We start from the raw sequence: 230,686 nt of genomic DNA, 5'->3' as shown, positions 1-230,686 counted from the left end.
TGGTTTTGCCCAGCACATCTTTTGTGGCAATTGAGGATAAGCCACGTGCCAGTGAGAGCAGAACTAATGCTGTGAGCACTAACGCTCCGCCCAAGGTGCCGGTGGCGAACAACGCCAGTACGGCAAGCGTTAAGGCAGCGAAGGCTTGGGTCAGCGCGCCGACCACCCACACCCATTTGCGCTTAGGTTTTAAGCGAATAAACCCCGCTACGAAGATTTGCGGCAGCAGGGCACCCGATTCTCGGATGGGGACCAGCAGACCTACCATCCAGATGGGAGCGCCAATAATGCCCATCAGCCAGGGTAAGACTAAACGCGCACTCGACAGCTCGTCAGCCAGTTTATTGCCCAAAGAGGCCCATATATGTAGAAAAAAATTACGCGGTTGTTCGTCGCAGGCGCTTTCAGGTATGTCGTCGCACATGCGGCTGTCGTCATCGCCCGTTAGCCACTCATACAGGCGAGTTTGTGAAACGTTATGTTCGGCCATTGGGACTCCTTCTTAATCGACCTATCTCAAGCGACCTGTCTCAAGAGAGCTATTTCAAGAGAGCTATCTCAAGAGAGCTATCTCAAGAGAGCTATCTCAAGAGAGCTATCTCAAGCCATCTCAAAATGACAGAATATCCTTTTAGAATGCCACATTAACTTGCCTGGGAGATCAGGGATGTCACGTATTCAAATCCGTTATTGCACGCAATGCCAATGGCTGCTGCGCAGTGGTTGGTATGCACAGGAATTGCTCTCAACCTTTGGTGAAGGTTTAAGCGAGGTCTCATTAGCCCCTTCCCATGGCGGTACGTTCGAGATCTGGTGTGATGATCTGCTGTTATGGGAGCGCAAGCGCGATGGCGGTTTCCCAGATATCAAGCTTCTTAAACAGCATGTACGCGACCAGTTGGAGCCGGGTCGAGATTTAGGGCATATCGACCGATGAATCAGGATAGGCAAGCAATCCTGTTTGGCTTAGGGGCCGTCGCATTATGGTCGACGGTGGCAACGGCCTTCAAAGTGGCACTCGCTTGGATGAGCCCTCTAGAGCTGATGTGGCTCGCAGCGCTTGTTTCTTGGGCACTGATGGGGGCGCTGGTCATCAAGCAGGGAAATATCGCCACAGCGTTGCGCACCGGTTGGAAGACAGCAGCGTGGGCAGGGCTTATGAACCCAGTGGCTTATTATTTGGTGCTCTTCGCCGCCTATGACCGTCTCCCAGGGCAAGAGGCGATGGCACTAAATTACACCTGGGCCTTAGCGATGGCGTTTTTGGCCGTGCCTTTGCTCGGGCAGCGCTTAACGCGTATGGATATTGTTGCTGGGCTGGTCGCCTACGCAGGCGTATGGGTGATAGCAACACGAGGCGCGGTTTTAAATGTCTCTTTTGCCGACCCGCTAGGGGTCGTGCTGGCACTCGCTTCGACTCTTCTTTGGGCGCTGTATTGGCTGCTTAATGCGCGGGATAGCCGACCACCCCTTGTTGGCCAGTGGCAAAACTTTAGCGTTGGCCTACCTGTGTTGACCCTATTGCTATTACTGGGCCCCGGTTACCAGTGGCACGGTTGGCCTGCCTTTGGTGCTGGTGTGTATGTGGGGCTATTTGAAATGGGGGTGGCCTTCATTCTGTGGCAGTTGGCAGTGCATAAAGTGTCGCGCACGGCCAAAGTCTCCAACCTGATTTTTCTCTCACCTCCTGTATCACTGCTGTTACTTTTCCTGGTAGTGGGAGAGCCTATTTTGCCTTCAACGTTGATTGGGCTAGTGCTGATACTGCTGGGTCTCGGGCTGCAACAAGCACAGAAAAACGAATAATTCTGAATATTTTTTTGTGTTTTAATGGTGTTCTTATTGTAATTTTTTGTGACATTTGGTTTTATAGCCTCAGGATGAGTAGGAAATTAACTAAATTAGGCTAAGCTCAGCTAATTAAGTTTTATCTACCATGTGTTTACTTCAAAAATTGGGCGCTCGTAGAGGGACACAGGCTCACTTCGGGATGAGACTTCGCGGGCTTACGCTTGAAGCAATAGTGCAGCATAGCTCAATGGGTCACACGAATAATGAGCTGCGTGCAATGAGTGCCACATCATAGGGAACGCTGACGATGAAAAAAAATGCCGTATCGAGACTAAAAAAAACCTTCTGTCACCATGTTTTTAAGCCGCTGACAATGACCACGTTAGCGTGTGTCCCGCTTACGGCATTAGCGCAGTCGCTACCCGCTAGCCTCTACGCGCCAGGTGCCACTGATCTCCCCAGTACTATTCAACAAACGATCATTACTAATCCCGATGTAAACGCTGCATGGGCGAACTTTAGCGCTTCTGGGAGCGATGTCAGAGTCGCAAAGGGTAATTATTTGCCTTCGATTGATATCTCTGCGGGCGTGGGTCGGCAAGACCAGCAAAATGATGGGCGCGGAAGCTATAGCAGTGACTTTGCTGAGCTCACGCTCACCCAAATGGTGTTTGATGGGTTTGCCACCCGTAGCGAAGTAGAGCGTTTGGATCGCACTCGGCTGATTGCCTATTTTGAGCTGCTGGGTGCAAGTGAAGAGGTGACGCTTGAAGCTTTTCGCACCTACCTTGATGTGCTTCGCTACCGCGAGATGGTGCGTTTAGCTCAAGATAATTACCGCGAACACCAACGTGTGTTCTCGCAAATTGAAGAGCGTGCGCTTTCCGGGGCGGGCCGTGGCGTTGACCTAGAGCAAATTAGCGGCCGTTTGGCATTAGCCGAATCCAACTTGATGACCGAGGCGTCGAACCTGCACGATGTAACGGCTCGCTATCAGCGTATCGTAGGTGAACTTCCTCCTCAGAATATGTCGCCTGCACCTAGCTTGGCCGATGAACTACCCGCTGGTGTCAACCAAGCGATCGAAATGGCATTTGAGGGGAACCCTGAGTTCCATGCCGCGATTGAAAATATTGCTGTGCAACGTGCGGAACAAGAGGCTGCAAAGGCCGCCTTTATGCCCCGCCTGGATATACAGGGACGTACGGGCACCAATAATCAAGACGACTCGATAGCTGGGCGCAGTGATGAGCACAGTATTCAACTGGTCGCCAGCATGAACCTCTATCGCGGTGGTTCTGATAGTGCAGCTTTTGATGCGGCGGCCACGCGTATTGAACAAGCCGTCAACCAGCGCGAAACGGCTTGTACAAACGTACGTCAAACCACGCAAATTGCTTATAACGATACCCAGCGTTTGGGTGAGCAATTGAACTATTTGAATGATCATCGCCAATCGATTAACCGGGTTCGTGGGGCTTACCAGCAGCAGTTTGATATTGGCCAACGTACTTTGTTGGACGTGCTTGATAGTGAAAACGAGTACTTCGAAGCCAGCCGAGCCTACGCGAATGCAGAGTTTGACTTAACTTTGGCTCAAGCGCGTACGCTAGCAGCAATGGGGCAGCTTATGCACACCCTTGAAGTGGTGCGTGACGATATCCCCACTCTTGACGAATTGGGGTACGACGACGCCACACTTAGCGCTGAGATGGCCTGTGGAACGGAAGGGCCTCGTGGCTTTAATTTAGAAGACTTTACGCGCGGTATTTCTTCGCTACCCACTCAAGTAGATATGATAGCTTTGTCTTATTCCGCCAATGAGGAGCCAGTCATTACTTCTCAAAATCTACAATTGAGTCACGAGGATACGTTTGTCACTAACGGCTAACGTGTCTGGATGTTGCTGTATAAAAAACAGGGTTGTTCGTCGTCTGGCGGCGAAGGATTAGCGGCTTCCGCTAATCATAGGGGAAATAGATGTCTAAATAGGCATTAGGGGAATGAGGTTTCTGTGACACAAACCAAGCTGGAAAGGCCGATCGCTGCAAATGCTAGCGAGCAGCCAGTAGGCGATGAGTTACTCGAATGTTTGAAAGCGGTTGCCTCATTTCATCAGCATGAGGTGTCATCAGAGGCCCTTAGAGCTGGCTTGCCCTTGGAGCAGGGCAAGCTAACGCCTTCCGTATTTGGTAGGGCTGCCTCCCGTGCTGGACTGACGGCGCGAATTGTAAAAAGTAAGCTGTCGGCGCTTAACCCCGCTCTCTTTCCCGCTATTCTATTGCTGGAACCAGGTAGGGCGTGCGTACTGTTGGGGATAGATCTCAAACAGCAAAAAGCGAACGTCATTTTTCCTGAACTATCTGAATCAAACGTTGAACTGCCCCTGGAAGAGCTGTATGCAGGCTATAGCGGCGAAGCTATTTACGTTCGCCCTAAGTTTTTAGCGGATAACGCCTCGGAACCAGGCGTCAAGAAACGCCGCGATCAGCACTGGTTTTGGGGCGTCATTCGCGAAAATAGATCTCTCTACCGCGATATCGTGTTGGGGTCGGTGGCGATCAATGTGTTTGCCATCGCCATGCCGCTGTTCGTGCTTAACGTCTATGACCGAGTAGTGCCCAATCAGGCAACGGAAACGCTATGGGTGCTGGCAATAGGCATCTTTATAGTGCTGTGCTTTGATTTGGTACTCAGGCTAATGCGCAGCAGCTTTGTCGACTTAGCCGCTAGCCGTGCGGATGTGAAGCTCTCTTCCTCAATCATGGCTAAAGCATTGGGCCTTCGTTTAGAAGAGCGCCCCGCATCAACCGGCTCGTTCACTTCGACGCTCCAGTCTTTTGAGTCAGTACGCGCGTTTATTGGTTCTGCGACCATTCTGGGGATTGTCGATCTTCCGTTCGTACTGATGTTTGCGGCGATTATCGCGCTGATTAATCCCTGGCTAGTGCTGCCGGTATTGGTGGGCATCGTATTTGTGCTGCTCTACGCGCTGGCTGCTCAGGGTAAGCTTCATGAACTTTCTCAAACTACCTGGGAAGTCGGCGCACAGCGCAACTCACTGTTGGTAGAGTCTATTTCCCAATTAGAAAATGTTAAGGCCCTGCGGGCTGAAAGCCGTATCCAGCGCCACTGGGAAAAATCATCTGCCTTCCTTTCCCGTACTGGCGCGCAGCTTAAGATGGTGAGCACCTCAGTCTCCAGCGTGGCCCAGTGGGCGCAGCACAGTGTGGCGGTGTGCGTCATTATCGTCGGTGTATATCAAATCATCGAAGGTAACCTCACCCAGGGTGGGTTGATTGCCGCTTATATGCTCTCTTCCCGGGCGATGGCACCTATAAGTCAGGCTGCAGCGCTGCTGGCGCAATATCATCAATCCTCCACGGCGCTTGAGTCACTCAATGCGGTAATGGATAAGAAGGTTGAGCGCCATGAAGGCAAGGCTTATGTAGAAAAGCCCAGCTTCGCCGGCAATATACGCCTTGAGAAAGTCACTCTTCGTTACCCCAATGAAGAGCGCGAGGCGCTGAAGGATGTATCGATAACTGTCAAAGCCGGTGAGAAAGTTGCGTTACTTGGCCGCATTGGTTGCGGCAAATCTTCATTAAACAAGCTAGTGCTAGGGTTTTATCAGCCAACCTCGGGGGCCGTGCTGGTTGATAACGTGGATATTCGCCAGTTAGACCCACTGCAGCTGCGCCGTCATATTGGCTATGTTCCTCAAGACGTTAGCCTGTTTTCAGGATCTCTGCGGGACAATATTGTGGCGGGTGGCGGTAGCGACCGCGTTGAGGATGAGGCATTGCTTAGAGCGATTGACTTGGCCGGCCTAGAGTCACTCGTCAACAACCACCCACATGGCGTGGATTTGCAAGTAGGTGAACGCGGCCAAGCACTTTCCGGCGGGCAAAAACAGTCTGTCGCCATTGCCCGTGCGCTAGTGCAGGATCCGCCTATCCTGCTGTTGGATGAACCGACAAGCTCTATGGATAATGCTAGCGAAGAAGCGTTTAAAGCCAACCTTAAAAACGTCGCTGCTGGCAAAACCATCCTAGTGGTCACGCACCGTACCTCGCTCCTCTCATTGGTCGACCGAATTATTGTCATGGATGCCGGCAAGGTCGTAGCGGATGGCCCGCGGGATACAGTGGTAGAGGCATTGCGTAAAGGCCAGATCGGGAGGGCATCGTAATGGCGCGTAAACCCTCTTCCACGACCGAGCAAAAAGGTTTTGACGCCATTGGCCGTTTTTCAGAAAAAGGCCAAAAACCATTTCGCCCTTTTATGGATCGGTTGTTTGCCAAGCGTGTGACCTCTGCCCACCTAAACCGCGATTGGGCAAGCGATACCGACTGGGCGCGTATGCAGCAAGAGCCCATTCGTGCACGGTTATTCCTCTATACCGTCCTGCTCACTGTGGTTGCGTTGTTAGTGTGGGCGTATTTTGCTTCTATCGATGAAGTAACCCGTGGGGCAGGGCGAGTGATCCCTGCAAGCCAACTACAGCGTATCCAGTCTTTTGATGGTGGCGTTGTTGAACAGATCTTTATTCGCGAAGGGCAGATCGTCGAGGCAGGTCAAGTGCTGATGCAGATCGACCCTACGCGCTTTGTTTCTGATTTTCGTGAAAACCGTGCCCAGCGTTATGCGCTTCAGGCGCGTGCTGAAAGGCTGCGAGCATTGGCAACAGGCACTGCGTTTGAACCTTCCGAAGAGCTGCGCCAAGAAGTGCCGGATATTGTGGCCCAGGAGCGCGAGGTCTATGAGAGCCGCCGCGAAGAGTTGCGCGAACAGGAAAATGTGCTTAATGACCGTATTCGTCAGCGTCGGGAAGAGCTGCGAGAGGCACAAGCTCGCCGCGATACAGCTCAACGTGAGGTCAATATGGCCAGTCAGGAGCTTAACTTGACACGCCCGCTGTTGGCTTCGGGGGCTGTGTCTGAGGTAGAAGTGCTGCGCCTAGAGAGAGATGTATCTAGTGCCACAGGGGAGCGTAACCAAGCGGATGCCGCTGTTTCACGTTTAGAGGCCGGGGTGGAAGAAGCAGAAGGGCAATTGCTGGAGCTGGGTGCCGAACGCCGGAGTGAGTGGCGGAATGATCTGGCTCAAACGTTGGGCGACCTAAATGCATTGCAACAATCGGGAACTGGTTTGCAGGATAGGGTACGACTGACCGAAATTCGCTCGCCGGTTGATGGTATTGTTCAGCGCATACACATCAACACCATAGGTGGTGTTGCTCAGCCAGGGGAAGAGGTTGTTGAAATCGTGCCTACTGACGACCAACTGCTGGTTGAGGCGCGCATCGCCCCGCAAGATATCGCCTTTTTGCATCCAGGGCAGCCTGCGACTATCAAACTGACGGCCTATGACTATGCCATTTATGGTGGCTTACAGGCCGAGCTTGAGCGTATTAGCGCCGATACCATTACTGATGATGACGGTAATACCTTCTATCAAGTGCGGGTGCGCAGTTTAGAAAACGAAAATGTCGCCGATAAACTACAAGTAATTCCCGGCATGACGGCGCAAGTGGACATAGTAACGGGCAAGCGCACAGTGATGCAGTTTATGCTGAAACCTGTCTTAAGAGCGTGGCGTGATTCCATGGGGGAACGCTGATGAAGCATTGGTTCATTACGACGGATGGAAACTTAAAAGCGCGTTGGAAAAAAGCGTTTCCCGAGATGGTAGCCTCCAAACCAGATGTGTTTATTAATAAAACACAGCCTAATGATGTGGTTTGGCTGTCTACGACTGTTGAAGGGTGGTCAGAGCTTATCGGTACCGTAACTGCCAAGGGAGCTGTTGTCGTTGTACTAAGTTACTCGCCGGATGACCGTGAGGCGTTAAGGTCACTGGATCTGGGGGCGCGGGGATATGTTCATACGCTTGCTGCGCCCGAGGTACTTAAGCAAGTGGCGTTGGTGGTCACTAACCAAGGCGTGTGGGTTGGTCAAGAGTTGCTTGCTAAAGTGCTTGGAGGCTCTTTTAAAGCGTTGCAGCAAAGGGCTGAAGGTGGCAGTTCTTTCAATACAGAGCAGCTTGGAGATTTAACCGACCGTGAACGGGGCGTTGCACTTGCTGTGGTGCGCGGCGCTACAAATAAGGAAGTCGCGCGTCAGTTAGATATTACGGAGCGTACAGTAAAAGCGCATCTTAGCGCTATTTTCAAAAAGCTGGCTGTTCGAGACCGCTTACAGCTTATTTTGAAGCTAGCACCGGTAGTGGAACGCATTCCAGAACGCTTTTAATGTTTATAACTTAGCGCGAGCAGCGCCTCTATATGTTGCAGCGCTTATTCAATACATTTCTGTCCCTCACATTAGCCTCTATTATTGAGCAACTTAATGCCGGGTATTAAAGATTCTTCACTGTATTGCTCGCTTCCATTAAGTAAGTCGAGTGCTGAACACTCCTCCCGAGCGGCGGAAATTTCGCATGTGTTGGATAGCATGGGCGACACCGTGATGCCTATGTGGTTGGACAGACACACAGAGTTTGCGGAATTTTCGCAGGTAATGTTGATTTCAGTAAGCGATGGCTATGAGCGTGCACAAGTCACGTCTGTGCAACTTGATTTGAGCAGCTTGCAGGCATGCAACTGGGCGGCGTTATTACCCACTTTGAAGCAAGCGGTGACAAGACTGGAGCGAAAGTTCTCCCATCCTTTGGTGTGGTGTCGGTTGGAATGGCCTTTTGCCGTACGAGAGTGGCAGTGGCAGGCGCTAAAACAGGAGATGAAGCGCTATAAGCGCAGCTATTTTCGCAGCGGCCTAGCCTTTGTTGGTAAGAGGCTCCCGCGACTTTTGTTGACTGAGATGGAGCTAAACGCCAATGCCTGTTTGTACGCAGGAGGGCATGTTGAGCATGCTGAAGTCAACCAACATCACCTTGAGCGCTACATGAAAGCGCGTCACGGCTCAAGCCAGATGCCGGACTTTGCCGACAACATGACGGTGTGGAGTTTTTCCACTACCGGCATATTTGTGGATGTTAGCGGTGAGACAACAAGTGTGCATGCACTGGAAACCCGACCAAGGCGCTGGAGTAGGCGGGAGATGCCACCGCTGACAGTGGCTTCCACAGGGGAACTGATAGCCCGCTCGACCCGCTTTTTAGGCAAACAGGTTGGCCAGGATGGTCGATACATATATGGCTATTTTCCTTGTTTTGATCGCCTCATTAATACTTACAATGTATTACGTCACGCCAGCAGTACTTATGCTTTGTTGGAGGGGTATGAGGCTTGCTCTGATCAACTGCTTTTAAGTGATGAGCAGCTTGGGCTGGTACGCCAACAGATATCTTGGGCGCTTTCGGGCTTATGTTCCGAGTTTGTCGTTCATCGCCAAGGGGCGGCCTATGTGGTGGATAGGGGCGATATCATCAAGTTGGGAGCCAATGCGGTCGCCATTCTTGCGTTGGTGAAGTATCACCAAGTCATGGGAGATGATCGTTATGCTGATTTGGTGGATGCACTGGCGCTAGGGATTTCAAGAATGCAGGAAGCCGACGGTAGCTTTGTGCACGTACTCAATGCTGCGGATTTATCGGTTAAGGAAAAGACCCGGATAATTTATTACGATGGTGAAGCCGCTTTTGCTCTGATGCGACTTTACGATCATACCCGCAATAGTCGTTGGCTGGACTGCGTTGTCAAAGCGTTTGACTACTTTATCGCTAACGGGCACGAAAAGGCACATGACCATTGGCTTGCTTATTGCGCAAATGAATTGGTGGCGCATTGTCCAGAGCGACAATATTTTGCGTTTGCGGTGCGCAACATAGAAGGTTATGTCGATTTTATTCGCGAGCGGGTGACCACTTTTCCAACACTGCTTGAGCTGTCAATGGCGTTTCACAAGACGCTGCTCAAGCTGGAGACACGCCCTGATTTAATCGATGTGCTGAACGGTTTTGATATCAATGCGTTTTATCGGGCACTGCACGCCAGAGCGAACTATCTTCTGAATGGTTTTTTCTGGCCGGAAGTAGCGATGTACTTTAAGTCACCCGCTACTATCCTGGATGGTTTTTTTATTCGCCATCACGGTTTTCGCGTAAGGATTGACGATGTAGAGCACTACCTTTCAGGGCTGGTGGCCTATCAGCAACTGCTGTGTAAGGGAAAATATGCCAGTATCAAGCCACCGTTAGAAAATAAGCTTGATGCAGAGGCTATGGCCTCGGCAACGGGGGGAGAATGGATAACATCTCCTCCTGATAAATGGTTGGCAAGTGGAGTATGCTGCTGGCCGAAATCCTTTCAACCTGGGCAGGTGGTTGTCGCTCGGGGCAAGGAGATGAGCAAAGGTTTTTTGCCATTCGCGGCGGTGAAATCACTGGTCACTAAAGGTGCTTCCTCAGTGCTTTGTGATGATGGCGAGGCATATCGTGATATCGGTGTGCCCGTGTTACAGGTAGACGATATTCGCGCAGCAACACTGGCCATAGGGCAGTGGCAACGGCGCTGCTACGCAGGTCGTGTCGTTGGTATTACCGGAAGCGCAGGCAAAACAACGGCAGTGGCGATGCTAGCCCATGTGCTGAGCTACAACAGTTCAGTAGGGCAAACGCAAGGCAGTGCCAACCTGCCGATTGGTATTGCCTGGAACATCGCTTCAATGCCTTCAGAGGCGCCATACTGGGTTGTTGAAATGGCCATCGGCTCCATGGCCCACAATACGGATATTGCTCGCCCTGATATCGCCATTGTTACGAATATCGCTGCGTCGCACCTGGAATATCACCACTCGTTGGACGAAATTGCTCGTAAGAAAGCGCTTATTTTTCAGGGTATGCCAGCCAATGGGGTCGCAATTCTCTATCGTGATATGCCGCAGTATGCCTATCTTGCTGAGCAGGCAAGGAGCTACCACCTAAAAGTAGTCAGCTTTGGCGAGCATGCTGACGCTGACATACGCATGCTTGAGTTTTCAGGCAATAGCGGGCGCATTACGTTCGATGGCGCTTCGTATGAACTATGCATGAGCGCCGCTGGGCGTCATATGCTGCTTAACGCTATGGCAGTGCTGGCAGTGGCCAGGCACGATAACCTTCCTTTAGACACCGTTATGGCTCGCCTAGCCTCTTTTCAGGCTGTGGCAGGGAGGGGGGAGGTGCGGGCCATTGATTGCCACGGAGTGGCGATCACTGTGTACGATGAAGCTTATAATGCCAATCCGTTATCGATGCGTATGGCACTGGAAGCTTTCTCCGCACTACCTGTCGATGCGGATCACAAGCTATTGATTATTGGCGATATGCTGGAGCTTGGCTCAGAATCAGAGGTGCTGCACCTGGAGCTTGTTCCCATACTTAACGCGTTATCGGCCAGGCAAATACTGCTGTGCGGTCAACATTGCCAAGCGTTAGCGCCACTACTGGGAGGGGAGGCCGCCGGAGTGTTTCATTTCTCGGATGTCAAAGCACTTGAAGCAGCATTGCCTAACCACATGATGTCGCAAGATAGCGTACTTGTTAAGGCATCCCATGGTATTGGGTTACACGCGCTTTTTTCACACCTGACCCGTGGATAAATACTTATCGTCAAGCCGGCGCTGGTGGGGCGCTCTGCTATTGCTTTGTGCGATAGGCAAGCTAGCGCCTGCTGTTGCTCAGCCGCAGCATGAAGCCGGTGAATGCTACTACCTGCAGGGTGATGGATCGCTCGAGGAGTTGGCAAATGAGCCGAATCCTGCGAAGGGTTTTGATGACATTCACTTCTTTGTCGAGAGCCCTGACCAGAGTGCGGCGCTAAACGCAACGCAACTTGAAGACTTGGAGCTTCAGTTGGCGGCTGCCGATGCGCTTTATCGCGACGTTCTGGGGCTCACACCACCTTTGCTCATGCCACGCTATCAGCGTGCGCACTTCATTATGGTGGTTTTACGTACTGATCAAACACGTAGCGGGCAGGCTTATGACGAAGTTGTACACAGCGCTGCCTCGCCAGATTGTCATATTCGCATGGCTCTGGGTGGGCATGTGAATGCAGCACGGAGCTTAACGCCTGCACATGAACTGTTTCATCTATACCAAAACGCACACATGATGTTCAAGCAAGGTTGGGTGCATGAAGGGTTGGCTCGCTGGTCGGAATCGCTGTTGAGAGGGGATGTACAACAGGGGGATTCCCTGCCCGCTAATATCGAGGCGCTTGAGAGGGTGATGCAAGAGAGCTACGGCGCAGCGCCATTTTGGCAGCGGTTGTTTTACCTGCTTGACCCCCAAGGGGATATATCCATTCCTGATGCGCTTCGAGATATACGCTATCACGATGGCAGCCAAGTAGTGGCGGTGACCGAGCTTTATGGGAGCGCGTTTCTGCCGCTGCTATTCTCTTCACTAAACGAGGCCGGGAAGGCCCTTGCGACCCAAGAACAATGGCCAGTGTACAGCTGGGCAGAGGCACAGCAGCGCAGTCTGCGCCACAATGAGGCCATCCTATCTGCAGTGCATCATGCAGTTTCAACGTATATGTCGGTAGCAGATCAGCCGGAAGAGTTACGTGTATTCATGCAACTTATTAAGCCAATCACTGATTGATGAGCAATCTGGTGACTGAGACGAATGAGATCCATGGCGATCAGGTTCGTGACTTAATGATGGCGCTGGCTCGCGAGGTGCTGTGGCCATTTCGCTGGCGCGTGGCCACTATCCTGTTGATGCAGATCGCAACTCAAGTAATGCTGTTGGCAAGCCTGGTACTCCCCTGGCAACTGCTCCAAATGTTGATAACTGGCCGTAGCCGCATCGACGGATGGGTTTTCTGGACGGATGCCAACAGTGAAAAAATAGCGGTTCTGATCGCATTGGCAGTACTCTGTTTTTGCGCCTATGCCTTGCTTAAATGGCTAGTTAAAAAAGCCATTGCCAGCCTTTCAGCTTCAATACTGCAGCACTTGAATAAAACTCGGCTAGTTGCCAACCATCGATTACTTGGTAAACGTGTACTGGGTGTTGTGTTAGGCGCCTTATCATCAGCAGTGATTGCCATACTGTTCTGTCTGATGATCGCTCTTCTACATCCTCTTCTAGCACTATTGGCTGTTTTATGTGTGCTCGGGTTGGTGATGGTGGTGGGCTTTTACTACCGCTTTGAAAGGGTGCAAAAAATCCAGGATACGCTTCAAGGCAATGTTCTCACAGTGATCAATATCAGTTTTGTACTGGGTTTTCTGATCATTGTGCTGGATTATCTTAATGGCACTATGCGGCCACTGTTGACGCTATTCATACTGCTGCTGGGGGTACGCCAATTAATGGCGGCGAGTGTCAATGGGCTAGTAAGCTTTTTGAGCATCATCAAGCGTTTTCAGCAGATTAACATGTTGCTTTTGCCGCGCTCTCAACAGATATCTCTCTTTTCAACCACGGATTTTGTTCAACGTTTTGAACAAAGGGCTCTCAAACAGTGGCTGTTACCGTGGCTGGTTGAGCGTAAGCACTGCAACAGCGACATTGATGTTTTACAGTGCCGCCTGATTCATGGGCGAGCTATAGCACAGGTATTGATTCGTGATACTGATGCCAGCGGTGTCCCATGTTATAAATTGCTCAAGTGTTATGTCTCAGCGCGAGAAAATGAAGCTCTGCATGAAACCGCGCTGCTGAACGAAGTAAATGGCCATTACCATGGTGTCATTCCCGCTGTGCCTATCTTGTTGGAGAGTGGTAGGTTGCCGTGGTGCTCTTTTGTATTGTTGGAGATAGGTGGCCAACTTCCTCAGTGGAAAAACTCAGAAGAACGAAAACCCTGGATGAGTGAGCTGCGTCAATGTCTGCTTCATGTGCCTTTGCCTAACCGGCTTATTGCGCAATACACAGCAACTTTTGCCTCTTTACCCGAGCGCATGAAGAAAATAGACGCTTCGCATTTTGGGTATTTGACGCAAGAGGATAAAGAAAGCTTTCAAATTGATCATTTTATGCGGTTATGGCCCCTTATGGTGGCTGAGGTGGAAAGGATTCCCAAGAGCCTGACGGTGCAAAATCCGAGTAGTGCACGCATGGCGAATATAGATGGTCATATGCTTCTGATGGACTGGTTTGGTTGGGTATACGACACGGTTGGGGCATTCTGGCCATTATCTGCAAAACTGCATGCCGAAGTGCTTGAAGTGATTGGCAACCAGTGGGAGGGTTCAAATACTCAGCCACGCTGGTTTGAATTTGATACCCCGGTCACTGCTGCGAACTACGTTGCATTGGCTGCACGCGCGCACGAATTTTGTCAGCGTTGTCATGCTAATAACGATTCTGGTGCACTCAATATGATGGCTGGTCTTATTAAAGCTTATGAGGCAGTCAATCATAGCCATTCTTTCTCTACCCTGCGGCGTGATATTGCCAGCTTGCACCATAGTGTAAATTAGGAGAAAGGGTAGCTCCTGTATCAGCTTCTTTGATCAGCTAGCGTTAGCGATTTCTGTTCTTTTGTTCGGTGAATTGGCTGTAAGTGCCCCCTGACACGACAGTTGCGAACCTCACCAACACACTCTTCCTATTATTTTGCCCGTATTGTCCACCGGTACAATATGCAACTGTCTTAATCAAGACTAGCCTTGTTCCAAAATGCCGCTAATAGCTATTTTTCACAGGGCTTGGCAAAGCGGCGACCTCTTTAATTAAACGGTGGGTGGAGAACAGCGCATGGCAACGGCGACGGTTACAGCGATTTCAGGTCAGGCATGGGCACGTGACGAAGACGGCAACTTGCGCGAACTGCGCATTGGCGACGTTCTTCAGGAGGGCGAAACGCTCATCACATCTGAGGATGGTCGTGTGGAGCTAGACTTTGCCGACGGAACAGGCGCTAACGTTGTCGAGGGTGGCCAAGAAGTTGCTGTTACGCCCGAGCTTGATGTTGACGCAATTGTAGCCACAGATGCCAGCGCCCAAGACGACGATCTTGAAGCGCTACTTGCCGCTCTTGACGATGAAGAAGGAGATCTCCTCGATCTTCTTGACGCGACTGCTGCCGGTGGTGGCGCCGGCGGCGGTGGTGGCGGTAGCGATTTCGTTCGCGTTGCACGTATTGCTGAAGAAACCGACCCATTAAGTTTCGAGGCTGCTGAAGGCGGTTTAGACTCCGCTGAGCTTGTTGAATTTGATGATGTTGCGTTGGCTGCCGACGCAGATGCAGACGCGGATGCCGATGCAGACGCGGATGCTGATGCTGACGCCGATGCGGATGCGGATGCAGACGCCGACGCTGATGCAGATGCTGACGCGGATGCTGATGCTGATGCTGACGCCGATGCCGATGCCGATGCGGATGCAGACGCCGACGCCGACGCTGATGCGGATGCCGACGCAGATGCCGATGCCGACGCTGATGCCGATGCCGATGCCGACGCTGATGCCGATGCCGATGCCGATGCCGATGCTGACGCGGATGCAGATGCCGACGCTGATGCAGACGCGGATGCCGATGCTGATGCGGATGCAGACGCCGATGCGGATGCTGACTCCGACGCTGATGCTGATGCTGATGCTGATGCTGACGCTGACGCCGATGCGGACGCGGATGCAGACGCCGACGCTGATGCCGATGCCGATGCGGATGCTGACGCCGATGCGGACGCTGATGCGGATGCCGATGCAGACGCAGACGCAGACGCTGATGCGGATGCTGACTCCGACGCTGATGCTGACGCCGATGCCGATGCCGATGCGGATGCAGACGCCGACGCTGATGCCGATGCGGATGCGGATGCTGACGCCGATGCGGACGCTGATGCGGACGCTGATGCGGACGCTGATGCCGATGCAGACGCAGATGCGGATGCTGACGCAGACGCTGATGCGGATGCTGACGCGGACGCGGATGCGGATGCGGATGCAGACGCCGATGCAGACGCCGATGCAGACGCAGATGCTGACGCGGATGCAGATGCTGACGCGGATGCAGACGCTGATGCAGACGCGGATGCTGACGCTGACGCGGATGCCGACGCTGATGCAGACGCAGATGCCGACGCTGATGCAGATGCAGATGCCGACGCTGACGCGGATGCCGATGCGGACGCTGATGCGGATGCAGACGCCGATGCAGACGCTGATGCCGACGCCGACGCCGACGCCGACGCCGACGCCGACGCCGACGCCGACGCCGACGCCGACGCCGACGCTGATGCAGATGCCGACGCTGATGCAGACGCTGACGCGGATGCCGACGCTGATGCAGATGCAGATGCAGATGCAGATGCCGACGCTGACGCGGATGCCGATGCTGACGCAGATGCCGATGCGGACGCAGATGCGGATGCAGACGCCGATGCAGACGCCGATGCAGACGCCGATGCAGACGCCGATGCAGACGCCGATGCAGACGCTGATGCCGACGCCGATGCAGACGCTGATGCAGATGCAGATGCAGATGCAGATGCAGATGCTGACGCGGATGCTGACGCAGACGCTGATGCCGATGCTGACGCTGACGCTGACGCGGATGCGGATGCGGATGCGGATGCGGATGCAGATGCCGACGCTGATGCAGACGCGGATGCGGATGCGGATTTAGAAGCCACTATCACCATCGACACCATCGCCGGTGACGACGTGATCAACGCTGCCGAGGCTGAGCAGAACTTCACAGCTGTCAGCGGCACGGTGAGCGGTGACGTGGTAGCGGGTGATCAAGTCACGTTGAGTGTAAATGGCAACAGCTACACCACTAGCGTGGTCGACGACGGTGCGGGCAACCTAGGCTACAGCACTACCGTGGCAACCGCTGACCTGATTGCCGACAACAGTGTGGAAGCGAGCGTGACCGCTACCGACGCGGCGGGTAACAGCCAGACCGCGACCGAAACACGTGACATCACGGTTGACACCGAGATCGCCGCGGGCATCACCATCGACACCATTGCCGATGACGATGTGATCAACGGCGAAGAAGCCGCTGAAACCAACACCACCATCACTGGCACGGTGAGCGGTGACGTGGCGGCGGGTGACCAGGTTACGTTGAGTGTTAATGGCAACAGCTACACCACTAACGTGGTCGATGACGGTGCAGGCAATCTGAGCTACAGCACTACCGTGGCAACCGCTGACCTGATCGCTGACAACAGCGTGGAAGCGAGCGTGACCGCCACCGACGCGGCGGGTAACAGCGAGACCGCCACCGCCACGCGTGACATCACGGCCGACACCGAGATCGCCGCGGGCATCACCATCGACACCATCGCCGGTGACGACGTGATCAACGCCGAAGAAGCCGCTGAAACCAACACCGCCATCACTGGCACGGTGAGCGGTGACGTAGTAGCGGGTGACCAAGTCACGCTGAGCGTGAACGGCAACAGCTACACCGGCGACGTGGTTGACGATGGCGCAGGCAACCTGGGCTACAGCATCGACGTGCTCACAGCCGACCTAATCGCTGACAACAGTGTGGAAGCGAGCGTGACCGCTACCGACGAGGCGGGTAACAGCGAGACCGCCACCGCCACGCGTGACATCACGGCCGACACCGAGATTGCCGCGGGTATCACTATCGACACCATCGCCGGTGACGACATGATCAACGCTGCCGAGGCTGAGCAAAACTTCACAGCTGTCAGCGGCACGGTGAGCGGTGACGTGGTAGCGGGTGATCAAGTCACGTTGAGTGTAAATGGCAACAACTACACTACTAGCGTGGTCGACGACGGTGCGGGCAACCTGAGCTACAGCACTACCGTGGCAACCGCCGACCTGATCGCCGACAGCAGTGTGGAAGCAAGCGTGACCGCCACCGACGCGGCGGGTAACAGCCAGACCGCGACCGAAACACGTGACATCACGGTCAACACCGACGCCTCCGCCACCATCACTATCGACACCATCGCCGGTGACGACGTGATCAACGGCGAAGAAGCCACCCAGACCATCAGCGTCACCGGCAGCGTGGGCGGCGACGCCAGCGAAGGCGACACCGTCACCCTGAGCGTGGGCGACGAGAGCTACAGCGGCCAAGTGGATGCCGACGGCAACTACGCCATCGACGTCCCGGGCAGTGTGCTGGCCGAGAACGACAGCATCAGCGCCGAAGTGACCGGCGAAGACGCCGCAGGCAATGGCTACAGTGCCGACACTGTGCGTGACTACGGCGTAGACACCGACGCCTCCGCCACCATCACCATCGACACCATCGCCGGTGACGACGTGATCAACGGCGAAGAAGCCACCCAGACCATCAGCGTCACCGGCAGCGTGGGCGGCGACGCCAGCGAAGGCGACACCGTCACCCTGAGCGTGGGCGACGAGAGCTACAGCGGCCAAGTGGATGCCGACGGCAACTACGCCATCGACGTCCCGGGCAGTGTGCTGGCCGAGAACGACAGCATCAGCGCCGAAGTGACCGGCGAAGACGCCGCAGGCAATGGCTACAGTGCCGACACTGCGCGTGACTACGGCGTAGACACCGACGCCTCCGCCACCATCACCATCGACACCATCGCCGGTGACGACGTGATCAACGGCGAAGAAGCCACCCAGACCATCAGCGTCACCGGCAGCGTGGGCGGCGACGCCAGCGAAGGCGACACCGTCACCCTGAGCGTGGGCGACGAGAGCTACAGCGGCCAAGTGGACGCCGACGGCACCTACGCCATCGACGTCCCGGGCAGTGTGCTGGCCGAGAACGACAGCATCAGCGCCGAAGTGACCGGCGAAGACGCCGCGGGCAATGGCTACAGTGCCGACACTGCGCGTGACTACGGCGTAGACACCGACGCCTCCGCCACCATCACCATCGACACCATCGCCGGTGACGACGTGATCAACGGCGAAGAAGCCACCCAGACCATCAGCGTCACCGGCAGCGTGGGCGGCGACGCCAGCGAAGGCGACACCGTCACCCTGAGCGTGGGCGACGAGAGCTACAGCGGCCAAGTGGATGCCGACGGCACCTACGCCATCGACGTCCCGGGCAGTGTGCTGGCCGAGAACGACAGCATCAGCGCCGAAGTGACCGGCGAAGACGCCGCAGGCAATGGCTACAGTGCCGACACTGCGCGTGACTACGGCGTAGACACCGACGCCTCCGCCACCATCACCATCGACACCATCGCCGGTGACGACGTGATCAACGGCGAAGAAGCCACCCAGACCATCAGCGTCACCGGCAGCGTGGGCGGCGACGCCAGCGAAGGCGACACCGTCACCCTGAGCGTGGGCGACGAGAGCTACAGCGGCCAAGTGGACGCCGACGGCACCTACGCCATCGACGTCCCGGGCAGTGTGCTGGCCGAGAACGACAGCATCAGCGCCGAAGTGACCGGCGAAGACGCCGCGGGCAATGGCTACAGTGCCGACACTGCGCGTGACTACGGCGTAGACACCGACGCCTCCGCCACCATCACCATCGACACCATCGCCGGTGACGACGTGATCAACGGCGAAGAAGCCACCCAGACCATCAGCGTCACCGGCAGCGTGGGCGGCGACGCCCAAGCCGGCGACACCGTCACCCTGAGCGTGGGCGACGAGAGCTACAGCGGCCAAGTGGACGCCGACGGCAACTACGCCATCGACGTCCCGGGCAGTGTGCTGGCCGAGAACGACAGCATCAGCGCCGAAGTGACCGGCGAAGACGCCGCAGGCAACACCTACAGCGCCGACACTGCGCGTGACTACGGCGTGGACACCGACGCCTCCGCCACCATCACCATCGACACCATCGCCGGTGACGACGTGATCAACGGCGAAGAAGCCACCCAGACCATCAGCGTCACCGGCAGCGTGGGCGGCGACGCCCAAGCCGGCGACACCGTCACCCTGAGCGTGGGCGACGAGAGCTACAGCGGCCAAGTGGACGCCGACGGCAACTACGCCATCGACGTCCCGGGCAGTGTGCTGGCCGAGAACGACAGCATCAGCGCCGAAGTGACCGGCGAAGACGCCGCGGGCAATGGCTACAGTGCCGACACTGCGCGTGACTACGGCGTAGACACCGACGCCTCCGCCACCATCACCATCGACACCATCGCCGGTGACGACGTGATCAACGGCGAAGAAGCCACCCAGACCATCAGCGTCACCGGCAGCGTGGGCGGCGACGCCCAAGCCGGCGACACCGTCACCCTGAGCGTGGGCGACGAGAGCTACAGCGGCCAAGTGGACGCCGACGGCAACTACGCCATCGACGTCCCGGGCAGTGTGCTGGCCGAGAACGACAGCATCAGCGCCGAAGTGACCGGCGAAGACGCCGCAGGCAACACCTACAGCGCCGACACTGCGCGTGACTACGGCGTGGACACCGACGCCTCCGCCACCATCACCATCGACACCATCGCCGGTGACGACGTGATCAACGGCGAAGAAGCCACCCAGACCATCAGCGTCACCGGCAGCGTGGGCGGCGACGCCCAAGCCGGCGACACCGTCACCCTGAGCGTGGGCGACGAGAGCTACAGCGGCCAAGTGGACGCCGACGGCAACTACGCCATCGACGTCCCGGGCAGTGTGCTGGCCGAGAACGACAGCATCAGCGCCGAAGTGACCGGCGAAGACGCCGCGGGCAATGGCTACAGTGCCGACACTGCGCGTGACTACGGCGTAGACACCGACGCCTCCGCCACCATCACCATCGACACCATCGCCGGTGACGACGTGATCAACGGCGAAGAAGCCACCCAGACCATCAGCGTCACCGGCAGCGTGGGCGGCGACGCCCAAGCCGGCGACACCGTCACCCTGAGCGTGGGCGACGAGAGCTACAGCGGCCAAGTGGACGCCGACGGCAACTACGCCATCGACGTCCCGGGCAGTGTGCTGGCCGAGAACGACAGCATCAGCGCCGAAGTGACCGGCGAAGACGCCGCGGGCAATGGCTACAGTGCCGACACTGCGCGTGACTACGGCGTAGACACCGACGCCTCCGCCACCATCACCATCGACACCATCGCCGGTGACGACGTGATCAACGGCGAAGAAGCCACCCAGACCATCAGCGTCACCGGCAGCGTGGGCGGCGACGCCAGCGAAGGCGACACCGTCACCCTGAGCGTGGGCGACGAGAGCTACAGCGGCCAAGTGGACGCCGACGGCAACTACGCCATCGACGTCCCGGGCAGTGTGCTGGCCGAGAACGACAGCATCAGCGCCGAAGTGACCGGCGAAGACGCCGCGGGCAATGGCTACAGTGCCGACACTGCGCGTGACTACGGCGTAGACACCGACGCCTCCGCCACCATCACCATCGACACCATCGCCGGTGACGACGTGATCAACGGCGAAGAAGCCACCCAGACCATCAGCGTCACCGGCAGCGTGGGCGGCGACGCCAGCGAAGGCGACACCGTCACCCTGAGCGTGGGCGACGAGAGCTACAGCGGCCAAGTGGATGCCGACGGCAACTACGCCATCGACGTCCCGGGCAGTGTGCTGGCCGAGAACGACAGCATCAGCGCCGAAGTGACCGGCGAAGACGCCGCAGGCAATGGCTACAGTGCCGACACTGCGCGTGACTACGGCGTAGACACCGACGCCTCCGCCACCATCACCATCGACACCATCGCCGGTGACGACGTGATCAACGGCGAAGAAGCCACCCAGACCATCAGCGTCACCGGCAGCGTGGGCGGCGACGCCAGCGAAGGCGACACCGTCACCCTGAGCGTGGGCGACGAGAGCTACAGCGGCCAAGTGGACGCCGACGGCACCTACGCCATCGACGTCCCGGGCAGTGTGCTGGCCGAGAACGACAGCATCAGCGCCGAAGTGACCGGCGAAGACGCCGCAGGCAACACCTACAGCGCCGACACTGCGCGTGACTACGGCGTGGACACCGACGCCTCCGCCACCATCACCATCGACACCATCGCCGGTGACGACGTGATCAACGGCGAAGAAGCCACCCAGACCATCAGCGTCACCGGCAGCGTGGGCGGCGACGCCAGCGAAGGCGACACCGTCACCCTGAGCGTGGGCGACGAGAGCTACAGCGGCCAAGTGGATGCCGACGGCACCTACGCCATCGACGTCCCGGGCAGTGTGCTGGCCGAGAACGACAGCATCAGCGCCGAAGTGACCGGCGAAGACGCCGCAGGCAATGGCTACAGTGCCGACACTGCGCGTGACTACGGCGTAGACACCGACGCCTCCGCCACCATCACCATCGACACCATCGCCGGTGACGACGTGATCAACGGCGAAGAAGCCACCCAGACCATCAGCGTCACCGGCAGCGTGGGCGGCGACGCCAGCGAAGGCGACACCGTCACCCTGAGCGTGGGCGACGAGAGCTACAGCGGCCAAGTGGACGCCGACGGCACCTACGCCATCGACGTCCCGGGCAGTGTGCTGGCCGAGAACGACAGCATCAGCGCCGAAGTGACCGGCGAAGACGCCGCGGGCAATGGCTACAGTGCCGACACTGCGCGTGACTACGGCGTAGACACCGACGCCTCCGCCACCATCACCATCGACACCATCGCCGGTGACGACGTGATCAACGGCGAAGAAGCCACCCAGACCATCAGCGTCACCGGCAGCGTGGGCGGCGACGCCCAAGCCGGCGACACCGTCACCCTGAGCGTGGGCGACGAGAGCTACAGCGGCCAAGTGGACGCCGACGGCAACTACGCCATCGACGTCCCGGGCAGTGTGCTGGCCGAGAACGACAGCATCAGCGCCGAAGTGACCGGCGAAGACGCCGCAGGCAACACCTACAGCGCCGACACTGCGCGTGACTACGGCGTGGACACCGACGCCTCCGCCACCATCACCATCGACACCATCGCCGGTGACGACGTGATCAACGGCGAAGAAGCCACCCAGACCATCAGCGTCACCGGCAGCGTGGGCGGCGACGCCAGCGAAGGCGACACCGTCACCCTGAGCGTGGGCGACGAGAGCTACAGCGGCCAAGTGGACGCCGACGGCACCTACGCCATCGACGTCCCGGGCAGTGTGCTGGCCGAGAACGACAGCATCAGCGCCGAAGTGACCGGCGAAGACGCCGCGGGCAATGGCTACAGTGCCGACACTGCGCGTGACTACGGCGTAGACACCGACGCCTCCGCCACCATCACCATCGACACCATCGCCGGTGACGACGTGATCAACGGCGAAGAAGCCACCCAGACCATCAGCGTCACCGGCAGCGTGGGCGGCGACGCCCAAGCCGGCGACACCGTCACCCTGAGCGTGGGCGACGAGAGCTACAGCGGCCAAGTGGACGCCGACGGCAACTACGCCATCGACGTCCCGGGCAGTGTGCTGGCCGAGAACGACAGCATCAGCGCCGAAGTGACCGGCGAAGACGCCGCAGGCAACACCTACAGCGCCGACACTGCGCGTGACTACGGCGTGGACACCGACGCCTCCGCCACCATCACCATCGACACCATCGCCGGTGACGACGTGATCAACGGCGAAGAAGCCACCCAGACCATCAGCGTCACCGGCAGCGTGGGCGGCGACGCCCAAGCCGGCGACACCGTCACCCTGAGCGTGGGCGACGAGAGCTACAGCGGCCAAGTGGACGCCGACGGCAACTACGCCATCGACGTCCCGGGCAGTGTGCTGGCCGAGAACGACAGCATCAGCGCCGAAGTGACCGGCGAAGACGCCGCGGGCAATGGCTACAGTGCCGACACTGCGCGTGACTACGGCGTAGACACCGACGCCTCCGCCACCATCACCATCGACACCATCGCCGGTGACGACGTGATCAACGGCGAAGAAGCCACCCAGACCATCAGCGTCACCGGCAGCGTGGGCGGCGACGCCCAAGCCGGCGACACCGTCACCCTGAGCGTGGGCGACGAGAGCTACAGCGGCCAAGTGGACGCCGACGGCAACTACGCCATCGACGTCCCGGGCAGTGTGCTGGCCGAGAACGACAGCATCAGCGCCGAAGTGACCGGCGAAGACGCCGCGGGCAATGGCTACAGTGCCGAGGCCGACCGTGAGTATGCGATAGATGCAGCCCCAGAGACTGCGGATGGACAAGTAACAGGTGAGGAAGACACTGCTTTAATATTGAAATGGAGTGACTTTAATATCACTGACGATTCACCTGCTGATGAACAGGGAATTGTGATTACCAATTTGCCAGCCTCTGGAACATTGGAGTTCCAAGATACCGATGGGCAGTGGCAGATTGTGGCTGAAGATGCAAGTTTCTCCAGAGCAGAAATAGATGCTGGGCAACTGCGCTTTATGCCAGACACTAATGAGTCGGGCTTCGACAGTTATGGCGGTGAAGGGGTAGGGAACCAGGAAGCTGACTATGCTCAGTTGCAGTTCCTGCCCACTGATGCCCTCAATGAAGGGGCTGAAGCTACCCTCACAATTGACATCAGGCCGGTGGCCGATGCGCCCGCTATCTCAGTGTCGCTGGGTGACACACTAGAGTCTGTACGTGCCTCAGTCATTACGGTTGAGCATAACGGCTCTACTATCACTATTGAGGGCTCTGACATCAGTGCTGAAGGAATCAGTGGTGAGGTTATCAAACCACCGTTTAGTGACGGCAATCTAAATCCTGGTAGTGCCAATAATACTAGCGGTGTGGATGTCATTGCGCTTACCGGTGACTTCGATAAGCTGGTGAATGGCAGCCAGGCAGTCAATTCGATCAATGGTGATGACAAAGACTATGTCTACTTAAACAAGCCATTGACAAGCTATGCCGTTAATCTGGGCGAGCAGCATCAAAACTCAGGCTATGACGGTACTATCACCGATTTGGCAACGGGCGTGACTATTAGTGTTAATAACATTCGTGGGGTCATATATGGCGATGGCTCAACTATGTTGCCCTCTGATGCGACTACCACTATTACCCAAACCGGCTATGACATTATCGAAGTCGAGCTCTCTACGCTATTAGCGGATGAGGACGGTAGCGAGGTACTTTCAGATATTGTTTTGACGAACATCCCCGCAGGCGTGGAGCTGACTGGTGAGGGCGTAGTTAGCCAGTCGGATGGCAGTTGGCTGGTGACTAATCCTACAGGGGATAGCATCGAACAGTTGATGTTGACGATGAAAGTGCCTGTGAGTGCCGGAGCGTTTGATATCACGGCTACGGTAACTTCTAGCGAGATATACGAAGATGCCGCTGGAGACCAGCAAGTCATAGATAGTGAAACAAGCACTGATACCACCGCAGTGGAGCAATATAATATCGTGGTGGGTTCACCCGGCGGAGACTCTATTGGAGGTAGCAGTGCGAATGACATCATTATTGGTGATGTTGCTGGTCTCCAGTTGGTGCCAGGTGAAAACTATAACCTGGCATTCATGATGGATACATCGGGCAGTATGTCGAATGCCGATATTGCCAATGCTAAGGCATCTCTGACCGAGGTGTTCAATACTCTTAAAGAGAGTGTAGGTGAGGATAATGCCGGCACTGTAAATATCTTCTTGGTAGAGTTTGATACTCAGGCAGGCAGCAATGTCAGTGTTGATCTGTCGGATCCACAAGCGCTGTCGAAACTGCAGACAGTGTTAGATGGATTCCAGAAAGGTGGCGGTACCAACTACGAAGACGTTTTTAAGACGACGGCCAACTGGTTCAATACAGATTCTGTCCAAGCCAATTCTGGTACTAACCTGACTTACTTTATTACCGACGGTTTGCCAACGTATTATCAGGGCAATGAACAGGAGAGTGTAGTTATAGGCTCCAAAGGAGGTAGCCGCTGGAATCTTACAGTCGACGATATTGACTATGTCCCAGGTCAAGCCTACTCGATGAATATTGATGGACATGTTCGTGAAGTTATTGACTCAAGCGGAAACGTAAATCAGTGGACTCATAGCTCTGGCTGTGGCGGAGGAAGTTGGAGTAGCAGTGTTATCGGTCAAATAAGGCCCGATGGAGATGGCGCATACGAGATTTCTGCGCTTGCTGGTGATGGTAGAAGCACCACGAATACGGTTGTCCAGAACTCGTCGGAAGCGTTTGAACTATTAGACGGTATGTCGTCGGTTAATTCAATTGGCTTGGGCAGCAGCTTGAATGAAAGCAGCCTCCAGGCTTATGACTCCGATGGCATTGTCCAATCGAATATCGACCCTGAACAACTTGCTGATGCTATTCTTGGCGAAAATGTCCAATTGCTGTCCGGCGACGACACAGTATCCGGGGGTGAGGGCAATGATATCCTGTTTGGAGATCAGGTGACCTTTGCAGGTATTGAAGGTAATGGCTTACCATCCATAAAGTCTTACATTGCCGGGCAGTTGGGTATCGCAGATCCTAACCAAGTTTCTGCCGAGCAAATTCATCAGTACATCACTGACAATCATGAAGAGTTTAATAACTCTATGGAGACAAGCGGTAATGATATCCTCATCGGCGGTGATGGCGATGACATTCTATTTGGACAAGGTGGCAATGATACTCTGATTGGGGGGTCTGGTGACGATATGATGTATGGTGGTACCGGTGCCAATACATTTATGTGGGAGTCTGGGGATCAAAACCAGGATGCAGAGCAAGCTCCTGCTATAGACCAGATAACCGGGTTTAATATGGGTAAATTTGGAGCCGATTCAGAGTCTGATCGCTTGGACATCGCAGACCTTCTGCAGGGAGAAAATGCAGATAACCTAGATCAGTATATAATGGCTGAACAGCAGGGAGATGATGCGGTATTGCATGTTAAATCTGATGGAGGCTTAGCATCAGATGGCAGTAATGCTGATCAACGTATCGTCTTGAAGGGCGTGGAAATTCCGCAGGGTGGTAGCTCTTCCGACTTTATCCAAAGCATGCTGGATGATGGTCAACTTAAAATCGATCAGTAATTAGTACTGTTTGGCAATAAAAAATGCCCCGCACGCTATGTGTGGGGCTTTTTTCAATTGTGAGGGGGGAATATGTATTTTGATGAGATACAGCTTTTACGTTGGATGAAAGGTGATAAATTAGCCGTTGAATATATAGAAATTATTTGTGATGTTGCTCATAAATGGGATGACTTGATTGATAAGGATAAAGTGCTTAGCGACGACGATATTAATAAGCTTTTTTTTGATATATTGATTAAACTTCCAAGGAATACTTTTTATCGTAAGAATTTTGAACACATGAATTCAGTGTTGATGAATGCTATCTCTAACTGGCAAGTTGCAACCCAGTTGGAAAGGGAGGGGGGAGACTACGAAACGAGCATAGCATTTATACTGCGCTCCTCCTATGTAGATCTAATTACGCAAGCTGCTTTGATATGTGGTGGAAATAAATGGGCATGCCAAGTGGGAAAAGAAGTAAGAAAGATTACCCATAATGAAACCTATGAGGGCTATCTTAAAAATCTAGCAACTGAAAAAAATGCTCGTTTAGCGAAAAAATAAAGAATCGAACCTATTCTCATTAGTAGCCAGTGAACCTGCATGGGAGTGATCTATGCTCTACACCAAACGTAATACATCCGGCGAGATCCTGATGCTCAGCAAAGAGCCAACGTCAGAGTGCAACGAAACGATTGATCCTGATTCACCTGAGGTACTGGCTTTCCTTGCTGATCAGCCAGGATCCTCAGCACACTTTATAGCGTCTGACTTAGCGTTTGTGAGGGTGGTAGAAGATATTCTTGAGGTGTTACTAAACAAGGGAGTCATCACTTTCACTGACCTTCCGGAAGCTGCACAGGCGAAAGTGATGGAGCGTAAGTCCTTGCGTGTTAAAAATGATGTAGGTTTGCTAAGCGACGACGACACTATCTAGTCGTCGTCGATTGCGTTTATGCGTTAAAGGCGTACGCCTGGTCCGGTGGCTCCATCGACACCCACGCGGAACAGGCAGGCTATTTCCTCATCGTCTGCAACGCCTTCCCCTATCACCTGAATGCCCAATGAATGGCAGAGCGTAGCCATGCCGCGGACAATGGTTTGCTGCTCATTTGAAGCATGCAGTTGGTGAATAAGACTGCTATCCATTTTTAAGTAAGCAAGACCCACATCGTGTAAATCTGCAAGTTTGGTGAATTCTGCCCCCACATGCTCTATACCAAACGTGCAACCAAGGGGCCGTAAGGCGGTACAAAGCCCCCGTAAGCTACCAATCGCGTGCGTGCTAAGCGTGGCGGGCACTTCAAAGCAGAGCTGCTTGGCCAATAGTGGGTGCGCTGCCAACAGAGTCCGTAGCTCGTTAACGAACTGTGTATTAGTGATCGATGCCGCAGAGAGGTTAATGCCTACCGGCTTTAGATCATCTTCTAGATTAGCGAGCGCTTTTTTGACCACGGCTAAATCAAGTGCAGGCTCCATCTCAAAGCGGGTGATCCAGGGAATAAAGACTCCGGCGGTTTGCCACTCCCCACCTAGCAGTAAGCGAGCCGGGCATTCGTAATGGATGATGTCTCCGTGAGCGTCTACTACCGGGAAGTACGCTAACTCAGGGCCAACCAGGATTGCTGCTTCCAGTGCATTTCGCCATTCGGCATGGCTGCTGTAGAGTGAAATACGCTTGCGCTGACGCACGACTACCTGTTCAAAGGACGTTAGGCTTTCGGCTTGTGCCAAAGCGTCATCCAGGGTGGCTAACAGTGTGCCGCGATCATCATGTGGAGCATAAGGAACAATCGCCGTTGGTAGATAAATCTCCACGTCGGGCTGCGTGGCGGCTACCTCGGCTAACGCTGCCATCACCTGAATTCGAAGCTCCTCTACATCATCCATAAGCGGCAGCATAAAGATAAAATCGCTGCCGTTAAGGCGGCCTACCATTGGTTCTGCCGACGCGCTGTCCAATTGCCCCAACTGGGTAACCAGCGTATTTAATAGTTGGTCTGTGGCAGCGTAGCCGAGCTGCTCATTGAGTGACTCTAATGCCTGTACGCGAACCATGATCAACATGCCCGTCGCGCGGGCATCTTCACTGCCCAATTGAGACGAAAGCTTACCCATAAACACGTCGCGATTCAGCGCACCGGTGACTCGGTCATGCTGTAAATGGCGGCGTAACTCGTCCAGCTTATGGCTTTCATGACTGAGCATCTGATGGACATTGGCAGAAAGCACGTTCATTGCTTGAGTGACTTGGCGTAACTCCAGCGTGCGTGGCTCCTTAATAGTGGTAAATCGCCGCGCACTGATATCTTGCGCCTGAGTGACGACGCGGGAAAGGGGGTGCTTAATACCACGAACGATCACGGTAGCAATCGCTAAACTAATTACTCCGGCAAGTAAAAACCAAGCAGCGAGTTCCAGCATGCTGCGCCATAAAGAAGCGTAGGCAAAACTGTGTTGGCTCTCAAGCTCCAACGTACCGTACTGTCGCCAGCCATCTTGAATCGTCGCGGTGCCGTTGGGCACATCAAACTCAATAAGCTGACGAAACCAGGCGGGCACATCGCCACTATACTCTTCGGCGGAGCGTTCAATAAGTACGCTATCGTCCGTATCGCGCAGGGTGATTCGGCGGTAGTAGCCGGTGTCAAATTGAGCTGCGATTAACAGTTCGAGGGTGACAAGGTCTTTATCGAGCTGGCTCATTGAAAGCGCCAGAGCGGTAGCATTGTCAGCGTTCTTAATGCGCACTTCCTGTTCGATATAATCGCGGCTAGTGGTAATACTAATGGCAAGACTACCAATGAACGACAGCAGCAGCAGGGCGATAATGGCAATCCAAAGTTGTTTGATAAGTGACATCGTGCCAATTCCTCTTAAATGAAACCCTGGGTTTGCATACGTTCAATGACGCTGCGCCAGCGTGATAGCCGAGCCAATGGGTCTGCGCGGGATTCAGAAGAACCACCTGCCCAAAGTCCATCGCTATTAAAACTAAACAGTGGGTCGAGATCAGTACGCTGAGAGGCAGGGGTGATAGACGGTACAATATTGTCTAGCACCAACGGTTCTGCATCTGGGGTCGAGTAATAGCCTAGCACCATGTGGGCTTGGGTAATTTGACTACGCCCAATGCGCGCACGGACATAAATCATGCGTAGGTACTGACTAGTAATGCCTAATTGTTTAAGGGTAATGTACTTGGCAATGGAGTAATCCTCGCAATCTCCCTGGCCTTTACCCATTGCTTCCAAAGGCGTAGCCCAATAATCCTCTTGCCCCCACACCTGGATATCGTCAATCCACCGGATGCGGCGATTAAAGAAGTCATTAACCCCACGCAGCTTGGCTTGAACGTCTTGGTTTTGTAGCTGTTGAAGCAGGTTAAACCACTCCTCTAATACGGACAAACCAGCCTGCCCATACTGTTGCTGCATGCTTTGGCGTAGGCGTTGTGGATCAAACGCTGCGGCAGGCGTTGGATGAATGCCAAGACCTGCGCCTAACCAAAGCGCGCCGACTGTTGCTAAGAACTGTCGACGCGAGAATGTAGGAGTGTGATGCGAGGATGCAGGCATGAGTCGCCGTTAGTAACCGCCAAATAGGGCTTAAGATTACAAGCTGACGAGTGGAAGTGCTACACCTCTCAGTCAAAAGGCTGAGGTTATTGAACCGCTGCCTGATGCGTGGTTTCTAATAGGGGTTCAATTAGCGGCTCAAGTTCGGGCCATACATTGTCGAGGATAATCGGCTGAGCATCGGCGGTAGGGTGAATGCCATCGCTCTGCATTAACGCCTCGTTCAGGGCGATATCCTCCAATAAAAAAGGCACTAGGGAAACGTCATACTCTTCCGCCAGCGAGTGGAAAACCCCGGTGAAGGCGTCTCGGTACGCTTGGCCATAGTTAGGCGGGATATCGATCCCCAGTAGCAGCACCTGAGCACCAGCGTCTTGGCTCTGCTCAATCATACTGGCTAGGTTTGCCTGCATTTGATTGGGTGATAAGCCGCGTAGACCATCGTTGCCGCCCAGCTCAATGAGAACAATATCCGGCTCCCGCTGTCCGAGAAGGTCAGTGAATCTCTGTAATCCTCCAGACGTCGTTTCACCACTAATGCTGGCGTTAATGACTTGGGCATCATCTCCCAAGCGTTCTTCCAGTAGGTTCACCCAGCCCTCATCACGCTCTATGCCGTAAGCGGCGCTTAAGCTATCACCCATCACCAGCAGGATGGGGCCCGGGTTTGTGTCTGCGTTGACAGGCTCTGCGTTGATAGACGATGAGGCAAAGGTGACTATCAGCAGCACCAGCCATCCGGTTACCATGCGGTTCAGTCCATGCCATGCCATAGGGATGCCACGCTTCATGTCTTATTCCTCAAGTTCAAACTCTTCAAGTTCAAGCTCCTCAGATAAAGCTGCCAATGCTGCTACGGATATATCCATGTCGAGCGAGGCATCCCAAGGTGAGCGCCAAGCTACTACCGACAACCAAGCGGTAGCCGATGTTCCCCGCGGCACTGTTAGGCAAGCCGTGCTGCACGCTGACAAGCTTTCTAAAAAAGTCACCAGCGGTGAACGCTCGCTCACCATCTTACACGACCTGTCGCTGAGCGTAGCGGCGGGAGAGAGCGTAGCGATTCTGGGTAAGAGCGGTGCGGGTAAATCAACGCTTTTGGGGCTATTAGCGGGTCTTGATACGCCAAGCGACGGTGAACTAACGCTGTTTGGACACGCATTAAGCCGTTTGGATGAAGATGGTCGAGCAGCGCTGCGTGCCGGACGAGTAGGCTTTGTGTTCCAGAACTTTCAATTGCTGCCCACTTTGAGCGCGCTTGAAAACGTCATGTTGCCCCTTGAATTATCGCCCCGCGCCGGAGAGACGCAAACCGCTGCTCAGTGGTTGGAGCGTGTTGGGCTTGGTGAGCGAGTGAACCACTTACCCAAACAGCTTTCCGGCGGCGAGCAGCAGCGCGTTGCCGTGGCGCGTGCTTTCGTGACCGACCCCGAGCTGGTATTTGCTGATGAGCCCACCGGCAACCTGGATCCGGATACCGGTGGGCAAGTCATAGATCTGCTCTTCCAGCTCAACCATGAGGCGGGCACTACGCTTATTCTGGTTACTCACGACCACGCTTTGGCGCGGCGCTGCGATCGCTGCTTGCGGTTAGATCATGGCAAGTTAGAAGCCGTACTTGAAAACATCGTACCAACTGCCGCTTCGATTGATGAGGGCGCGCAATGAGTGATGTGAATTGGCGTTTGGCGATGCGCAGCCTCAAGCGGGATCTGCGCGCAGCTGATGTGCGTGCGCTATTTATTGCCCTGGTATTGGCTGTCGCGGCCTCCACCATGATTGCGTTTTTTCTTGATCGGTTAGAGCGCGGTCTGGAGCGCCAGGCAGGGCAGATGCTGGGCGGTGACCTGGTGCTAGAGCAGCGTGATCCTTTTTCCGAGGAGCTGAGAGAGCGCTTGGAAAACGCTGGTTTTGTGCTTAGCGACCAAGTGGACTTGGTGTCGATGATTAGCCGCGAGGGGCGCTTTCAGCCTGCCAGCTTAAAAGCCGTGGATGAAGTCTACCCTCACTACGGTGTCTCCTACGTGGACTTTGGCAATGGCACCGAGCAAACTGCTTCTGGTCCGCCGCCAGGGGAGGCGTGGGCGGATCCACGCTTGATGGAACTGGTCGAAATCGAGCTGGGTGATCGAGTACAGGTGGGGCAAACTGAACTGGCCGTAACGGGGATCATCGAGCGCGAAGCGGATCAGTCCGGTGGTTTTGGTAGTTTTAACCCGCGCTTGATGCTCAATACGGCAGATGTCGAGGCAACGGGCCTGGTTCAAGAGGGCTCACGGATTGAGTTTGAAATTCTAGCCGCAGGCCCGCCGGAGGCGCTCGATCAAGTACAAGGCTTACTTGCTGAGCTACGCCGCAATGGGGTAGAGGTGCGGGATGTTCGCGTTGACCGTCCCCAGCTTGGCAATGCGTTACAGCGGGCAGAAAGCTACCTGGGGCTAGCCGGGTTAGCGGGGGTATTGCTGGCGGGTGTGGCCGTGGCAATGTCTACCCGGCGTTATGTCGAGCGCCATTTGGATACCGCTGCGCTACTGCGCTGTTTTGGTGCCAGCCAGCGTCAGTTAGTGACGATTTTCACCCTTCAGTTACTCGGTTTGGCACTGGTCGCGGCAGTCATTGGAGCGCTGCTTGGCCTTCTTGGCCAAGCGGTGCTGATTTGGCTATTGGTGAGTTTTCTACCCATGACACTTCCGCCACCGGGGCTGATGCCACTAGGGTTGGGGGTCTTCACCGCGCTTGCCGTGCTGGTTGGGTTTGCCGGGCCAACGCTGTTGCGTATCAAGCAAGTCAGCGCACTAAAAGTACTGCGTCGTGAGCTAGATCCACTGCCGCCATCGGCCTGGCTGGTCGTTGGCGTAGCGAGCATCGTGTTTGGTGGGTTGCTTTGGCTCTACTCGGGTAGCCTGCCACTGGCGATTGGATTATTGATCGGTGGTGCGCTGCTGCTTGGTGTGCTTTGGATAATTAGTGCCTTATTACTTAGCGGCTTACTGCGTGTTGTGCAGCGGTTCTCAGGGCGCAGTGAGTGGTCACAGGCACTTCGCTTAGGCGGCCGTCAATTGGCACGGCGTCGCCAAGCGGGCCTAGGTCAGTTGCTGGCCTTCTCGGTGACCTTCTTTGCCATGGCGATGATTGTCTTGGTGCGTGGCGATTTGCTAAGCACCTGGCAGGATCAACTGCCTGAAAATACGCCTAACTACTTTGCCATCAATATTCAGCCTTCCGAGCGTGACCCTTTTGAAGCGGCGGTTTCACCACGGGTGGAAACCCAAAGCACCCTCTACCCGATGGTGCGTGGGCGAGTGATAGCGATCAATGATCAGCCACCCAGAGAGGCCGTGCCGCCGGATGCCCGTGGCGACAACTCACTGCGCCGTGAGCTCAACCTTACTTGGCAATCTGAAGTGCCAGAAGGCAACCAAGTGGTGGCTGGTGAGTGGTTCACGCCAGCGCAGCTGGGTAGCAACTCAGGCAGTGAGAGCAGCGATGAAAGCCAAGGCTGGATGAGTGCCGTGGAGGCAACACCACAGTCGGGGCCTGTGCCCATTTCAATGGAGGATGGGCTCGCCGAAAGGCTTGGGCTAAGCATTGGTGATGAGATGACCTTCTCGGTGGGTAGCGACGAGATCACTACCCAAATTACCAGCCTGCGCAGTCTGAATTGGGATAGCTTCCAGCCTAATTTCTTCGTTATTTTCCCGCCGGGCGTGCTGGAGCAGTTTGGCCATAGTTACATCACCGCTTTTCACCTGCCAGACGCGGAACAGGGACTGATTCGTGAGCTGATCACCGACTTCCCTGGCGTCTCGTTGCTTAATGTGGACGCGATTTTAGGTCAGGTGCGGGATGTGCTTGCCCAGGTCACCCGGGCAGTGGAGTTGGTGCTCGCCTTGGTGCTACTGGCAGGGATTAGCGTGCTGTATGCCGCGCTGACCGCAAGCCGCCCGGTGCGTGCCCATGAAAGCGGCCTACTGCGCGTATTTGGCGCAGGCAGCAGAATGATTTCACGGGTACAGGGGGCCGAGTACGCGCTGTTGGGTTTTGCCAGTGGTTTGATGGGCGCAATACTTGCGGAGCTAACCTCGGCCGTACTGTATATTTACCTGCTGGATCTCACCCCGCGTTTGCATCTGGGACTATGGGTTTTCCTTCCCGTTGGCGGGGCGCTATTGATCGGTGTCATTGGGCATGCGCTTTCGCGGGGGTTGCGTCGCCAAGCGCCGGCAGCCAGCCTCGGCCTACTGGGTGAAGCTTAATCCGGTGAGGATTTGACGACTCATGAATCAGCGGGCCAGCCAAAAACCGACGACGTTGGCGCTGATGACAGCAACAAAAAAGACCAGATTACGGGCGCGGGTATCACGACGTGGTTTCATAACGGCACCAATGCAGTGTTAAGTACTATGTTAAGTACAATGTTGAAGTAAAATATTCCTAGCATGGTAACGTTTGTCGCCTACGCCGTCATCTTGCTGACCCTGTGACGCGGCCGTTTGTTTAGGATTATTAGGAAACCTCTGATTAACTATTGCGCTCGACCATACGGCGTTAAAAATCGCCTCAAAATGCTCATTTACAACCCGTAAACTCCGCTTTTTCGTTGATTTTTGCCTTGTCTGGCCTTCGCTCATTACGTTAATCAGAGGCTCCTTAGCTGTTTACTCAGGACTGTTACTTTATGCCCCAAATCACCCCGGCAGCGCTCTCTGTTGCGCCAAAGCCGCTTTCGCTTGCCCAAGGTCGCTTAGCGGCGCTGAGCTGGGGGCGTGCTGACGCCCCAACCTGGTTAGCCTTACACGGCTGGTTGGATAATGCGGCCAGCTTTACCCGATTAGCCCCGCTGTTGGTAGAGGCGTTGGATATTCGTATTGTGGCGCTGGATTTTCGCGGCCATGGTCATTCGGCACACGCGCCACAGGGCGGTGACTATGCCTTATGCGACTATGCCCTTTGGGACTATTGCCATGACGTGTTGGATGCCATGGAGTCCTTGGGGCTGGAGCAAACCAGCTTACTGGCCCATTCCATGGGGGCGGCAGTGGCCTGCTTGCTCGCCGCTTCGTTACCCGAACGCGTCGAGCGGCTAACGCTGATTGATGGACTTGGAGCGCTCAATACGCCCATTGAAGAGACCGCCAACCAGCTGCGTAAGGGGCTTACAGCCTACCGTCGGCCGCTGTCACGAGCGCCGCGTTACCCCGATATCGAGAGTGCCGTTGCTGCGCGTGTTGCAGGCGGGGTCACGCCGCTGGATAGCATCACGGCAACGCCGCTAGTAGAGCGTAACACCCAGCCTACTGCTGATGGTCATGTGCAAATGCGCACCGACAGCCGGTTACTGAAGCCGTCCCTGGTGCGCTTTACCCCTCAGCAAGTGCTATCGCTACTGGCGGAAATTAACGTTCCGCTGCTATTGATAGAAGGCGAGCAGGGAATTTTAGGCGAGCGCCAATGGGCTCAAGAGGCACGGCAAGCGGTCAAAGGATTAACCCGCAAGGTGCTCAAGGGAGGCCATCATTTACACTTGGAGCCTAGAGCAGTGGCGCAAGTTGCCTCGGTTATCGGCGCTCACTGGGGTAACACCGGTGCCGTTTAAGGGAGGGAAAGCAGCATGAATGAATTGGCTCACGTGAGCAGTGGCAATAAAGTCGCTCTGGTATTGGGCAGCGGTGGCGCCCGTGGCTACGCGCATATCGGCGTGATCGAAGCGCTGGAGGCGCGGGGGTTCGAAATTATTGCCGTATCGGGGTGTTCAATGGGCGCAGTGATTGGCGGTATTTATGCCGCGGGTAAGCTGCCTGAATACCGTGACTGGGTGTGTCAACTCGACTACCTTGATGTGCTCAAACTGGTGGACGTGACCTGGAGCTCGATGGGGGCGATGCGTGCTAGCAAGGTCATGAGCAAACTGGAAGCACTGGTCGGCGATATTCTGATTGAAGACCTAGCGATCCCTGTCACCACGGTAGCGACAGACCTGGTGCGGCAACGGGAAGTGTGGTTTCAAAGTGGCCCTTTGCTGCAGGCGATTCGTGCCTCAATGGCCGTGCCGGGTGTTATAACCCCTGTTCATCTGGGCGAGCAGGTGCTGGTGGATGGCGGGCTGCTCAACCCGTTGCCGATTATGCCTATGGTAGCCGCGCACCAAGCAGACTTTGTGGTAGCGGTTAATGTGACTGCCCATAGCCCGTTGCCGGTGACCTTGGATGAGTTACTGCCTAAAGAGGAGGAAAAAGCCGATAGCCGCACCCAAAGCGAGATCGACCGCGATCAACGCATGAGCAGTTGGATAGGCGATGTACGCGCAGCTACCCAAAAACTGTGGGCAGGGCTGGGTGCCAATGGTGATGGCGCAAACGGGGAGAGCGACGACAAAGAGCTAGAAGAAACCACTGAAGCGCGCGGCAAGCGCGAGTGGAGCAAGCTCGATATGATTTTGGAGTCATTCGATATTACCCAGGCGGCGTTGGCCAAGTACAAAGTGGCAGGGTATCCACCCGATGTGCTGATCGAAATCCCCAAAACGGTGTGTAGTACTTACGAATTTTACCGGGGCCGAGATTTGATTCGCCTTGGTCGCCACTTGGCAGATGAAGCGCTGGAACGCCGGATGCCCAGTATCGCTTCCGATGCTACCGAGTAACGGCTACTGACCCCGCTTGCGCAGTAGGATGTACACTGCCCCTGTGCCACCATCGAGATCGATGGCCGAGCAGAACGCCAACACCCCCGGCCACTCCCGTAGCCAGGTATTGGTATGGCTTTTGAGTACAGGAAAATCAGAGGTGGTGCCCCACGCTTTGCCATGCACCACCAGCACACAGCGCAGACCTTGCCCCGCTGAATCACGCAGAAAACTCTCCAACTCCGTGCGGGCCTCCTCCAGCGTATAGCCATGCAGATCAAGCCCCGCCTGCCATGCGGTTTGGCCGCGCTTTAGCTGGCTAAACGTGCGCCATGGTAAGTCGGGCACGCTGAACTCGAGGTACTCTGAGGGGCGCACGGCTTCCACCCGGCCATCCGAAGTGCGCCCGCTGGATTGAGGGGCGCTGCTCTCAACCGCCGCGTTGCGCCGTGCTTCATGGGCCTTAACGTCGCGCTTGGGTTTGCCTGGGTCGGCCTGATTGGTGGCGATAGGGCGTACCCCCGCCGCCTTCAAGGCGTCGCGGAAGGCACTGATATCGTCATCATTCGGCAGGTGGCGGTGTCGCGTCATGTCAGGCTCGGGTGGTAGAAAAATGGGGGTAGCACGGGTGAATCAGTTAAAGAAGCACAGTATAGCGGGCTGAGCGTTGCTGTGAACCGGGCGGCGTGAAAGGTACAATCTTTTATTCGTCATATGGCTCAGGTTCTATTGCCTGCAGTCATGATTATCGTTAACCAGGAGCCGCTGTGACCACGCATCTAAATGTTGAGCATTCTCACTCAACCCTTTCCCTGTCGGAGTCGTTGCTGGTGAGCCAGCTCTTTACGCTGCGCGACTACCTGCGCTGGGTCTCCAGCGAGTTTTATCTGGCGGGCCTGCACTATGGCCATGGTACCGATTCTGCCTGGGATGAGGCGGTGGCACTCTGCTTGGGCGCGCTGCATCTGCCGTGGAATATTGACCCCAGTGTGTTAGAAGCGCGGCTTCTGCCCGTGGAGCGTCAGCGGATTATTGCCTTGGCGCGGGAGCGTGTTACCACCCGCCGCCCGCTGCCTTATCTGCTCGGCGAGAGCTTCTTTGCCGGTCACCCGTTTAGCGTTGACGAGCGCGTGCTGATTCCGCGCTCGCCGATTGCCGAGTTGATTGAAGACGGCTTTGCCGCCTGGTTTCCCGAAGAGCCGCCTGCTAGCGTGCTGGATCTATGCACTGGCTCCGGTTGTATCGGCATTGCTACGGCACTCTATTTGCCCACTTGTGAAGTGGCGCTTGCAGATATCAGCCAGGATGCCCTGGCCGTGGCACGGCAAAATATTACCCGCCATGATGTGGGAGACCGGGTGCGAGCGGTGGAATCGGATGTATTCAGCGGCTTGGAAGGTCGACGTTTTGATCTCATCGTCTCCAACCCGCCCTATGTTGATGCCCGCGACTTGGCCACCATGCCTGCTGAGTTCCGCCATGAACCCTCCTTGGCACTGGGGGCAGGCAGCGATGGCTTGGATATCGTGCGGCGCATACTCCGTGAAGCGCGGGAACACCTAACCGATGAGGGTTGGCTGATCGTAGAAGTCGGCAACTCTGATCGCCATGTGGAAGCGGCGTTTCCCGACGTGCCTTTCCTATGGCTTGAATTCGAGCGTGGCGGCCAGGGCGTATTTGCCTTGAGCGCCGCTGAACTCGACGCCCATGTGGCGTCTTTCCAGTGAGGAACTAATCGCCATGTCTGGCAATACGTTTGGCAAACTATTTACCGTCACTACCTTTGGTGAGAGTCACGGCCCAGCGCTCGGCGCGATCGTTGATGGCTGCCCGCCTGGGTTACCGTTAAGCGAAGCAGATTTACAGCATGATCTGGATCGCCGTCGGCCGGGCAGTTCGCGGCATACTACCCAGCGCAAAGAACCTGATCAGGTGCGCATCCTGTCAGGGGTGTTTGAAGGCAAGACCACCGGCACCTCTATTGGCCTGTTAATCGAAAATACCGACCAGCGCTCTAACGACTACTCAAAAATCAAAGAGCAGTTTCGGCCAGCGCATGCGGATTACACCTACCACCATAAATATGGCCACCGTGACTACCGCGGCGGCGGGCGCTCCAGCGCCCGTGAAACCGCTATGCGAGTGGCGGCAGGGGCGATTGCCAAGAAATATTTGGCCGCCCAAGGTGTTCAGATTCGCGGTTATATGAGCCAGCTAGGCCCCATCAAGATTGATTTCAAACAGTGGGAAGCGGTGGGTCAAAATGCCTTTTTCTGCCCTGACCCGGAGCGCGTAGCAGAACTGGAAGCCTACATGGATCAGCTGCGCCGCGATCAGGATTCGGTAGGTGCTGAGATCACCGTGATTGCCGAAGGGGTGCCGGTAGGGCTAGGCGAACCGGTGTTTGACCGCCTGGATGCTGACCTAGCGCATGGTTTGATGAGTATTAATGCGGTAAAAGGTGTGGAGATAGGCGCAGGGTTTGGTTGTGTCGCTCAGCGGGGCAGTGAACACCGTGACGAGATGACGCCTGAAGGCTTTCTCTCCAATCATGCTGGTGGCGTGCTGGGCGGTATTTCCAGCGGCCAACCCATTGTGGCTCGTTTGGCGCTAAAACCGACGTCCAGCATTACCACGCCTGGCCGCTCTATCGATATCCATGGACAGGCCGTCGAAGTGATTACCAAAGGGCGTCACGACCCCTGTGTGGGTATTCGCGCAACGCCCATCGCTGAGGCGATGATGGCGATTACGTTGCTGGATCACTGGCTGCGTCATCGCGGCCAAAATGGTGAGGTGAGCGTTGATACGCCGCGTTTAACCCAGCGCTAGCGCAATACGGTGAGGTTTGCAGTTCACTGCTACACTCAAACAAAACAGTGCAGGAGCCGCCTATGAAGATTAACGTTGAATTTGATCTTACCCCGGACGAATTTCGCCAATCTCTGGGTCTGCCGGATGTCGAAGCTTTCCAGAAAAACCTGCTGGAAAATATCCAGCGGCAAATGGAGTCTGGGGTAGAGGGCTACGACCCCATGAGTCTTATGAGGCCCTTTCTCCAGCAGCCGATGATGCAGCAAGGGCTCTCGCAGGGACTATCTGAAGGACTGTCTCAAGGGCTAGCCAACTTCGGCACTTATCAGCAAATGATGCTGGATATGTTGCGCCAAGCGGGCAGCGCCAGCACTAATGCCACTAGTGCGTCCTCGTCTAACGGCAGTGCGGCTGAACAGGGTGGTAACACCAGCTCTAAAAGCAGTGCGGCGAGTTCCAGGGCGAGCAGTACTAATAATAGTAGTGCCAATAAAAGTACCAGTAGTGGTGGTAAGGCCAAGTCAACAGCGTCGTCGCGCTCCCGTTCCGGCTCAAGCACACGTTCAACATCCAAGCGCAGTGATTCATAAATCAGTAACGATAGACTGGCAAAAATAGATTGTGGGGAAGTGGATTGAAAGATTGCTAATGGCGATGTGAGAGAGGCAGTGCGGAGACGTTTTGTAGCGTTACTGAATGCAGCTACTTAAAACAGTGTCGCTGTTGCAATGCAGCATGTCAGGGACTACTCTTTTTGCAGTGCAGCAAATCAAGGCAAGACAAGCTACATCACGATGAGTCACTCCAAGGCTCATGCCAAGGAACTAAACAGGAGCAGACACTATGCAAGACAATATGATGGACGCCTTCAACGCCCAAACTAAGCAAATGTTTGAGCCCATGCGTAAAATTAATTCGCTGATGCTCAACAACATGGAAAAAATGACCCAGTATCAGCTGGAAGCCATGAAGCGCTACAGCCAGATGGGTACAGAGCGCATTCGTAGCGCCACTGAAATTCAAGACGCAGAAAGCCTGCGTGATTTCGGCACCAAGCAAGCTGAAATGATGAACGAGCTTTCCCAGCAGATGCAGGAAGACGCGCGCGTCATGAGCGAAATGAGCCTGCAGTTTAAGTCTGAAATGGAAAAAATGTTCAGCGAAGCCGGTCAGCAAATGTCCGAGCAAGCCAAGGCGGCTACAAAAAGCGAGCAACCTGCCAAAGCCTCTAGTCAGTCATCGCGCAAAAGCTGATTAGTGACCTCATCGCGGCGCCCAAGGGCGCCGCGATGCATTTATAAGCTTTAATTTATATATGCTTACATAGCCAAAGTGGTCGGTGCGCCCGATGATAGGCGTAGGGAGAATGAGTATGCAGTCAGCGTGGCACAATCCGTTCCAGGCAATATCACAAGGGCTATCTGACAGCCTGTCTGAAGGGCTTTCTCAAGGACTGCCTGAAGGGTTATCCCCAGAGGAAATTGAAGCCTGGAATAACCAGCTTAAAGAGATTAGCGAACAGTACCAAGGATTGATGCAGGATCTGCTTTCCCGTATTGCGCCCAGTGAAGCCGCCGACTCAATTTACAGTGATATGCGTGAAAGCTTTGAAGCGGGTGCGCAGTCATTAATGCAAAACCCTACGCTGCTGTGGGAAACCCAGAACCGTTTGCTTCAAGACCAGTGGCTATTGTGGCAGCAGGCCCTGCGTGGCATGGCTGGCGAGCAAATAACGCCGCTGATTACCCCGGCTAAAAGTGACCGTCGCTTCAAAGATGAAGCCTGGACTCAAAACCCCCACTATATGGCCATTATGCAGCAGTACTTACTGTTCTCGCAGATGGTGGAAGAGCTGGTTGAAAACTTAAGTGGGTTGGATGAAACCCAGAAGCGTAACTTGATGTTTTACGCGCGCCAGTTGGTCAACGCGATGGCGCCCACTAACTTTATAACTACCAATCCAGAGGTCATGCGCCGCACTATTGAAACCCGTGGTCAAAACCTAGTGGATGGTCTGGCCCGTCTACGTGAAGATTTAGGTAACTCTGGTGAGGGCATTAATGTCCGCATGACAGACCGCGCCGCCTTTGGCGTAGGCGAAAACATAGCGGTAACGCCCGGTTCAGTGGTGTATGAAAACGAACTGATTCAGTTGATCCAATACACGCCAACGACGGAAAAGACCTTTAAAACGCCGTTGCTAATGGTGCCGCCGTGGATCAATAAGTACTACATTCTCGATCTGCGCGAAGATAACTCAATGGTGAAGTGGCTGGTGGATCAGGGCCATACGGTGTTCCTGATCTCCTGGCGTAATCCTGGCCCGGAGCAGCGCGATGTTACCTGGGCCGACTATATGCAGATGGGGCCGATCAGCGCGATAGAAGCTATCGAGCAGGCCTGCGGCGAGAAGTCGGTTAATCTTCTCAGCTACTGTGTCGGCGGCACGTTAACGGCATCTACGGTAGCGTACCTCACCAGCACCCGCCGTGGGCGCAAAGTAAAGTCGGTGACCTATATGGCCACGCTGCAGGATTTTCGTGATCCTGGCGATATCGGCGTATTTCTCAATGAGCGGGTGGTTGAAGGCATTGAGCAAACTCTTGAGGCGAAGGGCTACCTTGATGGCCGCTCAATGGCTTACACCTTCAACTTGCTGCGTGAGAATGATCTGTTTTGGTCGTTCTACATTAATAACTATTTGAAGGGCGAGACGCCTGCCGCCTTTGATCTACTCTACTGGAATACTGATGGTACCAATTTAACTGCAGGTACCCATGCCTGGTATTTACGCCATATGTATTTAGAGAACCGCTTGGTTGAGCCAGGTGGCATTGAGCTGGATGGCGTGAAAATTGATCTGCGCAAGGTGTCGGCGCCCAGCTATTTTATCTCCACCAAAGAAGACCACATCGCCAAATGGAACAGCACCTACTATGGGGCGTTGCTACCCAAGGGGCCAGTGACCTTTGTGCTAGGCGGCTCGGGGCATATCGCAGGTATCGTCAACCCACCCCATAAGAACAAGTATAGCTACTGGACTAACGACACACTGCCCGAAAGCCATGAGGAGTGGCTTGCAAGTGCTACGGCTCAGGAAGGCTCCTGGTGGCCTCACTGGCAGGCATGGATGACCGACAATGGCTATGCCAATAGCGAAAAAATGGTGCCCGTGCGCCAACCAGGGGACGGTGAACTCAACATTATTGAGCCTGCGCCGGGCCGCTACGTGAAGATGACAATCCCTGAAGTGTTGGGGGAAATCCCGTCTTCTTCGTAATTGGCATAGGCGAATAGCCTAAGGTTTCGCGAGCTGCAGCTCCCTCCCACTAAAAAGCCCGCTGACATTTTTGTCAGCGGGCTTTTCTTCGCCACTGTCAGTTTCGAATGAGATAGTCGAAAGCACCCAGCGATGCCTTGGCGCCTTCGCCCATGGCGATGATGATCTGCTTGTAGGGCACGGTAGTTACATCGCCTGCGGCGAAGACGCCGGGCACGGATGTCATACCGTGAGCATCGACGATGATCTCACCGCGGGGCGTCATTTCAATCGGAGAGCCTTTCAACCACTCGGTGTTAGGCACCAGACCAATCTGAACAAAAATGCCTTCCAGCGCGATGGATTTGCTCTCGTCGGACGTGCGGTCTTTATAGTTCAAGCCATTCACACGGCTGCCATCGCCCGTTACTTCGGTGGTTTGTGCGTTGAGGATAATATCGACGTTAGGCAGACTCTTGAGCTTTTTCTGCAGCACCGCGTCGGCACGCATCTCACCCATAAACTCTACGAGCGTGACATGGCCGACAATACCCGCCAGATCGATCGCCGCTTCAACGCCAGAGTTACCGCCACCAATCACCGCTACCCGCTTACCTTTGAACAGCGGACCGTCACAGTGAGGGCAGTAAGCCACCCCTTTGTTGCGGTACTGCTGTTCGCCGGGCACATTCATTTCGCGCCAGCGGGCGCCCGTCGCCAGTACCAGGGTTTTGCTCTTAAGCGTCGCACCCGACTCAAAGGTGACTTCGTGCAGCCCACCTTCCGCCTCGGCTGCTTTAAACGCCGTGGCAAGCTGCAGGTTCATGACATCGACTTCGTAATCTTTTACGTGCTCTTCAAGCGCGCTAACTAGCTTGGGGCCTTCGGTATGGGAAACGGAGATAAAGTTTTCAATTCCCATGGTGTCAGCCACCTGACCACCGAAACGCTCAGCGGCAATGCCGGTGTTAATGCCTTTGCGTGCTGAGTAAATGGCGGCCGCCGCGCCTGCCGGGCCACCACCAATGACGAGCGTATCGAAAGCGGCTTTCTCGTTGAGCTTTTTGGCGTCGCGTTCGGCAGCACCGGTATCTACCTTGGCCAGAATCTGTTCAAGCGTCATGCGGCCTTGATCGAACGGCTTACCGTTCAGATAGATGCTTGGCACCGACATGATTTCCCGCGACTCAACTTCGTCCTGAAACAGTGCCCCGTCAATAGCGACGTGACGAACGTTCGGGTTGAAGATAGCCATGAGGTTAAGCGCTTGAACCACGTCAGGGCAGTTCTGGCACGAGAGCGAGTAGTAAGTCTCGAAAAGCATCTCGCCGTCGAGGGCTTTGATTTGGTCGAGTAGCTCAGCAGACGTTTTAGGCGGATGACCGCCGACTTGCAGCAGTGCCAACACCAGCGACGTGAACTCGTGGCCCATGGGGATACCGGCAAACACCACGCCAGTTTCTTCACCCGGGCGGTTAATCGCAAACGATGGCGTGCGGTCGTCCTGGCCATCGCTGTGTAGGGTAATCTGATCGCTCAGGCTGCTGATGTCCTCAAGCAGGCCGAGTAGTTCTTGTGACTTGGCACCGTCATCGAGGGAGGCAACGATCTCGAACGGCTGAGTCACTTTTTCCAGATACGCTTTTAACTGGGATTTTAAATTGGCGTCCAGCATGACAGTAGCTTCCTCGCAAGTAACAGACGTATTAAATACACGCGTGTGACGGCGCTAATCATTAATAATTTAAAACTGTTTTAAAACAGAACGCCCGGGCGAAACCCGGGCGTTGAACCTGCACGCTCTTGCGCCACGCAAATAAGAGCAAGCGCGTGAAAGCCGTAGGCGGTTTAGATTTTGCCTACAAGATCCAGTGAAGGTGCCAGCGTTTCTTCGCCTTCTTTCCATTTAGCCGGGCACACTTCGTTCGGGTTGGCACGAACGTATTGAGCGGCTTTCACTTTACGCAGCAGCTCTTCGGCGTTACGGCCGATATTGCCAGCGTTGATTTCGACAATTTGGATTTTACCGTCTGGGTCGACAACGAATGTGCCGCGCTCAGCAAGACCCGCGTCTTCAATCAAGACTTCGAAGTTACGTGAAATCCGTAGCGTCGGATCGGCGATCATTGGGTACTGCAGCTTGCCGATGGTCTCTGAGCTGTCGTGCCATGCTTTGTGAGTGAAGTGGGTATCGGTCGAAACGCTGTAGATCTCAACGCCCAGCTTCTTGAACTCGGCATAGTGATCGGCCAAATCGCCCAGCTCAGTGGGGCAAACAAAGGTAAAGTCGGCCGGGTAGAAGAAGAAAATAGACCACTGGCCTTGCAGATCAGCTTCACTTACGTCGACGAATTCGCCATTCAGGTAAGCAGTGGCTTTAAACGGTTTTACTTCAGTGTTGATCAAGGACATTCAGATAATCTCCAGTTGTCATGAGCGAAGGGTTTATAAAGTAGTGCTAATGCTAACGGCTAGCGACTAATGTCTAAAATTAAAAAAAGCCATCTAGCCAATAGCATTGCCCTATTGGCGTACCACAAGATCCTGTTTTACTAGCTACTTAATGGGGTCGGTAGGGCAAAATACAAGAATTTTTCACATTGGCTTGCGGTAGGCGTCACTGCACCGCAAAATTCGCACGGTCAGTAATATGGCCTACGCTATTGTTAGCCGCTGAGGGCTGTTGCCGGCAGCAGCAGGGCGCACTTGGTATGAAGACACTTGGCAAAATATTTGGCTGAATTGTTTAGTGAATGCTGAATTGTTTAATGACTAGTTGAGACAACAGGAGCAGTGATAATGGGGAACATCCACAAACTTTCCGCGGCCGTTGCGGCTATCTCATTCGCCGCAGCGGCTAGCGCTGCCCACGCTGAAGAGGTGCGGGTATTTAACTGGTCAGACTACATTGCCCCGGAAACGCTGGAAAAATTCACCGAGCGTACCGGCATTGAAGTGACTTATGACGTTTATGACAGCAATGAAATTTTGGATGCCGCACTGCTCGCCGGGCGTTCCGGCTACGATGTGGTGGTACCTTCTACCTACTATTTTACCCGCCAAGTGAAAGCCGGTGTTTTTCAGCAGCTCAACCATGAGTTACTAACCAATTTAGACAATCTCAACCCCGAGCTGATGGCCAACCTGGAAACTATCGACGCCGGTAGCGAATACTCGGTTCCCTATATGTGGGGCACCAATGGGATCGGCTATAACGTTGACCGGGTAAAAGAAATTCTGGGTGATGACGCGCCGGTAGATAGTTGGGCACTGCTGTTTGATCCTGAAATAACCGCTGCATTGAGCGAAGCGGGCTGCGGCTTGTCGATGCTGGACTCTGCCGATGAAATGCTCTCGCCCGCCATGGCGTACCTGGGGTTTGATCCCCTGAGTGAAAATCTGGACGATATTGAAGCGGCTGGCGAACTGATCGCCGACGTTCGCGACGACATGACTTATTTTCACTCTTCCCGCTATGTGTCCGATCTGGCGAATGGCGATATCTGCGTGGCCGCTGGTTACTCGGGTGATGTTTTCCAGGCCGCCGATCGTGCTGAAGAAGCAGGGCGAGATTTCACCATCGCCTATAGCATTCCTAAAGAAGGCGCCGCGCTCTGGTTCGACATGATGGCAGTACCCGCCGATGCGCCTAATACTGAAAACGCTCACGCCTTTATCAACTTTATTCTTGACCCGGAAATCGCTGCTGAAATTACCGAGTACGTGCGTTATGCCAATCCTAACGCGGCGGCCGATGAGTACCTCTCTGATGAAATCATCAATGACCCGGCTATTTACCCAGAAACCGAGGTCATGCAAAACCTATACGTGCAGGCTGAAAAGCCTCAAGATGTGCTGCGTGCCCGTACGCGCATTTGGAACCGCGTAAAGTCTGGTCGTTAAACCGACATTTATCCGACGGCGAGCCTGGAGTTAATTCTCTATGGCTCGCTGCTCGTCTTTTTTAATGCCCGGATTGCCGGGCCTTTTGATGGGAGTGGCGAATGGTCACTACGCCCCTGTCGAACGAGCCTTCATCTGCTTCGCCAATCACTCCTTCTTCGTCGCGCCCCCAGGGTAAAACCCCGCGGTTTGCTGAAGATGTGGTGCTGGAAGTAAAACGCTTAAGCAAGCGGTTTGATGATGCGCTGGCGGTGGATGATGTCAATTTGCAGGTTAAGCGCGGAGAAATTTTCGCGCTATTGGGTGGTTCCGGGTCAGGTAAATCAACCCTGCTGAGGATGTTGGCGGGGTTTGAAACTCCTTCTGAGGGCCGTATTTTATTAGACGGTGAAAATATCACCGCTATGCCTCCGCACAAGCGGCCTATCAATATGATGTTCCAGTCCTATGCGCTATTTCCGCATATGACGGTGGCGCAGAATATTGCCTTTGGTTTAAAGCAGGATAAGCTCCCCAAAGCGGATATCGACGCTCGCGTCGCGCAAATGTTGAAGCTGGTGCATATGGAGCGCTTTGCCAAGCGCAAACCGCATCAACTTTCTGGCGGTCAGCGCCAGCGTGTAGCACTGGCGCGTTCGCTGGCCAAGCGGCCCAAACTGTTACTGTTAGACGAGCCCATGGGCGCACTGGATAAAAAACTGCGCACTGAAATGCAGCTAGAGGTAGTGGAGATCATCGAGCAGGTGGGTGTTACCTGCATTATGGTCACTCACGACCAGGAAGAGGCCATGACCATGGCCGACCGCGTGGCGATCATGGCCGATGGCTGGATCGAACAAATAGGCTCGCCGATCGATATTTATGAAAGCCCGGTGAGCCGCATGGTGGCGGAATTTGTCGGTACGGTGAATCTGTTTGAAGGAGAGATTAGCGAAGATGCTGCTGACCACTGCCGCATCGTCGCTCCCGCGCTCGAGCGGCCCATTTATATTGACCACGGTATTACCACCCAGGCGTCGAATCGGCGGGTTTGGGTCGCGCTGCGCCCTGAAAAAATCTGGCTAACCCGCGAGAAACCCACAACAGAATATAACTGGGCAGAAGGCAAGGTGGATGATATTGCCTATTTAGGCGGTTTCTCGCTCTACTACGTGCGCACCCAGTCGGGCCAGATCATTAAAGTCAGTATGGCCAATACCGAGCGTCGCGGTGATCGACCCACCTGGGAAGACAGTGTGTATGTCTACTGGGAAGATCACAGTACGATTGTTTTGAACCGCTAGCGTCTTGAGCTGCTAACGTTTTGAATTGCGATAGTGGCGCATTCCTTACCGCGAGGAGACTGCCTTTAATGAAGTTATCTCGTTCTTCAGCACTGCTCAAACGCTTGCAGCTGGGGCGCCGAGCAGTGATCGCGTTTCCGCTCGTGTGGCTGATGCTGTTTTTTTTACTGCCCTTTGCGCTGGTGCTCAAAATCAGCCTCTCCGAAGCGGCGATTGCGATTCCGCCCTATGGCCCGCTGCTTGAGTACGCCGATCAGACGCTGCATGTCTTTCTTAATCTGGGCAATTATCTCTTTCTGCTCTCAGATTCGTTGTATATCGCCGCCTATTGGGGCTCAGTGAAAACGGCGTTTATTGCCACGCTGGCCTGTTTGTTGCTCGGTTATCCGATGGCGTATGCCATGGCCCGAGCCCCGGCCCGCTGGCAACTGTTGTTACTGCTGCTGGTCATGTTGCCGTCATGGACGTCGTTTTTGATTCGTGTCTATGCCTGGATGGGAATTCTAAGCAACAGTGGGTTAATCAATAACCTGTTGATAGGGATGGGCCTGATTGATTCGCCGCTGCGCATGATGAATACCCAGTTTTCAGTAACTATTGGCATTGTTTATGCCTACTTGCCGTTCATGGTGCTGCCGCTATATGCCCACTTAACGCGCATGGATAACTCGTTGTTAGAGGCCGCTGCAGATCTTGGCTCGCGCAAGTTCAATACCTTTATCAAAGTCACCTTGCCGCTCTCTACGGGCGGCATTGTGGCCGGTTCGATGCTGGTGTTCATACCTGCGGTAGGGGAGTTTGTGATTCCTGAACTGCTGGGCGGCCCTGATACGCTAATGATCGGCAAAGTGCTGTGGGAGGAGTTCTTTCTCAACCGCGACTGGCCCGTGGCGTCGGCGCTGGCCATGGTGATGCTACTGCTGTTACTGGTGCCGATAGTCTGGTTTCATCGTTACCAGTCCAAGGAGCTTGAATAATGAGCATGCGACGGCCGAGCTTCTCAACGGTCATGCTGGTGCTTGGCCTGCTGTTTCTTTACCTGCCAATGTTTGTGCTGGTGGTGTATTCGTTTAACGCCTCGAAACTGGTCACGGTGTGGGCGGGGTTCTCCACCCAGTGGTACGGCGAGCTGTTTCGTGATCAGCAGATTTTGTCGGCGGTATGGACGAGCCTGCGCATCGCGTTTTTCGCGGCCAGCATGGCGGTTTGCCTGGGCACCGTGGCAGCCTTTGTAATGACACGCTATGGCCACTTCCGTGGTAAAACGGCGCTGTCGAGCATGGTCACGGCGCCGCTGGTAATGCCCGAAGTCATCACCGGTCTTTCGCTGCTGCTACTATTTGTGCAGATGGCGCAGATTACCGGCTGGCCAGCCGATCGGGGCATGGCAACCATTTGGATTGCTCACACCACCTTTTGCAGTGCCTATGTGGCTGTCGTGGTGGCTGCGCGGCTGCGGGAAGTGGATCACTCCATTGAAGAGGCCGCCATGGATTTGGGCTCACCTCCAGTGAAAACCTTCTTTTCTATCACGCTGCCGATCATTACCCCCGCGCTGGCTGCAGGCTGGCTGCTGGCGTTTACCCTCTCCCTGGATGACCTGGTGATCGCCAGCTTTGTTTCCGGGCCAGGGGCCAATACGCTGCCGATGGTGGTGTTTTCTTCGGTGCGTATGGGGGTGTCGCCGAAGATCAATGCGCTTGCTACATTGATCATCCTAACGGTATCGCTGGCGACACTGTTGGCGTGGTTTCTTATGCGACGTAATGAGACCCGGCGGAAGGCTGCTCTACGAGAAGTTTAAATCAAACTATAGAACGTCGTCGTCGCGCCCGGCGACGACGCTATCGAGTTCTCCGGTCACCGGTGAGACGATGATCTGTAGCTGGATGGGCGCGCAGCATTGATGGCAATCCTCCCAGGTATCATGGCTGCCCTGTGACGTATCAATCAGAAAGGTCAGCGGCGAATCGCAGTAGGGGCAGTGGAAGTCATAATTGACCAGGGCGTCGTCTTGCATTGTTGGCTACCTTGTATAGCGGATGCGCTAAATCAGTTTCTTACCCAATGAGTGTAGCAGTGTGGTCGTCGGGTAGGGCATCGTAGGATTGAATCAGGTAGGATATCCCAGGATTTAAGTTCCCAAAGCAACGCAGCGAGAGTAGCGATGATGTTACGTAACATGGCAGTAGCGGCCCTAGTGGCCTTTCCGATGGTCGCGTTGGCTGAAACCCCCAATGTCACCGCTGGTGAGTGGGAGTTTGTGAGCAAAACCAGCGTCACCGGCGAAATGGAAATTCCGGATCAAACGGAAACCGAGCGCCAGTGTATTAGTCAGGAAGAGCTTGAGGGAGCTGAATTTGGCTTCATCGAGGAAGAAGAAGGCTGCGAGCTGCTCGACCAGGAGCTGAATGCGGACGGTCTCAGCTACAGCATGGTGTGTCGCGCTGAGGGTGGCGAAGCCACCATCGATGGCGAAATGCGTTTTATGGGCGATCGTATCGAAGGCAGCGTCGATATCCTTACCCAGTCCCCCATGGGTGAGCTGAGCATGAATACCGTGATTGAAGGCGAGTATCTTGGCGAGTGTGAGTAATCGCTAGCTCTCTTTTCAAAGGGTGCCAACAGGCACCCTTTTTCATTGAGGTCGTCATTGCGAGGAGCGCAGCGACGCGGCAATCTCAAGCGTGCGGTGGCCTCTAAAAACCAGATTGCTTCGCTGCGTTGGCAATGACATCAGTCAGATGGTGCATTAGCAATTTCCTCCTCTAACCGCCTTTTCACTGCCCCAGGCGAACCGGTGTGGCGCGCCAGCAAGTCGTAAGCCACAGGCACTACAAACAGCGTAAACAGCGTTGCCGAGCCGAGCCCCGCCATAATCACGGTGCCGATAACCAGGCGAGACTCAGACCCCGGCCCTGTCGAGACAATCAGCGGAATGGCGCCGGCCATGGTGGTCACAGCGGTCATTAAGATGGGTCTTAAACGCGTCACAGAGGCTTCAATCAACGCCGCACGGAAGGCTTTACCCTCATCGCGCAACTGGTTGGCAAACTCGACAATTAAGATGCCGTTTTTCGCCGCTAGTCCAATCAACAGCACCAAGCCTACTTGGCTATAGATATTAAGCGATTGACCGCTTAGTAGCAGGGCGAGTAGCGCACCGCTCATCGCGAGCGGCACCGTAAGCATTATCACAAAGGGGTGAATCAGGCTTTCGAACTGCGCTGCTAACACCAAAAAGACCACAAGCGCGCCCAGTATTAACAAGAACGCGGTGGCGCCACTGGCCTGCTGGAAGTCCCGTGATGCGCCTGCCACATTGGTTTGCGCCTCTTCCGGCAGTAGCTCCGCGGCGCTCTGCTCTAAATAGGTCAAAGCTTCGCCAAGGGGGTAGCTATCCGCCAGGTTGGCTTCAATGGTAATCGCCCGTATACGGTCAAAGCGGTTCAAAGTGCTGGCGCCAGCAAAGTCGGAGAGGGTGACCAAACTGGCCAGGGGGATTAGTTCACCTGTGCGAGCGGATCGAACCTGAATGTTATCCAACGCCCTCGGGCTGTTTTGACTGCCGCGGTCACCTTCCAAAATGACGTCGTACTCTTCACCATCATCAACATAGCGAGTGACGTTACGGCCACCTAACAGCACTTCAAGCGTTCTGCCGATCTCGGTAACCGTAACGCCCAACGAAGCGGCACGCTCGTAGTCAATATCGACTCTTAGCTGTGGCTGGGTTTCGTTGTAGTTGCTCTCTAGTGCCATCAAGCGCGGGTTGTTTTCGCGCACATGATCGATCAGCGTATCGCGCCAGCGGGCAAGCTCTTCGTAAGTCCCACCGCCCAGTACAAACTGCACCGGCTTTTGGGTACGCTGCCCAAACCCCTGGCGCATCACCGGGAAGGCTTGTACCCCCGGCAACGTACGCAGCTTTTCGCGTACTTCGCCCATGATCTCCCAGGCACTGCGTCGGCTGCCCCAGTCGGCCATATTGACGATAATAAAGCCGCTATTGAAATTCTCTATGTTGCCGTAGCCACGAGGGGCGCGAACGACTACGCGCTCCAACTCACCGCTCTCCACCAGTGGCGTCATCCGCGCTTCGATCTCATCCATGTAGTCCATCATGTAGTCGAAGGTGGCGCCTTCAGGGCCATTCACTAATACGATAAAGTTACCGCGATCCTCTTGAGGCGTGTATTCGTTGGGCAGTACCGTGGCCAGCCAGGCGGTGGCGCCAATCAATAATACAAACGCCGCGACCACCAGCCAGCGCATTTTGAGCATCCACTCTAACGTGGCCTGATAGCGGCGCTGTGTGCCGCTGAGCAGCCACTGCACAGCCTTGCCAATCCGGCTTTCGTGCATGCCCGGCTTAAGAATTTTAGACGCCATCATCGGCGTAAGCGTCAGTGCTAGCAGAGTAGAGACCACTACCGCAGCGGCCATGGTTAGCGCGAACTCGGAAAATAGTCGGCCAATATCGCCTTGCAACATACTGAGTGGCAAGAAAACCGCCACCAACACTAGGGTGGTGGCGATGACTGCAAAGGCGATTTGCCGGGTACCTCGAAAGGCGGCGACTAGCGGCGTCTCGCCGTAGTCGTGCATACGCCGGTTAATATTTTCAAGCACGACGATGGCATCATCGACAATCAGACCGATCGCCAGCACCAGCGCCAGCAGAGTTAGCAGGTTAATTGAGAAATTCATCGCTGCCAGAGCAGTAAAGGCGCCAATAACGGCAATCGGAACGGTCACCGCGGGTACCAGGGTGGTGCGCAAATTGCCCAAAAACATAAAGATCACCACCACCACCAAGCCCATGGCGATAAACAGCGTCATAACGACCTGCTCAATCGCCCCGGAGACGAACAGCGAGGCGTCGTAGTTCAGGCTCAGTGACATCCCTTCAGGCAGGGTACCTTGTAGGCGTTCAAGTTCGACCTGAACGGCTTCAGAGAGCTCTATCACATTGGCCGTCGACTGCATGATCATACCCAGGCCGACCATGGGGATGCCGTTAGAGCGGAAGACAGAACGATCCTCCACCGCGCCGACCTCTACTCTTGCTACGTCAGCAAGGCGCACCAGATAGCCGTTTTCCTCCTGGTTTTGAGGAGAGCTGAGGGCGAGGCGCTGAAAATCTTCGGCACTGGCAAAACTACGGGGGAGGCGGACAATAAACTGCCGATCCTTGGATTCAAGCGAGCCTGCCGGTAGCTCTACGTTCTCTGCCCGCAGTGCGTCTTCGATATCGCTAACGGTGAGTCCCCGTGCGGCCAAGGCATTGCGATCCAGCCACACGCGCATGGCGTAGTCACTGCCGCCGCCGACACGCACCCGTGCTACCCCTGGCTGAACGGAGAGGCTGTCGACCAAAAAGCGGTTAGCGTAGTCGGTTAGCTCAGTAATGGAATAGTCGTTTCCGGAAAGGCTTAACCAAACCACCACTTCTTCGCTGCTATCGGCTTTGGTGACCTCTGGGTTGTCAGCGTCGTCGGGTAGGTTGCGCAGCGCGCCGGAGATGCGGTCGCGAATATCATTGGCGGCGGCATTGATATCCATATCAATGCCAAATTCGATCTCGATCTGAGAGCGTCCATCCTCGCTTTGCGAGGTAATCAGCTCAATGCCTTCAACGCCAGCAATGCGGTCTTCTAATACTTGGGTAATCCGTGTTTCGACGACGCTGGCCGAGGCTCCGGGGTAGCGGGTATCGATGGTGACCACTGGCGGGTCGATGGTGGGGTACTCTTGCAGCGGCAGACGATTGAGTGCCAGCAGGCCAAAGGCAATAATCAGCGCCGCGATTACCATCGCCAATACCGGCCGCTGAACAGAGATATCCGATAAACGCATTAGCGGTCGGCCTCCAACAGCGCTCGTATACCGGTCTCGTCATCGGCGATCCCGATTAACCTGGCTTCTTGCCCGTCACGGGCCAGCTGTAGGCCATGAAAGACAATTAAATCGTTGGCGGCGAGTCCCTCGAGAATTTCCACCTCGCCATTGCGGCGCTCGCCGATCACCACTTCACGCCGTGCCAAGCGTGTGCTGCCTTCACTCTGTTCAATTAACATCACGAAGTGACGGTCACCGCTAGGCTCAATGGCCGCCTCAGGGATAACAACCGTATCGCGTACGTGCTGTTGAACGATCACTTCCATCAGCATGCCAGGCCGCAAGCGGCCATCGGTATTCTCGAGATCAGCGCGGATGCTTACGCTGCGCGTGACTGGATCCACCCGTGTGCCGATGGTGGCAATTTCACCGCTAAAGAGGGCGTCAGGGTAGGCGGCAGTTGTGGCATTGAGCATCAAGCCTGGTGAGAGGCGGTCGAGAAATACTTCGGGGACGCTGAAATCTAACTGCATAACATCCAATTTATCGAGCGTCACCAGATCCATGCCTGGAGTGACCAGGGCGCCAACACTGATATTGCGAAAGCCGACACGGCCACTAAAGGGGGCTTTTATCTGGTAATTGGCCAACTCCGCTTCAATCGCTTGAATATCGGCATCTGCCTGGCGCAGCCGTGATTGGCTATCTTCTACATCGGCCCGAGCCGCCAGGTTGCGCTCTTGCAACTGGGAAGCGCGATTTGACGCATTACGCCGCTCTTCGCGAAGTGCCTGGGACGCCCTCAGCTGCGCCTGCTCCTCGGCATCCTCCAGACGAATAAGCAACTGGCCTTCTTCGACCTGCTCGCCGTCACGGAAATTGATCTCGGCAACGATATCCGTGACGGTAGCCGATAGTGTGACGCTCTCATCGGCACGGAGGGTGCCCAAGGCTTCTATTGGATCCGACCAGGTCGTCATGATCGCCCGGGTGCCTATGACTGACGGCGCCGATTGGGCGAGCGCTACGCTGGAAAGCAGAAGAGTGAGAGGCACGAGTGCGAGTTGCAACAGCCGTCGTCGATGAAAGGGCAAAAGCATAGTGTTCTCAGCGTTAGATAATATTTATACAGTTATTGTATATGGTAATTGTATCCGCATAATAATTTTTAAGTGCGACCCTGTTAGAATACCTGCCTTTTACGACGGGAGTCGCTCTCAATATGAGCTGTCCATTATGATCTATGACGTTGTCATCATCGGTGCTGGCGCCGCAGGCTTAATGTGCGCAGCGCAAGCGGGCTATGCCGGAAAGCGGGTCTTAGTGCTTGATCATGCTAACAAAGCGGGCAAGAAGATTCTCATGTCCGGAGGGGGCCGCTGCAACTTTACCAATCTTGGCACAACGCCACAGCACTTTTACTCTTCAAACCCTTACTTTTGTATTTCGGCGCTCAAACGTTACCGACCTGAGCACTTTGTTGAGCTGGTCGAGCGCCATGGCGTTGAACATGTTGAGAAAACGCCGGGGCAACTATTTTGTGCAACCTCGGCTAAAGATATTGTCCATACGTTACTAACCGAGTGTGAGTGGGCTGGGGCTGAAATCAGGCTCAGCACCCAGGTTACCCGCGTGGAGCAACAGGGCAGTGCCATGCGTCTAACGACTTCGATAGGTAAAATCGATGCCGGGGTGGTCGTCATCGCGAGCGGTGGGCTTTCCATTCCGAGCATGGGCGCGACAGGATTTGGCTACGACATAGCCCGTCAATTTGGTTTGGAGGTATTCGCTACGCGACCCGGGCTGGTGCCGTTTACCTTAAGCGATACCTGGAAAGCGCGCGCAGCTGAGCTCTCTGGTTTGAGCGTGCCAGTGGCTGTTAGTGCTGGCAGTCGCCGCTTTGTGGAACCCATGCTGTTTACCCACCGCGGCTTGTCTGGGCCAGCGATGCTGCAAATATCCAGCGTTTGGCAGCCAGGGGAGAGCATTAGTATCGATCTGCTGCCTAATGAAAACGTGGCGGAATCCCTGCGCCATGCACGCCAAGAGACGCCTAAGCGTCAGCTCTCGACTTGGCTTGGCGAACGCTTTCCGAAACGCTTTGCGCAAGCACTGCTGGAGTGGTACCCCGACCATGATTTGGCGCGGCCCCTGGCCCAGTATGCTAATGCCGCATTGGATGAGTGGGCGCAAAGACTCAACGCTTGGCAACTGAAACCAGCTGGAACAGAAGGTTGGCGTACCGCAGAGGTAACCATGGGCGGGGTCAATACCGACGCGATTTCGTCCAAAACCTTTGAGGTTAAAGGCTTACCACAGTTGCGTTTTATCGGAGAAGTATTAGATGTAACGGGAGAGCTAGGTGGGTATAACTTTCAGTGGGCGTGGGCGAGTGGCGTAGCCTGCGGGCAGGCTGTTTAATAAGCTGATCAAAGATTTGCAAGTGCCGTAAACCGATACACTGGCTGTATTAAGCCTCTTGTGTTTTGGCGATGGGTTCAAGTTTAGGGGCTGTTGACGTTTCGCTTATGGCAGCGCTGAAAAGTCAACAGAGCCTAGGGCAATGCTGCCAAGAGGTCGGCTGGTAGGTCGATCAGGTGCTTCCTTACAAGTGCCGAAACAGACTAGGATCTAATCCAGCTTTTTGAATTCGATAGGCTAGCTTAGCTCTCGTTACGCCTAGTTCTCTGGCGGCCTTAGACACGTTGCCATCTGTTTTATAAAGTGCATTTGACAAAATTTCTGCTTCACTTCTCCTGTGATATTTAGCGCTCTTCTGCGTATCGTCAAGCTTACCCCGGCCAAATAGATCAGGCCCACTTGTGCCAGCCTCCAGCTCTCCTGTGGGATCAATATTGAGGCCTGAAGGGGGATTGAGTTTTGTGGCAAAGCCAACGTCGTCAAACATATGAAACACATTGAGCGGCTCAGAATCTAGCGCGTTAATCACGCCACGTTCTATTAAATTCTGAAGCTCGCGAATATTTCCAGGATAACTATAGTCTAAAAGTGCTTCACTGGCCTTTCGGGTGAGTCCTGGAATATTTTTTTTATAAACGTTTGAGTAGCGGTATAAAAAATGTTCGATCAATAAGGGGATATCATCCTGGCGTTCTCTAAGAGGGGGAAGGCGAATAGGAAAAACATTTAAGCGGTAATAAAGATCCTCTCTGAATAGTCCATTCTGCACTTCCTTGAAAAGATCTTTATTTGAGGCGGCAACAACCCTGACGTTAACTTGAATAGGGTGTGCACCACCGACTCTTTCTATCTCACCATTCTGCAGGGTGCGAAGAAGCTTACCTTGTGCCTCATAACTTAATGATGGAATTTCATCAAGAAATAGTGTGCCCCCATTGGCTCGTTCGAACCGACCCGGTCGACTTTTTTCTGCACCTGTAAACGCACCTTTTTCTACGCCAAACAGCTCTGCCTCAACCAATGTGTCAGGGATTGCAGCACAGTTAAGGGCGACAAAGGGGCCGTTTGCCAAGTTGCTTTTGCGGTGAAGCTCGTTAGCAAACAAGTCTTTCCCAACACCTGATTCTCCATTGAACAGTACCGTGGCTGGCGTTGGCGCGACTCTTTCGATCTTCTGCAAAGCAATACTGACTGCTGCTGAAATACCCACGATCTTTTGGGTATCTATTTTCTCATGGATAGAGGCAGGAGATGACGCTGTCGTCACGCCAGTGGTTTCCACGTTAGCCTGTCGAGACGACTTACGCGCTTCAGGCGCAAGGTATTCTCCTGGAGTGAGCCAGCTAAGGTCATGGGTACTGCCTATTTCTTGATTTGTCATCTCACCTACGATTCGGCAGAAAGAGCCGCCGCAGCCAGCACACTCCAACTCACGATATATCACTCGCTTACCGTAGAAAGCACTGGCGTAGCCGCTGGCATAACCTAGCTGCATCCAGCAAACCGGTTCACGTGATAGGCCGTACGCATTTATATGTTCGGCGGCTTCGATTGAACCATGCCAAAGGAACTCGGCATTGAAAATACCGTTCGGGATGTCGTGGTCGCGTCGTACCGTTTCGACTTTAACCATCCCCATGACCGCATGTAACCGCTCTCCCGCGGTCAACGCACCAGCTTCATCGTTTAGTGGCCAATGTTTTCGTACAAAAGCTGCGTCGGCAGATCCAGCTGAAAAACCTACGCGCATCAGCAAGCTGCATGCTCTAGAAAAGCCTAGTGATTCAATGATTTCTCTGCGCAACACACCAAATGCATTAGCCCCAAGTAGCACCATGCGGCGATCATCGAACCAAATTTTTCCATCGTTAGGGGTAAGGCGCAGCCTCTCTGTCAAATCACGTAAAGTGGGTGGGTCTCCATCATCAAGGCCTATCTCACAAGAGCTCGCTTGATTGGGTTGCGTTGTCATTTTCGAAAGCGTCATTTTTTTTGTCATGTCTTTCTCATTTTTTTATTAAAAATATTAAATTAATTAAATACTGGCGAGTCTTGTTCAATCCTTCAGTTGTACTTTAGTCGTGTCTAGTCTCTTAACTTCCTTTGCATAATAAGAATTTTACTTTATTTTTTATACTAAGGTCTAGGTTTTGAGTAGTTGGCATAGCAATTGCTGAATAGTTCTCTGTAATACATCGTTTCCATAAATAAAGTGAGAACAATAATGGCTAATGCACCCGCTAGTAATGCTTATCGTATCGTAGAAGTTCCTGAACCAATGAAGGCAATGCAAGACCGATTTGGGCGTGAGGGAAGCTATGTAGGGCTCTCTGAGGTAGAAAGCCCATGGGTTCCTTTTGGTGATAATGCAGCTATACGGCATCTGGCCTTTGATGTAAGGAATAATGTTTATTGCAATATTTTATGGATTAAAAGCCCTGGTGTGATTGGTACCCATAAGCACCGAGGAATGGTATGGGCTGTAGGAATGGAGGGATCTTTCCGATATTTGGAATACGACTGGGTTTGCGGGCCTGGTGAGTTTATAACGGAAATGCCCGGACAGGCTCACACGTTAGTGACCGACGATGCTAATGGAATGAAAGCTCTATTTTGGATGCAGGGAGCTAACGAGTTCTTCGATGAGAAGGGGGAGTGGGCAGAAACGCTGGATGTTTTCTGGTTCATCAATCACTACGTCACTTATTGTGAAGAACACAATATCCCCATCAATGAACAGTTATTTCTATGAGGTGGGATATGCGTGTATTAGAGCAATTCAGCGTAGAAGGGCGTTCAGCCCTGATCACGGGGGGAGCCTCAGGTTTAGGACTTGCCTATGCCGAAGCGTTGGCAGAAAACGGAGCTAACGTGACACTAGCGGATATAAACATCGACGCAGCCGAATGTGAGGCACAAAGACTCCGTGACGAAGGCTGCAAGGTTCATGCTGTCCAGCTAGATGTCGCTGATCGAATGCAGACCAGTCGAGCCTTCGAAGAACATGTCCGCCAGTTTGGCAACTTGGATATTGTTTTTGCTAATGCGGGGATCGATCCTGGGGCAGGGTTTTGGAACCCTTCAGGAGGGCGAAATAGAGATGGTCAGATTGACGTTTTAGATCCAGCCCGCTGGGATAGAACAATTTCTATTAATCTGACGGGGGTCTTTAATACTCTGCGAGTGGCAGCTAAATACATGAAGCCACGGCGTCGAGGATCAATTGTTGTCACGTCCTCCAATGCTGCCTTTATTACAGAGCCTGTGGTCGGGCTTGCTTACATGCCTGCAAAAGCGGGAGTGTCCCATTTAGTACGTCAAGTTGCCTTAGAGTTGGCAGAGTTCCGGATCCGGGTCAACACTATCGCGCCCGGCGGTTTCGTAACCAACATTGGTGGTGGCTGGTTGAAAGACGAAGCAGTTCGCCAGGCCTGGAACGCCAAGGTACCTCTAGGGGAAATCGCTGATCCTGAACAGATCAAGGCACTGGCGCTATACCTAGCCTCTGACGCCTCTTCCTATATGACCGGTGCTCAATTGGTTATTGACGGAGGCACTTCTCTTGGGAGGGTGGGCTGATGCGTGCTGCCGTCTTTCAGGGGTTACACCAGCCTTTAGATGTTTGCGAACTTCCAGACCCTACACCAGGAGACGATGAGGTTGTCATCCAGGTGAAACGATGTGGAATTTGTGGCTCCGATCTCCATATGACTGAGGATCCCATTTTCGGCATTTGTCCTGGCGATGTGCTGGGTCACGAATATGCAGGCGAGATAGTCGCTTTAGGTCGAAAAGTCAGTGATGTATCTATAGGAGATCTTGTATCCGTTATACCTTTCCGAAGTTGCGGTTATTGCGCTGCATGCCGTTCTGGGAATCCTGCTTGGTGTCTAGATATGGCGTTGGAGGGAGGGGGATATGGTGAATATGCCGTCACCGCTGCGCGCCAGTGCGTACCTCTTCCTCTCAATGCAAGCATGGACGACGGTGCAATTGTAGAGCCTTTAGCCGTTGCTCTCCATGGTCTCCAGCTATCCGGCATGAAACCTGGTGACCGTGTCCTCATCCTTGGTGCTGGGCCTATCGGGTTAGCTGTCGCTTTTTGGGCGCGCCGCTTTGGCGCTCAGACGGTTGTCATACAGGATATTACCCGATACCAAGAACAACGTGCCTATGACATGGGGGCGACCGGTTTTGTTTGTGATCCATATCAACCCATTAAAGCTGCAGAGCGGTCACTTGGAGGTTCAGCAGACATAGTATTCGAGTGTGCGGGCGTTCCTGGTCTCATTGCGCAAGCCATTGAGCAGGTTCGCACGCACGGTACGATTCTGCTTCTTGGTTTATGCACTAAGTCTGACAGCTTTATACCCTTTAGTGCTTTATCAAAGGAAATACGCCTTCAAACTGCCGTTTTCTTCTCACGACGTGAATACGAAAGTGCGTTGGATATTCTCGATTCTGGCGTTGTAGAGCCTCGCCATTTAATCACCGAGACCGTGCCACTTAACAATGTGCCAACCGCATTTGAAGCGTTAAAAAAGCGCACCCATCAATGCAAGGTGTTAATAAGCCATGACTAACAATAATACAGCTACCCTGCCTAACACGCCCAATAACACTCGTTATCAAATCCTTTTAGTTACTCTATTGAGCCTTAACTTTGGCATTGTATTTTTTGACAGGAATGCACTTAACTTCCTGATGCCATTTGTTCAGCCGGAGTTGGCCTTGACAAACCTACAGATAGGCCTAACAGCCTCTGCGTTATCAGTCACCTGGGCAATATCTGGTTTAATATTTGGTGCAATGTCTGATCGAAGTGGCCGAAGAAAGATATTTTTGATCATGGCGACGATTGTGTTCTCTCTCTGCTCTTTTTTATCAGGTCTTGCCACCTCATTCTTATTGCTTCTCGGTGCTAGATTGCTTATGGGTGTTGCAGAAGGCCCTATCCTGCCTATATCGCAATCAGTAACGGCAATAGAAGTTACTCCTGAAAGGCGGGGTATTGCTATGGGGGTCATGCAGAACTTCGGGTCAAATTTATTGGGTTCTTTTGCTGCGCCGGTTGTTCTTGTGGCTGTTGCTTCTGCTTTTGGCTGGCGAGAGGCGTTTTTCCTTGCAGGGCTTCCAGGTCTTCTAGCCGCTGGACTCCTCTGGTGGTTAATGCGTGAACCGACAGCATCTTCAGTACCTATCGCAACGGGTGTGAATCAGTCCTGTCAGCGCCCAAGTCTCAAAGAGGTCTTCGCTCATCGAAATATGCTGCTATGTTCGCTTATTGCGGTGTTATTGATTGGATACTTAGTAACTTGCTGGTCTTTCATGCCAATTTACCTAACCAGTGTACGTGGTTATTCTGCTGAAGCCATGGGGTGGCTGATGGGAACTTTAGGCATCTCGGCAGCGGTCGGAAGCTTCGTCGTCAGCGGTATCTCTGACAAAATTGGTCGTAAGCCAGTAATGGTAATTACCCCATTTATGGGGCTCATCCTCACCTTAAGCGCCATGTATTTTGATGGCTCGGCTATTATTCTGGCAGTGTTGTTTTTCTTTGGTTGGGCATTGAACGGCATCTTTCCGCTTTTTATGGCCACCGTTCCCTCTGAAACCGTCGATTCGCGCCATATTGCAACAGCCCTGGGTTTTGTAATGGGTATTGGTGAGATATTGGGAGGTGGGGTTCTACCGGCGCTAGCAGGCGCTGCGGCAGATAGTGTTGGCCAATCCGCACCGTTGTGGTTAATGAGCGCTATTTGTGTGATTGCTGGAGTCCTGGCTTTGGGGCTCAAAGAGACCGCACCAGCAGTTCTGGTTAAGCGTGCTCAGGCGCCTGATGTTTCGGCATCTTTCAGCAGTTAGTCGCTAAATACCGATAATCACACAAGAAGCTCAGCTTTCGGGCCAAATGTGTCGGGTATAAGCGAATAGCGAGCTATTTAACGAAAGTGATCAAATTAAGTTGGCCGACAGGCCAGAATTTTTCACTGAGTGGCCGCCTTAAACGATGTTTGGCTAATCTCCGCTCGCTGGCTTCTAAGGTACAGTCAGCGAGCCGCACAGCCGTCCAAATTAACTAGCCACTTTGGCTAATAATTTAAGTTTTTTGAGTAGCATATAGCCCGCAAGGACTTTTCTGCCTGCCGCCATTGCTCCACCTGGGTGGCGCATCAGCTTGAATGCAGCAAAGCCGCCAATGGCGTAAAGCGGCAGCTTGAAGCTTTGCCAGTTTCTATCCAGTGGTGAGGCGGCTTGCTGTAAAAATTCGCTATCGACCAAAATATCCACGCGCTGCTGCTCTAGCTCGGCTAACAAAAGCGCTTTGCGTTCAGCGCGGCTGAGCGGTTTGGTTGGTGGCTTAGCGGTGTCTGCGGATGGTTTCATCACTTGGCTCCTCAAGCAGTGCTCGATCAGCAGCAAGCTGTCTGAGTGTTTCTTTTAACAGAGAGTGTTGCTTGGACTGGCGAATCGCAATAACCGCGAGTAGCAAACTGGCGCCGATCAGCACACCTGCACTGATGGCAATGGCGGTTAAGCGATAGGTATCCCAGAATATAACCACTACCAGTGCCGTCAAAGTGGCAATACCCAACAAGAGCAGCAGTAAGCTAGCTCCTGCCAGAAGAAGTAGAACCAGTAAGCGAGCACGCTCCTCTTCTAACTCAAACACCGCCAAACGCAGGCGGGTTTCGCTATTCGCAATCAGCGATTTCAGCAAGCGTTTGGCGGCAGAGAAGACGCGTTGGGTGGGGCCCAAAGCCATTAGCGACGACCGAGCAGCATACCCACAACCATACCTACTGCGGCACCAATGCCAATACTTGTCCAGGGGTTTTCATGGACGTAGCGATCACACGCATCGGCCTGATGAGTCAGCGAGTCGCGGGTTTCGTCATAAATACGCTCGCCACGCGCTTCAAGACGTGCACGAGTGTCTTTCAAACGACGTTCGGCGCGAGTACGTAGATCGTTCATCTCTCCGCTGGCATCTTTAGCGGTCGCATTGACCAGCTCTTCAACGGTTTCACTCAAGTGGCGCAGATCATCTTTGAGTTGATCGGCTTGAGTAGAGTAGGTGGGTTGACGTTTAGCCATGGAGTCTTCCTTTGACGAGTGAATGATTGGGCTACTAACTATTAGTTACTGTATTTTTGCTGCTGACTACAAGCATAGCAGTCAGCTAGTAACAGACAAGCAAATGCGTCTATCGGTTCAGCCCTGTCGCACTAAATAAGGGATTTAAACTAAACCCAAGGCTCAAGCGGTGCACGCGATGATCATAATCGATCATGCTTTCACCATATCCGTAGTAGTACTGTACATGCGCTCGCAAGCTGTTGAAAGCGGGCCAGCTGTAATCAATCTGGGTGCCGATATTGCCAGCGCTGGGATTGCCGCGTAACTGACCGCTCACTTCATGGTTATTATTGAGACGCTTGGCGAGGCGAATATCGCCGTATCCCATGTAGCGTTCGATATCCGGGTTGTCGTCATCCTCTGAGGATTCCGGTACCCGCCAGTGGGGTGCCAGGGTGAACGCCCAGTCGCCGCGCTGGAAGGTGCTTTCAAGGTATACCCGGTTCCAACTGCGCGAGAGAGGATCTGAGCGACCATTAGACTGGTGATTGAGAGATACTCGGTTGCGGGTATTCACCCAGCCAAGCGCTTCCCAGGCATTGTCAAAGTCGATAAACACTTCCGGCTCGTAGTTGGTTTCCCTAAAGGGTGATGAGGCGTCGGTATTATAAGCCTGCCACCAACTGCGCTGGGTGTAGCCAAAGTAGACGTCGCCGTAGTTACCGAATACCTGTTCAGCCAGATTAACCTTGGCACTGAACTGGAATTTTAACTCCACGCGATCTGCGGGGGTGCCGTTAGCCACCGTGCGGAAACTTTCACGATTTTGGTTAGCATTGTAACTAACAGGGAACAGATAGTTGGTGCGGTGGGTGGTGATTGAAAACGGATTCCGGGTTGATTCCTGCTCAAGTTCACGGCGATCGCTTAAATCTTCCCTTGCAGCCTCTTCAGGCAACTGTTCAAACGGTATGTCTAGCGCGGCGTCTTCGGGGTTTTCTATCTGCTGCAACTGTTGATGCAGATCATACAGTTCAGCATTGAGGGCACGGATACGCGCCTCAATCTCTTGCTGAGACTCGGCAACGGCATTCACACTAAACGTAGCAAGGCTCAGCAGAACAATAAGTTTCGTCAACGGCAATTTTCGGGTGACCATCAAGGTGACTCGCAAAATGAAGGAATAAGTAAACGCCAAGCTTGTTTCTATCACGCCGCCTGTGGAAGTCAACACCTCTGATTGCGCTGACCATCAGAACGCCTGACAATAACCTCATTCTCCGTCTCTGCGGAGCATTTGATGTCAGCGAGGCTCTAAGTAACGTGTTGATACGTAACGTGGTGAGATGCGCCTGTAAGTGGAGTATAACCTGTTTGTTGCTGCTGCTTGTCATGAGCAGTGTCGCTATTAATCCAGCCTACGCTGCGCTTCAGACCAATATGCTGGAGCGGGTGCCCGAGCAGGCTGAATTGGCATCAAGGCTTGCTCAGTTAGAAGCCCTTGAAGAACCCTTGACCGCCCAGCAGGCCAACGATAAAGAGGCCCTGGAAGCGGCCCTCGAAGCTTATGAGCGGCTGGCTTCTGTTGACGAGCGTCTTGCCGCGCTAGATACCCGGGTAGAACAAGCCCCTGAAATGTTAGCACGCCTGCAGCGCGAGTTGAGCGAAGCGGAAGAAGCTTCGCAGCAGCTAACGGTTGCCGACTTGAGCGACCGCCCCCTCGACGAGCTGGAAACGTTGCAAACTAACGCCGTGGTCGAGCTGCAGCAGTTGCAAAGCCAATTGGCGGAAGTGAACTCGCAACTGTTAGCCGCTCAAACACTCCCTGAGCGGGCCCAGCAATCCATTGCGGAAACCCTTCAGCGCGCGGAAAGTTTACGCCGACAGCACGATGAGCGCGAGGCTTTGCTGGCGGATCGTCAACTTTCTGCCCTTAGCGATGCGCAACTGATCCAATTACGCCTTGAACGGGCGCTGGCCGAACGCGAAGTAAGCTTTTATCAGCGCGAGCTAAGCGCTAACAGCCGCCTGCGCGAATTAGCTCAGGAGCGGCGCGATGTGCTGATGCTGCAGGTCGATTATCAAGAGCAGCAGCTAACGATGTTACAAGGGGTGATTGATCGGCAGCGTCGGTTGGCCTCTGAACAAGCCATTGCCGACGCTGCCAGGGATAACCCGCTGATCGCCGCGGGACATCCGGTGGTGGTGCAAGCGCAGCAAACCAACCAGACCCTAAGCCTGGAGCTGCTACGGGCAACCGACCGTGCTAACACTGTTGTGCGTGACAATATTGAAGCCCAGCGGCAGTTGGAGAACGTGCGTCAGCTACAGCGTAGCCTTAATGAGCAAATCGAGGCTATTCGCGGCAGTCAACTGCTGTCGCGAATTCTGCGCGAACAGCGCAAGTCGCTGCCTCCGTTGTCTGCGCCCCGGGATTTGCAGGACGAAATTGCCGACCTGCGCTTAAAGCAGTTTGATTTAGTCCGCCAGCGCGATCAGCTACGCCAAAGCGAACAGTATGCTGCTACGCGGCTGTCCGAGGAGGGCATAGAGGCGACGCCGGGACTGATCGATTCCCTTTCGCAGCTTTATCAATCCCGCCGTGAGCTGGTCGAGCAGTTGGAACAGTCTTACGGCAGCTTATTAAGTGCGGCGATTGAGCTTCAGCTCAACCAGCAGCAGCTGGTCACAACGACCAGTGAGCTGCGTAAAACCATTGATGAGCAGCTGTTTTGGGTTGCTAATAGTCGCCCTTTGGATATCAATTGGCTGCGTCAATTGCCCCGCAACCTCCAGCTGGAGTGGCAGGAAGGGGAGTGGCGAGCCATTTTACCCACTCGCTGGAAAGGGCTCTCTTGGGAGGTGCTCAGAGGGGCGCCCCTGATGGTATTAAGCCTAGTATTAATCGGGTCACGACGCCAGATTAAAGCCCGATTGGACAAACTGCACTCGCAGATTGGTCGGTTAAAAAGCGATACCCAGCTGCATACCCCCAAAGCGGTGCTGCTGAATGCGCTGCTAGCGCTCTCCGGCCCGCTGGCCTTGGCGGGGGTTGGGGTTGGGCTCTTGGGGGCAACTGGGCCATTGGCTAATAGCGTTGCCCCTGCGCTGCTTCAGTTGGCGTTAAGTTGGGCGGTGGTCGCCTGGGGCCGCAGGCTATTGGTCGCCGATGGCGTGGCCGAGCGCCACTTTACCTGGTCTGCGCACTACAACGCTCGGTTACGCCAGCTGTTAGGTGGGTTAGGCATTTCCTTGGTGCCTGTCATAGCCATTGCGGCGATGTCTGGAGAGATGGAAACCCCGCTGGCACTGCGTCCCGTTGCGTTGGGGTTGCTGTCGCTTGGGTTGTTGGCGATGAGCTGGTGGCTGGCGCAGTTGATACTGGCGCATATCCCTATTTTTGGCGTGCGCCTGTTTCGCTTGCTGTTGGGGCTTGCGATGGCCTCGGTGCCGCTGATGCTGTTGGGATTGGTAGTCTGGGGCTACGAATACACCGCGTTGCACCTAGTGGGGCGATTCGCGATCACGCTTTACTTGCTGGGGTTATGGGTTGTGGTGGAGGCGACCTTGGTAAGAAGCCTTGCGGTGGCTGCAAGGCGGCTTGCCTATCGCCGTGCTCTGGCGCGCCGTCGTGCTCAGGTGCAGGAAGGGGCGGAAGGTGGTCTCGAAGTCGTGGAAGAGCCGCCGCTGGATATGGAGCAGATCAATAGCCAGTCGCTGCGGCTTTCCAAGTTGATTGTCTTGATCGGCTTCAGTGCGCTGCTTTATTTGGTCTGGTCAGACTTGCTCTCGGTGCTCGGCTATTTGGACAATGTGTCATTGTGGGAGGCGCAAGAAGGGGATCTGGTCGATAACGCTCTATCGATATCCGACGTCTTTGCTGCACTGCTGATTGTCGCTATTACCTTTATCATGGCAGGCAATCTACCCGGCCTGTTAGAAGTGATGGTGCTATCCCGGCTGTCATTGAAACAGGGCAGCGCCTATGCCATTAGCTCGCTGCTCTCCTACACCATTGTGGGTACGGGGGTTGTCATGGGGCTGTCGACCCTGGGCGTTTCCTGGGACAAGCTGCAGTGGCTGGTGGCCGCCTTGAGTGTGGGGTTGGGGTTTGGCTTGCAGGAAATTTTTGCCAACTTTATATCGGGCTTGATCATCCTGTTTGAGCGCCCGATTAGGATTGGCGATACGATTACCCTGGGAAATTTGCACGGCACCGTCAGCCGTATCCGTATCCGTGCGACCACTGTCACCGATTTCGACCGTAAAGAGATTATTATCCCCAATAAAACCTTTGTGACTGACCAACTGATCAACTGGTCATTGTCGGATAATATCACCCGTGTTGTGCTCACCTACGGTGTGGCCCACGGCTCCGATATGGCCAAGGTGCACCAGCTATTACGTAAGGTGGCGGACGAAAACCCCCGCGTGCTAACCGACCCAGAACCTCAGGTTTTCTGTTTAAGCTATGGACAGCACAGCCTCAATTTTGAACTGCGTATTTTCGTCAATGATCTGCTCGACCGGCTGTTTGCTGCCGATGAAATCAACTGCCGTATAGATGCGCTGTTTCGCGAAGCGGGTATACGCGTGGCGTTTGAGCAGATGGATGTGTGGCTACACCCTGAGCAAGGCGAGGAGGTTAAAGTGCAGTCGGCGAATCAGTTGCCCCCTGCGTCTACGTAATGCACTTTAAGCTCTCTTTTTTAAGGCTCTTTTACTGCATGCAGGAGAAATTCTCGGTTGCCGTCGCCACCGGTGATCGGGCTCTCCTGCCAATGTTGAATGGTAAGTCCGCAGGCGTCGCAACTGCGACGAATGTTGACCTCCACTTCTGCAAAGCGTTTAGCGTCGCGTACCACGCCACGTTTATCCAGGGCGCCAGGGCTTAGCTCAAACTGCGGTTTCACCAGCGAAATCAACTGACCGCCCGCTGGCAGCAGGGCAGCAATCTCGGGCAGAATCAGCGTTTGCGATATAAACGACACATCCATGATGGCGCTATCAATGGGGAAAGCAGCAAGCGCGCTATTGAGGGCTTCGCTACTACTCATCGAGCGCGCATTTATCCCCTCTAGACAGGTGACGCGTGGGTCGTTGCGCAACTCAGGTGCAAGCTGTCCGTGGCCAACCTCTACACCAATCACATGGTGGGCGCCAAAGTGCAGCGCACAGTCGCTGAAGCCGCCGGTTGATTGACCAATGTCGAGCACAACAGCGTCATCAAAACGCAGCTCAAGCGCTGTGAGCACCGCCTCTAATTTCAACCCTGCTCGGGACACATAGCGCTCTTCGGGATCGTCCTCTACTTCAAACCGGGTATCGTCGGGCCATTTTTCGGATGCTTTGGTTAACGGCTTACCGTTCTCGGCAAGCCGTATCCGCCCGTGCCGAATAAGCCTTTGGGCGCGGGTACGCGAGTTGGCCAGCCCCTGGATGACCAACAATTGATCGAGTCGCATCATAGTGATTGAAAGTGTCGCTAAGCGTACTTGTTACCCTTCGTCGCGAGGCGTTTCGGGTAGCGGTGAATGGGGGAGGGTTGAGTTGGAGCCTTGATCCGCCTGTAGCTCGGTAGGTGGAAGGCGCGAGGCTCCCCAGCTCCGATGCAGGAAGTGTCTGACATTTTCCACCTCTTCGCTGGTGACGTCGGCGATGTCAACGCGCTCCAGGGGATCATAGTGGTAAATATACAGCCGCGATGCAAAGCGCTCAAAAGGCAGCGAGGCTTCGCCAAAACGTTCACCATTGCCCGATGTACTCACAATGACGCCATCGCCCCAATCCTGCCCGCTATCATTGTTGGGATTATAGAAGTAAACCCGCATAACATCAGAGGGGTCGAGAGAGGCCCGCAAAATAGTAATCGCGTGCCAGCCGATAAAACGCGCCGCGCTATCGGTGACCGCAATGCCCGCTGGCTGAGGGTGAATCAGCGGCTGGTTGCCATTGTAATAAGGGTGATAGTAAGCGAAGAAGTGGCGTATAAAGTCGTCCACATCGCTTAGTTGACCGGTGGCAACGTCGACATTGATGCGAAAGCCGCGGCCAGACCACCAGCCGTGAAATTCAGGGTTCACCCAGCGGTGAGGGTCACCTTCACGGCCAATGCAGCGCCGGCCCATTTCGGCATAAATTCGATCCAAGTGCGGCACGACAATCAGCGAAACCGGGTCGAGATCGATGGGTAACTGGGTCGCCACACCTGAGAGACTCGCCATTGATGAAATGGCTTGTCCTTCAAAATGCATAATGATTTCGTCATCCCGGGCAGCCCAGGCCACCATCTGCAGCAGGTAATCTGGGTCGTTATAGGCCCACATGGAGAGTGCCCGTGCCGACTGGCAGGTAGGGTTGTTGCCCTGACCAACGCCTAGCGGTAATCCCAGCATGCAGAGTACGCCCTCTATCAAGCGTGCCCGGGGAGAAACAGTGTCGCCATAGGCCATGGAGAGTCGCGACTGTGCCCACTCTGATAGCGGTAGATTAAGCTGACGCCACATTGCCGGTGCTACCGGCGGCTGATAGAGAATGCCGCGTTCAAGCATCAGCGCCAGGCCGTAAACCGCTTGAGCGGTAGCAGGGTAAACGCCGCCACGAATTAGCGCTTGAACAAGCTCGCGGTAGCAGAGCAGGCAGTCGCGGCCGGTAGATGAAAGGCCCAGTGCTTCGGAGAGTAAGTGATCCCCCTCTTCGAGTAGATGACGCAGTAATACGGCGTGATATGGCGATACCAGGCCGGTGTCGTGCATCGCCCGGGCGAAACCGGTGGATTCAGCCTGCAAAGCAGCCTGATCCATACGTTCTAACCGATCACGGTAAACGTCGACCCCAGGGTCTTCACGACAGGCTTGAGTTGGGCCATAAAGCGAACTCACCAGGCGGTCGGCGCCCTGGCCGCTGGCGCCAAGATCAATTTCCGGGTTGGCCTGACACAGCGCAATTTGGGTGATCATCTGTTTGATCGAATCAACCTGAATAGGGCGCTGTTTTAAAATGCGCCAAATCTCATCGATCAGGCGATCAACAATGTGCTCGTAGCCGATGCGCTCGGCTAAATGCTGGAAAAGCTGGCGGGGAATAGTGGCCAGGCGCCCCTGGGTTTCCCGCTCCGCTTCGCTGGGCGGTAAAAACAGTAGCCACAAATTGATCGCCATTACCTGAGTCAGGTAATGGTGAGCATGCTCTGCGGACACCAGTGGATGCTCAAAATTGCCTTTAGCCACAGCTAGGAGCCGAAGCTCGCTTAGCGCCTCAATGACGACAACATTGGCATCCGCGCTTTTCAGCGAGAAGGTTGTCAGAGTCGGCACCAAATATTGGGGTGTTTCCCAATCGGAGCCCAAAAATACACCGGAGTCCTCAAACGCTTGCGCGCGGGTCTCCAGTGCTGCACAACCGCCGTCCTGAAGCAGTACTCGACGCGCAGTGTCCATCACACGCGGCAGCTTGGCGGGTTTTGAGAAGGCGGGCGCCTGGGTAAGCAGGCGAACGGCGTCATCAAATTTGCTCAACAATCCATTGAGCTTGCTATCTTCTTGAGAAGACGTCACTTGATCTGTCTCCACGGTGACTCCTTATCCCAGCGTTAGCGGGGATTATACATAGAAGTCGAGGTCTTCTTGGCGTTTTAGCAGATCGCGAATCGTATGCGCATCCTCGCCTTTGAAGTAGACCAGACCCCAATGGGTACCAAACGCGGTGCGTTTAGTAACGGTTTCTTCTACTGGTGAGGTTAGCTCATGAGACTCGAAGTAGGGGTGATCTTCGGTCTCTTCGGGAATTTCCAAGCGGCTGACCACACGACGGCGGGGGTAAACGCCAAAGCAACCGGCAAAGCCATCGGCATCGACCACTTCTTTCGGAAAGAACGTGGCCACTTCTTCTTTCGTGGTTTTCGGGTCGAACACCAGCATGGAAGCCTGGTAAGCATTGAAGCCGTAAACACGCTCTAGCAGCTCGAATACCTTGAAGCCGGGCGGACGGTAAGCTACTTCGCCAAAGTACATCTCACCATCGCTGGTGACAAAGTATTCCGGATGGATCAAGCCAAACTCAATGTCGAACGCTTTAATTAACTTCTCGATCTGTTGGGTGATCTGCTCGCGGTAAATCTCAAGTTCAGGCGATGCGGGCACAAACACTGAGTAACCCAGCGTCACGTACTCTGAGATGTTCAAGAAAGCGATTTTGCCATCGTGAACCCATGCTTCAACGGCAAATTCCCAGCCATCCAGGTGCGATTCCATCAGTACCGGGAACTCTTCTTCCGGGATGGTATCGACTTCATCTGGGGTACGAATAACGCGATGACCAAGACAGCCTGCTTTATCAAACGCTTTAAGGTGAATCGGGTCGTTGGGGTCGCCGTCCAGCTTAAGCAGTGTCTGGTTAACGCGCTTTAGGAAGCGCACGACATCTTCTTTATCGTGGGCTTCTTCAAAAATACCCACACGGATGCCGCCGAGTTGGGCGCGACGCTTCATCAACGCTTTATCGCGTAGCAGCAACGACTGACCGTAAAGGCGCGGGTTATCCAGTAGCACAGAGTTGATGGCCCCGGCCCATTCAACGGTCTCTTCGTAGAGCGGAATGGCGACATCGACGCCTTTCTCTTTAAGCGTCTCGGCAATTTCCATCGAGCGGTCATTGAGTCGCTCGAAATTCCAAGGCACGTAGGGAATGTCGTGTTTTTGGCAATACTCTTCCGCCCAATCAGGTGCAACGACAATGTAGCGACGGTCAAAATTTTCGGCCGCTTCAATCGCATTGAGGCTCCAGCCTAACAGAGCGATATAGCCCTTATTTGGATCCTTCTGCATGTTGATGACTCCTACTTGGTGAAAAAATATTATTGCTAAACCACGCTAGCTACCATACATGAGAGGCGCATGCCCGGCTAATGAGCGCTTTGTCCGTCGTATTAACGCTAAGCTTGCTAAGGGTTAAGCCTAAAGGCGCGGCGATGGGAATATGGTAAGCTAGGCGGTTCAACTTTTAATGTACGAATGGCAAGAGGATTAGGCCAAGATGGCGGCCAAGCCGATCTACCGTGTGGTGGTCCACCAGCAGGGTGAAATTTGGGATTTATACGTCCGAGAAATCTTTCAAAGCGAACTCTGGGGCTTTATTGAAGTCGAGGAGTTTGTCTTTGACGATGCTTCACGGGTAGTGGTTGACCCTGCAACTGAAAAATTGCAACGAACCTTCGATGGCGTCAAGCGTAGCTACCTACCGTTAAATGCGATTGTGCGTATTGATGAAGTAGAGCGCGAAGGACCATTGAAAGCGGTCAAAACCGATACTCGGGTAGCGGAGTTCCCCCGTCCCTTTCCGTTGCCCCCGCGCGGAGAAGGGTAAGCGTATGAGACAAGCGCACCGCTAAGTTAGGCGATAAGCGCTGTTGGCTTCGTCCGCCTTGCAGCGTTTTTAATCAGGACATGATGTCATGCTAGTAAATAGAACTCGTTATCGAAATTACGCCGCTGCGGCTGGCATTTTACTCAGTGTTACCAGCCTCAATGCCACTGCCCAATCTGCTAACCAAGCCTGGGTGACCGATGAACTGAGCACCTATGTGCGCAGCGGCCCAACTGATGGTTACCGCATTATTGGCACGCTCAACGCAGGCGAGCAGGTAGAGGTGCTGGAAACCAGCGGTGACTACACCCGAGTGCGCAACAGTGATGGCAATGCGGTCTGGGTGTTGAGCAATGAGCTTCAAGAAACACCCAGTGCGGTTGAACAGCTACCTGCGTTAGAAGCCCAGGTAGAGGAACTTACCGCCGAGCTTGAGGGTATCAATGAAACCTGGGAACAGCGTACGGCCTCAATGACTGAGACTCTAGAGTTGCGTGAGAGTCGCATTGCCGAGCTTGAGGCCAGCAACCAAGAGCTGGATGCGCAAGCGGAGCAGTCCCGCCGGCAAGTTAGGGCGCTCCAAGCGCGGCTGGAAACCCAGGAAGAAGACCTGCTGATGCGTTACTTCATGTATGGCGGCGGTGTGGCTGGCGCAGGTTTGTTGGTGGGCCTGATTGTGCCGCACCTACCGCGGCGGCGTAAAAAGCGTGACCGCTGGTTTTAACGGTGCGATAAGCCTCCTCTTCGATAGTGCAATCGACTTCACGGTGGCCAAATAATGAGCGATCAATGGCGCAAGCGCTGGCAAGAAGGGCGTATAGGCTTTCACCTGCAGCAGGCACACCCGGCGTTGCTGCGTCATTGGGCGTCGCTCGGCGTTGCTAAAGGCACCAAGGTATTGGTGCCGCTGTGCGGTAAAAGCCTTGATATGCGCTGGTTGGCAGACGAGGGTTATCCCGTTCTGGGAATTGAGTTTGCCCCGGAAGCCATTGAGCAGTTTTTGGCTCAGCGCAGCACATCGGTATCCCGCTACCGTCAGGCAGATTTTACGATTTCCCGCCAAGGCAGCGTGGAGCTATGGTGCGGGGACTTTTTTCACCTGCATATCCAGCAAGCCGCCGAGATCGGGGCGTTTTATGATCGCGCCTCGCTGATAGCGTTGCCACCTGCAACAAGGCAGCGCTATGCGTTTCACCTTGCTCAGTTGGTGCCGCCTGGTGCCAAGGGGTTGCTGATTAGTTTGTCGCATCCTGAGGGCAGTGCTGGGCCGCCTTATAGCGTGCCCAACAGCGAAATCGAAAGCCTGTTCACCCCCAACTTCATACTGACGTTTCTGGAACAGGGCAGCCCCGATGAGCGTGGCCGAACGGAAAGCGTATGGGCACTTGAACGACGCGGGCCGCGGCTCTAGGAGTAAAGAGGCGCAGCCCGAGTCAGAGGTGTTTCTATAAAGGGTAATCTTAGCGTGCGAGTAAATTGGCCAGTTCTGGATCGCTAAAGGCGCGGTTCATGCCATCGCTAAGTAGGTCGCTAAGCATCCGTGCGTTGCTGTCGGCATCGGGCTTAAGGGCGTAGCCCTGGGTACGGCGCGAGGTGTAGGTGCCCGTATAGGTAGTGCCCTTGTTTTTAGCAATAGCGCGGAAAACGCCTTCAAGACGTGCTTCATCTACCAGTGGCTGGCCGCTGTCGCCACGGGCGTAGTGCAGGCTGGCAAGTTCCAGGGTTAAGCTCGGGCGGCCTTCGGCCTGCTCGGTGGTGGGGCTAAAGCCCATATCGCGTACCGCGCGCTCAGCTTCTTCTTGGAGACGGGGAATTAACTCGTGGCTGCTCACGGTAATGTGCGCCGTCGACATACCACCACCTGCTCGATTGCCAATAATGTCGCTCTCGCGTCCATCCTGGGCAATCACAGTTACCTGCTGGCCTGAGCCAACTTGCGGCACCTGGGTACTGCGTTCAGGGCTGAGCTGTAAGTATTGGGGGCTTGCGCAACCAGCAAGCCATGCACTGGCAAGTAGTACACCCGAAATCCGTAAAAAGTGACGCCGAAGCATGGTCTTCCTCCGCTATGGCTAAAATGCCAGTATAACGCGGGTAGCGCGTTGGCGGTATGTTCTGGCGATGTGGCTTTGCTCAATCACTTCTGATGTCTCACTGTATATTGCCTTTGCACACCGTTGTGAATGCGAAAGCAGTGAAACAAGCTAGCTCGTTAGGCTGTTTTTTTGAGGATCGGGACTCACGATTAGCCAAACGGAAAGTAAAACGATCAAAGAGCCAAGTAAGAATCCGCTGGAAATCGTTTCATCAAGGATTAAAAAGCCCCATAACACAGCGAAGGGTGGCACCAAGAATGTAACGGTGAGCGACCGTAACGGCCCAATGTCGGCAATCAATCTAAAATAAAGGATATAAGCGAGGGAGGTGCATAAAAAGCCGACTGCGAACAGGCTGATCCACACATCACCTTGAAGCCAGTCGATACTGGGGCCAGATGAAATATTCCAAAGCAAAAAAGGGCTGAGAAAAGCGGTAGCGCCTATTTGACTGCCAAACGCAACCAGCGTTGAATCCAGGCCACCCTGTTGGGTTATCCACTTGCGGGTAAGAAAGCCAGCAAAGCCGTAACCAATAGTGGCTATCATGCAGGCAGCCACGCCAATATAGATGTTGCCAACGATACTTGAGTCACCCACAGTGGTGATAACAGTGATGCCAACAATTCCTAGCGTTACGCCCAGCCATTTTTTTATAGTTAAACTCTCGCTAAAGATAAAAAAGCCAATCATGGCACCTGTTAAAGGCGTTGTCGCATTTAGAATCGCTGAATAGCCAGTAGGTAGTAGTGTTGCTGCTATGCTGTACATAAGAAATGGGATGCCTGAATTTATAGCACCCAAAATCAAAATTTTGCCTAGTTTGCCTCTGAACGCCAGGCTTTTACGTATGATAACGATGATAAAAGCCAAACCAATGAGGCCAAAAAAGACTCTAAAAAATGCTGTGTTGATTGGGCCTATCGCCGGTGAGGCGATTCTCATAAAAAGGAAGCTTGCTCCCCAGATAGCGGCTAGCGACAGCAGTCGTATATAGTCTATTGCTCTCATTTTATGTCCCTTTTCAAGATTTTCTCTTAGCCTCAAGCCGCTAAGTGATGGTTGGCTTTTTTAAGTTTTTTATCTGGAGTGGTCAGGGTGTTTCTTGGTTTTTTACTCCATGGCAATGCAGTATTGGCTTTTGATAGCATCGAAAAAACCCGTTTCTTGCTCTTGTTACGTGTTTTTAAACCGGAATGTGAAGGCTTATGGTTTGAGGCGTCGGGGTTGGCTTCGTGCCACGGGGCGGCTGGCGCCGCTTTCCGCGGCTTCGGGCATTAGAGGGGTGAAAATGGATCTGTTTGAAAACGACGATATGAAGTTGATTAATCTGCTTCCAAGGGATGGTGAGGTTTACTACCACGGTAAAGTCTTGGATACAGTTACCGCCGATATGTATCTGGATAAGTGCCTAAGCGAATTAACCTGGGAGCATGATCGTGCGTTTATTTACGGCAAAGAGATCGTTACAAAGAGGAAAATAGCCTGGTATGCGGATAAGCCGGTTTCCTATACATACTCAGGATATGCAAAGATGGCGTTAGTATGGCCTGATTTTTTACGAGAGATTAAGCAGGTGGTGGAGAGCCACTGCGGGGAGATGTTTAATTCGTGTCTGGGTAATTTTTATAGCTCAGGCGATGAAGGCATGAGCTGGCACAGTGACGCCGAAAAAGACCTTGTTGAGAGTGGATCAATCGGGGCGTTGAGCCTAGGCGGCGCAAGGAAATTCTCGTTTAAGCATAAGCCAACAGGGGAGAGCGTGTCGCTTAATTTAGAGCACGGCAGTCTGTTAATTATGAAAGGTACTACACAACAAAACTGGCTACATAGTCTGCCTAAAACCAAGAAAGATGTTGAGCCGCGGGTGAGCCTGACCTTTAGGCAAATGCGTTTTTGAGCTAATGCGATGAAACGTCAACGCTAGCTGCTCCATTTAGGGCAGCTAGCGCTTCCGCAGCGTTATGCCACGCGGCTTTGCTCCGTCGCTTTCGACTCTGCTTTGGGGAAGCGTCGCCAGTGGCGGGGGTGGGCGAATAAGCGTTGCCCGCGGCGTAGCGCCAAGTGCTCAAAGTCAGTATGGCGCACGGTAGCAAGCCAAGGCTGGGCGAGCCAATCCGCCTCTAGCTCCACGCGCACTTCTGCGCCCACCGGTGAGATCGCCGTGATAGTGACCGGTAGATGGCTCTCAGAGGTGGGTTGCTCGGTTAGCCGCACTTCATGGGGGCGTAGCAGCAGCTCTTCATGGCCATCGGGTAGATCCACGTGCCAATAGGCGTCGCCACAGGTGAGTACGCCGTTGGTCACTTTGCCTTCCAGGTGGTTTACATCGCCTAAAAACTCAAACACAAAGCGGTTTTTGGGCTCCCGGTAGAGCTCATCGGGAGTATCAATTTGCTCAATACGGCCGTTACTCATGACTACGACGCGGTCGGAAAGCTCCAGCGCCTCTTCCTGGTCGTGGGTGACAAAGACGCTGGTGAAATTGAACTCGTCATGCAGGTGGCGCAGCCAGCGGCGTAACTCTTGGCGCACTTTGGCATCAAGTGCGCCAAAAGGCTCGTCCAACAGCAGTACTTCCGGTTCCACTGCCAAGGCGCGGGCTAGCGATACTCGCTGCTGCTGGCCGCCGGAAAGCTGAGCAGGGTAGCGGTTGGCGAGGTGCTCCAGCTTGACCATTTCAAGTAGCCTAAACACCCGGGCGCGAATCTCACCGCTGCTGGGGCGGCGTTTACGCGACAACACGGTCAGGCCAAAGGCCACGTTGTCGTAGACGCTCATATGGCGAAACAGCGCGTAGTGCTGGAAAACAAAGCCAATTCGCCGGTCGCGCACATGTACATTGGTCACGTCGCGGTCGCCAAACAAAATCTTGCTGGGTTGTGCGGTGCGGTCGGCATTTTCCAAGCCGGCAATAATCCGCAGCAGCGTCGTTTTGCCCGAGCCCGAAGGGCCAAGCAGGCCGACCAGCTCGCCTGCGTGAATATCCAGGTTGATCGGCTCTAACGCCTGGGTAGTGCCGAAGTGCTTAGCGATGTTGTGTAAGTGAATGCTCATGCAAATGCCTCCCGGCGCGCTGCGCGCCATTCCAGCCCGGCCTTGGCGGCGAGCGTTAGTAGGGCAATAAAGGCGAGTAGCGCCGCGCAGGCAAACGCCCCTACGGCATTATAATCCTGATAAAGCTGCTCAAGGTGCAGTGGTAGCGTATTGGTCTTGCCGCGTATAGCGCCGGAAACCACTGAAACAGCCCCAAATTCCCCCACCGCACGGGCGTTGGTAAGGATAACGCCGTACAGCAGTGCCCAGCGGATGTTGGGCAGTGTGACACGACGGAAGGTCGTCCAGCCGGTAGCGCCAAGCGTCACGGCTGCTTCTTCTTCACGGGAGCCTTGGGCCTGCATCAACGGGATCAGTTCCCGGGCCACAAAGGGGCAGGTAACAAAAATAGTCACCATGAGGATGCCCGGCCAAGAAAACATCAGCTGAATATCATGGCCGTCCAGCCAAGTGCCGATCCAGCCGTTGCGGCCATACAGCAGCAAGTAAATCAGACCCGCGACAACGGGAGAGACCGCAAAGGGGATATCGATCAACGTTTGCAGAATGCGCCGCCCAGGAAAGCTGAACCGCGTGACCAGCCACGCCAGGGCAACGCCAAATACCAGGCACACGGGAATGGTTAGTAGCGCAATCATCAGCGTCAGACCAATCGCGTGCAGGGTGAAGGTGTTACTGACATTCGACCAGAAAACCATAACGCCCTGGGAGAATGCCTGAGCAAAAATGGCCACCAGCGGCAGCAGTAAAAACAGTGCTGACAGCACCAGAGCGGCACCTATCAGCAGGCGCCGGATAAGTGGCGCATCACCAATTCGACGCATTACCCCTTACCTCCATGCAGACGGCGCACAAAGCGGCCCTGCCAAATATTAATTGCCAGTAGCAGCGCCAACGAGACAAACAGCACCACTGAAGCAATCGCCGAGGCCCCTGCATAGTCATACTCTTGCAGCTTGACGAAAATCATCAGTGCGGTGATTTCCGTTTCATAAGGCATATTACCGGCGATAAAAATGATCGCTCCGAACTCGCCTAGCGAACGAACAAACGCCAGCCCCGTGCCGGTCACCAAGGCAGGCCAGATATGCGGCAAGATCACGCGGCGAAAGGCCACGCCGTCGGTAGCACCCAATGACATAGCGGCTTCATCGACTTCCACTGGCATATCTTCCAGCACCGGCTGCACCGTGCGCACCACAAACGGGATGCTGGTAAAGGCCATGGCCAGGGCGATGCCCACCCAGGTATAAGCGACTTGAAACCCTAGCGGCTCCAGCAATCCACCCATCCAGCCGCTACTGGCATAAAGGGTTGCCAACGTAATGCCTGCCACTGCGGTGGGTAGCGCGAAGGGGAGGTCCATTAAGGCATCGAGTAAGCGCTTGCCAGGGAACTCGTAGCGAACTAACACCCACGCCAGCAATAAGCCAAATATGGCGTTGATAATCGCTGCAACGGCTGCCGCGCCAATGGTGACCATATAGCTGGCAACCACGCGTCCTTCGGTGATGATCGCCCAGTATTGGGCAAAACTAAGCTCCGCTAACTGACCGAACAGGCCCGTAATAGGGAGTAGTAGCACCAGCGAGATAAACAGCACGCTGATACCCATAGAAAGGCCAAAACCCGGCAGCACACGAGTACTGCCGGTTCGCCAGGAGGCAAGTTGACTCATAGTTCAGGCTGGCTCATGAGTGAATATTAGCGGCGCTGCAACTGGTCGAGAAGGCCACCACCCTCAAAGTGGGTCTCCATGGCTTCATCCCAGCTACCAAACACTTCATCTACTTCAAGCAGTTCGGTTTCCGGGAACTGGTCGGCGAACTCTTCGACCACGGCTTCGTTATGCACTCGGTAGTTGAAGCCTGCCAGTAGGCGTTGAGTTTCTTCTGTGTAGAGGTACTCAAGATAGCTCTGGGCCAAATCGCTGTTACCGTTGCGCTCTGCGTTTTCACCAACAACGGCAACGGGGAACTCTGCCAGAATGCTAACGGGTGGCACGATTACTTCGTAGTCGTCACTGCCATACTCTTTGCGAATGTTGTTGACTTCAGACTCGAAACTAATCAGTACATCGCCAATTTCACGCTCGATAAAGCTGGTGGTTGCGCCACGACCGCCGGTATCAAACACCGCTACGTTGGCTAAGAAGGTGCGCATGAACTCTTCGATTTGCTCTTCATCGCCATCGAACTCGTTCTCGGCAAAGCCCCAGGCGGCTAAGTAAGTATAACGACCGTTACCCGAGGTTTTCGGGTTGGGGAAGACCATCTGTACATCTTCTTTGACTAAGTCGTCCCAGCTCTCAATTCCTTTAGGGTTGCCTTTACGCACTAGGAAGGCGGTGGTGGAGTAGTAGGGAGAGGCATTGTTCTCAAACGCATCCTGCCAATCTTCGGCCACCAGCCCAGCATCGGCAAGTACCTGCACGTCGGTCACCTGGTTAAAGGTCACCACATCGGCACGTAAACCCTGAAGGATGGCACGGGCTTGTGCGGAAGAGCCGCCGTGAGACTGGCTAATGGCAATCTCTTCACCGTGTTCCTCCTGCCACCAAGCTTGAAACTCAGGGTTGATCGCAGCAAACAGCTCGCGAGCGATATCGTAAGACGAGTTGAGTAGTTCACGCTCTTGGGCGGCGGCGGTTCCACTTACCGTAACGCCTAATGCAATGGCAATCAGGCTGCGGCGGAAAATTGTTGGCAGTGCCATAGAGAAACTCCTTAAAAACAGTAAGCGCTTAGTATCGCGATATTGGCAAGGTTAAATCTATCAATGTGGAATTACAATCATGCTTTATATTCTATTTAAGAATATGTGTGTGATGAGATGCGCGACGCGGATACGTGGTTCTGTTAAGCGGCTCTGATAAGATAGCAGCCTGGCTTTGCTCTCTTGCCTGCACACTCGCGGGTATATCGAGTGTCTACACTTCGTCTACTGATTGATAAGCAGGAATGGAATATGACCGCTGCGCAGGATTTCTTGATTGCCCCCTCTATTTTATCGGCTGACTTTGCCAGGCTGGGTGAGGAGGTGGATAACGTGCTGGCTGCAGGCGCGGATGTGGTGCACTTCGACGTCATGGATAATCACTATGTGCCCAACCTGACCATTGGGCCCATGGTGTGTAAGGCGCTGCGTAAGCATGGCGTCACGGCGCCCATCGACGTGCATCTAATGGTTAAACCGGTAGACCGCATGATCAGCGACTTTATTGAGGCGGGCGCCAGCTATATCACCTTTCACCCGGAAGCGTCTGAGCACGTTGATCGCTCGCTGCAGCTGATCCGTGATGGTGGCTGTAAAGCCGGCCTGGTATTTAATCCGGCCACGCCGCTCTCCTATCTCGACTATGTGATGGATAAAGTCGATATGGTGCTGCTGATGAGCGTCAACCCAGGTTTTGGTGGGCAATCCTTTATCCCCGGCACGCTGGACAAGCTGCGCGAAGCACGGGCGCGCATTGATGCCTCAAAATTTGATATGCGCTTGGAAATCGACGGTGGGGTGAAAGTGGATAACATCGCCGAGATCGCCGCAGCAGGCGCCGATACCTTTGTGGCGGGATCCGCCATTTTCAGCGCCTACCAAGCCAGCGACCCGCACGGCTATGACGCGGTGATCAAGCAGATGCGAGCGGCGCTGGCCAAGTAAAAAGTCAGTGTCGAGTGTCGTTTAGTGCAATTTCATGCGCGGTTTTAAGTAACGATTAAGCTTATCGACCAGCCAGGCCAGCCCCGTTTTCGGCGCCCCATGAATAGAGAGCTGGTGCATGCGGTAGAGCGATGCATAGGCTTGGCGAGCCAGCCAGCCCTCTAAAAACAGGCCGCGGGAGGCGGAGCTTCGCATCAAATTACCTACCGCATCGTAGCGGGCCAGCGATACCAGTGAGCCGTGATCGCGATAGCGGAAATCGGCTAGCGGTTTGCCTTCCAGTTTATTGACCAGATTTTTGGCGAGCAGCTTAGCCTGCTGGTGAGCCGCCTGGGCGCGAGGAGGCACCGTGCCGCTTTCACCCATCGGGCAACTGGCGCAGTCGCCTAGAGCAAAAATTTTCTCATCATCGACGCTTTGTAGGGTGCTTTTTACTTCAATTTGGTTTTTCTTATTCGTTGTCAGGCCTAGCTCCGCCAAAAACGGCGGCGCTTTGATACCTGCTGCCCACACGTTGATATCGGTCTTGATCACTTCATCGTCACCGGTGATCAACTGATGCGCCTGAGCTTCTTTAACGGCGGTATCGGTATGGACGGTTACGCCCATGCTCTCAAGCTCTGTTTTGACAGTTTGGCTGACCCGCTCGGAAAGCCCTGGAAGCAAGCGCGGCGCCGCTTCCAGTAGGTGTACGCTGATTTGCTGGTGATCAACGGACGTCACCCCATAGGCATTGAGCATGCGCGAAGCGTCAAATAATTCGGCCGCAAGCTCTACCCCTGTTGCACCGCCGCCGACGATACCAATGGTTAACTGAGTATGTTGGCGTAGGTTGGGGTCGGTATAGCGCAGAAAGGTGTTGATCATATCGCGCTGGAACGCCTTGGCCTGCTCGGGCGAATCAATAAAGTGGCAGTGCTCCGCCACGCCGGGCGTGCCGAAATCGTTGGAAACGCTGCCTATGGCCATGACCAGATAGTCATAGGCAAGCTCGCGGGCGGGTAGTACCTCTTGCCCATCTTCATCATGAATCGGCGCTAATTGCAGCGTCTGTTGCTCGCGATTAATGCCGGTTAGCGAACCGCGCTGATAACGGTAGAAGTGAGCCGATGAATGCCCGCGAAGATCCACCTCGTCCATACTGGAGTTCAGTACGCCGGTGGCCAGTTCGTGGAGCAGCGGTTTCCATACGTGGGTGGTATTGCGATCCAGCAGCACAATTTCTGCGCGTTTGCGCTTACCCAAGGTGCGGCCTAATCGTGTGGCAAGGGCTAAGCCGCCAGCACCGGCGCCGACAATCACGATTCTGGGAGTGGGCATATCACTACCTCCTTAACTAAATTAGCCCCAGCATAGAAGGTTCTGATGCGTCTGACTAATGCGAACGTTTGCTTTGAGCAGGTAAAATGGTTTTTAAATCAAAATGGGGCAGAGCGCATTGAAAATACATCCAAGCCACTACTCAGAACGACACCCAGTGCTACAGGGAAAACGGCTAATTGCCTTCGACTTGGACGGAACGCTGATCGATTCAGTGCCCGACCTGGCCGCTGCCGTGGCACGCACGTTAAGCGAGCTGGATTTACCCGAGCCGAATGAGACAAAGGTGCGGGATTGGGTGGGCAATGGCGCGCCGGTATTAGTGGAAAGAGCCCTGACCTGGGCGTTAAAAGCGGCGCCTGAGCCAGCGCTTCTTGAGCGCGGTTATGATGTGTTTATGGCGCACTACGGCGCTGCACCCAATACCCTGACAACGCTCTACCCGGGAGTAAAGCCAGCCCTAGAGGCGCTGCACCAGCAAGGTTTGACCCTGGTGCTGATTACCAATAAACCCGAACGCTTCATTGAGCCGCTGTTAAATCACTTCGAGCTGCTGAACTATTTTACCCTATGGCTCGGCGGTGATTCTTTGGCCGAAAAGAAGCCCCACCCATTGCCGCTACTTCACGCTGCGCACCATTGCCAAATACCGCCAGCTGACTGTGTGATGGTCGGCGATTCACGTCACGATATGGCGGCTGGAAAGGCGGCAGGCTTTACTACTCTGGCGCTGCCCTATGGTTATAACCATGGGGAGCCGATAGAGAATAGCCATCCCGACCTAGTGCTCAGTTCGTTAACTGAATTGCTGTTGAAAGCACCTCGACCCACAAAGGGCATTGACTAGGCTTGGTCGGTCGCTTACTTACTCGGCCGTGGCGCCCCCTAGCGCGGTATGCATCACTTCAGCGTTATGGCGCAGCATGTCCGCGTAGTTGGCAGCGGGGCCATCTTCACCGCTCAGCGAGTCGACATACAGCGGACCTGCTAGGGGCAGTGAAGCCTCCCGGGACAGGGCGTCCATATGGATACTAGGTGTAGTGCTTTCAAAAAACAGCGCAGGGGGGCGTTTCTCGGCAAGCTGTTCGCTGATCTTGGCCATTGCCTGGGCGCTGCCTTGAGTCTCATGGTTAACCCCCCACACCCCTTGGGCATCAAAGGCGTAGGCGCGGGCAAAATAACCAAAACCTGCCTCACTGGTTAGTAATGTGCGGTTAGTTTGTGGGATACCTTCAAGCCGCTCTTTTACCGCTTGGTTAAGATTGTTCAGCGCCCTGCGTGCCTCGTCAGCGCGGGCATAAAACGCATCGGCTTGCTCGGGTAGATGCTCGGCCAGGGTCTCAGCAATGACATCGATGTAGGCTGCAGCGCCCTCTGGATCCATCCACATATGCGGGTCTGGCTCGCCTTTATACTGTCCGGTGGAAATCGTCAGTGGCGTATAGTCGGCCTTTTTAGCCACTTCCACTAGCGTTAGCTGGTCGTCAGACATCGCCTCAACATGGCGTATCCAAGGCTCTAGTCCAAGCCCGTTATAAAACACAATATGCGTCTCTTCTAACGCCAGTACGTTGGGTGGGGTTAGCTCCCAGCGGTGAACATCTTCTCCCCGTGGCACAATGACATTGACGCTGACAGTGTCACCCGCCACTCGTTTGACCAGCTCCTCCATGACTGAAAAGGAGGCAATTACGCGCAGCGTTGTGTTGGCATAAGCTGGCGCAGCGCTTATCAGCGCGACGAATAAGAGCGCCCACACCCAGGTAAACCACTTTGACATCCCACGCTCCTAACTGGCTAAAAAAACTATCGAAAAAGACGGCAGATAATAAAGACTGCGGTGGCCCGTTGCCAGTTCCACTGCAATGCGAGGCCGCAAGAAGTATTACCCAAGGGAGGATTCCCTCAAGTGAAAAGTGCCACTATGCTGAATAGTATTACACTCCTAAGCATAGCGTGCCTTATGACTGGCTGAACGGTTTCTTATTCGCGGCATCGGTGTGGCATCCCCAAAGCTGTGATTTATCGCCCATAGCGCTGGTGGTCTAAAGGGGAGGGGGCTGGTTGACACTTAACCCCTGCAAGGGAGTGCTCGGTTGCGGTATCATCACTCCATTAACGGTTTAATCTGTGGTCGAAATGACACAACGGAGTAAGTGGGGCAATGGCGCAAGCTCAGTCGGTGCATAAACAGCCATCACAGGAACAGTCAGCGCAAAAAGTGGTGATGCTGGACAATTATGACAGTTTCACGTTCAACATTGTCCAGTACCTGGGTGAGCTTGGTGCCGAAGTCATCACTCACCTCAATGACGAAATCACCATTGAGCAGATCGAAATGCTGGCGCCGACACACCTGGTGGTATCGCCTGGGCCCTGCACGCCCAACGAGGCGGGCATATCCATGACCGCCATCAAACACTTTGCAGGCAAGCTGCCTATTTTAGGCGTTTGCCTGGGCCATCAGGCGATTGGCCAAGTGTATGGTGGCAAGGTCGTGCACGCGCCACAGGTGATGCATGGTAAAACCTCCGCTGTGCTGCATGCTAACCAAGGCGTGTTTGAAGGGCTGGATAACCCGGTTGAGGTTACCCGCTATCACTCCCTGGTGGTCGATAAAGCGAGCCTGCCCGACTGTTTACAAATCACTGCCTGGACAGGTGATGACGACGTAACCCCCGGTTTAGTCATGGGGTTTCGTCACCGCGAGTTGGATATTGAAGGGGTGCAGTTTCACCCCGAGTCGATTCTTACCCGCCAAGGCCATGAGCTGTTGGCCAACTTTTTAAAACGCGGCTGATAGCCGGTTTCACACGCTTTTAGGGGCCCCTCTGCTCATGCAAATGCGAGATGCGATTAATGCGGTGATGCGCCGCGAAGACCTCTCTTTCGATGCCATGCACGCTTTGATGCGTCAGATCATGACCGGCGATGCAAGCGATGCACAAATTGGTGGCCTGTTAGTAGGCCTCGCCATGAAAGGTGAAAGTGCCGCGGAAATTAGCGCCGCTGCTCAAGTAATGCGCGAGTTGATGAAGCGCGTTGAACTGAGTGCTGAAAACGTTGTGGACATTGTCGGCACCGGTGGCGATGGTGCCAACCTGTTTAACGTTTCCACCGCCGCCAGTTTTGTCGCCGCTGCCGCTGGTGCCCATGTGGCCAAACATGGCAACCGAAGCGTTTCGTCTTCATCGGGTAGTGCGGATCTGTTCGATGTGGCGGGCATCTACCTGGATCTCAAGCCTGACCAGGTAGCGCGCTGTATCGAGCAGGTGGGTGTAGGCTTTATGTTTGCGCCTAATCATCATCCGGCCATGCGCTATGCCATTGGCCCCCGCCGTGAAATGGGCGTGCGCACGCTGTTTAATATTTTGGGCCCGTTGACCAATCCTGCTGGTGCTCCCAATCAGGTACTGGGTGTTTACGCGCCGGAGCTGGTGCCGCTGATGGCGGAAGTGTTGCAAACCTTGGGTAGCCGCCACGTGATGGTCGTTCACTCCGAGGACGGCCTGGATGAGATATCTCTGGCCAGCCCCACCTTGGTAGCCGAGCTTAAAGCGGGTGAGATTACCCAGTACACCATTACACCCGAAGAGCTGGGTATTGAGCGCCAAAGCTTGGCAACGCTGAAAGCCGCCAGCGCCGAAGACAGCCTGCGCTTGGTTAAGGCCGCGCTTTCCGGTGAAGGTGCCGCTGCCGATATGGTCGCGCTAAATGCAGGGGCCGCGCTCTACTGTTCGGGCGTTGCGGATACGTTAAAAGAGGGTGTGATGGTAGCCCAGGACGCGCAAGCTTCTAAACTGCCGCTTGAGAAGCTTAGAGAGCTTTCGCACTTCACCAGCGTTTTTAAACAGTAAGAGACCACCATGACTCAACAGGCAACGCCGACTATTTTAACGCGCATTCTTGCTCGCAAAGACCAAGAAGTGGCTGAGCGCCGTCAGGCCGTTTCAGAGGCGGATTTGCTCGCGTTAGGAGAGCAGCAGAGCACCCCGCGTGGCTTTATTGAGGCGCTTAATACGCGCATCGCAACGGGTGATCCGGCGATTATCGCCGAGGTGAAAAAAGCCTCACCGTCAAAAGGCGTTATTCGCGAAGAATTTCACCCCTCGGATATCGCCAAAAGCTACGCCCAGGGCGGTGCTGCCTGTCTCTCTGTGCTTACCGACGCCGACTTTTTCCAGGGCCATGAAGACTATCTAATTGCCGCTCGGGACGTCTGCACGCTGCCGGTGATTCGCAAGGACTTTATCACCCATGGCTATCAGGTTTGTGAAGCGCGGGCGATTGGTTCGGACTGTATTCTGCTGATCGTTGCCGCCCTGGATGATGCTCAACTGCGCGACCTGCATCAGCAGGCCAATCAGTTGGGTATGGATGTGCTGGTCGAGGTGCACGATGCCAACGAGCTTGAGCGTGCCCTGGCACTGGATCTAAAGCTGGTCGGCATCAACAACCGCAACCTGCATACCTTTGAAACCAGCCTGAATACCACCCTGGATCTGTTGCCGCGCATTCCTGAGGGCGTCACGGTGATTACCGAATCGGGTATTCATACCCGCGATGACGTTGAGCTAATGCGTGACCACAATGTTAACGGCTTTCTGGTTGGCGAAGCCTTTATGCGCGAAAGTGATCCAGGCTTGGCGCTGAAAAGGCTGTTCTTTTAACCTGCTTGCTTTAGGCACACAAGCAGTGCCTGAAGCGGGTGCGGTAATGATTGTTCCGAGTAACGCTTCACTTGGCTACGGCAGGAATAGCCGGTGGCCAATAGCTTGCCTGTGTTTTCTTCGGCCTCCACCTGGGGCTGCCACGACTGGGCGTAGATAGTTTTGGACGTAGCGGCATTGCGGGTTTCGTGGCCATAGGTGCCAGACATACCGCAGCAGCCGGTGTCCATCAGCTCAAGCTCTAACCCAAAGGCCGCAAATACCTGCTGCCATGCTTTAGGGCTACCCGGTGCATTGGTTTTCTCGGTGCAGTGGGAGAGCAGCTTAAAGCCGGGGTCGGTTAGCTTAAGTTGGTTGGGCGCTAGCGTATTGATGCGGGTCGTGAGCCACTCCTGCAGCATCAGCACCTCCGGCACCGCCTCATTACCTAGCGCTTTGACGTACTCCTGGCGGTAGGTGAGCGTCATCGCCGGGTCGATGCCCACCAGGGGGATATCAAAGCGGGCCAAGGTGCGTAGCCGCTCGGCCTGCTTGGCGGCGGTACGTTCGAAGGCGCCCAAGAAGCCCTGCACCTGGAGTGGTTTGCCGTTCGCCGAATAGGGCATCACAAACACGCGTAGATTGAGGCGCGAGAGCAGTTCCACCACGTCCATCACCAGCTTGGCTTCAAAGTGGGTGGTGAAGGCATCCTGGACAATAATCACGCTATTGGCACGCTGCTGTTCGGTTAACAGGGCCAGTGAGAGCGGTGTTGCCTCGGCGACGCCCCAGGCGTTCAGCTGCTTTTTAACACTGGCCCGTGAAAGCGCCGGGGAGTCGCTCATGCCCAGCGTACGGCGCATCAGTTGCTCTACCCAGCGCTGGCCAATCACGGCGTTATACAGCGGTGCGGCTTTGGCCAGGGTAGGCAGCATAAACTCGGTGCCGCCAATCACGTAGTCGCGCAGCGGGCGCAGGTAACGGCCGTGGTAGACCTCCAAGAACTGCGAGCGGAACTGGGGAACGTTGACCTTGATCGGGCACTGACTCGCGCAGGACTTACACGCCAGGCAACCCGCCATGGCGTCATAAACTTCATGGGAGTAGTCGTGGTGCTGCTTGCGGCTTAGAGTATTCGCCACCCGCAGCGGAAAGCGTTTAATAAAGCCCCAGCCGCCTTCGGCTTTTTTCTTGCGCGACTCCTCAACAACATCGATTCCCGCCTGGGTCTGCAGGCGCAGCCACTCGCGGATCAGGCTGGCGCGGCCTTTGGGCGAGTGACGACGATCCCGCGTCGCCTTCCAGGAAGGGCACATGGGATCGTCAAGGTCGTAGTTGTAGCAGGCGCCGTTGCCGTTGCAGTACACCGCGGCGTCATAGGCTTGCCAGGCGCGCTCGTCGATGGTGCGATCAAACTGACCGCGCATGGGCACGCCATCCACCGTCAACAGATCAGGGTCGCTATCCCTGGCAATTAGCTCGTTGCTTTGAGGCTTACTCGCAGCGTCGGGCGAGGTGGAAATGCCCGCGGCCCCGGGCGGGTTAGAGAGAGGTGAGGCGATCTTGCCAGGGTTTAGCTGGTTATAGGGGTCAAAGGCGGCTTTTACCCGCTGTAGGCTGGGGTAGAGCTCACCAAAGAATTTAGGTGAGTACTCCGAGCGCACGCCCTTACCGTGTTCGCCCCACAGCAGGCCGCCATATTTCTGGGTCAGCGCCGCCACTTCATCGGACACCGCGCGAATCAGTGTTTCCTGTTCGGGATCCTTCATATCGATGGCGGGACGCACGTGAAGTACACCGGCGTCGACATGGCCAAACATCCCGTAGGCGAGGTCTCGGGCATCCAGCGCGGCGCGGAACTCGGTGATAAAGTCCGCCAAGTGCTCCGGCGGCACGGCGGTATCTTCCACAAACGGAATCGGCCGCTTCTCGCCCTGCACATTGCCGAGCAAACCCACCGAGCGCTTGCGCATGGCGTAGACTTTCTGGATCTGCCCACGCCCCTCGGCCAAGGTGTAGCCTAGGCGCTCAACGGTGGTGTCTTGGCTTAGGTGGTCGGTGAAGGCGCGAACCCGCTTGGCGAGGGCGCTCTCATCGTCGTCATTAAACTCGATCAGGTTAATGCCGCGAATCGCCGTGTTAGCGATCGCCGGGAAGAACTCCGCCACGCTGTCCCAGACGAAGTCCTCCATGGCCAACTGCAGCACGGTGTCGTCGATGGTCTCTATGGAAGTAGGGCGCAGCGCCTGCGGCTGGGGTTGTAGCGCCTGCGGCTGAGGTTGTGAAGAGGTGCTAGCGGCCATCAGCGCTTTGGCATCCCGCAGTGCATCCATAAAACTGGTGTAGCGCACATTGACCAGAGTGGAGTGCTTGGGAATCGGCAGCACATTCAACACCGCCTCGTTCAAAAAGCCCAGCGAGCCTTCCGAGCCGCACAGCAGGCTGTTGAGGTTGAGCTGCCCCTTGTCGTCGCGCAGGTGGGCCAAGTCGTAGCCGGTCAAGCAACGGTTGAGCGGCGGGAACTTGGCTGCAATCAATTCGCGCTGTTGGTCGATAATATTGGCGGCGGTGGCATGTACGCGGCCCAGAATACCTTCCTGCTGGCACTCAGCCTGCTCTTCGTCCGATGTTAAAGCGCGGCTGTGCAGGTGCTTTCCACCGATCAAAATGGTATCGAGCTCCAGCACATGATCACGGGTTTTTCCGTATTCGCAGCTGCCCTGGCCGCTGGCATCGGTAGAGATCATGCCGCCTATAGTGGCGCGGTTGGAGGTCGAAAGCTCCGGGGCGAAAAACAGCCCATGGGGTTTGAGCGCGGCGTTTAATTGATCCTTCACCACGCCCGCCTGAACGCGCACCCGCCGTGCTTCCACATCGATCTCTAGGATCTGATTCATATGGCGGGAGACATCCACCACAATGCCATCGGTGAGCGACTGACCGTTGGTGCCGGTGCCGCCGCCTCTGGGCGTTAATACAATGCTGCGGTGAGTGGTTTGCGCGGCCAACCGGGTAAGGCGCTCTAGGTCTTCGGCATGCTTGGGGTAGACCGCCGCCTGGGGCAGGCGCTGGTAAATTGAGTTATCCGTCGCCAGCACCGTGCGGTTGGCGTAATCGGGAGCAATTTCGCCTTCAAAACCGCGCGTTTTAAGAGCCTGTAAAAAACGTACATACTCATTGCCCAAGCGTGCGAACGGGGCGGTACGGGTGTCCAAGGATGCAATCATAGTTGATCAAGCCGTCAGTGCCGGGGGCGCAATAAAAGAAGACCGCTACTTTACCGCAGCGGCTGCCTCGCTGCATCTCACTGTAGCGCTTTACTCTGCTCCCAGGGCCTCTTTTACCAGCGCTAATGAGGCATCCGACATCGGTAGCTTCAAGGCTAGTGCATGGGCGCGGGGTGACATTTTACGCCAGGTCATCTGCACAATGCGCACCATATGGTCGTGCTCGATCTTGCGCGAGAAATCGGCAAAGTAGTTCTCTAGAAACACCAGGCAGGCGCAATCTTCCAGCGCTTGTACATCGGGGTCGCGGCCCAGGCCTTTCTTGCCGATAATCGTTGCGGCTCTGGCGGCATCTTCGTCTGCATAGCCTGCGTCGCGCATTAGCTGGGCGGTGGTATCGCCTGCGCGCTTGCCCTGGTCGCGTCGCCAGGTTAAGTAGCCTACGCGCCCTTCGGGGTACTCCTCACGCGGCACTAACCAGCGCTGTAAGTGCTGGGCGCGTACGGCTAAGCGCAGCACCTCATCTGGAGCGTCATGCACGCGGTCTAGCCAGTCGCTCATGCGCTGGGCATAAGCCAGTTCCTGGGGCATGGGTGTGCCATCGGCAAGCGTCGTGGAGCGCGGGTCTTCGGCATGCAGGGCATCGATGGCGATGAGCGTTTGATCAAAAGCGGTAGGCATAGCAGCGTTGCTCGGCTAAAAATGATGCTAATAGGTTGCCGAGAAACCGTGCGAATCACAACTGCTGTATGGGAGGGGAGGTTATGAAAGGCGGTAAAGCGCAGCGCCCGCTGCTAAGCACAGCGGACGCCTTTTCATACGCTATAAATGCTAGCGTTAAAGTTAGCGACGGTTGTAGATTTCTTCGTTGAGCTCACCCTCGCTTTTACCTACCAGCGTGGTGACCATTAAATCGCCCGCGACGTTGACGCTGGTGCGTGCCATATCAAGGATCCTATCAATCCCCGCGACCACGGCGATAGCTTCCAGCGGCAGACCAACCTGGGCCATCACAATCGAGAGCATAATCAGGCCAGCGCCTGGTACGCCTGCGGTACCAATGGAGGCCAGCGTGCCGGTGGCGACAATCATGCCGTAATCCATCATGCTCAAATCAGTGCCAGTCATTTGGGCGATGAATAGCACGACCACGCCCTGGTAAAGCGCGGTGCCATCCATATTGATGGTGGCGCCTACCGGTAACACAAACCCTGAAACCCCTTCGGAAACGCCCAGGTTCTTCTGCGCGCAACGTATAGAGACCGGCAGGGTGCCCGCAGAAGAAGCGGACGAGAACGCCACAACAATAGCGTCCAGACTGCCCTGCAAATAGCGCATGGGGTTTAGCCGCCCCAGTAGCGAGATCAAACCCGAGTAGATCACCAGCACGTGAAGAATGCTGGCCAGGTACGCCACGCCAATCAACTTGGCCAGCGGCAGCAATATCTCTAAACCGTACTGTCCGGAGACGTGGGCGATTAAGCCAAATACGCCGAAGGGCGCAAACGCCATCACAATGCCAGTGAGCTTGTACATTGCCTCGGCAAAGCTATCGAAGACCTTCATGACCGGCTCGCCTTTATCGCCGATCAACGTCAGCGAAATACCTAAACCAATGGCAAACACAATGATCTGCATAATGTTGCCGTTGGCCAGGGCGTCCAACGGGTTACGCGGCACTAAGTTAACCAGAATAGAGACCAGCGATGGCGCTTCGTTAGCGGCCACTTCAGAGTCAAAACTTAAATCAACGCCCACGCCCGGCTGCAGCAGGGTGGAAAGTACCAGACCAATGGAGATAGCAAAGGCGGTGGTGACCAAATAGAGCGTAATGGTACGCGCGCCAATACGACCCATTTTCTGGGGGTCGCGCATTGAGGTAATACCCACCACCAGAGTGGAAAACACTAGTGGCACAATCAGCATCATAATGGCGTTAATAAAAATATCGCCCAGCGGTTTAAACACGCTGGCGGTCTCACCTAATAGCGCGCCTGCCAAAATACCCAACGCCAAGCCGGCGAGAATCTTCTTCCATAGGGCAATTCGTCGCCACCAGGCAAACTTTCCTTGCTGTGCTGTCTCCTGCACTGCGCTTCTCCTGTCAAAAGTGTTAAAACCTATTATTTATCGATTCGTTAGACGAATCGGCGGGCACTCTATCACTTTTGGCTAACGGGCTGGGATGGATATGCCGAGTGGTCATAGCACATACAGTCGATTCGATAACTGAACCTTGCTTAGCGATAGTGCAAACTTATTACGTGCCGCTACCTTCTAGCAGCGCTATGCGCTGCATTCGCGGGTGCGCCGTAGGCTTACCACGCGCTACTGGAGTGTGGCGTTAGCTAGTGCTGACTTCTCTGGTGCTGGAGCCTTTTAGCGTAGCTAAACGTGCGTCTGGTGATACCGGCCATAGCTCCTCGCCGCGCTTTTGCCTACAATAGACCCCTTTATGCACGCGCATTGGCGCGGTGCTTTTATTGTTTTCAGGCCAAGGGACAGGATTCATGCTCGATCCGAAACTGCTGCGCGGTGATCTTGACACGGTTGCTCAACAACTGGCCCGGCGGGGCTTTGTGCTTGATAAAGCGGGATTGCAGGCGCTGGAGTCGCGTCGCCGCGAGCTGCAAACGCAAACCGAGCAGCTGCAAAATGAGCGCAATATGCGCTCCAAAGCGATTGGTAAAGCCAAAGCCAACGGTGAAGATATTCAGCCGCTGCTGGATGAAGTCAGCGATTTAGGCGATCGCCTGGATAAAGCCAAGCGCGAGCTAGCCGACGTCCAGGAAGAGTGGGACGACGCTATCAGCGGTATTCCCAACCTGCCCCATGAAAGCGTGCCGGAAGGCAAAAGCGAAGACGAGAATGTCGAGCTGCACCGCTGGGGCACGCCGCGGGAGTTTGATTTCGAGGTGCTCGATCACGTTGATCTGGGTAAGCAGTCGGGTTATCTCGATTTTGAGCTGGCGGCTAAAATCACTGGCGCTCGCTTTGCGGTCATGCGCGGGCCGATAGCGCGCCTGCACCGGGCGTTGGCGCAGTTTATGCTGGATACCCAAACCGAACAGCACGGCTACGAAGAGTGCTACGTGCCGTATATGGTCAACCGCGATTCGCTGATGGGCACCGGCCAACTGCCGAAGTTTGGCGAAGATTTGTTCAAGTTGGACGATGAGCGCGAGTACCACCTGATTCCCACTTCAGAAGTACCGCTGACCAACTTTGTACGCGATGAAATTGTCGAGCAGGCAGCGCTGCCGATGAAGCTTACCGCACATACGCCCTGTTTCCGCTCCGAGGCGGGCTCGCACGGGCGCGATACCCGCGGAATGATCCGCCAGCATCAGTTCGATAAAGTCGAGATGGTGCAGATTGTGGAGCCGGAGAAGAGCTACGAAGCGTTGGAAGAGATGCGTGGTCATGCAGAGGCGATCCTGCAGGCACTGGCGTTGCCGTATCGCGTAGTGACGCTATGCACTGGGGATATGGGCTTTGGGGCCACGAAGACCTACGACTTGGAAGTGTGGCTGCCCAGCCAGGAGACTTACCGGGAGATCTCGTCTGTCTCTAACTGCGAGGATTTCCAGGCCCGGCGTATGCAAGCGCGGTATCGCCATCCGGATTCCAAAAAGCCGCAGTTGCTACATACGCTGAACGGTTCAGGGCTGGCGGTTGGTCGTTGCCTGCTGGCGGTGCTTGAAAACCACCAGCAGGCGGATGGCTCGGTGATTATTCCTGAGCCGCTACGTCGCTATCTGGGCGGCGTGGAGCGTCTGGCCCTTTAAGCGCCCACTCAACGCTAACCCCGGCATCAATGCGGATGGTGCCGGGGCTGTAATCACTGGCGGCACCGGATTGACTGGCGCCAGCGGCATCGCTTTCTGCCCGCATTGCCATCATGCGCGGCTGGAAGATAGGCGATTGCGTCTCTTCAATGCGCTGCACATGACCAAGCTCAGCATCTAAGCTGTCGGCCATCAGGTTTGCTTTGTGTTGCGCTTTCTCCAGCGCTTTGACCAGCGCTTCGTCAGTGGCAGCGTCGCGGTCTTGTAGGTCAAACTGCACGCCATCCAATGAGTTAACACCAGCGGCTATTAGCGCGTCTAACACCTCGCTTAACTGACCAAGGTCGGTGAGTTCGACGGTGATCGGGCGCTCAAGACGTGTGCGCTGCAGGGTCTCATGCTCGCCATCTTCATTGCGTGGCCCTTGAATATGCTCAGGATAGACATTTAGCGAGCCTGCATTGATGGCATTGCGTTCAAGGCCGGTGGCTTCCATTTGTTCGATTAATTCGCTGGCGCGGGTCTCTAAGCGCTCGCGGGCATCGCTAAGTGCGCTACTATCGCTCTCTTCCAAGGTGGAAAGGGCGGGTGTGTTTTCCCACAATCGTGCATTCAGGGTGGCCTTGTCGGGTTCTACCTCAACCCAAGACTGCGCTTGAACATGCAAGCTTGGCTGGGGCGGTGTTGACGGTGAAGCGTGTGCAAAAGGAGCGCTAAGGAGTGCCAATAGAGCGCCGCCTAGTAGGCCATTGCGTAAACGTTTAGAGCCTGGTTTTTGAAGGTTAGCTGGTATGGCTTGCATAAATGTTTTCCTTAGTGAGCGGGCAGTGGCGCCGCCAAGTTAAAACCGGGTATAAATCATTCAAGTAGACGCAGCTTTGAAGCGAAGTAGAAAAGAAAGTTCAGTACGGAAGAGTGGACGCAAAACAGTTGCTTATTATTTGCACGGTTTGTGCAATACGCCGAATGCAGCCATCATATATGGACAACAAGCTAGGGATGGATTATGTCGAACTTGTCGGACGAGGATTACCGCAGTATTCCCCTCAATGCCACCTTGGCACTCGCTGCGTTGGTAGTGATCATCGCTGGAATGAAAGCAGGTGCTGATTTGTTAGTGCCGTTGCTGCTCGCGATATTTATCGCAGTAGTGTGTACTTCACCGGTGCAGTGGCTGCATCGCTGTGGCTTAAGCATGCGAATGTCGGCATTTCTAACATTGATGGTATTGCTGGCGTTTATATCGCTGATTGGCCTGCTGGTGGTCAATAGCTTCAGTACCTTCGTGGCAGCGTTGCCGGAAATTGAGTCGCGGCTTTATGAACAGTATTGGAATTTACTTAATGCGCTCTCTTCACGCGGGCTAGCAATTAATCCCGACCAGATTAACTCGCTGTTTGAAATGGAGGATGAGGGCTCTTGGATGCCTGCCTTACTGGGTCAGCTAGGCAACCTCTTTATGCAGGGCATCATTGTTGGACTGCTGGTTATATTCATGCTGTTCGAGACGTTGAACGTGCGCGATAAAATTTCCCGCGCACTGGAAAATCCGGCGCCTAGCTTGAAGCGTTTTAGTGAGTTCAGCTTAACGCTGAAGCGCTATCTAGCCGTAAAAACCATGATTAGCCTGGCCACTGGGGCGCTGGTATGGCTCTCTTGCATGATTGTAGGCGTGGATTTTCCGCTGTTGTGGGGCGTGTTGGCCTTTGCACTCAACTTTATTCCCAATATTGGCTCCGCGCTGGCGGCGATCCCCCCCGTGTTGTTGCTGTTGGTCGCCCAAGACGGCGGCGCTTTTCAGGCGTTACTGCTAGCCTCTGCTTATTTGGTCATCAACTTTGTGCTCGGCAATCTGATTGAACCGCGGGTAATGGGGCAGGCGTTGGGGCTTTCTACATTTGTGGCGTTTTTATCGCTGGTGGTATGGGGGTGGATCTTTGGTGCGGCGGGGATGCTACTTTCGGTGGTACTAACGATGACGTTGAAGATCGCACTTGATAGTCACCCACAAACACGGTGGATCGCTAGGCTGTTAGGGCCTGGAAGGCGTCGTGTAAAAGATATTCGGGTAAGCGATGCGAGTCTGCCGCCGTGGAAACGCAAAAATTAGGAAGGAAAGTTAGCGAAGGCGTGTTACCGCCGACAGAGTCGGCGGCTATTACAAGTGCTACACATTCATCAGGCGTTTTGTTCGATGAATTGCGTCAGTTGTGACTTAGATTGCGCGCCAACCAGTGAAGCGACTTTGGTGCCGGATTTAAACAGCATGACGGTAGGTACACCGCGGACGCCTTGCTCGGCAGCAATTTCTGGTGCGTCGTCTACATTGACACTAACAACTTTCAGGCTTTCCTGACGTTCTGCAGCTACTTCATCAACGACCGGGGCCATGACCTTGCATGGGCCACACCAGGGCGCCCAGAACTTCATTAGCACAGGCTGTTCAGCGTTGAGGACTTCTTGCTCAAAATTGGCGTTGGTGACATCAACATTATTAGCCATTTGCTTCTCCCGTTTGCGTTGCTCTTACTGTTTCGTTGCCTCAAATGGAGCAACGGTCATTACGCGATCCATTGGTGCTCTTTCAGTGCGCCTCGTGTCTATCGCGACAAGTGTGGGCAGATGTTAGCGGGCGCGAAGGTTGCTGGCAAATTTCCTGCACAGTGAGTTAACTAAATAGCAGAAATTAAAGGGTGCTGGTAGGGCGTTTTTTTTATAATATAAAAGTATTATTTTGGTGTTTTTTATTCTATATGGTGCTGTAGAGTGCCGAGTGTGACGACACGATCCGTCAGACGTGATGTGGCATCAGCGCCTGTGTGTGCTTAAAGATTCGGCCTACATCAAGATACGGTCTACATAGATCTGTATAGAGAATAAATAAGGTGAGGATATGAAGCTACAACAGCTCCGCTATATCTGGGAAGTCAATCGACATAACCTGAACGTCTCGGCCACAGCGCAAAGTCTATTTACCTCACAGCCGGGGATCTCTAAACAGATACGTTTGTTAGAAGATGAGCTTGGCGTCGAGATTTTTGCGCGCAGTGGTAAGCACTTGACACGTGTGACGCCTGCCGGGCAGTCAATTATTGACCTGGCCGGGCAGGTACTGCGTCTCACCGAAAACATCAAGCAGGTGGCTCAGGAGCATAGCGATGAGCGCCGCGGTAGCCTCGCCATTGCTACGACCCATACCCAGGCCCGTTATGCGCTACCGCCCATTATCAGCGAATTCACCCTTAAATATCCTGATGTGGCGCTGCATATGCAGCAGGGTACGCCCAAGCAGATTGCACAGATGGTCAGTGAAGGCCAGGCCGATTTCGCCATCGCGACCGAGTCGCTGGAGCTATTTACCGATTTAGTGCTACTGCCCTGCTATCGTTGGAACCGCTGCGTACTGGTGCCTAAAGGGCACCCGCTAGCCACTCATCAGGGCCCGTTGACCCTGGAGGCGCTCGGTGAACATCCGCTGGTCACCTACGTGTTTGGGTTTACCGGCCGCTCGCAGTTAGACGACGCCTTCAAAGCGAAAGGGTTAACGCCCAATGTGGTGCTAACCGCCGCCGATGCCGACGTGATCAAGACCTACGTGCGGCTGGGCATGGGGGTTGGCATTGTGGCGCATATGGCTGTGGACGAGGCGCTTGATGATGACTTGGTGGCACTGGATGCAAGCCACCTGTTTGCCAGCTCTACGACAAAAATTGGTATCCGTCGTGGCACCTTTATGCGCGGTTACATGTATGATTTTTTGGAGCGCTTTGCGCCTCATTTAACCCGCGACCGGGTTGATGAAGCATTAACGGCAGGCCCGCGCCATGAGCAGTCGTTGTTTGACGACCTGGACCTGCCGGAGTATTAACCCGCAGTGTGGAGTTAGTGCTGCAAATGTAGCCCGCACTCGCGTTTCTCTTCCACCTTGGTAGGGTCGAAGTAATCGAAGTTATTGGGCAGATTATGCGCCTGTAGATACTGGTACATATCTTTGGCGCTCCACTGCAGCAACGGGGCAACTTTCAATAGGCCATCGCTGTTGCGACTAACCGGCTGCATTTTTGCGCGCTCGGGGGTGTCCTCAGCGCGCAGTGCGGTGAACCATACGTCGGGCTGCATTTCACGCAGCGCACGCTCGAAGGGCTCGATTTTAACTTCCTGAGTAAAGGCTGCGTGGCGTGGGTCGTCGATACCCGGCATGGGGCCTTCCAGCGCTTCACGGTGGGCGCGCGTGCGCCGGGGTACAAAGCTCACGATGTTCAGGTTGAGTTGTTGAATCACTTCGTCAGCGAATTGATAGGTCGCTTCGGTGTTGTAGCCGCTGTCCATCCACACAATGGGTATATCCGGGCGCACCTGGGTCACCATATGCAGAATCACCGCCTCAAAAGGGCGAAAGTTGGTGGTGCAAATAGGTCGTGCACCCTGGGCCAGCGCCCACTCAACTAACCCTTGAGGATTATTTGCGAAATCTCTGTTAATCGCTTCAAGCTCTGAGGACATACTGCCTCCTAATCGGAAATTAAATAATACTGACTAGGCTACCAAACAGGAGGCAGCGAACCCCAATACCGTTTAGTTTGGCTTTTATATTCCTTTTTGATATAGAGCTCGCGCTGCTTATTCCAAAGCGCCAATAAGGTGGCGAATTTTATCCAGAGTCTCGGTGTACTCTTCGTCCGCTTGAGAGTCTGCTACTAAGCCCCCTCCGCCCCATACATGCAGTCTTCCCGCCTCGGCAACCATAGTGCGAATAGCGATGGAGGTATCCATGCTGCCACGTACATCGACATAGCCAAGGCTGCCGCAATAAACACTGCGTTGGCAGGGTTCTAGTTCATCAATGATCTGCATCGCGCGAATTTTAGGTGCACCGGTAATTGAGCCGCCAGGAAAGGCCGCCTTAAGCAGTGCCAGCGGGGTGTAATTACCGGCCAGCGTTCCCAGCACCACGCTAACTAGGTGGTGCACGTTAGGGTAGCTCTCTAAGCGACATAGCTGCGGAACGCGAATGGAGCCTGGCTGGCAAACGCGACCCAGGTCATTGCGCAGCAGGTCAACGATCATCACATTTTCAGCGCGATCTTTAGTGCTGCTCAATAGCTGTGCCGCCAGCGCCTGATCCTCTTCATGTGTGGCCCCTCGCGGGCGGGTACCTTTAATCGGCCGTGTTTCGACCTCGCCGTTGCTGCACTGAATAAACCGCTCGGGTGAAAGTGACAGTACGGCCTTATCGCCCCAGGCCATAAAACCTGAATAGGGTGTGGGGGTCGCTTTGCGTAACTGCAGGTACGCCTGCCACTCATCCCCTTGGTAGTCGGCATAAAAGCGTTGAGCCAGGTTGATCTGATAGCAGTCACCCGCGCGAATATAGCGCTGCACGGCGTTAAAGCGTGCGACATATTGGGTGTGGCTAAGTTCTGCTTTAAAGGTATTCGTTAATGTAAACGCGCTAGTTGGCTCTGGCGTCTTGGTAAGCCAGTTTTCCACCTGCTCACGACGCTGCGGAGTGGCGATTAGCCACGCCTGCTGGGCCATGTGATCCAGGGTGATACACCAGTCGTAAAGCCCCAAACGGGCTTGCGGTAAGGTGACCGGGCTTGCCTGAGCACTCTGAACCGATAAGGTTTTACGCCCTAAATCGTAGCCCCAGTAGCCTATTAGCCCGCCTAGAAAAGGGAGTTCACTGGTTTCATCAGGGATATCCAGTTGATCCAGTAGCCACTGCTGAAGGGCAAACGCATCGTTAGCCAAGTGCGCCGGTGGGCTAAGCTGATCTGACGCAATACTCGCTTCGCCATGATGAGTAACTTCCAGCGTAGCAAGTGGGTCGCTGCTGATAATATCAAAGCGACCGGTGGCGATAGGGCGGCCACTATCGAGCAGCACCGCGCCGGGCCTGGCACGTAGGCAGGCGAATATACCCAATGGGTCGGGTGAATAGGGCAGGGCAGTTATCGTCAACGCCTGGTTCATTAAGCAAACGCCTGGCCGGTAAAAGGGCTGCATATGTTAGAGGTCGTTGAAGATCGGCACCAGTCGCACGATTGACGCATTTCTCACGCTTGGAAGAGGATTGTTGACACTGTTTTTGCAGCTAGACTTTTTGCCTACAACGAAAGATGTATAAAGTCGCTTTATAAGCAGGTTGACGGCGGTGGTTCGCGGGGCTAAAGTTTCGCTATGTTTCTAATTGTCGACAATTCGCCATGAGCTTACCTGTTTCTTCTTCTTATTCCGATTCCTCGCCGCATGAAATGGCAACCCCTGAAGTACGCACGCTCGCCGAGCGGGTATTTCATCAGTTGCAGGATGCCATCGTACGCGGCGAGCTTGCTCCCGGCAGTAAGATCACCGAGCCGGGATTGTCTAAAACCTACGGTATTTCACGTGGGCCGCTGCGCGAGGCGATGCGCCGCCTGGAAGCACACCGCCTCATCGAGCGGGTTCCCCATGTGGGCGCAAAGGTGGTTAAGCTCTCAATGAAAGAGCTTTTAGAGCTGTTTGACCTGCGTGAAGCCCTGGAAAGTATGGCGGCGCGCTTGGCGGCTGAGCATATGTCACCGGCAGAGGTTCAGGGTTTGCGGGATGTGCTGGCGCTGCACGAAGGTCAGGCGGATTTAAAGCGTGGCGAAGCTTACTACCAGCGCGAAGGCGATCTCGATTTTCACTACTGCATCGTTCAGGGCAGCCACAACAAAATGCTAATGAACCTGCTCTGTGATGACCTTTACTACCTTGTGCGCCTTTATCGCACTCAGTTCAGTGCTAGCGGCACGCGACCGCAGCGCGCCTTTGTGGAACACCATCGCATTGTGGATGCCATTGAAGCTGGCGATGCGGAGCTGGCCGAGCTGCTCATGCGCCGCCATGTCAGCGCCTCCCGCGCCAATGTGGCGGATCGCTATGCAGCGACCCTCGAACAGTCAGCATCTAAATCGCAAAGCTCTTAATCACGCAGCTAAAACATAACTAGAAATTAGCAATAGGAGAAACACCCCATGTCCCAGATGACTCCCGGCGCCCGGTTTCGAGCCGCGCTTGAGGCTAACCGTCCGCTGCCGATCTTAGGCACCATTAATGCCTATACAGCGCTAATGGCCGACAAGGTTGGCCATCAAGCCATTTACCTCTCTGGTGGCGGTGTAGCTAACGCCTCGTTCGGCTTGCCGGATCTGGGCATGACGACCATGAATGATGTGGTGGAAGATGCCCACCGTATCTGCGGCGCTACCGAGCTACCCCTGCTGGTGGATATCGATACCGGTTGGGGCGGTGCCTTCAATATTGCACGCACGGTAAAAGAAATGCAGCGCGCTGGCGTGGCCGCGGTACATATGGAAGACCAGGTGGCTCAAAAGCGCTGTGGACACCGCCCCAATAAAGCAATTGTCTCTCAGCAGGAGATGGTCGACCGCATTAAAGCTGCCGCCGATGCCAAGATCGACCCCGACTTCTATTTGATTGCTCGCACCGATGCGTTTCAAAAAGAGGGGCTTGATGCTGCCATTGAGCGTGCCAACGCCTGCGTTGAAGCCGGTGCAGATGCCATCTTCGCTGAAGCGGTTCATACCCTGGATGATTACAAAGCCTTCTGTGAACGGGTCAATGCACCCATTTTGGCTAACATCACCGAGTTCGGTGCTACTCCGCTGTTTACTCAAACGGAGCTTGGCGAGGTTGGCTGCCGCATGGTGCTTTACCCGCTCTCGGCCTTCCGCGCCATGAACGCTGCGGCACTGCAAGTCTATCAAAGCATCCTCGACAACGGCCACCAAAAAGACGTGGTGCCGCTGATGCAAACCCGCGACGAACTCTACGATTTTCTCAATTACCACGACTTTGAGCAGAAGCTGGACGCGCTGTTTGCCGAGAAAGGCGATGACCAATAAACCGCCAGTTAAGATGAAGCGCAGTTGGAAATGATTTCTTCTGCAAACTGGTGAGAGGACAGGTTGAAGCGAGGGTCTTTTGTCATGGATGACAAAAGTAGCGCCCAGGGAGGGGTTCACAGCGCCCTCGCGGAAACCTGTCCTCTCACCAAGATAGCTTTGCCGAAAGTTTAATGAACGACCTTATTCATAAATCGATAGTAAAAATAAAAGCAGTAATAGGAGACACACCATGGCTGATAAACCCGCAACAGGTGCAGGACTGCGTGGCCAGAGCGCCGGTTCCACCGCGCTATGTACAGTAGGCAAAACCGGCTCAGGCCTGACCTACCGTGGTTTCGATATCAAAGAACTGGCTGAAAAAGCCAAATTTGAAGAGGTCGCTTACCTGCTGTTAAAAGGCAAGCTGCCTAATCAGGGTGAGCTAGACCACTACATCAGCAAGCTCAAAAGCCTGCGCGGCTTGCCCGATGCATTAAAAACGGTACTTGAGCAGATCCCCAAAGACGCTCACCCGATGGACGTAATGCGCACCGGCACTTCAATGCTGGGCAATCTAGAAACCGAGGAGAATTTTGATCAGCAGCAAGACGTTGCTGATCGGCTGCTGGCGGTGCTGCCCTCGATTATTTGTTACTGGTACCGCTTCTCCCACGACGGTGTGCGCATCGATACCGAAACGGATGATGACTCAGTAGGCGGGCATTTCCTTAATATGCTGCGCGGCGAGCCCGCCTCTGAACTGCATGCGCGGGTCATGAACGTATCGCTGATTCTTTACGCCGAGCACGAGTTTAACGCCTCTACCTTTACCGCAAGAGTATGCGCCTCGACGCTTTCCGATATGCACTCCTGCGTGACCGGTGCGATTGGGTCGCTGCGCGGCCCACTGCATGGCGGCGCCAACGAAGCGGCCATGGCGATGATCGAGGATTGGCAGTCGCCGGAAGAAGCAGAAAGCAAGATCATGGGCATGCTGGAGCGTAAGGATAAAATTATGGGCTTCGGGCATGCGATTTATCGCGAGTCCGACCCGCGCAACGCGATTATCAAGCACTGGTCCAAGAAGCTCTCTGACGATGTGGGTGATAAGGTGCTTTACCCGGTTTCTGAGCGGGTCGAAGAGGTCATGTGGCGTGAGAAGAAGCTGTTCTGTAACGCAGACTTCTTCCACGCCAGCGCATACCACTTCATGGATATACCCACCAAGCTGTTTACGCCGATTTTCGTCTGCTCTCGGCTGACCGGCTGGGCGGCGCACGTATTTGAGCAGCGCGCCAATAACCGCATTATTCGCCCTAGCGCCGATTACACTGGCCCCGAGAAGAGCGAGTGGGTGCCGATAGAAGCGCGAGACTGAACCGCTTGCTGCCCGGTGACTTGGACACCGGGCTTTTTTCAGCCCCCTTCTTGTGAGTCTGCCTGCTATGAATACCCAATACCGTAAACCGCTGCCTGGCACAGAGCTTGAGTTTTTTGATGCTCGCGAGGCGGTGGAAGATATCCAGCCCGGTGCCTATGCACATCTGCCCTATACCTCTCGTGTGCTGGCGGAGCAGCTGGTGCGTCGCTGTGATCCTGAATTGCTTACCGATGCGCTAAAACAGTTGATTGAGCGCAAGAGTGACCTGGATTTTCCTTGGTATCCCGCGCGTGTCGTCTGCCACGATATCCTAGGCCAGACTGCGCTGGTCGATTTGGCCGGGCTGCGTGACGCCATTGCTGAGAAGGGCGGCGACCCCGCCAAGGTCAACCCGGTAGTGCCCACCCAGCTAATCGTTGACCACTCGCTGGCGGTGGAGCACGCAGGGTCGGAAGAGGGCGCCTTCGAGAAAAACCGCGCCATTGAAGATCGCCGCAACGATGATCGCTTCCACTTTATCAACTGGACTAAGACGGCATTTGAGAACGTCGATGTGATTCCCCCCGGCAACGGCATCATGCACCAGATTAATCTGGAGAAGATGTCGCCGGTGGTGCAGAACCGCGACGGCATTGCCTATCCGGATACCTGTGTGGGTACCGATAGCCATACGCCCATGGTCGATGCCCTTGGCGTTATATCCGTAGGTGTGGGTGGTCTGGAGGCTGAAAGCGTCATGCTGGGCCGTGCCTCCATGATGCGCCTGCCGGATATCGTCGGCGTGGAGCTGACCGGCAAGCTGCAGCCCGGCATTACCGGCACCGATATGGTACTGGCGATTACCGAGTTCCTGCGTAAAGAGCGGGTAGTGGGCGCTTACCTGGAGTTCTACGGTGAAGGTGCCGACGCGCTAACGGTCGGCGATCGCGCCACTATCTCCAATATGACCCCCGAATACGGCGCGACCGCGGCGATGTTCTACATCGATGGCCAAACTATCGACTACCTGAAAATTACCGGCCGTGAAGATGAACAGGTGGCGCTGGTCGAAACCTACGCCAAGCACACCGGCCTGTGGGCGGATAGCTTGACCGAGGTTGAGTACGAGCGGGTACTGACCTTTAACCTCTCGTCGGTAACCCGCACCCTGGCGGGGCCCTCCAACCCCCACGCCCATTTGCCAACTTCAGAGCTTGCCCAACGTGGTATTGCTGTTGGGCTTGAGGCGGCACAGGCGGAAGAGAAAGCGGGCAAAATGCCCGATGGCGCGGTTATCATCGCCGCCATTACCAGCTGCACCAATACTTCTAACCCTCGCAATATGGTCGCCGCCGGGCTAATCGCCCGTAACGCCAACCGGTTGGGTTTGCTGCGTAAACCATGGGTGAAGTCGTCGCTGGCGCCGGGCTCGAAAACCGTCAAGATGTACCTGGAAGAAGCTGGGTTGATGAGCGAGCTGGAAAGCCTCGGCTTTGGGGTGGTGGCCTATGCCTGCACCACCTGTAACGGCATGTCTGGAGCGCTGGATCCAAAAATCCAGCAGGAGATTATTGAGCGTGATCTCTATGCGACCGCCGTGCTTTCCGGCAACCGTAACTTCGACGGCCGTATCCACCCCCATGCCCAACAAGCCTTTCTGGCGTCACCGCCTCTGGTAGTTGCCTATGCCATCGCGGGCACGATTCGCTTTGATATCGAAAAAGACGTCCTGGGCGTGGATCAGGCGGGAAATCCTGTCACTTTGAAGGATATCTGGCCAGCGGATGAAGAGATCGATGCGATTGTTAAATCGTCGGTGAAGCCGGAGCAGTTCCGCCAGACCTATATTCCCATGTTCGATCTGGATAAGAGTGCCCGCGCTCAGGTCAGCCCGCTATATGACTGGCGGCCCCAGAGCACCTATATCCGTCGCCCGCCTTACTGGGAGGGCAATATGGCTAAAGTGCGCACCCTGAAAGGCATGCGGCCGCTGGCAATTTTGCCGGACAATATCACCACCGATCATCTCTCACCCTCCAACGCGATTCAGTTGAACAGCGCGGCAGGGGAGTACTTGGCCAAAATGGGCCTGCCGGAGGAAGACTTCAACTCCTACGCCACCCACCGCGGTGACCACCTGACTGCCCAGCGCGCTACCTTCGCCAACCCGAAGTTGTTCAACGAGATGGTGCGCGATGCCGACGGCAACGTTAAACAGGGCTCGCTGGCGCGGGTAGAGCCGGAAGGCCAAGTCACCCGCATGTGGGAGGCGATTGAAACCTACATGGCCCGCAAGCAGCCGCTGATCATTATTGCCGGGGCGGATTACGGTCAGGGCTCCTCACGGGACTGGGCGGCTAAAGGCGTGGCGCTGGCGGGCGTGGAAGCGATCGCCGCCGAAGGCTTTGAGCGTATTCACCGCACCAACCTGATCGGGATGGGGGTGATGCCGCTGGAGTTTGAGCCCGGGACTACGCGTATGACACTGGGCCTGGACGGCACTGAAACCTTTGATGTCGAAGGCGCCGTTTCGCCAGGGGCGATGCTCACCCTAGTGATCCACCGCCAAAACGGTGAAAGCGAGCGGGTTACGGTGAAGTGCCGTTTGGACACCGCCGAGGAGGTGTCTATTTACACTGCTGGTGGTGTACTGCAGCGTTTTGCCCAGGACTTTCTTGAGTCCACGGCGGCTTAATTGAAACGGCCTAGCTGACCAAGTGAACCCGGTGCCTTTAGCTTTTCAGATAAAGCTTGGAGCACCGGGTTATTTTTAGGAGTGGTAATGATGAGCGAGTCAGTTCAAAACAACCGTGTGCCGCAGATAAAAATTCCAGCCACCTATATGCGCGGCGGCACCAGTAAGGGCGTGTTTTTTAAACTAAGCGACCTACCCGAAGCGGCCCAGCAGCCAGGCGTGGCGCGGGATCAGTTGCTACTGCGTGTCATCGGTAGCCCTGACCCTTACGAAAAGCAGATTGATGGTATGGGGGGCGCCACTTCAAGTACCAGCAAGACGGTGATTCTGTCTGAAAGTGAATCGGCAGAACACGATGTGGATTACCTGTTCGGTCAGGTCTCCATCGACAAGCCCTATGTGGATTGGAGCGGTAACTGCGGCAACCTCTCCGCGGCGGTCGGCCCTTTTGCGATTAGCAATGGTCTTGTTGACCCTGCACGTATTCCTGAAAACGGGGTGGCCGAGGTACGCATTTGGCAGGTGAATATACAGAAAACCATCGTCTCACGGGTTCCTATCGTCAATGGCGAAGTGCAGGAAACTGGCGATTTTGAGCTGGATGGCGTGACCTTTCCTGCTGCCGAGATTCCGGTGGCCTTTATGGATCCGGCCGATGGTGAGGGAGCCATTTTTCCCACCGGTAATCTCATTGATCAGCTTGATGTGCCAGGCGTGGGGATATTGAAAGCAACCCTGATTAATGCCGGTATTCCCACCGTGTTTATTAACGCCGCCGACATTGGCTATACCGGCGCCGAGCTGCAGGATGCCATCAATGGTGACAGCCGGGCGCTTGAGATGTTTGAAACTATCCGTGCCCATGGTGCTGTGCGCATGGGGCTAATCAGTGATGTCAGCGAAGCGGGTAAACGACAGCACACGCCCAAAGTGGCTTTCGTAGCGCCGCCGGCGGATTACGTATCATCGAGCGGTAAAAACGTACTGGCGGCGGATATCGATCTGCTGGTGCGAGCGCTCTCCATGGGCAAACTACACCACGCCATGATGGGCACCGCCGCCGTTGCCATTGCTGCGGCGGCGGCCATTGAAGGCACATTAGTGAACCTGGCCGCCGGTGGCGGTAAACGAAACGAGGTCACCTTCGGGCATCCTTCCGGCAGCCTGCGGGTGGGAGCTGAGGCAAGCCTGGTGGAAGGGCGTTGGCATATCGAACAGGCACTGATGAGCCGCAGCGCGCGGGTGTTGATGGAAGGATTTGTGAGAATTCCTGGTGACAGCTTTTAGGACGCATTCCTTGGGCCATACTGAGTAGGTGATTCAACAGTAGGAGATAGATCCATGTCTGCCACATCCGAAGCCAATGAGCGGCCCGATTACGACCCCGAGCTACAGGCTATTGCCGATTACGTACTCAATTATCAGGTGGCGTCCGATGAGGCATTGGAAACCGCCCGCTACTGCTTAATGGATACGCTTGGCTGCGGGCTGTTGGCGCTGCGTTTTCCAGAGTGCACAAAGCACTTAGGCCCGATAGTGGAGGGCACGGTAGTACCGTTTGGGTCGCGGATACCGGGCACCTCGCTTCGCCTTGACCCGGTTAAGGCGGCGTGGGATATCGGCTGTATCATTCGCTGGTTGGATTATAACGACACTTGGCTTGCCGCCGAGTGGGGGCACCCTTCCGACAATCTTGGCGCGATACTCGCCGTTGCTGACCACCTTTCCCAGCAGCGGGTTGCACAAGGCGACGCTGCGCTTGCGATGCGCGATGTGCTCAACGCCATGATCATGGCCCATGAGATTCAGGGCGTGCTGGCGCTGGAGAATAGCTTCAATCGGGTTGGCCTCGATCACGTGGTGCTGGTGAAGGTCGCCTCTACGGCGGTGGCCGCCAAGCTGTTGGGCGCCAATCGTGAACAGTTGCTCTCGGCGCTTTCACACGCCTGGGTGGATGGTCAGAGCCTGCGCACCTATCGTCATGCGCCAAATGCTGGTTCACGTAAAAGCTGGGCCGCAGGGGACGCCACCTCACGGGGCGTGCGCTTAGCGGATATCGCCCTGCGCGGTGAAATGGGTATTCCCAGCGCGCTCTCGGCGCCCCAATGGGGCTTCTACGATGTGCTGTTCAGTCATGCCAACAAAGATTTGAGCCTCAAACCGGAAGCTGACCGCCGCCTACGCTTTCAGCGGGAGTTTGGCAGCTACGTGATGGAGAACATTCTGTTTAAGATCTCCTTCCCCGCTGAGTTTCACGCTCAAACCGCCTGTGAAGCCGCCGTGACGCTCCATCCGCAGGTGAAAGACCGCTTGGCCGATATCGAGAAAATCGTGCTCACCACCCACGATTCGGCTATTCGGATTATTTCCAAAACCGGCGCACTCGCCAATCCGGCGGATCGTGACCACTGCCTGCAATACATGACAGCGGTGCCGCTTATCTTTGGTGCGCTTACCGCCGAGCACTATGAAGACAGCTTTCATGCAGCTCATCCGCTAATAGATGAGCTGCGTAATAAAATGGTGGTAGAAGAAAACGCCGAGTATTCGGCGGATTACCACGACCCTGAGAAGCGCTCTATCGCTAATGCAGTGCAGGTGTTTTTTAGCGATGGGAGTGCGACCGATAAAGTGACAGTGGAGTATCCGGTCGGCCACCGACGTCGTCGGGAAGAGGGGATGCCGCTATTGGTTGAAAAGTTTGAGCGCAATCTGGCAACTCGCTTTCCGACAAGTCGTTGCCAAAAAATCGCCGAGCTGTGCAGTCATCAAACAACGCTTGAAGCGATGCCTGTACACAAATTTATGGATATGTGGATGATTTAACATGCGCTTTTCACAGTGCCCGGTGCTTATGCACACCGGGCACTGTAGCGTTAACGAGCGACATGCTCTCCAATGAGGCTATTCAAATGTCACTTGATCGCGCATGCGGTCAATGGTGGCAGGCCCAATGCCGCTGACGCGCTCAAGATCTGCAGCGCTTTCAAAGACGCCGTTGGTTTCGCGCTCTTCAATGATCGCGTCGGCTCGGCTGGGGCCGATCCCTGGTAGTTCGGCCAGCAGTTCAGCATCGGCAGTATTGACGTTAATCGGGGCTACATCTTGTGCCAGCACGCCACTGGAAAGCCCTAAGCTAATGCTAAACAGTAGTGCGGCCAGCATTCCTTTAAGTGTCATTTTCATATGCAATGATCCTTTTAATAGCGTTGGTTTTTTGTGTTTACACATGCGACGTCGTGTAGAGGTTTCTACCTGTGCCCGCGTTATCAGTGGGCAAGATAAACGCCGCTGCACTTGTTAACTTAGCCTTATTTAAAGCGTGTTTATGTCAGCGATATATGACAGCAGTTGTAAGATTTTAGCTATGGATATATGGCAAATGGCTTACATGATGAGGGCGCGAGGAGTAGGGAGAGGCTGATATAATGGTCAAAAACGTACTTGGAGTAACGTTGTGGCCACCGATTCCCCGATTATTATTGCCCTTGATTACCCGTCGCTAGACGCCGCGCTGTGCATGGCTGATCAGTTGGATCCCACCCGATGCCGTGTGAAAGTGGGTAAAGAACTGTTCACCCGTAGCGGCCCGGCAGTGCTTGAGGCGCTGCATGGGCGCGGATTTGAGGTGTTTTTGGATCTTAAATTCCACGATATTCCCAATACCGTTGCCAGCGCTGTACAGGCGGCGGCGGAGCAGGGCGTGTGGATGGTCAACGTACATGCCAGCGGTGGGCGGCGGATGATGGAGGCGGCCATGCAACGCCTGGATCAGAACGCCTTAACGACCCATCTAATCGCCGTTACCGTATTGACCAGTATGCAGACCGATGATTTGGCAGAGCTGGGGATCAAAACGCCACTGGCAGAACACGTGGAGCACTTAGCGCTCCTGGCCAAGCAGAGTGGTTTGCAAGGGGTGGTCTGCTCGGCCCAGGAGTCTGCGCGAATCAAAACGCTATGCGGTGAGTCGTTCTTGAAAGTGACCCCTGGTATTCGGCCAAGTTTTGCAGTCGCTAATGACCAACAGCGGACGATGGGCCCCAATGAGGCTATGGCAGCGGGAAGCAGCCACCTGGTCATTGGTCGCCCCGTTACTCAGGCTGACGACCCCATGGTAGCGCTTGAGGCGATTGAGGCGGAGCTAGAGGGGCACTAAATATTTCTGCATACCTTAGCTTTGTGAACACTATTCGCCCTCCACGCCAATGACCGGCTTAATCGTGCCCCAGAAGCGGCAACTGGGGCACTGCCACTGTAACGCGTCGCTAGCAAAGCCGCAGCGCTGGCAGCGATGACGCGTGCGGTTAAGCAGCAGCGCATCGGTATGATGTTTTAGTAACAGTAGGCGCGTATCCGGGGAAGGTTTTCCACTAAGGCGCTGGCTTTCAATATACAGATCGATCAAATAATCCAGCCCGCCTAAACTCGGCACGGCGCGCAATCGCTCACCAATCAACTCAATCGCTTTGTCGACGCCGTCACGCTGATGAACGAGCTGACCTAGGGCAATAATGGTACTGGTGTAAGGCGCTAGCTCAAGCAGGCGATAGAGGTGCGCTTCGTAGCCGGTGTCATCATTATTGCGCATATAGGCGTGCTTAAGGGCAGGCAGCATGGTGGGGATATGCGCTATCTCCTGGCCGGGGATGTTGTCTAATCGCTCAATAGCGCGGGCATAGTGCCCGTTGTCCATCTCTAGTTCGGCCAGCATCAGGGTGGCGCGAACGCATTTCTCATCCAGCTGCAGGGCTTTTTTGAGATGCTTTTTCGCCAGAGGTCGACTGGCTTCACTAATTTCTTCCAGTGCCAGCTCGCATAGCCAGTGCGCCGCGGGGCGACGCATCTTAGGATACTGTTTAAGCAGCGGCTGAATAACGTCAAGGGCTTGCTGCCACGCTTTTTCACGCTCTAATAAGTCGACGAGCAGCTGTTTGGCAGCATAGCGGTGATCATCATCACCGCTATGCTCCAGCAGGGTATTGAGTAGCCGCTGGGCGCGGTCATGAACACCAAGCGCCATAAAATCCCGAGCAAGTTCAAGCTGGATCTGTTCGTTAGTGTGCTGCGAAAGGGCGGGGCGAGCCAATAGGTTTTGGTGAATGCTAACGGCTTTGTCGGCCTCGCCGCGGGCGCGAAACAGCTTGCCGAGGGCGATATGGGTGTGAACCGTGTCACTGTTGACCGCTAGCACGTTGATAAAAGTATTGATCGCTTCGTCGGGCTGCTCATTAAGCAGGTAATTCAGCCCGACGAAGTAGTCCCGGGAGAGGCCTTGAGACGAGGCCGCAGGCGGATGGGTGCGATGTCGGCGGCGTAAGGCTTGGCGATAACCTAACCCGTAACCAATGGCAATGGCGACCAACAGTACGCTTAGCAGCGCGACATCCAGCATTTATGCCAGTTCCTTAAACTCCTGAGTGCGTAGGCTATCGAGCTCTTTACGCTGCTGCTTATTCTGGCGCTGGCTGCGGGCCAGGGTGGCTTTTAGCCGCACGTAGACACCTAGCATGGCGAGCATGCCGAGTATGACGCCAAACACCAGGGTAGCGAGTAGCCAAACCGAGAGTGATACCGCTGGCAGCTCCAGCCAGATAAGGTTTAAGGCAATGGTTTGCTGATTATTAACGGCAAACAGAATGCCTACCAGCACTACTATCAGCAAAATAACGGCTAAAATCAGCCCTTTGATCCAACGCATGTGAGTTTCCTAGTCTGTGACGTTCACGGTAGCGCTATTGTGTACGACTCAAGCGGCGACGTCATCCCACAGAAATTAATAGTCGCGTTTTAGTAGCCTAGTGCTCGACTAGCGTCTACCTGCTCGCGTAGCTCCTTGCCAGGCTTGAAGTGCGGCACATACTTACCTTCCAGATCGACTGCATCGCCTGTTTTTGGATTGCGCCCTACCCGCGGCTCCCGATAGTGCAGTGAAAAACTGCCGAAACCACGAATTTCAACGCGACCGCCGCTAGCTAGAGAATCCGTCATGTCGTCCAGGATAATACGCACCGCCGTTTCAACATCTTTGGCGGATAACTCCGGCTGACGCATCGCAATTTGTTCGATTAATTCAGATTTAGTCATCGGTTGGCTCCCTGCGAACATTGAAGGCCGTGACGCGCTCTCGACCTCGCTAACATCAAATTCAGCATACTGCGCAATTCAGTATAAAACAATTCAGATAAAACAAGGTTCTACACTCTTTAATAGCATAGGCGATGGAGGGCGCTGGCGCGACCCCACAGCTTAGGTATACTGGCCTTTCATTTATATAACTGGAGCGGCTGACGTTGAACGACGATAATTCCCCAGCAGCCATTTTGCGCAAACGGCTTTACTGGCACTCCCGGCGCGGTATGTGGGAGCTTGACCTGCTGCTTATTCCATTTCTTGAACAGCGTTTTGACCATCTTAGCGAAGCGGATCAACTGGCCTACCAGCAGCTCATTGAAGGCGAGGATCAGGATCTTTTTGTCTGGCTGATGCACCGAGAGTGGCCCGAGGAGCCTAGCCAGCGGCGTATCGTACAAATGATCGTTGAACATGCTGAAACCACCGATAATTCTGCCTATCGTACCCTCTAAGTATTGGCTACTAGCCCAATGTGGATTGTTGATCGGCATTGTGGCGCTGAGCTATTGGGTAGGGGGCATGCCAGCGGCGGTGGCGATAACGGTGTTAGGCGTTGTCCTTGGATGGCGCGGCTATCTTCGTCAACCCAAAGGCGTGCTCTCGCTTACGTCGACGGCGCCACAAGTTCAAGGTCGTTGGCTGCGCGAGTCGCAGTCTGAAGAGGGGGCTCTCACGCGAAATGAGGCTCTGGGCGATACGGATCGAGTACGCTGTGACTATCTAGGGCCCTGGTTAATAGGGCTTTATGTGGGTAAGCAGCGGGTTTGGCTCTGGCCTGATAGCGCGCCTCAACAAAGCTTGCGTGAGGTGCGCAAGCTCTTTCATCGTCCGGGCCGCTAGCGGTTTGTTGCTAACGCGTCTGTTAAGTCGTTCATCGCAAGCGAAGAAGCAACGGCTTCAGGCTGCCGGCTAGGCCAGTCGGTGGAGTAATGCAGTCCGCGTGACTCATGCCGCTGCTGAGCGGCGAGAACAGTCAATAGTGCTAGCTGTAGGGTCTGGTGCAGGCGTTTGCCTTCCGGGGCTGTTAGGGCTCCCTGAATCTCTTCCACGCTGTTTAGCAGTGACTTCAAGTGCGTCAGGGCAGTACTTAGCCCGGTGGCGCTGCGCACAATGGAGACATGCTGGCTCATGGTGGTGCGCATTTGTTGGCGTATATCGCTGAGCACTGCCTTGGGTAAGACAGTCGCCGCAGCCTGCGCCGGGGGCTGAAATCCGCTACCGCTGGTCGTTTGGCCGTGCTGTTCCACGTCGGCTAACAGCGCTTGTGCACAGCTGCGGGCAAATACCAAGCACTCTAACAGCGAGTTGCTGGCCATACGGTTGGCGCCATGAAGCCCCGTGCAGGCGGTTTCACCGATGGCATAGAGGTTGGCAACGCTCGTGGCGCCTTGCAAGTTGGTGGCGACACCGCCGCAGCTATAATGGGCGGCAGGCACCACGGGGATAGCCTGCTGGGTGATATCAATCCCCCGGCAGGCACAGTGCGCCAGAATAGTGGGGAAGTGGTGGCGAATTGCCTTTTCACCTAAATGGCGAATATCCAACCACACGTGGCCCAGAGCGCTGCACTGTATTTCGGCATCAATGGCGCGGGCGACGACATCCCGCGGGGCTAGCTCCGCACGCTTATCCAGCGCCAACATGAAACGCTCTCCCGCCTCATTGAGCAGATGCCCGCCTTCACCACGAACCGCCTCACTTATCAAAAACGCCGGGCCTTCGGGGTCAAACAGGCAGGTTGGATGAAACTGTTGAAACTCTAGATTCATTAACCGAGCACCCAGCTCTGCAGCCATCATCATGCCTTCGCCGCTACTGGGAGCGGGCGTAGTGGTGTGGCGGTAAAGGCCGCTTGCGCCGCCGGTTGCCAATACGGTTTGGCGCGCAGTGAGCGAGTGCCACTGGTGGTTGGCATCGCTGCCATAGGCGCCGCGGCAGGCACCTTGGGAATCTTGTAGCAGACCAACCACCGTTAGGTCGTTGCGCTGGGTGATATTGGGGTGCTGTGCTACTTTGGCTACAAGCGTATCCACCACGGCGCGGCCGGTGGCATCATCCGCGTGGATAATCCGACGTGCGTTGTGGCCGCCTTCTCGGGTTAAATGATATGGGTAACGTGCTGCAGGGTCGTTCTCGGGGGTAAAGGGAACGCCCTGATCAATCAACCACTGAATAGCAGCGGGCCCATGGGTAACGGTAAAGCGAACGGCCTCGATATCGCATAGACCATCGCCAGCCACCAAGGTGTCATTGATATGCGCGTCGAGGTCGTCATCCGGCGAGAGCACGGCGGCAATGCCGCCTTGAGCCCAGCGGCTGGCGCCTTGATCATCTTGTGCAGGGCGAACCAGCGTCACGGACCTGTGGTCAGCCACTTCCAAGGCAAGGGTGAGCCCAGCGACGCCGCCGCCAATGATAAGTACATCGGATGTTGGCGTGCTCATGGTGCCCGCTCCCTCTTGATACTGATCGAAATATTGCAAACCCTAAACGTCACTAGCTTCGTCGCGCGCGAAAAGTTAGAAGGCAGGCATCATAGCGCGGCGATTAGCGTTTAGCGATGCTTTGGCTTAAGAAATGAGTGATATTCGGGGAGACAATTGCGCGATGTTCAAGTACGCGAATAGGCGCAGTAAAAGGCTTCGTAAAGAAAGCCGATACAGGAAATAAATGACTGAAGAAGAAAAGCTGGAGGGGAAGTAAAACAACAGAAGTGGTGCCCGGAGCCGGACTTGAACCGGCACGGGGTTGCCCCCGAGAGATTTTAAGTCTCTTGCGTCTACCGATTTCGCCATCCGGGCTATACATCACAAAAAATCACATCGCAATGCTGTTTCGTTCTGCTTAAAACACCACTGCTACACAAAGATGGAGGCTGGAGTCGGAATCGAACCGGCGTACACGGAGTTGCAGTCCGCTGCATAACCACTCTGCCATCCAGCCTCAAAAGTCGTTGGAGCGGGAAAGGAGATTCGATCGGACTGGCGCACCAGCTCACGACCCTAGCCTTCAATACCACACATCCAAAATGGAGCGGGAAAGGAGATTCGAACTCCCGACCCTCGCCTTGGCAAGGCGATGCTCTACCACTGAGCTATTCCCGCTCGACTCGAGGGCGAATTATACGGATCGCCACCGTGTTGTCAATCAATGAATTAGCGTGTGTTCCTTATTTACTTATCAGCAGCTTACATGGAGCGGCTAAGATGCGGCCAGGCGGCTTTTAGGTACTGAATCATCGACCACAGCGTTAGGATAGCGGCGGTATATAGTACTACAACGCCTAACAGCGTAAATTCGTGCGTCGGTGGAAGCGCCAGCAAGATCAGCAGTGACACCATTTGCAGAGTGGTTTTAAGCTTGCCTATCCAAGAAACCGCCACCATGCCGCGTTTGCCCATTTCAGCCATCCACTCACGCAGCGCCGAAATGACAATTTCCCGCCCGATAATCACCAGCGCAGGGAGCGTCAGCACCAGGGTGTCGTAACGCTCGATCAATAGCGCTAGGGCGACGACCACCATGAGTTTGTCAGCCACTGGGTCTAAAAAAGCGCCAAAAGGCGTTGACTGATTCCAGCGTCGCGCTAAATAGCCATCCAGCCAGTCGGTAATGGAGGCCAGACCAAATAGACCGGCCGCCACGGGCATGCTCCAACTGAAGGGTAGATAAAACAGCACCACTAGCAGCGGAATAAAGGCGATTCTCGCCAGTGTCAGTATGTTGGGTATATTCATCGCAGAGAGCGATCCTTGCCGGAAAATCAGAGGATTCGAAGTGTCTGGCCTCATTCTATCCCCCTTGGCCGATGGCATCCATGCCAAACGGGCGTTTATCCGTTGAGTGCTCGGTAAATACTCTCGGCTAACGACGCATTAATGCCCGGTACGCGAGCGAGTTCATCGCGGCTGGCCTTTTGCACGCCCTGCAGGCCGCCGAAAAAGCGCAGTAATTCCCGTCGACGTTTGGGGCCAATGCCGGGGATATCTTGTAGGGTTGAAGTGCGTCGCGCTTTATCGCGCTGAGCGCGGTGGCCAGCAATGGCAAAACGGTGTGATTCATCACGAATATGCTGGATCAAGTGTAGGGCGGGGGAGGCAGGGTCCAAATCTAGCGGATTGTCCGCTGTTTCCACAAACAGGCTTTCAAGCCCCGCCTTACGCGTGGTGCCTTTGGCGACACCCAATAGAATGATGTTGACGATGTCGAGTTCTTTAAACACCTCGCGGGCCATATTGAGCTGGCCCTTGCCACCGTCGACGATCAGGATGTCAGGGGCGACTGCTTCACCGCTTTTCACGCGCTTAAGGCGTCGGGTTAGGGCCTGCTGCATGGCAGCGTAGTCATCACCGGCGGCTACCCCTTCAATGCGGAAATGGCGGTAATCGCTTTTGCGTGGGCCTTGATGATCAAACACCACGCAGGAGGCAACGGTCGCCTCGCCGTGGCTATGGCTGATGTCGAAACACTCCAGGCGTTGCGGTGTGTCCGCTAAGCCCAGCGCTTTCTGCAGGGCGGTAAAGCGTTGAGTGAGCTGGGTTTGGTTGGCCAGTTGAGAGGCTAGCTGCTGCTCAGCGTTGGTAATGGCGAGCTGTTGCCACTGGGCGCGGTGGCCGCGCACTTGGCTGGTAACGCGAATGCGCTTGCCCGCCTGTTGGGTCAGCGCTTCGGCAATCAGCTCGCTGTCGTCTAACGGGTGGCTGGTAATCACTTCGCTGGGCACGTTGTGCGGTTGACCGAAATAGTATTGGCTGACTACTTCGGTGAGCAGCGTTTCAAGCGGTAGATCCAGATCGTTTTTCGGCGTGTGATGACGCGCCCCCAGCAGGCGACCATCGCGCACGCTCAACACCGAAACGCCCAGTGCACCGGGGCGCTGGGCGAGGGCGAAAATATCCGCATCACCGCCGCCGGTGTCGACAAACTGGCGTTGCTGAAGCTGGCGCAGTTGCTGAACCTGGTCGCGAAGACGGGCGGCCTCCTCGAAGTTGAGTGCCTGGCTGGCCTTTTCCATCGCCTCCATCAGTTCTTGAGTAACACTCTCACTTTTGCCTTCCAGGCACATCACTGCGTGTTCGAGGTCGCGGCGGTAGTCTTCGGCGGAGATATAGTCGACGCAGGGAGCGCTACAGCGATGAATCTGATACTGCAAGCAGGGGCGTGAGCGATGGGCAAAGACGCTGTCCTCGCAGTTGCGAATATGAAATATCTTTTGCATCAGCGCCAAGCTTTCACGCACGGCTCCGCTGCTAGGGTAGGGGCCTAGGTAGCGACCATCGTCGCTGCGCTGACGGGCGCGCTTATACTCAAGTGCCGGGTAAGGATGGCGGTCGGTGACAAAGACAAACGGGTAGGACTTATCGTCGCGCAGTAAAATGTTATAAGGCGGACGCAATTGTTTGATCAGCGTCTGTTCGAGCAGAAGGGCTTCAGTTTCCGTGCGGGTGACGGTGACCTGAACGTCGGCGATACGCCCCACCATGGCCTGGGTTTTGGTATTCAGTTGACCACGGAAATAGCTGGCTAGGCGTGCCTTTAAGCGCTTGGCTTTGCCCACATAGAGCGTATTGCTTTGCTCATCAAGCATGCGGTAAACCCCTGGCGAGGAGCTTACCGAGCTCAAGAACTGTTTTGAATCAAAGGTCATATTAGCGTGTCGGTACCCGATAACAGCAGGGAAGATAGGGGTTATATTTGGGTGGCGTCAAACCCCTCGACCAGCCCGTGACGGAGCGCTAAGTGAGTAAGCTCGACGTCGGTGGCAACCTGTAGTTTATCAAAGAGTCGGTAACGATAGGTGTTTACCGTTTTAGGGCTTAAGTGCAGGCGATCGGAGATATCTTGCACTCGCTGGCAGTTAACGATCATCAGGGCAATCTGTAGCTCACGGTGGGAGAGGTGGCTAAACGGATTATCTTCCTCGGTGAAGTGCGAAAGCGCCAGGCGTTGGGCAATTTCCTGACTGACATAGCGGCGGCCATGAAACACTTGGCGAATGGCATCGGTCATTTCTATCGCATCTGCACCTTTGCTTAAAAAGCCTGAAGCACCTGCTTCAAGCATGCGGCGCAGCACGCTGTCTTCCATATGCGCGGTCAAGATCAAGACCTTCACGTCTTCCATGTTGCGGTGAATGCGTCGAGTGGCTTCGAGCCCGCCTATGCCCGGCATGCGAATATCCATCAACACGATGTCGGGTTTTAAATGGCGACACTGTGTTACTGCACTTTCGCCATCGTCGACCTCGCCCACAATTTTAATGTCACACTCTTCATTTAGCAGGTGAGCAATGCTAGTTCTTACTAGGTGATGATCATCGGCGATAAGTACACTGATCAATGGACAGGCTCCTGCTTGGAAACATCATGGACTCAGGCGTTGGCCTTGGACACTACTCTATCTTGTTAACTATATGTGCATATAGAGTGCCACAGCTAACGACAAAGGAGAATTAGTTGTCCGCTGCTGATGTAAAAACTTGACCGCGGTAAATGTTCACCGTAGTATCCGCCTCGCTGTTGGAAAGACAGCACGTGGGGCCTTAGCTCAGCTGGGAGAGCGCAACACTGGCAGTGTTGAGGTCAGCGGTTCGATCCCGCTAGGCTCCACCAACAAAAATTTCACCCAATATTAGAAAAAAGCCTCGTTGTTTAAACGAGGCTTTTTTTGTTTGCAGTAAATCGTTTATTCAGTGACCTTACCCAGAAGCAAAAATTCGATCAACGCTTTTTGTGCATGCAGGCGGTTGCCTGCTTCCTGCCAAACCACGGCACGTGGGTCGTCGAGCAGCGTGTGGCTGATCTCTTCTCCGCGATGGGCAGGCAGGCAGTGCAGGAAGAGGACGTCTTGGTCTGCCTGATCGAGCATGGCTTCAGTAACTTGGAAACCTGCGAAGTCGGCTTCACGTTTCGCCTGCTCCTCCTCTTGGCCCATGGAGGCCCAAACGTCGGTAGTGATCAGGTCGACGTGCTTTACCGCTTCCTGAGGGTCGTGCATCAGCGTTACTTGATCGCCAGCGGCCGCCATAATATCGGCTCGGGGCTCGTAGCCTTTCGGGCAGCAAATGCGCAGATGGAAACCGAATTGGCGAGCGGCATTGATCCAGGAGTGGCACATGTTGTTACCATCACCAATCCACACTGCTGTGCGTCCCTTTACGCTGCCGCGTAGCTCAGTCCAGGTCATCACGTCGGCAAGTAGCTGGCAGGGGTGGTAGTCATCGCTTAAGGCGTTAATCACCGGTACGCTGCTGGCGCTGGCGTAGGTTTTCAGCCCAGCGTGGGAGAAGGTGCGAATCATCACCGCATCGACCATTTCAGACAGTACGCGAGCGGTGTCTTCAATTGGTTCGCCACGACCCAGCTGAGTATCGCGGGGGGAGAGAAAGAGTGCATGGCCGCCAAACTGTGCCATTCCCGTTTCAAACGAAACCCGTGTACGCGTCGATGATTTTTCAAAGATCATCGCCAGGGTACGGTTGGGGAAGGGTGTGTAAACAGGACCTTGAGCTTTTAGATTAGTTTTGATCGTAATGGCACGCTGGATCAAATAGTCCAGCTCATCTGGGGTCAAATCTAGCAAGGTCAGGAAATGGCGTGTCGCCATAAGGGCTTCTCTCCGCGCAAAAACACTATCCTAGCTATGCTGCAGGGGATGCGCAACGCGAACGGCATGCGTAGAATGCCATATACACGTTAAAGCCGAGCGCTCTACTCAGGTACTATTCTAAGTACGATTTCTTAAGTACTAGTCTCAAGTACCCATTACAAGGGCTAGGTTTTAGAATCTGGTTCAAGGGCTAAGCCTAGTAGATGAGTGAGAGGGCATCGGTCATCAATAAGCGAGGAAATAGTATGAGCACAACTGCCGAAAACATTCAGCGTCAAATTAGCGAAAATCCGATCCTGATTTACATGAAAGGTTCGCCCCAACTGCCTCAGTGTGGGTTTTCTGCCCAGACCGTCCAAGCGCTTATGAGCTGTGGCGAGCGTTTTGCGTTCGTTAACGTTCTGGATAATCCGGATATTCGCGCCGAGCTACCCAAGATTGCTAACTGGCCGACCTTCCCGCAACTGTGGGTAGAAGGCGAGCTGGTGGGTGGTTGCGACATCGTGGTTGAGATGCATCAAAGTGGCGAGCTGGAAAAGTTAGTAAAAGCCGCTGCTGAGCGTGCTGGTGCGGCGGAAGGTGGTGATAACGCCTAGGCGTTGTCTAAAGTCCGCTTTATTCAGGCGGTTGGCGGGCTGCGGTGCAACCGTTAGAATGGCGTTTGTTCTCGCATCGTCTTTGTTATGCATCGTGGCCTTTGCCCCGCGCTGGCTACAGCGTGGGGCAAGTCTGCCCGCCGAAGGAAGTACAGCTTCATGAGCTATCAGGTTCTGGCCCGTAAGTGGCGGCCTCGCACATTCCACGAACTCGTGGGCCAGGCCCATGTTCAACGCGCCTTGGTCAATGCCCTGGATCAGGGCCGTCTGCACCATGCTTACCTGTTTACGGGTACTCGTGGTGTGGGCAAAACCACCTTGGCGCGTATTCTTGCCAAGTGTTTGAACTGCACGGCTAACGGGCGTGGTGATGAAGGCATTACCTCTACACCGTGTGGGCAGTGCGATAGCTGTCAGGCAATTGATGAAGGGCGCTTTGTTGATCTTATTGAGGTCGATGCGGCGTCAAGAACCAAAGTAGAAGATACCCGGGAACTGCTGGACAATGTCCAGTATGCGCCTACCCAAGGGCGTTATAAGGTGTACCTGATCGATGAGGTGCACATGCTTTCCACCAGCAGTTTCAATGCGCTGCTGAAAACGCTGGAAGAGCCTCCCCCTCACGTTAAATTTCTGTTGGCGACCACCGATCCGCAAAAACTGCCGCCGACGGTACTTTCACGCTGTCTTCAATTTACCCTCAAACATATGCCACCAGAGCGCGTGGTGGAGCATCTCACCTATGTGTTGGGTGAAGAGGGCGTCGCTTTTGATGAAAGCGCCTTGTGGCTATTGGGTAAGGCGGCGGAAGGCTCAATGCGCGATGCCATGAGCCTCACCGATCAGGCTATTGCGTTTGGCCAGGGGGCCGTTCGTCATGCGGATGTGGCCGCCATGCTGGGCACCCTGGATCATCGCCATATTCTTGGGCTGGCAGAATCTCTGGCCGATGTGGATGTACAGCGCCTGCTCTCCGAAGTGGCCGAATTAGCCGAGCAAGGCCCGGACTTTGCCGCGGTGTTGGATGAGCTATCGAGCATACTGCACCGCTTGGCAGTGGCGCAGATGGTGCCGGATGCAGTGGATAACAGCCACGGTGATCGTGATGCTATCCTGCAGCTGGCAAGCCGCTTCACTGCTGAAGACATTCAGCTCTATTACCAGATTGGTATTCAGGGGCGTGGGGACATGGTGCACGCTCCTGATTTGCGCAGCGCGTTAGAGATGACGTTGCTGCGTATGTTGGCATTTCGCCCTCAGGGTGTACCGAAACCGCCGCGTACCCCGCTACCGCTTCGCCGCGAGCCTTCTCAATCGGCAGCGACCGAAACGAGTGCCCAAGTAGCAGAGACGCCATCACCGGCGCCGCAGCCCTCGCCAGCAGCTGATGCAAAGCCAGAAGTCCATTCCACACCAGGCGCTCAGCCTGAAACGCCATTAGAGCCAAGCCCTGAGCAGACAGCGTCTGCCGCTGAAGAGGAGCCGCCGCTGCAAGAGCCACCGCCTTGGGCAGTCGAAGCGGATACGCAAGCGTCTGAGGTGGAAGCTCCCCAGCAAGCCTCTGAGCCAGAGGCTATGTCTGAATCAGAACTCGTTACTGAGCCCAAGCCTGTTACTGAGCCAGAGCCAGCCTCAGCGCCTGCACCCGATTCCGAGCCCCAAACGGTGGAGCCCTCAACGGTGTTAGCGCCAGAAGCCTTTCCAGAAAGCCGGCCGGACATTCAGTCTGGCAAGCTGGATAATGCGCAGTGGTTGCAGTGCTTTGATTCTCTTGGCTTGGGCGGCTTAACCCGTAACTTGGCGGGCAACTGCCTGGTCGAGAGTGACGACGGTACGCTGCTGACGCTGCGCCTCGACCCCAGCCAAGAGGCCATGCAGGCGGAAGTACATCAAACCCGCATTGAGCGGGCGCTAAAAGAGCAGGGCATGCCAAGGCGAATAGCGTTTTACGTTGCCGAGTTGTCTAATAGCCTTGAGACGCCACGGCAGCGCGAAGAGCGTCTTAATAAAGAGCGTCATGCCCAGGCGGTTGATCTACTCAATCACGACCCCCATGTACAAAAGTTACAGCAGGCGTTTGGGGCAAAGCTGATAGAATCCAGCGTAAAGCCTGCCAACGCTATGCGCTAAGCTCATTTTCTAGACGCGTGATAGAAACACTCGTTTTAGCTATACCTTTTAACTACGTATGTTGGAGATCAGACCATGCTTAAAGGTGGAATGGGCAACTTAATGAAGCAAGCCCAAGAGATGCAGGAAAAAATGCAGCAAGCCCAGGAAGAGGTCGCCAAAGCCGAAGTCCAGGGTGAGGCGGGTGCCGGTATGGTCAAGGTCACCATGAACGGTCGCCATGACGTTTCAAACGTGACCATTGACCCCAGCGTCATGGAAGAGGACAAAGAGTTGCTGGAAGATTTGCTAGCCGCGGCGGTCAATGACGCAGTGCGCAAATTGGAGGTCAGTTCTAAACAGAAAATGGAAGAAGCGACGGCAGGTTTGAACCTTCCGCCCGGCTTTAAGATGCCGTTCTAAGCAATGCGTTTTTCTCCTCTCGTTGAGCAGTTAATGGATGCGTTTCGCGTATTGCCAGGCGTTGGGCCCAAAACAGCTCAGCGCATGGCGATGCATTTGCTTGAGCGTGAGCGTCCTGGAGGGCAGCGTCTGGCGGCGGTTATTCAACAAGCGATCGATGAAGTTGGATACTGCCAGCGCTGCCGCACGCTCACTGAAGCAGAGATCTGCATGCTGTGTGAAAGCCCGCGGCGCGATGATGCACTACTTTGCGTGGTGGAGTCGCCTGCCGATCAATTGGCGATTGAAGAAGCCGGTGGTTTTAAGGGGCGCTATTTTGTGCTCCACGGGCACCTTTCGCCGCTAGATGGCGTGGGGCCTGAGTCGATCGGTTTAGACTTACTGGAAGCGCGTGTTGCAGAAGGGCTCATCGAAGAGGTGGTGTTGGCGACTAACCCCACCATCGAAGGTGAAGCGACCGCCCATTATATTGCTTCGCTACTAGCAGAACACGGTGTCAAACTCTCGCGGCTTGCCTATGGCGTTCCCATGGGTGGAGAGCTGGAGTACGTAGATGGCGGCACTTTGAGCCGTGCATTTAATGGTCGCTTGCCGTTTGCCAGTGAATAAGCCTACCTAAAACGCAAATGCTTTAGTATTTGCGCCAACCTGGAAGAATGCTTTTGTCCTCTCTGACCCCCTCTTATCAATGGCTTGATACTCCAGAGGCGCTCGATGCAGCGTGTGAGCAAGTAGCCGATGCTTCTGTAATTGCTCTGGATACCGAGTTTTTCCGAGAGAACACGTTCTTTCCAGTGCCGGCGTTGGTTCAATTCACCGCGGGGGAAGAGGCTTATCTGATTGATCCGGTAGCCGTCCCGTGTACTGATAAATTCCGAGCCCTGCTGCAAAATAGTGCTATCAAGTTACTGCACGCCTGCAGCGAAGATCTAGAAGTCTTCCAGCACTGGGCAGGTGTATTGCCGGAACCGTTAATCGATACTCAGGTAGTACAAGGATTTTTAGGCGAAAATCCTGGAATGGGGTATCAAAAGCTGGTCGAATTTTGGGTCGGCGAAACCCTGCCTAAGGAAGAGACCCGCTCAAACTGGCTATTACGCCCGCTGTCGCCTGCGCAGTGCCAGTACGCTGCTCTGGATGTGATCTATTTGTTAAAAGTCTGGACGCTCCAGGCTGAAAAACTCGCCATGTTGGGGCGGCGTGAATGGGTAGACGCTGAGTGTGCTAGCTTAATTGAACAGGCGGGCCGCAGCGTCGATAACGACCAGCAGTGGTATACCCGTCAACGCCAATTGTGGCGCTTGACGCCCCGGCAAATGGAAGCGTATCGGCTGATGACCACCTGGCGTGAAGGCGAGACACGCCGTCGTGACTTGCCGCGCAACTGGTTGATTAGCGACAAGCTGCTATTTGCGATCGCCGAAAAGATGCCCAGTAATCGCTTCGAGCTCGCTGAGGTGGAAGGCGTTAAACCGATGCTGATCAAAAAAGAGGGTGACGCACTGCTGGCAATGGTCAAACAGGCCCAGCACTGTGATGAAGAGGCGCTGCCCAAGCGTTGGCCAGACCCCATGCACCCGACGTTCAAATCACGCTTTAAAGCACTCAAGAAGGCGGTAACCGCTAAAGCTAATGACTTGGGTGTGGCACCGGAAATGCTCATGCGCCGCCGTGATATTGAAACACTGGTGATGCAGGACTTGGCAGGGGGACCTCTCACCTGGCCGACCGGTTGGCGTGGCGAATGTCTGAATGGCGCGTTGGCCCAGGCCCTTGAGGAGCGAGCATAATGAGCGACAAGCTGATTTGCGAGGTTTTTAAAAGCTCGCGTAAAGATGAAATGTATTTATATGTCGATAAGCGTCAAGGATTTGCAGACGTCCCTGCGCAATTACTTGAAACCTTCGGCAAGCCTGTACCGGTGTTTACCATGCTGTTGACCGCTGACAAAAAATTGTCACGGGTTAATGCGGCAGACGTGGTGGAAGGGATTAAAGACAAAGGGTTCTACCTGCAAATGCCGCCGCCGAAAGAGGCCTATTTGCTCGACGTGCATCGTGCCCATGTGGCTTCGCGCTCTGATGCCCGTTCTGACGAACAGTAGCGCCATCCGGCTATGAATTTTCTTGCCCATGCGTGGTTGGTGAGCGCTGGTAGCGATGATTTCCTCTACGGCAATTTAATTGCCGATGGCGTTAAGGGGCGCAATTTGGCCGATTGGCCTGCTGCTACTGCACTGGGCATTCGCCATCACCGTCGGGTGGATGCCTGGGTAGATAACCACCCTAGCGTTGTTAATGCACGGCGGCGTGCGCCAACGGGGCAGCGGCGCTATGCAGGGATAGCCCTGGATATGGTGTGGGATCATTTCCTGGCCCGTGATACGGCAGGGCAGGCGGATCAAGAAGCAATTGTTGAGCGCTGTTATCGACTGCTCTCCGCTCGTACCGCGCCGAACCGGCTGGCCGGTATGATGCCGATTCTCGTCGAGCAGGACTGGCTAAGAGGCTATGCTGATTTTGCGTTTACCTGCCGGGCCGTTGCCGGGATTGGGCGGCGTTTGTCTGGCCCCAATCAGTTGGCTGCTTTAGTGCCTTGGCTGTACGACGATTATCAAGCGTTAGAGGCCGATTTCCAGACCCTATGGCCCGAACTATTGGCTGAATTAAGCCACCAAGATACACCCCCATCATAATGAGTTTTTCGTAATAATGAGCCAGGAGACGATGGAGACCGCAATGCGCGAACGTTTTTGGGAGCGCTTTACCCTCGAAGAGTTGACGCCCCTGGAGTGGGAAGCGTTATGCGATGGCTGTGGACAGTGCTGCCTGCTAAAGTTGCACGACGAGGATACTCAGGAGTTAGCAGTACTGAACGTGGCTTGTCGCTTGCTGGATATTCACAGCTGCCAGTGCAGCGATTATGCGAACCGCTTTGAAACCGTTCCCGACTGTACCCAACTGACGCCTGCCTTGGTTAAAGAGTTTACCTGGCTGCCGCAGAGCTGTGGTTACCGGCGGGTGGCTGAAGGGCGCAAGTTGGCGGGTTGGCATCCGCTGTTAAGCAATGATGCCGAGCGGGTTCACCGCAAAGGCGTCAGCGTACGCAGCTTTGCGGTGTCCCAAGATGAGGTGCCCGAGCAGCAATTGGAGTCGCATATTATTGCCGTGCTGCCGATGTAGTTCCCTTCTAGCACTTTACTCAGCAGTTGAAGGTGCTGGCGAGTGCAGTCCCAGCGCCCAGAGGATAAACGCGTCTTGGCGGGCGGTATCGCGCCAGGCTTTGAACCGACCGGATGCGCCGCCGTGGCCACTGCTCATATCGGTACGCATCAGAATCGGCGCTGACCCCAGCTGCTGTTGTGCCACCTGGGCATAAAATTTGGCGGGCTCCCAGTAGCTGACCCGGGTATCGAACCAACTGCCCTCAATCCACAGGGCGGGGTATGACCGCGCTTTAATATTATCGATAGGCGAGTAAGCGGCTATTCGCTCGGCGACCTCTGGTTCTTCAGGGTTGCCCCACTCGCTGTACTCCGCGGTCGTCAGAGGCAGCTCCGGGTTCTGCATCGTGCGCAGCACGTCTAAGAAGGGCACGTCTAGCAGAGCGGCGCAAAACTTTTCCGGGGCACGATTAATGCAGGTGCCGACCAGCAGCCCTCCAGCGCTGGCGCCATAGGCCGCTATGCGCTGTGAATCACTGACACCCTGCTCCACAAGCGCTTCCCGGGCGGCCAGGAAATCGTTAAAGCTGTTCTCCTTGTGGGCCATCTTGCCGTTTAAATACCAGGGTTCGCCGCGCTCGCCGCCGCCACGCACATGAGCAACGGCAAAGGCCGCACCGCGCTCGAGCAGTTCCAGCCGGGCGATCGAGAACCAGGGGTCGAGAGCCTCACCGTAAGCGCCGTAGCCATACAGCAGCGTGGGTAAGGGCTGATCCGCCAGGTCGGCGCGCATCACCACCGATACGGGCACTTGCTCGCCATCGCTGCTGGTTGCCCAAAGGCGGCGGCTGACTAGCTGTTCAGGCTGTAAGTTGCCGTAAACAGGTACCCGCTTCAGTAGCGTCCGTTCGCCACTGGTTAGATCGAGTGAAAACCAGCTGGGCGGCTGGGTAAACGACTCTTCGCGAAGGCGCACTACCTGGGTATCGAAGTGCGGGGCATCTTCAAGCATCTGCGAACAGGGTTGTTCAGGCAGTGCCAGGGTCTCATCCAGGGTGCAGCTATGCTGGGCATCGAAAAGTAAACGCCGCAAACGCACTTGCGCCTGGGCATGGTCGCGCTCAGCCAGCATCAGCCCCCAAGAGAACGCATCAACGCCTTCCAGGGTGGCTTCTTCACGGTGGGCGATTAACGTTTGCCAATTCAATTGGGGCTGACCAAGCTGACTTTCGGGCAGAAAGTCGAGCTGGAAGTGAGCACCTGCCTGGTTATGCAGGCGGTAAAAGCTGCCTGGTCGGTGATCAATGCTGTACTCAACCCCCGCCTGGCGCTGCTGAATACACAGCGGGGCTGAATCAGGAGAGTGAGCGGCCAATAGGTGAATTTCACTGGTGTCTTTTGAGCCGCTTTCTAGCAGCAGCCACGACCGCGAGCGCGTTTTGCCAATACCGAGCCAAAACTCAGGATCCTCTTCCCGTAGCACCAATACTGGCTCATTTGAAGCGTCAGGCTCCATCAGCGAAAGCGCAAGCCGCCAAACGCTGTCTGGGCGCTGAGTGTCGTCAAACCGCGTGAACAGCAGCGTCGCTGTAGTGGCAGTTTGATCTTCTGCCCAGCAAAGCCCCGCACCAATATCGCTTAATAGTTGCACGGGCGTCCCGTTAGGCAGCGCTTTCAACCACAGAGTAAAACGCTCGTCGCCTTGAGTATCTTCTGTCCAGGCCAACCACTGCTCATCGGGTGACAGCGCCATATCGCCCATGTCGTAAAAGTCTTGCTCGGCGGCACGGGCTCTAACGTCGAAAAAGCATTCCTGTTGTTCAGGCTGGCGATTGGGGTGGCGCCACCAGCAGGGGTAATCATCTTCGGCACTGGTTTCGTTCCAGAACGTGAAGTGGTCAAGCGTTGTCTTAAGGCTGGTCACGGCTAATTCGCGGCGCGCCAGGTGACTCTGGTATAACGCTTCCTCTAGCGGGGAAAGTGGGGCAAACCAATCGGCTTGTTGCTGGTTGGCGGCCTCTAAAAAGGCACTGACCTGTGGGTCGTCGCGCTCTTCTAACCAGTGCCATTGCGGGTCATTAGCGCGATAATAGTGTGCAGCGGGTAAGCCTGAAGGTATGCCTTGCTGTGCTTTCATAAATTGATAGGTACCATAACGGGAAATCAACGTCGGGTGAGTTCACCCATATGAGGGGTATTATGCTGTTTGCAAATTCAACGCCACTACTGTGGTTGAGTTATTACGGGCTGTCGCTGTTAGTGATTGTCGCGGTCTATTTTGCGTTCACTTTTCTGCCTCGCTTGCCACGTCTTGTGCTGACCTGGATAGTGGCAGGGGCAATATGGGCACCCGCCACTTTCCGGCTGCCGTTAATAGAAGAGGGTGAATTCTATACCGGTTGGGCACCTTCGGCGATGGTGGCGGCGGTTGGGTTTTTAGAAAACAACGGCGCAGCACTTCGTGGCGGGCTAATGTGGCTGGTGTTGGGGATGGCATTAGGCGCGCTGATTGGCGTTGCTCTGTGGTGGTGGCGCCGTCCTGGGGACGATGAGTATGTCGCCCAGGAAGAAGAGAGTGCCGATGAAAGCGAATCACCACGCCGTCGCGAACCGGTGATTGGTTAATGGCTGTGTTTAGGTTCCATGCTTTTGCAGAGAGCGCCGGGTGTCTATGTATTGGTAAAGCGTATGTGTGAACTGCTGGGTATGAGCGCCAATGTGCCCACCGATATCTGTTTTAGCTTTTCGGGCTTTTTGCATCGCGGTGGGGGCACCGGCCCTCATCGCGATGGTTGGGGAATTGCCTTCTACGAAGAGGGCGGTTACCGCGATTTTCGCGACCCCCATCCCTCCGTCGATTCCCCTATCGCCCGGCTAATTTGCGATTACCCGATTAAGTCCAATGTGGTGATCAGTCACATTCGCCAGGCCAACGTGGGGGGCGTAAAGCTTGCCAATACCCACCCTTTCACGCGCGAAATGTGGGGGCGACCCTGGTGTTATGCTCACAATGGGCAATTAAGTGGCTGGGAGCGTTTAGCGTTAGGAAACTACACCCCGGTTGGCAGCACCGATAGCGAGTACGCCTACTGCTGGTTAATGGGGGAGATTCGCCGTGAATTTCCTTGCCCGCCAGCAGATCCCACAACGCTGTGGGAGCGCTTGCACCAGCTATGTGAGCAGCTAAGAGCGCTGGGCGTGTTCAATATGCTGCTCTCCGATGGCGGCTATTTATATACATTTTGCGCCACGAAGCTTGCACATATTACCCGCTGCGCGCCCTTCGGCGAGGCGGAACTCTCCGACGCCGAGATGACGGTGAATTTTGCCGAACATACCACGCCTGACGACATCGTTTCAGTGATTGCCACTGAACCGCTCACGCACAATGAAGCCTGGCAGCGCATGGTGCCGGGTGAGCTATTGGTCTGGCGCGATGGAGAAATTCAGGCGCGTTACTGTCCATAAAGAAACGATCTACTAAATTGGAATGAGGGACGCAGCAGAAAATCAAGTGAGCCCGACTATGGGCTAAAGTTGAAACGTTAGTTTCAATCGATCGTTTTACAGCCTGTTAGAGGTCGTATATCGTTGGGCTTCTTAAACTATTTTTTCAGATAGAGCCTAGCGACAACAACAAGGTCGGTGACTTACGCCGACGCCAATAGCGGAGATTGCCCATGAGCGAACACGCCAACGCCGCCGTTTTACGTGGCCCAGCGCTTGAAGGGTTGGATCAGTACGATTCAGTCACGGATGTTTTTCATAACGCAGTAACACGCTTTAAGGACAAGCCAGCTTTTTCCTGTATGGGAAAAACGCTCTCTTTCGCTGATCTTGACCGCCTCTCTGCAGACTTTGCTGCATGGCTACAGCATGAAACCGACCTCGTTCCCGGTGATCGTATCGCCATCCAGTTGCCCAACGTACTGCAGTTTCCTGTGGCGGTATTCGGTGCACTGCGCGCAGGCTTGGTAGTGGTCAACACCAACCCGCTATATACCGGGCGGGAAATGGCCAACCAGTTCAAGGACTCCAACGCTAAAGCCATTGTGATTTTGGCCAATATGGCGGACAAGCTGGAGAAAGTGCTCGATAAAACAGATATCAAGCATGTGCTCGTCACCCAGCTAGCTGACTTGCACGATGTGCCCAAGCGCTGGTTAATCAATGCAGTGGTCAAGCACGTTAAGAAAATGGTGCCTGCTTATTCACTGCCCAGTGCGGTTGGCTTCCGTGATGCGCTAAAAAAAGGTGCCTCGCTAAGTCATACCGAGGTCAAGAGGAGCCCCGACGATTTAGCCGCGCTTCAATATACCGGTGGCACCACGGGTATGCCAAAAGGCGCAATGCTGACCCATCGCAATCTCATCGCCAATATGCTGCAAGCGCGGGAAGCGATTGGTACTCATCTGACCGATGGCGAAGAGCTGGTTATCGCACCGCTACCGGTTTATCACATCTATACCTTTACGGTTAACTGCCTGTTCCTAATGGAAACCGGTAACCACTCTTTGCTGATCACTAACCCTCGCGACCTGGATGGTTTTATCAAAGAGCTCAAGGGGCTGCCCTTTAGCGCTTTTATCGGCCTCAATACGCTGTTTAATGCGCTATGTAATCGCGACGATTTCAAGCAGCTCGATTTTTCCAAATTGAAGCTGACGATCTCCGGCGGCATGGCGCTGACCAAAGCAGCGGCGCAGCGTTGGGAAAAAACCACCGGTTGCCCAATTGCCGAGGGGTATGGTCTGACCGAGACTTCTCCCATTGTTAGCTTCAACCCGACCGATTCGATCCAACTGGGCACTATCGGTAAGCCCGTGGCGGGCACCGCGGTAAAAGTCGTCGACGCCGATGGCAACGACGTGGCATTGGGCGAGCCGGGAGAACTGTGCGTGCAAGGGCCACAGGTGATGAAAGGCTACTGGCAGCGTGAAGATGAAACCCGTGACGCCATCGATGAGGATGGCTGGTTTCGCACCGGCGACATCGCTGTGCTGCAGGATGATGGCTATATCCGCATCGTTGATCGCAAAAAAGATATGATCCTGGTCTCTGGCTTTAATGTTTATCCCAACGAAGTTGAAGATGTGGTGGCAGCCCACCCGGATGTGCTTGAGTCTGCCGCGGTCGGTGTGCCAGATGAAAATGCTGGCGAAGCCATCAAGCTGTTTGTGGTAAGTAAAAATGACCAGCTAGATGAAAAAACACTACGCGACTGGTGCAAAAAAGAGCTCACTGGCTACAAAGTGCCGAAATTCATAGAGTTTCGCGATGAGCTGCCCAAAACCAACGTGGGCAAAGTGCTCCGCCGCCAGCTGCGCGACGAAGAGCCCTCAAAAACGTAACTGTAGATGATGACTCGGCACTGTGGTTAGGCGTCGCGGAGCTGAAAGCGTTACACTATACGACCCGCTCAATTGAGCGGGTTGATTTTTTATATCTGTTATTAATATCTCTTGTTAAATGCCCAAGCGAATGGAAGCCGACTCAATCGTGACCACCGACACATCCCCAGCCCCCACCGATAGTCAACGTCTTGCGTCGCTGAAACAGGCCGCGGGCGATGTGATGCTGCGCGATGCAGAGCGGCTGGAGCGCCGGCTGGCTGGTTTAAACCGTCGCCTACGTGATAGCAAACCGATTAGCCGTGGCTTGGACGAGGTGCAGCGCGAGCTTGGTCGTGCCCAGCAGCAGCTCAGTCAGCGCGAAAGCCAAAAGGTCGCCTTCAATTACCCGCCAGAATTGCCGGTGGTCGAACGCCGGGAGGATATTGTCAACGCCATCCGCGATCATCAGGTCGTGGTGGTGGCGGGGGAGACCGGCTCAGGCAAAACCACCCAGCTGCCTAAAATGTGTTTGGAACTGGGCCGAGGCCGCCGTGGCTTAATTGGCCACACCCAACCGCGTCGCTTGGCTGCCCGCAGTGTCGCCAGTCGCCTGGCGGAAGAGCTGGAAGTCTCTCTGGGCGAGCAGGTGGGCTATCAGGTGCGCTTCACCGACCAGAGCAGCCCGACGACCCTGGTCAAACTGATGACCGACGGGATTTTGCTGGCCGAGACCCAGCATGATCCGCTGCTGCTGCGTTACGACACCATCATTATTGATGAAGCCCACGAGCGCAGCCTGAATATCGACTTTCTACTCGGCTACCTCAAACGTTTGCTCCCCAAGCGGCCCGATCTAAAAGTCATCATTACCTCGGCGACTATCGACGTGGAGCGCTTTGCCAAACACTTCGGCACCGCCAAGACGCCTGCACCGGTGGTGGAAGTAACCGGGCGCACCTACCCCGTTGAAGTACACTACCGGCCGCTGGTGCGCGATGAGGACGATGAAGAAGACCGCACGCTGCAAGAGGGCATTCTGCACGCGGTGGAAGAGATTGAAGCCGTTGAGCGTGAAAAAGGCTGGTTGCATGGCCCTCGCGATGTGCTGGTGTTTTTACCTGGTGAGCGCGAAATTCGTGAAACCGCCGATACCCTGCGCCGCGCCGAGCTGAAAGGCACTGAAATTCTGCCGCTCTACGCGAGGCTCTCCAACGAAGAGCAGAACCGCGTGTTTGCGCCGCACCGTGGCAGGCGCATTGTACTCGCCACCAACGTCGCGGAAACGTCGCTGACCGTGCCTGGGATTCGCTACGTGATCGACCCTGGCCTCGTACGTATAAGCCGCTATAGCTACCGTTCCAAGATCCAGCGACTGCCGGTAGAAGCGGTTAGCCAGGCCAGCGCCAACCAGCGTAAAGGGCGCTGTGGGCGGATTGCCGAAGGCGTGTGCATTCGCCTCTACAGCGAAGAGGATTTCCTATCCCGGCCCGGCTTTACCGACCCGGAAATCCAGCGCACCAACCTTGCCTCGGTGATTCTCTCGATGCTGGGGCTCAAGCTCGGCGATATCGAGGCCTTTCCGTTTGTTGATCCACCGGATAGCCGCTTTGTTAAAGACGGCTTTCGACTGCTGTTCGAGCTGGGGGCGGTGGACGACAAGCAGCGCCTTTCTCCGCTTGGGCGTAAGCTGGCGCGGCTGCCGATTGACCCGCGCTTGGCGCGAATGGTGTTGGCGGGTGCCGAATTCGGCAGCCTTCGCGATGTGCTGATCGTCGTCTCGGCGCTAGCCATCCAAGACCCCCGCGACCGACCGACGGATAAGCGCCAGGCGGCCGACCAAGCTCACCAGCGCTGGCATGATCCGGATTCCGATTTTGTCGCCTTGCTGAACCTTTGGCACGGCATTGAGAATGCCCGTGAGGCGCTTTCAGGTAATCAGCTGCGCCGCTGGTGCCGCGAGCACTACATCAACTACCTGCGCATGCGCGAATGGCACGACACCTTCCGCCAACTGCGCCAACTGCTGCGCGATATGGATATCGACGTGCCCGCGCCGCCGCCCCGTAATGAAGACGAGAGCGAAGAACAGGCGCGTCAAACGCGGCGTAAAACGTCGGGCAAGGTGCATCAGGCGCTACTCTCGGGGCTGCTCTCTAATCTGGGGACGTTGGTGGAGAACCGCGAGTATCTCGGCGCCCGCAATCGCAAGTTTATGATTCATCCAGGCTCAGGGTTGGCCAAGAAGTCGCCCAAGTGGATCATGGCGTTCGAGATGGTGGAAACCTCCAAGCTGTTTGCCCGCACCGTGGCCAAAATCGATCCCCAGTGGATTGAACCCCAGGCGCAGCACCTGGTTAAACGCAGCTACAGCGAACCGCATTGGGAAATGAAGCGCGCCCAGGTAGTGGCCTTTGAACAGGTCACGCTGTTTGGTCTGCCGATTGTGGCGCGGCGCAAGGTACATTACGGGCCAATCGCGCCCCAGGAGTCCCGGGAGCTGTTTATTCGCCGTGCGCTGGTGGAAGGGGAATTTCACACCAAAGGTGCCTTCTTTGCTCATAACCGCGCGTTGATCGACGAAGTCGAAGCGCTGGAAGATCGCGCTCGGCGGCGAGATATTCTGGTCGATGAAGACACGCTCTATGACTTTTACGACCAGCGGATCCCGGCGGAGATAGTCAACGGCAAGGGCTTTGAGCACTGGCGCAAGCAGGCCGAGCAGCAAGAGCCACAATTACTGCATTTCGATATTGATTCACTTAAAGCGCGCGACGCGGAGGACGTTACCCAGGCGCAGTATCCTGATCATTTGATTCTGGCGGGCGTCGCGTATCCGGTAAGCTACCACTTTGACCCCGAAGCCGAGGATGACGGTGTTACCCTGACCGTTCCCGCTGCAATGTTGCCCCAGGTGCCGGTGCATGCTCTGGAGTGGTTGGTACCTGGGCTGCTGCGTGAAAAGTGTATTGCGCTTCTGAAGTCACTGCCGAAAAGCATCCGCCGCCAGGTGGTGCCGATTCCTGATTGGGTGGATGCGGCGCTGGAAACCCTGGTGCCCGATCAGCGCCCGTTAACCGAGGCCTTGGGGGAGTTCATTCGCCGCCGTACATCGACGCGGGTGCATCCCGACGACTGGCGCCTCGACGTGCTCGAACCGCATCTGATCATGAATATTCGCGTGGTCGATCACGCGGGCGAAACCTTAGGGCAGGGGCGCGATCTGCGTGCTTTAGAGCAGCGCTTTGAAGCGGCAGCCAGCGCAGGCGCCCAGGCACTGGCTGAACAGGTTAGCCAAGAGCCCGCTGTGGCCGGGCTACCCAAGACGCCGCTGCCCGCTTCGCGCGTTACCACCCAGGCAGGTATTCGCGTAGAGGCGTATCCTGCCCTGGTCGCTGAAAGCAGGATTGCGAAAACCAGCGGTCTTGACGCCAGCGAGTTCAAGGTGGCGTTGTTTGATCACCCTGCAAAAGCTGACGCTGCCCACCAGGAGGGCATCGCTCGGCTGGCAATTGCCAAGCTACCTGAACAGGTTAAAGCGATTAAACAACTGCCGGGTGTTGAGAAGTGCGCGCTACTGTTCGCCAAAGTGGGTAGTAAACAAGCTTTGATCGACGATCTGCTGCTTGCGGTGTTTACCCAGGTGATTGCTCAGCACCCCCTGCCGCGCTCGGAAGGCGAGTTTAGCCAGCGACTAAACGCTACTCAGGGTCAGCTTGTAGACGAAGCGAAAGCACTGCTGGTACGCGTAGAGGCCGCGCTAAAAGGGCATCTGGCGGTCAGTAAGGTGCTCAAAGGGAAGCTTAATTTTGCTCTGGCGCTGGTGTATAGCGATGTTAGCGCGCAGATGCAGCGTCTGGTCTATCCAGGCTTTATTCGCGATGCGGGCGCTTGGCTGGACGAATACCCGCGCTACACCGAGGCGGCGCTCATTCGGCTTGAAAAAGCCGCCCGTGAGCGCGGTCGCGATCAAATGATGATGCAAGATGTCCAGGCATTAGAGGCCCGCTTTGATGCCCGCCGCGAAAGCGAGCGACGCGGAAGGGTGGAAGATCCTGAATTGGTCGCTTTTGGCTGGTGGCTGCAGGAGCTTAGAGTATCGCTATTTGCACAGCAGTTGGGGACTAACATGGTGGTGTCGGTAAAACGATTGGAAAAACGCTGGCAAGAGATCACTAGCGTTTAGCTAGGGGTTGAAAAAAGTTGCTGGAAAAACCGCTATTTTACGCACACAGTAACGTGATGGGTTCGCCGTAAGTCGCACGCTACATTGATGGCCGGTCACGTCGGCAAGCCGCTTAGAGGAGATTGGCATGACACATGTGGTGATTACCGGTACAGGTCTCTATACACCGGAACACGCCATTGATAATGCGGCCCTGGTGGCGGCATTTAATGCTTGGGTAGACAGCGAGAATGAACAGCATGCCGGAGCCATTGCGCGCGGCGAGCGCGAACCGCTGGCACATTCAAGCAGCGAATTTATCGAAAAAGCCTCCGGTATTAAGAGCCGCTATGTGCTCGATGCAGCTGGGATCCTTGACCCACAGCGTATGCGGCCTAAACTTCCGCAGCGGGGCAATGACGAACCCTCTATTCAGTGCGAGATGGCGACCGCTGCCGCGCGGCAGGCGCTGGCCGCTGCCAAGGTAGAAGCTGCTGACATCGAGCTGGTGATCGTGGCCTGCTCAAACCTGGAGCGTGCCTACCCCGCTATGGCGGTCGAGGTGCAGCAGGCCTTGGGCACAAGTGGCTACGGGTTCGATATGAATGTGGCCTGTAGTTCAGCGACGTTTGCTTTGGAAACGGCTGCCAACGCCATAGCCTCCGGCAGTGTGAAGCGTGCCCTGGTGGTCAATCCGGAAATTTGCTCGGCGCACCTCAACTTTCGAGACCGTGACAGCCACTTCATTTTCGGCGATGCTTGTACCGCTGTGGTACTAGAAAATAGCGCTATTGCGGTGGCCGATGAGCAGTTTGAAATTCTTGGCACGCGTCTGGTTACCCAGTTTTCCAACGCGATCCGTAATAATGCAGGGTTCCTTAACCGCGTAACGGACAGTGACCCACTCGCCTTGGATAAGCTGTTTGTGCAGGAAGGGCGTCGGGTGTTTAGAGAAGTTTGCCCGATGGTGGCTAAATTGATCACCGATCATTTGGCCTCCTTAGAGTTGGCCGGTGGCGATCTGAAGCGCATGTGGCTACACCAGGCTAACCGGCATATGAACGATTTGATTGCCCGCAAAGTATTGGGCTATGACCCGAGTGAAACACAGGCGCCGATTATTTTGGATCGTTACGCCAACACCAGTTCAGCGGGTTCTATCATCGCCTTTCACCTCCATCGCGAGGCGCTTGTGGAGGGCGATATTGGCGTGATTTGCTCCTTTGGAGCAGGTTATAGCGCGGGCAGTGTGGTTATTCGTCGTTTGTAGATGTCTGTATAAGGTGCAAGGGAATTGAAAAAGGAAAATGTCATGTGGCAGTGGTTTAATAACGCGCAGCCTGCGCTTTCGCTGCGTAGCAAAGGGTTGCCACTACTACTGGTGACGTTACTCGCAACCGGAGGCTGTGCCAGTACGCAAATGGCGGAAAATACTGCTCCCGAAGACCCTTGGGAAGGCTTTAACCGCAAAGTGTTTGCGTTTAACGATGTGTTGGATCGCTACGCGCTCAAGCCGGTGGCAACAGGCTATCGTGCTATTACCCCCGACCCGGTAGAAACGGGCGTAGGTAATTTTTTCTCCAACTTAGGTGAAGTGCGTACTGCGCTTAACAGCGTGCTGCAGGGCAAACCGTCAAACGCGGGCCTCGCCACGTCACGTTTTTTAATTAACTCCACGGTAGGCATTGGCGGACTGTTAGATTATGCCACCCTAATGGAAATTACTGCGGATGAAGAAGATTTTGGCCAAACGTTAGCGGTGTGGGGGTGGGAAGATTCGCGTTATCTGGTGCTGCCTTTCTTTGGCCCCAGCACGCTGCGGGATACCACCGGTATGCCCGCGAACATGGCAACGAACCCCGTTAATTATGCAGAAGACGATATTGTTCGAGTAGGCCTTACCGCACTCAAAGCGATCGATATTCGAGCGGGTTTGCTTGACCAGGAAGAATTAATTCGTGGTGATCGCTACCGTTTTATTCGTGACGCTTACTTGCAGAACCGCCAATTTGAGGTGAGCGATGGAGAATTGGGTGATGACCCCTTTGCCAGCGAAACCTTCGACTTTGATGACAGCGATTTTGATGACAGCGGTCAGGATGATAGTGACTTTGGTGACAACGAAGTCACCGATTGAGGCTTATGATGGATCATTCTAAGCAGTTGATCGCGGTGATCGACGAACCTGGTCGTGAACGTGATGCGCTGGCTGAAGCGATTACCTGCGATGGCATGTGGGTGTTTGCCGCTGAGGATATCGCGCATTTGCCTGCTGACACGGCGCTCATTGTTGCCCATGCTCGGGCAGTTCCGCGGCAGCAATGGACACACCTAACGCGACGCCTACCGACACTGGTAGTCAGTGACTCGCGTCAGGACGCCGACTTGATCAAAGCGATTGATGTGGGGCTGGTGGACTATATTGTCCATCCGCTGCGACACGCCGAGCTGTTGCGACGAATGATCCGTAAGGCCATTAAGCTCAACGATTTGGCGCTGGAGCGCGAGCGTGACCATGCGCGGCTGGCGGAGTTAAACGAGAGCCTAGAGACCCATCTCGCGCTGCTGCGGATGGATCAGCAGAGTGGAGGGCATATCCAGCGGCGTTTGTTACCGCTGCGGCCCAAGGTGATTAACGGGGTGTATTACGACTACGTATTTGCTCCTTCGCTCTATTTGTCTGGTGATTTTCTCGATTACCAACGCTATAACGAGCGCTACAGTGCCTTCTATTTCGCCGATGTATCGGGGCATGGTGCCTCGTCGGCATTTGTTACCGTGCTGCTCAAATATTTATGCAACCGCTGGCTGAGTGAGTGGGATGGCCAGCATCCGGAAAATCTGCCGCCTGATTGGTTAAAGGCGATGAACCGCGAGCTGCAGGGCACCGATATTGGTAAACATGCCACCTTATTTGTCGGTGTTATTGACCACGAGGCGCATACTCTTCACTATTCGCTCGGCGCGCAGCTTCCCATGCCCCTGTTGGCAGCAGAAGGAGAGCTACGCCGTTTAGAAGGCGAGGGAATGCCGGTAGGCCTTTTCCCCGATGTGGAGTATCCTTCGCTGAGTTGTGCATTGCCGAATAAATTTCGTCTATGGCTCTGCTCAGATGGAGTATTGGAATGCTTGCCGGGTAAAACGCTCGACACGCGGCTCAAGGAGCTTGAGCAATTAGTAAGCGAGAGTGTAACGCTTGAGCAGTTGCGCGACCGGCTAGCAGAAACGAATGCACTCCTTGCCGAAGGGGATGCAGAGTTTGATGCCAACCAAGAGCGCGATGCTTTACCCGATGATCTAACAATCATGATGGTGAGCGGATTTGGTCATGCTGATTGAAGAGGGCCGCATTAAAGCGGCGTTCGATTCTGGTGTTTTTATTCTAAAACTGTGTGGTGATGTGCGTTTGACGCTCTGCGCCACGCTGGATACTCAAGCCCAGCGTCTTGCCGAGACGCCGGGGTTGCGTGCCGTATTGATTGACCTGCGTGAAGCCACCAATGTCGATTCGACGGCGCTTGGTTTTTTGGCCAAGGTCGCGATGGCGGTGAAAGGGCGCCTGGAGCAGCCGCCGACGATTATTGTCGATAATCCTGATGTACGGCAGATGTTGGACGTGATGGGCTTTGCGCGTTTCTTCACGCTGATGGAAGCGCCGCTACAACAGACGAGTACGCTCAACAATGAGCTTGAAGAGCTGCCCCAAGAGCCGGCAGACGAAGAGGGACTGCGCGATCGTATCCTGGAAGCCCACCGTATTTTAATGCATATGAACGAGCATAACCGTGAGCAGTTTCAGCCACTGGTTGACATGCTTGAGTCGCAAGACGCCACTACACATCACTAAGCTCCCCTCTCCTTGATAAGCCCCTGGCCTCTTCCAAGGGCTATCTACCGATAGTCTCCAATCCCGACAAAGGCCTTAAAATCAGCTATGATTAGCGGCCTATCTATTTCAGTGCGTACATTATCGCCTTAAGGAGACCCATGGATCTTAATCCTCGCCGGGTAGCACTGTTGGTTGCTGCCAATACGGCGCTGGCGCCCTTTGCTATCGACGCTTATTTGCCTGCCATGGGTATCATTGCTGAAAGCATCGGCGCCAGTATTCACCGTACTGAACTCTCCATCAGCGTATTCCTGTTCGGCTTTGCATTGGGCCAGCTATGCTTTGGGCCGCTTTCGGATCGGATGGGTAGAAAGCCTGTGCTGCTGGGCGGACTGGTGGTGTTTATGCTGGCAAGTCTTGCTATTACGATGGCGGACAGTTTGCCCACGCTGCTGGCTTGGCGGTTTATTCAAGCGTTGGGAGGCGGGGCCTGCGTGGTCAATTCGGCGGCGATTGTGCGCGACTGCTTTAGCGGGCGCGAGGCCGCCAAAGTGATGTCCACCATGGCGATGATTATGATGCTGGCGCCGCTGGTGGCACCTGCAGTGGGCAGCTTGCTACTGCACGTGGCTGGCTGGTGGCTGATTTTTGTGTTCTTAGCCGTTTACGCAGGCTTTTTGCTCTGGCTGCTAGGAACGCGGTTACCTGAAACCCGCGATATGTCGCTGCCTGCAGCTTCACCACGGCAAGTAATACGCAACTACGCCAGCGTGCTTAAGCATCGTGAAGGCATGGGCTATATCTGTGCGGTAGCGGCTTCCTTTGCGGGCCTGTTTGCCTTCGTGACCGCTTCGCCGTTTCTCTATCTCGACTATTTTGGCCTCTCGCCCGGCACTTATCCGCTAGTGTTTGGGGTCAACGTTGTCGTTATTGCGCTCTCTAATCGGGTCAATATTCATCTGCTCCGCAAGCGAACTCCTCAGCAGAATTTGCGTTTAGGGTTGCTTATACAGCTGGTGGCCGCGCTTGGGTTGGTAGCGGTGACCGCCCTGGACATCGCGTCGCTAGTGATCGTGGTGCCGTTGATTATGCTGTTTACCGGAATGATCGGGCTGATCACGCCCAACGCGATCTCGTCGTTACTGGATCATTTTGGCCATATCAGCGCCACGGCAACGGCGCTGCTGGGCGGGATCCAGTTTACCTGCGGCGCCCTCGCGGGAGTGATGGTAGGGCTGTTCGAGGTAGAGCATCTTTGGCCCATGGTACTCACCATGCTGGGCGCTGCGTTGCTAGGCAATATCGGTGTGCGCAAACTGACTAAAGCACCTGCTGCGGATGAATAGTTTTCAAATAGATAGGGCGTGTGGACAGGGCGTATGGATAGAGCATATGGATAGTTTGAATGGGTAAGTTGAATGGATAGCATGCTGGCTTGGGTCAATATGCCGATGAGCACTTGGTTAGCTTGCTCCGCCGTACTGTTAATGGGTGCTTTTGTGCAGCGCGCTACCGGCTTTGGTTTGGCCATTATTGGCGCACCGCTACTGTTGATGCTAGAGCCTCGTCTGGTGCCGGTCACTCTGGTACTGTTCGGATTTACCGTCTCCCTGATGATGGTGCGTCATTACTGGCACGAGGTGCGCCTGGATTCCATTGGCATGGCGCTAGTGGGGCGCCTTCCCGGCAATGCGCTGGGTATTTGGCTGCTACTCGCCGCCCCCATGTTTGTGTTAGAAAAGCTGATTGCGGTCATCGTCCTGTTTGCGGTACTCGTCACCTTGTGCCGCTTTCAGTTGCCGGTAAACCGAATAACGCTGTTTGGCGCTGGGGTGCTCTCTGGCATTTTTGGCACCGTTGCGGCTATTGGTGGCCCACCCATCGTGCTGCTGATGCACGGCTTACCCACTGATCGTGTGCGCGGCAATCTAGCCGCCTTTTTCATTTTGACCTCTCTATTGACCTTAATCACCCTTGCCTTGGCTGACCAGATTCAGCTTTGGCATTTCCAGGTCGCGCTTACCTTCCTACCTGCAGTATTAATAGGTAACGCCTTGGCAGATACCGTAGCCCACCGTTTAGACCGACGCATGCTGCAAGGTGCCTCGCTGGCGTTATGCACCCTCGCGGCGCTAGGACTTTTGTGGTGATGTAAGGTCGGGTTGCCTCTATGTAACGAAAAATTTTCTACGTTTTGCTCGCTGTCATGAAGTTGTCATGGAACCAGTGCAAGGTATGCCTTGCGAAGGCCAGATCCCTACATGAACAGGAGTATTTCGCATGAACCGTATTCTCAAAACCACCGTTATCGCGGCTGCTGTAATGAGCGTTGCCGGTGTTGCTCAAGCCCGTGATCAAATCCGAATCGTTGGTTCCAGTACCGTTTACCCGTTTGCCAGCTACGTAACGGAAGAGTTCGGTGCGACTACTGGTAACCCGACGCCTGTTATTGAATCGACTGGTTCGGGCGGCGGTTTGCGTCTGTTCTGTAATGGTGTTGGTGAAGGCACACCCGACATTACTAACGCTTCTCGTCGCATGAAAGTGTCTGAGTTTGAGCGTTGTGAAGAGAACGGCGTTACCGATATCACCGAGGCTAAAATCGGTTCTGACGGCATCGTATTGGGTCAATCAAGCGAAAACGATGACATTGCTTTAACCCGCGAACAGATCTTCATGGCGGTAGCTGCCATGGTGCCGGTTGATGGCGAGTTAGTTGAAAACCCCTACACCAACTGGAGCGAGATCGATTCTTCGCTGCCAGACCGTGAAATCTCCATTTATGGGCCGCCGACAACTTCGGGTACCCGCGATGCTTTTGAAGAGCTGGTAATGGAATCTGCGTCTGAGGGTATGGATGTTTACGGCGATGAAGGCTACACCGATATTCGTTCTGACGGTGTTTACATCGATGCCGGTGAAAACGACAACCTGATCGTTCAGCGCCTTTCAGAAGACACCGGTGCCTTTGGTATCTTCGGCTACTCTTTCCTTGAAGAGAATACTGACACGATCAGCGCCGCCAGCATTGATGGCGTCGATCCTGAGGCTGAGGCGATCAGCTCCGGTGACTATCCTATCGCGCGTTCACTGTGGTTCTACGTGAAGAACCAGCACGCTGAAGACGTCCCGCCGATGTACGATTACGTCGATATGTTTATGAGCGAAATGATGATTGGCGATGATGGCTACTTGCGTGATATCGGCTTGATCGTTCTGCCAGAAGGAGAGCGCGAAGAGTGGCGCCAGGCTGTTGCAGATCGCACTTCAATGACAGCAGACGTTCTTAAGTAAGTTGGTAGGTCAGATTAAAAGTGGTCGGCAGCGCAAGCTGCCGACCCGTTATTGTTGATAGGTTTCTTAACCGGTGACCACGTGAGAGAGATGCGATGCAGACCAACCAGCTTCTTCTGATTTTTTGCAGTGCATTATTGCTGCTGGGGCTGCTGGCTTTTTTTGCTGGCCGTTCAAAAGCCACTCGGTTACGTAGCGCGGGTACGGCGATGTTCGCCCAGCCTGACCAATACGCTTGGTTTACAGTACTCTCCACCGCCGGGCCAGCCGTGGTAGTGAGTGCCTTGGGCGCTTTCGTTTTGCTTCTAATGGGCGCCGACATTCCTACGCTTTATCTGCTGGCGGCGAGCTTAGTGATAGCAGCCATCGGGCTACTGGTGAGTCTTAATCAAGTAAAACCCGATTTTCATGCCCGTCAAGCCATTGAGCGGGTCATTCGCATGACCCTGGCTGGGGCAGCGTTAATCTCCATTTTGACGACCTTTGGTATTTTAATTTCGATTATTTCCGAGGCGCTGCGCTTTTTCCAAATGCACAGCTTCTGGGAGTTCATCACCGGCACCACTTGGAATCCAGGCGCGAGCTTTTTAGCATCCGCGGGTCGCGGTGATGGTAGCGGCGCTGAGTTTGGCTCGGTACCGCTGTTTGCTGGCACCTTTATGATTACCGCCATCGCTATGCTGGTGGCGGTGCCTATCGGTTTGCTTTCAGCGATTTATATGTCTGAATTTGCACCGCGCAAAGTGCGTACCGTCGCCAAGCCGGTGTTAGAAGTATTGGCAGGTATTCCTACCGTCGTTTATGGCTTTTTTGCCGCCATCACCGTGGCGCCGATCATTGTCAATATTGCCGGTTTTCTGGGGCTCGATGCGTCTTATAACAATGCGCTGGCACCCGGCATTGTGATGGGCATTATGATCATTCCGTTTATCTCATCGCTATCTGATGATGTGATCAATTCGGTGCCCGATAGCATGCGCCAGGGGTCGCTGGCACTCGGTATGACCAAAGGGGAAACGATTCGTGATGTGGTAGTGCCCGCTGCCATGCCGGGGATTATCTCAGCGTCGCTCTTGGGTATGTCTCGTGCCATGGGTGAAACCATGATCGTGGTTATGGCGGCGGGTATGCGGCCTAATTTAACCGCTAATCCGCTGGAAGATATGACCACGGTGACTGTGCGTATCGTGGCGGCGCTCACCGGCGACCAAGAGTTTGAAAGTGCCGAAACATTATCAGCTTTTGCCCTTGGACTCGTGCTCTTCGTGATCACACTCGCACTCAACTTGGTGTCAGTATTGATGATCCGTCGTTTCCGTGAAAAATACCGCGTGAATAACCTGTAACGCCGAGGAACTGTTTCGATGAGCCACTCTTTTGACGAAATCAGCCAGCAGCTTAAGCGGCGTCACCGAAAGTCTACCCGCCTTAAATGGATAACCATGGGATCGTTAGGTCTCGCGGGCCTTTTTCTGGTGCTGTTTTTTGCCGATATGCTGAGTAAAGGTCTACCCGCTTTCCAGCAGGCCTATATACAAACCGAGATTAGCTACACACAAGAAGCCGAAACCGATGGGCGGCGGGCGTTTGATGAAGAGCTGTTGCCGTTAATTAGCCGTACGGCGGTGCGTACAATTCCATTAGAGTTGCGCAACAATCCTGACATGATCGGCACCAGTAAAGCGGAGTGGGTATTAGCAAATAGTGATGTCGATCAATACTTGAAGGGACACCGGCATCGCTTGAGTGACGAGGAGCAGGAAGCCCTTGATGCCCGAGTCGAATCTGGACAGGTGGATCTACGCTTTAATACCACTTTCTTTGGTTCGGGTGATTCAAAAATTGCCGAGAACGCGGGCATTTTATCGGCAGTGGTCGGCACCATTATGACCATGATCGTCACCCTGGCGATATCTTTCCCGATCGGCGTGATGACAGCTATTTATCTTGAAGAGTTTGCGCCGGATAACCGCTTAACCCAGATTATTGAAATTAACATCAATAACCTAGCGGCGATCCCGTCGATTCTATTTGGTCTGCTGGGTCTTGCGATCTTTATTAACTTTTTCGGGGTGCCGCGGTCGTCTCCATTAGTGGGCGGTATGACGCTGGCATTGATGACGCTGCCAGTGATCATTATTTCGACACGTACCGCACTGCGTAGCGTGCCTGAATCCATCCGTCACGCAGGCTTTGGGGTGGGCTGTTCACGCTGGCAGGTAGTGCGGGATCACGTTCTACCCTTAGCAATGCCGGGTATTATGACAGGTTCTATTATCGGCCTGGCGCAAGCGATGGGTGAAACGGCGCCGCTGATTATTGTAGGGATGGTGGCCTTTATCCCCGATGTGGGCGTTTCCTTTACCAACGCGGCAACAGTGATGCCTGCGCAAATATTCACCTGGGCTGGTGAACCTGAGCAGGCGTTTGTGGAAAAAACTGCTGGCGGTATTTTGGTGCTACTCACCATACTCATCTCACTCAACGCTTTTGCCGTTGTGATGCGTAAGAAATTTGAGCGTCGCTGGTAGGCCAGTGCGTTATAGAGGACATTTCTATGAATAGCCATGCAACTGTAATGAACGGCCAGCAGACACCTGCGGTTGGGCAACCCTATACACGAAATGAAGCTGCGTGCCACGACCTGAGTTTCCGGGTTCGCGATTTGAATCTGTGGTATGGCAAAAACCAAGCGCTGAAGAATCTAAATATTGATCTTTTTCAGAAAAATGTGACGGCGCTGATTGGCCCTTCGGGGTGTGGTAAGTCGACGTTCTTACGCTGTTTGAATCGTATGAACGACCTGATTCCTAGCGTACGCACCGAAGGCCTGGTCGAGATGGACGGGTTGGACGTTAACGCACCTAAAATGGATGAAGTGGCGCTCCGTCGCCGGGTGGGCATGGTTTTCCAAAAGCCTAATCCGTTTCCTAAGTCGATCTTTGAAAATATCGCTTACGCACCACGCATGCACGACTTGGTCAGCCGTAAAGCCGAGCAGGAAGAATTGGTTGAAAAAGCGCTGCGTGACGCTGGGTTGTGGAACGAGGTGAAAGACAAGCTGCATGAGCCAGGCACCTCTCTGTCCGGTGGTCAGCAACAGCGGTTGTGTATTGCCCGCGCTATTGCGGTTCAGCCTGATGTGATTTTGATGGATGAGCCAACCTCAGCGCTTGATCCTATTTCCACCGCCACCATCGAAGACCTGATGGACAAGCTGAAAGAGAAATTCACCATCATTACCGTGACGCATAATATGCAGCAGGCGGCGCGGGTGGCGGACTACACGGCGTTCTTCCACCTGGGGGAAATCATTGAGTACAACGACACCAAAGTGATGTTCTCAACCCCGGCACAGAAGAAGACCGAGGACTATATCTCTGGTCGTTATGGTTAATTAATGCTTGCTAATTAATACTTACTACGCAGGCCTACTACACGGTGGTGGGCCTGTTTGTTAGTAGGCGTTTTTTTAAGTGGTTATATATGTTTTAACGTATATAGCCGTTATGCTTTCTCTTAATAGATTGTGTAACCGTTAGCTTAGGAGGCACTCATGGCACTACGTATTGGCATTAACGGCTTTGGGCGGATTGGGCGTTTGGCATTGCGCAGTTTGTGGGGGCAGGTAGACGCTGGCGCGGTAGCAATAACACGCATTAACGACCCGGGCGGCGATGCGGCAACCTTTGCCCACCTGCTGGAGTTTGATTCAGTTCACGGGCGCTGGACACCAGGGAAGGGTATCTTGGCAACCGATGACGCTATCGTTCTCGATGGAAAAACTGTCGTCTTTAGCGCTAATAAAGCAATTGCCGATAGCGATTGGTCGAACTGCGATATCGTGATCGAGTGCTCGGGCGTAATGAAAACCACTGATAAACTGCAGGCGTACATTGATCAAGGCGTCGGTCGTGTGGTGGTGAGTGCGCCTATGAAAGAGGCGAACGTGCTTAATGTGGTGGTGGGGGTGAACGACCACCTTTACGATCCTGCTCAACATAAGATCGTTACCGCTGCCAGTTGCACCACCAACTGCCTGGCACCGGTGGTCAAAGTCATTCAGGAAACCTTTGGTATCCGCCATGGCTCGATGACCACGGTGCACGACATCACCAACACTCAAACCATTTTAGATGCCCCGCATAAAGACCTGCGCCGCGCCCGGGCTTGCGGCATGAGCTTAATCCCCACCACCACCGGCTCGGCCAAAGCCATCACTGCTATTTTCCCCGAACTGGAAGGCAAGCTAAACGGTCACGCGATTCGTGTGCCGCTGGCTAACGCTTCGCTTACCGATATGGTGTTCGAGCTTGAGCGCGAAGTGACCGTCGAAGAGATCAATCAGGCGCTAAAAGCCGCGGCTGATGGCGAGCTTGCCGGTATTTTGGGCTATGAAGAGCGCCCGCTAGTGTCGATTGATTACCGCACCGACCCGCGCAGCTCGATCATTGATGCGCTCTCCACCATGGTGATCAATGGCACCCAGCTAAAACTCTATGCCTGGTACGACAACGAGTGGGGCTACGCCAACCGCACGGCCGAGTTGGCCCTGATGGTAGGTAGTGGGCAGGTAGGCGGTGAGCAGGTGGGCCGTGGCTGATTTATCGTTGTTAAAGCGGGTAAAGGCGCTACCTTTCGAGGTGCGCCAATATATGCTGATTACCGGCAACTACTGGGCGTTCACGGTAACCGACGGCGCGCTGCGTATGCTGGTGGTCATGCACTTCCATCAACTGGGTTACTCGCCGTTAGAAATCGCCATGCTGTTTCTGTTTTACGAAGCTTTTGGTGTGGTGACTAACCTGGTAGGTGGCTGGTTGGGCGCGCGGTTGGGTCTCAACCGCACCATGAATGTGGGGCTTGGGCTGCAAATTATTGCGCTTGCTATGCTGATGGTGCCCGCTAGCCTGCTGACAGTTGCTTGGGTGATGGCTGCTCAGGCGCTGTCGGGGATCGCTAAAGACCTCAACAAAATGAGCGCTAAAAGCGCCGTTAAAGTGCTGGTGCCAAAAGAGAGTGCTAACGCCAATAGTTCACTCTACCGGTGGGTGGCGATGCTGACCGGCTCTAAAAACGCGTTAAAGGGGCTAGGCTTTTTTGTTGGCGGGTTGCTGCTAACGTTGATTGGCTTCCAGGCCGCAGTGTTGGTGATGGCGGTAATGCTTGGCGGCGTGTTACTGCTTTCACTGTTGAGGCTTAAGGCGGATTTAGGCCGCCAAAAAGTAAAGCCCAAGTTCTCCGAAATCTTCTCAAAATCACGTGCGATTAACGTGCTCTCCGCGGCGCGCTTTTGCCTATTTTCGGCACGGGATGTGTGGTTTGTGGTAGCACTGCCGGTGTTTTTATACGATCAACACGGTTGGACACACTGGACAGTGGGTGGGCTGTTAGCGGTATGGGTGATCGGTTATGGCGGGGTGCAAACCCAGGCACCCAAATTAACCCGGTTGATCAAAGGCGATGCGCGGGCACTTACCGCCGGCTGGGCGGCGGCACTGGCGGTGTTGGCAATTTTGCTGGCGATGCTGCCCTTGGCACAAGTAGGTTGGTTAGTGGTCGGGCTACTCGCCTTTGGGGTGCTGTTTGCAATTAACTCCAGCTGGCACAGCTATTTGATTGTGCACTATGCTCGCGCTGACGGCGTCTCCATGGATGTCGGTTTCTATTATATGGCCAATGCCATGGGGCGTTTAGTGGGCACACTACTGTCGGGCTGGCTGTATATGGCTTCCGGGCTGAGTGCCTGCTTGTGGGTGTCAGCGGCCTTAGTGGCTGCCAGTGCATTGATGGCGTTAGCACTGCCTAAACAAGTCGCATGATTCGCTTTTCGCCTAGGCGGTTTAACGCTCACTTTAGGCAGTGCACAAACTCTTGCCTGGGCCTCCAGCTATTACTTGACCGCTATCCTTGTGGTGCCCATGGCCCGCGAGCGGGATTTGAGCTTCTGTGTATTCGTGTGCTTCGACTGTAAGGGCGAGGCGTCTATATAAAGGCGACGCTGTATGAATTGGATTGGTTTATGGTATATGTGATATATCTTGCATTGAGCTTACTTAAGCGAGAATTTATATGACAGACCATCCTTTTTCGTCTCAATCACTCCTTGCTCAGGGCGGTAGTCACCTTGAGCACGAATATGGAGTAATCATCCCGCCAGTATATACATCAACGACTTACCTTCGAGACAGCGATAATCAATATCGCAGCGGTCGAGTGTATTCCAGAGCTGACAACCCAACGTACCGACCTGCAGAAATACTCTTGGCAGAGCTGGAAAATGCGGTTGATGCCCGTTTATTCGCCTCGGGTATGGCAGCGGCAACAACTGTTTTTCAGGCGTTAAAGCCCGGCGATTCAGTCATCGCTCCTAAAGTGATGTACTGGGCGTTGCGTAAATGGCTGCAGACCTTTGGTGTCGATAGCGGGCTGAATGTTCGTTTTGTGGACACTACAAATCTGGACGAATTACGCCTTGCCATTGATGAAAAAGCACCCACACTTATTTGGCTTGAAACGCCTGGCAATCCGCTCTGGACCGTTACCGATATTGCTGCAGTAGCTGATTTAGCAAAAGACTGCGGAGCCCTGCTTGCTGTTGACTCTACTGTTGCTACACCATTGCTAACAAAACCGTTGAACCTTGGTGCTGATATCGTGATGCATTCAGCCACCAAATACCTCAACGGCCACTCTGATGTTATTTCCGGAGTATTGGCTGCACGGGAAGATAACGCCTTCTGGCAGCGTCTGGTTGCCATTCGCGCCCAATCTGGTGCAGTTCCTGGCCCAACTGATGCAGCTCAATTACTACGTGGAATGCGAACCTTGTTTTTACGGGTGCGGGAAAGCTGTCAAAGTGCGTTATATATTGCTGGACAGCTGGAGCAGCATCCGCATGTAATTGAGGTGTTATACCCCGGTTTAAAAAGTTTTTCCGGCCACGACGTGGCTCAAAAGCAAATGAGCAGTGGTTTCGGCGGTATGTTGTCTATTCGTTTAGCCGGTGGAGAAAAAGCCGCTATTGCAGTTGCCGCTAAAACGCAGCTCTGGTGTCGGGCTACTTCGTTAGGCGGTGTAGAAAGTTTGATTGAGCACCGTGCCAGTATTGAAGGTTCTGACTCGCCAGTTCCGCTGGATTTGCTGCGCTTGTCGGTCGGGATTGAAAAGGCCGACGATCTGCTGGCCGATTTGCAGCAATCCATTGATAGCGCTCACGCGTAAATGCTCATGTACGTAAAGCCGCGCGTACCATTAACCCTTGTTACCGTCTTCTTAGCTAAGGCTGTAACAAGGGTGAACCCTCCATATACAGGTGGCGAAGCTTCCACCATCCCTCAACGTTTAAGCTTAACCCTTGCCCTATAAGCGCCGGGTCAATGAACAGCGTTATATTTTGGTAGCGATGGCATTGGTAAAGCGAAGAGTCTGCGGGTGGGTTTGCCTCGGCAATGGCGACCTTGGCAAGCCCACCGCAGCAGCCATGTCTTGGGGAAAGGCGTACGGTAAGGATGCCGCCTCGCTGCTTGATAAAGTCTAGTGCTTTGCTATCTATATCAATCACATTACCCATGGCCTATCCAATCGTTATTGAGCCCAATGCTTGGGATGGCTACAGGCATGATGACCTGGTGACCTAGCTCAAAATTTAATGATTAACAGTAGCCGGAAAATGATGGCGGGTCTTGTTTGCAATTCTTACCAGCGCGAGCATCAGCGGTACTTCGACCAATACGCCGACAACAGTGGCTAGCGCAGCGCCCGACTGTAAGCCAAACAGTGCGATAGCCGCTGCCACCGCCAGTTCAAAGAAGTTGCTGGCGCCGATCATCGCCCCCGGTGCGGCAATGTTATGTGGCAATCGCCAGGTTTTAGCCCAGCCATAGGCGATAAAGAAGATCAGGAACGTTTGAATAATCAGCGGTATCGCGATCAATACGATATGCAGCGGATTATTGAGAATGACCTCACCCTGGAAGGCGAATAGCAGCACTAGGGTAATGATCAAGCCAATCGGGGTGATAGGGCCAACCCGCTTCATAAACACGTTGTCGTACCACTCGGCGCCACGCTTTTTAATCAAACTTTGCCGTGTGATATAGCCCGCCGCCAGGGGAATCACAATGTACAGTACGATTGACAGGGCGACCGTGTCCCAGGGCACCTGAATATTGGAGATGCCCAGTAGGAAGACCACGATAGGGGCAAACGCGAACAGCATAATTAGATCATTAAGCGCCACTTGTACCAGAGTGTAGGCGGCATCGCCGCGGGTTAGGTAGCTCCACACAAACACCATGGCGGTACACGGCGCAGCCCCAAGCAGAATTGCACCGGCTAAATACTGGCTGGCTAGCTCGGCGGGAATAAACGGTCGAAAGATCACCATCAGAAATAGCCAGGAGATGGCGAACATAGTGAAAGGTTTGATCAACCAGTTCACTGATGTAGTGATGATCAAACCTTTTGGCTGACGACGCACACCCAGTAGCGAGGTGAAGTCAATTTGCGCCATCATGGGGAATATCATCGCCCAAATGAGTACCGCCACCGGAATCGATACCTGCGCCACTTCAAAACGTGACAGCGTTTCCGGTACTGCTGGGATCAATTGCCCAACTAAGATGCCTACCACAATGGCGAGTGCTACCCATAGCGTGAGGTAGCGCTCAAAAATTCCCATGCCTTCGGCGGTAGAGGGTGAGGCGTTGTCTTGCAGTGCTGGCATGTGAAGCTCCTGATTAGATGGCGCGTTGATTAACCCGCTTTGAGACTTCTTCGGCGCTCTCTTTGCGCTCCGAATAACGATCCGTCAGCACGTCACTGCGATCACGCACTAGTAGAGTGAATTTCACCAGCTCTTCCATGACATCCACGATACGGTCATAAAACGGTGAAGGCTTCATCCGGTCTTTATCATCAAACTCCATAAAGGCTTTGGGTATCGAGGACTGATTGGGAATCGTCAGCATACGCATCCAACGCCCCAAGATGCGTAGCTGATTGACCGTATTGAAGGACTGCGAACCGCCGCAGACCTGCATTACTGCCAAGGTTTTGCCCTGAGTAGGGCGGACGCCACCCAGGGCAAGGGGGATCCAATCTATTTGCGCCTTCATAATGCCGGTCATTGCGCCGTGACGTTCGGGGGAGCACCACACCATCCCTTCTGCCCATTGGGCCAATTGGCGTAGCTCATCGACTTTGGGGTGGCTGGCATCTTCTGCATCCGGTAACGGCAGCCCCCTGGGGTCAAAGATTCTTGTTTCTGCGCCCATGGCATTGAGTAAATGTGCGGCTTCCTCAACCGCTAACCGGCTGAAAGAGCGCTCACGCAGAGAGCCGTATAGCAGCAATATTTTAGGTGCGTGTTCAGTGCTATGTGGAATCCTCAGCCGTTCGCTGCTGGGCGGTTCAAAGAGTTCAGCGTCTATATTAGGCAGATCATTCAGGTCGGAAAAATCAGTCAGTGAGGTCATCGCGGTTTACTCGGATTGGGTCTTAATAGCTTGATGATTCCATCATATATGTTTTTTCGTATATTTCTAGGGCAACTGTGTGCCTGCAATATTGCCGTCATGAACCCGGCGTAGAGTGACAGCCACTAACTACATAAGAGGCTGTTTATTTATGACGAAGCGCCGCGTGTTGTTCCTCTGCAATGCTAACTCTGCACGGTCTCTGATGGGGGAGGCGTTGCTTCGCCATTTGGCAGATGATCGTTTTGAAGCGTTTAGTGCCGGTTCTGAACCGGATGAGCCCCATGCATTGACACTTGAAGCGTTGCGTAAACACGGGCTCCCCACCGAGGGCCTGCGCAGTAAGTCGTTGGATGAGTTTGAAAGCAAGACCTTCGATTTTGTCATTGTGCTGTGCGACAAATCCCAGCAAGCCTGCCGCGATTGGCAAGGGGAGGCGGGCGAAGTTCTATCCTGGGATATTCGTGACCCTCGCTTGATCGGCAAGTCAGATGCTTATGAGCAGGCATTATTAGAGATTCGTCGGCGCCTACAGCTCTGGCTGCCTCTCCACACATCTGATTAACCTTACTGAAAGGGGCGGGTCGAGATGAAATGGATTAATAACTTAAGCGTCAAGGCAAGTTGGACGCTTGTATTAGTGGCCTTTAGCGGCCTGGTCGTCGTCATTGGCGCACTGGGTTTGTTCGCCAACCATTTTGGCCGTGAGGCATTTACGTCGCTTCATGAACGGGACATGGCACAAATTAGTCAGCTCAATAGCGCCTATACCCAGCTGTTGCGTGCGCGTATTCAGATGAACCGTGCAGCGGAGTTAATTCGTACCCCTTCGTTTGATCGACCTGACCCTCTGATAGAAGAAGCCCAGCGGTTGCTTGATGAGGCGTCCGAGAACTTCACTCAATTTACAGCGAGTGATTTTGATCAGGATCAGCAGTCGTTTGTCGAACAGTTAGCTTCGAACTTTCAATCATTTGTTAACAATAATCTCAATCTTCAGATGATGATGCTTGAAGAGCGCGACATATCAGGCTTTTTCTCGGGTGAGTCGCGAGTGGATGATAGTAGCGAGCACTTTGTGGCAAGCGCTGAGGCTTTTATTGGCGCTTCCACTCAGCGGGGTAACACCTTGCTTATGCGCTTTGAGCAGGTTTCATCGCTACTTTTTTGGGGAGTGATTACAGCGCTTGGCGCTGCGCTGTTGGTAGTGACGGTAGTGGTATGGGGCGTGCGTAAAAATGTGCTTCGCCCATTGAAGAAAATCACTGGGCACTTCCAGCGCATTGCTAACGGTGACCTGTCGGCGCCAGTAACGGCGCACTCAAGTAACGAAATTGGTCAGCTATTTAGTGAGCTGGATAAGATGCAGCACTCGCTGACGGCCACGGTTAATCGTCTTAATACGAGCAGCCAGCAGGTATATAGCAATAGTCAGGAGATGACTGAGCAGAACCAGCTTTTGGCGAGCCAAACCGACACTCAAGTGTCAGCTTTGCAGCAAATGGCAGCGAGCTTGGAACAGCTAACCGCCACGGTGAATCAGAATGCTGAAAGTGCGGCGCATGTTAACCAGTCAACGGCAGATGTGTCTCAAAAAGCGCAGCAGGGTGATGAGGTGATTACCCAGTTTATCGCCACCATGGAGGCGATAAATAGTCACTCCGAAGAGATTCAAAGCATTATTCGCATGATTGAAAGTATTGCTTTCCAAACCAATATTTTAGCGCTCAATGCCTCGGTTGAAGCCGCGCGTGCCGGTGAGCACGGGCGTGGGTTTGCGGTGGTCGCCAATGAGGTGCGTGCACTGGCAACGCGCAGTGCCAGTGCCGCCAGTGATATTCGCTCACGCATTGAAGCGTCGAGTGCGAGCGTCCAGCAAGGCAGCATATTGTCTCAGCAGGCTGGTGAACATACACGGGCGATCATGCAAGCAGCGAGGAATGTGGACACGCTGATGACGCAAATCACCCATGCCTCTGAAGAGCAGCGGCGAGGCATTGAGGAGGTCAACCACGCGGTTGCTCAGATCGATACCACTACCCAAGACACCATGCGCTTAGTCAATCAGGCGGCCCAGAGCGCGGAGGTGCTGTCCCAAGAAGCTTTGCAGATGCGTGAATATGCCGGTCAATTTAGTGTGTTGGAGAGTGCCATTGAACCAGGCTTGTCTGGTATTGATAAAAATCAAACTGACTATCCCGAATGGGAGCAGCTCAGTCATCAAGAGGGCGCCTTACCGGATGACCATGAGCAAGCCCGTCGTCAGGCGGGATTATTGGCTTCGGCTTAGCATTCTGGATGAAGGAATTTAGCTTTACTCCTGAGCTTACAACGCTATCATGCGATTTTCTCTGAGCGTCATGTAGCGTGTTAGCAACAAAGTGGTTAGTGACACCCTTTAGCTTGTTTTTTCAGCGTTTTCTGAACGACCCTATGCTGCTCTCAATGAGTACCCTATGGGTCGTTTTGTGTTGGCTGGAGCCTCAACCACTGAGTGAAATGGCTGACCGGGTTCACTGGACAACCCTTGTAGTATTAACCGGCCTAATGCTGCTCAGTCGCGCGTTAGAACTGAGTGGTTATTTAACGCTCTGGGGTCGTCAGTTATTAGCTCTACTGCGTGGTGAGCGCCGACTTGCGGTCGGTTTGATTCTGTTTTCGGGGCTTCTCTCGGCGATAGTCACTAACGATGTGGCGCTGTTTATTGTGGTACCACTGACGCTTAGTCTGGCGGGAATGGCAACACTGCCGATTGAACGCTTGATTGTGTTTGAGGCGCTGGCTGTGAATGCAGGCTCATCGCTGAGCCCGATTGGTAATCCGCAAAATCTCTATTTATGGCAGCTTTCAGGCATTCGCTTCGGCGACTTTTTATGGGTAATGTTGCCGCTTGGGGTGGGCTTGATGCTGTTGCTCTTACTTTTTGTTCCCTTGGCATTTCCGAAAGCGTCAATACACTTGGAAGCAGTTTCTGCGATGACGGCTGAGCGCCGAAAGGCGCCGTTATGGGCGGCGCTTATTGGCTATCCACTTTTTCTGGTCGCGGTAGACATGGGGTGGGTGCTATCGGCGCTGGCTGGCGTTTTGCTTTCGATGCTATGGGTGGCTCGACGGGCGGTATTCAGTATTGATTGGCTACTGCTGATAGTGTTTGTATTGATGTTCGTAAATCTAAGTGTCATCGGTGAGCTGAGCGTTGTTCAGCAGTTTATACATTCAATGCGCCAGTGGCCGGGTGGCGATGTTAGTGCTGGCGTACTCCTTTCACAGGTCGTATCCAACGTGCCAGCGACCCTACTGCTTGCCCAGCAGAGTGAGTGGCAGCCGCTGGCTTGGGGCGTTAGCGTGGGTGGCTTTGGTTTGGCGGTAGGCTCAATGGCGAATTTAATCGCGCTACGTTTGGCACGCCAGCCTGGGATTTGGAAGGAGTTTCATTGCTGGTCGCTCCCCATGTTGGGGCTGGGGTGGTTGTTTGCCGCCGTATGGCTCAGCGCCCTGGCGCGGTAATAGGGTCAGGGCGCTTCACAAAAGGCTATATTTTGTAATAGCGCAGCTTAATCAACTAGCTCGACGGCGACAGCCGTTGCTTCGCCACCGCCAATGCATAAGCTGGCAATACCGCGTTTGCCGCCTTTGGTACGTAGGGCATGAATTAGCGTAGCGATGATGCGTGAGCCGGTAGAGCCAATCGGGTGGCCTTGGGCGCAGGCGCCGCCAAACACATTGACTTTGTCGTGGGGCAGGCCCAAGTCATCCATGGCCATCAGTGTCACCACCGCAAAGGCTTCGTTAATCTCGAATAGGTCTACGTCATTCACGCCCCAATCGAGCTTTTTCATCAGCTTTTCAATCGCACCCACTGGCGCGATGGTGAACTCACTAGGGTGTCGCGAGTGAGTCGTGTGGCCTAGCATACGCGCTAGCGGCTTAATACCTTGTTGATCTGCAGCTTCCTGACTCGCCAAGATAAGTGCCGAAGCGCCGTCGGAAATTGAGCTGGCGTTGGCGGCAGTAATCGTACCGTCTTTGGCAAAAGCGGGGCGCAACTGGCGGATTTTGTCGAGCTTAGCTTGGAAGGGCTGCTCATCGTGTTCGACAAGGGTTTCGCCCTGGCGAGAGGTGACCATCACCGGTGCGATCTCTGCGCTTAGGTGGCCTGAGTTGGTGGCGGCCATGGCGCGCTCAAGGGACGCAATAGCAAAATCATCCAGGCGCTCCCGCGTGTAGCCTCGCTCAGTAGCCACATCCTGGGCAAACACGCCCATTAGTTTGCCCGTTTCGGCGTCTTCCAGCCCATCCAAAAACATATGGTCTTTAAGCTCGCCGTGCCCCAGCCGATAGCCGCCCCGCGCCTTGGTAAGCACGTGGGGGGCGTTAGACATGGACTCCATGCCGCCAGCCAGCAAAATATCGCCACTGCCCGCTTTGATTAAATCGTGGGCAAGCATGGTGGCTTTCATCCCCGAGCCGCACAGCTTGTTAATAGTGGTGGCGCCATTGGCATCAGGAATGCCCGCTTGGCGCATTGCTTGCCGCGCAGGGCCCTGCTTAACACCAGCGGGCAGTACACAGCCCATAATGCCTTCGGTGATCAGGGCTGGGTCAATTCCCGCCTCTTCAATGGCCGCTTTGATGGCGACTGCGCCAAGCTGTGGCGCTGTCATGCTTGCAAGGCTGCCCATCATGCCGCCCATCGGCGTGCGTTTGGCGGCGAGAAATACAACATCGGTGGGGTTGCTCATGGCCAATCTCCTTCAGTTTATTATGATTATCATAACGAGTAGTGGGTGATACGTTGACCCGTAGGCGGTGCTGTGGTTCTCTCCAGAGTAACCAAGCAAGCGCTAGTGTAAATGACATGAATGTAATGAATGCATCCCCTCGCCGCAAGGAACTGACGCGCCTCGCTGCTCAGCTATTCGTCCAAGAGGGCTTTGATCGCACGACCGTGCGAATGCTGGCGCAGGAAATGGGTATTAAGTCCGGTAGCTTGTTTCATCATTTTAAAGATAAGCAGGAAATCCTCGCTGCGGTCATTGAAGAAGGCACTCAAAATGCCTTGATGATTGCGCGAAAAGCGCTGGACGAGTGCGCTGCAGAGCCTGAAGTTCGGCTGCGCGCTATGGCACGTGCCCATCTTGAAACCCTCTTTACCGATCGCAATGCCCATGTGGTGGCACTCTTTGAGTGGCGCCGACTCGACCCAGCGGCCAGTGCTCATTTGAGCCACTTGCGTGACGCTTACGAGGCGCTGTGGGTCGCTGTTATCGACGATGCGTTGGAAGCTGGCTTGATCCATGGCGACCGCTTTCTTGTCTCGCGTTTTGTTTTGGGGGCGCTGAACTGGACAGTGCGCTGGTACGACCCCAGCGGGCCACGCTCGCCTGATGACCTCGCTGACGAGCTGGTTGCCATGATTATGCCCACCTCTGCTTAATACTCTGACAACAGCCTCGACCAACGTCTAACGCTACAGCTTATATCAGTGCTTGCTCTCTGAGTCGTTTGCTTTTAGCGTTGCTATTATCTTTTAGCTTACGTTAACGTCAACGGATAAATATAACAACACTGCTTGCGGTTATTCTCACTACGAGCTCATTTCCAATAACACAAGAGAGCCATCATGACAGCGACATCACAATCACTGCCCGACTATTACCACTACCTCGATAACTTTTCCGTTGATCGCGTTCTTGCCCGTCTGGATGACCACCGGGACGGCCTGCTAAATGCCTTTGAGGCCTGCTGTGGTCGTCATGTGCGCGCTGGCCGCGGCGATGTGCTGGCGCTGGTTCAAGAGGACTCTCAAGGTGATATGCATACCTTGAGCTACGCCGAGCTAGACGAGCAAAGCGCAAAGTTGGCAGGGTGGTTTAAATCCCAGGGGTTGGGTATAGGCGACCGCATTGCCTGCATGCTGCCGCGGTCACCACAGCTATTGATTGCAGTGCTCGCCACTTGGCGTATTGGGGCGGTCTACCAGCCGCTGTTTACCGCCTTTGGCCCCGATGCGGTGGACTATCGGCTAGGGCGTGCAGGCACCAAGTTGGTGATTACTGATCACGCTAACCGCTATAAATTCGATGGCCTTAGCCAATGCCCTCCGGTACTGGCGGTGGGCGGGGCGACCAGTGAGCATGCCGATGATCACGACTGGCAGGCGGCGTTGACGCATACGTCAATGAGCGACAAGCCGCCGAGGCTTGCGCCTGAAGCACCATTTCTGCAAATGTTTACCTCTGGCACCGTGGGCAAGCCGAAAGGCGTTGCCGTTCCACTGGCAGGGATGACCGCTTTTGCGATCTATATGGAGCTGGCCATTGATCTGCGTGACGATGACCGCTTCTGGAATATGGCCGATCCCGGTTGGGCTTATGGTCTCTACTATGCGATTGCCGGGCCTTTACTGCTTGGTGTGACGACGCATTTTTGTGAGGCAGGATTTAGCGCCGAGGGGGCGCTGGCGTTTATGAAGCGCCACCACATTACCAATTTTGCTGCCGCGCCGACCGCTTACCGCCTAATGAAAGCGTCAGGGCTATTTGATGACGCCCATGAAACGCTTGAGCTGCGTGCGGCTAGCTCGGCGGGCGAACCTCTAAATACTGAAGTAGTGACCTGGGTTGAGAAGTCGTTGGGATGCCCGGTTATGGATCACTACGGCCAGACCGAAACCGGCATGACGTGCAATAACCACCATGCCCTTGACCATCTCAAGCATGTGGGCGCAATGGGCGTGCCGATGCCGGGTTATCGACTGGCAATTTTGGACGTGGAGTATAAAGAGCTGCCTGCCGGGGAGCCTGGTGTCCTCGCCGTCGATATCAAGAACTCCCCGGCACACTTCTTCCAGGGCTACACCTGGCAAGAGAAGAATCCCTTTGTGGAAGGCTATTACCTGACGGGCGATGTGGTTATCCGCAATGAAGACGGTACCTTTCAATTTGCCGGGCGTGATGACGATATTATTACCACCGCGGGTTATCGGGTGGGGCCAACGGACGTTGAAAATAGTGTGATGACGCATCCTGCAGTCGCCGAATCGGCGGCAGTGGGGCAGCCTGATGAGATCCGCGGCGAGGTGATCAAGTCGTATATCGTGCTCCGCGAAGGCTATGAAGCCAGTGACGAGCTGGCTGATGAAATCAAACAGCGAGTGCGTGAGCGGCTTTCGACCCACGCTTTTCCGCGCATTATTGAGTTTGTCGATGAATTGCCTAAAACCCCCAGCGGCAAGATTCAGCGCTTTAAATTACGTGCCCAGGCAGTAGAAGAAGCCAAAGCAAGTCAATAGCCCATCAAGTGAGTAGCCAAATCAAATGAATAAAAAAGCGAGTGAATAAACCCACCACGATATATAGCAACCATACATAACGACCAAAGGGATACGGAAATGCAGGTTAAGGAGAGTACCTTTTTAATTACCGGGGCTGCCTCTGGTCTTGGGGCGGCTACCGCTGAGCGCTTAGTCGCTGCAGGCGCTCGCGTCGTGTTATGCGACTTAAACGACAGTGTCAATGCCCATGCCCAGCAGCTGGGGGCAAGCGCACGCGCCATTCTGGCGGATATTACGTCAGGCGAACAGATGCAGCAGGCCGTAGATGCGGCGGTAGCGCTGGGTGGCGAGCACGGGCTTTCAGGCGTAGTTCACTGCGCGGGTGTGGTTAGCGTGGCCAAGCTGGTTGATCGTGAAGGCAACCCGGCTGATTTAGAAAGCTATATGAAAACGATCAATATCAATCTGGTCGGCACTTTTAACGTCATGCGCCTTGCGGCTGCCGCCATGGCTAAAAACGCGCCGAATGAGAGTGGTGAGCGCGGGGTGATTATTAATACTGCGTCCATTGCTGCTTTTGATGGGCAGGTAGGCCAGTGTGCTTATAGTGCCTCTAAAGCGGGTGTTGTGGGTATGAGCTTGCCAGCGGCGCGGGAATTGTCGCGCCATGCTATTCGGGTGATGGCCATCGCCCCTGGCGTATTTGAAACGCCGATGATGAGTGAAATTCCTGACGAGGCGGCCCAGGCACTAGCGGCGGCGGTACCTTTTCCTAAGCGTTTAGGTAAGCCAGATGAGTTTGCTCAATTAGCCGAGCAGATTATTACCAACCCCATGCTCAATGGCGAACTGATCCGCTTAGACGGTGGCATTCGCATGCAGTAACTAGATGGCCAGTAGGTAAAAGAAAAATAAAACGACTCGTCGGCTTTTGGTTGGCGAGTTTTTTTATTATTTGCACCAGGGGTTTACTGGTTGGGCGACCAAAGTTCTAGAGTGTTTTTGGGCTAAATTCAAACGCTCGCTTGACTCTGAGGGGCGCCCGCGCTAATTTTCAAACATGTGTTTGAAAGCTCTCTGCTATTAAGAGTTGCTTGGCTTTCAACCCCCCCCCTTTCTTAGGAGAAGTGTGATGCCCAGCTATCAGGCCCCTATTCGTGATATGCGTTTCGTTATGGACGAGATGCTTGACTACCCCGCTCACTACGCGCGCCTGCCAAGCGGTGACGATGCATCGCCAGATGTTGTCAGCGCTATTTTGGAAGAGGGGGCACGCTTCGCCCGCGATGTACTGCTGCCGATCAATCAGAGTGGCGATGAAGAAGGGTGCCTACTGGAAGGGGGCGAGGTCAAAGCGCCTAACGGTTTCAAAGAGGCCTACCAGCAGTACGTAGAGGGGGGGTGGCCGAGTCTGGCCGCCGATCCTGCTCATGGTGGTCAAGGGCTGCCGCCTTCATTGGCGATGCTGTTGTCGGAAATGATCTGCGCCACTAACTTGGCGTGGGGCATGTACCCAGGGCTCTCTCATGGTGCGGCAGACGCACTTCGCCATCATGGCACCGATGAGCAGAAGGCGACGTATCTCACCAAGCTGGTAGAAGGGGTATGGACGGGCACTATGTGCCTAACTGAACCGCACTGCGGCACTGACCTAGGATTGATCAAGACGCGAGCAGTGCCCGCTGATGGCGATGCCTATGCGATTACTGGCACCAAAATCTTTATCTCGGCCGGTGAGCATAATCTGGCTGAAAACATTGTCCACCTGGTATTGGCAAAACTGCCTGGCGCACCGGAAGGTTCTAAAGGTATTTCGCTATTTGTAGTGCCTAAGTTCTTGCCCGATGCCCAAGGTAATGTGGGTGAGCGTAATGGCGTCACCTGCGGTTCGCTCGAGCACAAAATGGGCATTCATGGTAATGCCACCTGTGTGATGAACTTCGACGACGCAACCGGCTACTTGGTAGGGCCGCCCAATAAAGGGCTGGCGTGCATGTTCACCATGATGAACGCTGCGCGTCTTGGGGTGGGGATTCAAGGGCTGGGGTTGATTGAAGCCAGTTTCCAGAATTCATTGAGCTATGCCCGTGACCGGTTACAGATGCGCGGCTTATCGGGCAAACAGGCTCCTGAAAAGCCCGCTGATCCGATTATCGTCCACCCTGATGTGCGCCGCATGCTGCTGACCCAGAAAGCCTTCGCCGAAGGCGGGCGTATGTTGGTGCTTTATACCGCGCAAATGCTCGATTTGGTGGAGCATGGTGAGCCGGGTGAAGAGCGAGATCACGCTGAAACCCTACTTGGCTTGCTAACGCCTATTGTTAAAGCCTTCCTGACCGAAGTTGGTTTTGAAAGCACTAACGAGGGCGTACAGATCTACGGTGGTCATGGCTTCATTAAAGAGTGGGGCATGGAGCAATTGGTGCGCGATGCTCGCATTACTCGACTCTATGAAGGTACTACCGGTATCCAGGCGCTTGATCTGCTAGGCCGTAAAGTACTAATGAGTCAGGGTGAATCGCTGAAGGTATTCACCAAAGAGATCCATAAGTTCTGTAAAGCTGAAGCCGACAACCCTGCACTCAAAGAGTTTGTTGGGCCGCTCGCCAAGCTGAATGCAGAGTGGGGCGAACTGACCATGGGCGTGGGGATGAAGGCAATGCAAGACCGCGAGGAAGTAGGTGCGGCGAGTGTTGATTACCTAATGTATTCAGGCTATGTCACCCTGGCGTACCTATTTGCACGCGCGGCCAAACAGGCGTCTATTTCTTTAGAAGGTGACGATAAGGCCTTCTACGCTGCAAAATTGAATACTGCTCGCTTCTATTATCAGCGTCTATTGCCGCGTACCAAGGCCCATGCGCAGATGATACAAGCAGGTGCTGCAAGCCTGATGGCCATCTCCAGCGAAGATTTTGGTCTGGGATTTGAAATTTAATTAACGGCTAAAATGTGAAAAGAGCACTCTCTGATCAGGCGTTCTGATCGGTGGTTTGCGGCAGAAGGGTAGCCTTCTGCCGCTTTTTTATACGCAATAACTTCTTTTACTTGCTATCTTATTAGTCAGGCCTTAAAGTACGCATCCGCTGCCGGGGACGCCAAGCGTTACCAGCGGTGAATGAAGTGTAAAAGCTTCGGTTTGTCAATGAGTTAGCGGTTTTAGGTGTGGTTAGTTTTACATCGAAAACAACGCCCTTGACAACCACCAGGAAATGCGTAGAATACGCCTTCCTCGCTGAGGCAAGCCAGTTCAACGGCAAGCCGTGTGGACCAGTTGGTTTATTAGCTAGCCACCACAGCGAAACAGCTCTTTAACAATTTGATCAGGTAATTCATGTGGGCGCTTGCTGATGTTGGTGACAAATCACCGAATATCAAGGCAAGCGACTCAAGCAATTAAGGTTTTAAAGGATTCGTCCTTTGAGATCTGTTTTGAATGAATTCGTTTGAACCTTGAGCCAAGTTTGATCCGCTTTTGTTGCCCTCGGGTGACATGTAAGGATCACATAGATCTTAAACTGAAGAGTTTGATCATGGCTCAGATTGAACGCTGGCGGCAGGCCTAACACATGCAAGTCGAGCGGTAACAGGGGTAGCTTGCTACCCGCTGACGAGCGGCGGACGGGTGAGTAATGCATAGGAATCTGCCCGATAGTGGGGGATAACCTGGGGAAACCCAGGCTAATACCGCATACGTCCTACGGGAGAAAGGGGGCTCCGGCTCCCGCTATTGGATGAGCCTATGTCGGATTAGCTAGTTGGTAAGGTAATGGCTTACCAAGGCAACGATCCGTAGCTGGTCTGAGAGGATGATCAGCCACATCGGGACTGAGACACGGCCCGAACTCCTACGGGAGGCAGCAGTGGGGAATATTGGACAATGGGGGCAACCCTGATCCAGCCATGCCGCGTGTGTGAAGAAGGCCCTCGGGTTGTAAAGCACTTTCAGCGAGGAAGAACGCCTATCGGTTAATACCCGGTAGGAAAGACATCACTCGCAGAAGAAGCACCGGCTAACTCCGTGCCAGCAGCCGCGGTAATACGGAGGGTGCAAGCGTTAATCGGAATTACTGGGCGTAAAGCGCGCGTAGGTGGCTTGATAAGCCGGTTGTGAAAGCCCCGGGCTCAACCTGGGAACGGCATCCGGAACTGTCAGGCTAGAGTGCAGGAGAGGAAGGTAGAATTCCCGGTGTAGCGGTGAAATGCGTAGAGATCGGGAGGAATACCAGTGGCGAAGGCGGCCTTCTGGACTGACACTGACACTGAGGTGCGAAAGCGTGGGTAGCAAACAGGATTAGATACCCTGGTAGTCCACGCCGTAAACGATGTCGACCAGCCGTTGGGTGCCTAGAGCACTTTGTGGCGAAGTTAACGCGATAAGTCGACCGCCTGGGGAGTACGGCCGCAAGGTTAAAACTCAAATGAATTGACGGGGGCCCGCACAAGCGGTGGAGCATGTGGTTTAATTCGATGCAACGCGAAGAACCTTACCTACCCTTGACATCTACAGAAGCCGGAAGAGATTCTGGTGTGCCTTCGGGAACTGTAAGACAGGTGCTGCATGGCTGTCGTCAGCTCGTGTTGTGAAATGTTGGGTTAAGTCCCGTAACGAGCGCAACCCTTGTCCTTATTTGCCAGCGAGTAATGTCGGGAACTCTAAGGAGACTGCCGGTGACAAACCGGAGGAAGGTGGGGACGACGTCAAGTCATCATGGCCCTTACGGGTAGGGCTACACACGTGCTACAATGGCCGGTACAAAGGGCTGCGAGCTCGCGAGAGTCAGCGAATCCCTTAAAGCCGGTCTCAGTCCGGATCGGAGTCTGCAACTCGACTCCGTGAAGTCGGAATCGCTAGTAATCGTGAATCAGAATGTCACGGTGAATACGTTCCCGGGCCTTGTACACACCGCCCGTCACACCATGGGAGTGGACTGCACCAGAAGTGGTTAGCCTAACGCAAGAGGGCGATCACCACGGTGTGGTTCATGACTGGGGTGAAGTCGTAACAAGGTAGCCGTAGGGGAACCTGCGGCTGGATCACCTCCTTAAACGATGCGTCACAGTTAGTAAGCGTCCACAATGAATTACCTGATCAGAATACTGTTGATACGCAGTGATAAGTGGCTCTGTTTTTTTCACGTTAAAAAGAAAAAATAGCTTTTAAGGTCTTAAAGATCTTTTTCTTTTTTAATATGAAAGAACGCTTATCACTGCTTATAGCAGTCGCTCTTTAACAATGTATATCATGCTGACAAGAACACTTCGCAAGAAGTGGTCTTAAATTGTGATACGTCTCAAGCGTATCCGGCAAAATGAAACGTGATCATTGCGAGATGCCAGACTCCTTCGGGTTATAGGGTTAAGCAATGAAGCGCACACGGTGGATGCCTAGGCAGCCAGAGGCGATGAAAGACGTGGTAGCCTGCGATAAGGTTCGGTGAGGTGGCAACAACCTGTGACCCGGACATCTCTGAATGGGGAAACCCACTCATCACAAGATGAGTATCGTGCACTGAATACATAGGTGTACGAGGCGAACCAGGGGAACTGAAACATCTAAGTACCCTGAGGAAAAGAAATCAACCGAGATTCCCCTAGTAGCGGCGAGCGAACGGGGACCAGCCCTTAAGCATGAGACTGATTAGGCGAACACGCTGGGAAGCGTGGCCGTAGCGGGTGATAGCCCCGTAGTCGAAAATCTGATCATGTGAAATCGAGTAGGTCGGGGCACGAGAAACCTTGACTGAAGACGGGGGGACCATCCTCCAAGGCTAAATACTCCTGGCTGACCGATAGTGAACCAGTACCGTGAGGGAAAGGCGAAAAGAACCCCGGAGAGGGGAGTGAAATAGATCCTGAAACCGTGTGCGTACAAGCAGTCGGAGCCCACTTGTTGGGTGACGGCGTACCTTTTGTATAATGGGTCAGCGACTTATATTCAGTGGCGAGGTTAACCGTATAGGGGAGCCGTAGGGAAACCGAGTCTTAACTGGGCGACACAGTCGCTGGATATAGACCCGAAACCGAGCGATCTATCCATGAGCAGGGTGAAGATTGAGTAACATCAATTGGAGGCCCGAACCAGGATCTGTTGAAAAAGATTTGGATGACTTGTGGATCGGAGTGAAAGGCTAATCAAGCTCGGAGATAGCTGGTTCTCCTCGAAAGCTATTTAGGTAGCGCCTCACGTAGTACCGCCGGGGGTAGAGCACTGTTTCGGCTAGGGGGTCATCCCGACTTACCAACCCGAGGCAAACTCCGAATACCGGTGAGTAGCGCGTGGGAGACACACGGCGGGTGCTAACGTCCGTCGTGAAAAGGGAAACAACCCAGACCGTCAGCTAAGGTCCCGAAATCCTGGTTAAGTGGGAAACGATGTGGGAAGGCTCAGACAGCTAGGAGGTTGGCTTAGAAGCAGCCATCCTTTAAAGAAAGCGTAATAGCTCACTAGTCGAGTCGGCCTGCGCGGAAGATGTAACGGGGCTAAACCAGGTACCGAAGCTACGGGTTCATCCATTAGGATGAGCGGTAGAGGAGCGTCGTGTAAGCCAATGAAGGTGAATTGAGAAGTTCGCTGGAGGTATCACGAGTGCGAATGCTGACATGAGTAACGATAAAGGGCGTGAAAAACGCCCTCGCCGGAAGACCAAGGGTTTCTGTTCGACGCTAATCGGAGCAGAGTGAGTCGGCCCCTAAGGCGAGGCCGAAAGGCGTAGTCGATGGGAAACGGGTCAATATTCCCGTACCGGACATGGTTGCGATGGGGGGACGAAGAAGGCTAGGTGAGCCAGGCGTTGGTAGTCCTGGTGAAAGTGAGTAGGCCGAGACCTTAGGTAAATCCGGGGTCTTAAAGCCGAGACACGAGACGAACTGACCACGGTCAGGAAGTCACTGATGCCACGCTTCCAGGAAAAGCCTCTAAGCTTCAGATCATGTGCGACCGTACCCCAAACCGACACAGGTGGTCAGGGTGAGAATCCCAAGGCGCTTGAGAGAACTCGGGTGAAGGAACTAGGCAAAATGGTGCCGTAACTTCGGGAGAAGGCACGCCGGCATAGGGTGAAGAGACTTGCTCTCCTAGCCCGAACCGGTCGAAGATACCAGGTGGCTGCAACTGTTTATTAAAAACACAGCACTCTGCTAACGCGCAAGCGGACGTATAGGGTGTGACGCCTGCCCGGTGCCGGAAGGTTAAATGATGGTGTTAGCCGCAAGGCGAAGCTCTTGATTGAAGCCCCGGTAAACGGCGGCCGTAACTATAACGGTCCTAAGGTAGCGAAATTCCTTGTCGGGTAAGTTCCGACCTGCACGAATGGCGTAATGATGGCCACGCTGTCTCCACCCGAGACTCAGTGAAATTGAAATCGCCGTGAAGATGCGGTGTACCCGCGGCTAGACGGAAAGACCCCGTGAACCTTTACTATAGCTTCACACTGGACGCTGATGTTGCCTGTGTAGGATAGCTGGGAGGCTTAGAACTCTGGACGCCAGTTCGGAGGGAGCCAACCTTGAAATACCAGCCTGGCATCATTGGCGTTCTCACTCAGGTCCGTTATCCGGATCGAGGACAGTGTGTGGTGGGTAGTTTGACTGGGGCGGTCTCCTCCTAAAGAGTAACGGAGGAGCACGAAGGTACCCTCAGCACGGTCGGACATCGTGCATTGAGTGCAAGAGCATAAGGGTGCTTGACTGCGAGACAGACACGTCGAGCAGGTGCGAAAGCAGGTTCTAGTGATCCGGTGGTTCTGTATGGAAGGGCCATCGCTCAACGGATAAAAGGTACTCCGGGGATAACAGGCTGATACCGCCCAAGAGTTCACATCGACGGCGGTGTTTGGCACCTCGATGTCGGCTCATCACATCCTGGGGCTGAAGTCGGTCCCAAGGGTATGGCTGTTCGCCATTTAAAGTGGTACGCGAGCTGGGTTTAGAACGTCGTGAGACAGTTCGGTCCCTATCTGCCGTGGGCGTTGGATGTTTGAGAAGGGCTGCTCCTAGTACGAGAGGACCGGAGTGGACGACCCTCTGGTGTTCCGGTTGTCACGCCAGTGGCATTGCCGGGTAGCTATGGTCGGACGGGATAACCGCTGAAAGCATCTAAGCGGGAAGCCCCCTTCAAGATGAGACATCCCTGAGGCCTAGAGCCTCCTGAAGGGCCCAGCGAGACCAGCTGGTTGATAGGCACGGTGTGGAAGCGCTGCAAGGCGTTGAGCTAACGTGTACTAATGGCCCGTGAGGCTTGACCCTATAACACCCAAGGGGTCTGGTCGTAATGATGACGTCAATGAAAACCGGATACGCAGCGTGTGGCCCAAGCGACATAACGCCAGGGCGGCAGGCGATGAGACGATCACAAGATAGCAAAAACGCTAGTCAGCATGATGTACATTAACAGTTACGCCTGACGACCATAGCATGCGTGAACCACCTGATCCCTTGCCGAACTCAGAAGTGAAACCGCTTAGCGCCGATGGTAGTGTGGGGTCTCCCCATGCGAGAGTAGGTCATCGTCAGGCACTTATTTGAAAAATCCCCCAGGGCTGATGCCTTGGGGGATTTTTTTTGTGTTGGGTGAAGGGTAAGTCGTGAATCGTGAGTAGAAAACGTTGGTGAATGGGGGTCTCCCCAATATCCTGTTCCGCCTCACGCCTCACGCCTCACGCCTCACGCCTCACGCCTCACGCCTCACGCCTCACGCCTCACGCCTCACGCCTCACGCCTCACGCCTCACGCCTCACGCCTCACGCCTCAGCTAGATAAATGCTATGATGCGCCCCAATTAATTAGCCAGCCATCACCGTTTGTGATGGGCGGAATCGAGGTGAAGTGGTGAGTGAAACGGTACCTACGTCATGGTTAGTTTACTGCCGTCCTGGGTTTGAGAGTGATGCGTTGGCAGAGCTACAGCATCACGCAGCATTACAGGGCATCGCCTGTGAGTCATCTTATGGTGAGGGGTGGGTAAGCTTAACGCGTGTTGATGGTGAAGCGGTAAATGATTTACACCGCCAGGCAGCGTTTAAAAATCTGATTTTCGCGCGCCAGAGCTTAGCGGCTTTACCTGCGCTCACTCTTTCACGTGACGACCGTCTTACCGCTATCTTGGAACAGGTCAAAGCCAGCCGTTGGAGCTTTGAAGAGATTTGGCATGAAACGCCGGATACCAACGATGGCAAAGCACTGGCCGGGCTGATTAAGGCGCTTACCAAGCCGCTGGAAAGTATGTTGAAAAAACGTGGTGCGTTAAGGCGCAGCGCGGGCGCACGACGTTTACATATTTTCTGGACTGACGGTGATCAAGTGCAGTTGGCGATGAGCTTCCCAGGCAATCGTAGTGATTTGATTAATGGTATTCGGCGGCTGCGCTTCCCCTCCCGTGCGCCCAGCCGCTCAACGCTGAAGTTGGAAGAGGCGTGGCACGAGTTTATTCCTAGGGATGAATGGGATGTGCGGCTAGCACCGCATATGCAGGCAGCTGACTTAGGGGCCGCTCCAGGAGGTTGGACGTGGCAGTTGGTTCAGCGCGGCATGTACGTGTATGCCATCGATAATGGCCCGATGGAATCACAGTTGATGAAGACTGGGCAGATTGATCATCTCAAAGAGGATGGCTTTACCTGGGAGCCACCACAGCGCTTAGACTGGCTGGTCTGCGACATTGTTGATAAACCAGTGAGAGTGCTAGCCATGGTGGAGCGGTGGCTGATTCGTAAATGGTGCAAAGAGGCGATCTTTAACCTCAAGTTGCCCATGAAAAAGCGCTGGGATGAGGTAACTCGTTGTCTAACGGCGTTGGAAGAGTCGCTGGAAAAAGCGGGTGTGCATGCCAACGTATCATGCCGTCACCTCTATCACGATAGGGAAGAGGTAACGGTGCATGTAAGGCTTAGGGATTAATGCTAGTGAAACCCATGTTTAATAGCTTGGCTCGTAAATCCGGATAGTTTCATCTTCGGTTAACAGCGGTAAAATACGCTGCATGGCCATTGCCCGCGCTTCGCTTGAGTGCCACTCCTTCCAAGCGCGGAGGTCACGCCATTTGGTAATCATCAGTCGGCGATCGGTATGACCCAGTTCTACCAATGTTTCACCACTGATAAAGCCCCTTACGCCTAGAGAAACGCGCATTGCCTCTCGCGCTGCTTGCTCAAATTCTTCTTCAAGACCGGGCATAATTCGCCGTTCGATGATAACTTTAATCATACTTTCTGTTTCCTACATCGAGGATATTGATGGCTGATAATACGGGTACGTTACCCAACGTTGATGCGGTATTGGACACCACAGGACTCTACTGCCCAGAGCCGATTATGCTGATGCATAACAAAGTGCGCGACATGACCCCAGGCCAAGTGCTCAAAGTGATTGCCACAGATCCAGCCACCACGCGAGATGTGCCCAAGTTTTGTCAGTTTTTAGGGCACGAGCTGCTAGAGCAGCACACCGTCTCTGAGAGCAACTACCTCTACTTTATTCGTTTAGCATAACCTTTTGAGATAGCCCTTCGAAATAGCCCTTCGAAATAGCCCGAAAAGCCATGCGAGGCTCAAATCAAAATCGTTGATGTTGGCCTCGCTCACAAAGCGACATTAAGGCACTCGATTAATCACTGGCCACAACCATCATGGCTAGCGCATCAAGCGTCGCTGGATCTTCTTCCAGGATACGGTTGGCGATATGACGCTGGAAAAAGTAAACGGTCTGATGGCGGGCGTGAGCGCTGTACAGGCATTCATCCCCTAACAAAATCGGTGTCATAGCCGCTTTGTTCTCGTCGGCAAGGAGCGCGTCAAGGCTACCGTCGCTGTAGAGACGCCAACCGTAAACGGGCTTCATATGCCAGGGTGAATCGGGGTGATTCATGCACAGCGCGTGGGTGCCCAGAGTGTCGGGGATTTGCTGAATAAGGGTGACTTCGCCAGAAGCCTCATAATCAAAGTATTCAGCCGCCGCAACTAGCTCGTGGTATTTGTGATCCGGTGGCGTATCAAAAATTTCTTCCGTTTCAGGATCGCGATAACCTACGAAGTAGCCATTTTCCTGGCTGTTCAGATCATGGCAGGCTGCCAGGCTTTCCATCCACGGCACCAAACCGATGACGCTACCGTCCTCTCTTAACCCCCAGGCCAAAATAGGTAAGCCATAGTAGGCGTCGGGACTCGCAGCGAGCTGGTACACCATCTCTAAGCCATCTAGCTCAGGGGCTAAACGGACAAGGCACTTTTGCGCCTGCTGACGCTGGCGCACAGTTTCCAGGTCGATGACCTGGGCAGAGCGGGGTGACAAGGATGCGCCCATTGTGTCCCTCCTTATGCTGCGTGGTCATCAGATTGGCAAAGCTGATTCATTTGCCTCTCATATCCACAAATAGCACAACTTGCTCATAAGGTTAAGGGTTCTGCGCTTTTTAATTATCTGAACAAGTTGGAAAGCGAGCTCGCAGCGCTTGATGCTCAGAGAGCGCTTGCTGAAACTGGCCCCAGGGCGCTTGGGCATTATCCAGCGAAAGCCAGCGTTCCTGGTAGCGTTGAATCGCTATTGGCTTGCCTACCTGCTGTGCGTCAATTAAGCGATTGATCGCTGTTAGCCATTGCTGGGCAGCGTTCTCCAAGCGCTCAAGCGACGGCGATTCCCAACGGCTTAAGCAACGTGTGGTATCACTCTGCCGAGCTAACAATGCATCCGCTTCTGTTAAGCGTTGAGTGGCGAGTAGCAGGGCGCGCAACACCTCAGCGGTCAATGGCCGCTCTTGCAGGGTTTTCAAATGGTTTTCAAGGGTTGAAGAGTCCTGCTGCCAGTCGAGGTCAAACTGGTGATCCGTCATTTGCTGCAAGTAATCGATCGCTTCAAGCTGGCCAGCAATAGTAGTTTCATCGATGTTAGATAAAGGCTGGCTTGCTCGTGAGAAGCTTTTAACCCACTCGCTGGAATCAAAAATAGCGTTCCAGCTTACCGCGGGTAACTGTGTCGTTTTAGTCGTGGTTAATCGGTTTAGGCGCGTTCTATCTTCATCGCTTAACTGCTCGGGAACTTCGCTATTTAAGCAGGTGCTTAGCCGCTGCCATAGAGTGCGCTCATATAGCCACTGTTGGCTAGGCGGTGCTACACGCCCCAGTTGATTGTTACGTGCAGCGACTAGCGACGTGATTTGGCATTCGCGTAGCGCGTATACATTCAACAGGCTGTCCCGGGTTTCGGGGATATCTATAATTCGATCGGGGCGCTCAGGGAAGTCGCCAATATTACCCGGGTCAGCTCTTTGAATGTTTGATAGTGCAAGGTCATTGGCGAGTTGCTGATGATAACGCTGCCACTGCTGCTCAGCGGGGTTGTCCCCACAGCCAGACAGGAGGGCGCTTAGGATGATAGCTAGAGAAAAGTTTCTCCATCGAGCCATGTTTACTCCCGAATGCTAATACGCTGTAAACGCCAGCCAAGTAGCAGTGCTGCGGTGCTCAAGCCCGCAATCAACCCAATCCAGTAGCCATGAACACCTAGCGGGGCGACCTCGCCCACTCCATAGGAGCCCAGCCAGTGGCCGCCACCCAAGCCTACAATCCAGTAGGAGAGCACCGTAATCACCATCACAATGCGGGTATCTTTATAGCCGCGTAAAGCACCCGCTAAATTGACCTGTAACGAGTCTGAGAGCTGAAAAATAACGGCTAAAGCAATGATCGAGAGCGCTAGCGCCTGTATCTCACTATTGGAGGTGTAAAGTGCGATTACCGGCTCGGCGCTAACCCACAGTACGAGGCTGTTAATAGCGGCAATGATGACGCTGATGACAATTCCATTCCAAGCGACTTTACGGGCTAGTGCTAAGCGCTGCTGACCCAGCGTATTACCCACTCGTACGGTCAGTGCCATACTCAGCGACAGGGGCAGCATAAACAGAATGGAGGTGAAACTTAGCGCTATTTGGTGAGCTCCCACCGTGACTTCACCAAAGCTGGCAATGAAGAGCGCAATGAGTGTGAACAGAGTCACTTCAACAAAAATGGCTACGCCAATGGGAACGCCCACCACCACTAATTCACGTATACCTAGCCACTGGGGCGGTGTCAGTTTTTGCCAAATCGCAACGCTTTTATAAGTACTTCCCCTGCGCGTGTAGTAGGCCATCGCGAGTGCCATCGTCCACATGGAGAGCGCCGTCGCAATGCCGCAGCCAAAAGCGCCCAAGGCAGGTAACTGTTGCAGACTAGTGGGAACCCAGGCGCCAAATAGATCAACTAAACCATCGCCGCCGTAGATCAAGAGGTAGTTGGCAGGAATGTTCACGCTTAAACCGACCAAGCTGATCCATAGCGCCGGGCGGGTATGATTCATACCATCTGAAAACGCTCTAAGCGCCTGAAATAGGGCGATCCCCGGCATGCCAAAGGCGACGGCTGACAGATAGGCGGCAGACTGGCTGGCGACCGCTGGGGGTACACTCATTAATTCAAATATCGGCATGATAGCCGACCAAAGCAGCACAGCCGCGATAGCGCCTAGTAGCAGCGCGACCCAAAGCGCCTGATGAACGGCTGGACGAATAGCCTCATTGCGCTTCCCACCCAGCAAATGCGCCACAATTGGGGTAAGCCCCATTAAAGTGCCCGTCATAAATAGCATGAGTGGCATCCACAGGCTCGAGCCCACCGATACAGCGGCAAGTGAGGTGGCGTCATGCCGACCGGTCATCATAACGTCGACGACACTCATCCCTGCCTGAGCCAACTGAGCACCGCAAATAGGCAGTGCCAAGTGCATTAACATTCGTGTTTCTGGCCAGTAAACCGATTTAATTTGCTGAGTAAAGCCGCCCACTTGTTGGCTCCTGAAGGGGAAAAGTTGCTGTGAAAGGCCGCTATATTAGCAGGAGCGACTCACTTTTGGGGTTAGCCGTTAGCTTGTATTAATCGTGTGGGTATAATGCCCCAAAACCAGTATCAAACGAGGTCAATGTGAGTGACAGGCAGGAGCGATGGACGCTCGAGGATATTACCGCGCTTTTTGACGGGATTTTTGCTGAGCGGTATCAAACCCGGTTGATTCGGGGCGGGGATGAGCCTCTCTATCGGCCCGCTAACAGTGAAACCCCTTATCATCAGGTTATCTTTGCGCGGGGTTACTATGCCAGTGCGCTGCACGAAATCAGCCATTGGTGTATTGCGGGAGCACAGCGGCGCCAACAAGAGGATTACGGCTACTGGTACTGCCCTGATGGGCGCGATGCTGAACAGCAAAAAGCGTTTGAGCAGGCTGAGATTGCGCCACAGGCGTTGGAGTCTATCTTCACCCGTGCCTGTGGTCGCGTGTTTCATGTCAGCGTGGACAATCTAGGCGGCGATATAGAGGTAGATATAGAGGCATTTGCAGCGCGAGTGGAGGCCCGCGCCCAGCGCTACTTGAAGGAGGGCTTTCCAGCCCGCGCAAACGCCTTCCAGGTGGCGCTTAAACGCTTCTACTCTGACCAGGCGACGCTAGCGGAAGCCGTGGCACAGGCGCATGCCACGTTGGATAAAATGGATAAAGCGCTGCCGGCTTAATCCTCTTCGGTCAGGCGCTGATGCATCGATAGCATCACTTCCAGCTCATGCTCTGGGCGCATCGGCTCTAAACCCAGCTCGCTGAACGTTTCGCGCCGTTGGCGGTGCCATTCGCCTGGGGTAAGTGAAGGGTAGAGCACCGACGCTGGGGCTAGCTCAACAAAAGGATCAAGCCCGTAGGTGTCAAAAAGGCGCGCTAGTGCCGCTTCGTCGTCGCCATTGTCGCTGGTATACAGCGTGGCGGAGAAGTGGTCGTTCTCAAGCTCGCGAATTACCTCAAGCGGACTAACCCCTAAGCTCTCCAGCTCTTCCATGCTGTAAGCGCCCATGGCATTGGTATCCTCTTTGATCCAGCTATCGTCCGGCTGAATCAATGTTTGCTTCACCCGGCCATCGGGGAGCGACCAGGCAATGGCTAGCGGGAGCCCATCGTCTTCGCCTGTTTCAATGGCTATAAACCCTGGATAATCGGCCACGCTAATACTCCTTTTAAGATTCCGTGGGAAGACGGAAAAAACGCTGGGCGGTCTGTGTGGTTGCCGCACCTAGCTCTGTTTCGCTAATACCATGCCACTGGGCGATCTCGCGGACAATCCACGGTAGCAACGCCGGTTCGTGTCGGCGACCCTTTAATTTCGCCGGTAGGTTACGGGGTAACAGATAAGGGCAGTCGGTTTCTACCATCAAGCGCTCTAAGGGTATATCGCTTACCAATGGGCGCAGGTGATGACCGCGCCGCTCGTCGCAAATCCAACCCGTCAACCCTATATGTAAGTCTAGGTCGAGATAACCAAACAGCGTATCGCGGTCAGCGGTAAAACAGTGCACCACCGCGTGGCTGATGTCGTCTCGCCACGCATGCAGGATTTCGCGCATACGCTGGCCAGCATCTCGTTCATGTAAAAACAGCGGCAAACCGCTTTCTACTGCGAGAGCCAGCTGCGCTTCAAGGGCACGCTCCTGCTCCTTGGGCGTCGAAAAGTTGCGATTAAAATCCAAACCACACTCGCCTACGGCGACCACTTCCGGCATGGCATGCAGGGCCGCCATGGCATGTTCAAGGTTCTTATCCCAGCGACTGGCATCATGGGGGTGCACTCCCGCCGTGGCGTAGAGGCCAGGATACTGCTTGGCCAGGGCAACCGCTTGCTTGGCGTGGGTAAGGTCGGTGCCAGTAACGATCATGGTCGTTACCTGCGCCGCCTGGGCGCGCTGGATAACCGCCTCAAGATCACGCTCGAAGCTTTCATGGGTCAAGTTAGCGCCGATATCCACCAAAGGAGCGCTAGGCCGAAACTGTAGTGCTTCGGGTAAAAAGTCATCGGCATCAGCAGTGGCCAAAGGTCTCTCCCGTTCAATTATACAAAGGCACCATTCATTGTAACGGCATGCGCGAGCATCGACTAATGGTGTATTGAAGAAGGTGAGCGCAAGGAAATGGCACGAATTGCAAAAAATCTGGCTCGATAGGTAAACAGCTAGGGCTTATTACCGCCTAAGATGAACGCAAGCTATTACGTGCTACGTCACTACGATTGATTCAATAACACCCTTTAATAACAACAAAAGAGAGTCACATAATTATGCAACAATCTTATCGTTCATCTCATCGTGCATCTTACCGCTTTGCTACTTCCACTCTCGCCGCTGCCATTCTGGTGGCCTGCTATGTGCCAACTACCGTCGCTGCTGAGGGTATCTCTGATAACGAAATCCGTATTGGCTATTTAGCCGATATGTCCGGCGTTTATCGCGACCCCATTGGCCCGTTGGGCGAAGACGCTATCCATATGGCGATTGAAGATATGGGCGGCAGTGTCAATGGGGCCAATATTGTGGTGTTTAGCGCCGATGACCGTAATAGCCCGGATGTAGGCTCAAGCGTCGTGCGTGAGTGGATCGATGAGCGCAACGTCGATATGGTCACCGGGCTGGTGGCATCTTCTGTCACTCTGGCGGCGGTGAGCCTGCTGGAAGAGGCGGATAAACTTGGGCTGGTCAATGGCGCTGTCTCTTCAAGCATTACCAACGAGCACTGTTCGCCCAATCATATTCACTGGGTTTATGACACCTGGGCGATGTCCAACGGTACGGCAAAGGCGATTACTGATGAGGGCCACAAAAATTGGTATCTGTTAAGCGCTGACTACTCTTTTGGTCACGCACTGGAGGCCGACGTCACGCGCGTAGTGACTGAAAATGGCGGCACTATCGTAGGCAGCGCTCGCCACCCTTTCCCCAGTAGTGACTTCTCCTCCTTTATGCTTCAGGCGCAAGCCTCTGGCGCTGATGTCATCGCGCTGAATAACGCTGGTGGCGATACAATCAACGCGGTGCAGACAGCAGGGGAATTCGGCATTACCCAGGCAGGGCAGATTCTGGCGGGAATGGTGCTGTTTAGTACCGAGATACGCAGCATTGGCTTAGAGAACGCTCAGGGGCTGCAGTTCACCAAAGCATGGTACTACGATTTAAACGATGAAACCCGCGCATGGGCGGAGCGCTTCCGTGAGCGTACCGGCAGCATGCCCACCATGGTACATGCGGGTCTCTACTCCAGTACTCGCCACTACCTTGAAGCGATTGAAGCCACCGGTACTGATGACACTCAAACCGTTCGTCAGCAAATGGCCGATACCCCCATCAACGACATTTTCGCCACCGGTGGCTACATCCGTGAGGATGGCCGCATGGTTCACGATATGTATTTAGTAGAAGTGAAAACACCTGAAGAGTCGCAAGATGAGGATGATCTCTTTCATGTTATTCGCACCATCCCTGCAGAAGAGGCCTTCCGTCCGCTTTCAGAGAGTGTCTGCCCGTTGGTAAACAGTTAAGAAACCTCTGATTAACTATTGCGCTCGGCCATACGGCGTTAAAAATCGTCTCAAAATGCTCATTTACAACCCGTAAACTCCGCTTTTTCGTTGATTTTTGCCTTGTCTGGCCTTCGCTCATTACGCTAATCAGAGGCTCCTTAAGTCTCTGCTAATAACAACTCAGAGGATTTGGCATGCCGGAAACGTCGGTTATTCAGCAAAACAGTATCGGGGCTGCTTTAAACCGCAGCGCTCGAAAATACTCACACCAGCTGGCGCTGGTATTTGGCGAGCGCCAATGGCGCTATCAAGCGCTCAACCAGGCAGCCAACCGCGTAGCCAATGGCTTGCTGGCAGCTGGGCTTTCGCCAGGTGACCGGCTGGCGGTATATGGCAAAAACTCCGATACCTATGTCATCGCCTGGCTAGCCGCTGCTAAAGCGGGTTTGGTACATGTGCCGATCAATTTTGCCTTAAGCAGCGATGAGCTGCGCTATATCCTTGACCAGTCTGGGACAACGGGTTTGCTCAGCGATATCAGCCTCGCCGACAAAGTGAGTGTCGCGACCGAAGGCTTGGATCTAGCCCTGATGGGAACCCTGCACGCGGATCAGGGGCAGGATGCAGCAAGCTTTGATGTACTCGCTCATGCTACGTCAGGATCCAATAGTGAAGAGCCCAATGTGACGGTCGACGGTGCCAGCCTTGCTCAGTTGCTCTATACCTCGGGCACCACCGCCGCGCCGAAGGCCGCGATGATGACCCATCAGGCGCTGATGTGCATGGTTGAACTGGATATCAAAGGCAGCGACGCCATGCTCGCCGCGCTGCCGCTTTACCACTCAGCACAAATGCACGTCTTTCTGATGCCAGCGCTGTTGCTCGGTGCGCCTGTCTATTTGCTAGAGGCGCCGCTTCCCGAGCTGTGCTTAAGCGCCATAGCTAATCACCAGATCGCGTCATTTTTTGCCCCGCCCACGGTCTGGATCAGCCTACTGCGCCACGCTGAATTTGATCGCTTTGACCTTGGCGCCCTCCACAAAGCCTATTACGGTGCCTCGATTATGCCGGTGCCGGTACTGGAGGAGCTCCAGCAGCGTATACCGGGCGTAAGGCTCTATAACTGTTATGGACAGAGCGAAATTGCTCCCTTGGCGACCGTGCTGCGCCCTGAAGAGCACGCCGAGCGCCCAGCGTCCGCTGGGCGGCCGATTCTGACGGTGGAAACCCGCATCGTCGATCTCGATATGAATGACGTCCCACCCGGCGAGCATGGCGAAATCGTCCACCGCTCACCTCAGCTTATGAACGGGTACTGGGATAAACCGGCGATGACTGAAGAAGCCTTCCAGGGTGGTTGGTTCCACTCCGGGGACGTGGGCTACTTCGATGAAGCGGGCTATTTATACGTTGTTGACCGTATCAAGGATGTGATCAATACCGGCGGCGTGCTGGTGGCTAGCCGTGAAGTAGAGGAGGGGCTATTCAAGCACCCGGCGGTATCCGAAGTGGCGGTGATCGGCCAGCCGGATGAGAAGTGGATCGAAGCCATTACGGCAGTGGTGGTACTGAAAGAGGGTCAAGAGGCAAGCGAGGAGGAACTGATCCATCATGCAAAAACGTTGATGGCGCCTTATAAAGTACCTAAGCGCATCCTCTTTGCCGATGCGCTACCCAAGAGTACCGCAGGCAAAATTCTCAAGCGCCATCTACGTCAAGACCTCAAGGGGTGAGCATGGACGAGCAAACGACCGACCTGTTTCACGCCATGATCAAACGCTGCCTAAGCCAGGAGGTTGCCCCGTACTACGATGAGTGGGAGGCAGCGGGTGAAATACCCCGTTCACTATGGCATTCATTGGGCGCTGCGGGGCTGCTCGGCATTGACCTTGACGAACAGCACGGTGGTTCAGGAGCCGATATCGCCATCACCCAGCTGGCGCTGGAAGAGCTCTCCCGCCAGGGGTTTGGTGGCCTTGCCAGTGCCTATAATATCCACGCCAATATCGTTATGCCCTACCTGCAGAATCTGGGGACAGCGGCTCAATGTGAGCGTTGGCTACCTGCCATGGCCCGTGGCGATGCGCTTGGGGCCATTGCCATGACCGAACCCCATGCGGGTAGTGATCTTGCGTCAATGAGAACTAGGGCGAAGCGCACTAACGATGGCTGGGAGTTAAGCGGTAGCAAAATCTTTATCACCAATGGCCAGTTTGCCGACCTGGTGATCGTGTGTGCCAAAACCGACCCTTCCGCCGGGTCAAAGGGCGTGTCACTTTTTTTGGTCGACACCCGCTTACCCGGCTTTTCGCGGGGGAAACCGATTAAAAAGATCGGCCAGCACGCCAGCGATACCGCCGAGCTTGCCTTTGATCAAATGCAGTTGCCCCATGATGCGCTGTTGGGAGAGGAGGGCGCCGGGTTCCGCTACCTAATGCAGGAGCTGCCCCGTGAACGCCTGGGCGTTGGTGCACAGGCGCTGGGCGCCGTGGAGGGAGCGCTGGCGTTGACGTTGGAGTACGTACAGCAGCGCCAAGCGTTTGGACAGCGGGTGGCGGATTTTCAAAATACCCGCTTTACCTTGGCGGAGATAAAAGCCCAGCAGGACGTGGCCCGTGCCTACTTTGAGCACTGCGTCGAAAAGTACCGCCAGGGCACCATGAGCAGCACGGATGCAGCGATTTTAAAACTGCAGCTCAGCGAGCTGCAGTGTCAAGCGGTGGATCGCTGCCTGCAGCTATTTGGCGGTTACGGCTACACCCACGAATATCCCATTTCACGCTTTTATCTGGATGCCCGAGTACAAACGATCTATGCCGGCAGCTCAGAGATCATGAAAGAAGTTGTCGCCCGCTCGCTGCTGGGCAAAGTGGCGTAGCAAGACGGTGAGTTTGAACACAGGAGAGAGCCATGCGGTTGGATGATGTAGTGATTTTAGGCGGTGCACGAACCGCGATCGGGAGTTTTGGCGGGTCGCTCTCAACCAAGGCGCCGTTTGAGTTGGGGGCGATAACCGCCAAAGAGGCGTTGCGCCGTGCTGGCGTTGAGGGCGGAGATATCGATCACTCGGTATACGGCCACATTATTACCACCGGCCCCCAGGATGCCTATCTGGCGCGTCATATTGCACTGGAAGCAGGCGTGCCGAAAGAAGCGGGGGCCTTCAACGTCAACCGGCTGTGTGGTTCAGGTGTACAGGCGGTGGTCTCAGCCGCCCAGCAGATTGCTATGGGCGACAGCCGCTTAGCGCTGGCAGGTGGCGCTGAGTCGATGTCGCGCGGGGCTTATCTGCTGCCTCCTCAAGCGCGCAACGGCGTGCGTATGGGGGATGTGAACGTTGAGGATTTAACCCTAGGCATTTTGAGCGACCCCTTTGGCAGCGGCCATATGGGCTGCACTGCCGAGAACATCGCTAAACAGTATGGCCTAAGCCGTGAGCAGTTGGATCAGTTTGCCCTTGAGAGCCATCAAAAAGCGGCGCGTGCCATCGCGGAAGGCCGCTTTGACGATCAAATCGTAGCAGTGGAGGTCAGTCGCGGTAAGCAAACGGTACTTTTCTCCCGCGATGAACACGTGCGCGATGTCGTCCAACTTAGCGATTTGGCGCGGCTCAAGCCCGCCTTCCAAAAAGATGGCATGGTGACCGCAGGCAATGCCTCGGGTATCAACGATGGTGCAGCCACGTTAGTGCTGGCCCATGCCGATGAAGCCTCACAGCGGGGCTTAGCGCCTAGGGCACATCTTCGTGTTGCCACAACAGCAGGCGTTGAGCCAACGCTAATGGGCCTTGGTCCGATTCCTGCGGTGCAACGCTGCCTCCAACAGGCGGGGCTAAGCATTAATGATATTGATGTGATTGAGTCCAACGAAGCCTTTGCTGCCCAGGCCATGGCGGTGGCGGAAACGCTCGGGTTCCCGTTAGCGAAGCTAAACCCCAACGGCGGCGCGGTTGCCTTGGGGCATCCGGTGGGGGCCACGGGGGCTATTCTGATTCTCAAAGCGCTACACGAGTTGGAGTGCATTAATGGCCGCTACGGATTGATAACGCTATGTATTGGTGGAGGGCAGGGCATCGCCCTGCTTATCGAGCGCGGCTGATCCGAATCGATTGCTACAAGAACAGTGTTATAAGAAAAAAGTTATAGGAGTTTTTATGCCTTCAGTTACCCCGAAAATTTTACCCGCCGCGGCCTCTGCGACAAACCCTGCCTTGATGATTGGCGACCTGCTGGAGGCGGGCGTGCGCATGGCGGGCGACAATCAGATTGTCTACCGGGATCAGAGCCGCCACAGCTATGAGCGTTTTCGTGAGCGGGTGCACCAACTGGCCCATACGCTGACGTCTCAGGGCGTACAAGCAGGCGATGTGGTGGCGGTGTTGGATTGGGATAGCCACCGCTACCTGGAGTGTTTTTTTGCCATTCCGATGATCGGCGCGGTACTCCACACGGTGAATGTGCGCCTGGCTCCGGAGCAAATCCTCTACACCATGGATCACGCCGAAGACGTTTTCGTCATCGTGCACGAAGAGTTTGTGCCACTGCTTGAGCCGCTGGCCGATAAGCTACCCCAAGTACGTGGCTATCTGCTGTGTCAGGAGACCCCGCAAACAGTCGATACCACTCTGCCGCTGGTGGGCGAGTTTGAATCGCTATTAAGCCAGCAGCCTACTCACTACGATTTTCCCACCTTTGATGAAAACGCCGTCGCCACACTGTTCTACACCACCGGTACCACGGGTAACCCCAAAGGGGTTTTCTTTACCCACCGCCAGTTGGTGCTGCATACCTTGAACGAGTCTAGCGCTTTCCAGGCGCCCGGTTTTGAGCTGCTCAACCGCGACAAGGTCTACATGCCTATTACCCCCATGTTTCACGTTCACGCCTGGGGTGTGCCATATACCGCCACGCTGATGGGGGCTACCCAGGTCTACCCTGGCCGCTACGAGCCGGAAATGCTGGTCAAGCTGCTGGTCAGCGAGAAGGTCGACTTCTCCCACTGCGTACCGACCCTGCTCAACATGGTGGTCAGCGCCGAGGCGATTACCTCAAAACAGGTCGACCTCGCCGGTTGGAAAGTATTGGTCGGCGGCAGTGCGTTAACCGAGTCGCTAGCAAGCAAAGCATGGGCGTTGGGGATTGATACCCGCAGTGCTTATGGAATGTCGGAAACCTGTCCGCTACTCACCGCCGATATTCTGCCGCAGGATATCGGCGACGCTGATTTTGAGACCCAGCTACCCTGGCGCTGTAAAGCGGGCCTGCCGATACCATTGGTTAAACTTCAAGTGGTCGATGCGGACGGCGAGCCGCTACCCAATGATGGTAAAAGCGTTGGCGAAGTGCGTGTTCAAGCGCCCTGGCTGACCCAGGCCTACTACAAAGAGGAGAAACGCAGTGCGGAGCTATGGCGCGACGGCTGGCTGCATACCGGGGATGTTGGCTCCCTCGATGAGCGGGGCTTTCTGACCATTAGCGACCGCATTAAAGATGTGATTAAAACCGGCGGCGAGTGGCTCTCGTCGTTAGAACTGGAGAGCTATATCAGCCAGTGTCCAGGCATTGCCGAAGTGGCGGTGATCGGGGTGACGGACGATAAATGGGGAGAGCGTCCAGCGGCGTTAGCTGTCCCCGCCGACCTGAACAACCCGCCCACCACTGAAGCCGTGCAGGCGTTTTTAGAGCAGTTTGTCGCCCAGGGAAAACTCAACCGCTGGGGGATTCCCAGCATGATTCGCTTCGTCGATGAGATACCCAAAACCAGCGTGGGCAAGCTGGATAAGAAACGTATCCGCACCGAAATTTAGATACTCTTAGGGATTACTCCTTCAAAACTGCTCATCCTCAGGGTGCGAGGGCAGGTTGGAGCGAGGGTCTTTTTCCATGGCCGAAATATGTTCCCAACAATTTCGGCATTTCCGCCATCCATGGCGGTCAGATGGAAAAAGTAGCGTCCACGGATGGATTCACAGCGCCCTCGCGGAAACCTGCCCGCGGCACTGATGCCTTCATGCAGGTAACTGCTATAGCTTTGCACGATCAGCGAACGTTGCCCGCCGTGCGCGCTTTGCGATACGCGGCGGGCGAATTGCCTGTCCAGGTTTTAAAGGCACGACTAAAGCAGGCTAGATCCTCAAAGCTTAACGCCTCCGCGATGCTAATCAGGGGCTTCTCACTACAGGTGAGTGCCTGAATAGCTACATCGCGGCGGTACTCATCCTTGACCGCTTGAAAGTGGGTGCCCTCCCTTTTGAGATGCCGCGCCAGCGTGCGAGCAGACATATGCAGCGCATCGGCTACGCTATGCACGGTGCCAGACGTAGTCAGATGACGTGAGAGGTGTTCGCGCACCCGGTGGGTGAGCAGGCGATCTGCAAACGACACATAGAACCAGTCTGCGGGGGCGCGCTTTAAAAAAGCGCCCAGGTGTCTCTTGGTCTGGCGGATAGGATGATCAAGAAAACCGCGATCTATATAGATCGCGGTTTGCGGCTGCCCAAAGCGTACTGTACCAGGATAAAAGTAGAGATAATCAGCGCTGTGCGGCGGCTGGGGGTAAGCGCACTCCATTAAAATGGGTGGTATTTTACGCGCTATCATCCACGACGCGATGCCGTGAAACAGCTTCAGCATCAGCTCATGAATCAGAGTGCGACTGCCCACAAGTGGAGTATGCTCCACCAGCGCCATACGAGCGAAGTCTCCTTCAAGGGTAAACGCATAGCCAAAGTCGTCGAGAAGAATACGGAAAAACTGCGTATAGCGGTGCAGTGCAACTTGCAAATTGGGCGCATCCAGCATGCTTAAACACAGCAGCTTCAGGGTGCCACCCCGCAGCGGGCGGGAAAAAAAGCCGGGCGTTTCGTCGTCCAGTTCGTTCACCAACCCACGATACAGTTCGGCAAACTGCTCAACCGTGACGCGGCCATGGGGGGCCGAAAGTAAAAAGGGCGAAATGCCCGCCCGTTCCAGGTAGCGTGTGGGCGATGTTGAGCTGTTGGGTAAGCCTTTAAACAGCTCATTTACAAAATGCATCGAGACGGTCACCGTCACTGTCAGCCCGCCTTTAAAAGTCGTTTTTTGGTTGAGATATTGTAGTTGCTAGCAAAACGGTATCACGCTGGTGGTTTCCGCTCTACGATTCCCCTCTATATGGTTCCCCCTCCTGGGCCGCTCATGCGTTACACTGTGCGCCTCACGATTTAGGAGGACACCGCGTGACCCTGTTACGACTCGAACAGCTGCAACTCGCCTACGGCACCCATGTACTACTCAATCGCGCCGACCTGACGGTTGAAAAAGGCGAGCGGCTGGCGCTGGTCGGGCGCAACGGCACCGGCAAATCCACTCTGCTGAAGCTGGTAGCGGGGGATATCCTGCCCGATGATGGCTCAATTTGGCGGGCACCTGGCCTCAAGATCGGTGTGCTGGCTCAGGAGTTACCCGAGTCATCCGGCCTGACCATTTTTGACATGGTCGCCCAAGGGCTGCCGGAAGCCGGGGAGCTACTCTCCGAGTACGATCATCTGATCAATGATCCCGACCCCGATATGGATCGCATGGCGACCCTGCAAACGCGCCTGGAAGCCATTGATGGCTGGTCGTTCCACCAGCGTATCGACACCGTGCTGACCCGCTTAGGCCTGCCCCCCGCGGCTGAGATGAGCTCGCTCTCCGGTGGCTGGCGCCGCCGGGTGGCGCTGGCGCGTGCCTTGGTCGCCGAGCCTGATCTACTGTTGCTTGATGAGCCTACCAACCACTTGGACTTAGACACCATTGCCTGGTTGGAAGAGCAACTGCTGGCGTTTAACGGCGCGGTACTGCTGATTACTCACGATAGGGCGTTTCTTTCCAAGCTGGCCACCAATATTCTGGAGCTAGACCGTGGCCAGCTAGGGCGCTACCCCGGCAAGTACGAAGAGTATCAGGCTCGTAAGCAGCACGAGCTTGAAGTAGAGGCGCGGGAGAACGCCGAATTTGATAAAAAACTTGCCCAGGAAGAAGCCTGGATTCGTCAGGGCGTTAAAGCACGGCGTACCCGCAACGAAGGCCGGGTTCGAGCGCTCGAGGCAATGCGTAACGAGCGTAGCCAGCGCCGCGAGCGTCAAGGCAATGCCAACCTGACGGTGGATCGCGGTGAGCGTACCGGCAAGCGCGTTGTAGAGCTGCAAGGTGTCACCCAACGGTTTGGCGATGAGGTGGTACTGCGCGATATCAATCTTGAGGTACTGCGCGGTGACCGTATTGGCTTCCTGGGGCGCAACGGTGCGGGCAAGACAACCCTGCTGAAAATCCTGCTGGGCGAGTTGGAACCCACTGAAGGCAAGGTGCAGATGGGCACCAATCTGAAAGTGGCTTATTTCGACCAACTGCGCGCCGGGCTTGAACTGGAAAAAACCGTTTACGACAACGTTGCCCAAGGCAGTGATCGTGTCAGTGTGGGCGGTAAAGATCGCCATGTGATGAGCTATCTACAGGACTTTCTTTTCACCCCCGAGCGGGTGCGCCAGCCGGTGAAAGCGCTCTCCGGTGGCGAGTCCAACCGCCTGCTGCTGGCCAAGTTGTTCACTCAGCCAGCTAACGTGTTAGTGCTCGATGAGCCGACCAACGACCTCGACATGGAAACCCTGGAGCTGCTCGAAGAGCTGCTGCTCGATTTCGATGGCACGCTGCTACTGGTCTCCCACGACCGAACCTTTATGGACAACGTGGTGACCAGCATGCTCGCCTTTGAGGGCGATGGCGTTGTACGTGAATACGTGGGGGGCTATACCGACTGGATTCGCCAGGGGGGCAAGCTGCCGCCAGCACCTTGGGAAGGGGCGGCGCGTCAGCGTACCGAACCCACCTCAGAAGCGCCCAAGAAAGTGGCTGAAGCACCTGCCGCAACGGTCAAGAAAAGCGTCAAACTCTCGTATAATTTGCAACGCGAGTTAGATGCACTGCCCGCCGAAATCGAACGTCTTGAGGGGCAAGTAGAGACGCTGGAGAGTGAAATCGGTGACCCAGCGTTTTATCAGCAGGATGCCGACGCCGTTACGGCTAAGCTGCAAACGCTTGAAAAAGTGCAGAAAGCGTTAGAAGTTGCCATGGAGCGCTGGATGGAACTGGAAGCGATGGCTGCCGGTGAGTAGCTTGAAAACGTTAAAAGGCGCCGTATGGGCGCCTTTTTTATAAACGTTATCGTGCCTTAGGTTACTCGTCGCTTTCTTCGCCTTTTTTACCGACGCGAACGGCTAGCACATCGCATTGGGCACCGTGCAATACGCCGGTAGAGGTTGAGCCGAGCAGTAGAGCAAAACCGTGGCGGCCATGGGAGCCCACTACGATTAGATCTACATCGTGCTCTTCAGCAAAACGGTGAATTTCGGTGTCGGGCATACCCACCACAACGTGTTGGTCAGCCTCGGCAATATGCGGGGCGGCGATTTCGGCTAAGCGTTTTTTGGCGTGTTCATCCAATTGATCCTGGATGCTGGTCAAGTCCATGGGGATATCGCCACCGTAGGCAAACCCAAGCGGTTCCAGGGTATGCATAATGGAGATTTTGGCTTGGTCGTTGCGTTCTGCGATCGCAACGGCACGTTCCAGAATCTTGTGGGAGTCTTTGGTTAAGTCAACGGCAACTAAAATGTGGTGATAGCTCATGGCGTATCTCCTTGGCAGTAGGTAACAAAGAGGCTCTTTGTTCAATAACCGTTACTTTAGATGGCGTGTCCTGTTTTAACAATAGCAAGCGTTTTAACAATGACTTGGGTCAAAACAGCGACCTGAGTCATGGTTTTTAGATTAGTTTATACAGTGTGGCTTATGTGGGAGGAAATGTAGAGATGGAATGGTTGATTATCGTGTTTATTATGCTGTTTGTAATTGCGCCGGTGATGTGGCTAAAGCCTAGCCCGCGTCAAAAACGCCAGCAGGCGCTGCGCACTCAAATCGCCAAACAGGGCGTCAGTATCAAGCTGGAAAAGCCGCCACTACACCATTTTAGAGGTACCATGCCGGCTTATCGCTGGCACTATCCCCAGGAAGGACCGGGCCCTGATTTTCTATTGGTAAGAGACAGCAATGCCAGTGAAGCCTTAACGCCATTTCATGCTGGCTGGCGCTGGCGGATTGCCCCCTTGCGGCCTTTACCCGATTCCGCTACAGCAGCGTTAAAAACACTACTTGAACGCTTGCCGCAAGACGCCTTGGTGGTGCAGTCAACGCCCTATGCATTGACGCTTTGGTGGTGGGAGTCGCAAACCGCGGAGCGATTCGCGACCTATCTACCCGAATTTCAGCAACTGCAGGAGGCGTTGCGTGGCCGTGCCGACCAGCCTTTCAGCCAGCCGTTAAAGGGCACTGAGCAGGCGTCATCCACAGTCAGCGATCAAGATGCCGGATTATCCTGATCCCGTGCTTGTATCGCCAAGCCGTTTGCCTCGATCACTGCCAACCATTCGTTGAGTTGTTCGAGGTTCTCCTCGCTTAAGCCAGCGAACATCTCTTTGCGCGCTTGTTGCGCAACGCTGTCGATCTGCTCCAGCAGCGGCATAGCGGCAGGGGTAAGATAAATCCGCTTGCTGCGACGGTCGTTGTCGCAGGCTCGGCGTTCAACTAGGCCTTGTTCTTCGAGCTGGCCCAGGGTGCGCACAAGAGAGGGCGCCTCAACACCAATCACACGGGCGAGATCGCACTGCGGATGGCCTTCGCCAAGACGCCACAGGTGATATAGCGTCACCCAGCGTGTTTGGGTTAATCCCAGCGGCGCCAAGCGGCGATCCAAGATGGAGCGCCATAAGTGGGGCAAGCGTGCGATGCGAAATCCAATCGTTGAAGCCATAGGTAACTAGCTGCCAATAAATGTGAGTAGTCGAATTGTCATAAGCTACGCCGCTGAATGCAAGGCGCTTAACCCTTCAATCTTCCGGTCGCGCCTCTTCATCGTTAGGGCTACCCGGCACAAACCGCCGTAAGTTTAATCCACTTAGACCACTGGCGCGTATCTCTCCATCTGCCAGCGTGGCTTGCTGAGCATCGTCTGAGACCTCAAAACGTATTAATCCCAAGCGCTGGCCCGTACCTGTCATGATATCAATGCGCCAATCGCCAGTAGGGTCTTCGGGAAAGTTTTGCTTGTGGCTCCATGCGCGGTAACCCTGCTCGCGTCCACCGTCGATATTAAGCTCCACAACATCCATTGGCACACCATTGTGATGCCAGGCATGGGTAATAGTTTCACTTAATCCCCGCGGTGCCCGAATAGCGGTGTAAACATAAAGGCCATTTTCGCTGATGGCTTGTGGCGTTAACGCCATCGAGCCTTGAGGCAGGCGCTGCTCAACATTAAAACCAGGAGAGAGCGCGCTACTGGTCATCCAGAGACTGGCAGGCGGTACCCATATACGTCCCAGCCAAGCTCCATAGGCGAGTAGCAGCGTCAACACAAAAAAAGCGCACCAGCGTTTGAGCGAGCGCTGCTTAAGCAAGTGCCAAAAACTTGGCAAGGCCACCAAAATGGTGATCCCCAGGGCCAGTAGCAGGCTCTGGCCGGTGGTAAGGTGCACCATGATGGGGAGTGTGACCAGTAGTACCAGGAAGACACACTGGGCATGAAAGACGAAATAGAGACTGCGCCAGCGCTCCGCGACTTTGAAGTAGAGCGGATCGATAATCGACAGTATTGCCATGCCGCCCACCAGCAGCGCAAACAGCGTTTGCCCGCTATTCCACACCGTGGTGACTAAGATAAACGGCAGGGTGAAGAAAAGTGTCTCCTGGTGAATCATCTGGGCAATAAAAGTGGTTACGCCCCGAGGTGGCGTGGGGTGACCCCGGCGCGACAACCAGCGGCTGATCAAGCCTTCCGAAAGCAGTAGCGTCCAGGCAAACAGTAATCCCAGCGCCAGCGCTGCGCCTAACCACTGCTGGCGATCAACTAAAAAGAAGCTGCTTAGCCCGGCAGCAAAGGCCATTGGTGGCCAAAGCCAGCTCCAGGGCTTGAGGCGTTCGACAATGCGTTCAATTCGCTGCTGAATGGCTTCAATACGTGAAGGCGTGAGCAGTGCGCTCATAACAAGATAACCTGCAAAGTAAAAGGAAGCGCGATTCTAACAGGCTGTCAGGCTTAACGCTGATCTACTGCAAATCCATGCTTCTGGCGGGATCGGTTACATTCACTCAGACGGCGCTCTATGAACGGATGCCGGAGAGCGCTGGTCTCACTAAATGAGTAAATTAGCCAAAAGTCTGGGCTTGACGTTATCAGGCAACTCAACCAAGCTAAGGCAATCAAACGACCGTATGAAAGTCGTGTGGAAGCCGTATGAGAAATGTGGCGGGTTCTCTTTTCAGAGCCAGCCCGAAAATGTGGAGAGAGCGCGGATGATCTATCAAGGCAACGCCATCACGGTGACACGTCGTGACACCCCGAGTGGCAATGATATCGCAATGCTCACTTTCGATCTGAAAGATGAGTCCGTCAACAAGCTTTCCAGCGCGGTGGTCGCAGAGCTGAGCGAAGCAGTAAAAGCCATTCAAGCTGAAAATAGCTTAAAAGGTTTACTTATTGCGAGCGGGAAAGATGTGTTTATCGTGGGCGCCGATATCACCGAGTTTCACAGTCTATTTGATAAAGGCGAAGCCTACCTTGAGGAGATGAATCTCAAGGTTCACGATATTTTTAACGCTATTGAAGATCTGCCGTTCCCTACCGTAACAGCGATCAATGGTCTGGCGCTGGGTGGCGGCTGCGAAGTATTGCTGACCACTGATTTTCGCGTGATGGGCGAGAAAGCCAAGATCGGCCTGCCAGAAACCAAGCTCGGCATTCTGCCCGGTTGGGGCGGCTGTGTACGCCTGCCGCGCATTATTGGCGCCGATAATGCCATCGAGTGGATTGCCGGTGGTACCGAAAACCGTGCCGATGCCGCGCTAAAAGTGGGCGCCGTCGACGCGGTGGTGACGGACGAACAGCTGGAAGAGGCCGCGCTGGATATTCTTGACCGTGCCAATGCCGGTGAGCTGGATTACCAGGCCCGTCGTGCTGAAAAGACCAGCCCGCTGAAGCTCAACCCGATTGAGCAGATGATGGCGTTTGAAACGGCGAAAGGCTATGTCGCCGGTAAAGCGGGGCCTCATTATCCGGCGCCGGTAGAAGCGATCAAAGTGATTCAGAAAGGCGCTGGCGAAGAGCGTGGCCGTGCCCAGGCGATTGAAGCCAAAGCCTTCGCCAAGCTGGCACTCAGCAGCGTGGCGTTCAACTTGGTGGGTCTGTTCTTGAACGACCAAGTGGTCAAGAAAAAAGCCAGCAAGTATGAGAAGCAGGCGCAGCCGGTGAAGCAAACGGCCGTGCTGGGTGCGGGTATCATGGGTGGTGGTATCGCTTATCAGAGTGCCTCTAAAGGCACGCCGATTCTGATGAAAGATATCAAGGATGACGCCATTGAACTGGGCCTGAAAGAAGCCCGTAAGCTATTTGCCAAACAGGTGGAGCGCAAAAAGCTGACCACCGAGCAGATGGCGGAGAAGCTGACTAATATTCGCCCGACGCTCTCCTACGGAGATTTTGGCAACGTCGATCTCGTCGTCGAAGCGGTGGTTGAAAATCCCAAAGTCAAAGACGCCGTGCTTACCGAAGTGGAAGGTATGGTGAGCGAAAATACCATTCTCACCTCGAACACATCGACGATTTCCATCAACCGCTTGGCGCAAAACCTAAAGCGGCCTGAAAACTTCTGCGGCATGCACTTCTTCAACCCCGTGCACCGCATGCCGCTGGTAGAAGTCATCCGTGGTGAGAAGACCTCGGATGCCGCCGTTGCTGCCACCGTGGCCTACGCCAGGGCAATGGGCAAAACGCCGATTGTGGTTAACGACTGCCCAGGCTTCTTGGTCAACCGGGTGCTTTTCCCCTACTTTGGCGGCTTTAGCTTCCTGGTTGAGCAGGGTGCTGACTTCCAGCACGTTGATAAGGTGATGGAGAAGTTCGGCTGGCCCATGGGTCCGGCCTACCTGCTGGACGTGGTCGGCCTGGATACCGCCGTTCACGCCAATGAAGTAATGGCGGAAGGCTTCCCTGATCGTATGGCTCGCGACGGTAAAACCGCCATTCAGGTCATGTACGACAACGACCGTTTAGGCCAGAAGAACGACAAGGGTTTTTACGCCTACGAAGAGGACAAGAAGGGTAAGCCGAAGAAAGTCACCGACGAAGCGGCTTACGCTTTAGTTAAAGAGGTGGTGAAAGAGCATAAAGAGTTTTCCGACGAGGATATTATCGCTCGCATGATGGTACCACTCTGCTTGGAAACCGTGCGCTGCCTGGAAGATGGCATTGTGGCCACGCCAGCCGAAGCCGATATGGCGTTGATCTATGGCATCGGCTTCCCGCCTTTCCGTGGTGGTGCGCTGCGCTACATCGACGCCATGGGCGTTGCAGAGTTCGTCAAGCTGGCGGAAGGGCTAGCTGAGGAGTTGGGCCCGCTATACGCGCCCACCGACAAGCTGCGTCAGATGGCTCAGAACAATGAGCAATTCTATTCCAGTGACAACTCTGCCACCCAGGCCTAACCACCACGCACAGGAGATATAAGATGAGTTTGAATCCGAGAGACATTGTGGTGGTAGACGGTGTTCGTACCGCCATGGCGAAAGCCAAAAATGGTGCTTTTCGTAATGTTCGCGCAGAGAATCTCTCTGCTGCAGCTATGCAGGCGCTGTTTACCCGCAATCCTAATCTAGATCCTTCTGAAGTGGATGATGTGATCTGGGGCTGTGTGAACCAGACACTCGAGCAGTCGATGAACATTGCTCGTAATGCGGCGATTATGACCGGTATTCCGCGCTCGGTGCCCGCGCAAACCGTTAACCGTTTGTGTGGCTCTTCAATGACGGCGCTGCATATCGCCGCCGCCAATATCAAAGCGGGTATGGGCGACTTCTTTATCATTGGCGGCGTTGAGCACATGGAGCACGTACCCATGGCTCACGGCGTTGACGTTAACCCCGCCGCCAGCAAATACGCTGCTAAAGCGGCGATGATGATGGGCCTAACCGCGGAGCTGCTGGGTAAAATGCACGGCGTTTCTCGGGAAGATCAGGATAAATTCGGCGTACGCTCTCACCAGCGCGCCCAGGCGGCCATGGAGAAGGGCTACTTCGATAACGAAATTATCGGCGTCGAAGGCCACGATCAACGCGGCTTTAGAGTCATGGTTCAGCGTGATGAAGTGATTCGCGGTGACGCTAGCCTGGAGTCTATGGCGAATCTGAAGCCGGTGTTTGACCCGCGCAACGGTACGGTCACGGCGGGTACCTCCTCGGCGCTCTCCGTGGGTGCCTCGGCAATGGCAGTGATGAGCTACGAGCGAGCTCAAGCGCTGGGCTTAGAGCCTATTGCGAAGGTGCTCTCTACAGGCGTCGCGGGTTGTGATGCGTCGATCATGGGCTATGGCCCGGTACCTGCATCTAAGAAAGCGTTGAAAATCGCTGGCCTTTCCGCGGCGGATATTCAAACTGTTGAGCTTAATGAAGCCTTCGCCGCTCAGGGGATTCCGGTATTGAAAGATTTAGGCTTCTTGGATTCGCTAGATGACAAAGTTAACTTGCACGGTGGCGCTATTGCGTTAGGGCACCCGTTAGGTTGTTCGGGCTCGCGTATCTGCACCACGCTGTTGAACGTTATGCAGCAGCGCGATACCACCCTGGGCTTGGCAACCATGTGTATTGGTATGGGGCAAGGTGTAGCGACGGTGTTTGAACGCTTGAAATAATCACCTAGCTTTTTATTGCTTTAAATCGGCAATCGGCATTGCAAAACGGCACCGCGATGAACTGCACCCCAAAAGTTGGACGCTCATCCAACGATTGGGGTGTTTTTCATGACGAAACATAATGAAGCGTTCAAGTTACTAGTAGTGCAACGCTACGCAGAAGGACAGCAGGGTTACAAGAGTCTGGCCAGACAGTACGGTCTTGGCCCTACAACCGTCAGGCGTTGGGTTAAACACTTTGAACAGCATGGTCTAAGTGGCTTGCAGAAAAAGTTCACCCACTACAGCGCTGAGTTCAAATTAGCGGTGTTGCAACAGATGAGGCAAGAGGAGCTATCAGCCTTACAAGCGACGACTCTGTTCGATATTCGAGGTGGTACGAGCGTCGTACGACAGTGGGAAAGCCAGTATCATGAAGGAGGCTTCCAAGCGTTGGAGCCTAAAGCCCGAGGACGTCCGACGAAGATGCCTACAACAGAGCCCCCAAAGCCCCCACTTCCACTGACGGATAAGAGCTCGCTGGAGCAGCTGCTCCAAGAGAATGAGTACTTGCGTGCTGAGGTGGCCTACCTAAAAAAGTTGAGGGCCTTGCGTCAGGCAAAAGAACAAGCCGCGCAGAAAAAGCGCAGATAGTCCTTGAGCTGAAGCAAGGCCACCCTTTGGCGGTGCTGCTAAAAGTAGCAGAATTGTCGCGTAGTACGTTCTATTATCAGGCAAGGGCTCAGCAGTTGGAAGATCGGCATGCTGGTCTGAAGCGACGCATTCACGTCCTCTACGAGCATCACAAAGGCCGCTACGGTTATCGCCGAATCACAGCAGCGTTGCGTCAGTCGGGCGAGCAGGTCAACCATAAGACAGTCCAGCGCCTAATGCAGCATCTAGGCTTGAAGTCGCTGGTACGCCCGAAGAAATACCGCTCCTATCGTGGACAACAGGCCAGTGTTCCCAATCTTCTTGCCCGCCAGTTTCATGCTGAACGACCCAACCAAAAGTGGGTAACCGACGTCACGGAGTTTAATATCCGAGGCGAAAAGCTGTACTTGTCGCCTGTGATGGATCTCTACAACGGGGAAATCGTGTCCTACTCAATGCAGAAACAGCCGCAGTACTCGCTGGTAGGGGGGATGCTCAAGAAAGCCTTGGCTAAGTTGGCCGACCAAGACGCGCCTTTACTGCATTCTGATCAAGGCTGGCAATATCAGATGTCAGCTTACCGGCGTAAGCTCAGCGAGCATGGCGTGATTCAGAGCATGTCACGTAAAGGCAATTGCCTGGATAATGCCGCAATGGAGAGCTTCTTTGGTACGCTGAAGTCAGAATATTTTTACCTGAACCGCTTTGACACCATTGAGCAATTACAGGCGGGCATTCGGCACTATATCCATTACTACAATCACGAGCGGATTAAGACCAAATTAAAAGGCCTGAGTCCGGTGCAGTACCGAAATCAGGCCTTGGCTGCTTAGTTTTTCACTGTCCAAGTTTATGGGGTCAGTTCACGAGGTGCCGTTTTTATGAGCAGCGAAATTATTCCGATTGAAAAGCCGTGCGGTGGAAATCCGCCGCGGCTTGGACTTCCGCAATGCCGCAGGTATCGGGCACAGGCACGGTGTTGCCCGCCAATACGGCAAGTACGGCTCTAGTGCCGTTGGACAGTGACTCCAGGTTGTAGCCGCCCTCTAATACGAACACTAAGCGGCCATCGCAGTGTTGTTCGGCCAGTTGTTGCAAGAAACCGGTCAGTGCGCCAAAACCCTCATAGGAAACGTTTAAGGCCAAATCGTGCCAGTGGGGGTCAAACCCTGCCGAAACTAAAATAATGTCGGGCTTAAACCACGCTGCGGCCGGAGCAAGAATGTCACGAAATGCCTTGAGAAACGCTTCGTCGCCAGCGCCAGCCGGTAACGGAACATTGATGGTGGTGCCTTCAGCTAAACCGGCGCCCACTTCTTCCAGATGGCCTGAGCCGGGATAGAAGGGTGCTGCGCGGTGAATATCGAAAAACATTACGTCCGGCTCTGCCCAAAAAATATCCTGGGTGCCGTTGCCGTGATGGGCATCCCAATCAACAATCAGCACTCTTTCGCAACCCAGCGCGCTGCGCGCATGGGCTGCGGCGACCGCTACATTGTTGAATAAACAAAAGCCGCGGGCGCGAACGGGCTCTGCGTGGTGCCCTGGCGGGCGCACAAGTGCAAAGGCACTTTTAGCGCGCTTCTCCATGACCGCTTCTACTGCGGCAATGGCCGTTCCCGCGGCGACTTCGGCGGCATCGACGCTACCCGGTGAGACCGCTGTGGTATCCACATCCAACCAGGCATTTTTCCCGCGCAGGCTAAAAATATCGCTTAGATAGGAAGTGGTATGCACCCTGGCGAGTTGTTCATGGGTGGCTGCTTTGCCACCTTCAATGTGCAGGCCCGCAATGGGCGCTTTCTCAAGCAGGTGCTGAATGGCTTTCAAGCGGCCGGGGTGCTCGGGGTATTTCCACGGCACAGGGAGCCCTGCAAGCAGATGTCGAATGCGCTTATCGATCCGTTGAGGTAGAAAGTCGGCGTCAATATTGGGCTCGTGAGCGAGCACCCGATCATCATAGAAAGCAATGACTTTATGCATAATGGCTACCTAATGTACGTGCGTTAAGTAACAGCAGTAAATTCAAGCAAGTACTGCCGCCCTTTAATCGCACAATGGGCACGAAATGCTTATCTACAGTAAGGCAGGCTAGGCGAGGTTATACAATATCACTCTCAAACCATGTCACTTTCAAACAATGCCACTCTCAACACTAAACGCTAGGGTCATGCTGAGCTCTTCTACCTGATCTGCAAATGAGGGCTGCCACTCGCCGCGCAAAATGAGCGGTGGCTGTACCCATCGCCAGCGTAAGCCAGTGACGATGCTTTCTACTGCGCGTTGGGTGCCCGTGCCATCGTGCCCCGCGCGAATATAGAGCGCGCAGGGTAATCCCTGTTTCTTTTCAATGACAGAATAGTAGCTGCGATCAAAAAAATCCTTGAGGGCGCCGCTCATATAACCCAGGTTTTCTGTGGTGCCGAGCAGAATCGCATCGCAAGCAAGCACGTCGTCTGGTCCAGCTTCCAAGGGCGCTTTTACCACACAGTGCACCTGCTCAAGGTCGGAATGACTCGCGCCCTGGAAAGCCGCATCACGCAATAAGCGGGTATTCGCCGAAGGGGCATGGGCAACAATTAATAGCTGTTTTTTGAACTCAGATGTCATAGCCGTAGCCTAAATAAGCAGTGAATATGTAAAGGTTTGCGACTAGTACTGAAAATGCCACACTGCTTCAGTGTCGTTAATTAAAGAGGCTATATGCCCAATAATACCTCTATCAATGTCTTTTACGATGCGCAGTGCCCGCTGTGTCGTAAAGAGCGCCGCCGCTATGAGCGCTGGTCGGGGCAGCATGCCGCTGATATCGCTTGGCTTGACGTGAGTGAACATCACCAGGTGCTACAGCAAAAGGGCGTCGATCCCGAGATAGCGCTGCGTTCCCTGCATATCGAAACGGAATCAGGGCAATTGGTGGAGGGGATCGATGCTTACCGTTTATTAATGAAGCGTATTCCCTTATTGGTGCCGGCTGCCTGGATCATTGGTCTACCGGGCATTAAATCGGGCTTGCGGGCGCTTTACGATGTCTGGGTTAAGCGCCGCCTGAAGAAACAAGGCCGGTGGAGTTGTTAGACTGGGAGTGAAAGACACATTAGATAGACCAAGGAGATAAAACATGGCATTTGCACTTTCATCGATGCAGGTTACCAGCTCGGCGTTTGCTGACCATCAGGCGATCCCTGCCAAGCACACCGGGGAAGGTGAGGATGTTTCGCCGGCACTTGCTTGGCAAGACGCTCCCGAGGGAACCCAAGGGTTTGCAGTGATCTGCCACGACCCGGACGCGCCGTTGGTCAAAGACGGTAGCTATGGCTTTGTCCACTGGGTGCTCTATAACTTACCCGGCGATATTCAGGAATTAACTGAAAAGACGGCGGCGGGCACCGTCGGCGCAAATGATAAAGGTGGTACTGGCTATTGTGGCCCGATGCCGCCAGAAGGGCACGGCAAGCATCTTTATTATTTCTGGGTGCTGGCGCTGGATCATCAAACCTCCCTCCCTGAAGGGCTCACGCTGGCTGAGCTGCTCAAAGAAGTAGAGCCGAACCTGCTAGGAATGAACCGTTTGGTGGGTACTTACCAGCGCGATTGATCTAGCCTCTGGCTGGACATTTTGCGTAACCCGTGTAGGCTCCATCGCTTTCTAACCGTGGTGATGGAGCCGTCTGATGAGTGACCTGCCTAACTGTCCTGCCTGTGCCTCTGAGTTTAGCTACGATGATGGCCTTCAATATGTCTGCCCAGAGTGCGGCCATGAGTGGTCAAAAGTCGCAGAAGAAGAGGGCGCTGATGAGGTTTCAGGCGTGCGTGATGCCAACGGTAATATGCTCGCCGACGGTGATAGCGTAACGGTGATCAAGGACTTGAAGGTTAAGGGAAGTTCACTGGTGGTTAAAGTGGGCACCAAAGTGAAAAGCATTCGCTTAGTTGAAGGCGACCACGATATCGACTGTAAAATTGACGGTATCGGCCCGATGAAGCTTAAATCCGAGTTTGTTAAGAAAGCCTAGCGCTAAAGCAGATCGTTAAAAAAATAGCCCCCTGGCATTGACCAGGGGGCTATTGATTTATCTAGCCTAACGTTTATTACGCAGTCGTATTAATCTGCGTACCTACGCTGCCGCTGGTAGCCAGCTGTGGATCTAAAGCAACGCTATCCATCAGGGCGGTGATTTGCGCTGCCTGGCCGTCTAATGCCTCTTTAAAAACCCCGAACTGAGCCTGTTGGATCGCTTGCGCCTGCCTCATATCCAGCGTTGCATTTACCATGTTGTTAGCTGCTACATCCATAGTCTGCCTCCTCCAAATATCGGGATGCCTCATACAGTAGGGGCATCTAATACGTTCTGACGCTATCAGAGTCGGCTACTCAATGCAAAGCAGCAGATACAGAAGTAATAGCTTTCCTAAATGATAATGATTGTTGTTTTTGATGCTATCAGCGCCGAACGTGCCGATATTTTGCGTAAATTGCTATCCATTTTGCTCAGGGGCTTCACATCAAATTTATACAGGACTAAAATGGTACTCAATTGACGTGGCGACCATTTGATTTGCTGCGTACTGATGACATAAAGGGAGTCGACATGCTTAAGCTTTCTCGGCTGACAGACTATGCCGCGGTGGTCATGGCGCAAATTGCCCGCCATTCCCAGGCGTCGCATGCAGCGGCAGAGTTAGCAGAGGCCGTGCAGTTGCCCCATCCGACGGTGAGTAAAACGCTCAAAATGCTAGTGCGGGCAGGGCTGCTGGTTTCTCAGCGTGGCGCCCAAGGCGGTTACCGCCTGGCCCGGCCCGCATCGCAGATTACTGCCGCCGATATTATTGCGGCGATTGAAGGCCCCGTCGCCATGACCGAGTGCAGCCAAGCAGAAGGCGATTGTGAGCTTGTGGCTACCTGCGGTGTGGCAGACAACTGGCAGCGGGTCTCCTTGGCCATGCGTACTCTGCTAGAGAGCGTGACCCTGGCGCATCTGGCTGATACAGCGCCGATTAAGCTGCCAGTACAACTGCCTATTCAAACGATCAGCCTGTCGGCGGCGTCGGCCTAACGGCGGCGCGAGTACAGCAGGCCTAATTTATTATTAAAGGCGATGACCTCGCCACCCAACTGCCCGGAGGGTATCACCATGGCAAGCGAAGAAATGGAACAGTTGGTTCGTCGCGAATACAAAGATGGCTTTGTAACCGATATTGAGAGCGACACCCTGCCACCTGGCCTGGATGAAAACACCATCGCCTTTATCTCCAAAAAGAAGGGCGAGCCGGAGTGGATGCTGGAGTGGCGTCTGGATGCCTACCGCCAGTGGTTGAAGATGGAAGCTCCTTCCTGGGCGCATCTCGACTATCCGCCGATTGATTACCAATCGATCTCCTATTTCAGTGCGCCGAAACGCCCGGAAGACCGCCCGCAAAGCCTGGATGAAGTGGATCCCAAACTGCTGGAAACCTATGAGAAACTGGGTATTCCGTTGCACGAACGCGCCGCGCTGGCAGGTGTTGCCGTCGATGCGGTGTTTGACTCCGTTTCGGTCGCCACTACCTTCAAAAAGCAGCTTGGCGAAGCAGGGGTTATCTTCTGCTCCATTTCTGAAGCCATTCGCGACTACCCGGAACTGATCAAACAGTACTTGGGCACGGTCGTTCCCGTGGCGGACAACTACTTTGCCGCGCTGAACTCAGCGGTGTTTACCGATGGCTCCTTTGTGTTTGTGCCAGAAGGCGTGACTTGCCCGATGGAGCTGTCTACGTACTTCCGCATTAACGCGGCCAACACTGGCCAGTTTGAGCGCACGCTGATTATTTGCGAAAGCCGTGCCCAGGTCTCTTACCTGGAAGGCTGTACGGCTCCAATGCGCGATGAGAACCAGCTTCACGCCGCGGTGGTCGAGCTTGTCGCCCTGGACGACGCCTATATCAAATACTCCACCGTGCAGAACTGGTACCCCGGTGATGAAAATGGCGTAGGCGGTATCTATAACTTCGTCACCAAGCGCGGTGATTGCCGTGGTGACCGTTCACGGATTAGCTGGACGCAGGTAGAAACCGGCTCGGCGATTACCTGGAAGTACCCCTCCTGCGTACTGCGCGGCAAAGACAGTATCGGCGAGTTCTACTCCGTCGCCGTTACCAATGGTCGCCAGCAGGCCGATACCGGCACCAAGATGATTCATATTGGCGAAGGCACGCGTTCGTATATCGTCGCTAAAGGTATCTCAGCGGGCAGGAGTGACCAATCCTATCGCGGCCTGGTGAAAATTGGCCCGCGGGCCAAAGGGGCGCGTAACTTCACCCAGTGTGACTCGCTGTTGATAGGTGATAAGTGCGGTGCGCATACTTTCCCTTATCAGGAAATTGGCAATAGCACGGCGACCATTGAGCACGAAGCGACGACCTCGAAAATCGGTGAAGACCAGCTGTTCTACTGCCAGAGCCGCGGTATCTCTGAAGAGGATGCGGTCAGCATGATTGTTAACGGCTTCTGTAAGGATGTCTTCCAAGAGTTGCCCATGGAGTTTGCCGTTGAAGCCGAAGCGCTGCTCAATGTGACCCTGGAAGGCGCGGTCGGCTAACCGCTGCCCATTTATTCCAATTAATTATATTAGTGTCGCCGTGGCGACTCGCCAGAATCAGAAGGTAATCAATATGTTGCAAGTGAATGATTTACACGTCTCCGTCGAAGGTAATGAAATCCTCAAAGGCTTGACCCTGACCATCAAGGCGGGTGAAGTGCACGCCATTATGGGGCCGAACGGCGCGGGTAAATCGACGCTATCCGCGGTGATTGCCGGTAAAGATGGCTACGAAGTTACCCAGGGCACGATTACCTTTGAAGGCAAAGACGTGCTCGAAATGGAAATTGAAGAGCGCGCCCAGGCTGGCTTGCTGTTGGGTTTCCAGTACCCGGTCGAGATTCCAGGGGTTAAAAACATTTACCTGCTGAAGTCTGCGCTTAATGCCCAGCGCGTAGCCCGCGGCGAAGGCGAAATGCCAGCGCCGGAGTTTATGAAGCTGGTGAAAGAGAAGCTTGGTTACATGAAAATGGACGCTAGCTTCCTACAGCGCGCCGTTAACGAAGGTTTCTCAGGCGGCGAGAAAAAGCGCAACGAGATCCTGCAAATGCTGGTGCTTCAGCCGAAGCTTGCCATGCTCGATGAGATCGACTCCGGCCTGGATATCGACGCCATGAAAGTGGTCGCCGATGGTGTCAACAGCCTGCGCGCTGAAGACCGCGCCATTCTGCTGGTCACCCACTACCAGCGTCTGCTGGATTACATCGTGCCAGACCAAGTTCATGTACTGGTCGATGGCCGTATTGTCAAAACCGGTGACGCCGAGCTGGCCAAACAGCTGGAAGCCAATGGGTACGAAGGTATCGAGGAGTCTGTGGCATGAGCGATACGCAAACCTTTTTAGACACGCTGAAGGCGCGCAGCTCGAACTACACAGCGGAACCGACCTGGATTGCTGCTCGTCGCCAGGCGGGTGCTGCACGTTTTGAGGCGCTGGGTTTTCCTACGCGTCGCGATGAAGAGTGGAAGTACACCGACGTACGTTCGATTGCCCAGGGCAACTTTGCAATAGCCGACAACGCTGAGTTCTCTCCGGCCACCGCCGCGGCGCTAACGCTGCCGATTGATGCCTACCGGCTGACCTTCGTGGATGGCGTTTTCTCATCGGCGCTCTCTGATTTGGATTCACTGCCGTCAAGCGTTCAGGTATTACCGCTTTCCAAGGCGCTAGCAGAGAACCACGAAGCCGTGGGTGGCCCGCTTGGGCGCCTAACCGGGGTGGATTTTTCGCCCTTCGCCGCGCTAAACACGGCGTTTATGGAAGAGGGGGCAGTGGTTCGCATTGCACCGGGAACAGTGGTTGAGAAGCCCATCCTGCTGCAGTTTCTGTCCCGCGCAGGCCAGCCGGTGATGTGTCACCCGCGGGTGCTGGTGGAGGCAGGAGGCCGCAGCGAGGCGACGCTGATTGAGCACTACACAGGTGAAAGCGAAGCGACGAACTTCACCAACGTAGTTGGCGAGCTGATGCTAGACCGGGGCGCGATACTGGCCCACTACAAGCTGCAAGAAGCGCCGTTGGGTGATTTGCACGTGGCGAGCATTCACGTAGAGCAGGGCCGCGATACGCGCTATACCTCCTATAACCTGAGCCTGGGCGGTGCGCTGGTGCGCAACGATCTGATCAGTGACTTGAACGGCCAGGGCGCTGAAACCAACTTCCTGGGTCTGTTCTTTGGTCAGGGTCGCCAACACGTCGACAACCATACCAAGGTCAACCACAATGCGCCGCTGACGTTCTCCAATGAGAACTACAAGGGCATTCTGGATGATCGCGCCCACGGGGTGTTTAACGGCAAGGTCTACGTCAAGCGCGATAGCCAGAAGATCGAAGGTTTTCAGAGTAATCAAAACCTACTGCTATCGGATCGCGCCCACATTGATGCCAAGCCTGAGCTTGAGATTTACGCCGATGACGTTAAGTGCTCACACGGCACGACTACGGGCCAGCTAGACGAAGAGGCGATTTATGCGCTGCGTACCCGCGGTATCGATGGAGCCACCGCTCGCGGTCTGCTAACGCTCGCTTTCGCTGGCGAGGTGTTGGACAAAGTCACCCTGGATGCGATTGCCGAGCGCGTTGAGTTAGCGGTCGCCGGTAAGCTGCCAGAGCGCTTCAACCTTGCCGGGCTTGTCGAAGCGGCGGTTTCACTTAACGACTAGCGCCACTACCCAATCAGGAGCGTCTGATGCCACATTCCGTTATTGAGCCAACGCACAGCCCTTTGCAATCGAGTTCTTTGCAAACAAGCCCTGCGCAAGCGACCTTTGATGTTATGCGCCTGCGCCAGGACTTTCCGGTGCTGGCCCGTGAGGTGCACGGCAAGCCGCTGATCTATTTAGATAATGCGGCCACTAGCCAAACACCTCAGCAGGTGATTGACGTGTTTAGCGATTACTACTCGCGCTATAACGCCAATATTCACCGCGGGCTGCATACTCTCGCCGATGAGGCGACGGCGGCGTTTGAAGGCACGCGCCACCGGGTTAAGGCGTTCCTTAATGCGGAAGATGCGCGTCAGATCATCTTTACCCGCGGCACCACGGAAGCGATTAATCTGGTCGTGCATAGCTGGGGGCGTGCAAATCTTGCACCTGGCGATGAGGTGTTGATTTCGATGTTGGAGCATCACTCCAATATTGTTCCCTGGCAGCTGTTGGCCGCCGAGATTGGCTTTACTATTAAGGTGATTCCCGTTGAGGCCAACGGCGCGCTGGATATGGCTGCCTATCGCTCGCTGCTGAGTGAGCGCACTAAGCTGGTGGCGGTGAACCATGTCTCTAATGCTCTGGGAACCATCAACCCGGTGCAAGAGATGGCAACGCTTGCCCATCTGCAGGGTGCGCTGATTCTGATTGATGGTGCTCAGGCAGCACCTCACCAAGTGGTCGATGTGCAGGCAATCGATGCTGACTTCTATGCCTTCTCTGGCCACAAAGTGTATGGGCCGACAGGCGTTGGTGTGCTCTACGGCAAGCAGGCGCTGCTTGAAGCGATGCCGCCCTGGCAGGGGGGCGGGGAGATGATCAGTACGGTCTCCTTTGATGCGGGTACCACTTTTGCCGCTATTCCGCATAAGTTTGAAGCGGGCACGCCCGCTATTGCGGAGGTCATTGCCCTGGGTCGAGCGCTTGAGTGGATGGAGAGCATTGGCATAGATGCCATCGGCGCCTGGGAAGGCCAACTGCTCGATCACGCTACCCAGGCGGTCGGTCAAATCGATGGTCTACGTATTTTAGGCACTGCGCCGGATAAAGCGGCCGTTCTTTCCTTTATTGTGGAAGGGGCGCATTCGCAAGATATTGGCTTGCTGATCGATCAGCTTGGCGTCGCTATTCGTACCGGTCACCACTGCGCGCAGCCCTTGTTGCATCATTTTGGGGTCGACGCGACGTGCCGCGCTTCATTTGCTGCGTATAATACCCTCGAAGAAGTGGATCGCTTTGTAGAAGCACTCCAACGTGTCATTGGTATGGTGCGTTAAGGTCGGTTCTTTAAGAATCGTCATTTAAGGACAGTTATGGATCTTGAGCAAGTTGCCAGTCTGGAACGTGGCCAACAGTTACCGCTCCAGCGCGATGTGGAAGCCATTGCCATTCCGTTTGGCAGTACGGAAACACTGGCTGAAGATAGCGTTGTTAGCGTTATGCAGGCGAAAGGCAGTACGGTAAGCGTCGGTTTTGAGGGGCGCCTCTATTTGATTGAGGGGCAAAACCTGGATGCCCTGGGGCTTGAGTCGCTACCGCGTCCTACGCTGCCCGAAACGGCGACCGAGGAGGAGATCGAGCAGTTCGTGTGGGATCAACTGCGCACCTGCTTTGACCCGGAGATACCGGTCAATATCGTTGACTTGGGGCTTGTCTATGGTTGCCGCATCGAGCGCCTTATCAGTGGTGAGCGTATGGTAACTATCCGCATGACGCTGACCGCCCCTGGATGTGGGATGGGCGATGTGATCGCGGCGGATGCGCGCAATAAGATCCTCGGTGCGCCGCAGATCAGCAAGGTTCACACCGAAATAGTTTTCAGCCCGCCCTGGAGCCGTGACATGATGAGTGACGAGGCCAAGCTTGAACTCGGCATGTTCTAACCCCGGCTGGGGAGCTGGATGCATAACGTGTTATTAACGTGGTCGAAGCGTTTTTTAATGTCGCTAGGAGCACTGTTGCTGCTGGCGACATTGCTGTTTATAGGCGGCAATTTTTGGGTGCTCGCGACTACCGCTGCATACATTGAGCGTCAGCCGCAGCAGTGTCATCCAGCAGAAGTGGGGATTGTCTTCGGCACGTCTCACTGGACGCGTAGCGGGGTGCGAAACCCGCACTTCCATGCGCGCATGCGAACCGCTGCTACTTTAATTGAGCAGGCTCAGGTCGAGCATCTTTTGCTCTCTGGGGATAATCGTACCCAGGCGTATAACGAGCCGCGCGCAATGTGGCGCGAGCTGTACCGACGCGGTGTCGCGCCTGAACAGCTGACCATGGATTTTGCTGGTTTTAGCACCTACGACACGCTAGCGCGTGCCCGGGACGTTTTTCAGCTGGATAAAGCCCTGCTGATCACCCAGAGCTGGCATCTTCCCCGCGCGGTATTTATTGGCCGTGCGCTAGGTATCGATGTCACTGGCTGTGTGGCGGATGACCCTACCGTAGCAGTGGGGTGGCGTTTAAAGCTGCGCGAGTGGGCAGCGCGCGTAGCCACCCTGGGCGATCTCTATGTATGGGGGAGGGAGCCCTATTTTCTCGGTACGCCTGAGCCCATCGAATTACCCAGGCGGACGCCCATAGACCTTATTCTGCCATCACTAAACGAGCGCTTTAGCCCTCCATAGCCCTTTGACCAGGCCCTTGAGCATAGAGGTCCTGAGCATAGATAGCTTAAAGCCCCTAGCAGCGTGCCTATAGGGCGTTAACGGTGGGTTTTGCGCTTTTGCAGCGCATACAGCTCGCGGATAAGCTTACGGCATCCCTGCATGCACTCTTCTACCACCGGTTCAATTGGATCGGGTAACGGGTGGGTATACAGTGAGGAGAGCGCCTGCATTAATACACGCTCTTGCTCCAATAGCTCATTGATGAGTACTTGGCTATCGTTGCCGACAAAGCTTTTTAGACGGCTCCACAGCCATAAAAAATCATCGCGCTCAACGTCTGCATCCCGGGGCAGCATTTTTAAATGCGCACGGGCCAGATCCTGCAGCTGGCGCATTTGCTTGAGCCGCGCAGCATAATGCGGCTTTAAAGCGTCACGCAGCGACGGGCGCAGGCGTTCAATATTGTCTTGGAAATAATCAATGCTATCGGCCAGCGCTTCCAATACGCTGTCCATCGCCACTTGGCGATTATCGAGAAACATGAGCGTCTACCTCCTTCGGTGACGCAGATTGTGGGGGTGACAGCGACTATTTGCCACCCCCGAAACGGATTATTTTAATATTTTGCCTTAGCCTTTAGGCTTGGGCGGTGCTTTACGGGCTGGTGAAGCGTTTCTTTCAATGTGCTCAATGATCATTCCCGCAATATCTTTGCCGGTGGCGTTCTCAATGCCCTGCAAACCAGGCGAAGAGTTAACCTCCATAATCACCGGGCCGTGATTGGAGCGTAGCAAATCGACACCGGCAACGCGCAGACCCATGGCCTTGGCTGCACGGATCGCCGTTGAACGCTCTTCAGGGGTGATGCGGATCACGGTGGCGGTGCCGCCGCGGTGTAGATTCGAGCGAAACTCACCGTCCGCCGCCTGGCGCTTCATTGAAGCCACCACTTTATCGCCAATCACGAAGCAGCGAATATCGGCGCCACGCGCCTCTTTGATGTACTCCTGCACCATGATATTGGCTTTCATGCCCATGAACGCTTGAATGACGGATTCAGCGGCCTGGTTGGTTTCCGCCAATACCACACCAATCCCCTGGGTGCCTTCAAGCAGCTTGATGACCAGCGGCGCACCTTTGACCATGGTGATTAGGTCGGGAATGTCATCGGGGGAGTGGGCAAAGCCGGTAATCGGTAGCCCCAACCCTTTACGCGACAGCAGTTGCAGTGAGCGCAATTTATCCCGCGAACGGGTAATCGAAACGTTATCGTTGATAACGTAGGTGCCCATCATTTCAAACTGGCGCAGCACCGCACAGCCGTAAAAGGTGACCGATGAACCAATGCGCGGGATCACCGCATCGAAAGGCTCAATCTCTTGGCCTTTATAGTGGATCGAAGGGTGGTGCGAGGTAATGCTCATATAGCAACGCAGCGTGTCCACCACGCGGGCGGTATGCCCACGCTGCTCTGCGGCTTCAACCAGGCGGCGGGTAGAGTACAAATTGCGATTGCGTGACAGCAGAGCGATATGCATGTAGGAGACTCCGAGCTGAGATTGAAGCGACTAATAAGGGGTTAAGGCTCACCGTGCAAGAATGCGGCACCGGGGGCCACCAGGAGGCGGCGCATGGCGCTACGGCCTAGTAGCATCGGGTGGCGCATATTGCTGCGGTCAGTAAGGGTCAGTTCAATGGGGAAATTCAAGTCGCCCATCTGCATCGGGGTACGTATAACATAGCGCCACTCGCTATGACCGTTGGAACTGGTGACCCGGCGTCGATCATGCAGGTGCAATCGGAAGCGATGCGCTGGCGTGTCTGGCCCTCCGCTATGGGTGATAAAGCTAACCCACAGTTGACCATGGTCATCTTCATCGGTCTCTATCTCTTCTGCATGCAGAGCAGATGTTCGCGCGCCAGTGTCAGCTTTACAGCATAGGTGAAGCCCTAGTTCAGGTAGCGTCACCATCTCGCGGCGGCCAATGACCGCTTTGGCCTGATAGGGTAATTCCTTCACGGCTCACTCCTTGCAATTAAAAGTGACATCGGATCAAGCGTTCCTCTGTGACATCATCAGTGTCAAACGGCGTTGAGTTGCGGAGCCAGCAGGCGCATCCCGCAGTGCCATCATGACCGGTAAGCGTAGTCGTGGTATTAACGCAATATCACGCACTACGGCGGCAAAATCGCTACGCTCATCTTCTGCTAAGCGTTGCAGAAAAAGTGGCAGGCGCTGCGCGTCTTCAAGATAGCCCCAGCCGCGCCCGGCTATTGCCGCGAGCACATCCGGCCCACAGGCCGCTGAGTCGTTAAGTAAGGCCGTGTACCAATTACCCACCTCTGATGCATCCGTATTGCCCACTGCGCGCAGGCAGGCACACAGCGTTTCGATGTCGCCCGCTTGTGCAGCGGCTTCGCCACGACGCTGCAGTGCCGCGACTAACGCCTGTGGCAATGGCTGGTGCTCTAAACAGTAGCACAAGGAGTGGATAACGGCGGTAGGCAGTTCAGGCAACCGCTGCGCGAGCGATTCAGCGTCAAGTGTTTCCATTCTCACGACGTAATCGGCAATCCCTTGTAACCCCAATGCCTGCCAATCGATCGCTTGCTGGCCGCTCAAGTAGGCATCAACCGGCTCAAAATGCTGGCTGGCGGGTAGCCCACGCGCATGGGTGGCGCGTGCATTGAGCATGGCTTGGAAGGTGACGTTAGGCGTGAAGGCGAGGGGATTATCCTTCATTAAGTGATCCACGTCCGCTGTTTCTTCACGACCCACGTTAGAAACCGCGCGCCCCAGTGTTTCCAGCAGCCGGTTTAAAAACGCATCGCGCTGGGCGGGGGCAATCATTCCCTGCTCGTCCAGTGGCAAGGCTAAGAACCAAATAGCCGGTTCGGGCATATCGCCAAGGCGAAACACAATGGCTAAGCGCGCTTGGCCTTGCCAGGGTTCTGGCCAGGCCATTTCGCCACCTTCAAAGGCGGCAAGTGACTCCCGCGGGCAGGGGGCGACATGGCGCCCCATATGGTAAAGGGAAACCTCGCCACCGCTGCGGGTAAAAAACTCATCAAGGGTTTGAATTGGTTGCATGACATCCTTCCGCGTTGCAAGCCTGCACTCTACCTTGCTGATGTGACACTGTCAGCCGCAGAGACTGATAAAACATGGTGTTAATGACAGTGCCTTAAGGCATTAGCATTAATGACAATGCGGTTAAAAATTAATCAACTGTGCGAAAGCCCCATGAGAGCAAGCGTTGCGACACCTTTCCATAGTTTATCCACAGGCTCGTGCAGGTTTTCTGTGAGTCTATGGATAACTTCCCGCAAGCGTTGATAGGTGGCAAGGCACTCGCTGAGTGGGGATAATGGGCAGACGACACACTTTTCATTTTCCGAGGTAGTGACACACGTCTTTATGAGTACTTATCAACCGCTGCAGACAGCACTTCTAGAGCTTGAGGCGTCGATGAAAGCCGCCGATCTATGGCGCATGCCAACACCCGATGCAGAGGCGTTTGCCAGCCAGCAGCCATTTTGCATCGACACGATGTCGCTGCCTCAATGGGTACGCTTTGTGTTTATTGCCCGCTTGAACGCTTTGATGGATGCCCGTGCAGCCATGCCCGCAAAGTGCGAGGTGGCTCCCGCCGTGGCGGCCTATTTACAGCAGGAGAAAACACCCGCCCACCACCAGCTGCTCATCGTGCGGGCGGTAGAGAAGGTCGACCAGATCGTCACTGAAAGCGCTTAAAGCGGCATGCTACTAAACGCACAAAGCCCACCGTGAGGCAGGCTTTGTGGATAACATCCGCTAGCGGTTTTGCAAGTGGCTTAGAAGCGGTAACTGAGGCCTGCCATGACCACGAGAGGATCGATCTCAACGGTACCTGCCGCCGCACCGTTAACGCTCGCATCGGTATCGATATCGATGTACCAAGCAGCGGCGTTCAGCGCCCAATGGTCATCAATTAATAGATCAACACCTACCTGGCCTGCCGCTCCCCAGGAGTCATCCAGGTCTAAATCACCAATCGTCAGCTCCTCATCGGAGAAAAAGGTGTAGTTAATACCGGCGCCGACATAGGGCTGTACGCGTGACTGAGTGCCGCCCAGCGGGTAGTACTGCAGTGTTAGGGTCGGCGGCAGGTGCTTGGTTGAGGCAATGTTATCGCCGTTTAAATGGATGTCGTGTTCAAACGGCAGCGCCGCCAGTAGTTCCACGCCGACTTTATCGTGGAAGCGATAGCCCAAGGTGAACGCGAAATCGGTTTTATCCTGTACATCCACTGATAGCGCACCGTTGGCCAGTGAGCCGTTGTCGCTGGTGGGGGCGACTTTGGCCACACCCACGCGGGTGAAGAAATCGCCAGCGCCGTAGGCGAATGCCTGGCTGCTGGTCATCATTGCCGCAGCGGCAACAGTGGTGACGAATAATGTAGGCAGGGCGGCTTTACGCATGGGATCACTCCAGGTGTTAACGCAGATAGTAAGATTAGACGGCTTTTCGATAGCCGCTTAACGATGAAACCAGTGTAACGAGACCCAGGGAGTGGATTATTGATCCAGGGCAAGAGTTATTAGACATGGGGGGTTAGGGGGAGGGGCGGCTGGAGAGACCTAATTCAGAAGCGGGCTGCTAACCATTTGGCTTGCCCATTTGTATGGATGCATGCGCAGTGATATGAAGTATTTTTAGTCTGTAATACGTGTTTTTCTGATACGCTCAGCAAGAGGTATGATCAAATATTGCCAGAATATTGTTTATAAAAATAAATTAAAACAGCGAGTTGTAAAACATCTGCTCGTGTCTATAGGCAATGCGAAAAGATGGTCAGGAATGAGCATGCGCATTTTTCTAGCGAGCATTTGAATGGGAGTTGGTAATTTGCCCATTACTATTAACACATTGGAGTTTTTTTATGGTGTTACGCTTTCTAGGAAAATACGTATGCGCAGAAATAAACTGCTATGCAATACGAGGCAAGAAATGAAGAAAGGAGTGTTGACATTTTTCTGCGGGAAAATGGGGGCAGGGAAAACTACAAAGTCTCTTGAAGTTTCCCAAGAACGAAACGCCGTACTGCTTTCAGAAGACGAGTGGCTTGCGTCGGTTTATCCCGATAGCATTAAGACACTGGAAGATTACGTAAAATATGCTGGACGGCTCAAGCCTCAAATGAAGAAGCTGGCTCAGTCGATCTTGGCGTCAGGCACTAATGTGGTAATGGACTTTCCTGCAAATACGATTCCGCAACGAAAATGGCTTAGAAGTGTCTTTTCAGAGATTCAGGCTCCCCATGAGCTAATTTACATTGACCAGCCAAATGATACCTGCTTAGAGCAGATAGCCAAAAGGCGTGCAGAACAACCGCAGAGAGCGACAACGGATACTGAAGAGATGTTTGAGCAGGTTACAAAGTACTTTGTTGCGCCCACACCTGATGAAGGGTTTAACATAACTGTAATTTCGGCAAATGGATAATAGCCGCAGGTACAGCGACTGCTTGTACGTTGCGGCTGCGCCTTTATTACAAAGCCGCGCACGTTGCAGCGTTATGTCATTTTGGTGAATTATGAAACTTGATTTGTTCGTACTACGGTGCAGCGATTTGCGGGCCAGCAAGCAGTTCTATGAGCAGCTCGGTTTCAGCTTCGTGGAAGAGCAGCATGGCTGTGGGCCAGTGCATTACTCGTCAGAAAATGCGGGGTTTGTATTCGAGTTGTATCCATTGGTTAGCAGCGAATCAGTAGACAACACGCGACTAGGATTTTCAGTGGAAGGTCTGGGCAATATCATCCCTGACTTAGAATTAGTGGACCAGTATAAGTTTGGCGGAAAGCATGTTTATGTCGTCCAAGATCCTGATGGCAGAAAGGTTGAGCTTAGTGAGCAGAAACCATAACAAGCGGCATCACGGTGAGCGCTTTTCCGCTGCTCCAAAGCGCAGCTTGTACCGGGAGTTATAACGTCATTGCTACCGTTTGAGATCGTGGTAGAAATTTTCGTGTGAGCCCAAGACCATCAGTTCAAGGACAAGAGCACCATCATCAAAACTGTAGCCGAGCAGAGTCAGTTGCTCGTTCATTTTGAACTGATGGACTCTAGCGCAAACGCTAAGAAGCTTGTTGCCGCCTGAAACAGCCCATTTAGGCCGTGCACCGGATGCCAACCCCTTCGCTGCGTTTGCCCACGCTGATGACTGTCTTGAGCTGCTTTAAAGAGGAATAATTGCAATGAGCAACAGTATTGAAAACTCAGACCAGTTGGCTGAGGCCAACCAAAAAATTGTTTCAGAAGGTCAGGTTCTTCCTTCTGTTCGACTTAAAGATGGTAGCAAGGTACAGACGGGCACTGTCGCAACCATGCTCCACAACATTAATCTATACAATTCAGGCGAGCGCGGGCAAGTAGAGAAAGAGCTTGAGCTGGCGGTGCCGACACTGATCAAGGTAGGACTGTTTGAACTATTTGCGCCTGATGATTGGATAAACGGCTCTAATCCTGGGCGTCGTTTCGTAGGCGAGCTTGCAAAAGGCTACTTGTCAGAAGCAAGAGGCTAAAGCAATGTACGCAACAAGCTTGGGATTACGGCGTTACGTGGAGAGAAGGCGTTGAACCATAGCGAACACTCGTCTTTTAGAGAAAAGCTCGTTGAGCATCTTTTCATTGGCGAACTGCTAAAGCTTTCCTGGAAGGAATTTGGCTGCACGCTAGAGGTGGCGAGTCCAGAAGTTGATAACGCTGGCTATGATCTAATAGCGGAAGATAATGGGGTCGTGAGGCATATACAGCTTAAAGCTTCATACGTTGGCGGCAAAACAGCCAGCCAGAAAGTTCATACGAGGCTTTCTGAAAAGCCCTCTGGGTGTGTTATTTGGATTTATTTCAACGAAGATACCTTGGAGCTGGGGCCATTCCTCTTCTTTGGCTCTCTTCCAGGCGAGAAATTGCCTAGCCTTGACGGGCTTAAGGTTGCAAAACATACCAAGGGCGACCAGGGCGGATTTAAAGCCGAACGCCCTAATATAAGGGTTTTGCCAAAAGGTTGGTTTAAAAATTTCAGTTCTATCGATGAGGTCTATGAGGCCTTATTTGGGGCAACATGTTACAAGGCCGCTACCACGAAACCGGGAGAAAAGGCTCAATGAGTATCAGGGCCATACACGCGAAAGACGTATTCTGACGATGTTATGCACAACGTTCGTCTTGACGTACGTACCCAAAGGCGTACATTGTTAGAAAATTGAATGAGCAAGAGGGCGTCATGACCGGAATCACAGCAACTGAGGCGCGCAGCAATCTTTATCGGTTGATCGACGAAACTGCCGAGTCTCACCAGCCCATCGTCATCATGGGCAAGCGGAACAAAGCTGTCTTGGTATCCGAGGAAGACTGGTCGGCGATTCAGGAAACACTTTACCTGCTCTCCGTGCCAGGTATGCGGGAGTCTATTCGTGAGGGGATGAATACCCCCCTAGATGAATGCGGTGAGGAGCTGGACTGGTGACATGGAAGTTGGTTTACACCAAACAAGCCCAAAAAGATGCGAAGAAACTGGCCTCCAGCGGCCTCAAGCCAAAAGCCCAGGATTTACTGGTACTGATTGCAGAAGACCCCTACCGTAAGCCGCCTCCGTTTGAGAAGCTCATTGGTGATCTTGCTGGCGCCTACTCACGCCGGATCAATATCCAGCATCGCCTAGTCTACCAAGTGCTTGAGGACGAGCGAGTGGTAAAAGTTCTTCGGCTCTGGAGCCACTACGAATAATGCATCACCAGCCGCTATTGCCAAAAAAACCGTTCGTTAGATAAAAAAAACCACTAACGAGTAGTGGCTAACTATTGATTACTGAGACAGTCTGGGAGGAGGGCGAGCGAGCTCAATGAGTCGCTCGCCTCCTAAGCACCGATCCCTAAGCGCCTACCATTTAGCGCCGACCTATTCAGCCGTTGCCAGCAGGCTGGCGTTGCCACCCGCCGCGGTTGTGTCTATGCACAGATGGCGTTCCACCACGTAGCGATCCGGCGAGATGGTCTGGGTCTCGAGCGATACGATGGCACCGTCGCGCTTGGCCAGCGCCATCCGCAGTTCACGAGTCCAGTCGCTGGCGCCAGCGGCGGCGACCGCTGCAATGCCTTTGACTTCGCTCAGTGTCTCGGCTGAAACGCTTCCATCAAGCCCAGCCACCGGTGCGCCGGCATCGGTCAGTGGCTTCACGGCTTGCTCGGCACCTGATGCGACTACGACAGCGGCACAGCCCGCGCCTAGGGCCTGTGCTGCTTGAGCAATGGCGATATCCAGCGTCGGCCCTAGGCACAGAACCACTCCCTTGGGGTACATTGCCAGGCGGTTGCTTTCCCCTGTCGGCCCTGGGAGGGTCTGCGGTGTCATATCTAACGCTGCCGTTTCGGCAAGTGCCTTGCGGATCACGCCGCCTTTGCCGGAGAGCGCCTTGCGCAGTACCTCGATGCGATTGGGTCGTACCGCCCAGTTACGCGCATCCAGCCCGTCTATGGCCGATTGGAGGTCGCCGAGTGATACGGCTTTTCCCTCCGGCGTCTCGTGGCACTCGGCTTCAGCGGTGCGGCGGAAGCGATTGACGTAGAGCGGGCCGCCAGCCTTAGGCCCGGTACCTGAGAGGCCTTCACCGCCGAACGGCTGAGAGCCAACGATAGCGCCGATCTGATTACGATTGACGTAGACGTTGCCGACATGGATGCGCTCGACGATCTGCTGCACGCGGTCGTCGATGCGGGTGTGCAGGCCGAAGGTCAGCCCGTAGCCCTTGCCATTGATGTCGTCGACGACCTTGTCGATATCTCGCGCCTTGAAGGTGGCCACGTGCAGCACCGGGCCGAAGATTTCACGTTCGAGATCTTCAATGCCTCCAACCTCGATCACCGCCGGGGTCACAAAGGTACCGGTGTACGGCGCAGACAGCTTCTTCAGTACTTTGCCAGCTTTCTCATTCGAGGCCACGTAGTCGCTGATTTCTTGTTGTGCATCGACGTCGATCACTGGCGAGACGTCGGTATCGGTATTCCAAGGGTCGCCAATGGTGAGCGCGTCCATGGCGCCATAAAGCATGTTGAGCAACCGGTCGCGGGCCTCTTCCTGAACATACAGCATGCGCAGCGCTGAACAGCGCTGGCCAGCCGACTGGAAGGAGGAGATCAGGATATCGCGCACCGCTTGCTCGGTCAGCGCTGTGGAGTCCACGATCATGGAGTTCAGACCACCGGTCTCGGCGATCAGTACGGCGTCGGGACCTGCGTTGTCCGCCAGAGCCTTGTGGATGATCTGTGCCACCGGGGTCGAGCCGGTGAAGCAGACGCCAGCGATACGTGGATCGCTGGTTAGCGGGCCGCCCACCGTTGGGCCGTCGCCAGGAAGCAACTGTAGTGCCGCTTCCGGTAGGCCAGCCTCACGCATCAGCTCGACGGCGCGGGCGGCGATTAGTGGTGTCTGCTCGGCGGGCTTGGCGATGACCGCGTTGCCAGCGACTAACGCTGCAGCGATCTGTCCGGTGGTGATGGCCAGGGGAAAGTTCCACGGGCTGATGCAGACGAAGATGCCGCGGGCGCTGCCGGGCTCTTCCGCTTCCAGCCGCTCGCCCTCGTTGGCGTAATAACGCAGGAAATCCACCGCTTCGCGCACTTCGGCAATACCATCGAACATCATCTTGCCCGCTTCGCGGGTGGCGATCACGGTCAGCTCGGCAATGTGTTCCTCGTAGAGGTCGGCGGTGCGTCGGAGTACCGCGGCGCGTTCGGCTGCCGGGCGCGCCGACCACCCTTTGAAGCCTTGCTCGGCGGCGTCGAGGGCAGTGGCGACCTCTTCCGGGGTGGCTTCATGCACCTTGCCGATCACCCGAGAGCCGTCGGCGGGGGAGACGGCATCGCGCGCCGGGCCCTGGGGAGCGGGGCTGCCCACCAGCATGGGGCCTGCGGTCCAGGTGGCGTCGGCAAATGCTTCGCGGGCATTGAGCAGCGGCAAAATCGAAGCGGGTTCGTTGATGCGGTAGCCCTTGGAATTCTTGCGGTCGGGCTCGAACAGCTCGCTGGGCTGGCGGATCAACGGGCTTGAAACGTCGTTGCCGAGTTGCTTAAACCCTTCAATGGGATCTTTTGAGACCTCGCTGGGCGGAATCGAGCTATCCACCACCTGGTTGACGAACGAGGAGTTTGCGCCGTTCTCCAGCAGGCGGCGTACCAGATAGGCCAGCAGGTCGCGGTGCGCGCCGACCGGGGCGTAGATGCGACAGTGCGTGCCCTCTGACTCTTTAACGATGTGGTGCAGCGATTCGCCCATGCCATGCAGGCGCTGGAACTCGTAGCTGTCCTTATCGTCGCCCGCCATTTCTACAACGGCGGCGCAGGTGTGGGCGTTGTGGGTCGCGAACTGCGGGTAGATGCGGTCGCGTCGGTCGAGAAGCATTTGCGCGCAGGCCATGTAGCTGACATCGGTGTTGACCTTGCGGGTGAAGACCGGGAAGGTCTTGACCCCCATCTCCTGGGAGAGCTTGATCTCGGTATCCCAGTAGGCGCCCTTAACCAGCCGCACCATGATTTTGCGGTCAAACCGCTCGGCCAGCTCGTAGAGTGTCTCGATCATCGGCGCGGCGCGGCGCCCGTAGGCTTGCACGACGACCCCAAAGCCGTCCCATCCGTCCAGGCTGGGGTCGGCCATTAGGGCCTCGATCACGTCGAGGGAGAGATCCAACCGATCCTGCTCTTCGGCGTCGATATTGAAACCGATATTGGCCTTGGCCGCCTGCTGCACCAACTCCTTGGCGCGTGGCACTAGCTCTGTCATCACCGTGTCACGGTGTGTGTACTCATAACGCGGATGTAGCGCCGAGAGCTTCACCGAAATGCCGGGGCTACCGCGTACATCGCCCTTGGCCTGCTCGGCGATGGCGGAGATCGCCTTGGCATAAGCCTGGTGATAGCGGACGGCATCTTCATCGGTGCGCGCTGCTTCGCCTAGCATGTCGTAGGAGTAGGTATAGCCCTGTTTCTCCAGTTCGCGGGCATTCTTCATGCCTTCTTCGATGGTCTGGCCAAGCACGAACTGGCGGCCGAGAATCTTCATCGACTGGCCAACCGCCTTGCGTACCACCGGCTCGCCCATCCGGCGCACCAGGCCGCGCAGCGCTCGGGTCGGGCCCTTGGGGTCTTCTTCCAGCACCTTACCGGTCAGCAGCAGTGCCCAGGTAGAGGCATTGACCATTGATGACGAGGACTTACCCAGGTGGGCGCCCCAGTCGGAGGGCTCGATCTTGTCGTGGATCAGGTCGTCGATGGTTTCTGCATCGGGCACGCGCAGTAGCGCTTCTGCCAGACACATCAGGCCAACGCCCTCAGTGGTCGAGAGCCCGTACTCGGCAAGGAACGCCTCCATCATCGAGGGCGACCTTTCCTTGCGCACACGCTCCACGTAGTTGGCGCCAACGGCGGCGACCTTCTTGCGGTCATCCTCCGACAGCTTGATACGCTCGACCAGCCCGTGCAGCACATCTGCCTCGTTGGCGTCGTAGTTGGTGCGAATGCGTGAGCGTAGATCACTCACGTCGCTATGCAGATGGTCGTTCATACAGGGTCTCTCCTTGCTAGCCGACACTAAGGCGTTGCTGCGTCGGTTAGGGTGTAGTCATACTTTTTGCAGTCAACACAAAATAACTAACCTAAAGAGGGCTCCCGCGGGAGCCCTCTTGATACGCTCAATGTGGCTGAGCGCTTACTTGCGTTCGATATGCTGATATTCACCGGCATCGTCAGTCGCATTGCTGACTACGATGATGGCGATGAAGGACGCGATGAAGCCAGGAATAATCTCGTACACGCCAGGACCACCCAGGAATTCACCGTTCCAGCCCAGTGAGATCCAGATCATAACGGTGAGAGCACCCACGACCATGCCTGCGATGGCGCCATTGCCATTGGTGCGTGACCACATCAACGACAAGATAATCAACGGGCCAAACGCGGCGCCGAAGCCTGCCCAAGCGTTACTGACCAGCCCCAGAACCTGGGAGTTTTCGTCAGAGGCAATAACCGCTGCCACAATGCCCACAAGTACTACACAGACACGGCCTACGGCGACACACTGCGCTTCCGTTGCGTTCTTGTGCAGGAACAGGCGATAGAAGTCTTCGGTTAGTGACGAAGAGGCCACCAGAAGCTGGCTTGAAACGGTGCTCATAACCGCTGCAAGCAGTGCCGCATAGAGGAAGCCGGTAATCAGCGGATGGAACAGTAGATCTGCCAGGATGATAAAGATCGTTTCCGGATCTTGGACATCAATACCGTTGCGGATCGCATAGGCCCGGCCGAAGATGCCCAAAGAAACGGCACCAATCAGCGAGATAAGCATCCAGCCCATGCCAATGTTGCGGGCAATGGGCACATCCTTGAGTGTACGGATCGCCATGAAGCGCACAATGATGTGCGGCTGGCCGAAATAACCCAGGCCCCAGGTCACAGCCGACAGCCACCCGATGAAGGTCAGCCCCGACGTCCAGGAAAGCAGGGTGGGATCGACTTCATTCAGGGTCTGTGTTGCCTGCGATAAGCCGCCGCCACCTTCGCCAAACAGCACCACCGCTGGCATGATCACCAACGCTAGCATCATGATGCAGCCTTGCACGAAGTCCGTCATGCTCACTGCCAGGAAGCCGCCGACAACCGTATAAATAAGCACCACGCCCAGGGTGATCATGACCCCCATGGCGTAGTTGCTCATATCGCCGAAGTTGTAAATGCCAGTAAACGCGCTTTCAAACAGCTTGCCGCCTGCCACTAGGCCTGACGCGGTATAGACTGCGAAAAAGATCACGATGACGACAGCGGAGACTGTCCGCAGTGACATTGACCGCGTTGGGAAGCGGTTTGCCAGGAAAGCCGGAATGGTGATCGCGTTGCCGTAGTGAACCGTCTGTTCACGTAGACGAGGGGCGACTAGAATCCAGTTGAATAACGCCCCCACGAGCAAACCAATACCGATCCACGCCGAGCCTAAACCCGAGACGAACATTGCACCGGGCAAGCCCAGCAGCAACCAGCCGCTCATATCTGACGCACCGGCCGACAGGGCCGCTACTTTTGGGCTGAGGGTACGACCACCCAGCATGTAATCTTCAGAGGAAGAGGTGGATTTGCGCATCGCATAAATACCGATGGCAACCATTAGCGCAAAGTACGCAATGAGACTGATCCAAACACCTATAGCCATGTAACTTCTCCAATTATTCAGGACGGAGCTAGCTCCGACAGGTTAGTGCGCATACCGAGAAGAGTACGGTAGTGGCGCAGTCTTGTTGTTGTTAGCCCCTTTTCATATCCATGTTATTGGCCCTGGTGAGCCCGCTATAGATGAAGACAGAAAGGTCTGTGGTGCCTTTGTATGTAACGATCCCTATATTATTTTCGACCATGAGATAGTTTCCTGTTCAGGAGTTCAGGTTAGTGATGTTGATGAGTAGCTCACTCATCGCCTAGCGCCAACAGCGACGCATTCCCGCCTAAGGCGGCGGTGTTATTCGTAATCGTTTTCTCGGTGACAAAGCGCTGCAGATAGTGAGGGCCACCGGCTTTTGGGCCAGTGCCTGAAAGGCCTTGACCACCAAACGGCTGCACGCCCACCACGGCACCGATGATATTACGGTTGATGTACACGTTACCCACGCGCATTTTTTGGGCGACTTCAGCGGCAAACGATTCGTTGCGGCTGTGCACGCCAAACGTCAGGCCGTAGTTGCGACCGTTGATGTCGTTGATGACCTTATCAAGCTGGCTAGATTTGTAGCGCACGATATGCAGGACTGGCCCGAACTGCTCGCGGGTCAGCGCATCGATGCTGTCGATAGTGAAAGCGACGGGGGCTACGAAAGTACCCTCCTGGGTATGCTCAGCGGCCATTGGCGTTTCAGCGACAAGGCGATTTTCAGCCTTAAGTTTTTCGATATGCTCCAGCAGGCCTTTGCGGGCGTCTTCGTCGATGACAGGACCAACATCGGTTCCCAGTTCGCGGGGGTCGCCAATGTGTAGCTCGTTCATGGCGCCTTTGAGAATCTCGATCACTCGGTCGGCAACATCGTCTTGCAGATACAGTACGCGCAGTGCCGAACAGCGCTGGCCGGCGCTCTGGAAGGCTGACTGAACCACATCCACCACGACCTGCTCGGGCAGGGCAGTGGAGTCGACAATCATGGCGTTCATGCCGCCGGTTTCGGCGATTAACGTGGGCAGCGGGGCGTTCTCCCTTGCCGCCAGGGCGCGGTTGATAATTTGTGCGGTGTCAGTGCCACCCGTAAAGACCACGCCGGTAATCCGCGAGTCGGAGGTCAACACGCTGCCTACCGTCGGGCCATCGCCGGGCAGTAGCTGAACCACATCCCGGGGCATACCGGCTTCGTAGAGCAGCTCTATGACCCGGTGGGCAATAATGGAGGTCTGCTCCGCCGGTTTGGCCAGTACGGTGTTACCCGCCACTGCCGCGGCCACTACCTGGCCACAGAAAATTGCCACTGGAAAGTTCCAGGGGCTAATCGCCGCGAATACGCCTTTGCCGCCCATCATCAAGCGGTTGGATTCGCCGGTGGGGCCGGGCAGCACAATCGCTTCGCCAAAGTCCTCTTCTGCGCGCATGGCATAGAAGCGGCAGAAGTCGACGGCTTCTCTGATCTCATCGACGCCATCGGTCAGTAATTTGCCGCCTTCCCGGGAGCAGAGCGCCATCAATTCCGCCATATGCTCTTCCATCAAATCGCCCAGGCGACGCACGATAGCGGCGCGTTCGGCCACGGGCGTGGCATCCCAGCGTGGGAAGGCGGCCCAGGCAGCATCCAGGGCCTGGGTTGCCTGCTCTTTGCTGGTCCACTGCACGTTGCCCACGGTTTTGCGGCGGTCATAAGGGCTGGTGACGTTATGGGTGTTAGCGGCGTCGTCGGCGACTTCAAAGGCCAGCAGCGGCTTGGCCGGGTACTGCTTGTCCATAAACGCGGCCATCTTCTCCATCAGCGGGTAGTAGTGGCTGCGAATGTTCAGGTTGACCCCGCGAGAGTTGCGTCGTTTAGGGCCGTAAATATCCTTGGGCAGTGGAATGTTCGCATTGGCCAGGTTTTTCTGCTGGCGCAGGGTCTCAATCGGGTGCTGACACAGTGACTTGACCGGTACATCCGGGTCGACCAACTGGTGAACAAACGATGAGTTGGCACCGTTCTCAAGCAGGCGACGAACCAGGTAGGGCAGTAGGTCTTTATGTGCTCCCACCGGGGCATAAATGCGGCAGTAGGTGCCTTTCGGTGCGCGCTCAAGCGCGGCGTCATAAAGGGCTTCACCCATGCCGTGTAGGCGTTGAAATTCGAACGGACGGCTGTCGCGGTTGGCGAACTCCAGAATCGTCGTCACCGTGTGAGCGTTGTGGGTCGCGAACTGCGGGAAAATACGCCCACGGGTATCGTTAGAAAGCAGGAACTGTGCACAGGCGAGGTAGGCAACATCGGTGCCCGCTTTACGGGTAAACACTGGGTAGCCGTCAACCCCGAGCTGCTGGGACTCTTTGATTTCAGTATCCCAATAGGCGCCTTTGACCAAGCGTAGCGGAATCTCATCCCCCTGCTGGTCGGCCAAACGATTGATGTAGTGCAGCACCGGCAGGGCGCGCTTGGAGTAAGCCTGGACGACCAAGCCAAAGTGCCCCCAGCCTTTGGCGGCTGCGCTTTCGTAAACCGCGCGGAAGACCTCTAGGGAAATCTCAAGGCGATCAACCTCTTCAGCGTCAATCGTAACGGCCACATCCAGCTCGCGCGCCTTGCTCACTAGCTTGATAACGGTGTCGACCAGCTCGGCTAGCACCTGCTCGCGGCGGCCAAACTCATAACGGGGGTGGAGCGCAGAGAGCTTGATGGAGACCGACGGCGCCGGGGTCTTATCGCTTAAGGTTTTGCAGGTTTTTCCCACTTGTTCGATCGCGCGTGCGTAGTCGTCAAAATAGCGCTGCGCGTCGTCCTGGGTGCGCGCAGCTTCACCCAGCATATCGTAAGAGTAGGTGTAGCCTTTATTGAACAGTGGCTTGGAGCGCTTGAGGGCTTCATTGATATCGCGGCCCAGCACAAACTGCTTGCCCATGATCTTCATCGCTTCGTACATGGCGCGGCGAATAACCGGCTCGCCCATGCGATTGACCATGCGATTAATAAAGCTGGCGGGCTGACCCTCCTTAGGGTGATCCATTTTCAGCACACGTCCAGTCATCAATAAGCCCCAGGTAGAGGCATTGACCATCCAGGATTCGCTCTTACCTAGGTGAGACTGCCAATCGGCGGGGCCGAGTTTGTCCTCGATCAAGGCGTCGGCGGTGGCTTTATCGGGGATGCGCAGCATAGCTTCCGCAAGGCACATCAGCATCAGGCCTTCATGGGTATCCAGGCTGTACTGCTGTAACAGTTCGTCGATGGTATCGACAGCCGTGTCCATCTTACGGACGTCCTCAACCAGCGCAGCGGTATTGGCTTCAATGCGGGCGAAATCTTCGCGGTTGGCATTCAGCACCTCGATCAGTTCACTGACGTAACTATTTTCGTCCACTAGGTAGTGGTCGCTAACGCGCGCCATGAGGGTGTCGAGATCGGTTTGCCAGATGGCAGGGTCACGCATGTGGTTGGCATTGAGCATTGAAGCCCCCGAAAGTCTGAACAGAACAAATGGGTAACAGGGCATTTCGCCCAAGCAAATAAGCGAATGTAGAGTGCAGCTACCTTTGGTGTATGTTGATTTCAGGGCAAAACGTGTCAATTCCGCGGCAAGAGTAGCCTTTATACGACTTTAGTAGAGTTTTTACTGGCCTGCTACTGACCCTAAAGCAGCGTTTGATGGGTTAATCGAGATCGGTGGTACATCTGTCTGGCGTAATTTCCGCGGCGATAATCCGTAACTGCGGCGAAATGCATGAGAGAGCGCGCTTTGGTTGGCAAAGCCGGTTTGAATCGCAATATCGGTGAGGGGCAAGCGGCTTTGCAGGATCAGTTGACGGGCCGCATGTAGACGTTGGCGCTTGACGTACTGCCAGGGCGAAAGCCCCGTTTGAGCGCGGAAGCAGTCGGAAAAATGCGCTTCGCTTAGACAAGCTAGCCGCGCTAAATCGGCGACGCGCAGGTCTTCGGCGAGATGTTGACGAATAAAGCGGTTAATACGCGTCAAATCCAAGCGCTGCTGCGTACTGTTGGCGGTAGTACCTAGGCGCGCTTTTAGTGAACCCAAAAGCGTGGCGGCTAAACGGTCTTGCTGAAAGGAGTTTGTCGATGTATCCAACCCTTGAGCAAGTTCGCTCTGCATAAACGCTAGGTAGTGGCGTAGTGCGTTATCCAGGCCAAAAAAGCGTGGGGCATCGAATAGTGCTACCAGTTCGCGGTTCTCACCGGTTAGCGCAGGGGCGTCTTCGGGAAGATCGAAAATTAACTGCCGGTTATGGCCGTAACCTGAGTAGTAGTGCTCGTGGTTAGCGGGCACGATACAGCCCGAGAATGCATTTACTCGCCCACCCAAGCCTTCAATTTCAAATTCTGAAGAGCCGCATAGCGTAATCACAATCTGATGAAAATCATGTGTGTGGTGATGTGTAGCGCTAGCTAGCGGTATTTGTCGAATGGTACTGGGCATGCAGTTCTCCTGAATTGCATTAGGTCTCCTGAACCGCAATACGCCTTCAAAACACAACAGCTACTGCTGGCGAAGGGCAGTGTGGGCGGATAAATGGTCGCGAAGGGCCTGAAGCTCTGCCTGTCCCTCTTGATTGAGCAACGGCTTGCCCTGGGCAACCATCCAACGGCGGCCGTGCTGTTCCATCAGGTGTGCGGCACGGCGTCTGATGCCGTCCAAGTACTCGTTGTGCCGAATAGGGTAACCGATTATCGCGTTCCACTCGGTTTCGCTCACTTGGCTGCTGAGCGCTTTATCAAACAGCGCCAGTAAATCTTTGGGCTCCGTGCGGTAGCGTGGAGTGCTTGACGTCATCAGCACCAGCATTACCGCACCAATCACGAGTAAGCAGACTCCAAACACTAATAAATACAGCGCCATTCGCTCTGCTCCTGGGCGTCGTCCGTTAATAAATAGCTACGTTATTATACGCTTGGCGCCGCTAGGGTCGAAAATTTTACTTTTTTGCGAACTTTTACTTCATAGCGTGTCTGAGTATGTACAGGCAGCATCACGATAGCAGTCGCTAAAGTTGTTGTCCTGGCTCTTTGTTTTGATCCCTTGCTTCCGCTACTTCTTGAGTAGCGGCTTTTTTTTGTCTAAAGCTCAACTGTTCTTCGACACCTGATTTGAAACCGTTAAGCACTCTGCTAGTGGCGACGTATAGCCAGCAGCGCTACCAGGATATCACGTCGTGTCACAATTCCTATTAGACGCTGCTGTTCCACTACTGGGTAGACTTTGGGTTTAGGGCCTAGCATCTCCTGGGCTAGGTCGGTAATGCTTTTATTGGGAGAGACGCTGAGCACTTCGTGGCGCATCATCTCTTTCACCAGGGGCGCTTCATCGTCATGATAAATGCTGTCCAGCACACGTCCCATGACATCCTGCTCCGAAATAAAGCCGATTAAACGATCACTCTCATCCACAACCGGTGCGCCAGGCAGGCGATGCAGTGCCAGCCCCTTGGCCAAGGTTGTTATCGAGGCGTTGGGTGAAACGCGGTAGCAATCACGGGACATGATATCGCGGACGATGCTAGGGGTTGCTCTATTCATGGTGGGCGCTCCTCGCTCATCGTATTCAGCGCTATGGCAAATCGGGTATCGCAAATTATGCGAACTGATAAGTCGTCGCTAAGTGCTAAAGTAGCTTCAACACTTTCACTGTAGGCGATTTAAGCCGCTGTGTTCTAACTGCAAGCCGTGTTTTTTCAACGCTATAAGTACTGAATTTTCTAAGCTGTTAATTTTCTAACTGCTCAAATGACCTGCAAGTTAACGAAATAAGGAGCTACTCATGGATGCACGTGAGTACTTAAACCGCAAAGGGGTAGGGCTCGACCGCGACCCTGACCGGCCAAATACCTTGGAAGAGAAGGCCTGGGAGCGTGCGCGGGGTTCCGGTCACCAGCGGCCAAAATCGGGGACGCCTCACGACTGGGAGGATTGGGAGCGTTATCACGATGACCTGGCAGAAGGGGCTGAAACCCTAGAGCAAAAAATTGATAAAGAAGCCCACCGACTTGCCCAGGAGCGGGCAGCTAAGGCCGCGGCTGAACCAGCCTCCAGCTCAGTGGAGCACTTCACTCCGACGCCTGAAGCCGCGTCTGCCAAAGCCACGCCGCCTAAAGCGACGCCCTTAGAGCAAGCGGAACAAACTGTCCCGGAGCCTGGAGCGTTAAAATTCGCCTACTATGCTCTTGCGTTACTATTGCCGCCGCTGGCGGTAGGGCTAACTGATGGTGGTCGTAAGCGAGTAGGGGTAGCTGTGTTGCTAACCCTAGCGGGCTGGCTGCCCGGTGTCGTGTATGCTTTTTGGTGGTTGCAGCAGCGTTAACTAAAGACCCTTGCAGACGTTAACTACTTGGCAGCCTGATCTAGGTGCGTATAATCCCGGTAAACTAATTTACAAGTCGGGGTTTACGATGGGTTATTTGATAGGCGTCACGGCGCTATGGGCGTTCTCATTTTCGCTGATAGGCGTCTACTTGGCGGGCCAGGTCGACAGCTACTTTGCAGTACTTTTGCGGGTAACGCTTGCTACCCTGGTCTTCCTGCCTTTTTTAAGACCCAGCCTTCTGCGGGGTAAGCACCGGCTGGCGCTTATGGGCTTAGGTGCTATACAGCTGGGAGTAATGTACACCTTCTTCTATCAATCCTTTCTGCTGCTGTCGGTACCTGAAGTGCTGCTGTTTACTATCTTCACGCCTATTTATATCGCGCTACTGGATGATCTGCTGTTTGGGCGTTTTACGCCGATTTATATCGTGACTGCACTGCTCGCCGTCGTTGGGGCGGGGGTGATTCGCTATGACGGCGTTGATAGCGGTTTCTGGGCAGGCTTTTTAGTTGTGCAGGGGGCCAACCTCTGTTTCGCGCTTGGTCAGGTAGGCTATCGCCGTTTAGCCGCTGATTTGCCACCTACCCTGGCGTGGCACAACGTGTTTGGTTGGTTCTTTATTGGCGCGATGGTCGTGGCCCTGCCTGCTTATTTACTCTTTGGTAACAGCGCAGCACTGCCTACCACGTCACTACAGTGGGGCGTGCTCGCATGGTTGGGGCTAGTGGCTTCTGGCGTGGGCTATTTTGCCTGGAACCAGGGCGCCACCAAAGTAGATGCAGGCACTTTAGCGATTATGAATAATGCGCTGGTGCCGGCGGGGCTAATCGTCAATCTAGTGATTTGGAACCGCGATGCGGATATTCCGCGTTTGCTGTTGGGGGCACTTATCATGGCCGCCTCCCTATGGCTCAATCACTGGTGGTGCCAGCGTCGTCAGGTAGCCGTTAGCTAAGCCTATTTGCCCGATAGCTGAGGTGTCCCCATAATGGCGACTTATGTTAGCGAGAGTCGGCCCATGAGCAACACCTTATCAGCAGACGCTAAGTCAGCGCCCTCCAGCGATCCATCAAGCAGAACCTTTAAAACTATTGGGCTGATTGGTCGGCTGGGGAGTGACAAAGTGGTCGACTCCCTTCAGCGGTTGGTAACCTACCTAGTCGCCCATGACTACTCGGTATTAGTGGAAGATCGCACCGCTACTGTCATACCGCACCATGGTCAGCCGGAAGCCAGCCGCCGCATGCTGGGCGAGCTGTGTGACTTGGTGATTGTGGTAGGGGGCGATGGCAGTCTATTGGGCGCGGCGCGTGCGCTATGCCGCAGCGGTACGCTGATTTTAGGCGTTAATCGGGGCCGCTTGGGGTTTCTTACCGATATCTCCCCAGATGAGTTGGAAACCCGCGTCAGTGAAGTGCTGGCGGGGGAGTTTGAGGTTGAACAGCGTTTTTTGCTCGATACTGTGCTCTACCGTAATGGCGTTGCCGTAGGTAATGGCGATGCCTTGAACGAAGTCGTGCTGCACCCCGGTAAAGCGGTGCGCATGATAGAGTTTGAGCTGTTTATCGATGGTCAGTTTGTGTATAGCCAGCGCAGCGATGGCTTGATCGTTGCCACTCCCACCGGTTCTACGGCCTATGCGCTCTCTGGCGGCGGGCCGATCATGCACCCCAAACTGGATGTTGTGACGCTGGTGCCGATGTTCCCGCATACGCTGTCGAGTCGCCCCATTGTGATCGATGCCGCTAGTGAAATACGTATTCACATTGGCGAAACCAACCAGTCCTACCCGCATATCAGCTGCGATGGACAAACTCGCGCGGTAGCCAAGCCCAACGATGTGCTGGTGATTACCCGCAAGCCTGAGCGTATCCAGCTGGTGCACCCCATCGGGCATAATTTTTACGAAGTGCTGCGCAGCAAATTAGGCTGGAGCCATCGGTTGGGGGATTGAGTATGGAGGGATACGACCTCATTGGCGATGTCCACGGCTGCGGTGCTACGCTGGCCTCACTACTGGAAAAATTGGGTTACCACCAGCGCAACGGCGTCTATCGCCACCCGCGTCGCAAAGTGATTTTCCTCGGTGATTTGATTGATCGTGGCCCGAGAATTCGCCTGGCAGTGACCATTGCCCGGCGAATGGTCGAGCAGGGCGAAGCGTATATCGTCATGGGTAATCACGAGTATAACGCCCTGGCGTATACCCATCCTGGGCCTGCAGGTAGCCACAAACGCTGGTTGCGCGAACATACGCCGCGGCATAATCGTATTATTCAGGACACCCTAGAGCAGTATCGCGACTACACCAACGAGTGGGAAGACACCCTGGCGTGGTTTAAAACCATCCCTTTGTGCTTGGAAATCGATGGTATCCGCGTGGTGCATGCCTGCTGGGATGAGGCGCTGATTGAAGAGCTGAAACAGCGCCGCCCTGATTACTGCATGGACACACAGTTTCTGATTGAGTCCACCAACTCCAAAACCCAGGCGTTTCGAATTTTAGACCGCCTCACCCGGGGCCCTCATGTCTCACTACCCAAAGGTATTGCGATACACTCTGGCGATGGCTTTACAAGACAAAGCTTTCGCGCCCACTTTTGGGCCCAGGCACCTCAGCAGTGGGGTGATGTCGTCTTTCAACCGGATAACTTGCCCGGCGACCTTGAAACGCGCGCATTGACCCACGAAGAGCGCCAGAAACTTAGCTACTACGGGCCAGAGCAGCCGCCGCTGTTTATCGGCCACTACTGGTGTGAAGGCATACCGGCACTGCCGACACATAATATTGCCTGCCTAGATTACAGTGCCGTGAAATATGGGCGTTTAGTGGCTTATCGCTGGAGTGGTGAGAGAGTATTAAATGCCGACCATTTTGTGTGGATTAAGGTACCAAAAGAGGAAAGGGCGCTGCCCAAACCCTGGGAAATCGACTTTGATTAACAGTTGTTTCATTTTATTACATAAAATTACATATTTTTTTCAAAACGGCTGAACTAACCCTGCCGCCGGCCATCTGAGTAAGTGTTCCCTTGAATGATCCCTTGCTTTTATTCTCCGGCGGTTCCCACCGCCGGTTTTTTTTGCCTGTTTGTTGGCAACCGTGTGGTTCATTCAGTAGTTGTCTTCAATAGCTACCCGCTGCGGTCAGCATGCCGCAAGCGCTTTGATTAGAGGGATGTCATGCATCCAGTGATGCTTCTGCCCGATCACGCGGATACCAGTGAACTTCGCCAAGCACTCTGGCGCCACCGCATTGGTCACCGCATTACCGATGAAGCGGACGGCCAACTGCTATGGATAGCCGACCCACGCCAGCTTGGCGAACTTAAAGCACTGCTAGAGCGCTGGCAGCGGGGCGAACCCCTGGTGCTTCATCAGGCTGCTCAGCGCCCGCGCACCATGACCAACTTCTTGGCATCGTTAAAGCAAGTGCCGGTAACGGCGCTGATGATTGTCATTAGTCTGGTGGTATTTGCCCTGATTGGTGTTTTTGGTGACCAGTTGATTGTCACTCTAACCATCGTGCCGATAGGTATTTCAGGGGGTGAGCTGGTCTTCGGTAATCTGTCTCAAACGCTTACGTCAGGACAAGTATGGCGCTTTTTATCGCCTGCTTTTCTGCACTTTGGCTGGATGCATTTAATATTTAACCTGATGTGGGTGTGGTACTTCGGACGTCAGATTGAAGCACTCCAAGGCAGCCGTACCATGTTACTGCTGCTGATTGTGGCGGGCGTTGGCGCGAATGTGGCGCAGTACGCGACCGGCACCGTGCTATTCGGCGGCATGTCCGGGGTGGTATATGCCTTACTGGCTCACGTGTGGTTGATGTCACGCCGGGTTCCCAAAAGTGGTTTCTTTGTACCGCAAATGCTGGTGGTCTTTATGCTCGGCTGGATGGTGTTCACCATGACTGATATGGCGGGCAGCGTTGGTTTTGGCAATGTCGCTAATGAAGCACATTTGGGCGGTCTACTCGTGGGGCTTGTCACAGGCTGGTATTATTCATCCCGCCGTTTGAAAAACCGTTAAGAGGCCTGCAATGAGCGAAATGACGTTCGAAAAAATGATCAACCAGATGACCCCAGCGATTTATGAAAGCCTTAAACAGGCGGTATCGCTGCGCAAATGGCCCGACGGTCGCCGCTTAACGCCGGAACAGACCGAACTCTGCTTGGAAGCCGTCATGCGCTTTGAGGTGGAGAACAACGTGCCGGAAGAGAGTCGCGTAGGGTATTTAGAGCAGCGTACCTGCGGTGCAGCGGCTAGCGGTGCTGGCGTAACGCCTGAAATGGCGGGTTTGGCACGGGATGCCACGCGTGATTGAAGCGGCAGTACCGGGCTTTTCAGTACAGGGCTGTTTAAGCAAAATGGCGGCAGCGCTACCTGGCCGCCAAGACCAACCGGTGGTTTACCACTTACGCGCGGGTGAGCACCGTGTTCCGCTTAACGAGCGTATTGGCGAGCCGCTTAGTTTGCGGTGGACGGGAGCAATTGCCTGTACCCACTGCGGGCGAGCAACCAAGAAGAGCTTTGCCCAAGGCCACTGTTACCCCTGCTTCAAGCGGCTAGCCCAGTGCGATACCTGCATTATGAAGCCGGAAACCTGCCACTTTTTCCAAGGCACTTGCCGTGAGCCGGAGTGGGGCGAGCGGCACTGCTTCCAGCCCCATATCGTCTATTTGGCTAACTCGTCGGGGCTTAAAGTCGGCATCACTCGCAAAACCCAAATGCCTACCCGCTGGCTGGATCAAGGCGCGATCCAGGCGCTGCCGATTCTTGAAGTGGATACTCGTCAGCAGTCCGGTTTTGTCGAAATGCTGTTTAAAGAGCAGGTGGCCGACCGCACCAATTGGCGTGCGATGCTCAAGGGCGACGTCGAAACCATGGATTTAAGTGCCGAGCGTGACCGTTTGCTAACCCTGCTAGCCGATGGGTTGCACCAACTGCGCGAAACCCATGGTGCGGACGCCATTCGCTTGTTGGAACAGCCAGCGCAACATTTTCACTACCCCGTCAGCGTTTTTCCCAAAAAAGTGGTGTCGCATAACTTTGATAAACAGCCGCTGGTAGAAGGCGTGCTGCAAGGCGTCAAAGGGCAGTATTTGATCCTTGATAGTGGGGTCATTAATATCCGCAAATTCACTGGTTATGAGATCCAGGTAAGTTGAACGGCTAGCCATAAAGGGGTGCTTTGACTAAGGTTAGGGGTGATCTGCCCCCGCCTTACGCAACGCAAGGAAGCCCCGATGCCTTGGCTTAAACTGCTTCACATTGCCGCGCTAGTGATCTGGTGCGGCTCACTGCTTTATCTGCCCGCCTTGCTTAGCCAAGCACTGCAGCTTCGCAAAGACGCGGGCTTCGCTCAGGGCACACCGCCCATGCCGCGGTTTTTTTATAACTCAGTCGCTACCCCGGCCGCTTTAGTGGCTATTGCCTCGGGCACGCTGCTATTTCTCATCCATGGTGTGTTGGGCGGCTGGCTGATCTTAAAGCTGGGTGCCGTAGTGGCCATGGTCGCCGCTCATGGCAGCTTTGGCTGGTTAATCTTGCGCCTTGAGATGGGCCACTACCGCTGGGTAAAACCCGCCAACTGGACGGCGCTATGTGTTGCGTTAGCGGGCATTATAGGTGTGCTGGGGCTTGTGTTAGCTAAGCCACTGGATTGGAGCTAACGCCGTGTCTTTTAACAGCTTAGTTTTAATCCTCAACGTCGACCCCCACGGCGTGCTCATACACCAACTGCCCACCCAGCCAGCCTGCCAAAGCGATCAACGCGGCGGTGAGCAACGATACGGCCAGCCCCCAAGGCAAAATCGCGCTCGGGTCGTTGAAGCGCAGCAGCCAGTTCAGCGACGCCAACGAGAGCATCACCACCGCGACGATAGCGTGGCTCCAGCCGGTAATCAGGCGGCGAATGCGCGGCACAGTGACCAGGTCAATAATGCCTGCCGTGCTGGCAATCCAACCGCCAAATGCGCCGACACCGGCCAGCCACAAGCTGGCGCGCAACCAGAATGGGTCGCCGCTAAGCAGGAAACCGATATCGCTTGCCACCAGCGCCATCAGGGCCGCGACGGGAAAGTGAATCATCACGGGATGAAGCGGATGGCCGGCGAGAGATGCGTGGCTTTTAATCGAGCGCTGGCGAGGCTTTGCCATGAT

At 54.6% G+C, this 230,686-nt stretch carries 195 protein-coding genes, 4 tRNA genes, 3 rRNA genes and 1 pseudogene (1 of these 203 only partly in view); 127 read left to right on the top strand and 76 right to left on the bottom strand.

Annotated features, from left to right (window positions below; genetic code table 11):
* Nucleotides 1–490: the beginning of an MFS transporter gene (locus LMS44_RS14865; RefSeq protein WP_414121864.1), read on the bottom strand. It extends 824 nt beyond the left edge of the window; 490 of the gene's 1,314 nt are visible here — the first part of the coding sequence; it begins with the start codon at nt 488–490; the stop codon falls past the left edge of the window.
* Nucleotides 491–667: 177 nt separating this feature from the next.
* Between LMS44_RS14865 and LMS44_RS14860 the strand changes: the two genes are divergently transcribed.
* From LMS44_RS14860 to LMS44_RS14805, 12 genes are all read left to right on the top strand, one after another.
* Nucleotides 668–937, top strand: a complete 270-nt coding sequence (locus LMS44_RS14860) for an Rdx family protein (protein WP_414121866.1) — start codon at nt 668–670, stop codon at nt 935–937.
* Complete coding sequence (locus LMS44_RS14855; RefSeq protein ID WP_009287682.1) at nt 934–1,806, top strand: DMT family transporter; 873 nt, start codon at nt 934–936, stop codon at nt 1,804–1,806. Before LMS44_RS14860 ends, LMS44_RS14855 begins: the two co-directional genes overlap by 4 nt.
* 358 nt (nt 1,807–2,164) lie before the next feature.
* Nucleotides 2,165–3,682, top strand: a complete 1,518-nt coding sequence (locus tag LMS44_RS14850; RefSeq protein ID WP_249362139.1) for a TolC family outer membrane protein — start codon at nt 2,165–2,167, stop codon at nt 3,680–3,682.
* A gap of 123 nt (nt 3,683–3,805) precedes the next feature.
* On the top strand, nt 3,806–5,983 hold the full coding sequence (locus tag LMS44_RS14845) for a type I secretion system permease/ATPase (RefSeq protein WP_498945509.1): 2,178 nt from the start codon (nt 3,806–3,808) through the stop codon (nt 5,981–5,983).
* The gene (locus LMS44_RS14840) at nt 5,983–7,413 is read left to right on the top strand and encodes an HlyD family type I secretion periplasmic adaptor subunit (RefSeq protein WP_414121873.1); all 1,431 of its coding nucleotides are present in this window, start codon (nt 5,983–5,985) and stop codon (nt 7,411–7,413) included. Before LMS44_RS14845 ends, LMS44_RS14840 begins: the two co-directional genes overlap by 1 nt.
* The gene (locus tag LMS44_RS14835) at nt 7,413–8,045 is read left to right on the top strand and encodes a response regulator transcription factor (protein ID WP_022522751.1); all 633 of its coding nucleotides are present in this window, start codon (nt 7,413–7,415) and stop codon (nt 8,043–8,045) included. Before LMS44_RS14840 ends, LMS44_RS14835 begins: the two co-directional genes overlap by 1 nt.
* A gap of 267 nt (nt 8,046–8,312) precedes the next feature.
* Nucleotides 8,313–11,333 carry a UDP-N-acetylmuramoyl-tripeptide--D-alanyl-D-alanine ligase gene (locus LMS44_RS14830; protein WP_498945507.1) on the top strand — a complete coding sequence of 1,007 codons (3,021 nt, stop codon included), beginning with the start codon at nt 8,313–8,315 and terminating at the stop codon, nt 11,331–11,333.
* 40 nt (nt 11,334–11,373) lie between these two features.
* The gene (locus LMS44_RS14825) at nt 11,374–12,342 is read left to right on the top strand and encodes a hypothetical protein (RefSeq protein ID WP_498945505.1); all 969 of its coding nucleotides are present in this window, start codon (nt 11,374–11,376) and stop codon (nt 12,340–12,342) included.
* 11 nt (nt 12,343–12,353) lie between these two features.
* On the top strand, nt 12,354–14,171 hold the full coding sequence (locus LMS44_RS14820; RefSeq protein ID WP_498945503.1) for an ABC transporter ATP-binding protein: 1,818 nt from the start codon (nt 12,354–12,356) through the stop codon (nt 14,169–14,171).
* A gap of 277 nt (nt 14,172–14,448) precedes the next feature.
* Nucleotides 14,449–26,553, top strand: a complete 12,105-nt coding sequence (locus LMS44_RS14815; protein WP_498945501.1) for an Ig-like domain-containing protein — start codon at nt 14,449–14,451, stop codon at nt 26,551–26,553.
* A gap of 72 nt (nt 26,554–26,625) precedes the next feature.
* On the top strand, nt 26,626–27,102 hold the full coding sequence (locus LMS44_RS14810; protein ID WP_278369705.1) for a hypothetical protein: 477 nt from the start codon (nt 26,626–26,628) through the stop codon (nt 27,100–27,102).
* 52 nt (nt 27,103–27,154) lie between these two features.
* Complete coding sequence (locus tag LMS44_RS14805) at nt 27,155–27,475, top strand: hypothetical protein (RefSeq protein ID WP_022522757.1); 321 nt, start codon at nt 27,155–27,157, stop codon at nt 27,473–27,475.
* A 23-nt stretch (nt 27,476–27,498) separates the two neighbouring features.
* On the opposite strand, the gene LMS44_RS14800 is transcribed toward LMS44_RS14805, so the two are convergent.
* The 3 genes from LMS44_RS14800 to LMS44_RS14790 all read right to left on the bottom strand — a co-directional run bounded on the left by LMS44_RS14800 (nt 27,499) and on the right by LMS44_RS14790 (nt 30,907).
* Entirely contained in the window at nt 27,499–29,400 is a 1,902-nt protein-coding gene (locus LMS44_RS14800) for a bifunctional diguanylate cyclase/phosphodiesterase (protein WP_022522758.1), read from the bottom strand.
* Between the two features lie 14 nt (nt 29,401–29,414).
* Nucleotides 29,415–30,116, bottom strand: coding sequence for a transglutaminase-like cysteine peptidase (locus LMS44_RS14795; protein WP_009287953.1), 702 nt, complete (start codon nt 30,114–30,116; stop codon nt 29,415–29,417).
* An 86-nt stretch (nt 30,117–30,202) separates the two neighbouring features.
* Nucleotides 30,203–30,907: an arylesterase gene (locus tag LMS44_RS14790; RefSeq protein ID WP_427770844.1), complete on the bottom strand. Its 705-nt coding sequence runs from the start codon at nt 30,905–30,907 to the stop codon at nt 30,203–30,205.
* Nucleotides 30,908–30,983: 76 nt separating this feature from the next.
* Here LMS44_RS14790 and LMS44_RS14785 point away from each other — a divergent pair, with 76 nt between their 5' ends.
* The 4 genes from LMS44_RS14785 to LMS44_RS14770 all read left to right on the top strand — a co-directional run bounded on the left by LMS44_RS14785 (nt 30,984) and on the right by LMS44_RS14770 (nt 36,759).
* A complete protein-coding gene (locus LMS44_RS14785; protein ID WP_022522761.1) occupies nt 30,984–31,784 on the top strand; it encodes an ABC transporter ATP-binding protein in 801 nt (266 codons plus the stop codon).
* Nucleotides 31,781–34,372, top strand: coding sequence for an ABC transporter permease (locus tag LMS44_RS14780; protein ID WP_498945497.1), 2,592 nt, complete (start codon nt 31,781–31,783; stop codon nt 34,370–34,372). Before LMS44_RS14785 ends, LMS44_RS14780 begins: the two co-directional genes overlap by 4 nt.
* Nucleotides 34,373–34,794: 422 nt before the next feature.
* A complete protein-coding gene (locus LMS44_RS14775) occupies nt 34,795–35,712 on the top strand; it encodes an alpha/beta fold hydrolase (RefSeq protein ID WP_161463668.1) in 918 nt (305 codons plus the stop codon).
* 15 nt (nt 35,713–35,727) lie between these two features.
* A complete protein-coding gene (locus tag LMS44_RS14770) occupies nt 35,728–36,759 on the top strand; it encodes a patatin-like phospholipase family protein (protein ID WP_027958403.1) in 1,032 nt (343 codons plus the stop codon).
* A gap of 3 nt (nt 36,760–36,762) precedes the next feature.
* Here LMS44_RS14770 and LMS44_RS14765 read toward each other — a convergent pair whose 3' ends face one another.
* Nucleotides 36,763–37,332, bottom strand: coding sequence for a Smr/MutS family protein (locus LMS44_RS14765; protein ID WP_022522766.1), 570 nt, complete (start codon nt 37,330–37,332; stop codon nt 36,763–36,765).
* Between the two features lie 176 nt (nt 37,333–37,508).
* Here LMS44_RS14765 and prmB point away from each other — a divergent pair, with 176 nt between their 5' ends.
* From prmB to phaC, 5 genes are all read left to right on the top strand, one after another.
* A complete protein-coding gene (prmB, locus tag LMS44_RS14760; protein WP_009287957.1) occupies nt 37,509–38,468 on the top strand; it encodes a 50S ribosomal protein L3 N(5)-glutamine methyltransferase in 960 nt (319 codons plus the stop codon).
* Between the two features lie 13 nt (nt 38,469–38,481).
* Nucleotides 38,482–39,573 (top strand): chorismate synthase, encoded by a 1,092-nt coding sequence (gene aroC / locus LMS44_RS14755; RefSeq protein WP_027958405.1) that lies wholly within the window; start codon nt 38,482–38,484, stop codon nt 39,571–39,573.
* A 62-nt stretch (nt 39,574–39,635) separates the two neighbouring features.
* Nucleotides 39,636–40,145, top strand: a complete 510-nt coding sequence (locus LMS44_RS14750; RefSeq protein ID WP_051430497.1) for a hypothetical protein — start codon at nt 39,636–39,638, stop codon at nt 40,143–40,145.
* Nucleotides 40,146–40,398: 253 nt separating this feature from the next.
* Nucleotides 40,399–40,809: a phasin family protein gene (locus tag LMS44_RS14745; protein ID WP_007113285.1), complete on the top strand. Its 411-nt coding sequence runs from the start codon at nt 40,399–40,401 to the stop codon at nt 40,807–40,809.
* 118 nt (nt 40,810–40,927) lie between these two features.
* Nucleotides 40,928–42,835, top strand: coding sequence for a class I poly(R)-hydroxyalkanoic acid synthase (phaC, locus tag LMS44_RS14740; protein ID WP_081742571.1), 1,908 nt, complete (start codon nt 40,928–40,930; stop codon nt 42,833–42,835).
* A gap of 97 nt (nt 42,836–42,932) precedes the next feature.
* Here phaC and ahpF read toward each other — a convergent pair whose 3' ends face one another.
* Entirely contained in the window at nt 42,933–44,489 is a 1,557-nt protein-coding gene (ahpF, locus tag LMS44_RS14735; protein WP_161463666.1) for an alkyl hydroperoxide reductase subunit F, read from the bottom strand.
* Between the two features lie 173 nt (nt 44,490–44,662).
* The gene (gene ahpC / locus LMS44_RS14730) at nt 44,663–45,226 is read right to left on the bottom strand and encodes an alkyl hydroperoxide reductase subunit C (protein ID WP_027958409.1); all 564 of its coding nucleotides are present in this window, start codon (nt 45,224–45,226) and stop codon (nt 44,663–44,665) included.
* A gap of 387 nt (nt 45,227–45,613) precedes the next feature.
* Between ahpC and LMS44_RS14725 the strand changes: the two genes are divergently transcribed.
* The 4 genes from LMS44_RS14725 to LMS44_RS14710 all read left to right on the top strand — a co-directional run bounded on the left by LMS44_RS14725 (nt 45,614) and on the right by LMS44_RS14710 (nt 49,804).
* Nucleotides 45,614–46,717, top strand: a complete 1,104-nt coding sequence (locus LMS44_RS14725) for a polyamine ABC transporter substrate-binding protein (RefSeq protein WP_161463665.1) — start codon at nt 45,614–45,616, stop codon at nt 46,715–46,717.
* Between the two features lie 101 nt (nt 46,718–46,818).
* Nucleotides 46,819–48,000 (top strand): ABC transporter ATP-binding protein, encoded by a 1,182-nt coding sequence (locus LMS44_RS14720; protein ID WP_027958410.1) that lies wholly within the window; start codon nt 46,819–46,821, stop codon nt 47,998–48,000.
* A gap of 68 nt (nt 48,001–48,068) precedes the next feature.
* Nucleotides 48,069–48,977, top strand: a complete 909-nt coding sequence (locus tag LMS44_RS14715) for an ABC transporter permease subunit (RefSeq protein WP_161463664.1) — start codon at nt 48,069–48,071, stop codon at nt 48,975–48,977.
* Nucleotides 48,977–49,804 carry an ABC transporter permease subunit gene (locus LMS44_RS14710; protein ID WP_027958412.1) on the top strand — a complete coding sequence of 276 codons (828 nt, stop codon included), beginning with the start codon at nt 48,977–48,979 and terminating at the stop codon, nt 49,802–49,804. The genes LMS44_RS14715 and LMS44_RS14710 overlap by 1 nt, the downstream gene beginning before the upstream one ends.
* Before the next feature lie 6 nt (nt 49,805–49,810).
* Here the strand turns inward: LMS44_RS14710 and LMS44_RS14705 are convergent, their stop codons facing one another.
* Nucleotides 49,811–50,020, bottom strand: coding sequence for a zinc ribbon domain-containing protein (locus LMS44_RS14705; RefSeq protein WP_027958413.1), 210 nt, complete (start codon nt 50,018–50,020; stop codon nt 49,811–49,813).
* Between the two features lie 147 nt (nt 50,021–50,167).
* On the opposite strand from LMS44_RS14705, the gene LMS44_RS14700 reads away from it, so the two are divergent.
* The gene (locus tag LMS44_RS14700) at nt 50,168–50,596 is read left to right on the top strand and encodes a DUF3617 domain-containing protein (RefSeq protein WP_161463663.1); all 429 of its coding nucleotides are present in this window, start codon (nt 50,168–50,170) and stop codon (nt 50,594–50,596) included.
* A 140-nt stretch (nt 50,597–50,736) separates the two neighbouring features.
* Here the strand turns inward: LMS44_RS14700 and LMS44_RS14695 are convergent, their stop codons facing one another.
* A complete protein-coding gene (locus LMS44_RS14695) occupies nt 50,737–53,859 on the bottom strand; it encodes an efflux RND transporter permease subunit (protein ID WP_027958414.1) in 3,123 nt (1,040 codons plus the stop codon).
* Nucleotides 53,859–54,941, bottom strand: a complete 1,083-nt coding sequence (locus LMS44_RS14690) for an efflux RND transporter periplasmic adaptor subunit (protein WP_161463662.1) — start codon at nt 54,939–54,941, stop codon at nt 53,859–53,861. Before LMS44_RS14690 ends, LMS44_RS14695 begins: the two co-directional genes overlap by 1 nt.
* Before the next feature lie 136 nt (nt 54,942–55,077).
* Between LMS44_RS14690 and LMS44_RS14685 the strand changes: the two genes are divergently transcribed.
* The gene (locus tag LMS44_RS14685; RefSeq protein WP_161463661.1) at nt 55,078–56,262 is read left to right on the top strand and encodes a BaiN/RdsA family NAD(P)/FAD-dependent oxidoreductase; all 1,185 of its coding nucleotides are present in this window, start codon (nt 55,078–55,080) and stop codon (nt 56,260–56,262) included.
* Between the two features lie 184 nt (nt 56,263–56,446).
* Here the strand turns inward: LMS44_RS14685 and LMS44_RS14680 are convergent, their stop codons facing one another.
* Complete coding sequence (locus tag LMS44_RS14680; RefSeq protein WP_161463660.1) at nt 56,447–58,261, bottom strand: sigma-54-dependent Fis family transcriptional regulator; 1,815 nt, start codon at nt 58,259–58,261, stop codon at nt 56,447–56,449.
* Between the two features lie 225 nt (nt 58,262–58,486).
* On the opposite strand from LMS44_RS14680, the gene LMS44_RS14675 reads away from it, so the two are divergent.
* From LMS44_RS14675 to LMS44_RS14660, 4 genes are read left to right on the top strand one after another with little or no spacing between them, the layout of a single operon-like run.
* Nucleotides 58,487–59,014, top strand: coding sequence for a 2,4'-dihydroxyacetophenone dioxygenase family protein (locus tag LMS44_RS14675; protein WP_022522783.1), 528 nt, complete (start codon nt 58,487–58,489; stop codon nt 59,012–59,014).
* 8 nt (nt 59,015–59,022) lie between these two features.
* Nucleotides 59,023–59,841, top strand: coding sequence for an SDR family NAD(P)-dependent oxidoreductase (locus tag LMS44_RS14670; protein WP_027958417.1), 819 nt, complete (start codon nt 59,023–59,025; stop codon nt 59,839–59,841).
* A complete protein-coding gene (locus LMS44_RS14665) occupies nt 59,841–60,845 on the top strand; it encodes an alcohol dehydrogenase catalytic domain-containing protein (protein WP_009287971.1) in 1,005 nt (334 codons plus the stop codon). The genes LMS44_RS14670 and LMS44_RS14665 overlap by 1 nt, the downstream gene beginning before the upstream one ends.
* Nucleotides 60,838–62,127, top strand: coding sequence for an MFS transporter (locus tag LMS44_RS14660; RefSeq protein WP_009287972.1), 1,290 nt, complete (start codon nt 60,838–60,840; stop codon nt 62,125–62,127). The genes LMS44_RS14665 and LMS44_RS14660 overlap by 8 nt, the downstream gene beginning before the upstream one ends.
* A 210-nt stretch (nt 62,128–62,337) precedes the next feature.
* On the opposite strand, the gene LMS44_RS14655 is transcribed toward LMS44_RS14660, so the two are convergent.
* From LMS44_RS14655 to LMS44_RS14640, 4 genes are all read right to left on the bottom strand, one after another.
* Nucleotides 62,338–62,649: a YqjK-like family protein gene (locus LMS44_RS14655; RefSeq protein ID WP_022522787.1), complete on the bottom strand. Its 312-nt coding sequence runs from the start codon at nt 62,647–62,649 to the stop codon at nt 62,338–62,340.
* On the bottom strand, nt 62,624–63,028 hold the full coding sequence (locus LMS44_RS14650) for a phage holin family protein (RefSeq protein WP_161463659.1): 405 nt from the start codon (nt 63,026–63,028) through the stop codon (nt 62,624–62,626). Before LMS44_RS14650 ends, LMS44_RS14655 begins: the two co-directional genes overlap by 26 nt.
* The gene (locus LMS44_RS14645; RefSeq protein ID WP_022522789.1) at nt 63,028–63,360 is read right to left on the bottom strand and encodes an ElaB/YgaM/YqjD family protein; all 333 of its coding nucleotides are present in this window, start codon (nt 63,358–63,360) and stop codon (nt 63,028–63,030) included. The genes LMS44_RS14650 and LMS44_RS14645 overlap by 1 nt, the downstream gene beginning before the upstream one ends.
* A gap of 109 nt (nt 63,361–63,469) precedes the next feature.
* Nucleotides 63,470–64,501, bottom strand: a complete 1,032-nt coding sequence (locus tag LMS44_RS14640; RefSeq protein ID WP_022522790.1) for a phospholipase A — start codon at nt 64,499–64,501, stop codon at nt 63,470–63,472.
* 215 nt (nt 64,502–64,716) lie between these two features.
* Here LMS44_RS14640 and mscK point away from each other — a divergent pair, with 215 nt between their 5' ends.
* On the top strand, nt 64,717–68,031 hold the full coding sequence (gene mscK / locus LMS44_RS14635) for a mechanosensitive channel MscK (protein WP_457548025.1): 3,315 nt from the start codon (nt 64,717–64,719) through the stop codon (nt 68,029–68,031).
* A gap of 20 nt (nt 68,032–68,051) precedes the next feature.
* Here the strand turns inward: mscK and LMS44_RS14630 are convergent, their stop codons facing one another.
* The 3 genes from LMS44_RS14630 to LMS44_RS14620 are packed head-to-tail and all read right to left on the bottom strand — an operon-like array spanning nt 68,052 to nt 72,167.
* Nucleotides 68,052–68,810: a TlyA family RNA methyltransferase gene (locus LMS44_RS14630; protein WP_161463658.1), complete on the bottom strand. Its 759-nt coding sequence runs from the start codon at nt 68,808–68,810 to the stop codon at nt 68,052–68,054.
* 30 nt (nt 68,811–68,840) lie between these two features.
* Nucleotides 68,841–70,913, bottom strand: coding sequence for a hypothetical protein (locus tag LMS44_RS14625; RefSeq protein ID WP_009287974.1), 2,073 nt, complete (start codon nt 70,911–70,913; stop codon nt 68,841–68,843).
* Between the two features lie 30 nt (nt 70,914–70,943).
* Entirely contained in the window at nt 70,944–72,167 is a 1,224-nt protein-coding gene (locus tag LMS44_RS14620; RefSeq protein WP_009287975.1) for an ATP-grasp domain-containing protein, read from the bottom strand.
* 208 nt (nt 72,168–72,375) lie between these two features.
* Between LMS44_RS14620 and LMS44_RS14615 the strand changes: the two genes are divergently transcribed.
* The 3 genes from LMS44_RS14615 (at nt 72,376) to LMS44_RS14605 (ending at nt 74,116) form a co-directional block, all read left to right on the top strand.
* Nucleotides 72,376–72,705: a DUF1820 family protein gene (locus LMS44_RS14615; protein ID WP_022522794.1), complete on the top strand. Its 330-nt coding sequence runs from the start codon at nt 72,376–72,378 to the stop codon at nt 72,703–72,705.
* A gap of 88 nt (nt 72,706–72,793) precedes the next feature.
* Nucleotides 72,794–73,429: a TIGR04211 family SH3 domain-containing protein gene (locus tag LMS44_RS14610; protein WP_009287976.1), complete on the top strand. Its 636-nt coding sequence runs from the start codon at nt 72,794–72,796 to the stop codon at nt 73,427–73,429.
* A gap of 54 nt (nt 73,430–73,483) precedes the next feature.
* Nucleotides 73,484–74,116: a class I SAM-dependent methyltransferase gene (locus LMS44_RS14605; protein WP_009287977.1), complete on the top strand. Its 633-nt coding sequence runs from the start codon at nt 73,484–73,486 to the stop codon at nt 74,114–74,116.
* A gap of 49 nt (nt 74,117–74,165) precedes the next feature.
* Here the strand turns inward: LMS44_RS14605 and LMS44_RS14600 are convergent, their stop codons facing one another.
* Together LMS44_RS14600 and LMS44_RS14595 are read right to left on the bottom strand one after the other, a co-directional pair.
* Nucleotides 74,166–74,759: a YajG family lipoprotein gene (locus tag LMS44_RS14600; protein ID WP_027958420.1), complete on the bottom strand. Its 594-nt coding sequence runs from the start codon at nt 74,757–74,759 to the stop codon at nt 74,166–74,168.
* Nucleotides 74,760–74,909: 150 nt separating this feature from the next.
* The gene (locus tag LMS44_RS14595; RefSeq protein ID WP_161463657.1) at nt 74,910–75,812 is read right to left on the bottom strand and encodes a DMT family transporter; all 903 of its coding nucleotides are present in this window, start codon (nt 75,810–75,812) and stop codon (nt 74,910–74,912) included.
* A 280-nt stretch (nt 75,813–76,092) separates the two neighbouring features.
* Here LMS44_RS14595 and LMS44_RS14590 point away from each other — a divergent pair, with 280 nt between their 5' ends.
* Nucleotides 76,093–76,701, top strand: coding sequence for an alpha-ketoglutarate-dependent dioxygenase AlkB family protein (locus LMS44_RS14590; protein WP_141440888.1), 609 nt, complete (start codon nt 76,093–76,095; stop codon nt 76,699–76,701).
* Between the two features lie 62 nt (nt 76,702–76,763).
* On the opposite strand, the gene LMS44_RS14585 is transcribed toward LMS44_RS14590, so the two are convergent.
* The 4 genes from LMS44_RS14585 to cysP are packed head-to-tail and all read right to left on the bottom strand — an operon-like array spanning nt 76,764 to nt 80,573.
* A complete protein-coding gene (locus LMS44_RS14585; protein ID WP_161463656.1) occupies nt 76,764–77,858 on the bottom strand; it encodes a sulfate/molybdate ABC transporter ATP-binding protein in 1,095 nt (364 codons plus the stop codon).
* Complete coding sequence (cysW, locus tag LMS44_RS14580) at nt 77,855–78,682, bottom strand: sulfate ABC transporter permease subunit CysW (protein WP_009287981.1); 828 nt, start codon at nt 78,680–78,682, stop codon at nt 77,855–77,857. The genes LMS44_RS14585 and cysW overlap by 4 nt, the downstream gene beginning before the upstream one ends.
* A complete protein-coding gene (cysT, locus tag LMS44_RS14575) occupies nt 78,682–79,536 on the bottom strand; it encodes a sulfate ABC transporter permease subunit CysT (protein ID WP_027958424.1) in 855 nt (284 codons plus the stop codon). The genes cysW and cysT overlap by 1 nt, the downstream gene beginning before the upstream one ends.
* Nucleotides 79,537–79,562: 26 nt before the next feature.
* On the bottom strand, nt 79,563–80,573 hold the full coding sequence (gene cysP, locus LMS44_RS14570) for a thiosulfate ABC transporter substrate-binding protein CysP (RefSeq protein WP_009287983.1): 1,011 nt from the start codon (nt 80,571–80,573) through the stop codon (nt 79,563–79,565).
* Nucleotides 80,574–80,825: 252 nt separating this feature from the next.
* Between cysP and rpe the strand changes: the two genes are divergently transcribed.
* The gene (gene rpe, locus LMS44_RS14565) at nt 80,826–81,518 is read left to right on the top strand and encodes a ribulose-phosphate 3-epimerase (RefSeq protein WP_027958425.1); all 693 of its coding nucleotides are present in this window, start codon (nt 80,826–80,828) and stop codon (nt 81,516–81,518) included.
* A 21-nt stretch (nt 81,519–81,539) separates the two neighbouring features.
* Here rpe and LMS44_RS14560 read toward each other — a convergent pair whose 3' ends face one another.
* Nucleotides 81,540–82,838 (bottom strand): NAD(P)/FAD-dependent oxidoreductase, encoded by a 1,299-nt coding sequence (locus LMS44_RS14560; protein ID WP_027958426.1) that lies wholly within the window; start codon nt 82,836–82,838, stop codon nt 81,540–81,542.
* Between the two features lie 103 nt (nt 82,839–82,941).
* Between LMS44_RS14560 and LMS44_RS14555 the strand changes: the two genes are divergently transcribed.
* Nucleotides 82,942–83,685, top strand: a complete 744-nt coding sequence (locus LMS44_RS14555) for a phosphoglycolate phosphatase (protein WP_027958427.1) — start codon at nt 82,942–82,944, stop codon at nt 83,683–83,685.
* An 18-nt stretch (nt 83,686–83,703) separates the two neighbouring features.
* Here the strand turns inward: LMS44_RS14555 and LMS44_RS14550 are convergent, their stop codons facing one another.
* The gene (locus LMS44_RS14550; RefSeq protein WP_009287987.1) at nt 83,704–84,618 is read right to left on the bottom strand and encodes a metal ABC transporter substrate-binding protein; all 915 of its coding nucleotides are present in this window, start codon (nt 84,616–84,618) and stop codon (nt 83,704–83,706) included.
* A gap of 384 nt (nt 84,619–85,002) precedes the next feature.
* On the opposite strand from LMS44_RS14550, the gene LMS44_RS14545 reads away from it, so the two are divergent.
* The 3 genes from LMS44_RS14545 to trpC are packed head-to-tail and all read left to right on the top strand — an operon-like array spanning nt 85,003 to nt 87,508.
* Nucleotides 85,003–85,638: an anthranilate synthase component II gene (locus LMS44_RS14545; protein ID WP_009287988.1), complete on the top strand. Its 636-nt coding sequence runs from the start codon at nt 85,003–85,005 to the stop codon at nt 85,636–85,638.
* A gap of 37 nt (nt 85,639–85,675) precedes the next feature.
* Entirely contained in the window at nt 85,676–86,695 is a 1,020-nt protein-coding gene (trpD, locus tag LMS44_RS14540) for an anthranilate phosphoribosyltransferase (RefSeq protein WP_027958429.1), read from the top strand.
* A 9-nt stretch (nt 86,696–86,704) separates the two neighbouring features.
* Entirely contained in the window at nt 86,705–87,508 is an 804-nt protein-coding gene (gene trpC / locus LMS44_RS14535) for an indole-3-glycerol phosphate synthase TrpC (RefSeq protein ID WP_027958430.1), read from the top strand.
* On the opposite strand, the gene LMS44_RS14530 is transcribed toward trpC, so the two are convergent.
* The 3 genes from LMS44_RS14530 to LMS44_RS14520 all read right to left on the bottom strand — a co-directional run bounded on the left by LMS44_RS14530 (nt 87,505) and on the right by LMS44_RS14520 (nt 92,805).
* Complete coding sequence (locus LMS44_RS14530; RefSeq protein WP_027958431.1) at nt 87,505–90,714, bottom strand: FAD-binding and (Fe-S)-binding domain-containing protein; 3,210 nt, start codon at nt 90,712–90,714, stop codon at nt 87,505–87,507. The two genes, trpC and LMS44_RS14530, sit on opposite strands and share 4 nt — an antisense overlap.
* Before the next feature lie 90 nt (nt 90,715–90,804).
* Complete coding sequence (locus LMS44_RS14525) at nt 90,805–91,395, bottom strand: DUF4202 domain-containing protein (RefSeq protein ID WP_027958432.1); 591 nt, start codon at nt 91,393–91,395, stop codon at nt 90,805–90,807.
* Between the two features lie 162 nt (nt 91,396–91,557).
* Nucleotides 91,558–92,805: a dicarboxylate/amino acid:cation symporter gene (locus tag LMS44_RS14520; RefSeq protein ID WP_009287993.1), complete on the bottom strand. Its 1,248-nt coding sequence runs from the start codon at nt 92,803–92,805 to the stop codon at nt 91,558–91,560.
* Nucleotides 92,806–93,224: 419 nt separating this feature from the next.
* Between LMS44_RS14520 and serS the strand changes: the two genes are divergently transcribed.
* Nucleotides 93,225–94,502, top strand: coding sequence for a serine--tRNA ligase (serS, locus tag LMS44_RS14515; protein ID WP_138800526.1), 1,278 nt, complete (start codon nt 93,225–93,227; stop codon nt 94,500–94,502).
* Here the strand turns inward: serS and LMS44_RS14510 are convergent.
* Entirely contained in the window at nt 94,447–95,304 is an 858-nt protein-coding gene (locus tag LMS44_RS14510; RefSeq protein ID WP_498945480.1) for an SIMPL domain-containing protein, read from the bottom strand. The two genes, serS and LMS44_RS14510, sit on opposite strands and share 56 nt — an antisense overlap.
* 204 nt (nt 95,305–95,508) lie before the next feature.
* On the opposite strand from LMS44_RS14510, the gene LMS44_RS14505 reads away from it, so the two are divergent.
* Nucleotides 95,509–96,612, top strand: a complete 1,104-nt coding sequence (locus tag LMS44_RS14505; protein WP_009287994.1) for an AI-2E family transporter — start codon at nt 95,509–95,511, stop codon at nt 96,610–96,612.
* Nucleotides 96,613–96,680: 68 nt separating this feature from the next.
* Here LMS44_RS14505 and trxA read toward each other — a convergent pair whose 3' ends face one another.
* Complete coding sequence (trxA, locus tag LMS44_RS14500; RefSeq protein WP_007113240.1) at nt 96,681–97,004, bottom strand: thioredoxin; 324 nt, start codon at nt 97,002–97,004, stop codon at nt 96,681–96,683.
* 391 nt (nt 97,005–97,395) lie between these two features.
* On the opposite strand from trxA, the gene cysB reads away from it, so the two are divergent.
* Entirely contained in the window at nt 97,396–98,370 is a 975-nt protein-coding gene (cysB, locus tag LMS44_RS14495) for an HTH-type transcriptional regulator CysB (RefSeq protein WP_009287995.1), read from the top strand.
* 14 nt (nt 98,371–98,384) lie between these two features.
* On the opposite strand, the gene LMS44_RS14490 is transcribed toward cysB, so the two are convergent.
* Both LMS44_RS14490 and pabB read right to left on the bottom strand, forming a co-directional pair.
* Nucleotides 98,385–99,005 carry a phosphoadenosine phosphosulfate reductase domain-containing protein gene (locus tag LMS44_RS14490; RefSeq protein WP_027958435.1) on the bottom strand — a complete coding sequence of 207 codons (621 nt, stop codon included), beginning with the start codon at nt 99,003–99,005 and terminating at the stop codon, nt 98,385–98,387.
* 117 nt (nt 99,006–99,122) lie between these two features.
* Nucleotides 99,123–100,478 carry an anthranilate synthase component I family protein gene (gene pabB / locus LMS44_RS14485; protein WP_498945477.1) on the bottom strand — a complete coding sequence of 452 codons (1,356 nt, stop codon included), beginning with the start codon at nt 100,476–100,478 and terminating at the stop codon, nt 99,123–99,125.
* A gap of 281 nt (nt 100,479–100,759) precedes the next feature.
* Here pabB and LMS44_RS14480 point away from each other — a divergent pair, with 281 nt between their 5' ends.
* From LMS44_RS14480 to prpD, 6 genes are all read left to right on the top strand, one after another.
* The gene (locus tag LMS44_RS14480; RefSeq protein WP_340146931.1) at nt 100,760–101,455 is read left to right on the top strand and encodes a GntR family transcriptional regulator; all 696 of its coding nucleotides are present in this window, start codon (nt 100,760–100,762) and stop codon (nt 101,453–101,455) included.
* A 48-nt stretch (nt 101,456–101,503) separates the two neighbouring features.
* On the top strand, nt 101,504–102,394 hold the full coding sequence (gene prpB, locus LMS44_RS14475) for a methylisocitrate lyase (RefSeq protein WP_022522896.1): 891 nt from the start codon (nt 101,504–101,506) through the stop codon (nt 102,392–102,394).
* Nucleotides 102,395–102,626: 232 nt separating this feature from the next.
* Nucleotides 102,627–103,754, top strand: coding sequence for a bifunctional 2-methylcitrate synthase/citrate synthase (prpC, locus tag LMS44_RS14470; protein WP_022522897.1), 1,128 nt, complete (start codon nt 102,627–102,629; stop codon nt 103,752–103,754).
* A gap of 67 nt (nt 103,755–103,821) precedes the next feature.
* Nucleotides 103,822–106,431 carry a Fe/S-dependent 2-methylisocitrate dehydratase family protein gene (gene acnD, locus LMS44_RS14465; protein WP_498945474.1) on the top strand — a complete coding sequence of 870 codons (2,610 nt, stop codon included), beginning with the start codon at nt 103,822–103,824 and terminating at the stop codon, nt 106,429–106,431.
* 87 nt (nt 106,432–106,518) lie between these two features.
* Nucleotides 106,519–107,718, top strand: a complete 1,200-nt coding sequence (gene prpF / locus LMS44_RS14460) for a 2-methylaconitate cis-trans isomerase PrpF (RefSeq protein ID WP_051052137.1) — start codon at nt 106,519–106,521, stop codon at nt 107,716–107,718.
* A 54-nt stretch (nt 107,719–107,772) separates the two neighbouring features.
* Nucleotides 107,773–109,257, top strand: coding sequence for a 2-methylcitrate dehydratase (gene prpD / locus LMS44_RS14455; protein WP_009288001.1), 1,485 nt, complete (start codon nt 107,773–107,775; stop codon nt 109,255–109,257).
* A 78-nt stretch (nt 109,258–109,335) separates the two neighbouring features.
* Here the strand turns inward: prpD and LMS44_RS14450 are convergent, their stop codons facing one another.
* Nucleotides 109,336–109,617, bottom strand: coding sequence for a ComEA family DNA-binding protein (locus LMS44_RS14450; protein ID WP_039860098.1), 282 nt, complete (start codon nt 109,615–109,617; stop codon nt 109,336–109,338).
* A 271-nt stretch (nt 109,618–109,888) separates the two neighbouring features.
* On the opposite strand from LMS44_RS14450, the gene pyrF reads away from it, so the two are divergent.
* Entirely contained in the window at nt 109,889–110,590 is a 702-nt protein-coding gene (gene pyrF / locus LMS44_RS14445) for an orotidine-5'-phosphate decarboxylase (RefSeq protein ID WP_009288002.1), read from the top strand.
* Nucleotides 110,591–110,620: 30 nt separating this feature from the next.
* On the opposite strand, the gene lapB is transcribed toward pyrF, so the two are convergent.
* From lapB to LMS44_RS14430, 3 genes are all read right to left on the bottom strand, one after another.
* Nucleotides 110,621–111,826, bottom strand: coding sequence for a lipopolysaccharide assembly protein LapB (lapB, locus tag LMS44_RS14440; RefSeq protein WP_009288003.1), 1,206 nt, complete (start codon nt 111,824–111,826; stop codon nt 110,621–110,623).
* Nucleotides 111,827–112,132 carry a LapA family protein gene (locus tag LMS44_RS14435; protein ID WP_027958442.1) on the bottom strand — a complete coding sequence of 102 codons (306 nt, stop codon included), beginning with the start codon at nt 112,130–112,132 and terminating at the stop codon, nt 111,827–111,829. It lies immediately after the preceding gene.
* A gap of 89 nt (nt 112,133–112,221) precedes the next feature.
* Nucleotides 112,222–112,518 (bottom strand): integration host factor subunit beta, encoded by a 297-nt coding sequence (locus tag LMS44_RS14430; RefSeq protein WP_008959540.1) that lies wholly within the window; start codon nt 112,516–112,518, stop codon nt 112,222–112,224.
* A gap of 206 nt (nt 112,519–112,724) precedes the next feature.
* Here LMS44_RS14430 and LMS44_RS14425 point away from each other — a divergent pair, with 206 nt between their 5' ends.
* Entirely contained in the window at nt 112,725–113,018 is a 294-nt protein-coding gene (locus tag LMS44_RS14425) for an FAD assembly factor SdhE (protein ID WP_039860102.1), read from the top strand.
* Nucleotides 112,978–113,406: a hypothetical protein gene (locus tag LMS44_RS14420; protein ID WP_498945469.1), complete on the top strand. Its 429-nt coding sequence runs from the start codon at nt 112,978–112,980 to the stop codon at nt 113,404–113,406. Before LMS44_RS14425 ends, LMS44_RS14420 begins: the two co-directional genes overlap by 41 nt.
* Here the strand turns inward: LMS44_RS14420 and nadB are convergent.
* From nadB to uvrY, 7 genes are all read right to left on the bottom strand, one after another.
* Nucleotides 113,403–115,010 carry an L-aspartate oxidase gene (gene nadB / locus LMS44_RS14415; RefSeq protein WP_414122038.1) on the bottom strand — a complete coding sequence of 536 codons (1,608 nt, stop codon included), beginning with the start codon at nt 115,008–115,010 and terminating at the stop codon, nt 113,403–113,405. The genes LMS44_RS14420 and nadB overlap by 4 nt on opposite strands.
* Nucleotides 115,011–115,280: 270 nt before the next feature.
* Nucleotides 115,281–115,367 (bottom strand) — tRNA-Leu (locus LMS44_RS14410).
* Between the two features lie 68 nt (nt 115,368–115,435).
* A tRNA-Cys gene (locus LMS44_RS14405) sits at nt 115,436–115,509 on the bottom strand.
* Nucleotides 115,510–115,595: 86 nt separating this feature from the next.
* A tRNA-Gly gene (locus tag LMS44_RS14400) sits at nt 115,596–115,670 on the bottom strand.
* Between the two features lie 84 nt (nt 115,671–115,754).
* On the bottom strand, nt 115,755–116,303 hold the full coding sequence (gene pgsA / locus LMS44_RS14395; protein WP_022522907.1) for a CDP-diacylglycerol--glycerol-3-phosphate 3-phosphatidyltransferase: 549 nt from the start codon (nt 116,301–116,303) through the stop codon (nt 115,755–115,757).
* Nucleotides 116,304–116,398: 95 nt separating this feature from the next.
* Nucleotides 116,399–118,213 (bottom strand): excinuclease ABC subunit UvrC, encoded by a 1,815-nt coding sequence (gene uvrC / locus LMS44_RS14390; RefSeq protein WP_009288006.1) that lies wholly within the window; start codon nt 118,211–118,213, stop codon nt 116,399–116,401.
* Between the two features lie 41 nt (nt 118,214–118,254).
* Entirely contained in the window at nt 118,255–118,905 is a 651-nt protein-coding gene (gene uvrY / locus LMS44_RS14385; RefSeq protein WP_009288007.1) for a UvrY/SirA/GacA family response regulator transcription factor, read from the bottom strand.
* Nucleotides 118,906–119,101: 196 nt separating this feature from the next.
* Here uvrY and LMS44_RS14380 point away from each other — a divergent pair.
* Nucleotides 119,102–119,177: transfer RNA gene (locus LMS44_RS14380), tRNA-Ala, on the top strand.
* Nucleotides 119,178–119,250: 73 nt separating this feature from the next.
* On the opposite strand, the gene argF is transcribed toward LMS44_RS14380, so the two are convergent.
* The gene (argF, locus tag LMS44_RS14375; RefSeq protein ID WP_159176999.1) at nt 119,251–120,171 is read right to left on the bottom strand and encodes an ornithine carbamoyltransferase; all 921 of its coding nucleotides are present in this window, start codon (nt 120,169–120,171) and stop codon (nt 119,251–119,253) included.
* A 248-nt stretch (nt 120,172–120,419) separates the two neighbouring features.
* Here argF and grxD point away from each other — a divergent pair, with 248 nt between their 5' ends.
* The 8 genes from grxD (at nt 120,420) to LMS44_RS14335 (ending at nt 126,484) form a co-directional block, all read left to right on the top strand.
* Nucleotides 120,420–120,770 (top strand): Grx4 family monothiol glutaredoxin, encoded by a 351-nt coding sequence (gene grxD / locus LMS44_RS14370; RefSeq protein WP_022522910.1) that lies wholly within the window; start codon nt 120,420–120,422, stop codon nt 120,768–120,770.
* 159 nt (nt 120,771–120,929) lie between these two features.
* Nucleotides 120,930–122,900, top strand: coding sequence for a DNA polymerase III subunit gamma/tau (gene dnaX / locus LMS44_RS14365; RefSeq protein ID WP_039860109.1), 1,971 nt, complete (start codon nt 120,930–120,932; stop codon nt 122,898–122,900).
* 75 nt (nt 122,901–122,975) lie between these two features.
* A complete protein-coding gene (locus tag LMS44_RS14360) occupies nt 122,976–123,302 on the top strand; it encodes a YbaB/EbfC family nucleoid-associated protein (RefSeq protein ID WP_022522912.1) in 327 nt (108 codons plus the stop codon).
* 3 nt (nt 123,303–123,305) lie between these two features.
* Entirely contained in the window at nt 123,306–123,911 is a 606-nt protein-coding gene (gene recR, locus LMS44_RS14355; protein WP_009288010.1) for a recombination mediator RecR, read from the top strand.
* 47 nt (nt 123,912–123,958) lie between these two features.
* Entirely contained in the window at nt 123,959–125,092 is a 1,134-nt protein-coding gene (gene rnd / locus LMS44_RS14350; RefSeq protein ID WP_039860111.1) for a ribonuclease D, read from the top strand.
* The gene (locus LMS44_RS14345; RefSeq protein WP_022522914.1) at nt 125,092–125,406 is read left to right on the top strand and encodes a YcgL domain-containing protein; all 315 of its coding nucleotides are present in this window, start codon (nt 125,092–125,094) and stop codon (nt 125,404–125,406) included. The genes rnd and LMS44_RS14345 overlap by 1 nt, the downstream gene beginning before the upstream one ends.
* Nucleotides 125,407–125,418: 12 nt before the next feature.
* Entirely contained in the window at nt 125,419–125,997 is a 579-nt protein-coding gene (locus tag LMS44_RS14340; protein ID WP_009288012.1) for an acyl carrier protein phosphodiesterase, read from the top strand.
* 31 nt (nt 125,998–126,028) lie between these two features.
* Nucleotides 126,029–126,484, top strand: coding sequence for a YcgN family cysteine cluster protein (locus LMS44_RS14335; RefSeq protein ID WP_027958449.1), 456 nt, complete (start codon nt 126,029–126,031; stop codon nt 126,482–126,484).
* A 15-nt stretch (nt 126,485–126,499) separates the two neighbouring features.
* On the opposite strand, the gene LMS44_RS14330 is transcribed toward LMS44_RS14335, so the two are convergent.
* Nucleotides 126,500–128,602 (bottom strand): S9 family peptidase, encoded by a 2,103-nt coding sequence (locus LMS44_RS14330; RefSeq protein WP_039860113.1) that lies wholly within the window; start codon nt 128,600–128,602, stop codon nt 126,500–126,502.
* Between the two features lie 62 nt (nt 128,603–128,664).
* Here LMS44_RS14330 and LMS44_RS14325 point away from each other — a divergent pair, with 62 nt between their 5' ends.
* The 17 genes from LMS44_RS14325 (at nt 128,665) to LMS44_RS14245 (ending at nt 150,307) form a co-directional block, all read left to right on the top strand.
* On the top strand, nt 128,665–129,090 hold the full coding sequence (locus LMS44_RS14325; RefSeq protein WP_039860115.1) for a hypothetical protein: 426 nt from the start codon (nt 128,665–128,667) through the stop codon (nt 129,088–129,090).
* 63 nt (nt 129,091–129,153) lie between these two features.
* The gene (locus tag LMS44_RS14320; RefSeq protein ID WP_027958452.1) at nt 129,154–129,933 is read left to right on the top strand and encodes a class II glutamine amidotransferase; all 780 of its coding nucleotides are present in this window, start codon (nt 129,154–129,156) and stop codon (nt 129,931–129,933) included.
* A gap of 212 nt (nt 129,934–130,145) precedes the next feature.
* Complete coding sequence (locus tag LMS44_RS14315; RefSeq protein WP_039860116.1) at nt 130,146–131,816, top strand: AMP-binding protein; 1,671 nt, start codon at nt 130,146–130,148, stop codon at nt 131,814–131,816.
* A 130-nt stretch (nt 131,817–131,946) separates the two neighbouring features.
* Nucleotides 131,947–135,981, top strand: coding sequence for an ATP-dependent RNA helicase HrpA (gene hrpA / locus LMS44_RS14310; protein ID WP_278371766.1), 4,035 nt, complete (start codon nt 131,947–131,949; stop codon nt 135,979–135,981).
* Nucleotides 135,982–136,108: 127 nt separating this feature from the next.
* A complete protein-coding gene (locus LMS44_RS14305) occupies nt 136,109–137,230 on the top strand; it encodes a beta-ketoacyl-ACP synthase III (protein WP_027958455.1) in 1,122 nt (373 codons plus the stop codon).
* Nucleotides 137,231–137,272: 42 nt separating this feature from the next.
* Entirely contained in the window at nt 137,273–138,097 is an 825-nt protein-coding gene (locus tag LMS44_RS14300) for an MlaA family lipoprotein (protein WP_035537982.1), read from the top strand.
* An 8-nt stretch (nt 138,098–138,105) separates the two neighbouring features.
* Nucleotides 138,106–139,299 carry a PP2C family protein-serine/threonine phosphatase gene (locus tag LMS44_RS14295; protein WP_027958456.1) on the top strand — a complete coding sequence of 398 codons (1,194 nt, stop codon included), beginning with the start codon at nt 138,106–138,108 and terminating at the stop codon, nt 139,297–139,299.
* Entirely contained in the window at nt 139,289–139,807 is a 519-nt protein-coding gene (locus LMS44_RS14290) for an STAS domain-containing protein (RefSeq protein WP_022522924.1), read from the top strand. Before LMS44_RS14295 ends, LMS44_RS14290 begins: the two co-directional genes overlap by 11 nt.
* 140 nt (nt 139,808–139,947) lie before the next feature.
* Nucleotides 139,948–141,135 (top strand): multidrug effflux MFS transporter, encoded by a 1,188-nt coding sequence (locus LMS44_RS14285; protein WP_138800546.1) that lies wholly within the window; start codon nt 139,948–139,950, stop codon nt 141,133–141,135.
* 72 nt (nt 141,136–141,207) lie between these two features.
* Nucleotides 141,208–141,939, top strand: coding sequence for a sulfite exporter TauE/SafE family protein (locus LMS44_RS14280; RefSeq protein WP_051052139.1), 732 nt, complete (start codon nt 141,208–141,210; stop codon nt 141,937–141,939).
* 130 nt (nt 141,940–142,069) lie between these two features.
* The gene (locus LMS44_RS14275; protein WP_138800548.1) at nt 142,070–143,083 is read left to right on the top strand and encodes a PstS family phosphate ABC transporter substrate-binding protein; all 1,014 of its coding nucleotides are present in this window, start codon (nt 142,070–142,072) and stop codon (nt 143,081–143,083) included.
* Between the two features lie 95 nt (nt 143,084–143,178).
* Entirely contained in the window at nt 143,179–144,429 is a 1,251-nt protein-coding gene (pstC, locus tag LMS44_RS14270; protein ID WP_009288021.1) for a phosphate ABC transporter permease subunit PstC, read from the top strand.
* Nucleotides 144,430–144,447: 18 nt separating this feature from the next.
* The gene (pstA, locus tag LMS44_RS14265; protein ID WP_009288022.1) at nt 144,448–145,614 is read left to right on the top strand and encodes a phosphate ABC transporter permease PstA; all 1,167 of its coding nucleotides are present in this window, start codon (nt 144,448–144,450) and stop codon (nt 145,612–145,614) included.
* Nucleotides 145,615–145,640: 26 nt separating this feature from the next.
* The gene (gene pstB / locus LMS44_RS14260; protein ID WP_009288023.1) at nt 145,641–146,480 is read left to right on the top strand and encodes a phosphate ABC transporter ATP-binding protein PstB; all 840 of its coding nucleotides are present in this window, start codon (nt 145,641–145,643) and stop codon (nt 146,478–146,480) included.
* 159 nt (nt 146,481–146,639) lie between these two features.
* A complete protein-coding gene (locus LMS44_RS14255; RefSeq protein WP_159176992.1) occupies nt 146,640–147,686 on the top strand; it encodes an ArsJ-associated glyceraldehyde-3-phosphate dehydrogenase in 1,047 nt (348 codons plus the stop codon).
* Between the two features lie 52 nt (nt 147,687–147,738).
* Nucleotides 147,739–148,905 carry an organoarsenical effux MFS transporter ArsJ gene (arsJ, locus tag LMS44_RS14250; protein ID WP_022522927.1) on the top strand — a complete coding sequence of 389 codons (1,167 nt, stop codon included), beginning with the start codon at nt 147,739–147,741 and terminating at the stop codon, nt 148,903–148,905.
* A gap of 250 nt (nt 148,906–149,155) precedes the next feature.
* On the top strand, nt 149,156–150,307 hold the full coding sequence (locus tag LMS44_RS14245; RefSeq protein WP_022522928.1) for a trans-sulfuration enzyme family protein: 1,152 nt from the start codon (nt 149,156–149,158) through the stop codon (nt 150,305–150,307).
* A 55-nt stretch (nt 150,308–150,362) separates the two neighbouring features.
* Here LMS44_RS14245 and LMS44_RS14240 read toward each other — a convergent pair whose 3' ends face one another.
* The 3 genes from LMS44_RS14240 to arsH form a co-directional block, all read right to left on the bottom strand.
* On the bottom strand, nt 150,363–150,656 hold the full coding sequence (locus LMS44_RS14240; RefSeq protein ID WP_022522929.1) for a CC/Se motif family (seleno)protein: 294 nt from the start codon (nt 150,654–150,656) through the stop codon (nt 150,363–150,365).
* A gap of 75 nt (nt 150,657–150,731) precedes the next feature.
* A complete protein-coding gene (arsB, locus tag LMS44_RS14235; RefSeq protein ID WP_159176991.1) occupies nt 150,732–151,811 on the bottom strand; it encodes an ACR3 family arsenite efflux transporter in 1,080 nt (359 codons plus the stop codon).
* A 13-nt stretch (nt 151,812–151,824) separates the two neighbouring features.
* Nucleotides 151,825–152,562 (bottom strand): arsenical resistance protein ArsH, encoded by a 738-nt coding sequence (arsH, locus tag LMS44_RS14230; protein ID WP_022522931.1) that lies wholly within the window; start codon nt 152,560–152,562, stop codon nt 151,825–151,827.
* A gap of 151 nt (nt 152,563–152,713) precedes the next feature.
* Between arsH and LMS44_RS14225 the strand changes: the two genes are divergently transcribed.
* From LMS44_RS14225 to LMS44_RS14215, 3 genes are all read left to right on the top strand, one after another.
* Nucleotides 152,714–153,127: an arsenate reductase ArsC gene (locus LMS44_RS14225; protein ID WP_159176989.1), complete on the top strand. Its 414-nt coding sequence runs from the start codon at nt 152,714–152,716 to the stop codon at nt 153,125–153,127.
* 24 nt (nt 153,128–153,151) lie between these two features.
* Nucleotides 153,152–154,852: a methyl-accepting chemotaxis protein gene (locus LMS44_RS14220; RefSeq protein ID WP_009288029.1), complete on the top strand. Its 1,701-nt coding sequence runs from the start codon at nt 153,152–153,154 to the stop codon at nt 154,850–154,852.
* A 155-nt stretch (nt 154,853–155,007) separates the two neighbouring features.
* Nucleotides 155,008–156,069, top strand: a complete 1,062-nt coding sequence (locus tag LMS44_RS14215; protein ID WP_498945457.1) for a transporter permease — start codon at nt 155,008–155,010, stop codon at nt 156,067–156,069.
* A gap of 47 nt (nt 156,070–156,116) precedes the next feature.
* Here LMS44_RS14215 and LMS44_RS14210 read toward each other — a convergent pair whose 3' ends face one another.
* Nucleotides 156,117–157,304: an acetyl-CoA C-acyltransferase gene (locus tag LMS44_RS14210; protein ID WP_022522936.1), complete on the bottom strand. Its 1,188-nt coding sequence runs from the start codon at nt 157,302–157,304 to the stop codon at nt 156,117–156,119.
* Between the two features lie 125 nt (nt 157,305–157,429).
* Between LMS44_RS14210 and LMS44_RS14205 the strand changes: the two genes are divergently transcribed.
* The 8 genes from LMS44_RS14205 (at nt 157,430) to rlmM (ending at nt 169,735) form a co-directional block, all read left to right on the top strand.
* Entirely contained in the window at nt 157,430–157,999 is a 570-nt protein-coding gene (locus LMS44_RS14205; RefSeq protein WP_035537983.1) for a TetR/AcrR family transcriptional regulator, read from the top strand.
* 186 nt (nt 158,000–158,185) lie between these two features.
* A complete protein-coding gene (locus LMS44_RS14200; RefSeq protein WP_498945455.1) occupies nt 158,186–159,856 on the top strand; it encodes an acyl-CoA synthetase family protein in 1,671 nt (556 codons plus the stop codon).
* Nucleotides 159,857–159,955: 99 nt separating this feature from the next.
* Nucleotides 159,956–160,723, top strand: coding sequence for an SDR family NAD(P)-dependent oxidoreductase (locus tag LMS44_RS14195; RefSeq protein WP_022522939.1), 768 nt, complete (start codon nt 159,956–159,958; stop codon nt 160,721–160,723).
* A 247-nt stretch (nt 160,724–160,970) separates the two neighbouring features.
* The gene (locus tag LMS44_RS14190) at nt 160,971–162,776 is read left to right on the top strand and encodes an acyl-CoA dehydrogenase C-terminal domain-containing protein (RefSeq protein ID WP_027958464.1); all 1,806 of its coding nucleotides are present in this window, start codon (nt 160,971–160,973) and stop codon (nt 162,774–162,776) included.
* Between the two features lie 577 nt (nt 162,777–163,353).
* Nucleotides 163,354–164,886, top strand: a 16S ribosomal RNA gene (locus LMS44_RS14185).
* A gap of 309 nt (nt 164,887–165,195) precedes the next feature.
* Nucleotides 165,196–168,085, top strand: a 23S ribosomal RNA gene (locus LMS44_RS14180).
* Nucleotides 168,086–168,238: 153 nt separating this feature from the next.
* Nucleotides 168,239–168,354, top strand: a 5S ribosomal RNA gene (rrf, locus tag LMS44_RS14175).
* Together the 16S, 23S and 5S rRNA genes form the textbook arrangement of a ribosomal RNA operon.
* 310 nt (nt 168,355–168,664) lie before the next feature.
* On the top strand, nt 168,665–169,735 hold the full coding sequence (rlmM, locus tag LMS44_RS14170; protein ID WP_400675201.1) for a 23S rRNA (cytidine(2498)-2'-O)-methyltransferase RlmM: 1,071 nt from the start codon (nt 168,665–168,667) through the stop codon (nt 169,733–169,735).
* Nucleotides 169,736–169,753: 18 nt separating this feature from the next.
* Here rlmM and LMS44_RS14165 read toward each other — a convergent pair whose 3' ends face one another.
* Complete coding sequence (locus LMS44_RS14165) at nt 169,754–170,041, bottom strand: antibiotic biosynthesis monooxygenase family protein (RefSeq protein ID WP_022522948.1); 288 nt, start codon at nt 170,039–170,041, stop codon at nt 169,754–169,756.
* Between the two features lie 29 nt (nt 170,042–170,070).
* On the opposite strand from LMS44_RS14165, the gene tusA reads away from it, so the two are divergent.
* A complete protein-coding gene (tusA, locus tag LMS44_RS14160) occupies nt 170,071–170,325 on the top strand; it encodes a sulfurtransferase TusA (protein WP_022522949.1) in 255 nt (84 codons plus the stop codon).
* Between the two features lie 115 nt (nt 170,326–170,440).
* On the opposite strand, the gene LMS44_RS14155 is transcribed toward tusA, so the two are convergent.
* From LMS44_RS14155 to LMS44_RS14145, 3 genes are all read right to left on the bottom strand, one after another.
* A complete protein-coding gene (locus tag LMS44_RS14155; protein WP_009288633.1) occupies nt 170,441–171,136 on the bottom strand; it encodes a hypothetical protein in 696 nt (231 codons plus the stop codon).
* A gap of 109 nt (nt 171,137–171,245) precedes the next feature.
* On the bottom strand, nt 171,246–172,235 hold the full coding sequence (locus tag LMS44_RS14150; protein ID WP_498945451.1) for a DUF3080 family protein: 990 nt from the start codon (nt 172,233–172,235) through the stop codon (nt 171,246–171,248).
* A gap of 2 nt (nt 172,236–172,237) precedes the next feature.
* Nucleotides 172,238–173,653 carry an MATE family efflux transporter gene (locus LMS44_RS14145; RefSeq protein ID WP_041159550.1) on the bottom strand — a complete coding sequence of 472 codons (1,416 nt, stop codon included), beginning with the start codon at nt 173,651–173,653 and terminating at the stop codon, nt 172,238–172,240.
* Nucleotides 173,654–173,790: 137 nt separating this feature from the next.
* Between LMS44_RS14145 and LMS44_RS14140 the strand changes: the two genes are divergently transcribed.
* Nucleotides 173,791–174,375 (top strand): elongation factor P hydroxylase, encoded by a 585-nt coding sequence (locus LMS44_RS14140; protein WP_027958879.1) that lies wholly within the window; start codon nt 173,791–173,793, stop codon nt 174,373–174,375.
* On the opposite strand, the gene LMS44_RS14135 is transcribed toward LMS44_RS14140, so the two are convergent.
* Together LMS44_RS14135 and LMS44_RS14130 are read right to left on the bottom strand one after the other, a co-directional pair.
* Nucleotides 174,372–174,851, bottom strand: coding sequence for a hypothetical protein (locus LMS44_RS14135; RefSeq protein WP_022522953.1), 480 nt, complete (start codon nt 174,849–174,851; stop codon nt 174,372–174,374). The two genes, LMS44_RS14140 and LMS44_RS14135, sit on opposite strands and share 4 nt — an antisense overlap.
* A 13-nt stretch (nt 174,852–174,864) precedes the next feature.
* Entirely contained in the window at nt 174,865–175,716 is an 852-nt protein-coding gene (locus LMS44_RS14130; RefSeq protein WP_190373005.1) for a TatD family hydrolase, read from the bottom strand.
* 242 nt (nt 175,717–175,958) lie between these two features.
* Here LMS44_RS14130 and LMS44_RS14125 point away from each other — a divergent pair, with 242 nt between their 5' ends.
* The 5 genes from LMS44_RS14125 to LMS44_RS14105 all read left to right on the top strand — a co-directional run bounded on the left by LMS44_RS14125 (nt 175,959) and on the right by LMS44_RS14105 (nt 183,000).
* Nucleotides 175,959–177,212: an ABC transporter substrate-binding protein gene (locus LMS44_RS14125; protein WP_190373006.1), complete on the top strand. Its 1,254-nt coding sequence runs from the start codon at nt 175,959–175,961 to the stop codon at nt 177,210–177,212.
* A gap of 176 nt (nt 177,213–177,388) precedes the next feature.
* Nucleotides 177,389–178,927, top strand: a complete 1,539-nt coding sequence (locus LMS44_RS14120) for a fatty acyl-CoA synthetase (RefSeq protein WP_498945448.1) — start codon at nt 177,389–177,391, stop codon at nt 178,925–178,927.
* Between the two features lie 2 nt (nt 178,928–178,929).
* Entirely contained in the window at nt 178,930–180,072 is a 1,143-nt protein-coding gene (locus LMS44_RS14115; protein ID WP_041159546.1) for an acyl-CoA dehydrogenase family protein, read from the top strand.
* A gap of 32 nt (nt 180,073–180,104) precedes the next feature.
* The gene (bktB, locus tag LMS44_RS14110; protein ID WP_498945446.1) at nt 180,105–181,292 is read left to right on the top strand and encodes a beta-ketothiolase BktB; all 1,188 of its coding nucleotides are present in this window, start codon (nt 180,105–180,107) and stop codon (nt 181,290–181,292) included.
* 55 nt (nt 181,293–181,347) lie between these two features.
* The gene (locus tag LMS44_RS14105) at nt 181,348–183,000 is read left to right on the top strand and encodes a fatty acid--CoA ligase (protein WP_498945444.1); all 1,653 of its coding nucleotides are present in this window, start codon (nt 181,348–181,350) and stop codon (nt 182,998–183,000) included.
* A gap of 232 nt (nt 183,001–183,232) precedes the next feature.
* Here the strand turns inward: LMS44_RS14105 and LMS44_RS14100 are convergent, their stop codons facing one another.
* A complete protein-coding gene (locus LMS44_RS14100; protein ID WP_498945442.1) occupies nt 183,233–184,246 on the bottom strand; it encodes an AraC family transcriptional regulator in 1,014 nt (337 codons plus the stop codon).
* 164 nt (nt 184,247–184,410) lie between these two features.
* On the opposite strand from LMS44_RS14100, the gene LMS44_RS14095 reads away from it, so the two are divergent.
* On the top strand, nt 184,411–186,327 hold the full coding sequence (locus tag LMS44_RS14095; RefSeq protein WP_159176981.1) for an ATP-binding cassette domain-containing protein: 1,917 nt from the start codon (nt 184,411–184,413) through the stop codon (nt 186,325–186,327).
* Between the two features lie 61 nt (nt 186,328–186,388).
* Here the strand turns inward: LMS44_RS14095 and LMS44_RS14090 are convergent, their stop codons facing one another.
* A complete protein-coding gene (locus LMS44_RS14090; protein WP_022522962.1) occupies nt 186,389–186,841 on the bottom strand; it encodes a universal stress protein in 453 nt (150 codons plus the stop codon).
* A 182-nt stretch (nt 186,842–187,023) separates the two neighbouring features.
* Here LMS44_RS14090 and LMS44_RS14085 point away from each other — a divergent pair, with 182 nt between their 5' ends.
* The gene (locus LMS44_RS14085) at nt 187,024–187,590 is read left to right on the top strand and encodes a preprotein translocase subunit YajC (protein WP_138801665.1); all 567 of its coding nucleotides are present in this window, start codon (nt 187,024–187,026) and stop codon (nt 187,588–187,590) included.
* Here the strand turns inward: LMS44_RS14085 and slyA are convergent.
* Together slyA and LMS44_RS14075 are read right to left on the bottom strand one after the other, a co-directional pair.
* The gene (gene slyA, locus LMS44_RS14080) at nt 187,569–188,021 is read right to left on the bottom strand and encodes a transcriptional regulator SlyA (protein WP_027958888.1); all 453 of its coding nucleotides are present in this window, start codon (nt 188,019–188,021) and stop codon (nt 187,569–187,571) included. The genes LMS44_RS14085 and slyA overlap by 22 nt on opposite strands.
* 76 nt (nt 188,022–188,097) lie before the next feature.
* Entirely contained in the window at nt 188,098–189,252 is a 1,155-nt protein-coding gene (locus LMS44_RS14075) for a DUF5924 family protein (RefSeq protein WP_009288643.1), read from the bottom strand.
* A 310-nt stretch (nt 189,253–189,562) separates the two neighbouring features.
* On the opposite strand from LMS44_RS14075, the gene fadB reads away from it, so the two are divergent.
* The 3 genes from fadB to LMS44_RS14060 all read left to right on the top strand — a co-directional run bounded on the left by fadB (nt 189,563) and on the right by LMS44_RS14060 (nt 194,417).
* A complete protein-coding gene (gene fadB / locus LMS44_RS14070; RefSeq protein WP_027958889.1) occupies nt 189,563–191,749 on the top strand; it encodes a fatty acid oxidation complex subunit alpha FadB in 2,187 nt (728 codons plus the stop codon).
* A gap of 23 nt (nt 191,750–191,772) precedes the next feature.
* Nucleotides 191,773–192,951, top strand: coding sequence for an acetyl-CoA C-acyltransferase FadA (gene fadA, locus LMS44_RS14065; protein WP_233975574.1), 1,179 nt, complete (start codon nt 191,773–191,775; stop codon nt 192,949–192,951).
* Between the two features lie 108 nt (nt 192,952–193,059).
* A protein-coding gene (locus LMS44_RS14060; RefSeq protein WP_223827930.1) for an IS3 family transposase occupies nt 193,060–194,417 on the top strand; the annotation gives its coding sequence in 2 pieces (ribosomal slippage) (nt 193,060–193,539 and nt 193,542–194,417; 1,356 coding nt in all).
* Nucleotides 194,418–194,478: 61 nt separating this feature from the next.
* Here LMS44_RS14060 and LMS44_RS14055 read toward each other — a convergent pair.
* Both LMS44_RS14055 and LMS44_RS14050 read right to left on the bottom strand, forming a co-directional pair.
* The gene (locus tag LMS44_RS14055) at nt 194,479–195,567 is read right to left on the bottom strand and encodes a histone deacetylase family protein (protein ID WP_498945439.1); all 1,089 of its coding nucleotides are present in this window, start codon (nt 195,565–195,567) and stop codon (nt 194,479–194,481) included.
* Nucleotides 195,568–195,717: 150 nt separating this feature from the next.
* A complete protein-coding gene (locus LMS44_RS14050; RefSeq protein ID WP_233974532.1) occupies nt 195,718–196,194 on the bottom strand; it encodes a flavodoxin family protein in 477 nt (158 codons plus the stop codon).
* A gap of 93 nt (nt 196,195–196,287) precedes the next feature.
* Between LMS44_RS14050 and LMS44_RS14045 the strand changes: the two genes are divergently transcribed.
* From LMS44_RS14045 to LMS44_RS14035, 3 genes are all read left to right on the top strand, one after another.
* Complete coding sequence (locus LMS44_RS14045; RefSeq protein WP_233974533.1) at nt 196,288–196,662, top strand: thiol-disulfide oxidoreductase DCC family protein; 375 nt, start codon at nt 196,288–196,290, stop codon at nt 196,660–196,662.
* Between the two features lie 43 nt (nt 196,663–196,705).
* Complete coding sequence (locus LMS44_RS14040) at nt 196,706–197,182, top strand: YbhB/YbcL family Raf kinase inhibitor-like protein (RefSeq protein WP_233974534.1); 477 nt, start codon at nt 196,706–196,708, stop codon at nt 197,180–197,182.
* Nucleotides 197,183–197,258: 76 nt separating this feature from the next.
* Nucleotides 197,259–197,600: a zinc ribbon domain-containing protein YjdM gene (locus LMS44_RS14035; protein ID WP_233974535.1), complete on the top strand. Its 342-nt coding sequence runs from the start codon at nt 197,259–197,261 to the stop codon at nt 197,598–197,600.
* Between the two features lie 76 nt (nt 197,601–197,676).
* Here the strand turns inward: LMS44_RS14035 and LMS44_RS14030 are convergent, their stop codons facing one another.
* Nucleotides 197,677–197,880: a putative motility protein gene (locus LMS44_RS14030; RefSeq protein ID WP_233974536.1), complete on the bottom strand. Its 204-nt coding sequence runs from the start codon at nt 197,878–197,880 to the stop codon at nt 197,677–197,679.
* 296 nt (nt 197,881–198,176) lie between these two features.
* Here LMS44_RS14030 and LMS44_RS14025 point away from each other — a divergent pair, with 296 nt between their 5' ends.
* The 7 genes from LMS44_RS14025 (at nt 198,177) to LMS44_RS13995 (ending at nt 204,991) form a co-directional block, all read left to right on the top strand.
* A complete protein-coding gene (locus LMS44_RS14025) occupies nt 198,177–198,641 on the top strand; it encodes an SUF system Fe-S cluster assembly regulator (protein ID WP_022522974.1) in 465 nt (154 codons plus the stop codon).
* Nucleotides 198,642–198,719: 78 nt separating this feature from the next.
* Entirely contained in the window at nt 198,720–200,162 is a 1,443-nt protein-coding gene (sufB, locus tag LMS44_RS14020) for a Fe-S cluster assembly protein SufB (protein WP_022522975.1), read from the top strand.
* A gap of 73 nt (nt 200,163–200,235) precedes the next feature.
* A complete protein-coding gene (gene sufC, locus LMS44_RS14015; RefSeq protein ID WP_022522976.1) occupies nt 200,236–200,985 on the top strand; it encodes a Fe-S cluster assembly ATPase SufC in 750 nt (249 codons plus the stop codon).
* Nucleotides 200,982–202,322, top strand: a complete 1,341-nt coding sequence (gene sufD, locus LMS44_RS14010) for a Fe-S cluster assembly protein SufD (RefSeq protein WP_233974537.1) — start codon at nt 200,982–200,984, stop codon at nt 202,320–202,322. The genes sufC and sufD overlap by 4 nt, the downstream gene beginning before the upstream one ends.
* A gap of 26 nt (nt 202,323–202,348) precedes the next feature.
* Complete coding sequence (locus LMS44_RS14005; RefSeq protein WP_233974538.1) at nt 202,349–203,644, top strand: cysteine desulfurase; 1,296 nt, start codon at nt 202,349–202,351, stop codon at nt 203,642–203,644.
* Nucleotides 203,645–203,680: 36 nt separating this feature from the next.
* Complete coding sequence (gene sufT / locus LMS44_RS14000) at nt 203,681–204,250, top strand: putative Fe-S cluster assembly protein SufT (RefSeq protein ID WP_009287114.1); 570 nt, start codon at nt 203,681–203,683, stop codon at nt 204,248–204,250.
* An 18-nt stretch (nt 204,251–204,268) separates the two neighbouring features.
* Nucleotides 204,269–204,991 carry a SanA/YdcF family protein gene (locus tag LMS44_RS13995; protein WP_233974539.1) on the top strand — a complete coding sequence of 241 codons (723 nt, stop codon included), beginning with the start codon at nt 204,269–204,271 and terminating at the stop codon, nt 204,989–204,991.
* A gap of 77 nt (nt 204,992–205,068) precedes the next feature.
* Here the strand turns inward: LMS44_RS13995 and LMS44_RS13990 are convergent, their stop codons facing one another.
* The 4 genes from LMS44_RS13990 to LMS44_RS13975 form a co-directional block, all read right to left on the bottom strand.
* A complete protein-coding gene (locus LMS44_RS13990) occupies nt 205,069–205,515 on the bottom strand; it encodes a hypothetical protein (protein ID WP_009287112.1) in 447 nt (148 codons plus the stop codon).
* A gap of 87 nt (nt 205,516–205,602) precedes the next feature.
* A complete protein-coding gene (rimK, locus tag LMS44_RS13985; RefSeq protein ID WP_009287111.1) occupies nt 205,603–206,511 on the bottom strand; it encodes a 30S ribosomal protein S6--L-glutamate ligase in 909 nt (302 codons plus the stop codon).
* Nucleotides 206,512–206,552: 41 nt separating this feature from the next.
* Nucleotides 206,553–206,993, bottom strand: a complete 441-nt coding sequence (locus LMS44_RS13980) for an ATP-dependent zinc protease family protein (RefSeq protein ID WP_009287110.1) — start codon at nt 206,991–206,993, stop codon at nt 206,553–206,555.
* Between the two features lie 33 nt (nt 206,994–207,026).
* Entirely contained in the window at nt 207,027–208,064 is a 1,038-nt protein-coding gene (locus LMS44_RS13975) for a DUF3549 family protein (protein WP_233974540.1), read from the bottom strand.
* Nucleotides 208,065–208,391: 327 nt separating this feature from the next.
* On the opposite strand from LMS44_RS13975, the gene LMS44_RS13970 reads away from it, so the two are divergent.
* Nucleotides 208,392–208,727, top strand: a complete 336-nt coding sequence (locus tag LMS44_RS13970) for a YqcC family protein (RefSeq protein ID WP_027958669.1) — start codon at nt 208,392–208,394, stop codon at nt 208,725–208,727.
* Between the two features lie 80 nt (nt 208,728–208,807).
* Here the strand turns inward: LMS44_RS13970 and LMS44_RS13965 are convergent, their stop codons facing one another.
* Nucleotides 208,808–209,434: an OmpW/AlkL family protein gene (locus tag LMS44_RS13965; protein WP_022522983.1), complete on the bottom strand. Its 627-nt coding sequence runs from the start codon at nt 209,432–209,434 to the stop codon at nt 208,808–208,810.
* A 529-nt stretch (nt 209,435–209,963) separates the two neighbouring features.
* On the opposite strand from LMS44_RS13965, the gene LMS44_RS13960 reads away from it, so the two are divergent.
* Nucleotides 209,964–210,458 (top strand): P-loop nucleotide/nucleoside kinase family protein, encoded by a 495-nt coding sequence (locus tag LMS44_RS13960; protein WP_041158675.1) that lies wholly within the window; start codon nt 209,964–209,966, stop codon nt 210,456–210,458.
* 91 nt (nt 210,459–210,549) lie between these two features.
* Nucleotides 210,550–210,879 (top strand): VOC family protein, encoded by a 330-nt coding sequence (locus LMS44_RS13955; RefSeq protein ID WP_035538312.1) that lies wholly within the window; start codon nt 210,550–210,552, stop codon nt 210,877–210,879.
* 72 nt (nt 210,880–210,951) lie between these two features.
* Here the strand turns inward: LMS44_RS13955 and LMS44_RS13950 are convergent.
* Nucleotides 210,952–211,080: pseudogene (locus LMS44_RS13950) on the bottom strand (type II toxin-antitoxin system RelE/ParE family toxin); the annotation flags it as partial.
* A 130-nt stretch (nt 211,081–211,210) separates the two neighbouring features.
* On the opposite strand from LMS44_RS13950, the gene LMS44_RS13945 reads away from it, so the two are divergent.
* From LMS44_RS13945 to LMS44_RS13930, 4 genes are all read left to right on the top strand, one after another.
* Complete coding sequence (locus LMS44_RS13945) at nt 211,211–211,537, top strand: DUF7709 family protein (protein ID WP_027958672.1); 327 nt, start codon at nt 211,211–211,213, stop codon at nt 211,535–211,537.
* Between the two features lie 51 nt (nt 211,538–211,588).
* Nucleotides 211,589–212,125 (top strand): PDDEXK-like family protein, encoded by a 537-nt coding sequence (locus LMS44_RS13940; RefSeq protein WP_041158648.1) that lies wholly within the window; start codon nt 211,589–211,591, stop codon nt 212,123–212,125.
* A gap of 116 nt (nt 212,126–212,241) precedes the next feature.
* Complete coding sequence (locus LMS44_RS13935) at nt 212,242–212,484, top strand: type II toxin-antitoxin system Phd/YefM family antitoxin (protein WP_138800842.1); 243 nt, start codon at nt 212,242–212,244, stop codon at nt 212,482–212,484.
* Entirely contained in the window at nt 212,481–212,744 is a 264-nt protein-coding gene (locus LMS44_RS13930) for a Txe/YoeB family addiction module toxin (protein ID WP_039859212.1), read from the top strand. The genes LMS44_RS13935 and LMS44_RS13930 overlap by 4 nt, the downstream gene beginning before the upstream one ends.
* Before the next feature lie 171 nt (nt 212,745–212,915).
* On the opposite strand, the gene putA (LMS44_RS13925) is transcribed toward LMS44_RS13930, so the two are convergent.
* From putA (LMS44_RS13925) to LMS44_RS13900, 6 genes are all read right to left on the bottom strand, one after another.
* On the bottom strand, nt 212,916–216,572 hold the full coding sequence (gene putA / locus LMS44_RS13925; protein WP_233974541.1) for a bifunctional proline dehydrogenase/L-glutamate gamma-semialdehyde dehydrogenase PutA: 3,657 nt from the start codon (nt 216,570–216,572) through the stop codon (nt 212,916–212,918).
* 144 nt (nt 216,573–216,716) lie between these two features.
* Nucleotides 216,717–218,210, bottom strand: coding sequence for a sodium/proline symporter PutP (gene putP, locus LMS44_RS13920; protein WP_009287104.1), 1,494 nt, complete (start codon nt 218,208–218,210; stop codon nt 216,717–216,719).
* Nucleotides 218,211–218,461: 251 nt separating this feature from the next.
* Nucleotides 218,462–221,653: a bifunctional proline dehydrogenase/L-glutamate gamma-semialdehyde dehydrogenase PutA gene (gene putA / locus LMS44_RS13915; RefSeq protein ID WP_498945428.1), complete on the bottom strand. Its 3,192-nt coding sequence runs from the start codon at nt 221,651–221,653 to the stop codon at nt 218,462–218,464.
* A 162-nt stretch (nt 221,654–221,815) separates the two neighbouring features.
* The gene (locus tag LMS44_RS13910; protein ID WP_039859210.1) at nt 221,816–222,637 is read right to left on the bottom strand and encodes an AraC family transcriptional regulator; all 822 of its coding nucleotides are present in this window, start codon (nt 222,635–222,637) and stop codon (nt 221,816–221,818) included.
* A 60-nt stretch (nt 222,638–222,697) separates the two neighbouring features.
* Complete coding sequence (locus LMS44_RS13905) at nt 222,698–223,057, bottom strand: hypothetical protein (protein WP_022522992.1); 360 nt, start codon at nt 223,055–223,057, stop codon at nt 222,698–222,700.
* Nucleotides 223,058–223,326: 269 nt separating this feature from the next.
* The gene (locus LMS44_RS13900) at nt 223,327–223,734 is read right to left on the bottom strand and encodes a CBS domain-containing protein (protein WP_022522993.1); all 408 of its coding nucleotides are present in this window, start codon (nt 223,732–223,734) and stop codon (nt 223,327–223,329) included.
* Between the two features lie 241 nt (nt 223,735–223,975).
* Between LMS44_RS13900 and LMS44_RS13895 the strand changes: the two genes are divergently transcribed.
* The 8 genes from LMS44_RS13895 (at nt 223,976) to LMS44_RS13860 (ending at nt 230,196) form a co-directional block, all read left to right on the top strand.
* Nucleotides 223,976–224,515: a YqaE/Pmp3 family membrane protein gene (locus LMS44_RS13895; protein ID WP_498945425.1), complete on the top strand. Its 540-nt coding sequence runs from the start codon at nt 223,976–223,978 to the stop codon at nt 224,513–224,515.
* A gap of 88 nt (nt 224,516–224,603) precedes the next feature.
* Nucleotides 224,604–225,473, top strand: coding sequence for a carboxylate/amino acid/amine transporter (locus tag LMS44_RS13890; protein ID WP_022522995.1), 870 nt, complete (start codon nt 224,604–224,606; stop codon nt 225,471–225,473).
* 63 nt (nt 225,474–225,536) lie between these two features.
* Nucleotides 225,537–226,472: an NAD(+) kinase gene (locus LMS44_RS13885; RefSeq protein ID WP_027958678.1), complete on the top strand. Its 936-nt coding sequence runs from the start codon at nt 225,537–225,539 to the stop codon at nt 226,470–226,472.
* Nucleotides 226,473–226,474: 2 nt separating this feature from the next.
* Nucleotides 226,475–227,461, top strand: coding sequence for a metallophosphoesterase (locus tag LMS44_RS13880; protein WP_027958679.1), 987 nt, complete (start codon nt 226,475–226,477; stop codon nt 227,459–227,461).
* Nucleotides 227,462–227,701: 240 nt separating this feature from the next.
* Nucleotides 227,702–228,553: a rhomboid family intramembrane serine protease gene (locus LMS44_RS13875; protein ID WP_476488297.1), complete on the top strand. Its 852-nt coding sequence runs from the start codon at nt 227,702–227,704 to the stop codon at nt 228,551–228,553.
* A gap of 10 nt (nt 228,554–228,563) precedes the next feature.
* Nucleotides 228,564–228,848 carry a YeaC family protein gene (locus tag LMS44_RS13870; protein WP_022522996.1) on the top strand — a complete coding sequence of 95 codons (285 nt, stop codon included), beginning with the start codon at nt 228,564–228,566 and terminating at the stop codon, nt 228,846–228,848.
* Entirely contained in the window at nt 228,832–229,692 is an 861-nt protein-coding gene (locus LMS44_RS13865) for a DUF2797 domain-containing protein (protein ID WP_476488296.1), read from the top strand. Before LMS44_RS13870 ends, LMS44_RS13865 begins: the two co-directional genes overlap by 17 nt.
* Nucleotides 229,693–229,770: 78 nt before the next feature.
* Entirely contained in the window at nt 229,771–230,196 is a 426-nt protein-coding gene (locus LMS44_RS13860) for a CopD family protein (protein ID WP_022522998.1), read from the top strand.
* Nucleotides 230,197–230,221: 25 nt separating this feature from the next.
* On the opposite strand, the gene LMS44_RS13855 is transcribed toward LMS44_RS13860, so the two are convergent.
* Entirely contained in the window at nt 230,222–230,683 is a 462-nt protein-coding gene (locus LMS44_RS13855) for a DUF2231 domain-containing protein (RefSeq protein ID WP_022522999.1), read from the bottom strand.
* Between the last annotated feature and the right edge of the window lie 3 nt (nt 230,684–230,686).

The organism is Halomonas profundus, assembly GCF_020865425.1.
In the GTDB taxonomy this organism is placed as follows: domain Bacteria; phylum Pseudomonadota; class Gammaproteobacteria; order Pseudomonadales; family Halomonadaceae; genus Vreelandella; species Vreelandella titanicae.
The sequence above is the reverse complement of the archived record's forward strand: the minus strand, read 5'-3'. Positions and strand labels throughout refer to the sequence as shown.

Bases quoted from the DNA above. Each gene is read 5' to 3' on its own strand.
- LMS44_RS14860 (WP_414121866.1), top strand. From the start codon at position 668: ATGTCACGTATTCAAATCCGTTATTGCACGCAATGCCAATGGCTGCTG.
- LMS44_RS14855 (WP_009287682.1), top strand. From the start codon at position 934: ATGAATCAGGATAGGCAAGCAATCCTGTTTGGCTTAGGGGCCGTCGCA.
- LMS44_RS14850 (WP_249362139.1), top strand. From the start codon at position 2,165: ATGACCACGTTAGCGTGTGTCCCGCTTACGGCATTAGCGCAGTCGCTA.
- LMS44_RS14840 (WP_414121873.1), top strand. From the start codon at position 5,983: ATGGCGCGTAAACCCTCTTCCACGACCGAGCAAAAAGGTTTTGACGCC.
- LMS44_RS14835 (WP_022522751.1), top strand. From the start codon at position 7,413: ATGAAGCATTGGTTCATTACGACGGATGGAAACTTAAAAGCGCGTTGG.
- LMS44_RS14830 (WP_498945507.1), top strand. From the start codon at position 8,313: ATGTTGATTTCAGTAAGCGATGGCTATGAGCGTGCACAAGTCACGTCT.
- LMS44_RS14815 (WP_498945501.1), top strand. From the start codon at position 14,449: ATGGCAACGGCGACGGTTACAGCGATTTCAGGTCAGGCATGGGCACGT.
- LMS44_RS14810 (WP_278369705.1), top strand. From the start codon at position 26,626: ATGTATTTTGATGAGATACAGCTTTTACGTTGGATGAAAGGTGATAAA.
- LMS44_RS14805 (WP_022522757.1), top strand. From the start codon at position 27,155: ATGCTCTACACCAAACGTAATACATCCGGCGAGATCCTGATGCTCAGC.
- LMS44_RS14800 (WP_022522758.1), bottom strand. From the start codon at position 29,400: ATGTCACTTATCAAACAACTTTGGATTGCCATTATCGCCCTGCTGCTG.
- LMS44_RS14795 (WP_009287953.1), bottom strand. From the start codon at position 30,116: ATGCCTGCATCCTCGCATCACACTCCTACATTCTCGCGTCGACAGTTC.
- LMS44_RS14790 (WP_427770844.1), bottom strand. From the start codon at position 30,907: ATGAAGCGTGGCATCCCTATGGCATGGCATGGACTGAACCGCATGGTA.
- LMS44_RS14785 (WP_022522761.1), top strand. From the start codon at position 30,984: ATGTCGAGCGAGGCATCCCAAGGTGAGCGCCAAGCTACTACCGACAAC.
- LMS44_RS14780 (WP_498945497.1), top strand. From the start codon at position 31,781: ATGAGTGATGTGAATTGGCGTTTGGCGATGCGCAGCCTCAAGCGGGAT.
- LMS44_RS14775 (WP_161463668.1), top strand. From the start codon at position 34,795: ATGCCCCAAATCACCCCGGCAGCGCTCTCTGTTGCGCCAAAGCCGCTT.
- LMS44_RS14770 (WP_027958403.1), top strand. From the start codon at position 35,728: ATGAATGAATTGGCTCACGTGAGCAGTGGCAATAAAGTCGCTCTGGTA.
- LMS44_RS14765 (WP_022522766.1), bottom strand. From the start codon at position 37,332: ATGACGCGACACCGCCACCTGCCGAATGATGACGATATCAGTGCCTTC.
- aroC (WP_027958405.1), top strand. From the start codon at position 38,482: ATGTCTGGCAATACGTTTGGCAAACTATTTACCGTCACTACCTTTGGT.
- LMS44_RS14750 (WP_051430497.1), top strand. From the start codon at position 39,636: ATGAAGATTAACGTTGAATTTGATCTTACCCCGGACGAATTTCGCCAA.
- LMS44_RS14745 (WP_007113285.1), top strand. From the start codon at position 40,399: ATGCAAGACAATATGATGGACGCCTTCAACGCCCAAACTAAGCAAATG.
- phaC (WP_081742571.1), top strand. From the start codon at position 40,928: ATGCAGTCAGCGTGGCACAATCCGTTCCAGGCAATATCACAAGGGCTA.
- ahpF (WP_161463666.1), bottom strand. From the start codon at position 44,489: ATGCTGGACGCCAATTTAAAATCCCAGTTAAAAGCGTATCTGGAAAAA.
- ahpC (WP_027958409.1), bottom strand. From the start codon at position 45,226: ATGTCCTTGATCAACACTGAAGTAAAACCGTTTAAAGCCACTGCTTAC.
- LMS44_RS14725 (WP_161463665.1), top strand. From the start codon at position 45,614: ATGGGGAACATCCACAAACTTTCCGCGGCCGTTGCGGCTATCTCATTC.
- LMS44_RS14720 (WP_027958410.1), top strand. From the start codon at position 46,819: ATGGTCACTACGCCCCTGTCGAACGAGCCTTCATCTGCTTCGCCAATC.
- LMS44_RS14715 (WP_161463664.1), top strand. From the start codon at position 48,069: ATGAAGTTATCTCGTTCTTCAGCACTGCTCAAACGCTTGCAGCTGGGG.
- LMS44_RS14710 (WP_027958412.1), top strand. From the start codon at position 48,977: ATGAGCATGCGACGGCCGAGCTTCTCAACGGTCATGCTGGTGCTTGGC.
- LMS44_RS14705 (WP_027958413.1), bottom strand. From the start codon at position 50,020: ATGCAAGACGACGCCCTGGTCAATTATGACTTCCACTGCCCCTACTGC.
- LMS44_RS14700 (WP_161463663.1), top strand. From the start codon at position 50,168: ATGATGTTACGTAACATGGCAGTAGCGGCCCTAGTGGCCTTTCCGATG.
- LMS44_RS14695 (WP_027958414.1), bottom strand. From the start codon at position 53,859: ATGCGTTTATCGGATATCTCTGTTCAGCGGCCGGTATTGGCGATGGTA.
- LMS44_RS14690 (WP_161463662.1), bottom strand. From the start codon at position 54,941: ATGCTTTTGCCCTTTCATCGACGACGGCTGTTGCAACTCGCACTCGTG.
- LMS44_RS14685 (WP_161463661.1), top strand. From the start codon at position 55,078: ATGATCTATGACGTTGTCATCATCGGTGCTGGCGCCGCAGGCTTAATG.
- LMS44_RS14680 (WP_161463660.1), bottom strand. From the start codon at position 58,261: ATGACAAAAAAAATGACGCTTTCGAAAATGACAACGCAACCCAATCAA.
- LMS44_RS14675 (WP_022522783.1), top strand. From the start codon at position 58,487: ATGGCTAATGCACCCGCTAGTAATGCTTATCGTATCGTAGAAGTTCCT.
- LMS44_RS14670 (WP_027958417.1), top strand. From the start codon at position 59,023: ATGCGTGTATTAGAGCAATTCAGCGTAGAAGGGCGTTCAGCCCTGATC.
- LMS44_RS14665 (WP_009287971.1), top strand. From the start codon at position 59,841: ATGCGTGCTGCCGTCTTTCAGGGGTTACACCAGCCTTTAGATGTTTGC.
- LMS44_RS14660 (WP_009287972.1), top strand. From the start codon at position 60,838: ATGACTAACAATAATACAGCTACCCTGCCTAACACGCCCAATAACACT.
- LMS44_RS14655 (WP_022522787.1), bottom strand. From the start codon at position 62,649: ATGAAACCATCCGCAGACACCGCTAAGCCACCAACCAAACCGCTCAGC.
- LMS44_RS14650 (WP_161463659.1), bottom strand. From the start codon at position 63,028: ATGGCTTTGGGCCCCACCCAACGCGTCTTCTCTGCCGCCAAACGCTTG.
- LMS44_RS14645 (WP_022522789.1), bottom strand. From the start codon at position 63,360: ATGGCTAAACGTCAACCCACCTACTCTACTCAAGCCGATCAACTCAAA.
- LMS44_RS14640 (WP_022522790.1), bottom strand. From the start codon at position 64,501: ATGGTCACCCGAAAATTGCCGTTGACGAAACTTATTGTTCTGCTGAGC.
- LMS44_RS14630 (WP_161463658.1), bottom strand. From the start codon at position 68,810: ATGATGCGACTCGATCAATTGTTGGTCATCCAGGGGCTGGCCAACTCG.
- LMS44_RS14620 (WP_009287975.1), bottom strand. From the start codon at position 72,167: ATGCAGAAGGATCCAAATAAGGGCTATATCGCTCTGTTAGGCTGGAGC.
- LMS44_RS14615 (WP_022522794.1), top strand. From the start codon at position 72,376: ATGGCGGCCAAGCCGATCTACCGTGTGGTGGTCCACCAGCAGGGTGAA.
- LMS44_RS14610 (WP_009287976.1), top strand. From the start codon at position 72,794: ATGCTAGTAAATAGAACTCGTTATCGAAATTACGCCGCTGCGGCTGGC.
- LMS44_RS14605 (WP_009287977.1), top strand. From the start codon at position 73,484: ATGAGCGATCAATGGCGCAAGCGCTGGCAAGAAGGGCGTATAGGCTTT.
- LMS44_RS14600 (WP_027958420.1), bottom strand. From the start codon at position 74,759: ATGCTTCGGCGTCACTTTTTACGGATTTCGGGTGTACTACTTGCCAGT.
- LMS44_RS14595 (WP_161463657.1), bottom strand. From the start codon at position 75,812: ATGAGAGCAATAGACTATATACGACTGCTGTCGCTAGCCGCTATCTGG.
- LMS44_RS14590 (WP_141440888.1), top strand. From the start codon at position 76,093: ATGGATCTGTTTGAAAACGACGATATGAAGTTGATTAATCTGCTTCCA.
- LMS44_RS14585 (WP_161463656.1), bottom strand. From the start codon at position 77,858: ATGAGCATTCACTTACACAACATCGCTAAGCACTTCGGCACTACCCAG.
- cysW (WP_009287981.1), bottom strand. From the start codon at position 78,682: ATGCGTCGAATTGGTGATGCGCCACTTATCCGGCGCCTGCTGATAGGT.
- cysT (WP_027958424.1), bottom strand. From the start codon at position 79,536: ATGAGTCAACTTGCCTCCTGGCGAACCGGCAGTACTCGTGTGCTGCCG.
- cysP (WP_009287983.1), bottom strand. From the start codon at position 80,573: ATGGCACTGCCAACAATTTTCCGCCGCAGCCTGATTGCCATTGCATTA.
- rpe (WP_027958425.1), top strand. From the start codon at position 80,826: ATGACCGCTGCGCAGGATTTCTTGATTGCCCCCTCTATTTTATCGGCT.
- LMS44_RS14560 (WP_027958426.1), bottom strand. From the start codon at position 82,838: ATGCCCACTCCCAGAATCGTGATTGTCGGCGCCGGTGCTGGCGGCTTA.
- LMS44_RS14555 (WP_027958427.1), top strand. From the start codon at position 82,942: ATGGGGCAGAGCGCATTGAAAATACATCCAAGCCACTACTCAGAACGA.
- LMS44_RS14550 (WP_009287987.1), bottom strand. From the start codon at position 84,618: ATGTCAAAGTGGTTTACCTGGGTGTGGGCGCTCTTATTCGTCGCGCTG.
- LMS44_RS14545 (WP_009287988.1), top strand. From the start codon at position 85,003: ATGGCGCAAGCTCAGTCGGTGCATAAACAGCCATCACAGGAACAGTCA.
- trpD (WP_027958429.1), top strand. From the start codon at position 85,676: ATGCAAATGCGAGATGCGATTAATGCGGTGATGCGCCGCGAAGACCTC.
- trpC (WP_027958430.1), top strand. From the start codon at position 86,705: ATGACTCAACAGGCAACGCCGACTATTTTAACGCGCATTCTTGCTCGC.
- LMS44_RS14530 (WP_027958431.1), bottom strand. From the start codon at position 90,714: ATGATTGCATCCTTGGACACCCGTACCGCCCCGTTCGCACGCTTGGGC.
- LMS44_RS14525 (WP_027958432.1), bottom strand. From the start codon at position 91,395: ATGCCTACCGCTTTTGATCAAACGCTCATCGCCATCGATGCCCTGCAT.
- serS (WP_138800526.1), top strand. From the start codon at position 93,225: ATGCTCGATCCGAAACTGCTGCGCGGTGATCTTGACACGGTTGCTCAA.
- LMS44_RS14510 (WP_498945480.1), bottom strand. From the start codon at position 95,304: ATGCAAGCCATACCAGCTAACCTTCAAAAACCAGGCTCTAAACGTTTA.
- LMS44_RS14505 (WP_009287994.1), top strand. From the start codon at position 95,509: ATGTCGAACTTGTCGGACGAGGATTACCGCAGTATTCCCCTCAATGCC.
- trxA (WP_007113240.1), bottom strand. From the start codon at position 97,004: ATGGCTAATAATGTTGATGTCACCAACGCCAATTTTGAGCAAGAAGTC.
- cysB (WP_009287995.1), top strand. From the start codon at position 97,396: ATGAAGCTACAACAGCTCCGCTATATCTGGGAAGTCAATCGACATAAC.
- LMS44_RS14490 (WP_027958435.1), bottom strand. From the start codon at position 99,005: ATGTCCTCAGAGCTTGAAGCGATTAACAGAGATTTCGCAAATAATCCT.
- pabB (WP_498945477.1), bottom strand. From the start codon at position 100,478: ATGAACCAGGCGTTGACGATAACTGCCCTGCCCTATTCACCCGACCCA.
- LMS44_RS14480 (WP_340146931.1), top strand. From the start codon at position 100,760: ATGGCAACCCCTGAAGTACGCACGCTCGCCGAGCGGGTATTTCATCAG.
- prpB (WP_022522896.1), top strand. From the start codon at position 101,504: ATGTCCCAGATGACTCCCGGCGCCCGGTTTCGAGCCGCGCTTGAGGCT.
- prpC (WP_022522897.1), top strand. From the start codon at position 102,627: ATGGCTGATAAACCCGCAACAGGTGCAGGACTGCGTGGCCAGAGCGCC.
- acnD (WP_498945474.1), top strand. From the start codon at position 103,822: ATGAATACCCAATACCGTAAACCGCTGCCTGGCACAGAGCTTGAGTTT.
- prpF (WP_051052137.1), top strand. From the start codon at position 106,519: ATGATGAGCGAGTCAGTTCAAAACAACCGTGTGCCGCAGATAAAAATT.
- prpD (WP_009288001.1), top strand. From the start codon at position 107,773: ATGTCTGCCACATCCGAAGCCAATGAGCGGCCCGATTACGACCCCGAG.
- LMS44_RS14450 (WP_039860098.1), bottom strand. From the start codon at position 109,617: ATGAAAATGACACTTAAAGGAATGCTGGCCGCACTACTGTTTAGCATT.
- lapB (WP_009288003.1), bottom strand. From the start codon at position 111,826: ATGCTGGATGTCGCGCTGCTAAGCGTACTGTTGGTCGCCATTGCCATT.
- LMS44_RS14435 (WP_027958442.1), bottom strand. From the start codon at position 112,132: ATGCGTTGGATCAAAGGGCTGATTTTAGCCGTTATTTTGCTGATAGTA.
- LMS44_RS14430 (WP_008959540.1), bottom strand. From the start codon at position 112,518: ATGACTAAATCTGAATTAATCGAACAAATTGCGATGCGTCAGCCGGAG.
- LMS44_RS14420 (WP_498945469.1), top strand. From the start codon at position 112,978: ATGCTGAAACCACCGATAATTCTGCCTATCGTACCCTCTAAGTATTGG.
- nadB (WP_414122038.1), bottom strand. From the start codon at position 115,010: ATGAGCACGCCAACATCCGATGTACTTATCATTGGCGGCGGCGTCGCT.
- pgsA (WP_022522907.1), bottom strand. From the start codon at position 116,303: ATGAATATACCCAACATACTGACACTGGCGAGAATCGCCTTTATTCCG.
- uvrC (WP_009288006.1), bottom strand. From the start codon at position 118,213: ATGACCTTTGATTCAAAACAGTTCTTGAGCTCGGTAAGCTCCTCGCCA.
- argF (WP_159176999.1), bottom strand. From the start codon at position 120,171: ATGGCGACACGCCATTTCCTGACCTTGCTAGATTTGACCCCAGATGAG.
- grxD (WP_022522910.1), top strand. From the start codon at position 120,420: ATGAGCACAACTGCCGAAAACATTCAGCGTCAAATTAGCGAAAATCCG.
- dnaX (WP_039860109.1), top strand. From the start codon at position 120,930: ATGAGCTATCAGGTTCTGGCCCGTAAGTGGCGGCCTCGCACATTCCAC.
- LMS44_RS14360 (WP_022522912.1), top strand. From the start codon at position 122,976: ATGCTTAAAGGTGGAATGGGCAACTTAATGAAGCAAGCCCAAGAGATG.
- recR (WP_009288010.1), top strand. From the start codon at position 123,306: ATGCGTTTTTCTCCTCTCGTTGAGCAGTTAATGGATGCGTTTCGCGTA.
- rnd (WP_039860111.1), top strand. From the start codon at position 123,959: ATGCTTTTGTCCTCTCTGACCCCCTCTTATCAATGGCTTGATACTCCA.
- LMS44_RS14345 (WP_022522914.1), top strand. From the start codon at position 125,092: ATGAGCGACAAGCTGATTTGCGAGGTTTTTAAAAGCTCGCGTAAAGAT.
- LMS44_RS14340 (WP_009288012.1), top strand. From the start codon at position 125,419: ATGAATTTTCTTGCCCATGCGTGGTTGGTGAGCGCTGGTAGCGATGAT.
- LMS44_RS14335 (WP_027958449.1), top strand. From the start codon at position 126,029: ATGGAGACCGCAATGCGCGAACGTTTTTGGGAGCGCTTTACCCTCGAA.
- LMS44_RS14330 (WP_039860113.1), bottom strand. From the start codon at position 128,602: ATGAAAGCACAGCAAGGCATACCTTCAGGCTTACCCGCTGCACACTAT.
- LMS44_RS14325 (WP_039860115.1), top strand. From the start codon at position 128,665: ATGCTGTTTGCAAATTCAACGCCACTACTGTGGTTGAGTTATTACGGG.
- LMS44_RS14320 (WP_027958452.1), top strand. From the start codon at position 129,154: ATGTGTGAACTGCTGGGTATGAGCGCCAATGTGCCCACCGATATCTGT.
- LMS44_RS14315 (WP_039860116.1), top strand. From the start codon at position 130,146: ATGAGCGAACACGCCAACGCCGCCGTTTTACGTGGCCCAGCGCTTGAA.
- hrpA (WP_278371766.1), top strand. From the start codon at position 131,947: ATGGAAGCCGACTCAATCGTGACCACCGACACATCCCCAGCCCCCACC.
- LMS44_RS14305 (WP_027958455.1), top strand. From the start codon at position 136,109: ATGACACATGTGGTGATTACCGGTACAGGTCTCTATACACCGGAACAC.
- LMS44_RS14300 (WP_035537982.1), top strand. From the start codon at position 137,273: ATGTGGCAGTGGTTTAATAACGCGCAGCCTGCGCTTTCGCTGCGTAGC.
- LMS44_RS14295 (WP_027958456.1), top strand. From the start codon at position 138,106: ATGGATCATTCTAAGCAGTTGATCGCGGTGATCGACGAACCTGGTCGT.
- LMS44_RS14290 (WP_022522924.1), top strand. From the start codon at position 139,289: ATGCTGATTGAAGAGGGCCGCATTAAAGCGGCGTTCGATTCTGGTGTT.
- LMS44_RS14285 (WP_138800546.1), top strand. From the start codon at position 139,948: ATGGATCTTAATCCTCGCCGGGTAGCACTGTTGGTTGCTGCCAATACG.
- LMS44_RS14280 (WP_051052139.1), top strand. From the start codon at position 141,208: ATGGATAGCATGCTGGCTTGGGTCAATATGCCGATGAGCACTTGGTTA.
- LMS44_RS14275 (WP_138800548.1), top strand. From the start codon at position 142,070: ATGAACCGTATTCTCAAAACCACCGTTATCGCGGCTGCTGTAATGAGC.
- pstC (WP_009288021.1), top strand. From the start codon at position 143,179: ATGCAGACCAACCAGCTTCTTCTGATTTTTTGCAGTGCATTATTGCTG.
- pstA (WP_009288022.1), top strand. From the start codon at position 144,448: ATGAGCCACTCTTTTGACGAAATCAGCCAGCAGCTTAAGCGGCGTCAC.
- pstB (WP_009288023.1), top strand. From the start codon at position 145,641: ATGAATAGCCATGCAACTGTAATGAACGGCCAGCAGACACCTGCGGTT.
- LMS44_RS14255 (WP_159176992.1), top strand. From the start codon at position 146,640: ATGGCACTACGTATTGGCATTAACGGCTTTGGGCGGATTGGGCGTTTG.
- arsJ (WP_022522927.1), top strand. From the start codon at position 147,739: ATGCTGATTACCGGCAACTACTGGGCGTTCACGGTAACCGACGGCGCG.
- LMS44_RS14245 (WP_022522928.1), top strand. From the start codon at position 149,156: ATGACAGACCATCCTTTTTCGTCTCAATCACTCCTTGCTCAGGGCGGT.
- LMS44_RS14240 (WP_022522929.1), bottom strand. From the start codon at position 150,656: ATGGGTAATGTGATTGATATAGATAGCAAAGCACTAGACTTTATCAAG.
- arsB (WP_159176991.1), bottom strand. From the start codon at position 151,811: ATGCCAGCACTGCAAGACAACGCCTCACCCTCTACCGCCGAAGGCATG.
- arsH (WP_022522931.1), bottom strand. From the start codon at position 152,562: ATGACCTCACTGACTGATTTTTCCGACCTGAATGATCTGCCTAATATA.
- LMS44_RS14225 (WP_159176989.1), top strand. From the start codon at position 152,714: ATGACGAAGCGCCGCGTGTTGTTCCTCTGCAATGCTAACTCTGCACGG.
- LMS44_RS14220 (WP_009288029.1), top strand. From the start codon at position 153,152: ATGAAATGGATTAATAACTTAAGCGTCAAGGCAAGTTGGACGCTTGTA.
- LMS44_RS14215 (WP_498945457.1), top strand. From the start codon at position 155,008: ATGAGTACCCTATGGGTCGTTTTGTGTTGGCTGGAGCCTCAACCACTG.
- LMS44_RS14210 (WP_022522936.1), bottom strand. From the start codon at position 157,304: ATGAGCAACCCCACCGATGTTGTATTTCTCGCCGCCAAACGCACGCCG.
- LMS44_RS14205 (WP_035537983.1), top strand. From the start codon at position 157,430: ATGAATGCATCCCCTCGCCGCAAGGAACTGACGCGCCTCGCTGCTCAG.
- LMS44_RS14200 (WP_498945455.1), top strand. From the start codon at position 158,186: ATGACAGCGACATCACAATCACTGCCCGACTATTACCACTACCTCGAT.
- LMS44_RS14195 (WP_022522939.1), top strand. From the start codon at position 159,956: ATGCAGGTTAAGGAGAGTACCTTTTTAATTACCGGGGCTGCCTCTGGT.
- LMS44_RS14190 (WP_027958464.1), top strand. From the start codon at position 160,971: ATGCCCAGCTATCAGGCCCCTATTCGTGATATGCGTTTCGTTATGGAC.
- LMS44_RS14165 (WP_022522948.1), bottom strand. From the start codon at position 170,041: ATGATTAAAGTTATCATCGAACGGCGAATTATGCCCGGTCTTGAAGAA.
- tusA (WP_022522949.1), top strand. From the start codon at position 170,071: ATGGCTGATAATACGGGTACGTTACCCAACGTTGATGCGGTATTGGAC.
- LMS44_RS14155 (WP_009288633.1), bottom strand. From the start codon at position 171,136: ATGGGCGCATCCTTGTCACCCCGCTCTGCCCAGGTCATCGACCTGGAA.
- LMS44_RS14150 (WP_498945451.1), bottom strand. From the start codon at position 172,235: ATGGCTCGATGGAGAAACTTTTCTCTAGCTATCATCCTAAGCGCCCTC.
- LMS44_RS14125 (WP_190373006.1), top strand. From the start codon at position 175,959: ATGCAACAATCTTATCGTTCATCTCATCGTGCATCTTACCGCTTTGCT.
- LMS44_RS14120 (WP_498945448.1), top strand. From the start codon at position 177,389: ATGCCGGAAACGTCGGTTATTCAGCAAAACAGTATCGGGGCTGCTTTA.
- LMS44_RS14115 (WP_041159546.1), top strand. From the start codon at position 178,930: ATGGACGAGCAAACGACCGACCTGTTTCACGCCATGATCAAACGCTGC.
- bktB (WP_498945446.1), top strand. From the start codon at position 180,105: ATGCGGTTGGATGATGTAGTGATTTTAGGCGGTGCACGAACCGCGATC.
- LMS44_RS14105 (WP_498945444.1), top strand. From the start codon at position 181,348: ATGCCTTCAGTTACCCCGAAAATTTTACCCGCCGCGGCCTCTGCGACA.
- LMS44_RS14090 (WP_022522962.1), bottom strand. From the start codon at position 186,841: ATGAGCTATCACCACATTTTAGTTGCCGTTGACTTAACCAAAGACTCC.
- LMS44_RS14085 (WP_138801665.1), top strand. From the start codon at position 187,024: ATGGAATGGTTGATTATCGTGTTTATTATGCTGTTTGTAATTGCGCCG.
- slyA (WP_027958888.1), bottom strand. From the start codon at position 188,021: ATGGCTTCAACGATTGGATTTCGCATCGCACGCTTGCCCCACTTATGG.
- LMS44_RS14075 (WP_009288643.1), bottom strand. From the start codon at position 189,252: ATGAGCGCACTGCTCACGCCTTCACGTATTGAAGCCATTCAGCAGCGA.
- fadB (WP_027958889.1), top strand. From the start codon at position 189,563: ATGATCTATCAAGGCAACGCCATCACGGTGACACGTCGTGACACCCCG.
- fadA (WP_233975574.1), top strand. From the start codon at position 191,773: ATGAGTTTGAATCCGAGAGACATTGTGGTGGTAGACGGTGTTCGTACC.
- LMS44_RS14055 (WP_498945439.1), bottom strand. From the start codon at position 195,567: ATGCATAAAGTCATTGCTTTCTATGATGATCGGGTGCTCGCTCACGAG.
- LMS44_RS14050 (WP_233974532.1), bottom strand. From the start codon at position 196,194: ATGACATCTGAGTTCAAAAAACAGCTATTAATTGTTGCCCATGCCCCT.
- LMS44_RS14045 (WP_233974533.1), top strand. From the start codon at position 196,288: ATGCCCAATAATACCTCTATCAATGTCTTTTACGATGCGCAGTGCCCG.
- LMS44_RS14040 (WP_233974534.1), top strand. From the start codon at position 196,706: ATGGCATTTGCACTTTCATCGATGCAGGTTACCAGCTCGGCGTTTGCT.
- LMS44_RS14035 (WP_233974535.1), top strand. From the start codon at position 197,259: ATGAGTGACCTGCCTAACTGTCCTGCCTGTGCCTCTGAGTTTAGCTAC.
- LMS44_RS14030 (WP_233974536.1), bottom strand. From the start codon at position 197,880: ATGGATGTAGCAGCTAACAACATGGTAAATGCAACGCTGGATATGAGG.
- LMS44_RS14025 (WP_022522974.1), top strand. From the start codon at position 198,177: ATGCTTAAGCTTTCTCGGCTGACAGACTATGCCGCGGTGGTCATGGCG.
- sufB (WP_022522975.1), top strand. From the start codon at position 198,720: ATGGCAAGCGAAGAAATGGAACAGTTGGTTCGTCGCGAATACAAAGAT.
- sufC (WP_022522976.1), top strand. From the start codon at position 200,236: ATGTTGCAAGTGAATGATTTACACGTCTCCGTCGAAGGTAATGAAATC.
- sufD (WP_233974537.1), top strand. From the start codon at position 200,982: ATGAGCGATACGCAAACCTTTTTAGACACGCTGAAGGCGCGCAGCTCG.
- LMS44_RS14005 (WP_233974538.1), top strand. From the start codon at position 202,349: ATGCCACATTCCGTTATTGAGCCAACGCACAGCCCTTTGCAATCGAGT.
- sufT (WP_009287114.1), top strand. From the start codon at position 203,681: ATGGATCTTGAGCAAGTTGCCAGTCTGGAACGTGGCCAACAGTTACCG.
- LMS44_RS13995 (WP_233974539.1), top strand. From the start codon at position 204,269: ATGCATAACGTGTTATTAACGTGGTCGAAGCGTTTTTTAATGTCGCTA.
- LMS44_RS13990 (WP_009287112.1), bottom strand. From the start codon at position 205,515: ATGTTTCTCGATAATCGCCAAGTGGCGATGGACAGCGTATTGGAAGCG.
- rimK (WP_009287111.1), bottom strand. From the start codon at position 206,511: ATGCATATCGCTCTGCTGTCACGCAATCGCAATTTGTACTCTACCCGC.
- LMS44_RS13975 (WP_233974540.1), bottom strand. From the start codon at position 208,064: ATGCAACCAATTCAAACCCTTGATGAGTTTTTTACCCGCAGCGGTGGC.
- LMS44_RS13970 (WP_027958669.1), top strand. From the start codon at position 208,392: ATGAGTACTTATCAACCGCTGCAGACAGCACTTCTAGAGCTTGAGGCG.
- LMS44_RS13965 (WP_022522983.1), bottom strand. From the start codon at position 209,434: ATGCGTAAAGCCGCCCTGCCTACATTATTCGTCACCACTGTTGCCGCT.
- LMS44_RS13960 (WP_041158675.1), top strand. From the start codon at position 209,964: ATGAAGAAAGGAGTGTTGACATTTTTCTGCGGGAAAATGGGGGCAGGG.
- LMS44_RS13955 (WP_035538312.1), top strand. From the start codon at position 210,550: ATGAAACTTGATTTGTTCGTACTACGGTGCAGCGATTTGCGGGCCAGC.
- LMS44_RS13945 (WP_027958672.1), top strand. From the start codon at position 211,211: ATGAGCAACAGTATTGAAAACTCAGACCAGTTGGCTGAGGCCAACCAA.
- LMS44_RS13935 (WP_138800842.1), top strand. From the start codon at position 212,242: ATGACCGGAATCACAGCAACTGAGGCGCGCAGCAATCTTTATCGGTTG.
- putA (WP_233974541.1), bottom strand. From the start codon at position 216,572: ATGAACGACCATCTGCATAGCGACGTGAGTGATCTACGCTCACGCATT.
- putP (WP_009287104.1), bottom strand. From the start codon at position 218,210: ATGGCTATAGGTGTTTGGATCAGTCTCATTGCGTACTTTGCGCTAATG.
- putA (WP_498945428.1), bottom strand. From the start codon at position 221,653: ATGCTCAATGCCAACCACATGCGTGACCCTGCCATCTGGCAAACCGAT.
- LMS44_RS13910 (WP_039859210.1), bottom strand. From the start codon at position 222,637: ATGCCCAGTACCATTCGACAAATACCGCTAGCTAGCGCTACACATCAC.
- LMS44_RS13905 (WP_022522992.1), bottom strand. From the start codon at position 223,057: ATGGCGCTGTATTTATTAGTGTTTGGAGTCTGCTTACTCGTGATTGGT.
- LMS44_RS13900 (WP_022522993.1), bottom strand. From the start codon at position 223,734: ATGAATAGAGCAACCCCTAGCATCGTCCGCGATATCATGTCCCGTGAT.
- LMS44_RS13895 (WP_498945425.1), top strand. From the start codon at position 223,976: ATGGATGCACGTGAGTACTTAAACCGCAAAGGGGTAGGGCTCGACCGC.
- LMS44_RS13890 (WP_022522995.1), top strand. From the start codon at position 224,604: ATGGGTTATTTGATAGGCGTCACGGCGCTATGGGCGTTCTCATTTTCG.
- LMS44_RS13885 (WP_027958678.1), top strand. From the start codon at position 225,537: ATGAGCAACACCTTATCAGCAGACGCTAAGTCAGCGCCCTCCAGCGAT.
- LMS44_RS13880 (WP_027958679.1), top strand. From the start codon at position 226,475: ATGGAGGGATACGACCTCATTGGCGATGTCCACGGCTGCGGTGCTACG.
- LMS44_RS13875 (WP_476488297.1), top strand. From the start codon at position 227,702: ATGCATCCAGTGATGCTTCTGCCCGATCACGCGGATACCAGTGAACTT.
- LMS44_RS13870 (WP_022522996.1), top strand. From the start codon at position 228,564: ATGAGCGAAATGACGTTCGAAAAAATGATCAACCAGATGACCCCAGCG.
- LMS44_RS13865 (WP_476488296.1), top strand. From the start codon at position 228,832: ATGCCACGCGTGATTGAAGCGGCAGTACCGGGCTTTTCAGTACAGGGC.
- LMS44_RS13860 (WP_022522998.1), top strand. From the start codon at position 229,771: ATGCCTTGGCTTAAACTGCTTCACATTGCCGCGCTAGTGATCTGGTGC.
- LMS44_RS13855 (WP_022522999.1), bottom strand. From the start codon at position 230,683: ATGGCAAAGCCTCGCCAGCGCTCGATTAAAAGCCACGCATCTCTCGCC.